General features: G+C 56.5%; 221 protein-coding genes, 5 tRNA genes, 2 other RNA genes, 2 pseudogenes and 1 riboswitch (1 of these 231 running past the window's edge). Of the genes and pseudogenes, 140 read left to right on the top strand and 90 right to left on the bottom strand.

The features are described 5' to 3' along the window. Positions 1-180 precede the first annotated feature (180 nt). From sdhC to pnuC, 28 genes are all read left to right on the top strand, one after another. On the top strand, positions 181-570 hold the full coding sequence (gene sdhC / locus F8R23_RS11430) for a succinate dehydrogenase cytochrome b556 subunit (protein ID WP_004949747.1): 390 nt from the start codon (positions 181-183) through the stop codon (positions 568-570). Next, on the top strand, positions 564-911 hold the full coding sequence (gene sdhD, locus F8R23_RS11425) for a succinate dehydrogenase membrane anchor subunit (protein ID WP_012005699.1): 348 nt from the start codon (positions 564-566) through the stop codon (positions 909-911). Before sdhC ends, sdhD begins: the two co-directional genes overlap by 7 nt. A 1-nt stretch (position 912) precedes the next feature. Beyond that, the gene (sdhA, locus tag F8R23_RS11420; protein WP_085115612.1) at positions 913-2,679 is read left to right on the top strand and encodes a succinate dehydrogenase flavoprotein subunit; all 1,767 of its coding nucleotides are present in this window, start codon (positions 913-915) and stop codon (positions 2,677-2,679) included. Positions 2,680-2,695: 16 nt separating this feature from the next. Continuing rightward, a complete protein-coding gene (locus F8R23_RS11415; RefSeq protein ID WP_112350067.1) occupies positions 2,696-3,412 on the top strand; it encodes a succinate dehydrogenase iron-sulfur subunit in 717 nt (238 codons plus the stop codon). Between the two features lie 276 nt (positions 3,413-3,688). Beyond that, complete coding sequence (gene sucA / locus F8R23_RS11410) at positions 3,689-6,502, top strand: 2-oxoglutarate dehydrogenase E1 component (protein ID WP_085115613.1); 2,814 nt, start codon at positions 3,689-3,691, stop codon at positions 6,500-6,502. Positions 6,503-6,513: 11 nt separating this feature from the next. After that, entirely contained in the window at positions 6,514-7,734 is a 1,221-nt protein-coding gene (gene odhB, locus F8R23_RS11405) for a 2-oxoglutarate dehydrogenase complex dihydrolipoyllysine-residue succinyltransferase (protein ID WP_129935756.1), read from the top strand. Between the two features lie 117 nt (positions 7,735-7,851). After that, positions 7,852-9,018 (top strand): ADP-forming succinate--CoA ligase subunit beta, encoded by a 1,167-nt coding sequence (sucC, locus tag F8R23_RS11400; RefSeq protein WP_012005704.1) that lies wholly within the window; start codon positions 7,852-7,854, stop codon positions 9,016-9,018. After that, positions 9,018-9,890, top strand: a complete 873-nt coding sequence (sucD, locus tag F8R23_RS11395; protein WP_012005705.1) for a succinate--CoA ligase subunit alpha — start codon at positions 9,018-9,020, stop codon at positions 9,888-9,890. The genes sucC and sucD overlap by 1 nt, the downstream gene beginning before the upstream one ends. A gap of 780 nt (positions 9,891-10,670) precedes the next feature. Next, positions 10,671-12,239: a cytochrome ubiquinol oxidase subunit I gene (cydA, locus tag F8R23_RS11390; RefSeq protein ID WP_099065143.1), complete on the top strand. Its 1,569-nt coding sequence runs from the start codon at positions 10,671-10,673 to the stop codon at positions 12,237-12,239. Between the two features lie 14 nt (positions 12,240-12,253). Next, complete coding sequence (gene cydB, locus F8R23_RS11385; RefSeq protein WP_085115627.1) at positions 12,254-13,393, top strand: cytochrome d ubiquinol oxidase subunit II; 1,140 nt, start codon at positions 12,254-12,256, stop codon at positions 13,391-13,393. A 17-nt stretch (positions 13,394-13,410) separates the two neighbouring features. After that, positions 13,411-13,524 (top strand): cytochrome bd-I oxidase subunit CydX, encoded by a 114-nt coding sequence (gene cydX, locus F8R23_RS11380; RefSeq protein WP_012005708.1) that lies wholly within the window; start codon positions 13,411-13,413, stop codon positions 13,522-13,524. After that, entirely contained in the window at positions 13,524-13,820 is a 297-nt protein-coding gene (ybgE, locus tag F8R23_RS11375) for a cyd operon protein YbgE (protein ID WP_012005709.1), read from the top strand. Before cydX ends, ybgE begins: the two co-directional genes overlap by 1 nt. Positions 13,821-13,950: 130 nt before the next feature. Further along, the gene (ybgC, locus tag F8R23_RS11370; protein WP_085115628.1) at positions 13,951-14,355 is read left to right on the top strand and encodes a tol-pal system-associated acyl-CoA thioesterase; all 405 of its coding nucleotides are present in this window, start codon (positions 13,951-13,953) and stop codon (positions 14,353-14,355) included. Continuing rightward, entirely contained in the window at positions 14,352-15,035 is a 684-nt protein-coding gene (tolQ, locus tag F8R23_RS11365; protein ID WP_006324117.1) for a Tol-Pal system protein TolQ, read from the top strand. Before ybgC ends, tolQ begins: the two co-directional genes overlap by 4 nt. A 12-nt stretch (positions 15,036-15,047) precedes the next feature. Then, positions 15,048-15,476 carry a colicin uptake protein TolR gene (gene tolR, locus F8R23_RS11360; RefSeq protein WP_112350069.1) on the top strand — a complete coding sequence of 143 codons (429 nt, stop codon included), beginning with the start codon at positions 15,048-15,050 and terminating at the stop codon, positions 15,474-15,476. An 81-nt stretch (positions 15,477-15,557) separates the two neighbouring features. Further along, on the top strand, positions 15,558-16,817 hold the full coding sequence (tolA, locus tag F8R23_RS11355; protein ID WP_129935754.1) for a cell envelope integrity protein TolA: 1,260 nt from the start codon (positions 15,558-15,560) through the stop codon (positions 16,815-16,817). Positions 16,818-16,948: 131 nt separating this feature from the next. Next, entirely contained in the window at positions 16,949-18,241 is a 1,293-nt protein-coding gene (gene tolB / locus F8R23_RS11350) for a Tol-Pal system beta propeller repeat protein TolB (RefSeq protein ID WP_112350070.1), read from the top strand. 44 nt (positions 18,242-18,285) lie between these two features. After that, complete coding sequence (gene pal / locus F8R23_RS11345) at positions 18,286-18,801, top strand: peptidoglycan-associated lipoprotein Pal (RefSeq protein WP_085115631.1); 516 nt, start codon at positions 18,286-18,288, stop codon at positions 18,799-18,801. Positions 18,802-18,810: 9 nt separating this feature from the next. Continuing rightward, positions 18,811-19,611, top strand: a complete 801-nt coding sequence (gene cpoB / locus F8R23_RS11340; RefSeq protein WP_151415644.1) for a cell division protein CpoB — start codon at positions 18,811-18,813, stop codon at positions 19,609-19,611. A gap of 178 nt (positions 19,612-19,789) precedes the next feature. After that, positions 19,790-19,865, top strand: a tRNA-Lys gene (locus tag F8R23_RS11335). Positions 19,866-19,880: 15 nt separating this feature from the next. Further along, a non-coding RNA gene (locus tag F8R23_RS11330) (RtT sRNA) lies at positions 19,881-20,001 on the top strand. A 32-nt stretch (positions 20,002-20,033) separates the two neighbouring features. Further along, positions 20,034-20,109, top strand: a tRNA-Val gene (locus F8R23_RS11325). Between the two features lie 7 nt (positions 20,110-20,116). Beyond that, positions 20,117-20,192 (top strand) — tRNA-Lys (locus F8R23_RS11320). Between the two features lie 70 nt (positions 20,193-20,262). Further along, positions 20,263-20,338: transfer RNA gene (locus tag F8R23_RS11315), tRNA-Lys, on the top strand. A gap of 53 nt (positions 20,339-20,391) precedes the next feature. Beyond that, positions 20,392-20,467, top strand: a tRNA-Lys gene (locus tag F8R23_RS11310). A 44-nt stretch (positions 20,468-20,511) separates the two neighbouring features. Continuing rightward, positions 20,512-20,636, top strand: a non-coding RNA gene (locus F8R23_RS11305) — RtT sRNA. 242 nt (positions 20,637-20,878) lie between these two features. Further along, complete coding sequence (nadA, locus tag F8R23_RS11300) at positions 20,879-21,940, top strand: quinolinate synthase NadA (RefSeq protein ID WP_151415715.1); 1,062 nt, start codon at positions 20,879-20,881, stop codon at positions 21,938-21,940. Positions 21,941-21,961: 21 nt separating this feature from the next. Beyond that, positions 21,962-22,687 carry a nicotinamide riboside transporter PnuC gene (pnuC, locus tag F8R23_RS11295; protein ID WP_129938567.1) on the top strand — a complete coding sequence of 242 codons (726 nt, stop codon included), beginning with the start codon at positions 21,962-21,964 and terminating at the stop codon, positions 22,685-22,687. Between the two features lie 37 nt (positions 22,688-22,724). Here the strand turns inward: pnuC and zitB are convergent, their stop codons facing one another. From zitB to F8R23_RS11280, 3 genes are read right to left on the bottom strand one after another with little or no spacing between them, the layout of a single operon-like run. Continuing rightward, positions 22,725-23,675 (bottom strand): CDF family zinc transporter ZitB, encoded by a 951-nt coding sequence (gene zitB / locus F8R23_RS11290; RefSeq protein WP_112350073.1) that lies wholly within the window; start codon positions 23,673-23,675, stop codon positions 22,725-22,727. Further along, positions 23,675-26,896: an ATP-binding protein gene (locus tag F8R23_RS11285; RefSeq protein WP_151415643.1), complete on the bottom strand. Its 3,222-nt coding sequence runs from the start codon at positions 26,894-26,896 to the stop codon at positions 23,675-23,677. Before F8R23_RS11285 ends, zitB begins: the two co-directional genes overlap by 1 nt. Continuing rightward, positions 26,893-27,498 carry a response regulator gene (locus tag F8R23_RS11280; protein WP_129935746.1) on the bottom strand — a complete coding sequence of 202 codons (606 nt, stop codon included), beginning with the start codon at positions 27,496-27,498 and terminating at the stop codon, positions 26,893-26,895. Before F8R23_RS11280 ends, F8R23_RS11285 begins: the two co-directional genes overlap by 4 nt. A 205-nt stretch (positions 27,499-27,703) precedes the next feature. On the opposite strand from F8R23_RS11280, the gene aroG reads away from it, so the two are divergent. Continuing rightward, on the top strand, positions 27,704-28,759 hold the full coding sequence (gene aroG, locus F8R23_RS11275; RefSeq protein ID WP_112350076.1) for a 3-deoxy-7-phosphoheptulonate synthase AroG: 1,056 nt from the start codon (positions 27,704-27,706) through the stop codon (positions 28,757-28,759). 69 nt (positions 28,760-28,828) lie between these two features. Here aroG and gpmA read toward each other — a convergent pair whose 3' ends face one another. From gpmA to modE, 9 genes are all read right to left on the bottom strand, one after another. Beyond that, the gene (gene gpmA / locus F8R23_RS11270) at positions 28,829-29,581 is read right to left on the bottom strand and encodes a 2,3-diphosphoglycerate-dependent phosphoglycerate mutase (protein WP_085115640.1); all 753 of its coding nucleotides are present in this window, start codon (positions 29,579-29,581) and stop codon (positions 28,829-28,831) included. 214 nt (positions 29,582-29,795) lie between these two features. Further along, complete coding sequence (locus F8R23_RS11265; protein WP_085115641.1) at positions 29,796-30,134, bottom strand: PsiF family protein; 339 nt, start codon at positions 30,132-30,134, stop codon at positions 29,796-29,798. Between the two features lie 196 nt (positions 30,135-30,330). Beyond that, positions 30,331-31,374 (bottom strand): galactose-1-epimerase, encoded by a 1,044-nt coding sequence (gene galM, locus F8R23_RS11260; RefSeq protein ID WP_151415642.1) that lies wholly within the window; start codon positions 31,372-31,374, stop codon positions 30,331-30,333. Continuing rightward, positions 31,368-32,519 (bottom strand): galactokinase, encoded by a 1,152-nt coding sequence (gene galK / locus F8R23_RS11255; protein WP_151415641.1) that lies wholly within the window; start codon positions 32,517-32,519, stop codon positions 31,368-31,370. Before galK ends, galM begins: the two co-directional genes overlap by 7 nt. Continuing rightward, the gene (gene galT / locus F8R23_RS11250; RefSeq protein WP_151415640.1) at positions 32,516-33,568 is read right to left on the bottom strand and encodes a galactose-1-phosphate uridylyltransferase; all 1,053 of its coding nucleotides are present in this window, start codon (positions 33,566-33,568) and stop codon (positions 32,516-32,518) included. The genes galK and galT overlap by 4 nt, the downstream gene beginning before the upstream one ends. Positions 33,569-33,849: 281 nt before the next feature. Continuing rightward, complete coding sequence (locus tag F8R23_RS11245; RefSeq protein ID WP_129935742.1) at positions 33,850-34,668, bottom strand: CPBP family intramembrane glutamic endopeptidase; 819 nt, start codon at positions 34,666-34,668, stop codon at positions 33,850-33,852. A 136-nt stretch (positions 34,669-34,804) separates the two neighbouring features. Further along, positions 34,805-35,377 (bottom strand): cysteine hydrolase family protein, encoded by a 573-nt coding sequence (locus F8R23_RS11240; RefSeq protein ID WP_151415639.1) that lies wholly within the window; start codon positions 35,375-35,377, stop codon positions 34,805-34,807. Between the two features lie 130 nt (positions 35,378-35,507). After that, positions 35,508-36,980, bottom strand: a complete 1,473-nt coding sequence (modF, locus tag F8R23_RS11235) for a molybdate ABC transporter ATP-binding protein ModF (protein WP_151415638.1) — start codon at positions 36,978-36,980, stop codon at positions 35,508-35,510. A 90-nt stretch (positions 36,981-37,070) separates the two neighbouring features. Beyond that, on the bottom strand, positions 37,071-37,862 hold the full coding sequence (gene modE / locus F8R23_RS11230) for a molybdenum-dependent transcriptional regulator (protein ID WP_112350084.1): 792 nt from the start codon (positions 37,860-37,862) through the stop codon (positions 37,071-37,073). Positions 37,863-38,066: 204 nt separating this feature from the next. Here modE and F8R23_RS11225 point away from each other — a divergent pair, with 204 nt between their 5' ends. The 9 genes from F8R23_RS11225 to modC all read left to right on the top strand — a co-directional run bounded on the left by F8R23_RS11225 (position 38,067) and on the right by modC (position 46,826). After that, complete coding sequence (locus tag F8R23_RS11225; protein WP_129935736.1) at positions 38,067-40,232, top strand: TonB-dependent siderophore receptor; 2,166 nt, start codon at positions 38,067-38,069, stop codon at positions 40,230-40,232. Between the two features lie 7 nt (positions 40,233-40,239). Continuing rightward, the gene (locus F8R23_RS11220) at positions 40,240-41,241 is read left to right on the top strand and encodes an ABC transporter substrate-binding protein (protein ID WP_129935734.1); all 1,002 of its coding nucleotides are present in this window, start codon (positions 40,240-40,242) and stop codon (positions 41,239-41,241) included. 1 nt (position 41,242) lies between these two features. Continuing rightward, positions 41,243-41,998: a class I SAM-dependent methyltransferase gene (locus F8R23_RS11215; RefSeq protein WP_151415637.1), complete on the top strand. Its 756-nt coding sequence runs from the start codon at positions 41,243-41,245 to the stop codon at positions 41,996-41,998. A gap of 1 nt (position 41,999) precedes the next feature. Beyond that, positions 42,000-43,046, top strand: a complete 1,047-nt coding sequence (locus F8R23_RS11210; RefSeq protein ID WP_151415636.1) for a FecCD family ABC transporter permease — start codon at positions 42,000-42,002, stop codon at positions 43,044-43,046. Next, positions 43,043-43,828, top strand: a complete 786-nt coding sequence (locus tag F8R23_RS11205; protein ID WP_112350089.1) for an ABC transporter ATP-binding protein — start codon at positions 43,043-43,045, stop codon at positions 43,826-43,828. Before F8R23_RS11210 ends, F8R23_RS11205 begins: the two co-directional genes overlap by 4 nt. A 169-nt stretch (positions 43,829-43,997) precedes the next feature. Then, the gene (locus tag F8R23_RS11200) at positions 43,998-44,141 is read left to right on the top strand and encodes an AcrZ family multidrug efflux pump-associated protein (RefSeq protein WP_085115649.1); all 144 of its coding nucleotides are present in this window, start codon (positions 43,998-44,000) and stop codon (positions 44,139-44,141) included. A gap of 157 nt (positions 44,142-44,298) precedes the next feature. After that, positions 44,299-45,072, top strand: coding sequence for a molybdate ABC transporter substrate-binding protein (gene modA, locus F8R23_RS11195; protein ID WP_129935728.1), 774 nt, complete (start codon positions 44,299-44,301; stop codon positions 45,070-45,072). Next, a complete protein-coding gene (modB, locus tag F8R23_RS11190; RefSeq protein ID WP_129935726.1) occupies positions 45,069-45,758 on the top strand; it encodes a molybdate ABC transporter permease subunit in 690 nt (229 codons plus the stop codon). Before modA ends, modB begins: the two co-directional genes overlap by 4 nt. Beyond that, entirely contained in the window at positions 45,759-46,826 is a 1,068-nt protein-coding gene (gene modC / locus F8R23_RS11185; protein WP_112350091.1) for a molybdenum ABC transporter ATP-binding protein ModC, read from the top strand. A gap of 31 nt (positions 46,827-46,857) precedes the next feature. On the opposite strand, the gene F8R23_RS11180 is transcribed toward modC, so the two are convergent. After that, on the bottom strand, positions 46,858-47,682 hold the full coding sequence (locus F8R23_RS11180) for a pyridoxal phosphatase (RefSeq protein WP_151415635.1): 825 nt from the start codon (positions 47,680-47,682) through the stop codon (positions 46,858-46,860). A 178-nt stretch (positions 47,683-47,860) separates the two neighbouring features. Between F8R23_RS11180 and pgl the strand changes: the two genes are divergently transcribed. Then, positions 47,861-48,856, top strand: a complete 996-nt coding sequence (gene pgl, locus F8R23_RS11175) for a 6-phosphogluconolactonase (RefSeq protein WP_129938560.1) — start codon at positions 47,861-47,863, stop codon at positions 48,854-48,856. Between the two features lie 42 nt (positions 48,857-48,898). On the opposite strand, the gene F8R23_RS11170 is transcribed toward pgl, so the two are convergent. Beyond that, positions 48,899-49,381: a kinase inhibitor gene (locus F8R23_RS11170; protein ID WP_112350094.1), complete on the bottom strand. Its 483-nt coding sequence runs from the start codon at positions 49,379-49,381 to the stop codon at positions 48,899-48,901. Between the two features lie 166 nt (positions 49,382-49,547). Between F8R23_RS11170 and F8R23_RS11165 the strand changes: the two genes are divergently transcribed. After that, entirely contained in the window at positions 49,548-49,949 is a 402-nt protein-coding gene (locus tag F8R23_RS11165) for a YkvA family protein (protein ID WP_129938559.1), read from the top strand. A 4-nt stretch (positions 49,950-49,953) separates the two neighbouring features. Here the strand turns inward: F8R23_RS11165 and bioA are convergent, their stop codons facing one another. Continuing rightward, on the bottom strand, positions 49,954-51,228 hold the full coding sequence (gene bioA / locus F8R23_RS11160; RefSeq protein WP_151415634.1) for an adenosylmethionine--8-amino-7-oxononanoate transaminase: 1,275 nt from the start codon (positions 51,226-51,228) through the stop codon (positions 49,954-49,956). Between the two features lie 90 nt (positions 51,229-51,318). Here bioA and bioB point away from each other — a divergent pair, with 90 nt between their 5' ends. Genes bioB through bioD form a run of 4 tightly spaced genes read left to right on the top strand, consistent with a single transcriptional unit; the run spans position 51,319 to position 54,925 of the window. Further along, on the top strand, positions 51,319-52,356 hold the full coding sequence (bioB, locus tag F8R23_RS11155; protein WP_012005745.1) for a biotin synthase BioB: 1,038 nt from the start codon (positions 51,319-51,321) through the stop codon (positions 52,354-52,356). After that, complete coding sequence (gene bioF, locus F8R23_RS11150) at positions 52,356-53,507, top strand: 8-amino-7-oxononanoate synthase (RefSeq protein ID WP_151415633.1); 1,152 nt, start codon at positions 52,356-52,358, stop codon at positions 53,505-53,507. The genes bioB and bioF overlap by 1 nt, the downstream gene beginning before the upstream one ends. Then, positions 53,491-54,258 carry a malonyl-ACP O-methyltransferase BioC gene (bioC, locus tag F8R23_RS11145; protein ID WP_129938557.1) on the top strand — a complete coding sequence of 256 codons (768 nt, stop codon included), beginning with the start codon at positions 53,491-53,493 and terminating at the stop codon, positions 54,256-54,258. Before bioF ends, bioC begins: the two co-directional genes overlap by 17 nt. Beyond that, the gene (bioD, locus tag F8R23_RS11140) at positions 54,251-54,925 is read left to right on the top strand and encodes a dethiobiotin synthase (protein WP_129938556.1); all 675 of its coding nucleotides are present in this window, start codon (positions 54,251-54,253) and stop codon (positions 54,923-54,925) included. Before bioC ends, bioD begins: the two co-directional genes overlap by 8 nt. A 113-nt stretch (positions 54,926-55,038) precedes the next feature. On the opposite strand, the gene F8R23_RS11135 is transcribed toward bioD, so the two are convergent. After that, positions 55,039-55,749 (bottom strand): ATP-binding cassette domain-containing protein, encoded by a 711-nt coding sequence (locus F8R23_RS11135; protein ID WP_129935713.1) that lies wholly within the window; start codon positions 55,747-55,749, stop codon positions 55,039-55,041. Positions 55,750-56,887: 1,138 nt separating this feature from the next. Between F8R23_RS11135 and uvrB the strand changes: the two genes are divergently transcribed. Together uvrB and F8R23_RS11125 are read left to right on the top strand one after the other, a co-directional pair. Next, a complete protein-coding gene (gene uvrB, locus F8R23_RS11130; RefSeq protein WP_129935711.1) occupies positions 56,888-58,900 on the top strand; it encodes an excinuclease ABC subunit UvrB in 2,013 nt (670 codons plus the stop codon). Positions 58,901-59,007: 107 nt separating this feature from the next. After that, positions 59,008-59,265, top strand: a complete 258-nt coding sequence (locus F8R23_RS11125; RefSeq protein WP_112350229.1) for a VF530 family protein — start codon at positions 59,008-59,010, stop codon at positions 59,263-59,265. Positions 59,266-59,269: 4 nt separating this feature from the next. Here the strand turns inward: F8R23_RS11125 and F8R23_RS11120 are convergent, their stop codons facing one another. Further along, positions 59,270-60,187 (bottom strand): gluconeogenesis factor YvcK family protein, encoded by a 918-nt coding sequence (locus F8R23_RS11120; protein ID WP_129935709.1) that lies wholly within the window; start codon positions 60,185-60,187, stop codon positions 59,270-59,272. A gap of 260 nt (positions 60,188-60,447) precedes the next feature. Continuing rightward, positions 60,448-60,590, top strand: a riboswitch (molybdenum cofactor riboswitch). Here F8R23_RS11120 and moaA point away from each other — a divergent pair. The 6 genes from moaA (at position 60,577) to F8R23_RS11090 (ending at position 64,141) form a co-directional block, all read left to right on the top strand. Continuing rightward, a complete protein-coding gene (gene moaA, locus F8R23_RS11115; RefSeq protein WP_165366370.1) occupies positions 60,577-61,563 on the top strand; it encodes a GTP 3',8-cyclase MoaA in 987 nt (328 codons plus the stop codon). It overlaps the preceding riboswitch by 14 nt. Before the next feature lie 28 nt (positions 61,564-61,591). Beyond that, positions 61,592-62,104: a molybdenum cofactor biosynthesis protein B gene (moaB, locus tag F8R23_RS11110; RefSeq protein ID WP_129935707.1), complete on the top strand. Its 513-nt coding sequence runs from the start codon at positions 61,592-61,594 to the stop codon at positions 62,102-62,104. A 5-nt stretch (positions 62,105-62,109) separates the two neighbouring features. Continuing rightward, positions 62,110-62,589 carry a cyclic pyranopterin monophosphate synthase MoaC gene (gene moaC / locus F8R23_RS11105; protein ID WP_012005756.1) on the top strand — a complete coding sequence of 160 codons (480 nt, stop codon included), beginning with the start codon at positions 62,110-62,112 and terminating at the stop codon, positions 62,587-62,589. Further along, a complete protein-coding gene (moaD, locus tag F8R23_RS11100) occupies positions 62,586-62,831 on the top strand; it encodes a molybdopterin synthase sulfur carrier subunit (protein WP_012005757.1) in 246 nt (81 codons plus the stop codon). Before moaC ends, moaD begins: the two co-directional genes overlap by 4 nt. A 2-nt stretch (positions 62,832-62,833) precedes the next feature. Then, complete coding sequence (moaE, locus tag F8R23_RS11095) at positions 62,834-63,301, top strand: molybdopterin synthase catalytic subunit MoaE (RefSeq protein ID WP_129936111.1); 468 nt, start codon at positions 62,834-62,836, stop codon at positions 63,299-63,301. Between the two features lie 129 nt (positions 63,302-63,430). Continuing rightward, a complete protein-coding gene (locus F8R23_RS11090; RefSeq protein ID WP_151415632.1) occupies positions 63,431-64,141 on the top strand; it encodes a Bax inhibitor-1/YccA family protein in 711 nt (236 codons plus the stop codon). 168 nt (positions 64,142-64,309) lie between these two features. Here F8R23_RS11090 and F8R23_RS11085 read toward each other — a convergent pair whose 3' ends face one another. The 5 genes from F8R23_RS11085 to F8R23_RS11065 form a co-directional block, all read right to left on the bottom strand. Next, positions 64,310-65,416, bottom strand: coding sequence for an ABC transporter permease (locus F8R23_RS11085; protein ID WP_129935705.1), 1,107 nt, complete (start codon positions 65,414-65,416; stop codon positions 64,310-64,312). A gap of 10 nt (positions 65,417-65,426) precedes the next feature. Further along, positions 65,427-66,599, bottom strand: a complete 1,173-nt coding sequence (locus tag F8R23_RS11080; RefSeq protein WP_390900933.1) for an ABC transporter permease — start codon at positions 66,597-66,599, stop codon at positions 65,427-65,429. After that, positions 66,596-68,326 (bottom strand): ATP-binding cassette domain-containing protein, encoded by a 1,731-nt coding sequence (locus F8R23_RS11075; protein WP_129935703.1) that lies wholly within the window; start codon positions 68,324-68,326, stop codon positions 66,596-66,598. The genes F8R23_RS11080 and F8R23_RS11075 overlap by 4 nt, the downstream gene beginning before the upstream one ends. A gap of 10 nt (positions 68,327-68,336) precedes the next feature. Beyond that, positions 68,337-69,323 carry a secretion protein HlyD gene (gene hlyD, locus F8R23_RS11070; RefSeq protein WP_112350104.1) on the bottom strand — a complete coding sequence of 329 codons (987 nt, stop codon included), beginning with the start codon at positions 69,321-69,323 and terminating at the stop codon, positions 68,337-68,339. Positions 69,324-69,469: 146 nt separating this feature from the next. Beyond that, a complete protein-coding gene (locus F8R23_RS11065; protein WP_129938552.1) occupies positions 69,470-70,159 on the bottom strand; it encodes a transcriptional regulator in 690 nt (229 codons plus the stop codon). Positions 70,160-70,461: 302 nt separating this feature from the next. Between F8R23_RS11065 and rhlE the strand changes: the two genes are divergently transcribed. Then, a complete protein-coding gene (gene rhlE / locus F8R23_RS11060; protein WP_129935697.1) occupies positions 70,462-71,835 on the top strand; it encodes an ATP-dependent RNA helicase RhlE in 1,374 nt (457 codons plus the stop codon). Positions 71,836-71,895: 60 nt separating this feature from the next. Here rhlE and F8R23_RS11055 read toward each other — a convergent pair whose 3' ends face one another. Both F8R23_RS11055 and F8R23_RS11050 read right to left on the bottom strand, forming a co-directional pair. Continuing rightward, a complete protein-coding gene (locus F8R23_RS11055) occupies positions 71,896-72,924 on the bottom strand; it encodes an HlyD family secretion protein (protein ID WP_129935695.1) in 1,029 nt (342 codons plus the stop codon). Positions 72,925-72,926: 2 nt separating this feature from the next. After that, the gene (locus F8R23_RS11050; RefSeq protein ID WP_129935693.1) at positions 72,927-74,534 is read right to left on the bottom strand and encodes an MFS transporter; all 1,608 of its coding nucleotides are present in this window, start codon (positions 74,532-74,534) and stop codon (positions 72,927-72,929) included. Positions 74,535-74,693: 159 nt separating this feature from the next. On the opposite strand from F8R23_RS11050, the gene F8R23_RS11045 reads away from it, so the two are divergent. The 4 genes from F8R23_RS11045 to dusC all read left to right on the top strand — a co-directional run bounded on the left by F8R23_RS11045 (position 74,694) and on the right by dusC (position 77,928). Continuing rightward, positions 74,694-75,473 carry an IclR family transcriptional regulator gene (locus tag F8R23_RS11045; protein ID WP_129935691.1) on the top strand — a complete coding sequence of 260 codons (780 nt, stop codon included), beginning with the start codon at positions 74,694-74,696 and terminating at the stop codon, positions 75,471-75,473. 12 nt (positions 75,474-75,485) lie between these two features. After that, a complete protein-coding gene (locus F8R23_RS11040) occupies positions 75,486-75,935 on the top strand; it encodes a universal stress protein (RefSeq protein WP_129935689.1) in 450 nt (149 codons plus the stop codon). Between the two features lie 24 nt (positions 75,936-75,959). Then, positions 75,960-76,919 (top strand): D-2-hydroxyacid dehydrogenase family protein, encoded by a 960-nt coding sequence (locus F8R23_RS11035; RefSeq protein ID WP_151415631.1) that lies wholly within the window; start codon positions 75,960-75,962, stop codon positions 76,917-76,919. 79 nt (positions 76,920-76,998) lie between these two features. Continuing rightward, entirely contained in the window at positions 76,999-77,928 is a 930-nt protein-coding gene (dusC, locus tag F8R23_RS11030) for a tRNA dihydrouridine(16) synthase DusC (protein ID WP_170287987.1), read from the top strand. Positions 77,929-77,992: 64 nt separating this feature from the next. On the opposite strand, the gene F8R23_RS11025 is transcribed toward dusC, so the two are convergent. Continuing rightward, positions 77,993-78,457, bottom strand: a complete 465-nt coding sequence (locus tag F8R23_RS11025) for a hypothetical protein (RefSeq protein ID WP_244953391.1) — start codon at positions 78,455-78,457, stop codon at positions 77,993-77,995. Further along, positions 78,454-79,272, bottom strand: coding sequence for a winged helix-turn-helix domain-containing protein (locus F8R23_RS11020; protein WP_151415629.1), 819 nt, complete (start codon positions 79,270-79,272; stop codon positions 78,454-78,456). Before F8R23_RS11020 ends, F8R23_RS11025 begins: the two co-directional genes overlap by 4 nt. Positions 79,273-79,673: 401 nt before the next feature. Here F8R23_RS11020 and F8R23_RS11015 point away from each other — a divergent pair, with 401 nt between their 5' ends. The 13 genes from F8R23_RS11015 (at position 79,674) to F8R23_RS24160 (ending at position 92,765) form a co-directional block, all read left to right on the top strand. Beyond that, positions 79,674-80,198, top strand: a complete 525-nt coding sequence (locus F8R23_RS11015; protein ID WP_151415628.1) for a fimbrial protein — start codon at positions 79,674-79,676, stop codon at positions 80,196-80,198. 83 nt (positions 80,199-80,281) lie between these two features. Further along, positions 80,282-80,827 carry a fimbrial protein gene (locus tag F8R23_RS11010; RefSeq protein WP_151415627.1) on the top strand — a complete coding sequence of 182 codons (546 nt, stop codon included), beginning with the start codon at positions 80,282-80,284 and terminating at the stop codon, positions 80,825-80,827. A gap of 54 nt (positions 80,828-80,881) precedes the next feature. Beyond that, entirely contained in the window at positions 80,882-83,428 is a 2,547-nt protein-coding gene (locus F8R23_RS11005; RefSeq protein WP_151415626.1) for an outer membrane usher protein, read from the top strand. Positions 83,429-83,434: 6 nt separating this feature from the next. Continuing rightward, positions 83,435-84,184, top strand: coding sequence for a fimbria/pilus periplasmic chaperone (locus F8R23_RS11000; RefSeq protein WP_151415625.1), 750 nt, complete (start codon positions 83,435-83,437; stop codon positions 84,182-84,184). 28 nt (positions 84,185-84,212) lie between these two features. Beyond that, positions 84,213-84,869 carry a fimbrial protein gene (locus F8R23_RS10995; RefSeq protein WP_151415624.1) on the top strand — a complete coding sequence of 219 codons (657 nt, stop codon included), beginning with the start codon at positions 84,213-84,215 and terminating at the stop codon, positions 84,867-84,869. A 10-nt stretch (positions 84,870-84,879) separates the two neighbouring features. Continuing rightward, positions 84,880-85,377, top strand: coding sequence for a fimbrial protein (locus F8R23_RS10990; protein WP_151415623.1), 498 nt, complete (start codon positions 84,880-84,882; stop codon positions 85,375-85,377). A 14-nt stretch (positions 85,378-85,391) separates the two neighbouring features. Further along, positions 85,392-85,868, top strand: coding sequence for a fimbrial protein (locus tag F8R23_RS10985; protein WP_151415713.1), 477 nt, complete (start codon positions 85,392-85,394; stop codon positions 85,866-85,868). A 14-nt stretch (positions 85,869-85,882) separates the two neighbouring features. Next, entirely contained in the window at positions 85,883-86,410 is a 528-nt protein-coding gene (locus tag F8R23_RS10980; protein ID WP_151415622.1) for a fimbrial protein, read from the top strand. Continuing rightward, positions 86,403-87,380: a reverse transcriptase domain-containing protein gene (locus F8R23_RS10975; protein WP_151415621.1), complete on the top strand. Its 978-nt coding sequence runs from the start codon at positions 86,403-86,405 to the stop codon at positions 87,378-87,380. The genes F8R23_RS10980 and F8R23_RS10975 overlap by 8 nt, the downstream gene beginning before the upstream one ends. A 39-nt stretch (positions 87,381-87,419) precedes the next feature. Further along, on the top strand, positions 87,420-88,238 hold the full coding sequence (locus F8R23_RS10970; protein WP_151415620.1) for a hypothetical protein: 819 nt from the start codon (positions 87,420-87,422) through the stop codon (positions 88,236-88,238). A 1,980-nt stretch (positions 88,239-90,218) separates the two neighbouring features. Beyond that, positions 90,219-91,925, top strand: a complete 1,707-nt coding sequence (locus F8R23_RS10960) for an O-antigen ligase family protein (protein WP_151415619.1) — start codon at positions 90,219-90,221, stop codon at positions 91,923-91,925. Continuing rightward, positions 91,894-92,538, top strand: coding sequence for a response regulator transcription factor (locus tag F8R23_RS10955; protein WP_244953389.1), 645 nt, complete (start codon positions 91,894-91,896; stop codon positions 92,536-92,538). The genes F8R23_RS10960 and F8R23_RS10955 overlap by 32 nt, the downstream gene beginning before the upstream one ends. Positions 92,539-92,594: 56 nt before the next feature. Next, positions 92,595-92,765: a hypothetical protein gene (locus F8R23_RS24160; protein ID WP_170287986.1), complete on the top strand. Its 171-nt coding sequence runs from the start codon at positions 92,595-92,597 to the stop codon at positions 92,763-92,765. Positions 92,766-92,969: 204 nt separating this feature from the next. On the opposite strand, the gene F8R23_RS10950 is transcribed toward F8R23_RS24160, so the two are convergent. Both F8R23_RS10950 and F8R23_RS10945 read right to left on the bottom strand, forming a co-directional pair. Then, complete coding sequence (locus tag F8R23_RS10950; RefSeq protein ID WP_129938549.1) at positions 92,970-93,731, bottom strand: arylamine N-acetyltransferase family protein; 762 nt, start codon at positions 93,729-93,731, stop codon at positions 92,970-92,972. A gap of 75 nt (positions 93,732-93,806) precedes the next feature. Next, the gene (locus tag F8R23_RS10945) at positions 93,807-94,745 is read right to left on the bottom strand and encodes a LysR substrate-binding domain-containing protein (RefSeq protein WP_151415618.1); all 939 of its coding nucleotides are present in this window, start codon (positions 94,743-94,745) and stop codon (positions 93,807-93,809) included. An 81-nt stretch (positions 94,746-94,826) separates the two neighbouring features. On the opposite strand from F8R23_RS10945, the gene F8R23_RS10940 reads away from it, so the two are divergent. After that, a complete protein-coding gene (locus F8R23_RS10940) occupies positions 94,827-95,687 on the top strand; it encodes an EamA family transporter (protein ID WP_244953388.1) in 861 nt (286 codons plus the stop codon). Between the two features lie 17 nt (positions 95,688-95,704). Here F8R23_RS10940 and F8R23_RS10935 read toward each other — a convergent pair whose 3' ends face one another. Continuing rightward, a complete protein-coding gene (locus F8R23_RS10935; protein ID WP_129935652.1) occupies positions 95,705-96,997 on the bottom strand; it encodes an oligosaccharide flippase family protein in 1,293 nt (430 codons plus the stop codon). A gap of 154 nt (positions 96,998-97,151) precedes the next feature. Here F8R23_RS10935 and F8R23_RS10930 point away from each other — a divergent pair, with 154 nt between their 5' ends. Then, positions 97,152-98,006 (top strand): ATP-grasp fold amidoligase family protein, encoded by an 855-nt coding sequence (locus tag F8R23_RS10930; protein WP_129935650.1) that lies wholly within the window; start codon positions 97,152-97,154, stop codon positions 98,004-98,006. Between the two features lie 15 nt (positions 98,007-98,021). On the opposite strand, the gene F8R23_RS10925 is transcribed toward F8R23_RS10930, so the two are convergent. Further along, positions 98,022-98,924: a LysR substrate-binding domain-containing protein gene (locus F8R23_RS10925; RefSeq protein ID WP_129938548.1), complete on the bottom strand. Its 903-nt coding sequence runs from the start codon at positions 98,922-98,924 to the stop codon at positions 98,022-98,024. Between the two features lie 112 nt (positions 98,925-99,036). Between F8R23_RS10925 and F8R23_RS10920 the strand changes: the two genes are divergently transcribed. Continuing rightward, on the top strand, positions 99,037-99,816 hold the full coding sequence (locus F8R23_RS10920) for a HalD/BesD family halogenase (RefSeq protein ID WP_129935646.1): 780 nt from the start codon (positions 99,037-99,039) through the stop codon (positions 99,814-99,816). A gap of 39 nt (positions 99,817-99,855) precedes the next feature. Here F8R23_RS10920 and ansP read toward each other — a convergent pair whose 3' ends face one another. After that, positions 99,856-101,319 carry an L-asparagine permease gene (gene ansP, locus F8R23_RS10915; protein WP_099065243.1) on the bottom strand — a complete coding sequence of 488 codons (1,464 nt, stop codon included), beginning with the start codon at positions 101,317-101,319 and terminating at the stop codon, positions 99,856-99,858. Between the two features lie 482 nt (positions 101,320-101,801). Continuing rightward, on the bottom strand, positions 101,802-102,239 hold the full coding sequence (locus tag F8R23_RS10910) for a PACE efflux transporter (RefSeq protein ID WP_085115695.1): 438 nt from the start codon (positions 102,237-102,239) through the stop codon (positions 101,802-101,804). Between the two features lie 127 nt (positions 102,240-102,366). Here F8R23_RS10910 and F8R23_RS10905 point away from each other — a divergent pair, with 127 nt between their 5' ends. Beyond that, positions 102,367-103,260, top strand: a complete 894-nt coding sequence (locus F8R23_RS10905) for a LysR family transcriptional regulator (RefSeq protein ID WP_112350132.1) — start codon at positions 102,367-102,369, stop codon at positions 103,258-103,260. Positions 103,261-103,283: 23 nt separating this feature from the next. On the opposite strand, the gene F8R23_RS10900 is transcribed toward F8R23_RS10905, so the two are convergent. Continuing rightward, entirely contained in the window at positions 103,284-103,847 is a 564-nt protein-coding gene (locus tag F8R23_RS10900; protein WP_112350133.1) for a DedA family protein, read from the bottom strand. A 50-nt stretch (positions 103,848-103,897) separates the two neighbouring features. Continuing rightward, on the bottom strand, positions 103,898-104,578 hold the full coding sequence (locus F8R23_RS10895; RefSeq protein WP_151415617.1) for a DJ-1/PfpI family protein: 681 nt from the start codon (positions 104,576-104,578) through the stop codon (positions 103,898-103,900). 91 nt (positions 104,579-104,669) lie between these two features. Between F8R23_RS10895 and F8R23_RS10890 the strand changes: the two genes are divergently transcribed. The 5 genes from F8R23_RS10890 (at position 104,670) to F8R23_RS10870 (ending at position 109,433) form a co-directional block, all read left to right on the top strand. Beyond that, positions 104,670-105,614: a GlxA family transcriptional regulator gene (locus F8R23_RS10890; RefSeq protein ID WP_112350233.1), complete on the top strand. Its 945-nt coding sequence runs from the start codon at positions 104,670-104,672 to the stop codon at positions 105,612-105,614. A 47-nt stretch (positions 105,615-105,661) separates the two neighbouring features. After that, complete coding sequence (locus F8R23_RS10885; RefSeq protein WP_129938547.1) at positions 105,662-106,765, top strand: adenosylhomocysteinase; 1,104 nt, start codon at positions 105,662-105,664, stop codon at positions 106,763-106,765. A gap of 161 nt (positions 106,766-106,926) precedes the next feature. Next, complete coding sequence (pbpG, locus tag F8R23_RS10880; RefSeq protein WP_129935642.1) at positions 106,927-107,856, top strand: D-alanyl-D-alanine endopeptidase; 930 nt, start codon at positions 106,927-106,929, stop codon at positions 107,854-107,856. Between the two features lie 161 nt (positions 107,857-108,017). Continuing rightward, complete coding sequence (locus F8R23_RS10875) at positions 108,018-108,425, top strand: VOC family protein (RefSeq protein WP_151415616.1); 408 nt, start codon at positions 108,018-108,020, stop codon at positions 108,423-108,425. An 84-nt stretch (positions 108,426-108,509) separates the two neighbouring features. Beyond that, positions 108,510-109,433 (top strand): DUF808 domain-containing protein, encoded by a 924-nt coding sequence (locus F8R23_RS10870; RefSeq protein ID WP_129938545.1) that lies wholly within the window; start codon positions 108,510-108,512, stop codon positions 109,431-109,433. A gap of 32 nt (positions 109,434-109,465) precedes the next feature. On the opposite strand, the gene F8R23_RS10865 is transcribed toward F8R23_RS10870, so the two are convergent. Both F8R23_RS10865 and F8R23_RS10860 read right to left on the bottom strand, forming a co-directional pair. Next, positions 109,466-110,011, bottom strand: a complete 546-nt coding sequence (locus F8R23_RS10865; protein ID WP_151415615.1) for a GNAT family N-acetyltransferase — start codon at positions 110,009-110,011, stop codon at positions 109,466-109,468. Between the two features lie 101 nt (positions 110,012-110,112). Beyond that, positions 110,113-111,042, bottom strand: a complete 930-nt coding sequence (locus tag F8R23_RS10860) for a DMT family transporter (protein WP_244953387.1) — start codon at positions 111,040-111,042, stop codon at positions 110,113-110,115. Between the two features lie 98 nt (positions 111,043-111,140). On the opposite strand from F8R23_RS10860, the gene F8R23_RS10855 reads away from it, so the two are divergent. After that, positions 111,141-112,019: a LysR family transcriptional regulator gene (locus F8R23_RS10855; protein WP_129935634.1), complete on the top strand. Its 879-nt coding sequence runs from the start codon at positions 111,141-111,143 to the stop codon at positions 112,017-112,019. A 6-nt stretch (positions 112,020-112,025) separates the two neighbouring features. Here F8R23_RS10855 and F8R23_RS10850 read toward each other — a convergent pair whose 3' ends face one another. The 5 genes from F8R23_RS10850 to F8R23_RS10830 all read right to left on the bottom strand — a co-directional run bounded on the left by F8R23_RS10850 (position 112,026) and on the right by F8R23_RS10830 (position 116,084). Beyond that, a complete protein-coding gene (locus F8R23_RS10850; protein WP_151415614.1) occupies positions 112,026-113,051 on the bottom strand; it encodes a MerR family transcriptional regulator in 1,026 nt (341 codons plus the stop codon). 136 nt (positions 113,052-113,187) lie between these two features. Continuing rightward, the gene (locus tag F8R23_RS10845) at positions 113,188-114,000 is read right to left on the bottom strand and encodes a MetQ/NlpA family lipoprotein (RefSeq protein WP_129935631.1); all 813 of its coding nucleotides are present in this window, start codon (positions 113,998-114,000) and stop codon (positions 113,188-113,190) included. Between the two features lie 133 nt (positions 114,001-114,133). Next, positions 114,134-114,970 carry a DUF1460 domain-containing protein gene (locus F8R23_RS10840; protein ID WP_151415613.1) on the bottom strand — a complete coding sequence of 279 codons (837 nt, stop codon included), beginning with the start codon at positions 114,968-114,970 and terminating at the stop codon, positions 114,134-114,136. A gap of 104 nt (positions 114,971-115,074) precedes the next feature. Further along, the gene (locus F8R23_RS10835; protein ID WP_099065207.1) at positions 115,075-115,617 is read right to left on the bottom strand and encodes a GNAT family N-acetyltransferase; all 543 of its coding nucleotides are present in this window, start codon (positions 115,615-115,617) and stop codon (positions 115,075-115,077) included. Continuing rightward, a complete protein-coding gene (locus F8R23_RS10830) occupies positions 115,614-116,084 on the bottom strand; it encodes an acyltransferase (RefSeq protein WP_151415612.1) in 471 nt (156 codons plus the stop codon). The genes F8R23_RS10835 and F8R23_RS10830 overlap by 4 nt, the downstream gene beginning before the upstream one ends. Positions 116,085-116,288: 204 nt before the next feature. On the opposite strand from F8R23_RS10830, the gene F8R23_RS10825 reads away from it, so the two are divergent. Then, positions 116,289-116,879, top strand: a complete 591-nt coding sequence (locus tag F8R23_RS10825; protein ID WP_099065209.1) for a Yip1 family protein — start codon at positions 116,289-116,291, stop codon at positions 116,877-116,879. Positions 116,880-116,933: 54 nt separating this feature from the next. Here the strand turns inward: F8R23_RS10825 and F8R23_RS10820 are convergent, their stop codons facing one another. From F8R23_RS10820 to F8R23_RS10805, 4 genes are all read right to left on the bottom strand, one after another. Further along, a complete protein-coding gene (locus tag F8R23_RS10820) occupies positions 116,934-117,785 on the bottom strand; it encodes a DMT family transporter (RefSeq protein ID WP_129935623.1) in 852 nt (283 codons plus the stop codon). A gap of 381 nt (positions 117,786-118,166) precedes the next feature. After that, positions 118,167-119,885 carry a D-lactate dehydrogenase gene (gene dld / locus F8R23_RS10815; protein WP_129938538.1) on the bottom strand — a complete coding sequence of 573 codons (1,719 nt, stop codon included), beginning with the start codon at positions 119,883-119,885 and terminating at the stop codon, positions 118,167-118,169. Positions 119,886-120,002: 117 nt separating this feature from the next. After that, positions 120,003-120,797, bottom strand: coding sequence for a type I methionyl aminopeptidase (map, locus tag F8R23_RS10810; protein WP_112350153.1), 795 nt, complete (start codon positions 120,795-120,797; stop codon positions 120,003-120,005). Further along, entirely contained in the window at positions 120,794-120,997 is a 204-nt protein-coding gene (locus F8R23_RS10805; RefSeq protein WP_099065213.1) for a ParD-like family protein, read from the bottom strand. Before F8R23_RS10805 ends, map begins: the two co-directional genes overlap by 4 nt. Positions 120,998-121,166: 169 nt before the next feature. On the opposite strand from F8R23_RS10805, the gene ddlA reads away from it, so the two are divergent. Then, positions 121,167-122,270: a D-alanine--D-alanine ligase gene (gene ddlA, locus F8R23_RS10800; RefSeq protein ID WP_129938537.1), complete on the top strand. Its 1,104-nt coding sequence runs from the start codon at positions 121,167-121,169 to the stop codon at positions 122,268-122,270. Between the two features lie 37 nt (positions 122,271-122,307). Here ddlA and F8R23_RS10795 read toward each other — a convergent pair whose 3' ends face one another. Next, positions 122,308-123,087, bottom strand: a complete 780-nt coding sequence (locus F8R23_RS10795; RefSeq protein ID WP_012005802.1) for an ABC transporter substrate-binding protein — start codon at positions 123,085-123,087, stop codon at positions 122,308-122,310. Between the two features lie 41 nt (positions 123,088-123,128). Further along, positions 123,129-124,283, bottom strand: coding sequence for a pyridoxal phosphate-dependent aminotransferase (locus tag F8R23_RS10790; protein WP_129935617.1), 1,155 nt, complete (start codon positions 124,281-124,283; stop codon positions 123,129-123,131). Between the two features lie 118 nt (positions 124,284-124,401). Here F8R23_RS10790 and F8R23_RS10785 point away from each other — a divergent pair, with 118 nt between their 5' ends. The 10 genes from F8R23_RS10785 to F8R23_RS10740 all read left to right on the top strand — a co-directional run bounded on the left by F8R23_RS10785 (position 124,402) and on the right by F8R23_RS10740 (position 136,159). Then, on the top strand, positions 124,402-125,331 hold the full coding sequence (locus tag F8R23_RS10785) for a LysR substrate-binding domain-containing protein (protein ID WP_129935615.1): 930 nt from the start codon (positions 124,402-124,404) through the stop codon (positions 125,329-125,331). A 116-nt stretch (positions 125,332-125,447) separates the two neighbouring features. Continuing rightward, entirely contained in the window at positions 125,448-127,745 is a 2,298-nt protein-coding gene (bglX, locus tag F8R23_RS10780; protein WP_151415611.1) for a beta-glucosidase BglX, read from the top strand. 173 nt (positions 127,746-127,918) lie between these two features. Further along, complete coding sequence (locus tag F8R23_RS10775) at positions 127,919-128,968, top strand: ABC transporter substrate-binding protein (protein ID WP_151415610.1); 1,050 nt, start codon at positions 127,919-127,921, stop codon at positions 128,966-128,968. Further along, entirely contained in the window at positions 128,965-129,963 is a 999-nt protein-coding gene (locus F8R23_RS10770; RefSeq protein ID WP_112350159.1) for a FecCD family ABC transporter permease, read from the top strand. The genes F8R23_RS10775 and F8R23_RS10770 overlap by 4 nt, the downstream gene beginning before the upstream one ends. Next, positions 129,956-130,735: an ABC transporter ATP-binding protein gene (locus F8R23_RS10765; RefSeq protein ID WP_112350160.1), complete on the top strand. Its 780-nt coding sequence runs from the start codon at positions 129,956-129,958 to the stop codon at positions 130,733-130,735. Before F8R23_RS10770 ends, F8R23_RS10765 begins: the two co-directional genes overlap by 8 nt. Next, the gene (locus F8R23_RS10760) at positions 130,728-131,447 is read left to right on the top strand and encodes a substrate-binding domain-containing protein (protein ID WP_129935606.1); all 720 of its coding nucleotides are present in this window, start codon (positions 130,728-130,730) and stop codon (positions 131,445-131,447) included. The genes F8R23_RS10765 and F8R23_RS10760 overlap by 8 nt, the downstream gene beginning before the upstream one ends. A gap of 134 nt (positions 131,448-131,581) precedes the next feature. After that, positions 131,582-132,106, top strand: a complete 525-nt coding sequence (locus tag F8R23_RS10755; RefSeq protein WP_129935604.1) for a MarR family winged helix-turn-helix transcriptional regulator — start codon at positions 131,582-131,584, stop codon at positions 132,104-132,106. Then, the gene (locus tag F8R23_RS10750) at positions 132,103-133,440 is read left to right on the top strand and encodes a c-type cytochrome (protein ID WP_242506418.1); all 1,338 of its coding nucleotides are present in this window, start codon (positions 132,103-132,105) and stop codon (positions 133,438-133,440) included. The genes F8R23_RS10755 and F8R23_RS10750 overlap by 4 nt, the downstream gene beginning before the upstream one ends. A gap of 32 nt (positions 133,441-133,472) precedes the next feature. After that, positions 133,473-133,922: a (2Fe-2S)-binding protein gene (locus F8R23_RS10745; protein ID WP_129935602.1), complete on the top strand. Its 450-nt coding sequence runs from the start codon at positions 133,473-133,475 to the stop codon at positions 133,920-133,922. A gap of 2 nt (positions 133,923-133,924) precedes the next feature. Then, complete coding sequence (locus F8R23_RS10740; protein WP_129938532.1) at positions 133,925-136,159, top strand: xanthine dehydrogenase family protein molybdopterin-binding subunit; 2,235 nt, start codon at positions 133,925-133,927, stop codon at positions 136,157-136,159. Between the two features lie 57 nt (positions 136,160-136,216). Here the strand turns inward: F8R23_RS10740 and F8R23_RS10735 are convergent, their stop codons facing one another. From F8R23_RS10735 to lsrK, 7 genes are all read right to left on the bottom strand, one after another. After that, a complete protein-coding gene (locus F8R23_RS10735; protein WP_085115723.1) occupies positions 136,217-136,513 on the bottom strand; it encodes a hypothetical protein in 297 nt (98 codons plus the stop codon). Beyond that, positions 136,510-137,145, bottom strand: coding sequence for a division plane positioning ATPase MipZ (locus F8R23_RS10730; protein WP_129935599.1), 636 nt, complete (start codon positions 137,143-137,145; stop codon positions 136,510-136,512). Before F8R23_RS10730 ends, F8R23_RS10735 begins: the two co-directional genes overlap by 4 nt. Positions 137,146-137,422: 277 nt before the next feature. Then, a complete protein-coding gene (gene yajD / locus F8R23_RS10725) occupies positions 137,423-137,764 on the bottom strand; it encodes an HNH nuclease YajD (protein WP_020825794.1) in 342 nt (113 codons plus the stop codon). A gap of 58 nt (positions 137,765-137,822) precedes the next feature. Further along, positions 137,823-138,284 carry a GNAT family N-acetyltransferase gene (locus F8R23_RS10720; protein ID WP_129935597.1) on the bottom strand — a complete coding sequence of 154 codons (462 nt, stop codon included), beginning with the start codon at positions 138,282-138,284 and terminating at the stop codon, positions 137,823-137,825. Positions 138,285-138,336: 52 nt separating this feature from the next. Further along, complete coding sequence (locus F8R23_RS10715) at positions 138,337-139,230, bottom strand: LysR family transcriptional regulator (protein WP_129935595.1); 894 nt, start codon at positions 139,228-139,230, stop codon at positions 138,337-138,339. Between the two features lie 60 nt (positions 139,231-139,290). Next, positions 139,291-140,475 (bottom strand): MFS transporter, encoded by a 1,185-nt coding sequence (locus F8R23_RS10710; protein WP_151415609.1) that lies wholly within the window; start codon positions 140,473-140,475, stop codon positions 139,291-139,293. A gap of 236 nt (positions 140,476-140,711) precedes the next feature. After that, the gene (lsrK, locus tag F8R23_RS10705; protein ID WP_165366368.1) at positions 140,712-142,277 is read right to left on the bottom strand and encodes an autoinducer-2 kinase; all 1,566 of its coding nucleotides are present in this window, start codon (positions 142,275-142,277) and stop codon (positions 140,712-140,714) included. Between the two features lie 313 nt (positions 142,278-142,590). Between lsrK and lsrG the strand changes: the two genes are divergently transcribed. Next, complete coding sequence (gene lsrG / locus F8R23_RS10700) at positions 142,591-142,884, top strand: (4S)-4-hydroxy-5-phosphonooxypentane-2,3-dione isomerase (RefSeq protein ID WP_085115728.1); 294 nt, start codon at positions 142,591-142,593, stop codon at positions 142,882-142,884. A gap of 84 nt (positions 142,885-142,968) precedes the next feature. Further along, the gene (locus F8R23_RS10695) at positions 142,969-143,562 is read left to right on the top strand and encodes a LysE family translocator (RefSeq protein ID WP_129935593.1); all 594 of its coding nucleotides are present in this window, start codon (positions 142,969-142,971) and stop codon (positions 143,560-143,562) included. Here F8R23_RS10695 and F8R23_RS10690 read toward each other — a convergent pair. The 6 genes from F8R23_RS10690 to bhsA (F8R23_RS10665) all read right to left on the bottom strand — a co-directional run bounded on the left by F8R23_RS10690 (position 143,559) and on the right by bhsA (F8R23_RS10665) (position 148,855). Continuing rightward, a complete protein-coding gene (locus tag F8R23_RS10690) occupies positions 143,559-144,371 on the bottom strand; it encodes an AraC family transcriptional regulator (protein ID WP_151415608.1) in 813 nt (270 codons plus the stop codon). The two genes, F8R23_RS10695 and F8R23_RS10690, sit on opposite strands and share 4 nt — an antisense overlap. A 143-nt stretch (positions 144,372-144,514) precedes the next feature. After that, positions 144,515-145,363, bottom strand: coding sequence for a PA4780 family RIO1-like protein kinase (locus tag F8R23_RS10685; RefSeq protein WP_129935589.1), 849 nt, complete (start codon positions 145,361-145,363; stop codon positions 144,515-144,517). A gap of 123 nt (positions 145,364-145,486) precedes the next feature. Then, on the bottom strand, positions 145,487-146,977 hold the full coding sequence (gene amyA / locus F8R23_RS10680; RefSeq protein WP_129938529.1) for an alpha-amylase: 1,491 nt from the start codon (positions 146,975-146,977) through the stop codon (positions 145,487-145,489). Positions 146,978-147,164: 187 nt separating this feature from the next. After that, positions 147,165-148,022 (bottom strand): diaminopimelate epimerase, encoded by an 858-nt coding sequence (gene dapF / locus F8R23_RS10675; protein ID WP_151415607.1) that lies wholly within the window; start codon positions 148,020-148,022, stop codon positions 147,165-147,167. Positions 148,023-148,137: 115 nt separating this feature from the next. Next, entirely contained in the window at positions 148,138-148,395 is a 258-nt protein-coding gene (gene bhsA, locus F8R23_RS10670; protein WP_099063954.1) for a multiple stress resistance protein BhsA, read from the bottom strand. A 202-nt stretch (positions 148,396-148,597) separates the two neighbouring features. Beyond that, positions 148,598-148,855, bottom strand: a complete 258-nt coding sequence (gene bhsA, locus F8R23_RS10665; RefSeq protein WP_112350170.1) for a multiple stress resistance protein BhsA — start codon at positions 148,853-148,855, stop codon at positions 148,598-148,600. A gap of 173 nt (positions 148,856-149,028) precedes the next feature. On the opposite strand from bhsA (F8R23_RS10665), the gene F8R23_RS10660 reads away from it, so the two are divergent. Then, a complete protein-coding gene (locus F8R23_RS10660; protein ID WP_129935585.1) occupies positions 149,029-149,673 on the top strand; it encodes a TetR/AcrR family transcriptional regulator in 645 nt (214 codons plus the stop codon). 57 nt (positions 149,674-149,730) lie between these two features. On the opposite strand, the pseudogene F8R23_RS10655 reads toward F8R23_RS10660, so the two are convergent. The 3 genes and pseudogenes from F8R23_RS10655 to F8R23_RS10645 all read right to left on the bottom strand — a co-directional run. Next, positions 149,731-150,051 (bottom strand): annotated as a pseudogene (locus tag F8R23_RS10655) (MetQ/NlpA family ABC transporter substrate-binding protein); the annotation flags it as partial. 4 nt (positions 150,052-150,055) lie between these two features. Next, a complete protein-coding gene (locus F8R23_RS10650; protein WP_129935583.1) occupies positions 150,056-150,499 on the bottom strand; it encodes an acetyltransferase in 444 nt (147 codons plus the stop codon). A 27-nt stretch (positions 150,500-150,526) separates the two neighbouring features. Further along, positions 150,527-151,417: a LysR family transcriptional regulator gene (locus F8R23_RS10645; protein WP_151415605.1), complete on the bottom strand. Its 891-nt coding sequence runs from the start codon at positions 151,415-151,417 to the stop codon at positions 150,527-150,529. Positions 151,418-151,536: 119 nt separating this feature from the next. Between F8R23_RS10645 and F8R23_RS10640 the strand changes: the two genes are divergently transcribed. The 4 genes from F8R23_RS10640 (at position 151,537) to F8R23_RS10625 (ending at position 155,271) form a co-directional block, all read left to right on the top strand. After that, positions 151,537-152,517, top strand: a complete 981-nt coding sequence (locus F8R23_RS10640) for a quinone oxidoreductase family protein (protein ID WP_151415604.1) — start codon at positions 151,537-151,539, stop codon at positions 152,515-152,517. Between the two features lie 58 nt (positions 152,518-152,575). Further along, on the top strand, positions 152,576-153,448 hold the full coding sequence (locus F8R23_RS10635; RefSeq protein ID WP_129938526.1) for an oxygenase MpaB family protein: 873 nt from the start codon (positions 152,576-152,578) through the stop codon (positions 153,446-153,448). A gap of 164 nt (positions 153,449-153,612) precedes the next feature. Next, on the top strand, positions 153,613-154,716 hold the full coding sequence (locus F8R23_RS10630) for a suppressor of fused domain protein (RefSeq protein ID WP_129935575.1): 1,104 nt from the start codon (positions 153,613-153,615) through the stop codon (positions 154,714-154,716). A gap of 27 nt (positions 154,717-154,743) precedes the next feature. Further along, positions 154,744-155,271 (top strand): cysteine hydrolase family protein, encoded by a 528-nt coding sequence (locus F8R23_RS10625; RefSeq protein WP_129938525.1) that lies wholly within the window; start codon positions 154,744-154,746, stop codon positions 155,269-155,271. 96 nt (positions 155,272-155,367) lie between these two features. Here F8R23_RS10625 and F8R23_RS10620 read toward each other — a convergent pair whose 3' ends face one another. Further along, on the bottom strand, positions 155,368-156,114 hold the full coding sequence (locus F8R23_RS10620) for an SDR family NAD(P)-dependent oxidoreductase (protein WP_129935571.1): 747 nt from the start codon (positions 156,112-156,114) through the stop codon (positions 155,368-155,370). Positions 156,115-156,241: 127 nt separating this feature from the next. On the opposite strand from F8R23_RS10620, the gene F8R23_RS10615 reads away from it, so the two are divergent. Continuing rightward, entirely contained in the window at positions 156,242-157,177 is a 936-nt protein-coding gene (locus F8R23_RS10615) for a LysR family transcriptional regulator (protein ID WP_129938524.1), read from the top strand. 158 nt (positions 157,178-157,335) lie between these two features. Then, on the top strand, positions 157,336-158,343 hold the full coding sequence (gene trpS, locus F8R23_RS10610) for a tryptophan--tRNA ligase (RefSeq protein WP_112350183.1): 1,008 nt from the start codon (positions 157,336-157,338) through the stop codon (positions 158,341-158,343). Between the two features lie 38 nt (positions 158,344-158,381). On the opposite strand, the gene F8R23_RS10605 is transcribed toward trpS, so the two are convergent. Both F8R23_RS10605 and F8R23_RS10600 read right to left on the bottom strand, forming a co-directional pair. Further along, positions 158,382-159,740 carry an MFS transporter gene (locus tag F8R23_RS10605; RefSeq protein ID WP_129935567.1) on the bottom strand — a complete coding sequence of 453 codons (1,359 nt, stop codon included), beginning with the start codon at positions 159,738-159,740 and terminating at the stop codon, positions 158,382-158,384. A 226-nt stretch (positions 159,741-159,966) separates the two neighbouring features. Further along, a complete protein-coding gene (locus tag F8R23_RS10600; protein ID WP_129938523.1) occupies positions 159,967-160,872 on the bottom strand; it encodes a GntR family transcriptional regulator in 906 nt (301 codons plus the stop codon). 137 nt (positions 160,873-161,009) lie between these two features. Between F8R23_RS10600 and F8R23_RS10595 the strand changes: the two genes are divergently transcribed. From F8R23_RS10595 to F8R23_RS10560, 8 genes are all read left to right on the top strand, one after another. Next, positions 161,010-162,032, top strand: coding sequence for a zinc-binding alcohol dehydrogenase family protein (locus tag F8R23_RS10595; RefSeq protein ID WP_165367283.1), 1,023 nt, complete (start codon positions 161,010-161,012; stop codon positions 162,030-162,032). A gap of 119 nt (positions 162,033-162,151) precedes the next feature. Continuing rightward, complete coding sequence (phnC, locus tag F8R23_RS10590) at positions 162,152-162,985, top strand: phosphonate ABC transporter ATP-binding protein (protein WP_099063974.1); 834 nt, start codon at positions 162,152-162,154, stop codon at positions 162,983-162,985. A gap of 44 nt (positions 162,986-163,029) precedes the next feature. Continuing rightward, positions 163,030-163,962 carry a phosphonate ABC transporter substrate-binding protein gene (phnD, locus tag F8R23_RS10585; protein WP_099063975.1) on the top strand — a complete coding sequence of 311 codons (933 nt, stop codon included), beginning with the start codon at positions 163,030-163,032 and terminating at the stop codon, positions 163,960-163,962. A 183-nt stretch (positions 163,963-164,145) separates the two neighbouring features. Then, the gene (phnE, locus tag F8R23_RS10580; RefSeq protein WP_099063976.1) at positions 164,146-165,009 is read left to right on the top strand and encodes a phosphonate ABC transporter, permease protein PhnE; all 864 of its coding nucleotides are present in this window, start codon (positions 164,146-164,148) and stop codon (positions 165,007-165,009) included. Further along, positions 165,006-165,905, top strand: coding sequence for a phosphonate ABC transporter, permease protein PhnE (gene phnE / locus F8R23_RS10575; protein WP_112350187.1), 900 nt, complete (start codon positions 165,006-165,008; stop codon positions 165,903-165,905). Before phnE (F8R23_RS10580) ends, phnE (F8R23_RS10575) begins: the two co-directional genes overlap by 4 nt. 210 nt (positions 165,906-166,115) lie before the next feature. Continuing rightward, complete coding sequence (locus F8R23_RS10570; protein WP_099063977.1) at positions 166,116-166,580, top strand: YehS family protein; 465 nt, start codon at positions 166,116-166,118, stop codon at positions 166,578-166,580. 25 nt (positions 166,581-166,605) lie between these two features. Then, positions 166,606-166,902 (top strand): hypothetical protein, encoded by a 297-nt coding sequence (locus tag F8R23_RS10565; RefSeq protein ID WP_129935561.1) that lies wholly within the window; start codon positions 166,606-166,608, stop codon positions 166,900-166,902. Positions 166,903-167,138: 236 nt separating this feature from the next. Then, positions 167,139-167,345, top strand: a complete 207-nt coding sequence (locus F8R23_RS10560) for a DUF596 domain-containing protein (protein WP_129935559.1) — start codon at positions 167,139-167,141, stop codon at positions 167,343-167,345. 212 nt (positions 167,346-167,557) lie between these two features. Here the strand turns inward: F8R23_RS10560 and F8R23_RS10555 are convergent, their stop codons facing one another. Both F8R23_RS10555 and F8R23_RS10550 read right to left on the bottom strand, forming a co-directional pair. After that, entirely contained in the window at positions 167,558-169,057 is a 1,500-nt protein-coding gene (locus tag F8R23_RS10555) for a SulP family inorganic anion transporter (RefSeq protein WP_129935557.1), read from the bottom strand. Continuing rightward, positions 169,054-169,674, bottom strand: coding sequence for a carbonic anhydrase (locus F8R23_RS10550; protein WP_129935555.1), 621 nt, complete (start codon positions 169,672-169,674; stop codon positions 169,054-169,056). The genes F8R23_RS10555 and F8R23_RS10550 overlap by 4 nt, the downstream gene beginning before the upstream one ends. 615 nt (positions 169,675-170,289) lie before the next feature. On the opposite strand from F8R23_RS10550, the gene atzF reads away from it, so the two are divergent. The 8 genes from atzF to urtE all read left to right on the top strand — a co-directional run bounded on the left by atzF (position 170,290) and on the right by urtE (position 182,165). Beyond that, positions 170,290-172,119: an allophanate hydrolase gene (gene atzF, locus F8R23_RS10545; RefSeq protein ID WP_151415603.1), complete on the top strand. Its 1,830-nt coding sequence runs from the start codon at positions 170,290-170,292 to the stop codon at positions 172,117-172,119. 2 nt (positions 172,120-172,121) lie between these two features. Continuing rightward, positions 172,122-175,745, top strand: coding sequence for an urea carboxylase (gene uca / locus F8R23_RS10540; RefSeq protein WP_151415602.1), 3,624 nt, complete (start codon positions 172,122-172,124; stop codon positions 175,743-175,745). A 51-nt stretch (positions 175,746-175,796) separates the two neighbouring features. Continuing rightward, entirely contained in the window at positions 175,797-176,492 is a 696-nt protein-coding gene (locus F8R23_RS10535; protein ID WP_129935549.1) for a GntR family transcriptional regulator, read from the top strand. Between the two features lie 174 nt (positions 176,493-176,666). Then, entirely contained in the window at positions 176,667-177,935 is a 1,269-nt protein-coding gene (urtA, locus tag F8R23_RS10530; protein ID WP_129935547.1) for an urea ABC transporter substrate-binding protein, read from the top strand. Between the two features lie 63 nt (positions 177,936-177,998). Then, on the top strand, positions 177,999-179,579 hold the full coding sequence (gene urtB / locus F8R23_RS10525; RefSeq protein ID WP_129938519.1) for an urea ABC transporter permease subunit UrtB: 1,581 nt from the start codon (positions 177,999-178,001) through the stop codon (positions 179,577-179,579). Continuing rightward, positions 179,579-180,655 carry an urea ABC transporter permease subunit UrtC gene (urtC, locus tag F8R23_RS10520; protein WP_085115802.1) on the top strand — a complete coding sequence of 359 codons (1,077 nt, stop codon included), beginning with the start codon at positions 179,579-179,581 and terminating at the stop codon, positions 180,653-180,655. The genes urtB and urtC overlap by 1 nt, the downstream gene beginning before the upstream one ends. Continuing rightward, on the top strand, positions 180,652-181,458 hold the full coding sequence (gene urtD, locus F8R23_RS10515; RefSeq protein WP_211369073.1) for an urea ABC transporter ATP-binding protein UrtD: 807 nt from the start codon (positions 180,652-180,654) through the stop codon (positions 181,456-181,458). Before urtC ends, urtD begins: the two co-directional genes overlap by 4 nt. 8 nt (positions 181,459-181,466) lie before the next feature. Next, a complete protein-coding gene (urtE, locus tag F8R23_RS10510; protein WP_085115803.1) occupies positions 181,467-182,165 on the top strand; it encodes an urea ABC transporter ATP-binding subunit UrtE in 699 nt (232 codons plus the stop codon). Positions 182,166-182,196: 31 nt separating this feature from the next. Here urtE and F8R23_RS10505 read toward each other — a convergent pair whose 3' ends face one another. Next, the gene (locus F8R23_RS10505) at positions 182,197-182,448 is read right to left on the bottom strand and encodes a type II toxin-antitoxin system ParD family antitoxin (RefSeq protein ID WP_129935543.1); all 252 of its coding nucleotides are present in this window, start codon (positions 182,446-182,448) and stop codon (positions 182,197-182,199) included. A gap of 132 nt (positions 182,449-182,580) precedes the next feature. Here F8R23_RS10505 and F8R23_RS10500 point away from each other — a divergent pair, with 132 nt between their 5' ends. Together F8R23_RS10500 and acpA are read left to right on the top strand one after the other, a co-directional pair. Next, positions 182,581-183,093: a DUF2165 family protein gene (locus F8R23_RS10500; RefSeq protein WP_129935541.1), complete on the top strand. Its 513-nt coding sequence runs from the start codon at positions 182,581-182,583 to the stop codon at positions 183,091-183,093. Positions 183,094-183,263: 170 nt separating this feature from the next. Next, entirely contained in the window at positions 183,264-184,970 is a 1,707-nt protein-coding gene (gene acpA / locus F8R23_RS10495) for an acid phosphatase (RefSeq protein WP_129938518.1), read from the top strand. Between the two features lie 4 nt (positions 184,971-184,974). Here the strand turns inward: acpA and F8R23_RS10490 are convergent, their stop codons facing one another. Together F8R23_RS10490 and F8R23_RS10480 are read right to left on the bottom strand one after the other, a co-directional pair. After that, positions 184,975-185,487, bottom strand: a complete 513-nt coding sequence (locus tag F8R23_RS10490) for a GNAT family N-acetyltransferase (protein ID WP_129938517.1) — start codon at positions 185,485-185,487, stop codon at positions 184,975-184,977. A gap of 289 nt (positions 185,488-185,776) precedes the next feature. Further along, the gene (locus tag F8R23_RS10480) at positions 185,777-186,997 is read right to left on the bottom strand and encodes an FAD-dependent oxidoreductase (RefSeq protein ID WP_129938516.1); all 1,221 of its coding nucleotides are present in this window, start codon (positions 186,995-186,997) and stop codon (positions 185,777-185,779) included. Between the two features lie 254 nt (positions 186,998-187,251). On the opposite strand from F8R23_RS10480, the gene F8R23_RS10475 reads away from it, so the two are divergent. After that, the gene (locus tag F8R23_RS10475) at positions 187,252-188,121 is read left to right on the top strand and encodes a LysR substrate-binding domain-containing protein (protein WP_112350206.1); all 870 of its coding nucleotides are present in this window, start codon (positions 187,252-187,254) and stop codon (positions 188,119-188,121) included. On the opposite strand, the gene sseA is transcribed toward F8R23_RS10475, so the two are convergent. The 4 genes from sseA to F8R23_RS10455 all read right to left on the bottom strand — a co-directional run bounded on the left by sseA (position 188,118) and on the right by F8R23_RS10455 (position 195,422). Beyond that, positions 188,118-188,963: a 3-mercaptopyruvate sulfurtransferase gene (gene sseA, locus F8R23_RS10470; protein ID WP_129935533.1), complete on the bottom strand. Its 846-nt coding sequence runs from the start codon at positions 188,961-188,963 to the stop codon at positions 188,118-188,120. The two genes, F8R23_RS10475 and sseA, sit on opposite strands and share 4 nt — an antisense overlap. Positions 188,964-189,043: 80 nt before the next feature. After that, positions 189,044-191,266, bottom strand: a complete 2,223-nt coding sequence (locus F8R23_RS10465) for a virulence factor SrfC family protein (protein WP_129935531.1) — start codon at positions 191,264-191,266, stop codon at positions 189,044-189,046. After that, positions 191,263-194,208, bottom strand: coding sequence for a virulence factor SrfB (locus F8R23_RS10460; protein ID WP_129938514.1), 2,946 nt, complete (start codon positions 194,206-194,208; stop codon positions 191,263-191,265). Before F8R23_RS10460 ends, F8R23_RS10465 begins: the two co-directional genes overlap by 4 nt. Next, positions 194,208-195,422, bottom strand: a complete 1,215-nt coding sequence (locus F8R23_RS10455) for an SrfA family protein (protein WP_129935527.1) — start codon at positions 195,420-195,422, stop codon at positions 194,208-194,210. Before F8R23_RS10455 ends, F8R23_RS10460 begins: the two co-directional genes overlap by 1 nt. A gap of 124 nt (positions 195,423-195,546) precedes the next feature. On the opposite strand from F8R23_RS10455, the gene F8R23_RS10450 reads away from it, so the two are divergent. Then, complete coding sequence (locus tag F8R23_RS10450; RefSeq protein ID WP_165367287.1) at positions 195,547-195,963, top strand: NUDIX hydrolase; 417 nt, start codon at positions 195,547-195,549, stop codon at positions 195,961-195,963. Here F8R23_RS10450 and F8R23_RS10445 read toward each other — a convergent pair. The 4 genes from F8R23_RS10445 to F8R23_RS10430 form a co-directional block, all read right to left on the bottom strand. Beyond that, the gene (locus F8R23_RS10445; protein ID WP_112350212.1) at positions 195,960-196,460 is read right to left on the bottom strand and encodes a 2-thiouracil desulfurase family protein; all 501 of its coding nucleotides are present in this window, start codon (positions 196,458-196,460) and stop codon (positions 195,960-195,962) included. The genes F8R23_RS10450 and F8R23_RS10445 overlap by 4 nt on opposite strands. Before the next feature lie 72 nt (positions 196,461-196,532). Then, positions 196,533-197,207, bottom strand: coding sequence for an NAD-dependent epimerase/dehydratase family protein (locus tag F8R23_RS10440; RefSeq protein ID WP_129935525.1), 675 nt, complete (start codon positions 197,205-197,207; stop codon positions 196,533-196,535). Further along, on the bottom strand, positions 197,204-198,229 hold the full coding sequence (locus F8R23_RS10435) for an AraC family transcriptional regulator (protein ID WP_129935523.1): 1,026 nt from the start codon (positions 198,227-198,229) through the stop codon (positions 197,204-197,206). The genes F8R23_RS10440 and F8R23_RS10435 overlap by 4 nt, the downstream gene beginning before the upstream one ends. A gap of 9 nt (positions 198,230-198,238) precedes the next feature. After that, a complete protein-coding gene (locus F8R23_RS10430; protein WP_198642178.1) occupies positions 198,239-198,406 on the bottom strand; it encodes a hypothetical protein in 168 nt (55 codons plus the stop codon). Between the two features lie 404 nt (positions 198,407-198,810). Here F8R23_RS10430 and F8R23_RS10425 point away from each other — a divergent pair, with 404 nt between their 5' ends. Then, positions 198,811-199,941 carry a Gfo/Idh/MocA family protein gene (locus tag F8R23_RS10425; protein WP_099064012.1) on the top strand — a complete coding sequence of 377 codons (1,131 nt, stop codon included), beginning with the start codon at positions 198,811-198,813 and terminating at the stop codon, positions 199,939-199,941. A 104-nt stretch (positions 199,942-200,045) separates the two neighbouring features. Here F8R23_RS10425 and F8R23_RS10420 read toward each other — a convergent pair whose 3' ends face one another. Genes F8R23_RS10420 through F8R23_RS10410 form a run of 3 tightly spaced genes read right to left on the bottom strand, consistent with a single transcriptional unit; the run spans position 200,046 to position 203,174 of the window. Next, complete coding sequence (locus F8R23_RS10420; RefSeq protein WP_129938512.1) at positions 200,046-201,917, bottom strand: amidohydrolase; 1,872 nt, start codon at positions 201,915-201,917, stop codon at positions 200,046-200,048. Between the two features lie 21 nt (positions 201,918-201,938). After that, on the bottom strand, positions 201,939-202,484 hold the full coding sequence (locus tag F8R23_RS10415; RefSeq protein WP_151415601.1) for an antibiotic biosynthesis monooxygenase: 546 nt from the start codon (positions 202,482-202,484) through the stop codon (positions 201,939-201,941). 45 nt (positions 202,485-202,529) lie between these two features. Continuing rightward, positions 202,530-203,174 (bottom strand): hydrolase, encoded by a 645-nt coding sequence (locus F8R23_RS10410; protein ID WP_037422649.1) that lies wholly within the window; start codon positions 203,172-203,174, stop codon positions 202,530-202,532. Between the two features lie 142 nt (positions 203,175-203,316). Here F8R23_RS10410 and F8R23_RS10405 point away from each other — a divergent pair, with 142 nt between their 5' ends. The 9 genes and pseudogenes from F8R23_RS10405 to F8R23_RS24275 all read left to right on the top strand — a co-directional run. Then, positions 203,317-204,225 (top strand): LysR family transcriptional regulator, encoded by a 909-nt coding sequence (locus F8R23_RS10405; protein ID WP_129935519.1) that lies wholly within the window; start codon positions 203,317-203,319, stop codon positions 204,223-204,225. A 38-nt stretch (positions 204,226-204,263) separates the two neighbouring features. Beyond that, positions 204,264-204,644: a cell envelope integrity TolA C-terminal domain-containing protein gene (locus tag F8R23_RS10400; RefSeq protein WP_129935517.1), complete on the top strand. Its 381-nt coding sequence runs from the start codon at positions 204,264-204,266 to the stop codon at positions 204,642-204,644. A 178-nt stretch (positions 204,645-204,822) separates the two neighbouring features. Beyond that, positions 204,823-205,890 carry a fatty acid desaturase gene (locus F8R23_RS10395; RefSeq protein WP_151415600.1) on the top strand — a complete coding sequence of 356 codons (1,068 nt, stop codon included), beginning with the start codon at positions 204,823-204,825 and terminating at the stop codon, positions 205,888-205,890. Positions 205,891-205,919: 29 nt separating this feature from the next. Beyond that, a complete protein-coding gene (osmF, locus tag F8R23_RS10390; RefSeq protein ID WP_112348181.1) occupies positions 205,920-206,852 on the top strand; it encodes a glycine betaine ABC transporter substrate-binding protein OsmF in 933 nt (310 codons plus the stop codon). A 46-nt stretch (positions 206,853-206,898) separates the two neighbouring features. Continuing rightward, positions 206,899-208,059: an ABC transporter permease gene (locus F8R23_RS10385; RefSeq protein ID WP_129935513.1), complete on the top strand. Its 1,161-nt coding sequence runs from the start codon at positions 206,899-206,901 to the stop codon at positions 208,057-208,059. Beyond that, positions 208,056-208,991 carry an ABC transporter ATP-binding protein gene (locus F8R23_RS10380; RefSeq protein WP_151415599.1) on the top strand — a complete coding sequence of 312 codons (936 nt, stop codon included), beginning with the start codon at positions 208,056-208,058 and terminating at the stop codon, positions 208,989-208,991. Before F8R23_RS10385 ends, F8R23_RS10380 begins: the two co-directional genes overlap by 4 nt. Further along, positions 208,988-209,767, top strand: coding sequence for an ABC transporter permease (locus F8R23_RS10375; RefSeq protein ID WP_129935511.1), 780 nt, complete (start codon positions 208,988-208,990; stop codon positions 209,765-209,767). The genes F8R23_RS10380 and F8R23_RS10375 overlap by 4 nt, the downstream gene beginning before the upstream one ends. 9 nt (positions 209,768-209,776) lie before the next feature. Further along, a complete protein-coding gene (locus F8R23_RS10370; RefSeq protein ID WP_129935509.1) occupies positions 209,777-210,556 on the top strand; it encodes a phosphate/phosphite/phosphonate ABC transporter substrate-binding protein in 780 nt (259 codons plus the stop codon). Positions 210,557-210,560: 4 nt separating this feature from the next. Beyond that, positions 210,561-210,809: pseudogene (locus F8R23_RS24275) on the top strand (LysR substrate-binding domain-containing protein); the annotation flags it as partial. On the opposite strand, the gene F8R23_RS24155 reads toward F8R23_RS24275, so the two are convergent. From F8R23_RS24155 to F8R23_RS10355, 3 genes are all read right to left on the bottom strand, one after another. Further along, positions 210,797-210,973, bottom strand: a complete 177-nt coding sequence (locus F8R23_RS24155) for a hypothetical protein (protein WP_165366366.1) — start codon at positions 210,971-210,973, stop codon at positions 210,797-210,799. The pseudogene F8R23_RS24275 and the gene F8R23_RS24155 sit on opposite strands and share 13 nt — an antisense overlap. Positions 210,974-211,075: 102 nt before the next feature. Continuing rightward, the gene (yedA, locus tag F8R23_RS10360; RefSeq protein ID WP_112348185.1) at positions 211,076-211,999 is read right to left on the bottom strand and encodes a drug/metabolite exporter YedA; all 924 of its coding nucleotides are present in this window, start codon (positions 211,997-211,999) and stop codon (positions 211,076-211,078) included. A gap of 168 nt (positions 212,000-212,167) precedes the next feature. Beyond that, complete coding sequence (locus F8R23_RS10355) at positions 212,168-212,821, bottom strand: helix-turn-helix transcriptional regulator (RefSeq protein WP_112348186.1); 654 nt, start codon at positions 212,819-212,821, stop codon at positions 212,168-212,170. A 104-nt stretch (positions 212,822-212,925) separates the two neighbouring features. Here F8R23_RS10355 and F8R23_RS10350 point away from each other — a divergent pair, with 104 nt between their 5' ends. From F8R23_RS10350 to F8R23_RS10340, 3 genes are all read left to right on the top strand, one after another. Then, positions 212,926-214,380, top strand: a complete 1,455-nt coding sequence (locus F8R23_RS10350) for an MFS transporter (protein ID WP_129935507.1) — start codon at positions 212,926-212,928, stop codon at positions 214,378-214,380. A gap of 111 nt (positions 214,381-214,491) precedes the next feature. Next, a complete protein-coding gene (locus F8R23_RS10345; protein ID WP_099064026.1) occupies positions 214,492-215,061 on the top strand; it encodes a helix-turn-helix domain-containing protein in 570 nt (189 codons plus the stop codon). A 2-nt stretch (positions 215,062-215,063) separates the two neighbouring features. Next, positions 215,064-215,582: a GNAT family N-acetyltransferase gene (locus F8R23_RS10340; RefSeq protein WP_151415598.1), complete on the top strand. Its 519-nt coding sequence runs from the start codon at positions 215,064-215,066 to the stop codon at positions 215,580-215,582. A 62-nt stretch (positions 215,583-215,644) separates the two neighbouring features. On the opposite strand, the gene F8R23_RS10335 is transcribed toward F8R23_RS10340, so the two are convergent. From F8R23_RS10335 to ompC, 3 genes are all read right to left on the bottom strand, one after another. Next, positions 215,645-216,451, bottom strand: coding sequence for a 5'-nucleotidase, lipoprotein e(P4) family (locus F8R23_RS10335; protein WP_390900930.1), 807 nt, complete (start codon positions 216,449-216,451; stop codon positions 215,645-215,647). A gap of 45 nt (positions 216,452-216,496) precedes the next feature. Next, positions 216,497-217,366, bottom strand: a complete 870-nt coding sequence (locus tag F8R23_RS10330; protein ID WP_129938508.1) for a GNAT family N-acetyltransferase — start codon at positions 217,364-217,366, stop codon at positions 216,497-216,499. A gap of 191 nt (positions 217,367-217,557) precedes the next feature. Further along, the gene (ompC, locus tag F8R23_RS10325; RefSeq protein ID WP_112348191.1) at positions 217,558-218,655 is read right to left on the bottom strand and encodes a porin OmpC; all 1,098 of its coding nucleotides are present in this window, start codon (positions 218,653-218,655) and stop codon (positions 217,558-217,560) included. Between the two features lie 382 nt (positions 218,656-219,037). On the opposite strand from ompC, the gene F8R23_RS10320 reads away from it, so the two are divergent. From F8R23_RS10320 to dinG, 3 genes are read left to right on the top strand one after another with little or no spacing between them, the layout of a single operon-like run. Further along, the gene (locus F8R23_RS10320) at positions 219,038-219,355 is read left to right on the top strand and encodes a carboxymuconolactone decarboxylase family protein (RefSeq protein ID WP_112348192.1); all 318 of its coding nucleotides are present in this window, start codon (positions 219,038-219,040) and stop codon (positions 219,353-219,355) included. 4 nt (positions 219,356-219,359) lie between these two features. Further along, positions 219,360-219,794, top strand: a complete 435-nt coding sequence (locus tag F8R23_RS10315) for a tautomerase family protein (protein ID WP_112348193.1) — start codon at positions 219,360-219,362, stop codon at positions 219,792-219,794. Positions 219,795-219,808: 14 nt separating this feature from the next. Further along, positions 219,809-222,007 carry an ATP-dependent DNA helicase DinG gene (dinG, locus tag F8R23_RS10310; protein ID WP_129935497.1) on the top strand — a complete coding sequence of 733 codons (2,199 nt, stop codon included), beginning with the start codon at positions 219,809-219,811 and terminating at the stop codon, positions 222,005-222,007. Here dinG and F8R23_RS10305 read toward each other — a convergent pair whose 3' ends face one another. Further along, entirely contained in the window at positions 222,008-222,442 is a 435-nt protein-coding gene (locus tag F8R23_RS10305; protein ID WP_099064034.1) for an Lrp/AsnC family transcriptional regulator, read from the bottom strand. It lies immediately after the preceding gene. Between the two features lie 136 nt (positions 222,443-222,578). On the opposite strand from F8R23_RS10305, the gene F8R23_RS10300 reads away from it, so the two are divergent. Beyond that, a complete protein-coding gene (locus F8R23_RS10300; protein ID WP_151415597.1) occupies positions 222,579-223,493 on the top strand; it encodes a DMT family transporter in 915 nt (304 codons plus the stop codon). A gap of 70 nt (positions 223,494-223,563) precedes the next feature. After that, the gene (locus tag F8R23_RS10295) at positions 223,564-224,193 is read left to right on the top strand and encodes a LysE family translocator (RefSeq protein WP_151415596.1); all 630 of its coding nucleotides are present in this window, start codon (positions 223,564-223,566) and stop codon (positions 224,191-224,193) included. A 2-nt stretch (positions 224,194-224,195) separates the two neighbouring features. On the opposite strand, the gene F8R23_RS10290 is transcribed toward F8R23_RS10295, so the two are convergent. After that, positions 224,196-225,032 (bottom strand): helix-turn-helix transcriptional regulator, encoded by an 837-nt coding sequence (locus F8R23_RS10290; protein WP_129935493.1) that lies wholly within the window; start codon positions 225,030-225,032, stop codon positions 224,196-224,198. 100 nt (positions 225,033-225,132) lie between these two features. Between F8R23_RS10290 and F8R23_RS10285 the strand changes: the two genes are divergently transcribed. Further along, a protein-coding gene (locus tag F8R23_RS10285) for an MFS transporter (RefSeq protein WP_129935491.1) crosses the window boundary here: on the top strand, positions 225,133-225,789 show its 5' portion. It continues 768 nt past the right edge of the window; only the first 657 of its 1,425 coding nucleotides appear in the window; the start codon lies at positions 225,133-225,135; its stop codon lies off the right edge, out of view.

Raw genomic sequence — 225,789 nt, 5'->3', positions numbered from 1 at the left:
TCCTCCTATACTGCCGCCAGGTCTCCGGGATACCCTGAAGTAGGAGCACCCAGCGTTATAACTACGCGCCGTTTAAGCACAGAGGATGTTGTTGTTTGAGCGCGTGACGTGTGAGGGTTTTGGCTCTTAACGCTGTCTGATCCCCGCCCAGGCCGGAGGAAGGAAAATAATAAGAGCTGTGTGGGCAAAAACGTGAAAAAACAAAGACCTGTCAACCTGGATCTGCAAACGATTCAGTTTCCCGTAACTGCGATAGCGTCCATCTTACATCGAGTCTCTGGCGTAATTACCTTCGTTGCCGTGGGTATCCTCCTCTGGCTGCTGGGCCTGTCACTCTCTTCCCAAGAGGGTTTCATGCAGGCTGCTGCCATCATGAATAGCTTCGTTGTCAAATTCATATTCTGGGGCATCCTCACTGCGCTGGCCTATCACATTTGCGGTGGCATTCGCCATTTGTTAATGGATTTTGGCTATATCGAAGAGAGTTTAGCCGCCGGTACCCGTTCTGCCCAGGTGGCGATCGGTCTGACCGTCGTGCTGTCAGTTCTGGCTGGAGTCCTCGTATGGTAAACAATGTTTCTGCATTAGGACGCAACGGCGTACACGATTGGTTGTTATTGCGTGCTTCCGCTATCGTCATCACCCTGTATGTTCTGTATATCCTGGGCTTCTTCGTCACGGCTCCGGATCTCACCTACGAAATCTGGCGTGGCTTCTTCGCCACCTCTATTACGAAAGTGTTCACGCTGCTGACGCTGCTGTCGATTCTGGCTCATGCCTGGATTGGTTTGTGGCAGGTGCTGACGGATTACGTCAAGCCGGTAGCGGTACGTCTGGTGTTGCAACTGGCGATCGTTGTCGTGTTGCTGGTCTATTTACTGTACGGAACAATCGTAGTGTGGGGTGCGTAAGATGAAACTGCCGGTCAGAGAGTTTGATGCTGTAGTTATCGGTGCAGGCGGTGCAGGTATGCGCGCGGCACTGCAAATTTCTCAAACGGGCTCTACCTGTGCCCTCTTGTCCAAAGTATTCCCGACCCGTTCCCATACCGTGTCTGCGCAGGGCGGCATTACCGTAGCCCTGGGTAATAACCACGAAGATAACTGGGAATGGCATATGTATGACACGGTGAAAGGTTCCGATTATATCGGTGACCAGGACGCCATTGAGTATATGTGTAAAACCGGCCCGGAAGCGGTTCTGGAGCTGGAGCACATGGGGCTGCCGTTCTCCCGTACCGAAGAAGGCCGCATCTATCAGCGCCCATTCGGCGGCCAGTCACTGAACTTCGGTGGCGAGCAGGCGGCACGTACCGCGGCAGCGGCTGACCGTACCGGTCACGCCCTGTTGCATACCCTGTATCAACAGAACCTGAAAAACCACACCACCATCTTCTCCGAGTGGTATGCGCTGGATCTGGTGAAAAACCAGGATGGCGCGGTGGTCGGCACCACGGCTATCTGCATCGAAACCGGTGAAGTGGTTTACTTCAAAGCCAAAGCCACCGTGCTGGCGACCGGCGGTGCAGGCCGTATTTACCAGTCCACCACCAACGCCCATATCAACACCGGTGACGGTGTCGGCATGGCGCTGCGCGCCGGCGTGCCGGTGCAGGACATGGAAATGTGGCAGTTCCACCCGACCGGTATCGCCGGTGCCGGGGTACTGGTAACTGAAGGCTGTCGTGGTGAAGGCGGTTACCTGCTGAATAAACACGGCGAGCGTTTCATGGAGCGCTATGCGCCGAACGCCAAAGACCTGGCGGGCCGTGATGTGGTCGCCCGTTCGATCATGATTGAAATCCGCGAAGGCCGTGGTTGTGACGGTCCGTGGGGCCCACACGTCAAGCTGAAGCTGGATCACCTGGGTAAAGAGGTGCTGGAATCCCGCCTGCCGGGCATTCTGGAACTGTCGCGCACCTTCGCACACGTCGATCCAGTCAAAGAACCTATCCCGGTTATCCCAACCTGCCACTACATGATGGGCGGTATTCCGACCAAAGTGACCGGCCAGGCGTTGACGGTGAACGAGAAAGGTGAAGACGTAGTGATCCCGGGGCTTTTCGCCGTAGGCGAAATTGCCTGCGTATCGGTACACGGCGCCAACCGTCTGGGCGGCAACTCGCTGCTGGACCTGGTGGTGTTTGGCCGTGCCGCCGGCATGCATCTGCACGAATCTCTGGCAGAGCAGGGCGAAAGCCGTGATGCCAGCGAATCCGATGTGGAAGCGTCGCTGGATCGTCTGAACCGCTGGAACAACACCCGTTCAGGTGAAGATCCGGTTGAAATCCGCAAGGCACTGCAAGCCTGTATGCAGCACAACTTCTCGGTATTCCGTGAAGGTGATGCGATGGCGAAAGGGCTGGAAGAGCTGAAAGAGATCCGTGAACGTCTGAAGAATGCACGTCTGGACGATACCTCCAGCGAATTCAACACCCAGCGCATCGAATGCCTGGAGTTGGATAACCTGATGGAGACCGCGTTTTCCACCGCCGTGTCGGCAAACTACCGTACCGAGAGCCGTGGCGCACACAGCCGCTTCGACTTCCCGGAACGTGATGATGCCAACTGGCTGTGTCACTCGCTGTATCAGCCGCAATCGGAAAGCATGACGCGTCGTGAAGTGAACATGCAACCGAAGCTGCGCCCGGCATTCCCGCCGAAAGTGCGTTCTTACTAATTGCGGAGATCGATTGATGAAACTCGAATTTTCAATTTATCGCTACAATCCGGATGTTGACGACGCTCCGCACATGCAGGACTACAGCCTGGAAGCGGAAGAAGGTCGCGACATGATGTTGCTGGATGCGTTGATCCAGCTGAAAGAAAAAGATCCAAGCCTGTCGTTCCGTCGTTCTTGCCGTGAAGGCGTATGTGGTTCCGATGGGATCAACATGAACGGTAAAAACGGCCTGGCCTGCATCACTCCGGTGTCGTCGCTGACCAAAGGCAACAAAAAGATTGTGATCCGTCCGTTGCCGGGCTTGCCGGTGGTGCGCGATCTGGTGGTTGATATGGGTCAGTTCTATACCCAGTATGAAAAGATCAAGCCTTTCCTGCAGAACGACGGCAAGAACCCGCCGGCGCGTGAGCACCTGCAATCGCCGGAAGATCGTGCCAAGCTGGATGGTCTGTACGAGTGCATTTTATGCGCTTGTTGTTCGACCTCTTGCCCGTCATTCTGGTGGAACCCTGACAAGTTTATCGGCCCGGCTGGCCTGTTGGCGGCGTACCGCTTCCTGATTGACAGCCGTGACACGGAAACGGAAGAACGTTTAGACGATCTGGACGACGCTTTCAGTGTTTTCCGCTGCCATAGCATTATGAATTGTGTCAGTGTATGTCCTAAGGGCTTGAATCCGACGCGTGCAATCGGTCATATCAAGTCTATGCTGCTGCAACGCGGGGCATAAGTGGAATGAGATGCTGCGCCGGGCAGTTTCCGGCGCACATCACAAAGGAGGGAACCTCTAAAAACTGACCCGCGGCTGCGGCGCTAAGCAGCCTGGTTCGCCCGCCGGTTTTTAGAGGTTCCTTGTAAGGGACCGCAAGGTCCATAGCAGAACGTACCGAGCCTTTCTTTTGGCTAAAAGTACGTCGAGTGAACCGTTTCTACGGCAAACCGTATCCATCACGGTAATTATGTTAACCACGGCGAAAACTAAAGCTTCAAAGCTTAAGGGATCATGATGCAGAACGGCGCAATGAAGGCCTGGCTGGATTCCTCCTATCTGGCGGGCGCGAACCAGTCTTACATAGAACAGCTCTATGAAGACTTCTTAACCGATCCGGGCTCCGTTGAAGATAGCTGGCGTTCCATTTTTCAACAGCTACCAACCGCGGGTGTAAAACCCGATCAGCTTCACTCTCAAACGCGTGACTACTTCCGCCGCCTGGCGAAAGACTCCGCGCGTTACAACACCACCATCAACGATCCAGACACCGACGCCAAACAGGTCAAGGTACTGCAGCTGATTAACGCCTTCCGTTTTCGCGGACATCAGCATGCCAACCTCGATCCGCTCGGTCTGTGGCAGCGTGAGCAAGTTCCTGACCTTGAACCTGCCTACCACAACCTGACCGACGCCGACTTCCAGGAAACCTTTAACGTGGGTTCTTTCGCCATCGGCAAAGAAACCATGAAGCTGGGTGACCTGTACGCTGCGTTGAAACAGACCTACTGCGGCTCGATCGGTGCGGAATACATGCACATCACCAATACCGAAGAGAAACGCTGGATCCAGCAGCGTATCGAGTCGGTGGTGGGGCACGCCAGCTTTACCAATGACGAGAAACGCCGTTTCCTGAACGAGCTGACCGCAGCGGAAGGCCTGGAACGCTATCTCGGCGCTAAATTCCCAGGGGCAAAACGCTTCTCGCTGGAAGGCGGCGATGCGCTGGTGCCAATGCTGAAAGAGATGGTGCGCCACGCCGGTAAGAACGGTACGCGCGAAGTGGTGTTGGGCATGGCCCACCGCGGCCGTCTGAACGTGTTGATCAACGTGCTGGGTAAAAAACCTGCCGACCTGTTCGACGAGTTTGCCGGCAAACATAAAGAACACCTCGGCACCGGTGACGTGAAATATCACCAGGGCTTCTCCTCCGACGTAGAAACCGAAGGCGGCATGGTTCACCTGGCGCTGGCGTTTAACCCGTCGCACCTGGAGATCGTCAGCCCGGTGGTTATGGGTTCTGTACGTGCCCGTCGCGATCGTCTTGACGAAGCGCGCAGCAACATGGTACTGCCAATCACCATCCACGGTGACGCCGCTATTACCGGCCAGGGCGTGGTTCAGGAAACCCTGAACATGTCGCAGGCTCGCGGTTACGAAGTGGGTGGTACGGTACGTATCGTGATCAACAACCAGGTTGGTTTCACCACCTCCAACCCGTTGGATGCGCGTTCTACCGAATACTGTACTGACATCGCCAAGATGGTGCAGTCGCCGATCTTCCACGTCAATGCTGACGATCCGGAAGCGGTGGCCTTTGTGACCCGTCTGGCGTTGGATTTCCGTAACACCTTCAAACGTGACGTGATGATCGATCTGGTCTGCTACCGTCGCCATGGGCATAACGAGGCCGATGAGCCAAGTGCAACCCAGCCGGTGATGTACCAGAAGATCAAAAAACACCCGACACCGCGCAAGCTTTATGCTGACGTTCTGACCGAACAAAAAGTCGCCAGCCTGGAAGATGCCACGGAAATGGTCAACCTGTACCGTGATGCGCTCGACCGCGGCGAATGCGTGGTCGAAGAATGGCGTCCGATGAACCTGCATACCTTTACCTGGTCGCCGTACCTTAACCACGAGTGGGACGAAGAGTACCCAAGCAAGGTTGAGATGAAGCGCCTGCAGGAACTGGCTCGTCGCATCAGCACTGCGCCGGAAGCGATCGAAATGCAGTCACGCGTAGCGAAAATCTACGGTGACCGCGCAGAGATGGCTGCAGGCAACAAAGCGTTTGACTGGGGCGCAGCGGAAACGCTGGCTTACGCCACTCTGGTTGATGAAGGCATTCCGATTCGTCTGTCCGGTGAAGATGCCGGTCGCGGCACCTTCTTCCACCGTCATGCGGTAGTGCACAACCAGAAAAACGGTTCAGTCTATGTACCGTTGGCCAATGTCCACAGCGGGCAGGGCGAGTTCAAAGTTTGGGACTCGGTGCTGTCTGAAGAAGCTGTACTGGCGTTCGAATATGGCTACGCCACCGCAGAACCGCGCACCCTGACCATCTGGGAAGCGCAGTTCGGTGACTTCGCTAACGGCGCTCAGGTGGTGATCGACCAGTTCATCAGCTCCGGCGAGCAGAAATGGGGCCGTATGTGCGGTCTGGTAATGCTGCTACCGCACGGTTACGAAGGTCAGGGCCCAGAGCACTCCTCTGCGCGTCTGGAACGTTACCTGCAGCTGTGTGCTGAGCAGAATATGCAGGTGTGCATCCCGTCCACCCCGGCACAGGTTTACCACATGCTGCGTCGTCAGGCGCTGCGCGGTATGCGCCGTCCGTTGGTGGTGATGTCACCGAAATCTCTGCTGCGTCATCCGCTGGCGACTTCTTCGCTCGACGAACTGGCTAATGGCACCTTTATGCCGGCGATTGGCGAGATCGACGATCTGGATCCGAAAGCGGTTAAACGCGTGGTGATGTGCTCAGGTAAGGTCTATTTCGATCTGCTGGAACAACGCCGCAAGAACGACCAGAAAGACGTGGCCATCATCCGTATTGAGCAACTGTACCCGTTCCCGCATCAGGCCCTTCAGGCGGTGCTGGAGAAGTATGCTCACGTGCATGATTTCGTCTGGTGTCAGGAAGAGCCGCTGAACCAGGGTGCCTGGTACTGCAGCCAACACAACTTCCGTGAAGTGGTGCCGTTCGGGGCTTCTTTACGTTACGCCGGACGTCCAGCCTCTGCCTCACCGGCAGTCGGTTATATGTCCGTACACCAGAAGCAGCAACAGGCTCTGGTTAATGACGCGCTGAATATTGTTAAAGATTAAGGGAAAGCTAAATGAGTAGCGTAGATATTCTGGTTCCTGACCTTCCTGAATCGGTTGCCGATGCGACCGTAGCCACCTGGCACAAGAAACCAGGTGACAGCGTCCAGCGTGACGAAGTTCTGGTTGAAATCGAAACTGACAAAGTTGTGCTGGAAGTCCCGGCCAGCGAAGCAGGCATTCTTGATGCGATCCTGGAAGAAGAGGGCGCCACCGTGCTTTCTCGTCAGATCCTCGGCCGTATTCGTCCGGGCGACAGCTCCGGCAAGCCGACTCAAGAGAAAAGTCAGGCTAAAGAATCCACTCCGGCCCAGCGTGCTACCGCCAGCCTGGAAGAAGAGAGCAACGACGCACTCAGCCCGGCTATCCGTCGCCTGATTGCCGAACACGATCTCGATGCTGCCGCCATTAAAGGCAGCGGTGTGGGTGGTCGTATCACTCGCGAAGACGTGGAAGCGCACCTGGCTAACGGCAAAAAAGCCGACAAGCCTGCTGCCGCCGCCGTTGAAGCCGCACCGCAGCCCGCTCTGGGTGGTCGCAGTGAAAAACGCGTCCCTATGACCCGTCTGCGCAAGCGCGTAGCCGAGCGCCTGTTGGAAGCGAAGAACAGCACTGCGATGCTGACCACCTTCAACGAAATCAACATGCAGCCGATCATGGACCTGCGCAAGCAGTACGGTGAAGCCTTCGAAAAACGCCACGGTGTTCGTCTGGGCTTTATGTCCTTCTACATCAAAGCGGTAGTTGAAGCACTGAAACGCTTCCCGGAAGTGAACGCGTCTATCGACGGCACCGACGTGGTGTACCACAACTACTTCGATATCAGCATTGCGGTTTCTACTCCACGTGGCCTGGTAACCCCGGTCCTGCGTGATGTAGACAGCATGGGCATGGCAGATATCGAGAAGAAAATCAAAGAGCTGGCAGTCAAAGGCCGTGACGGCAAATTGACTGTGGAAGAGCTGACCGGCGGTAACTTCACCATTACCAACGGTGGCGTATTCGGTTCACTGATGTCTACCCCGATCATCAACCCACCGCAAAGCGCCATCCTGGGCATGCATGCCATTAAAGATCGCCCAATGGCGGTGAAAGGCCAGGTTGTGATCTTGCCGATGATGTATCTGGCTCTGTCTTACGATCACCGCCTGATCGACGGTAAAGAATCCGTCAGTTACCTGGTGACGGTAAAAGATATGCTGGAAGATCCAACTCGTCTGCTGCTGGACGTATAACCCTGATGGGCGCGGTACGCTGCGCCCACACTCTGTGCTATGTGGCCGACTAAAGTCATGCGGTTTTCCGCCCAAATGGCTCGGCTAAAACCTTCAGAACTGAATGGATAGAACATCATGAATTTACACGAATATCAGGCAAAACAGCTGTTTGCTCGGTATGGCATGCCGGCACCAACCGGTTATGCCTGTACCACACCGCGTGAAGCAGAAGAAGCTGCATCCAAAATCGGCTCCGGCCCGTGGGTGGTAAAATGTCAGGTTCATGCTGGCGGTCGCGGTAAAGCTGGCGGCGTTAAAGTGGTTAACAGCAAGGAAGACATCCGTGCTTTCGCTGAAGCCTGGCTGGGCAAGCGTCTGGTGACTTACCAGACTGACGCGCTGGGCCAACCGGTTCACCAGATCCTGGTAGAAGCGGCGACCGACATTGATAAAGAACTGTATCTGGGCGCGGTAGTTGACCGTGCCAGCCGTCGCGTGGTGTTCATGGCATCCACCGAGGGTGGCGTTGAAATCGAGAAAGTTGCGGAAGAAACCCCGGAACTGATCCACAAAATGACCATCGATCCACTGGCAGGCCCACAGCCTTACCAGGGCCGTGAGCTGGCCTTCAAACTGGGTCTGACCGGCAAGCAAGTTGGCCAGTTCGCCAAGATCTTCATGGGCCTGGCGACCTTGTTCCTGGAACGTGACCTGGCAATGGTTGAGATCAACCCGCTGGTGGTGACCAAGCAGGGCGATCTGATCTGTCTGGACGGCAAACTGGGCGCTGACGGCAACGCCCTGTTCCGCCAGCCTGAGCTGCGTGAAATGCGTGACCTTTCTCAGGAAGATGAGCGTGAATCCCGTGCGGCACAGTGGGAGCTGAACTACGTTGCTCTCGACGGCAACATCGGTTGCATGGTTAACGGCGCAGGCCTGGCGATGGGTACCATGGACATCGTTAAACTGCACGGTGGCGAGCCAGCCAACTTCCTCGACGTGGGCGGTGGTGCAACCAAAGAGCGCGTGACCGAAGCCTTCAAAATCATCCTGTCTGACGATAAGGTGAAAGCGGTTCTGGTTAACATTTTCGGTGGTATCGTGCGTTGCGACCTGATCGCTGACGGTATCATTGGCGCAGTAGCCGAAGTGGGCGTTAACGTCCCGGTGGTGGTGCGTCTGGAAGGGAATAACGCCGAGCTGGGCGCCAAGAAACTGGCGGACAGCGGTCTGAATATCATTGCTGCGACCAGCCTGACTGATGCGGCTCAGCAAGTTGTTGCGGCAGTGGGGAGCAAATAATGTCCATTTTAATCGATAAGAACACCAAAGTAATTTGTCAGGGTTTCACCGGTAGCCAAGGGACTTTCCACTCCGAGCAAGCCATCGCTTACGGCACCAAAATGGTCGGTGGCGTAACGCCGGGCAAAGGCGGTACTGAGCACCTGGGCCTGCCAGTGTTCAACACCGTGCGTGAAGCGGTAGAAGCGACTGGCGCAACTGCGTCTGTTATCTACGTACCGGCACCGTTCTGCAAAGACTCCATTTTGGAAGCTATCGATGCAGGCATCAAACTGATCATCACCATCACCGAAGGCATCCCGACGCTGGATATGCTGACCGTGAAAGTGAAGCTGGATGAAGCCGGCGTGCGCATGATTGGCCCGAACTGCCCAGGTGTTATCACCCCGGGCGAGTGCAAAATCGGCATCATGCCTGGCCACATCCACCTGCCAGGCAAAGTGGGTATCGTTTCCCGCTCTGGTACCCTGACCTACGAAGCGGTGAAACAAACCACCGATACCGGGCTGGGCCAGTCTACCTGTGTGGGCATCGGCGGCGACCCAATCCCAGGCTCCAACTTTATCGATATCCTGAAGCTGTTCCAGGAAGATCCGCAGACCGAAGCGATCGTGATGATCGGTGAGATCGGCGGTAGCGCGGAAGAAGAAGCCGCAGCTTACATCAAAGAACACGTGACTAAGCCAGTGGTTGGCTATATCGCGGGTGTTACCGCGCCTAAAGGCAAACGTATGGGCCATGCCGGCGCCATCATTGCCGGCGGTAAAGGCACAGCAGACGAGAAGTTTGCGGCGCTGGAAGCGGCAGGGGTTAAAACCGTACGCAGCCTGGCTGACATCGGCGAGGCAGTAAAAGCGGTTCTGAATCGCTAATTTATTACCGGCAGTAACCCTTTTAGAAGCAGGGCCAGGCAATTTGTCTGGCCCTGTTTTTTTTTGCCCGTCGGAGGGCTGGCCGGGCATCAATGTGGTCGTGGTGGGGATTAGCGGCGTCAATTAAGCAGGAAAGGGGATAAGGCAGGCGTATTTAAGCGCTGCTTTATCGATAATAATTCTTTTTATTGCCTATAATTATCAGAGTAAAAAAATAAGCTAAGCTTGTCCTATTGGTAGGTTAATAAACGTTAACATCATTCACACTCAAGACTTCATTTAAATACAGCTATCCATTAAATATCACATCTATTTAACACAAAAATCACCTAAAGAGACTACGAAACCATTGCGTAACATAACCACAAGATAATTATGAGAAATTGTGAGCTGAATCTGGAAATAAAATCCAGATAGGCTTAAATTGTTTCAGATCAAATTACGCCTGAATACCTCTTTGGGGGAAAATTTGACCTGTAACCCAAAGTCTAACCCACATCACGTAAAAACCTATTTATTGTGTGGGATTGGTCGAGTATCATCCATGCTGAATATGGATGGTTGAACTTGTTGCATTTGTTACCCGTTGTCGGTTTTCAGTGGTGTGTTTAGTGCACTGGCCAGTATGGCCCGCGTCGAATGCATGGTTGAAAGCGGAGAAGCTGGATCAAATTTTTGTTGTGTTTAAGGGCATTCACTGCGGGGCGTTACCGGTAGCTTCACCCGAGGTCATATCGATACCGCATGTCGGAGTCTTCCTGCGAGGAGCAAGGAGTCAAGATGTTTGATATTGTCGAACTGTCGCGCTTACAGTTTGCTTTAACGGCGATGTACCACTTCTTATTTGTCCCATTAACGCTGGGTATGGCGTTCTTGCTGGCAATTATGGAAACGGTATATGTACTGTCAGGCAAACAAATCTATAAAGATATGACCAAATTCTGGGGCAAGTTATTTGCAATTAACTTTGCTCTGGGTGTGGCCACCGGGTTGACCATGGAGTTCCAGTTCGGGACTAACTGGTCTTATTTCTCCCACTACGTCGGTGATATTTTCGGGGCCCCACTGGCCATCGAAGGTCTGATGGCGTTCTTCCTTGAATCGACGCTGGTCGGCCTGTTCTTCTTCGGCTGGGATCGTCTGGGCAAGGTGCAGCACATGGCCGTTACCTGGCTGGTGGCACTGGGCTCAAACTTTTCCGCGCTGTGGATCCTGGTCGCCAACGGTTGGATGCAGAACCCAATCGCCTCGGACTTTAACTTCGAAACCATGCGTATGGAGATGCTCAGCTTCTCCGAACTGGTGCTCAATCCTGTTGCGCAGGTGAAGTTTGTTCACACCGTGGCAGCCGGCTACACCTGTGGCGCGATGTTCGTTCTGGGTATCAGCTCTTACTACCTGTTAAAAGGCCGTGATCTGGCCTTCGCCAAACGCTCCTTCGCCATTGCCGCCAGCTTCGGTATGGCTGCCGTGCTGTCCGTTATCGTTCTGGGTGATGAATCCGGCTACGAAATGGGCGACGTGCAGAAAACCAAACTGGCTGCCATCGAAGCCGAGTGGGACACTCAACCGGCACCGGCTTCCTTTACCCTGTTCGGCATTCCGAACCAGGATAAAATGGAAAACTCCTACTCCATCCAAATCCCTTATGCGCTCGGCCTGATTGCCACCCGCTCAACAGATACTCAGGTCACCGGCCTGAAAGATCTGATGGCGCAGCATGAAGTGCGTATCCGCAACGGGATGAAAGCCTATGGGCTGCTGGAAGAACTGCGTAGCGGCAATACCGACCCGACGGTACGCACCGAGTTCAATAAAGCCAAGCAGGACCTGGGCTACGGCTTACTGCTGAAGCGTTATACCCAGAACGTCACTGACGCGACGGAAACGCAGATCCAGCAGGCCACCAAAGACTCGATCCCACGTGTAGCACCACTGTATTTCGCCTTCCGTATCATGGTGGCCTGTGGCGTGCTGATGCTGTTGATCATCGGTCTGTCGTTCTGGAGCGTGATCCGCAACCGTGTTGGCCAGAGAAAATGGCTGCACCGCGCGGCGCTGTATGGCCTGCCGTTGCCATGGATCGCGATCGAAGCCGGCTGGTTTGTGGCTGAATACGGCCGTCAACCTTGGGCGATTGGTGAGGTGCTGCCGACTGCGGTTGCCAACTCTTCACTGACTGCGGGCGACATTCTGTTCTCGATGGGGCTGATTTGCGGCTTGTACACCCTGTTCCTGGTGGCTGAAATGTACCTGATGTTCAAATTTGCACGTCTGGGTCCAAGCAGCCTGAAAACTGGCCGCTACCACTTTGAACAACCGACTGCCGCCGTGCAGGAAGCGCGCTAAACAGGAGTCCACGTATGTTTGATTATGAAGTACTGCGATTTATCTGGTGGGTCCTGATTGGCGTACTGCTGATCGGCTTCGCCGTCACCGACGGTTTCGACATGGGGGTCGGCATCCTGGTGCGCATTATCGGTAAAACCGATACCGAGCGCCGGGTGATGATCAACTCCATCGCGCCGCACTGGGACGGTAACCAGGTGTGGTTGATCACCGCCGGTGGTGCGCTGTTCGCCGCCTGGCCGATGGTCTATGCGGCGGCGTTCTCCGGTTTCTATGTTGCGATGATCCTGGTGCTGTCAGCCTTGTTCTTCCGCCCGGTCGGTTTTGACTACCGTTCGAAGCTGGAGAGCAGCCGCTGGCGCAACATGTGGGACTGGGGCATTTTCATCGGCAGCTTCGTGCCTGCGGTGGTATTCGGCGTGGCGTTCGGCAACCTGTTACAGGGCGTGCCCTTCCACATGGATGAATACATGCGTCTGTTCTATACCGGCAACTTCTTCCAACTGCTGAATCCGTTTGGCCTGTTGGCGGGTGTGGTCAGTCTGACCATGCTGGTAACTCAGGGGGCGACTTACCTGCAGATGCGTACCAGCGGTGAGATCCACCTGCGTGCTCGTGCTGCGGCGCAGATCTCCACGCTGGTGATGGCGGTGTTCTTCCTGTTGGGCGGTATCTGGCTGGTGAAAGGCATCGACGGTTATGTGATTACCTCGACGCTGAACACCATGGCGGAGTCTAACCCGATGCGTAAAGAAGTGGCTCATCAGGCTGGTGCCTGGTTGATCAACTTCAACAAGTATCCGCTGCTGTGGGCACTGCCTGCACTGGGCGTGGTGCTGCCGCTGTTCACGGTGCTGTTCTCGCGCATGTCGAAAGACGCGCTGGCGTTCGTGACCTCGTCGCTGACCATTGCCTGTGTGATCCTTACCGCCGGGGTGACCATGTTCCCGTTCGTGATGCCGTCAAGCACCGTGCCTAACATCAGCCTGACCATGTGGGATGCCACCTCCAGCCTGTTGACGCTGCAAGTGATGACCGTTGTCGCGGCGATCTTTGTGCCTATCGTTCTGGCGTACACCAGTTGGTCGTACTACAAAATGTTCGGCCGTCTCGATAAGAACTTCATCGAGAACAACAAGCATTCGCTGTATTAAGGATAGGGAGCTAAACCATGTGGTATTTTGCCTGGATTCTCGGAACGCTTCTTGCCTGTGCCTTCGGCATCATCACGGCGCTGGCGCTTGAGCACCACGAAGATTCAAAAGCACAGCAAGACGATAAGTGATGAGTTTGTCACTGACTGACAAGCTGTACGCTATCACTGACAAGGGCCCGGTCCGGGCCCTTTCACTGGTGCTGGCGTTGATTTTGGCGGGCTGTATTTTTTGGGATCCGACCCGCTTTGCGGCGAAGACCAGCTCGCTGGAGATATGGGAAGGTCTGCTGCTTATTTGGGCAGTGTGTGCCGGGGTAGTTCATGGCGTCGGGTTCCGACCGCAACGCACCCTGTGGCGAGCTTTTTTTGCGCCACTTCCGGCAATTGTGATCCTGGCCGCAGGATTACTTTACGTTTCTTTATAATCTCCGTTATATCCCCAAGTTATGGGCCATCGCGGCCCATAATTATTTTCGTTCCCCTGTTGTAACCCATTCCCAACCCGATCCGTCTTGCGTATAGTAGCACCGTTAAATCCATTGGCTTGGAAGTAGAGTGAGTAATACGTTGTTTCGATGGCCGGTTCGCGTTTACTACGAAGATACCGATGCCGGTGGGGTGGTCTATCACGCCCGCTATGTAGCTTTTTTTGAAAGAGCGCGCACCGAGATGCTGCGTCAACATAACTTTCATCAACAGCAGCTGCTCAGTGAAAATGTCGCTTTCGCTGTCCGGCGTATGACGGTGGATTACCTGGTTCCAGCTCGCCTTGACGATCTGCTGGAAGTACAGAGTGAAATCACCTCCATGCGCGGGGCTTCTCTTACGTTTGCTCAACGTATTGTCAATTCTGACGGAACTCTTTTGAGTCAGGCCGATGTGTTGATTGCATGCATTGATCCACACCAAATGAAGCCGATAGCGCTTCCTAAGTCTATTGTCGCGGAGTTTAAGCAGTGAATGAGATGAACATCCTAGATTTATTCTTGAAGGCCAGCCTGCTGGTTAAGCTTATCATGTTGATTTTGATATGCTTCTCAGTGGCTTCTTGGGCGATCATCATTCAGCGTACCCGCATCCTTAATGCGGCCACGCGTGACGCCGAGGCCTTTGAAGACAAATTCTGGTCTGGTATTGAGCTTTCCCGTTTGTATCAGGAAAGCCAGGCGCGCCGCGATAGCCTGACCGGCTCCGAACAAATTTTCCACTCTGGTTTCAAAGAGTTCGCTCGTTTGCACCGCGCTAACAACCATGCGCCTGAATCGGTGATCGAAGGCGCGTCGCGTGCTATGCGTATCTCGATGAACCGCGAGCTGGAAACGCTGGAAAACCACATTCCTTTCCTCGGCACCGTGGGTTCGATCAGTCCGTATATCGGTCTGTTCGGCACCGTGTGGGGGATTATGCACGCCTTTATCGCACTGGGTGCGGTGAAACAGGCCACGCTGCAAATGGTAGCACCGGGTATCGCCGAAGCACTGATCGCAACCGCCATCGGTCTGTTCGCCGCTATCCCGGCCGTTATGGCCTATAACCGCCTCAACCAGCGCGTCAACAAGCTTGAGCAGAATTACGACAACTTTATGGAAGAGTTCACCGCTATTCTGCATCGTCAGGCCTTCTCCAGCGACAGCAAATAAGTAGGAGGTAGCATGGCGAGAGTTCGTGGACGTAATCGGCGCGAGCTGAAGTCCGAAATTAACATAGTTCCGTTGCTCGACGTGTTGCTGGTGCTGTTGCTGATCTTTATGGCAACCGCGCCGATCATCACCCAGAGCGTTGAGGTTGATCTGCCGGACGCCACCGATTCCAAAGCGGTGTCCAGCAGTGATAACCCGCCAGTGATCCTTGAGGTTTCTGGCGTGGGCCAATACACCATGGTGGTGGATCACGACCGCATGGAACTGTTGCCGCCGGAGCAGGTTGCAGCTGAAGCCAGGTCGCGTTTAGCGGCTAACCCGAAAACGGTCTTTTTGATCGGTGGGGCGAAGGAAGTTCCGTATGATGAGATTATCAAAGCATTGAATATTCTCCATCAGGCGGGCGTCGCTTCCGTGGGGCTGATGACCCAGCCAATCTGACCCTGAGGTCAGTGGCAACCCGGTTCCTGTGCTGCGGTGCAGGAACCCCGTATAAGCAACACCAGTTTTTGGGAATCTATTTTGGTAAAGGCAACTGAGCAAAACGATAAGCTGAACCGCGCCGTTATTGTTTCGGTCGTTCTGCACTTTGTATTGATTGCCCTGCTGATTTGGGGATCGCTGCAAGAAAACGTCGACATGAACAGTGCCGGCGGTGGCGGCGAAGGTTCGGTCGTCGGTGCAGTGATGGTCGATCCCGGGGCAGTGGTGGAGCAGTACAACCGCCAGCAGCAGCAGAGTAACGACGCGCAGCGTGCTGAGAAGCAGCGCCAGAAAAAAGCGGAACAGCAGGCCGAAGAACTTCAGCAGAAGCAGGCGGCGGAACAACAGCGCCTGAAAGAGCTGGAGAAAGAGCGTTTGACCGCGCAGGAAAAAGCGGCCCAGGACGCGAAAGAACAGGCTGAACAGCAGAAGCAGGCCGCAGAGCAACAGAAACAGGCGGCGGAGCAACAAAAGCAGGCAGCTGAACAGCAAAAAGTGGCCGAGAACGCCGCGGCGAAAGCCAAAGAACAACAGAAAGTAGCGGAAGCCGCTGCCGCCAAGGCCAAGGCCGAAGCGGATAAGGTCGCCAAAGCACAGGCCGACGCGCAGAAGAAAGCCGAGTCTGAAGCCAAGAAAGAAGCTGCCGCCGCGGCTACCGCCAAGAAACAGGCGGAAGAAGCGAAGAAAGCCGCGGCTGCTGAAGCTGCAGAGAAAAAAGCCGCTGCTGACGCCGAGAAGAAGGCTGCCGCAGAGGCTGAGAAAGCTGAGAAAAAAGCGGCTGCTGATGCCGAGAAGAAAGCGGCCGCAGAGGCGGAGAAAAAAGCCGCTGCTGCTGAAAAGGCCGCAGCCAAGAAAGCCGCAGATGCCAAGAAGAAAGCGGCCGCTGCAGCTGCGAATCAGTCTTCAGAGGTTGACGAACTGTTTGGTGGCCTGGCGGACGGTAAAAACGCGCCGAAAGGCGGCGGTGCCAAAGCTAAGGGTGACGGCAAACCGGCCGGTCAGGGCAATGCCAAGACCGCGGGTGCCAGTGGGGCAGATATTGATAGTTATGCGGGACAAATTCGTACAGCGATTCAGAATAAGTTCTATGACCCTAGTTTGTTTGTCGGTAAGACCTGTGATCTACGTATCAAGCTGGGGCCCGATGGCTTATTGCTTGATGTGAAAGCGGTGGGGGGTGATCCTGCTCTGTGCCAGGCGGCAGTAACCGCTGCGAATCAGGCAAAGATCCCGAAACCTACAAGCGACGCTATTTATCAGCACTTTAAGAATGCGACCCTTGAATTCAAACCTCAATAAGTGTTGTTCTTACTGAGTCGTGACAGGGATGTACTAAGGTAACCAACAGGGATTATGTAGTTTTGTTTGAGTTGGTTTGTTAAAATTCTGCTAATTTATCGCAGGCATTCCGCCTGGATAAGGGAGATGAGATGAAGCAGGCATTTCGAGTAGCGCTAGGTTTTTTAATACTGTGGGCATCCGTTCTCCACGCGGAAGTTCGCATTGAAATCACCCAAGGGGTCGACTCCGCTCGTCCGATTGGCGTGGTGCCATTTAAATGGGCGGGCCCAGGCACGCCTCCGGAAGATATTGGCAAGATTGTCGGCGCAGACCTGCGCAACAGCGGCAAATTCAACCCAATTGACGTGGCGCGCATGCCGCAGCAACCAACCACTGCGTCTGAAGTGACGCCGGCGGCCTGGACTGCATTGGGCATTGACGCTGTCGTGGTCGGTCAGGTGCAACCTGGTGCAGACGGCGGTTACCTGATCTCTTATCAACTGGTGGACACTTCAGGTTCCCCAGGTACCGTTCTGGCGCAGAACCAGTATAAAGTGACCAAACAATGGTTGCGTTATTCTGCTCATACCGCCAGTGACGAAGTGTTTCAGAAGCTGACCGGTATCAAGGGCGCATTCCGTACCCGTATCGCATACGTAGTGCAGACCAACGGCGGGAAATTCCCGTATGAGCTGCGCGTAGCGGATTACGACGGCTACAACCAGTTTACGGTACACCGTTCACCAGAACCGCTGATGTCCCCGGCCTGGTCGCCGGACGGCAGCAAACTGGCGTACGTGACCTTTGAAAGCGGCCGTTCTGCGCTGGTGGTACAGACCCTGGCTAACGGTGCTATCCGTCAGATCGCTTCGTTCCCGCGTCACAACGGGGCACCAGCGTTCTCACCGGACGGCAGCCGCCTGGCCTTTGCGCTGTCTAAAAGCGGTAGCCTGAACCTGTACGTGATGAATCTTGGCTCTGGCCAGATCACCCAAATCACCGACGGGCGCAGCAACAATACTGAACCGACCTGGTTCCCGGATGGGCAGTCTCTGGCCTATACCTCCGATCAGGGCGGCAGACCACAGATTTATAAAGTCAGTGCCAGTGGCGGTGCGTCACAGCGTCTGACATGGGAAGGCTCTCAGAATCAGGATTCTGAAGTCAGCTCTGATGGTAAATTCCTGGTGATGGTGAGCTCTAACAGTGGTGCTCAGCATATCGCCAAACAAGATCTCGGATCGGGTGCGGTTCAAGTTTTGACCGGCACCTTCCTGGACGAAACGCCTAGTATTGCGCCAAATGGCACCATGGTGATCTATAGCTCCACGCAAGGTATGGGCTCCGTGCTGCAACTGGTATCGACTGATGGGCGTTTTAAAGCGCGTCTTCCGGCAACTGATGGACAGGTCAAATTCCCTGCCTGGTCGCCGTATCTGTGATGCATGTGTAAATATGTATGGCAAACTATAAAAGGATTAAAGAAATGCAACTGAACAAAGTGCTGAAAGGGCTTCTGCTGGCACTGCCAGTTCTGGCTGTAGCGGCTTGTAGTTCTAACAAAAGCGCAAACAACGACCAATCAGGTCTGGGCGCTGGCGCTGGCACTGGTACAGAAAATGGCAGCAGCAACCTGTCTTCTGAAGAACAAGCTCGTCTGCAGATGCAAGAACTGCAGAAGAACAACATTGTTTACTTCGGTCTGGACAAGTATGACGTGAGCTCTGAGTTCGCTCAGATGCTGGACGCGCACGCTGCATTCCTGCGTAACAACCCGTCTTACAAAGTGACCGTAGAAGGCCACGCGGATGAACGCGGTACGCCGGAATACAACATTGCCCTGGGTGAGCGTCGTTCTAACTCAGTGAAAATGTACCTGCAAGGTAAAGGCGTTTCAGCTGACCAAATCTCTATCGTTTCTTACGGTAAAGAAAAACCAGCAGTACTGGGCCACGACGAAGCGGCTTATGCTAAAAACCGTCGTGCAGTTCTGGTTTACTAAGAGAATCGCATGAACAGTAACTTCAGACGTCACTTGTTGAGTCTGTCGTTACTGGTTGGCGTAGCGGTCCCATGGGCCGCTACTGCCCAAGCGCCAATCAGTAATGTCGGCTCCGGCTCGGTCGAAGACCGTGTCACCTCACTTGAGCGCATCAGCAATGCTCAGGGCCAGCTTTTAAACCAACTCCAGCAACAACTCTCTGACAACCAGCGTGACATTGACTCACTCCGCGGGCAAATCCAGGAAAGCCAATATCAACTGAATCAGGTTGTTGAACGCCAAAAGCAGATCTATCAACAGATGGATAGCATCAGCCAGGGCGGCGCTCAGAGCTCCGCTGCTGCAGCGGGTGCCGCAGGTGGGGCAGCAGCGGCTGCGTCCTCCGACGGCGCTGACAGCGCGTCTGCGGGCGCTACAGCAGCAGCTCCGGCCAGTACGGGTGATGAAAACAGCGATTACAACGCCGCTGTTTCATTGGCGCTGGAAAAAAAGCAGTATGACCAGGCGATCTCCGCTTTTCAGTCCTTCGTAAAACAGTACCCAAAATCGACTTACCAGCCTAATGCCAACTATTGGCTCGGCCAGTTGTTCTACAACAAGGGTAAGAAAGATGATGCGGCTTACTATTATGCGGTGGTGGTGAAGAATTACGCAAAATCACCTAAGGCACCGGACGCAATGTACAAGGTGGGTATCATCATGCAGGAAAAAGGGCAGGCCGATAAAGCCAAAGCCGTGTTCCAGCAGGTGATTAAACAATACCCAACCAGTGCTGCGGCCAAACAGGCGAAAAGTCGAATCGCAGGTTAGTTAGCAAAAAAATGAGCCCAGAAGTTAGTCGATTTGACCGATTTCTGGGCTCATTCGTGTGAAGAACAAGCAGTTGAACCTGTTGTTTATAAATTTAGGTTGCGCTGCCAAGATAAATTAGTAATATATGCCGCCGTTGCCAAGACATCTTGCAAGATGTTAAAGCAGCAAGGAAATTGGGTCGTTAGCTCAGTTGGTAGAGCAGTTGACTTTTAATCAATTGGTCGCAGGTTCGAATCCCGCACGACCCACCAATTCCTGAAATAAGAAATGAAGTGAAATCGTAAGGGTGAGAACCGTAAAGGTTTGAGTCTCGCAAAGCGAGACAACATCACGAAGTGATGGCCCGAAGGGTGAGGCGCAAGCCGAATAATCCCGCACGACGCACCAATTTCTGAAGTAGTAGCAGTAACCACACTAGTGGGTGATTAGCTCAGTTGGTAGAGCATCTCCTTTACACGGAGGGGGTCGGCGGTTCGAGCCCGTCATCACCCACCACTGCTGTGGGCCGTTAGCTCAGTTGGTAGAGCAGTTGACTTTTAATCAATTGGTCGCAGGTTCGAATCCCGCACGGCCCACCATTTCAGAATTGTTTTTCCTCAATACGGGCTTCGGTTTTGTATTGGTTGTTCAGCAGTAAACCACGTCAGTGGGCCGTTAGCTCAGTTGGTAGAGCAGTTGACTTTTAATCAATTGGTCGCAGGTTCGAATCCCGCACGGCCCACCATTATTGCAGCGAGTTCCTCTCCTGCTTACGCGGTTCAGCAGTATCCCCTCAGTGGGCCGTTAGCTCAGTTGGTAGAGCAGTTGACTTTTAATCAATTGGTCGCAGGTTCGAATCCCGCACGGCCCACCATTTCACAGAGTACCTCAGCACTTTTCCCAAAACTTGAGCATCGCATAACGCACGAACCGTGTGGGTGAGAAGCTGCGCTCAGGTTCGAGCATCGCGCAGCGATACGACAACGCGCAGCGTTGCCCGAAGGGTGAGGCCAAAGGCCGAATCAGTCCCGCACGGTATCCCCGGTTTGCCCCCAGCATCTTCAATCCGTTTTATCCGTTTATCCCTTTTAGTACCTGGAACCCTCCTTTCTTTGCACTTTATCCTTTCAAATTTTTAATGAATTAAACATCTTCCGCGCAAATATAAAATATCAGCGGACTTTTCGCACAAATGCAGGTATTTTGTTTAGTATATAAAACGAAGGGGGTTGCGATGGGTAATACCCGGGCAGCAGACACCCAGCCTAGCACAGAGATTGCAGCGATGAGTGAAATGTTTGATGTTAATGCGGCGGTGTACCCGTTCCCGCCCAAACCGGTGCCACTGGACGATGCGCAAAAGGCGTTTTATCGCGAGAAGATTAAAATCCTGCTCAAGCAGCGCAATGCGGTGATGGTGGCCCACTACTATACCGATCCGGAAATCCAGGCACTGGCGGAAGAAACCGGTGGCTGCGTGGCGGACTCGCTGGAAATGGCAAGCTTTGGCAGCAATCATCCGGCCTCGACCCTGCTGGTTGCCGGCGTGCGCTTTATGGGTGAAACCGCCAAGATCCTCAGTCCGGAAAAGCGGGTGTTGATGCCAACATTGAACGCAGAGTGCTCACTGGATCTCGGTTGCCCCGAAGAAGAATTCAATGCCTTTTGTGACAGCCACCCGGATCGCACCGTGGTGGTCTACGCTAATACCTCGGCGGCGGTAAAAGCACGAGCGGACTGGGTGGTCACCTCCAGTATTGCCGTTGAACTGATCGAACACCTCGATAGCCTGGGTGAGAAAATCATCTGGGCGCCAGATCGCCATCTGGGTAATTATGTGAAAAAGCAGACCGGTGCCGACGTATTGTGCTGGCAGGGCGCCTGTATCGTCCATGACGAGTTTAAAACCCAGGCCCTGATGCGTATGAAGGCCTTATACCCGAACGCGGCGATACTGGTGCACCCAGAGTCACCACAGGCGGTGGTCGATCTGGCCGATGCGGTAGGTTCAACCAGCCAATTGATTCAGGCGGCGAAAACCCTGCCCAATCCGCAACTGATTGTTGCTACCGATCGCGGGATTTTTTATAAGATGCAACAGGCCTGTCCAGACAAAGAGCTGTTCGAAGCGCCAACCGCTGGAGAGGGTGCCACCTGTCGTAGCTGTGCGCACTGCCCGTGGATGGCGATGAACGGCCTGAAGGCTATCGCCGATGGACTGGAACACGGTGGTGTACTGCATGAGATCCACGTCGATGCTGCATTGCGCCAGAAGGCACTGATCCCGCTGAATCGGATGTTGGATTTTGCTGCCCAGCTCAAAATGCAGGTAAAAGGCAACGCTTAACCATTTAATAAGGATCATAAAATGAGTTTTTTCAGTACCAGTAATATCCTGGTGCATATCCCGCTGGGAGCGGGGGGCTACGATCTGTCATGGATTGAGGCTATCGGCACCCTGTTTGGCCTGCTGTGCATCTGGTATGCCAGCAAAGAGAAAATTATCAATTACCTGTTCGGTCTGATTAACGTCACGCTGTTTGCGGTAATTTTCTTCCAAATCCAGCTGTACGCCAGCCTGCTGCTGCAGTTGTTCTTCTTCGTCGCCAATATTTACGGCTGGTATGCCTGGAGCCGTCAGACTCAGGATAATCAGGCCGAGCTGAAAATTCGCTGGCTGTCGTTGCCGAAGGCGCTGAGTTGGGCGGCGGTGTGTGTGGTCGGCATTGCTCTGATGACGTTCAACATCGACCGCGTGTTTGCCTGGTTGACGCAGGCGGCGGTGACGGTGATGCAAGGGCTGGGCCTGAGCGTGGAAATGCCGCAGCTGCAGCCGGATGCCTTCCCATTCTGGGATTCGACCATGATGGTGTTGTCGATCGTGGCGATGATCCTGATGACGCGCAAGTACGTGGAAAACTGGCTGTTGTGGGTAGTGATTGACGTGATCAGCGTGGCTATATTTGCCTACCAGGGCGTTTACGCCATGGCGCTGGAATACGTGATCCTGACGCTGATTGCGTTGAATGGTTCCTGGCTGTGGATCAAAAGTGCCGGCAACAATCGCTCGCGGCCATTATCTTCTGCACCATAATAACGCCGGGGCGCCAAATAAGGCGCCCCGGTTGATTCTAGTGATGATGCCCGACATGCGAATGTGAGTGGTCACTCGGCTCGGGTGCCCGGTTAATCCCGCAGTCGGGTGTATCGCAGTGCTGATACTCCATCTGGATGGTCACGTGACCAATGCGATAGTGTTCCAGCAGATAGGCCTGAATACGATGCAGCAGGCCATCGTGGTCGTTCGGCGGTATCACCTGCGCATGCAGCGTCATCAATTTTTGCTCGCCAATCTGCCAGACATGGACGTGATGGATATTGCGCACTTCCGGAATATTCAGGCACAGGTCTTTTTGCAGTTTATTGATGTCCACCTCCTGCGGCGTACCCTCCAGCAGTTCATGGAAGCTCTCTTTCAGCAATCGCCAGGCGCTGCGTATCACCAGACAGGACACCAGCACCGACAGTATCGGGTCGATCGGCGTCCAGCCGGTGGTCAGGATCACAATGGCGGCGGCGATGGCGCCCACCGACCCCAGTAAATCCCCCAGCACATGCAATGCGGCAGCGCGCACATTGATATTCTTCTCTTCGCTTCCTCGGTGCAGCAGCCAGAAGGCGAACAGGTTAGCCAGCAGCCCCGCTATGGCGATAATCAGCATTGGCGCACCCATCACCGGCTGTGGCTCGAAGAAACGCCGTATTGCCTCCCACAGGATGAATACCACGATCACCAACAGCGCCGCAGCGTTGAGGAAAGCCGCCAGGGTGGTCAGGCGCAGATAACCGAAAGTGTGGCGTGCATTGGGCTTACGCTGCGAGAAGTGTACCGCCATCAGGGCCACCAGCAGTGCGGCAGCGTCGGTAAGCATATGGCCGGCATCCGCCAGCAGCGCCAGTGAACCTGAAATCAACCCGCCGACCACTTCGGCGACCATAAAGACCGCAGTGACTAAAAAAGCGGTCAGTAGGCGTTTACTATTACTGTCTTTTGGCAGGTGTACGTGTGGGGCGTCCGACATTATTCATCCTTATCCATAGCAAAATACGTTTCGTCAGTGCTGACCAGATCGTTCAGTTCTATCAGAATCTGTGCCACTAACGCACTCAATTCATTATAGGCGGCCTGCATCAATGTTCCTTCACGGCCGTTGTCCCCCAGTTGTTGGCACAGGCTGGCCGCCGCCGGCAGCTGCAGCATCAGTAGGCTGCCCTTGATACGATGGGCAGCCTGGCTCAAGGTTACCCCATCCTGGTTCTGTGCCGCCTGCTCAAGCCGCTGCTGGTCTTGTCGCAGTGTCGTCAGCAGCGTTGTTGCCAGACGCTGGATCATCGCTCGGTCATTACCGGCCATATCGACCAGGGTTCTCTGCAGGTCAGTAAGGACTAACTGCTGCTCCATCCCCTGTGGTTGCTGCGGTAGTGCCTGAGCGATGGCCGCCAGTGAAATGGGTTTGGTTAAAAAGCGATCTATCGCCACCAATCCCGGCGGGATGCGGGTAAATTCCTGCACGTCTGCCGAGCAGAGAATAATCTGGCAGGCTGGGCGCTGAAGGCGTTGCTCATCGCGACGTATTAGTCTCGCCAGTGTCAGGCCGTCCGGGCGTGGCATATTGTAATCGATAAACAGCAGGTCAAACGGTTGCCGACGGTGGGCCTTCAACAGCGGATAACCCTGTTCGAATAATCTTGGCTGCAGGCCGAAGTGCCGCAGTTGCCGCTCCATCAACAGCAGGTTGGTGGGGTGATCGTCGATCAGCGCCACGCGTAGGGTGGACGGCGGCAGAATGAGTGGCATGTCGGCCTGCTGAGTTGTGGGATCGACTGCAACCTGGGTTACCAGCACGGACACTGTCACCTCGGTACCCAGGCTGGGTTGTGAGTGTAACTCAATGCGGCCGCCCATCTGTTCGATAATCTCTTTACAGATAGACAGCCCCAGCCCGGTACCCTGCACGGATACGCGCTGTGCGCCGCGTGCGCGGTAGAAAGGTTGGAACAGTTTACCGATCTCATCTGCCGCGATGCCACAGCCACTGTCGGCCACCGTCAGCCACAGTTCCCCCAGAGGTGGATCCTGCTCGCGCCAGCCGATATTTACCTGAATAGTACCGCGCGGTGTGAATTTAATTGCATTGTTTATCAGGTTGTTAGCCACTTGAAGTAAACGCTCACCATCAATGAGGACTGCGGCGGGCAGGTTGTCGGCTGCACTGACGTTTAGCGTCACCGGACGTTCGCCGATCAGCGGTTGATACAGGGCGCTGATATGGGTTATCCAGGGCTGCAGTGCTACAGATTTGGGCACCAGCGTCAGTGAACCGGTTTCCAGCCGCGCGTGATCTTGCAAATCATTAAGCAGGTTGAGCAATGACGACGCCGAGCTGTAAATCACCGGCAGTCCTTCAGGCGTCGGCTGGCGTTTGAGTTCCAGTTCCAGCAGACCGAGGATCGCGTGCATCGGCGTCCGTAGTTCATGGCTGACGGTGGCCAGAAATTTGCTCTTCATCCGATTTTCGGCTTCGGCATGCTGACGAGCCTGTTCGATCACTTCGCGCTCACGCTTTTCCCGGCGCTGCAGGATAAAGCGCCGCAGGGTCAGCCCCAGCAGCAGCAGGATCGCCGCCGCCAACAGTGCCAGCAGCCAGGTGGTTTGCGGCTGCATGCGGTTTTCATTCACTGCATCAATCAGGTTGCTGCGATCGACAATCCATTCATCACGCAACGACTGCAGCGTTTCGGACGGGATCTGCATCAGATTTTTATCGAGAATAGCCAACAGCAAAGGCTGATCCTGCCGTACGCCGAAAGCTACCGGGTAGGCGATGTTATTGGCAGCGAACGCCAGCTTTATCGCACCGGAATAACGCGACAGGGCGACAAAGTTTGCCGAGATCACGTTATCCACCAACGCATCCAACTGGCCGTTGGCCAGGGCGTCATACATGCTCTTGCTGTCAGCAAAACGGATCAAGTCTTCGCTGGGGGGAACCAACTCCTGCGCCAAGTCGCCCTGCAGGACGCCGATGCGCTTACCGGCCAAATCGCTCCAGGTGGAAATGCCGTTGGCCTGCTGGCCAACATAAACCCCCCACAACGAACGGTGGATCGGCATGCTGGCGCTGTAGCGTGCTTTAACGCCGCGTGCCAACGGCAGGGCGGTCCGGAAGCTGGCCTGGCCGGATTGCACCAGTTGGTCGGCCTGCTCGGCGTTGCGCGCCCAAAGCGGCATAAAGCGCAATCCGGTGTTCTGCGCGATGATATTCAGAATGTCGATCGCGTAACCGCGCGCCTGCCCGCCGGAACCACGATAGGCGAACGGGAAATTATTCTCGATGGCGGCGTAATAAACGGTGGGATGGGTCGCCACCCAGTTTTTTTCCATCTGGGTCAGATCGGCATTACCGGTATCGAGATAGCTGGGGATCTTTTTACTCCAGCGGCTCTGAATGGCGTTCATAAATTCCATCGGGGTATCGGCGATGGCCAGGTTGAGGGTGTCGATCAGCGTCGGGTTGGCGGAAGCAAACACGAACGACAGGTTCCCGAGGTTGATGCTACTTTCAATCTGATAAAGCTGGCCGAGCTGTAACTGGTCAATAATAAAGCTGGCGCTGGCTTCGTCGGCAATAAAGTAGTCGCTGCTGCCGTTTAGCAAGGCGTACACCGCCTGCAGGTTGTTGTCATAACGCTGCACGTGAGAGGACACCGCTTTCAGCGCGTTACCGGCCTGCATATCGGTCAAGGTACTGATCGCCACCCGTGCGTTGGTGGAATTGAGCATCACCTGGCGGTCATTACTGCGATCCCGCAGCACGCGCAGATTACTGACGTAGTAAGGCTGAGAAATCTTCAGACTGTGCAGCGCTTCATTTTGCGGAATGCCGTACACCAGATCGATAGTCCCGTCATGCAGTGCCTGCTCAAGCTGGGCCAGATCGGCAAAGCCGTAAATCTGAAAGTGAATGCCGGTAACCTGCTGGACATAGCCGAGGTAGTCGGCGTTCAAGCCGTACAGATCGTCATCCACGATGATGTTATAGGGGCTGGTGTTCTCACTGATGATGCCGACACGCAACGTGGTATCGCGCCAGGGGTTTTTCTCACTGGCGATCAGCATATCGAGCGGGATATTCAGGTTGCTGACCAACTGATAGCGTACCGGCTGCGCCGCCTGAGCGATATTGCCGAGGCTAAGCAGCAGGGCTAACAGCAGGGCTAACAGCAGCGCGCCACGCATCATGGCGTCAGCTCTTTAAATACCGCCACCAGTTCCAGCAGGTTGCTGGCACCGGTCTTGCGCAAGATATTCTTTTTATGGGTGCTGACGGTTTTGTTACTGATGCTCAGCATCTCGGCGATTTGCAGGTTGGAAAGCCCTTTACTGAGCAGGCCGAGAACCTGCAGTTCTTTTGGCGTCAGCAGTGAGCCCTCTGCCGGCTGGGTTTCTTCCGCCATCGCGGCGGCAGGGAAGCTCAGCTCGCCACCCAGCACGGTTTCAATTGCCAGCACCAGCTGTTCAAGTCGGCTGCCCTTGTGCACAAAGCCGTTGGCCCCGGCCACATAGGCCATACGGGCATAAATCTCTTCTTCCTGGGCGGTATAAATCAGGATCGGTTGTTGCGGATAGTAACGGCGAATTTTTTTCAGCAATTGCAGGCCATCTACCTGCGGCAGGCCGATATCGAGGATCACCAGTGCAAAGTCGGCGGCGGCCAACTGAGCCAGTGCCTGTACGTCATCCTGCACCGCCTGCAGGTGGTAGGGGCGGGATGATTTGATTAGTGCCGCTTCCAGTGCGACATGAACCACCGGGTGGTCATCAACTAATAACAATGAGGGCATGGCTTGGCTCGAGTTACGGATCCTTGCCGTTAGCATAACCAAAAAGGAGCCACTGCGCTCTCCCGATGAAACAGCACAATCTACTGTTAATTTGGGCGTTCATTCTGCAGGCGGTAAAGGTGATTTACAGCGTTACCCTCACAGGCTAAATTGGTGGGATCTACGCTCTGCGAAATACCGCCTCTCGATACCGAATGGAAAAGTGATGAATTACCTAAATGACGATTTACGCATTAAAGAAATTAAGGAACTCCTGCCACCGGTGGCCCTGTTAGAAAAGTTTCCGGCCACTGAACGTGCAGCAGAGACGGTGTCACAGGCACGCAATGCTATTCATCAGATCCTTCGCGGCAGTGACGATCGCCTGCTGGTGGTGATCGGTCCTTGCTCGATCCACGATACCAAAGCCGCCAAAGAGTACGCCGGCCGTCTGCTGGCGCTGCGTCAGGAGCTGAGCGGTGAGCTGGAAGTGGTGATGCGCGTTTATTTTGAAAAACCGCGTACTACCGTGGGCTGGAAAGGCCTGATTAACGATCCGCAGATGGATAACAGCTTCCAGATCAACGACGGCCTGCGTCTGGCACGCAAGCTGTTGCTGGATATCAACGATTCCGGTCTTCCGGCTGCCGGCGAATTCCTCGACATGATCACCCCGCAGTATCTGGCAGATCTGATGAGCTGGGGCGCTATCGGCGCACGCACCACGGAATCTCAGGTGCACCGCGAACTGTCTTCCGGCCTGTCTTGCCCGGTGGGCTTCAAGAACGGCACTGACGGCACCATCAAGGTGGCGATTGACGCCATCAACGCCGCCAGCGCGCCGCACTGTTTCCTGTCGGTGACCAAATGGGGTCATTCAGCGATCGTTAACACCAGCGGTAACGGCGACTGTCACATTATTCTGCGTGGCGGCAAAGAGCCAAACTACAGCGCAGCACACGTGAAAGAAGTCAAAGAAGGCCTGGTCAAAGCGGGTCTGCCTGCACAGGTGATGATCGATTTCAGCCACGCCAACAGCAGCAAGCAGTTCAAGAAGCAGCTGGAAGTGAACGCCGATGTCTGCCAACAGATTGCCGGCGGTGATAAGGCGATTATGGGCGTGATGATCGAAAGCCATCTGGTGGAAGGCAACCAGAATCTGGAAAGCGGCGAACCGTTGGTTTACGGCAAAAGCGTCACCGACGCCTGCATCGGTTGGGCAGACACCGAAACCGTTCTGCGGGAACTGGCAGTAGCAGTGAAAGCGCGCCGCGTTAAATAAAGCCCTACTTTGCGCCATAAAAAAAGCCCCCGGCCAAAACCGGGGGCTTTTTAGATCAACGGGCGAAAATTACTTCGCTTTACCCTGGTTTGCTACGGCGGCCGCTTTAGCAGCGATCTCGTCGGCATTGCCCAGATAGTAACGTTTGATAGGTTTGAAGTTCTCGTCAAACTCATACACCAACGGCACGCCAGTTGGGATGTTCAGTTCGAGGATCTCATCTTCGCTCAGGTTATCCAGGTATTTCACCAGCGCACGCAGGGAGTTGCCGTGTGCAGCAACGATAACGCGCTCGCCGCTTTTGATACGTGGCAGGATTTCTTCATCCCAGTAAGGGATCACGCGATCGATGGTCAGCGCCAGGCTTTCGGTCAGCGGCAGCTCTTGCTCGGTCAGCGCGGAGTAACGTGGGTCGTGGCCCGGGTAACGCTCGTCATCTTTGGTCAGCTCTGGTGGAGTGACGGCGAAGCCGCGACGCCATTGCTTAACCTGCTCGTCACCGTATTTTTCTGCGGTTTCAGCTTTGTTCAGACCCTGCAACGCGCCGTAATGACGTTCGTTCAGCTTCCAGGATTTTTCAGTCGGCAGCCAGGCCTGATCCAGTTCGTCCAGAATGTTCCACAGGGTGTGGATAGCGCGCTTGAGTACGGAAGTGTAAGCAAAGTCAAAAGCGAAACCTTCGTTTTTCAACAGTTCGCCTGCAGCTTTCGCTTCGGTGCGGCCTTTATCGGACAAATCAACATCATACCAACCGGTGAAGCGGTTTTCGTTGTTCCACTGGCTTTCGCCGTGACGCACCAGAACCAGCTTAGTTACAGCCATAGCTTAACTCCTTAATAATCTGACATTTCAATGATAACGAAAATCATTATATTGCCGCGGCCGGTGGCTCGGCAATCGATAGTGTTTAACCATAGCCAATTTCTTGCCGCAAAGTAAGTGCTGAACTAAGGAAAAGCTGAATCGATCAGGCGGGCGCCGGTAGTGAGTGCGGCACGGTGAAAGGGGATCCCGCCGTGCCGCCGAAGGAGGATAATCAGGCTGATTTTTTCAGGCAATTGCTCATAAAGGTTTTACGCGCGTCGCCCGTCAGGCTTTTGGTCTTGGCGTCGGCGTTACAGGTTTTCATTTTTTGCTGCTGCGGGGTCAGGGTTTTCGTCGCAGTGGTCCCTTCGGATTTCAGGCAGGTGCTCATAAAGGTGGAGCGATCCGCGCCCTTCAGCGTTTTGCTGGAGGCCTGTTGATTACAGTCGGTCATGCGTTTCTGCTGTGCAGCCTGCGCCGGTGACGGTGTTTTTGCTGCAGTTTCGGCAGCCATCAGGTTGGTGCTCAGCAGTAAACCCGCCAGTAATGGAAGTGCAGTAATCAGACGCATAGGTGTTCCTTCAGCTATTGACCGGCCGGGGTGGCCGAAAATTGTGACTTTGCACAAGGTGTTGTGCTTATCACCGTAGCCTGATTCTAGTGCCCGCTTTGGAATAAGGAAAGGCAGCGGCCTGCGGGACAGAGGGGTAAAAAGGTAAGCATTTATAACAAACGGCCCCCTGCCGCATGGCAAGGGGCGTGGCGGGTCAGATAGGATAAAACTGATAATGCGTGGCACTGAGATAGTACTGCCCTGGTTGTAACCAACAGTTGGGTTGCGGCCATTCCGGGTGGTTAGGGCTGTCGGGCAAAAACTCGCTTTCCAGCGCCAGTCCGGCGTAATTGGCATAGCTGCCGCCGTCACGCGCCGGAGTGCCGCCCAGATAATTGCCGCTGTAGAGCTGCAACGCCGGTGCGCTGGTGAACACGCTCATTTGCACCTGACCATCGGCCGACCACAGGTGGGCCGCCGGGCAATCCAGTGCGCCGCAGGTGCGGTGCAGCAGAAAGGCATGATCGTAACCTTTTACCCGTTGTTGGCAGCGATCGCTCAAAAAATCCTGCAGCAGGGTTTTCGGGTGACGAAAGTCCATGCCGCTGCCTTCCACTGGGGTAAGATCCGCGCAGGGGATCCCCTCGCTGTCGACCGGCAGATAGCGGTCGGCAAACAGTTGCAGCCGCTGGAGTCGGGCATCGGTGCCGGCACCGTCCAGATTGAAGTAGGCATGGTTGGTCAAATTGACCGGGCAGGCACTGTCGGTCTGCGCCTGATAACTGATTTCCAGCCGATTATCGGCGGTGAGCCGATAGTTGACCTGCACGTCGAGGTTACCGGGAAACCCCTGGTCGCCGTCTGGCGAATGCAGCGCGTAGCTCACCTGCTGTTCGTCCTGCTGAATAATCTGCCAGCGACGGGTGTTGAAGCCTTCCGGCCCGCCATGCAACTGATGTTCCCCCTGATTGGCTACCAGTGGATGCGGCTTGCCATCCATCAACAAGCTGGCGTGAGCAATACGGTTGGCATAGCGGCCAACGGTAGCACCCAGATAGGCCGCCTGCTGCAAGTAGTCCGCCGGTGTTTGGCAGCCCAGCAGTAGCTCACGGGTTTTTCCTGATTTCAGCGGCAGCACGGCGGAAAGCCAGGTCGCGCCCCAATCCATCAGCGTTACCGTCATTCCACCGGCGTTTTTTAACTGGGTTAACTGATAGGGCTGCCCGTCCGGGGCCAGCGCCGGGCTGTCGTTCAGCATATCCCGGCCCCCTCCGAAGCTTTACAGACGTAGAAGGTTTCTTTCAACCCGTTGGTCTGTAATGGGTATTCGCGTGCAACGGCTTCGCGAACCGGCTCCACCAGCGCCAGCGGCATCAGGGCAACAATACAGCCGCCGAAGCCACCGCCGGTCATGCGCACACCGCCGCGATCGCCGATAACGGTTTTGACAATGTCTACCAGTCGGTCAATCGGCGGCACGGTAATTTCAAAATCATCGCGCATTGAGGCGTGTGACTCTGCCATCAATTTGCCCATCAGTTTCATATCACCGGCGGCCAGCGCATCGGCAGCGGCCAGGGTTCGATCGTTTTCACTGATCACATGACGCGCTCGTTTGGCGACGATCGGATCCAATTCATGCTGGATCGGGAAAAACAGATCCGGGCTGACGTCGCGTAGCGCCTTGACGCCGAAGAAGCGCGCGGCCTCTTCACACTGCTTGCGGCGGGTGTTGTATTCGCTGTCCACCAACCCGCGTTTCACGTTGGAATTGATGATCACCACGGCAATATCTTCCGGCACCGACACCGCCCGGGTCTCCAGTGAGCGACAATCGATCAGCAAGGCATGGTCGCGTTCACCGAGGGCGGAAATCAGTTGATCCATAATCCCGCAGTTGCAGCCGACGAACTGGTTCTCTGCTTCCTGGCCGTTCAACGCCAGTGCTACGCCATCCAGCGGCAGGGCATATAGCGCCTGCATAGCCTGACCCACAGCAACCTCCAGTGAGGCGGAAGAACTGAGGCCGGCACCCTGCGGCACGTTGCCGGAAATCACCAGGTCCGCGCCGCCAAAATCGGCGTTACGCTGCTGCAGGTGTTTGATCACGCCGCGCACATAATCGGACCAACGTTGGTTCGGGTGGCTGACGATCGGGCTGTCGAGCGAGAATTGATCCTGTTGCTCTTGGTAATCGGCAGCGATCACCCGGATCTGACGATCGTCGCGTTTGGCGCAGGCGATCACCGTCTGGTAGTCAATGGCGCACGGCAGCACAAAACCGTCGTTATAGTCGGTGTGTTCGCCAATCAAATTCACCCGGCCCGGGGCCTGAATAGTCAGGGTGGGCGCGTAGCCAAAACGTTCGGTAAAAAGGGCGTGGGTAAGATTTTTCAAACTCATTTTTTGGCTCCGGCTTCACGGTAATGAACATCGCTAACGGCACGCAGACGTTCTGCGGCCTGTTCTGCAGTCAGGTCACGCTGGGTTTCCGCCAGCAACTCATAACCCACCATAAATTTACGCACCGTGGCGGAACGCAGCAGTGGTGGATAGAAATGGGCATGCAACTGCCAGTGGCGGTTATCCGCCTCATTGAACGGCGCGCCGTGCCAACCCATGGAGTAGGGGAAGGAACATTGGAAAAGGTTGTCGTAACGGCTGGTGAGCTTTTTCAGCGCCAGGGCTAAATCGCTGCTCTGAGCGGCGCCAAGATCGGTAATGCGTTGCACCGCAGTTTTCGGTAGCAACAGCGTTTCAAACGGCCAGGCGGCCCAGTATGGCACTACCGCCAGCCAGTGCTCGGTTTCAACGACGGTGCGGCTGCCGTCGGCCAGTTCGCGTTGTACGTAGTCCAGCAGCATCGAGGATGAGTGCTGCTGGAAATATTCACGCTGCAGGCGATCCTCATGCTCAACTTCGTTCGGCAGAAAACTGTTGGCCCAAACCTGTCCGTGCGGATGCGGGTTGGAGCAGCCCATCGCCGCGCCTTTATTTTCAAATACCTGAACCCACGGATAGCTGCGTCCCAGCTCGGCAGTCTGTTCCTGCCAGGCGGCAATCACGCTTTCCAGTGCCGGCAACGTTAGCTCCGGCAGGGTTTTGCTGTGATCGGGGGAGAAGCAAATCACTCGGCTGGTACCACGCGCACTCTGGCAGCGCATTAATGGATCCTGGCTTTCTGGCGCCAACGGGGTGTCCGTCATCAGCGCGGCAAAGTCATTGTTGAACACAAAGGTATTCTGATAGTCCGGGTTTTTATCACCGGTGACGCGGGTATTCCCCGGGCAGAGGAAGCAGTCCGGATCGTGCTGCGGCAGTGTTTCAGGCTGTGCGGCTTCCTGCTGGCCCTGCCAGGGACGTTTGGCGCGATGCGGTGATACCAATACCCATTGGCCGATTAGCGGGTTAAAGCGGCGATGGGGATGATCGATGGGATTAAAATCCGTCATGACGGTTCCTTTTTCTGAGGCGATACGGCCGTGTAATCGCTTTCACTTGCCGCCAACCTGCCTTTGACTCATATAAATGGATAACTATGGCCAAAAATATAGCATGCCCTCCAGAGTAAAAAGGTGATCCAGAGCGAAGAATGGAATCGTTTACACAACATGATGCCAGCAAGAGAACCGTCAATACAGCAGGAGCAGAAAGGGAGGGAAATAACTCTCAGGGGGAAGTGATAGCGCTTTCACTAACAAGCCGGCAGATAATTATCTGCCGGCTCAGAAGATCAGGGGTGTTGGTACAGCGGGTAGGTGAACAGCAGCAGATGGGTCAGATTAAGCCCGAAATGGAACAGGATGGGCACCCAAAGACGACCGCTCCACATCCACGCCAAGCCGTAAATCACCCCGGCTAGCGTGGCGAAAGCCACCATCAGCATACCGCCGGCCAGGTGTGCAGCACCAAAGATCAGCGCGGCGATAATCAATGCCGGCCAGGCGCCCAGCCACTGGCTGAGACGTTGCTGCAAATAACCCCGGAACAAGGCTTCTTCGGCCATACAGACAAAGAACAGGTTGGCCATGATAAACGCCAGGATCCAGACTGGGGTATGCAGTTCTATCTTCAGGCCGCCGAGCACCACCGCCAGTAACAGCAAGGCCGGGACGCTGAGAATCAGCGCGATCCAACCGAATTTATGAGTGCTTTTACCGGTTTGTGCCGCAAACAACGTAGGTAAACAAGCAAACAGCAGGAAGGGCACCAGCGCCTTATCGAAGTTGTAATACATGGTGAACGGCGCGCTCAACGGGCCGGCTTTATCACCGTCAATCATCAGCTGGTTATGGAAGCCTGGCACCCAGTGCAGGAATAGCGCCACACAGCTTGCGACCACCAGCACTTCGAGTGGAACCGCCAGGTTGCGCCGCGTACGAAAATGGTGCCGCAGCCCCGCGAGGGCGGCAATAGCCAATAAACACGCCAGGCTGAGCGGAGTCAGAACCCCGTGGTACATCCCCATTCCTGCCGATGCAGCCAAAATCAACCAGGCAATAAGCCGGTTAAATGGCAAAAAGAATAACGCCGTAGCCAGTACGCCCCACATAACTCTGTCCCTTTAAAATATGTACACGGCGCTCAGTGCCTTTACGGCGTGTGATCATGGCGGAATTGAGCGCTAATTCGGATAGTAACACAGTGAAGTTACAGCAAAGGTCGGGGCAGTGGCGTAAATGGTGCCATTAACCTTTCATCCAGGCCGATGAACGAGTGATTTCCGCCAGATTCTGCAGGATATCCAGACTCTGCTGGTGCATCTCCAGAGTCGGTGCGGCGCACAAGTCCTGCAAGATGCTGACCTGGAAACCGGCGTCGTGCGCCTGTCTGGCAGTGCTCTCAATCGCCAGCGGGGTGCTGACGCCGCCCAGCAACAAATGGTGGCAACGATGCTGCTGCAGCCAGGCTAACAAATTGTTACCGGCAAAAGCACAAACCCCGTTCTTTTCGAATTGAAAATCCGCCGGTAAGACCTGCAAATCCTTATCCCATTGGCAGCCGGGGCTGCTTAAACGCAGCGCGCCAATCTGTTTCAGGTGGTTAAACAGTGGAGAGTGGGCGGGAATATTGTGGTAGTCGTCGGCAAAACCCACGCGTACCCAAATCACCGGGATTTTGCGTACCCGGGCGTAAGCCGCAGCGGCATTGGTGTTGGCAATCAGATTTTGCGCTATCACCTGTTCACGGCAATGGTTTGCACGCCCTTTGGGGCCAATCAAATCGTCAATAAGATCGATAATAATCAGTGCGGCGGACATAGTGTCTCCAGAAACGAATCCTTTACCCCTTATGATAAAAGGCCAAATGTGATGTGTGACCGAGGAAGTGTTGCCGGATATGTCATCGGATGAGTGGCGGGACCACCCATCCGCGGGATTAGCGACGTTTTTAGACCAGCGTATCGAACTGATAACGGTAGTCGTCGCCGTCAGGGACAAAGCTCAAACGGTGGGTAATACTCTGCGGGGCGTCTTCCGCATGGTGTGAGACAAACAACAACTGGGTTGCACCCTGGCCTATCAACACGTCGACAAAACGGCGCACCAGTTGGCGATTGAGCGGATCCAACCCCTGCAGCGGTTCGTCGAGGATCAGCAGCGCCGGATGCTTGACCAGTGCGCGGGCAATCAATACCAGCCGTTGCTGACCCCAGGACAGGCTGTGGAACGGCGCCTCGCTGTTTGAGCCACCAAGCCCCAGCAGTGCCAACCATTGGTCGGCCAATTGCCGCTGGCGATCGGATACTGCCTGATAAATGCCGATCGAGTCGAAGAAGCCGGAAAGGATGACCGTGCGTACGCTGGCGCTGACACGGTAGTCAAGGTGCAGGCTGCTGCTGACGTAGCCGATATGGCGTTTGATATCCCAGATGGTTTCCCCGCTGCCACGACGGCGGCCGAACAGGGTGAGATCGTTACTGTAGCCCTGAGGATGATCGCCGGTGATCAGGCTGAGCAGGGTGGATTTACCGGCGCCGTTCGGGCCGACAATTTGCCAGTGCTCACCGGGATTAACCTGCCAGTCGAGATGATTGAGGATCGGTCGGTCGTTATAACTGACCACCCCGTCGCGCAGGATAATCAGTGGCTGGTCTGCCGGCAGCGTGGTTTTTTGTGCCGGATCTTCGGTTTCCGGCAAAGACAGGCCATCCAGATTTTCACTGTGCGCCAGTTGTGCCACCAGCGCATCCGCCATCACTTGCTGCCGCGTTCCCTGGCTAGCCAGCGTGCAGTCTGCCAACACGCCGACCTGACGGATAAAGTCCGGTACCTCGTCAAAACGGTTGAGAACCAGCACCAGCGTATAGCCATGTCCAGAAAGGTTGCTTAGCAGCGCAGCCAATTGCGCGCGCGAATTGACGTCCAGTCCATCAAAAGGCTCATCGAGGATCAGCAAGTCGGGTTGCGGCATCAGCGCCCGGCACAGCAGGGTTTTTCGCGTTTCACCGGTAGAAAGGTATTTGAAACGGCGTGACAGCAGCGGGGTAATACCGAATTGCTCTGCCAGTTGCGCGCAACGGGCGGGGTCCCCGACTTCTTCCTGAATAATCTCGGCTACCGTGCGACCGGTGTCTTCTTCGCCGGGGCTGAGCAGGTCGGTATTGTTGCGTTGCCATTCGTCGCTGACCAGTTTTTGCAACTGTTCGAAAGAGATACGTACTGCATGGCTGAAATCGCTGCGACGCTCGCCACTCAACAGCACCAGTTCATCGGCCAGTGCCCGTGCCAGTGCAGATTTGCCGCTGCCGTTAGCGCCGACAAAAGCCCAACTGTCGCCGGCCTGAATATCCAGCGCATCCAGCGTCAGGGTACGGGTATCGCTTAAGCGAAACGAACCTTGCGAAATGTGCAACGACGACATCACCTGTTCCTTTTTATGCAATTATTTTGTTTAGAAATAGGCGCATTGCGAGGGGATGTCAATCGGCAAAAACGCAACGTAACGTTGCGTTTAACACAACGTGGCGACAATCACCCGGTCGGCGTTAAACATGGCATACACCGCGCTGCCGGGGCGCAGTTTAAGCTGTTGCAACTCCGGATTGGTCACGGTGGCGCACAGGGTTTCACCACCGGTCAGCGTAACCAGTACTTCGCTGTGATCGGCACCTGGCTGGATGCTGGCCACTACGCCGGCTAGCGAGTTATCTGCCGCCCCGGCCAAAGACGGGTCGGTATTCAGCTTCACCCAGGGCGCTTTAATCAATGCCAGCACTTCCTTGCCGGGCGAAAGCTGCAACCGATCGGCACTCTGTTGGGTCAGGGCAGCACTGAGGCGGGTTTTGCCGTCGTTAAGTAAAATATCCAGGTGTTGCTGCACCTGCTGGTGATCGCGTTCGATCACGGTGCCGAAGAACTGGTTGCGGGCGCTGGTTTGCAGTGAAAAGCGGGAGATGGCCGCCAGCAGGCTGTCGAGCGGTAGGTTGTCCTGTTGCAATACGTCGAAGGCTTTTTGCTGGATTTGCCCCAGCAGATCGTAAAGCTGGATCAGCCGCTCGCCGTAGTGGGTCACCTGAGCACCGCCACCGCCTTTGCCACCGGTGGCGCGTTCCACCACCGTTTGCTCCGCCAACTGGTTCATTTCGTTAATTGCATCCCAGGCGCTTTTATAGCTGATGCCTGCCAGTTTGGCCCCCTGGCTGATGGAGCCGGTGTGCCGGACCTGTTTAAGCAGCGCGATGCGGCGTGGATCGGCGAACAGTTTTTGCTGGAGTTTTAAAGTAAGAAGGATTTCGGCCTGCATAACGCGTCCTGTCGGCTGCAAAAGCCTTATTGTCGCTGATTTGTGGGCAAAGCGCCAAATGATGCGTCGCCAACCGTGATGGGCGTGGTTACACAGGGATAATAAAAACTGGCCTCTGGTTTTGGTTATGTTATAACATAACAAAAAATACAATAACGGTCTTCGGCCGTACCGGTTTTTTATTTCACCACAGGGATGCTGTAAATGAGTGCTGCACGTCGGCGTTTCGTCACGCCCAAAAAACCACCTTATTATCTGGCCACGGCTTTGTTTTTCAGCCTGTCGGGTACCGTACAGGCCGCCGCGGACTGCCATAAAACCGAAAACTCACCGCGCTGCGAAGACAGCATGACCGTTGAAGCATCAGCCCAAGCGCAAAGCCTCTATGGCGGGTTAAATACCATCACCCAGACGGCTTCACGCCTGGGCCTGACTAGCAAGGAAACGCCGCGCAGTGTCGATGTTATCAGCCAGCAGGCTATTGAGCAGCGTGGCGATCGGACGCTGGCAGATGTGGTTGGACATGCGCCCGGTATGTCAGGCGTGGCCTCGCCGACGCTCAGCAATAATTTTTCGCTCCGCGGTTTCCGGCCGGTATCCTGGCTGTATAACGGTGTCGAAACCCCCGGCAGTACCCTCCAGTTAGCGGACCCTTCCCACTACGGCAGCGTAGAAGTTCTGCGCGGCCCCGGCTCGGTGTTGAATGGTCTGAGCGCCGCCGGGGGCAGCGTCAATCTGATCTCGCGCCAGCCGACCTTTAGCCGCCAGCCCGTTGAGCTCGACTACGGGCTGTCGAGTTATAACAGCCAGCGCCTGCATCTCGGTTCCGGGGGGACGCTGTTGGAGGACGCGGCGGCGTATCGGTTGGACGTCAGCGGCAGCGACAGCGGTACCAACGTGCAATATGAGCGCGACAAACAGAAACGGGTGTCCGGCTCCTTGCTATTTAAGCTGACAGAGAATGCTCTGCTGACGTTGAGCCTGGATCGCATGCTTAACCGCACTACCAATCCTTACTACGGTACGCCGCTGGTGGAAGGGCAGATAGCCCGCGAGCTGCGCGATATTAACTACAACAACCTGACCGACAGCCGGATCCAGAGCAACTCGACCTCGTTCCAGGCCAGTATGGACTGGTTCACCACGCCGGAAATCGAGCTGCATAACCAGTTCTACTACTACAGCGGCTTTCGTGAGTGGCGCAATGTAGAACGCTTTCGAACCTCGGCGGCGACTCAGCCCGGTTACGTCAACCGTGATTCTTTCGGTGCGCTGGCCCATGACGACAGTCTGATCGGTAACCGCAGTTCACTGGTGTTCGATCGGCCACTGGGCGGTTTTGACAACCGGCTGGTGGTGGGTGTTGATGTGAGCAAACGGCGCTTTCAGTACTACTCCAATGGCTTCCCCGGTTCTGAAGAGGTGCCCCTGTTGGCGCCAGTCAGAGAAGATTTTTCACAGGGAACCGATCTTCAGCGCACACCGGTTCGCCGCGTCACGCAAAATCAGTATGCCGGATTTCTTGAAGACCATTTCAGCCTGACCGACCGCTTAACCCTGCTGGGGCAGTTACGTTACAACCATATGCAGATGGATTGGCATTTCCAGAACCCGCAAGAGGAAACCCATGAGCACACCTACGTCTTCAGCGTCTGGAGCCTGGGCCCCAGCTATGCGTTAACTGACAATCTTAATGTCTATGCCAACTTCACCACCGGCCAAGAGCCTGGCAACGATCTGTTCTTTTTAAGTCCGTCGCAAACCGGTTTGCCGCTCACACGGGCGCGCCAATGGGAAGTCGGTGCCAAGGGGCAGTTTTGGGATAACAAGGGTGAAGCCACATTGGCGCTGTACGAACTGCGCAAGGACAACCTGTTCGTGCCGAATGCGCAACAGCCGGATACGCTGAATGCGGTCGGTCGGCAAACTTCGCGTGGCGTAGAGTTAAGCCTGATGTTACGCCCCAGTTGGCAATGGGAACTGGTTGCCAATGCGGCCTACACCCACGCCCGTTATGATGAATATCGCGGCGGTAGCCCGTTGCGCAGTTATAACGGCAACCGTCCGGCTTACATTCCTGACTTGACCGCCAACCTCACCACACGTTACAAGCCGACGCAGCAACTGGGGCTCACGTCATCGCTGCGCTACGTGGGCAGCAGTTATAACGACGATGCCAACCAACGCAAAATGCCAGCCTATACCACGCTCGATCTGGCGGCAGACTATCAGCTCACGCCGGTGGTCGACGTGGGGGTACGCATCAGAAACGCCACCAATCAACTGTATGCCTACCAGCGGACCTATCCGGATCAGGTGCTGATTGCGCCGTCGCGGACCTATGAAAGCTTTATTTCGGTGAGGTTCTGATAGCGTCATGCAGCCGATAATTCGTCTGTTGCTCGCGCTGGGGCTGCTGCTGAGTACGCTGGCGCAGGCCGGGCCTGTTGCGTTCAACAACTGTGGCCAACAGCACCGTTACCCGGTGGTGCCGGAACGCGTGCTGGTATACGCCAACCCCGCGCTGGAAAACCTGCTGGCACTGGGGTTGGCTCAGCGCATTGTCGGGATTATTGGCTATGACTATGCGCGGGATACGGCCCCTTCTCCGGCGCCTGCAGGATGGGGCAAGGTACTGAGCCAACTGGCGGCTACTGCGCCACCGGCGGCGGAACCCTTGCTGCTGTTGAACCCGGATTTTATCTATTCGGCCAGCTATTACTGGTTCAACAGCCCGGAAACACCCAGCCGCGACCGGCTGACAGAGTGGGGGATTGCCACCTATCTCTCGCCCAATGTCTGCGGAGGTCAGCAAAGCGCGGCCAGCTCATCGGCCAGCTTTGACGACATTTTTGCCGAACTGCGGGATATCGCCCACATTTTTGATGTTTCCCGCGGCGCTGAAACCTTAATTCAGCATCTGCAAACTCAGTTGCGGGAGCTGGGGCAGCAAGCGGCATCGCTCCCTCATCAACGGATTCTCTGGTGGTACGCCGGCACTCAAACCCCTTATGTGGCCGGCTGTTGCGGCGCACCGGCGCTGCTGACCAGGCAGGTGGGCAGTGAAAATCTGTTTGGCGATCTGCCCGAACTTTGGCCCACCGTTTCCTGGGAGACCATAGCTGCCCGCGATCCCGACCTGATCGTGCTTGGCGATCTACCCCGTGGCGGCCTCGGTGACAGCGCCGAAGACAAAATCCATTTTTTAGAGCATCACCCCCTGACCGCCAGCCTGCGTGCCGTGCAGCAAAAACGCTATGTGATTTTGCCCGGCTATGACCTGGATCCTTCGGTCCGCACGGTTGCGGCCTTGCACCGCTTAATAACAGGTCTGCAGCAACAGGCCTTACGTTTACCTACTGCCAATAAGGAACCCTGATATGTCCTCGTTTTCATTCTCTTCACTGCTGGCCTTGTGGGATCAACAGCAGGGCGCTTATATCGCTGAACGGGAAGCACGTTTTAATGCCCAGCTGGACGTGCTGGAGCTCTCGGTGGGCCAGGATTTTCAGGTGCTGGATCTGGCCTGTGGTCCAGGTTCGCTTAGCCTGCGTATTCTTCAGCGCTTTCCTCGAGCCAGGGTGACGGCGGTAGATCTCGACCCGTTATTGCTGGCTATCGCCCGTGGGGCACTGGCGACATACGGCGATCGGGTCCGCATCATTCAGACCGATCTTGCCGATCCGGCATGTTTTGCATCTCTCGACGGCCCGGCACCGCAGGCGGTGGTTTCCAGCACTGCGCTGCACTGGCTGATGCCGGAGCAACTGGGGGTTTTGTACCGCAACATCGCCGAGCTGTTGCCTGACGGTGGCGTTTTTTTGAACGCCGATCATCAGCGCTTTGACCATCGGCACCCGCGGGTTAAAGCGCTGGCCGAACGGCACGATGAACAGACGCAACAACATGCCTGGCAGGCCGGCGTTGAGGATTGGGATAGGTGGTTTGCCAAAGTACAGGAGCTGCCGGAACTGGCGCAATATCGACAAGCGCGCGAAAGCCTGTTTGCCGGGCGGCCGGTTCCCCCGGCGACCGCGCTGGACTTTCAGGTTGCCAGCCTGAGGCAGGCGGGTTTCACCGAGGCCGGGCCTGTTTGGCAGTTGCTGGATGACTACGTGATTGCAGGCTGGAAATAGCATGGACGGGTCTGTACGCCGCCGTTTCATTTTGCTGCCGGGGCGCTCAGGGGGCTGGTTGTTAATACTTGCTCTGGCGTTGCCGCTGTTTTTGCTGGGCGCTTCGCTGTACGGACCGGCACCGATATCGCTGTATGACGCGTGGCATATTTTATCTGATCCCGCTGGCGCGGATCCCCAGGGCAACACCGAAGTGTATCAACGAATAATTTGGTCGCTGAGAATGCCGAGAGCCTTGCTGGCGGCAGCGGCAGGTGCCGGGTTGGCGCTGGCTGGCACCATTCTGCAGTCACTGACGCGCAACCCCTTGGCCGATCCCTGGGTACTGGGGATCTCCTCCGGGGCCGGGGTGGGCGCGGTGTTGGTACTGGCGTTGGGGCTGGGCGGTGGTCTGTTGTCGGTATCCGGTGGGGCGTTTATCGGCGCGGCCGGGGCATTTGCGCTGGTTTTACTGCTTGCCGGCCGTTCCCTGCACGCGGAGTCAACGCTGTTTATTCTTGCCGGGGTGGCTGTCACGCAGTTACTTTCAGCCCTGACCTCGCTGATTACTCTGTGGCAGGCGGATGCCAATGCCACTCGCGGTGTGATGTTCTGGCTGTTGGGATCCTTCAGTGACGCCCGCTGGCCGCAGGTCGGTTTGGTTGCGCTGCTGCTGGCGCTGGCGTTACTGGTTTGCTGGATGAGGGCGGGGGAGCTGGATGCCCTGGCCTTCGGCGGTCTGACGGCGGCCTCTTTGGGGGTGGCGGTGGCACCGCTGAAGCTGTTGCTGTATGTCATCACTATGGCGCTGACTGCCGTTATTGTCGCGTTCAGCGGCGCGGTGGGGTTTATCGGCCTGACGGTGCCGCATGTCGCCAGGCTGTTGGTTGGGCCACGCCATCGGGTACTGCTGCCAGCCAGCGCATTGTGCGGCGCACTGTTTGCCGTAGCGGCAGATACCCTGGCCAGAACCCTGTTCGCGCCGCGTGAGCTGCCGGTAGGGGTATTGACCGCCCTGTTGGGCGTACCGGTGTTTTTGGCGCTGCTGTACCGGAAAATAAACGCATGACGGCTGAAAAGGATTTGCCGGGACTGCGTGCCGAACGCTTGAGTTGGTCAACGCCGGAGAGAAGGGTATTGGATAACCTTAGCTTCCATGCCCGTCCCGGTGAAATTACCGGGGTGCTTGGCATCAACGGTAGCGGAAAGTCCACCTTGCTCAAGCTGTTGGCGGGGTTGACCCCTCCGGTACAGGGGCGGGTTTATCTGCAAGATACCGACATCGCCAGCCTGTCAGGACGTGAACGCGCCAAAAGCATGACTTTCCTCGAACAGTCCGGGCCCGGGGCCTTTGCCATACCGGTAAAAGACGTGGTGCTGCTCGGGCGCCTGGTTTACGCCAGCCGCTGGGCGGGGTTTAGTGCAGAAGACTACCGCATTGCCGGGCTGGCGATGGAGCAAGTGGGCATTTCGCGGCTTGCCGAACGGGAATGGCATCAGTTGTCCGGTGGCGAGCAACAGCGGGTTCATTTGGCGCGGGCACTGGCACAGCAAACCCCGTGGTTGCTGCTGGATGAGCCTGCCAATCATCTCGATATTGCCCACCAGCAACAGTTTATGGCTTTACTGCGACGTCTGGACATCAGCGTGGTGGTGTCACTGCATGACCTGAATTTGGCGGCCTGTTACTGCGACCGTCTGATGCTGCTAAAGCAGGGGAATATGCACGCATTTGGCTCACCGGGGGAGGTGCTGACGCCGAAAATTATTGATCAGGTGTATGGTGTGGAAGCTCGACTGGCGACGGTTGGCGATTATGCCGCACCGCTGATCTATTACCCGGCCCAGTAGTGCTCATTGGTTGTAGGGATTATGGATTGCGGCACAAATGGCACGTTTGGCCGGTTACAAATTTCACCCAGTCTTTAAAATAACCACGTTTTAGCGAGTGTTTTGGTTTAAAGTAAAGATTACGTGGCGGTGTTCATTACCGCTCAATGGGCAGTTAAGTGAGGCTACCATGTTGGAATTATTGGAAAGTTTGCTGTTCGCCGTAGTGATGGTGCCAATCGTTATGGCCATCATTCTCGGTTTGATCTACGGTTTGGGGGAAGTGTTCAACGTCTTCTCCAAAGTGGGTCATTCTAAAGAGAACCGCACCTAGTACCACCCCTTCTCTATACCCGCCGGCGTCGTTCGGCGGGTGTTTCTCAAGTTATCTCCCACTCTGCCGATAAACCGCATGACAAGCTTCTGCGCGACGTTATATTATTTTTTATATAACGAAGAGTGATAATGCACGTTAACTTGCGGAGAAAATAATGAAACAGCAATGGACCAAGTGGGTCGGCGGTATTGTATTGGCGTCCGGTATGATCATGCAGGCTTCTGCGGCGGAGAAAGTCACCGTTTTTGCGGCGGCATCGCTGACTAACGCGTTGCAGGACATCGCGACCCAGTATCAGAAAGGCAAGGATGTTCAGGTGGTTTCTTCTTTCGCCTCCTCTTCTACGCTGGCACGCCAGATTGAGCAGGGTGCTCCGGCCGATCTGTTTATCTCCGCCGATCAACAGTGGATGGATTATGCCATCGACAAACAGCAGATAGCCAAAGACACCCGCTATACCTTGCTGGGTAACGAGCTGGTGCTGATCGCTGCCAAAGATGCCAAACCGGCTAAAATCACGCTCGATAAGCAGACCGACTGGGCGAAATTGCTGAATGGCGGCCGTCTGTCCGTGGGCGATCCGGACCACGTGCCAGCAGGTATTTATGCCAAGGACGCGCTGCAAAACCTGGGTGCCTGGACTGCACTGGAACCAAAATTGGCGCGGGCCAACAACGTACGCAGCGCGATGGCGCTGGTGGAACGTGGTGAAGCTCCGTTGGGTATTGTTTATGGCTCGGACGCAGTAGCCAGTGATAAAGTCAGCGTGGTGGCGATCTTCCCGGAAGACAGTCACAAACCGGTTGAATACCCGATGGCCATAGTTAAAGGTCATCAAACACCGGCCGTCAGCGCGTTCTACAGCTACCTGAAGAGCCCGGAAGCGGCTGCCATTTTCAAACAGTATGGATTCTCCCCCCGTAAATGATTTTGAGTGAGTACGAGTGGCAGGCGGTTGAGCTGAGCCTGAAAGTGTCCGCCCTGGCGGTAGTGTGCAGCTTACCCTTTGGCATTCTGATGGCCTGGGTATTGGTGCGCTGCCGCTTCCCCGGCAAGTCGCTGCTGGACAGCATTATCCACCTGCCGCTGGTACTGCCGCCGGTGGTGGTCGGCTATATATTGCTGATCGCCATGGGGCGGCGCGGCGCGATCGGCGAATGGCTGTATGACTGGTTCGGTTTCAGCTTCAGTTTTAGCTGGCGCGGCGCGGCATTGGCTTCAGCGGTGGTGGCATTCCCGCTGATGGTACGTGCCATCCGGCTGGCGCTGGAGGCGGTAGATACCCGCCTGGAGCAAGCCGCCCGTACCCTGGGGGCCAACCCGTGGCGGGTGTTTTTCACCATCACGTTGCCGCTGTCGTTACCCGGTGTGATTGTCGGTGTGGTGCTGGCCTTTGCCCGGTCGCTGGGCGAGTTCGGTGCCACCATTACCTTTGTTTCCAATATTCCCGGCGAGACGCGCACCATCCCGCTGGCGATGTATACCCTGATTGAAACGCCGGGGGCAGAAGCCGCCGCAGCGCGTCTGTGCGTGATTGCCATTGTGCTGTCTCTGGTTTCACTGATGGTTTCCGAGTGGCTGGCCCGTTGGGGCCGTAAACGGATGGGCGTGTAAATGCTGGAGCTGGATTTTAGCCAACGCCTTGGCGATCTTAACCTTAAGGTGTGCGCCGATCTGCCCGCTCAGGGCATCACCGCTATCTTTGGTCTGTCCGGGGCCGGTAAAACCTCATTAATCAACGCTATCGGCGGCCTGACGCCTTTGCAACAGGGCCGAATTGTCCTCAACGGCCGTACGCTGGTGGATACCGATCGCAGCCTGTGCTTGCCGCCGGAAAAACGTCGTATTGGTTATGTGTTTCAGGATGCGCGCCTGTTCCCGCATTATCGGGTGCGAGGCAACCTGCAGTACGGCATGGCGGCTGGCATGCGAGCCCAATTCGACAATATTGTTGAACTGCTGGGTATCGGCCCGTTGCTTAATCGCCTGCCGTTGACGCTGTCTGGCGGTGAAAAACAGCGGGTGGCGATTGGCCGTGCCTTGTTGACCGCGCCGGAACTGTTGTTGATGGACGAACCTCTGGCGTCGCTGGACTTGCCGCGTAAGCGCGAGCTGTTGCCCTACCTGGAGCGGCTGGCACAGGATGTCAACACGCCGATCCTCTACGTCAGCCACAGCATGGACGAAATCCTGCGCCTGGCGGAGCAAGTCATGGTGCTGGATAACGGTCAGGTACGGGCATTCGGTGGGCTGGAAGAAGTGTGGGCCAGTAGCGCGCTGCGGCCCTGGTTGCAGCGTGAGGATCAGAGCAGCGTGTTACGTGTCAGCGTGATTGAACACCATACGCGCTATGCAATGACGGCGCTGGCGTTGGGTGACCAACGGCTGTGGGTCAGCGGTGTCGATGCCCCACTGGGCGCCCAACTGCGTATCCGCATCAATGCCGCCGATGTCTCGCTGATATTACAACCGCCGGTCAACAGCAGTATCCGTAACGTTTTGCCGGCCAAGGTGAGCGAGTGCCTGGAGGTTGACGGGCAGGTAGAGGTGAAACTGGCGGTGGGGGAAAGCATACTCTGGGCGCGTATTACGCCGTGGGCGCGTGACGAACTGGCGATCCGACCGGGGCAGTGGTTGTATGCGCAGGTTAAAAGCGTGTCGATCAGCCGCGAGGCGCGTTGAATAGCGCCCTCCCAGTGGGAGGGCAATAACATTACTGACCCAGCACGCGGGTGCGGATCACCTCGGCAATGCCTGGCTGCAGGTGATCGGCGATCACCAAATCGGCGCGTTGTTTGATAGCATCGTCGGCGTTGCCCATCGCCACACCCAGACCTACCGCTTCCAGCATGCTGAGATCGTTGTAGTTATCCCCGAAGGCCACCACCTGATCCATACTCAAGCCCTGAGACTCCACCCATTGTTGCAGGCGTTTCCCCTTGCTGTTGCCGCCTTTGGCGATGTCGACCTGATCGTGCCATGACCATTCACAGGCCAGTCCGAGTTCCTTCTCCACCGTCTCGGCGAAGCTGCGCAACGCAGGAATATCGGCGTGCGAGGTGGCGAACTTCCAGATCGACTGCGCCTCGTCGGCGGCCTGAACCAGGCTGTTGACCTGCAACAGGGTTGGGCGCTGTGCCGGCGGCAGAGTTTCTGCCCAGGCCAATGAACGGGTGACGTGGCCGCTCGCATCCTGATACAGCATGGCGTCGTCTACGTACATCAGGCCATGAATGTCGCTTTGCTTCAGCATCTGCAACACCAGCTTGGCCTGAGCTTTTTCCAGCGGATCGGCCGCCAGCACTTTTTTCTGCTGGAAGTCATACAGATAGGTGCCGTTACAGCAGATTGCCGGGGTATCTATCTCCAGCGCCTGATAGAACGGGTGGATCGCCACATGATGGCGACCGGTGACCACCACCACTTTGATACCGGCGGCGCGTGCCTGGGCCAGGGCCGCCAGCGACTGCGGTAAAATGCGTTTTTGGTTGTCCAGCAAGGTGCCATCCAAATCGAGGGCAATGACGCGGTAGCTCATAGGGTTCTCATTATTGTTAGCATCAAAATTAAACCGATGGTACACCGGATAAGCGATGGATAAAACCGCACAGATTTCATCTGCATCGCGGGGTTGTTATGTCACAGTGGTGAGGTAAGCTAGGGGAAACCGAAAAACCTGAAACCGGTTTCTCTTTTACCCTATTCAAGGAGAATTCATGAAGCAAATCGTTTATGTCGCCAGCCCGGAAAGCCAGCAAATTCACGTGTGGCAGTTAAGCGACACGGGTGCGTTAACATTGCTGCAGAGCGTTGAAGTGCCGGGCCAGGTCCAACCGATGGTGATCCACCCGGACAGAACGCATTTGTACGTCGGTGTGCGTCCGGCTTTCGGCATTGTCAGCTACCGCATTGAGGCGGATGGCACACTGCAACAGGCCGGTATGGCACCGCTGCCAGGCAGCCCAACCCATATCTCTACCGATTTACAGGGGCGTTTTCTGTTCTCCGCTTCTTACAGCGGCAACTGCGCCAGCGTCAGTCCGATCGGCCATGATGGCGTAGTGGTCGCTCCTATCCAGCAGATCGACGGTTTGACCGCGCCACACTCGGCCAATATCGACCCGACTAATCAGCTGCTGCTGGTGCCTTGCCTGAAAGAAGATCGCATTCGCCTGTTTAATCTGGACTTGCAAGGCGAACTGACGCCACACAGCCAGGAAGCCGTGGCGACCGCTAACGGCGCCGGTCCGCGTCATATGGCGTTCCACCATAACGACAAATATGCTTACTGCGTGAACGAGCTGGATGGCACGGTGGACGTGTTCGCCATCAGTGAAAACGGCGGTAAATATACCCTGGTGCAAACGCTGGACATCATGCCAGCCGATTTCACCGGCACTCGCTGGGCGGCGGATATCCACATCACGCCGAACGGCCGTTTCCTGTACACCAGTGACCGCACCGCCAGCATCCTGACTATTTTCAGCGTGTCCGAGGACGGCAGCAGCCTGTCAGTGGTCGGCTATCATCCGACCGAAGAGCAGCCGCGCGGCTTCAATATTGACCACAGCGGTCGCTTTGTGATTTCGTCCGGCCAGAAGTCCGATCATATCGGGGTATACGAGATTGATCAGGCCAGCGGCAAGCTGAGCACATTGGCGCGTTACCCTGTGGGGAAAGGGCCTATGTGGGTAAGCATCCTGGCTAAATAAAACCTGGGGGCGAATACATTCGCCCCTTAGTTTGCCAAAAAATCAGCTGTACTTCACCGTCAGCGTGGCACTGCCGAGGCTATGGAAGTGCACGTTAAAACCGACCAGCGCGCCGCTGGAGCCTTCATCCACCTCGATGCTTTCCACGTCCAGCGCATGCACTGTGAAGTGATAGCGGTGACTTTCGCCCTGCGGTGGGGCAGCGCCGCCGTAACCGGCGGAACCAAAATCGGTACGGGTCTGGATAGCACCGGCCGGTAAACCCCCTTTATCGGAGCCGGCGCCAGCGGGCAGTTCGCGCGTTGCCGCCGGAATATTGGCTACCACCCAGTGCCACCAGCCGGAGCCGGTTGGGGCATCGGGATCGTAAACCGAAATCACGAAGCTTTTAGTACCCTCCGGTACGCCATCCCAGGCGAGGTGCGGCGACAGGTTATCGCCGTGATAGCCCATGCCGTTAAACACCTGACGTTCCGGCATTTTTGCACCGTCTTGCAACTCATTGCTGTACAAACGAAAAGTCATGGTGACTCCTTGTTGTCGGTAAAAGCAGAGCCTTAAGCTAGATCGTTTTGCCGGAACAACACAAGCAGCATTGTACCTCGCCAGTCGCCTCACCTATGGGTTACCATAATTAACCGCGAGGCTACATTCGCGAAATCAATCATTCACAGCTCGATATAAAGTAACCATGATTTCATTAAAAAAACGCACGCCGTGGTTTGGCTGGCTGCGCCGCTGGGCCAAGGGCATCAAGCGCGATATTTATGCTCTTTGGCTGGCAGCCCGTGACCGGCGCACGCCCTGGTATGCCAAATTGATCGCCCTGCTGGTGGCGGGTTATGCGGTATCGCCTATCGATCTGATCCCGGACTTTATTCCGGTGCTGGGCTATCTGGACGACGTGATTATTGTGCCGCTGGGCATCATGCTGGCGGTGCGGTTGATCCCCAAGCCGCTGATGGCGGAGTTTCGGGAGAAAGCGCAGCGGCGCATCGATAATCCTACCGGCCGTATGGCTGCGGTGATGATTATTCTGCTGTGGGTGGGGTGTCTGGTGTTGCTGGCCCGTTATCTGGACCAGCATTGGTGATCGATTACTGTACCGCGGCCGTCACTGCGTCGGTCAAGCGGCTGAGTTGTTCAGGTTCAATGATGTACGGCGGCATTAAATAAATCAGTTTGCCAAAGGGCCGGATCCACACGCCACGCTCGACAAAGCCACGCTGTAGCTGCGCCACGTCGACAGATTCACGCATTTCCACCACGCCAATTGCCCCCAGCACCCGTACATCCGCCACTTTTGGCAGCGCCTTCAGCGGTAATAACCGCTGTTTCAATTGGCTTTCGATAGCGGCGACCTGCTGCTGCCAGCGGTTTTCCGCCAACAGTGACAGGCTGGCGTTAGCCACTGCGCAGGCCAGCGGGTTGCCCATAAAGGTAGGTCCGTGCATAAAGCAGCCCGCAGCGCCCTTACTGATGGTCTCCGCCACGTGACGGGTGGTCAGGGTGGCGGAAAGCGTCATATAGCCGCCGGTCAGCGCCTTGCCCAGGCACAAGATATCCGGCACCACGTCAGCATGTTCACAGGCGAACAGCTTGCCGGTGCGGCCGAAGCCGGTGGCGATTTCGTCGGCAATCAACAGCACCTGATGGCGGTCACACAGTTCACGCACCCGTTTGAGATAGGTCGGATGGTAGATGCGCATGCCACCGGCACCCTGAACCACCGGTTCGAGGATCACTGCCGCCACTTCCCCGGCATGCTGTTCCAGCAGGGCGGCAAACGGCGCGATATCATTTTCATCCCAGGCCTGATCGAAACCGCACTGCGGCGCGGTAGCGAACAGGTGTGGTGCCAGATAACCCTGATACAGGCTGTGCATTGAGTTGTCCGGATCGCACACCGACATCGCACCAAAGGTATCGCCATGATAGCCGTGACGCAGGGTCAAAATGCGTTGCCGCCGTTCCCCGCGCGCCTGCCAGTATTGCAGCGCCATCTTCAGCGACACCTCCACCGCCACCGAGCCGGAATCCGCCAGGAACACGCACTGCAATGCTTCCGGCGTCATGGCCACCAGGCTGCGGCACAGGGCAATAGCCGCAGGATGGGTAATGCCGCCGAACATCACGTGCGACATTTTTTCCAGCTGTTGCGTGGCAGCCAGGTTCAGCTGCGGGTGGTTATAGCCGTGAATGGCTGCCCACCAGGACGACATACCGTCAACCAGGCGTCGACCATTGGCCAACTGCAGTTCAACGCCGCTGGCGGCCTCTACCGGGTAACAGGGCAGTGGGTGACTCATTGAAGTGTAAGGGTGCCAGATATGGCGCTGGTCGAATTCAAGGTCGGAGGCAGTGATAGACATACTTGTAAACCAAATGATGTTCGTAATGGTTGACAGTATATCCACAATATCTAAACTGACGACACTTTTTTCATTTTTGGAGACGCCGTGATGGCCGATCGCATTCACTGGACAGTGGGTCTTGCCCAGACCCTGTTTGATAAACCCCTGCTTGAACTGTTGTTTGAAGCCCAGACGGTTCATCGCCAGCACTTTGACCCACGTCAGGTGCAGGTGAGCACGCTGTTATCAATCAAGACCGGCGCCTGTCCGGAAGACTGCAAGTACTGTCCGCAAAGTTCGCGCTACAAAACCGGCCTGGAGTCGGAGCGGCTAATGCAGGTGGAGCAGGTGCTGGAATCGGCGCGTAAGGCCAAGGCGAATGGATCGACCCGTTTCTGTATGGGAGCGGCGTGGAAAAACCCGCACGAGCGCGATATGCCTTACCTGCAACAGATGGTGCAAGGGGTGAAGGCGATGGGCATGGAAACCTGCATGACGCTGGGCACGCTGGATGGTACGCAGGCGGAACGGCTGGCGGATGCCGGGCTGGATTACTACAACCATAACCTGGACACCTCGCCGGAATTTTACGGCAATATCATCACCACTCGCAGCTATCAGGAACGTCTGGATACCCTGGGTAAAGTGCGCGGCGCGGGCATTAAAGTCTGTTCCGGCGGCATTGTCGGGCTGGGTGAAACGGTGCGTGACCGCGCCGGGCTGCTGGTGCAATTGGCCAATCTGCCGACGCCGCCGGAGAGCGTACCGATCAACATGCTGGTGAAGGTCAAAGGCACGCCGCTGGCCGATAACGAAGACGTCGATCCGTTTGATTTCATCCGCACCATTGCGGTGGCACGCATCATGATGCCGGCTTCTTACGTGCGTCTTTCCGCCGGCCGTGAGCAGATGAACGAGCAAACTCAGGCGATGTGCTTTATGGCCGGTGCCAACTCGATCTTCTATGGCTGCAAACTGCTGACTACGCCAAACCCGGAAGAAGACAAAGACCTGCAGTTGTTCCGCAAACTGGGCCTGAACCCGCAGCAGACCGAAACCGAGCACGGCGACAACCAGCAACAGCAGGCGCTGGCTGCGCAGTTGATGCAGGCGGATACCGCTGAGTTTTACAACGCGGCACTGTAATGAGCTGGCAACAACGCATTGAACAAGCGCTGGAGGAGCGGCAACAGAGCGCCGCTTACCGCCGTCGCCAGGTGAATCAGGGCGGCAATGGTCGCCATATTCAGCTTAATGGCGAGCATTACCTGAATTTCTCCGGCAATGACTACCTTGGCCTGAGCCAGAATGCCCAGGTGATCGCCGCCTGGCAGCAGGGCGCGCAGCAGTATGGGGTCGGCAGCGGTGGCTCTGGTCACGTTACCGGTTTTTCTACGGCACATCAGGTGCTGGAACAGCAACTGGCGGACTGGCTTGGCTACCCGCGTGCGTTGCTGTTTATCTCTGGCTATGCCGCCAATCAGGCGCTGCTGGCGGCTCTGATGCAGGCCGAGGATCGTATTTTAGCCGACCGGCTCAGCCATGCTTCTTTACTGGAGGCGGCTGCCCACTCACCGGCCCAGTTGCGTCGTTTTCGTCATAATCAGCCCCAGGCGCTGGCTGATTTACTCGCCAAACCCTGCGACGGTCAAATGTTGGCGGTGACCGAAGGGGTATTCAGCATGGACGGCGACAGTGCGCCACTGGCGGAGCTGCACCGTTTGACCCGCGCGGCGGGGGCCTGGCTGATGGTCGATGACGCCCACGGTATCGGCGTACACGGCGAGCAGGGGCGCGGCAGTTGCTGGCAGCAGGGTGTACGGCCCGAACTGTTGGTGGTCACTTTCGGCAAAGCCTTTGGCCTCAGCGGTGCCGCAGTGTTGTGTGATGAACCCACCGCCGAATATCTGCTGCAGTTTGCCCGCCATTTGATTTACAGCACCTCGATGCCACCGGCGCAGGCTTGCGCATTGCAGGCGGCGTTGCATTGCATTCAACAGGGCGACGAATTGCGTGCCCGGCTGCAGGATAATATTCAGCGTCTCCGTCAGGGGGCAGCCCAGTTGTCGCTCAGCCTGACGGAGTCGGTTACCGCCATACAGCCTTTGCTGGTGGGTGATAACCAACGAGCGCTCGATCTGGCGCAAAGTCTGCGCGAACAGGGGCTGTGGGTGAGCGCTATTCGTCCGCCAACGGTGCCACCGGGCGGGGCGCGTCTGCGTATTACCCTGACGGCGGCGCATCAACCGCAGGATATCGATCGTCTGCTGGAGGTATTGCATGACGTCAGCCTTTGAGCCGGTCAACAAGCAGGCGGTCGCCTCGGCTTTCAGCCGTGCGGCGGGCAGTTATGATTCGGCGGCGGCACTGCAACGCGACGTCGGTGAGCGCTTGCTGGAGATGGGGGCGGAGCATCGGGGCGAGCAACTGCTCGATGCAGGTTGTGGCACCGGTCACTTTAGCCGTCGCTGGCGCGAACTCGGCAAGCAGGTCACCGCGCTCGATCTGGCGCCGGGCATGTTGGCATTCGCCCGCCAGCAGCAGGCTGCGGACCACTATCTGTTGGGGGATATCGAAAATGTGCCGCTGCCTGCGGCCGCGGTGGATATCTGTTTCAGCAGCCTGGTGGTGCAATGGTGCAGCGATTTACCGCGCGCTTTGGCGGAGTTGTACCGGGTAACCCGGCCGGGTGGCGTGATTTTGTTTTCTACCCTGGCGGAAGGATCGCTGGGCGAACTGGGCGATGCCTGGCAGCAGGTAGACGGCGAACGCCATGTGAACGACTTTCTGCCGCTGGCGCAGATCGACGCGGCCTGCGCCGGCTATCGTCACCGTCTGGAGACGGAGCGGCAAACCCTGCATTATCCTGATGTGATGGCGCTGATGCGATCGCTCAAGGGGATCGGCGCCACCCATTTGCATCAGGGGCGCGAAGCCGGTTTGCTGTCCCGTCGGCGGCTTGCCGCCTTGCAGGCTGCCTATCCGCGCCATGGTGGACAATTCCCGCTCAGCTATCATCTGGTTTATGGAGTGATTTATCGTGATTAAGCGTTGGTTCGTCACCGGCACCGATACCGAAGTGGGTAAAACCGTGGCCAGCAGCGCCTTGTTGCAGGCGGCCAATTCGGCGGGTTATCGCACGGCTGGTTACAAGCCGGTCGCTTCCGGCAGTGACATGACGGCCGAGGGGCTGCGCAACGGCGATGCGCTGGCATTGCAGGCCAACAGCGCCGTGGCGCTGAGCTACGAAGAAGTGAATCCTTATGTGTTTGCCGAACCGACTTCGCCGCACATTGTCAGTGCCGACGAGGGGCGGCCAATCGAGCTAGCCCGGCTTTCCGCCGGTCTGCGCCACCTGGAGCAAAGGGCTGACTGGGTGTTGATCGAGGGGGCAGGCGGTTGGTTTACGCCGCTTTCCGGGCAGCATACCTTCGCCGACTGGGTACAGCGGGAGCAACTGCCGGTGATCCTGGTGGTGGGCATCAAACTGGGTTGCATTAACCATGCCGTGCTGACCGCGCAGGCGATCCAACAGGCGGGATTGTCGCTGGTGGGCTGGGTTGCCAACGACGTCAGTGCGCCGGGCCTTCGCCATCAGGAATATCTGACCACGCTGCGCCGCATGCTGCCAGCGCCATTGCTGGGAGAGATCCCCCATCTGGCCGAACCCGAACGGCAGGCTTTGGGGCACTATCTTGATTTGAGCGTTTTATAACAGTTGTTTTTGAACCAGAGATACCTAGGCTTGGCGCTCCTCGGTGCGCTCTCCCTAATAACGGGCTTTGCCAGCAGTCTGAACTGGGGAAGTATTTTCCCCAGTTCACGGCCTCAAACTGCCAGGTAGGCATTAATCAACTCCTCGTCCAACTGTTCCAGCGTGCCATCGGCTACGCTGCGCCCCTGATCCATCAGGCAGAAACGGTCCGCCACGCGACGGACAAACGGCAGCTTGTGTTCCACCAGCAGGATAGTCATACCCAGTTCGCGGTTAAGTTTGCGGATCACGTTACCGATATCGGCAGCAATGGTGGGTTGCACGCCGTTGGTGGGTTCATCGAGGATCAACAGTTCCGGCTCCAGCACCAGGGCGCGACCAATCGCCAGTTGCTGCTGCTCGCCGTCGCACAAATCGCCGGCTCTGCGGCTGCGCATTTCTCGCAGGTTGGGGAACAGGTTATAAATCAAAGGCGGAATGCGGCGGTTTTTATCGCGGCCGGCCATCAGCGCTACCTGCAGGTTTTCCTCTACGCTGAGCTGCGAAAAGATTTGTCGTCCTTGCGGAACATAGCTGATCCCCAGCGCGGTGCGGGTTTCCACCGGTTGCCGCAGCAGGTTTTGTGGCGGTTCATCCGCCAACTGCCAGGTCATGCTGCCACTGACCACCGGCAAATGGCCCATGATGCAGTTCACCAGCGTGGTCTTGCCCACGCCGTTACGGCCGATAAGCACCGTGCACTGGCCGCGCGGCAATTCCAGATTGATGTCCCACAGGGTATGGGTTTGCCCGTAAAACTGATTCACTGACCTTAAACTCAACATCCGGCATTCTCCTCAAAGAATCGTATTCCACTCCTTGCCACCGTTTTCACAGTAGCGGTTTCTTTCCCGAGTGCTTTAATGTCCAGAATAAAGTGCTGAATGACTGCCTTTTACCAGGCAGTTTAAATTCGGGTAAAACAAGTGATACATAGGCAGAAAACGCAGTTATTGTCGGCTTGTCCGTGCTCTTTAGTCTTTATCAAGTAAAGAGCGGTTGTTTTACTTCCGTCCGTACGCAAAATTACAGCGGATAATTCCGCCATTACATCCCGGTTATTTATCCCGATCGAACTTTTGCCACCCAAGGGTAATGCAACCCTTGGGCCAACTTTATAAAACCGTTAAAAACAGGATTGTTATTGCCTTGTTAACGGTTTTTCGCGCCAGGACGGGCCTGGCGGACCAAGTGAAAATAGAGGGGAAAGTTAACGCGGACGATTTTTGCACTCTTCCAGTGCTGCGAAGAATGCTTATGGTGCAAACTATTTCGTCGGTTGTAGCAAGATGCATCAGGTGATGGCAGCAATGAGATAAATCCGTTTTTGGCAATGGGGCTTTTTAGCATTAATCGGCATAACCAAAGCGATATTATTGTGAAAAAATAACTAAAAAAGTCATCTTGGCGGACAGAAACGGCAAAAAGCGCTCTTTCTGCAACTCCCAGCCGGGGCGGGGTGGTGAGAGTTATCCACCATTCCTGTGGATAACCTTGTGCATTAGATTGAGAAAACTGGTTTAAAGTGAGAGCGGACGCGGGTTCTGTTCGCTTTGTCCGCAATCTCGTCTTTTTTGTAAAATCATTAATTATCAATATTTTAACTAAAATCAAGCGGCCAATGTATTGATGAAGTCTCTATGTATGATTTTTGGCCGCAGTGCTATCAATAAGTTAATTCGTGACGGATTTTGGGGATAAATCTGTTATTGACAATAAAAATGTCACGCGGCTGTAACCCCAACGGTGCATTCGGCCTGGTTTGGCGCACGCTTAAGCGACGAATCGCTTGAAGCTGGTTTTATATCCAGTATCATAGGCACTGGCAAAAATCGCCGGGGCTTTCCATAATTAGAGGCCATCAATTGAGCATCAGCTCAATGGCCGCCTGAGCGCGCACATCTCCACAGGGTAGCCGAGTCCATGAGTAAAGTTTTCAAACTGCATTCCGAATTCAAACCGGCCGGCGATCAGCCACAAGCCATCAGCAAGCTGGAAGAGGGCCTGGAAAACGGTCTGGCACACCAGACGCTGCTGGGCGTTACCGGGTCGGGCAAGACATTTACCGTCGCCAATGTGATAGCCGATCTGAACCGGCCCACCATGGTGCTGGCACCTAACAAAACGCTGGCGGCGCAGCTGTACGGCGAGATGAAAGAGTTCTTTCCCGAGAATGCGGTCGAGTATTTTGTTTCTTACTACGACTACTACCAACCGGAAGCCTACGTACCCAGCTCCGACACCTTTATCGAAAAAGATGCTGCGGTGAACGAACACATCGAGCAGATGCGTCTTTCCGCGACCAAAGCATTGCTGGAGCGCCGCGATGTGATCGTGGTGGCGTCGGTCTCGGCGATTTACGGCCTGGGCGATCCCGATCTGTATCTGAAGATGATGCTGCACCTGACCAAGGGCATGATCATCGATCAGCGTTCGATCCTGCGTCGTTTGGCGGAGCTGCAATATGCCCGCAACGATCAGGCCTTCCAGCGCGCAACCTTCCGCGTCCGCGGCGAGGTGATCGACGTCTTCCCGGCGGAGTCAGACGAGTTGGCGCTGCGCATCGAGCTGTTTGATGAGGAAGTCGAGCGGCTTTCGCTGTTTGATCCTTTGACCGGCCAGATCGAACAGGTGGTCCAGCGTTTTACCATTTACCCGAAGTCGCACTACGTGACGCCGCGTGAGCGGATCCTGCAGGCGATGGAAGAGATCAAAGTGGATCTGGCCGAGCGGCGCAAGGTGTTGCTGGCCAACAACAAGTTGCTGGAAGAACAGCGCCTGACGCAGCGCACCCAGTTTGATCTGGAGATGATGAACGAACTGGGCTACTGCTCCGGCATTGAAAACTATTCGCGCTACCTGTCCGGACGTAAAGAGGGCGAGCCACCGCCGACGCTGTTTGATTATTTACCGGCGGATGGCCTGCTGGTGGTCGATGAATCCCACGTCACCATTCCGCAAATCGGCGCTATGTACAAGGGCGACCGTTCGCGCAAAGAGACGCTGGTGGAATACGGTTTCCGCCTGCCGTCGGCGCTGGACAACCGCCCGATGCGCTTTGAAGAGTTTGAAGCTTTGGCGCCGCAGACCATTTATGTGTCTGCCACGCCGGGCAAATATGAGCTGGAGAAGTCCGGCGACGATATTATCGATCAGGTGGTGCGCCCTACCGGCTTGCTGGATCCTCTAATAGAAGTCAGGCCGGTGACCACCCAGGTGGATGACCTGCTGTCTGAAATTCGCAAGCGGGTGGCAATCAACGAACGCGTACTGGTCACAACCCTGACCAAACGCATGGCGGAAGACCTGACCGAATATCTCGAAGAGCACGGCGAGCGGGTACGCTATCTGCACTCGGACATCGATACAGTGGAACGGGTCGAAATCATTCGTGACCTGCGCCTGGGCGAGTTTGACGTGCTGGTGGGTATCAACCTGTTGCGTGAGGGGCTGGACATGCCTGAGGTGTCGCTGGTGGCGATTCTGGACGCAGATAAAGAAGGCTTCCTGCGTTCCGAACGTTCGTTAATCCAGACCATTGGTCGTGCGGCGCGTAATCTCAATGGTAAAGCGATCCTCTACGGTGACAGAATTACCGACTCGATGGCCAGGGCGATAAGCGAGACCGAACGTCGTCGCGCCAAACAGCAGGCGTTCAACGAAGAAAATGGCATCGTGCCGCAGGGCCTGAACAAGAAAGTTTCCGATGTATTGCAGCTGGGCAAACCGGGTAATCGCGGCAAGGGCCGAGGGAAAGGCAAGGCGGCGGTAAACGCCGCGCAATATCAACACCTCACGCCAAAAGCCCTTGATCAAAAAATCCGCGAGCTGGAAGCGCAAATGTATACCCACGCACAGAATCTGGAGTTCGAGTTGGCGGCAGGCTTGCGTGATGAGATCCACCAGCTGCGCGAGCAGTTTATCGCTATTTCGTGACCGGTTGGGGCGCCGCCAGGGGGGGCGCTGCCAAACATAAAATCCTTGTCGCCTCCGCCAAAGCTGATTATGGTGTGCGGCCAATTGACTACTACGAGCTGCAGACCATGACCGAACACCAGTCCAAAGACCCGATGCACGGCGTCACTCTGGAACAACTTTTAAATAAACTGGTGGAGAACTACGGCTGGTCAGGGCTGGCTGAACGCATTCGCATCAACTGCTTCAGCAGCGATCCCAGCATTAAATCCAGCCTGAAGTTTCTGCGCCGCACGCCGTGGGCGCGCAAGCAGGTGGAAGATCTTTATATCGATATGGTCGAGAAGGCCGCCAGCGATAACCCGTGGTTGCGCGGCGGCCAGTAAAGCCTTAACCGCGGGCACCCAACTCTATCAATGCCTGATCCAGCGCCTGGCGCAGCAACTGACGGTCGTGGCGGTAAGGGATATCTGTCGCTTCCAGCGGTTGTTTAATCACCACCCGATCCTGTACTTCGCTGGCATCTACCGTCGGCCCAACAATCAGCGCGTCGATCATCCGGCGGCCAATTTTCTCTTCCATCAGCTCCAGCTTGTTCTTTAGCGTCAGGGCGGCTGCGGCAACGCTCAGTTCGCGGCCCAGATTGCCGATATAAATCATATTGGCGCTGCTGCGACGTAACGCCTGTGTAAGGTCATCGAGCAGCAGCAGCGGCATCAGGCTGGTCAGGAAGCTGCCAGGGCCGATCAGGATCACATCGGCCTGTGCGATGGCGTCCAGCGCCTCTCGCGTAGCATGGACGTGCGGTGACAGCATCAGTTCCTGCGGCATGTCAGTCAGTTGATCGACATTCACTTCACCGTAAACATGGTTGCCTTCATGGTCATGCGCCATCAGATCCACCGGTTGCTCGGACATCGGGATCAACGCGGCGTCCACCTTCAGCAAGCTGCGTACCAGATTGATCGCCTCCAGTGGACGCACGCTGAGGTGATCCAACGCCTTCAGCATCAGGTTGCCGAGGTTATGCCCCGAGAGTTCACCATTGCCGCTAAAGCGGTACTCGAACATCGCGGAGGCTACGCTCGGTTCGGTAATCAGCTGATTCAGGCAGTTACGGGTATCGCCCCAGGCAATGCCGCCTTCTGAACGGCGAATACGGCCAGTGGAACCGCCGTTATCGGTGGTGGTGACAATACCGGTTAAACGGGATCCTAAAGACGACAGGGAAGACATCACGCGGCCAAGACCATGACCACCACCTAATGCCACCACCCGATCGAGATCGGCCAGGGTACGATTACGCATAAATTTCCTTACAAAGGGGCTTAACTGCCCGCATAAAGTAGCGGATTTGGCGTAAAAACGCGAAAAAGAGTGTGATTTGCGTGATTCCGGTCAATTCGTCTGCGTAAAGGGCGTTTATCATGGTTTACCCGATTTGGAATCGCCTAAAAACGCTGTATACACAATTATATAGCGAAATTGGGCGTTGGCTATCGCCTTTGTTTAGCGCTAGAATTCTGATGAAAACCACGGTTTCGTTCCGGCTACTCAGGCAGCGGGAACTGAAACCAAAACTCCTAGCCTCTGGGCCTACGTTGTTCTGGTGAACGATATGGCGCTTGGGCCGTGGCGAAGTCAGCCACCAGGGTGCAGGGCGGAAACGCTCGCATCTCCCGACTTTGGAAGGTGTTATGGTGCCGCAACTCATTGATGCTTATGAGCGCAAGTTCTATTACTTGCGCCTGTCGATCACCGACGTGTGTAACTTTCGTTGCACCTACTGTCTGCCGGATGGCTATCGCCCTAACGGCAGTCCGAAAACCTTCTTGTCGCTGGATGAGATCCGACGTGTCAGCCGCGCATTCGCCGAACTGGGCACCGAAAAGGTGCGCCTGACGGGCGGTGAACCTTCGCTGCGTCGCGATTTTACCGAGATCATCGCCGCCGTGCGTGAAAACCCTGCCGTTCGCCAGCTTGCCGTGACCACCAATGGTTATCGTCTGGCTCGCGACGTCATGGCCTGGCGTGATGCCGGGCTGACGGCGATCAACGTCAGCGTCGACAGTCTGGACCCCCGTCAATTTCACGCCATTACCGGTCAGGACAAATTCCGCCAGGTGATGGAGGGCATCGACGCCGCCTTTACCGCTGGGTTCAGCAAGGTAAAGGTCAACGCGGTGCTGATGCGAGACGTTAACCACCAGCAACTGGGCGCTTTCCTGCACTGGATAAAAGACCGTCCGATCCAACTGCGTTTTATCGAACTGATGGAAACCGGCGAAGGCGGTGATTTGTTCCGCAAACACCACGTGTCTGGCGAAGTGATCCGTTCGCAACTGGAACAGCAGGGTTGGCAACTGCAACCGCGCGGCCGCAGCGACGGCCCGGCGCAGGTGTTTAGCCACCCGGATTACCAGGGCGAAGTGGGTTTAATCATGCCGTATGAAAAAGATTTCTGTGCCAGCTGCAACCGGCTGCGGGTTTCCGCCATCGGTAATCTGCATCTGTGCCTGTTCGGTGAGCAGGGTATTAGCCTGCGCGATCTGTTGGCGGATGACGGCCAGCTTGAGGAATTGAAGGATCGCATTCAGGGCGGGCTGCGGACCAAAAAGCAGACCCATTTCCTGCACCAGGGCAACAGCGGCATCACGCAGAACCTGTCGTTTATCGGCGGCTAAATTTTTCTAAATTGCACGGGAGCAAGCAATGAGTCATGCCAGCAGTGAATTCATTCCGGCGCATATCGCCATTCTGACCGTTTCGGACAGTCGCGGTGAAGCAGAAGACACCTCGGGCCAGTATCTGCAGGAAGCCGCGCTTGAAGCCGGGCATCGGGTGGTGGGCCGCGCCATTGTCAAAGACGATAAATATCAAATCCGCGCACGCATCTCCGCGTGGATCGCCGACGAGCAGGTTCAGGCCGTGCTGATCACCGGCGGCACCGGTTTTACCGCCAGGGACAATACCCCGGAAGCGCTGCTGCCGCTGTTCGATCGTGAAGTGGAAGGGTTCGGCGAACTGTTCCGCATGGTGTCCTATGAAGAGATTGGCACTGCCACTATTCAGTCGCGTGCACTGGCCGGAATGGCCAATCAGACGGTGATTTTTGCCATGCCTGGCTCGACTCGTGCCTGCCGCACCGCTTGGGAACGTATTATTGAAGAGCAGTTGGACGCGCGTCACCGCCCGTGCAACTTCCTGCCACATTTGAAGAAATAAAAACTATGACGCAGCTAACCCACATTAATGCCGCGGGCGAAGCCCATATGGTCGACGTTTCCGCCAAGGCAGAGACGGTGCGCGAGGCGCGTGCCGAGGCCTTCGTTGAAATGTTGCCGACCACGCTGGCGATGATTATCGAGGGTAGCCACCATAAGGGAGATGTGTTCGCCACGGCGCGCATTGCCGGTATTCAGGCGGCGAAGCGCACCTGGGAGTTGATCCCGCTGTGCCACCCGTTGATGCTGAGCAAGGTTGAAGTGCAGTTGGAAGCGCAGCCGGAACACAGCCGGGTGCGGATTGAAACCTGCTGTCGGTTGACCGGCAAAACCGGCGTCGAAATGGAAGCCTTGACTGCCGCTTCGGTGGCTGCATTGACCATTTACGACATGTGCAAGGCGGTACAAAAAGACATGGTGATCGGCCCGGTGCGGCTGCTGGCGAAAAGCGGCGGTAAATCCGGTGATTTTAAGGTGGAACTATGATTAACATTCTGTTTTTTGCCCAGGTACGCGAGCTGGTTGGCACCGGCGATCTGTCGATGCCGGCGGATTATCCAACGGTAGAGGCGCTGCGTAAGGCGCTGTGCGAACGTGGCGATCGCTGGGCGTTGGCATTGGAGTCCGGCAAGCTGTTGACCGCGGTGAATCAGTCGCTGGTGGCGGCAGAGCATCCGTTGCGCGCCGGTGACGAAGTCGCTTTCTTTCCACCGGTAACCGGAGGTTAATGGTGGAAAATACCCGTATCCGCGTGGGGAAAGCGCCGTTCAACGTCGGCGAAGAATACCAGTGGCTGGCGCAGTGCGACGACGACGGTGCCGTGGTGACCTTTACCGGCAAGGTACGTAACCATAATCTGGGCGATAACGTCAGCGCGCTGACGCTGGAACACTACCCAGGCATGACCGAAAAAGCGCTGGCGGAAATCGTGGACGAAGCACGCAGCCGCTGGCCATTGCAGCGCGCGACGGTGATCCACCGCGTGGGTGAGCTGTTCCCAGGCGATGAGATTGTGTTTGTCGGCGTGACCAGCGCGCACCGCAGCATGGCGTTTGAGGCCAGCGAGTTCATCATGGACTACCTGAAAACCCGCGCCCCGTTCTGGAAGCGCGAAGCCGTTGGTCAGGGCGACCGCTGGGTTGACGCACGCGACAGCGATCGTCAGGCGGCGGAACGCTGGCATAAAGCGGCTAAATAATCGGTAAACAGCAGAAATATATCAATACCTTTGCAACTTTCAGGTTAGGTTTTATGTGGTAGGCTTATAGCAGGCCGAGTCTCGTAAAATGGGACTCAAATCTTGTTCCACACGCAAAAGGTAACCGTCATGGACCGATATCCACGCTCTAATGGTTCAATCGTCGAACGTGCCAACAGCGGCATTCAGGCTTATATGGCGCAGGTATACGGCTGGATGACCTGTGGCATGCTGTTGACGGCGTTTGTATCCTGGTACGCGGCCAACACGCCCGCGATCCTTAACTTTATCTTCTCCAGCCAGATCACCTTCTTCGGCCTGATTATCGCGCAGCTGGGTCTGGTGTTCGTGATTTCCGGCATGGTCAATCGTCTCAGTGGCACGGTCGCCACCTCGCTGTTTATGTTGTATTCGGCGCTGACCGGGTTGACGCTTTCCAGCATTTTTATCGCCTATACCTACAGCTCGATCGCCAGTACTTTTGTGGTGACCGCCGGCATGTTCGGTGCGATGAGCCTGTACGGCTACACCACCAAGCGTGACCTGAGCGGTTTCGGCAGCATGCTGTTTATGGCGCTGATCGGTATCGTACTGGCTTCGCTGGTCAATATCTGGCTGAAAAGCACTGCGCTGATGTGGGCGATTACCTATATCGGTGTGGTGGTATTTGTCGGCCTGACGGCGTATGACACTCAAAAACTGAAAGCGGTGGGCGAGCAGTTGAACGCCGATGACAAAGACAGCTTCCGCAAGTACGCCATCGTCGGCGCGCTGACGCTGTACCTTGATTTCATCAACCTGTTCCTGATGTTGCTGCGCATTTTCGGCAACCGCCGCTAAATCCGTCGTCTTTCAAGCTGCAGCGTTGTTGTCTGTGCTCGCATATCCCAGTCACTTACTTAAGTAAGCTCCTGAGGATACACGAGCTTGTCGCCTAGCCGCAGCATGAAATCCATAGGATTTACAGCGAATAGAAAGACTCTGCGATCTCGATCGCAGAGTCTTTTTTTATGCAATTTTACGGCGGAACATGGCATAGGCAGCGCTGCCGGTGGTGGCGGTGATCGCCAGCAGTGGCCACAGGCTGTGCCAGATGATGCTGAAACTGGCGTCCTTCAGGTAGATCTGCTTGGTGATATCGGTGAAGTGGCGGATGGGATTGGCCCAGGTGAGGTTTTGCAGCCACACCGGCATGTTCTCCACCGGTGAGACATAACCGGAAAGTAGGATCGCCGGCATCATAAACACGAACACGCCGATAAATGCCTGTTGCTGGGTGGCGCACAGCGACGAAATCAGTAGACCGAACCCCACCAAAGACAATCCGTAAACCAGCATGGTGCCGTAGAACAGCAGTAGCGAACCGGCGAACGGGATCTGATAGATAAAGATGCCAATCAGCAACACGATGCTGGCCTGGAAGGTAGCGACGATCAGCGCCGGTACCGCTTTACCGATAAAAATCTGCCAGGTGGTCAACGGTGACACCAGCAACTGCTCCAGCGTGCCCTGTTCGCGTTCTCGCGCTACCGACAATGAGGTGACAATCAGCACGCCAATGGTAGTGATCATGGCGATCAGTGAAGGCACTACAAACCATTTGTAGTCCAGATTCGGGTTATACCAGTTGCGCACCACCAGCTCGCTGTTGTTCGGCTTGGCGCGACCGCCGATCAGTTCATTCTGATAGTCCTGCACAATTTGCTGAATATAGTTGGCGGCGATCTGCGCGCTGTTGGAGTTGCGCCCATCGAGCAACAATTGCAGCGGGGCCGTATTACCGCTTGCGATATCACGCGAGAACTGGGCCGGGAAGCGGATCAGCAGCAGGGCCTTTTGGTTATCGATGGTGGTTTGTATTTCCTGCGGGCTGCGCAACAGCAACACATGCGAGAAGGCCTTGGCTTTGGCGAAGCGCTGGGTCAGCTCGACCGAGGCATGACCGCTGTCTTCGCTATAGACCGCGATGGTGGCGTTGGTCACCTCCAGCGTGGCGGCGAACGGGAACAGCAGCACCTGCAGGATAACCGGCATAATCAGGATGGCACGGGTCTGCGGATCGCGCAGCAGCGACTGCATTTCCTTTATGATTAACGTCCAGAGACGATGAAACATCGAATTCCCCTTAATCCAGCCGCCGCTGGGTTTTCCAGGCCGTCAGGCCGATAAACACCACCGCCGAAGCGATCAGGAACAGCAAGTTAATCATCAACACCGTACCGACGTTGCCCGCCAGGAACAGCGTTTGCAGCGTGCTGACGAAATAGCGTGCCGGAATGATGTAGGTCACGGCGCGCACGATGGCCGGCATGCTGTCGATCTGGAAGATAAAGCCGGACAGCATGATCGAAGGCAGAAAGGCCGCGTTCAGCGCCACCATTGCCGCGTTGAACTGGTTGCGGGTAATGGTAGAAATCAGCAGCCCCATGCCGAGCGTACTGGCAAGGAACAGGCTGCTGATGACGAATAAAATCAGCAGCGAGCCGCGATAGGGCACGCCGAGCACCCATACCGACACCGCCATACATAGCACCATGGCGATCATGCCGAGAAAATAGTAGGGCACCAGCTTCGACAGCAGCAGCTCTGTGCGCGTTACCTGGGTGGAAAGCAGCGCCTCCATGGTGCCGCGCTCCCACTCACGGGCGATCACCAGTGAGGTGAGGATAGCGCCGATCACCGTCATGATAATGGTGATGGCACCGGGAATAATGTAGTGCCGACTGATGGCCGCCGGGTTAAACCAATAGCGCATCTGTACATCGATTAACGGTTTTTCCTCACGCCCATTATCGGTGGCACGCTGTTGCTGCCAGACTTGCCATACTCCTTGGGTGTAGCCCTGGACAAAGTTGGCGGTGTTCGGCTCGCTGCCGTCAGTAATAATTTGTATCGGTGCGCTGTCGTGCGGTCGCGCCATGCGTTGGGCAAAATCATTGGGGATCACTACCAGTCCACGAATGCGCCCGGCCTGCATCAGTTGGATCAACTGCTGGCGGTTGTCGCTGATGGTCGGCTCGATATAGGGCGAACCGGCAAAGGCATTGGCCAAATCACGTGCCTCTTCGCTCTGCTGTTCCATCAGAATGCCTAGCCTCAGCTTGCTGGAGTCCAGGTTGATGCCGTAGCCGAAGATAAACAGCAGCATTAATGGGATGACAAAGGCGATCAGCCCACTGCTCGGATCGCGCAGGATTTGCCGCGTCTCTTTCAGGCACAGTGCACGCAGCCGCCGCCAGGAAAAACCACTGTCATCGCGGGGGGCGTTTTTTTCGCTCATGGCTATTTTTGGGCTCATGGCTGCTCCTCCTGATCATAACCCTGCACCAGCTCGATAAACGCCTGTTCCATTGATGGATTGGGGTTATCGCTGCTGGCGACCTGGTGCTTGAGATCGTCCGGCGTGCCGGCGGCGATGATCTTGCCGCGATACACCAGCCCGATGCGATCGCAGTATTCCGCCTCGTCCATAAAGTGGGTGGTCACCATCACCGTCACGCCTTTATCCACCATGCCGTTGATATGCAGCCAGAATTCACGCCGGGTCAGGGGATCGACGCCGGAGGTCGGTTCATCGAGAAACAGAATATCCGGCTCGTGCATCAGTGCGCAGGCCAGCGCCAGCCGCTGTTTGAAGCCCAGTGGCAGCGAGTCCGGCGTCTGGTTGAGGATCGGGCCAAAGTTGAAGGCGTTGGACATCTCGCTGATTTTATCGCGCTGCGCCTTGCCGCTCAGGCCATAAACGCCGGAAAAGAACTTGAGGTTTTGTGCCACCGTCAGGTTGCCGTACAGCGAGAATTTCTGCGCCATATACCCCAAATGCTGGCGTGCCTTGCCGGAGCTTGTTTTCAGATCCATGCCCAGCACCAAGGCCTTGCCTTCGGTCGGCACCAGCAACCCACACATCATTTTAAAGGTGGTGGATTTACCGGCACCGTTCGGGCCGAGCAGGCCGAAAATCTCGCCGCGCTGCACTTTGAAGTCCACGTGATCGGTGGCGGCAAAGTCGCCGAATTTCTTGGTTAGCCCCTGCGCTTCGATCACCGTTTCCGTGCTTTCTCCCTCGACGGTCGGCATGATCTCCGCCAGCGCCGATTTGTTGTTTGGCCCGCCGCCGAGCAGATCGATAAACGCATCTTCAAAGCGAGGATCCGCTTCGCTCAGTTCCGCATCCGGCAGATCCAATGCTTGCAGGACCTGCCGATGATCTTCGCCTTGCTTGAGGATCAGCCGCAGGTACTTGCCCTGGATCACGCCGTCGGTGACCGCCGGCAGGCAGATCGCCCGTTGCAGCAGGGCGCGGTGGCTACCGGTCGGCGGCGCGATCAGCACCGTGCGCCCGGCCATCCGTTGGGTAAGATCTTTCGGCGCGCCGCTGAACAGCAACTCGCCCTCGTTGAGCAGCAGCACTTCGCGGCACTGTTCGGCTTCGTCCAGATAAGAGGTGCTCCACAGGATCAGCATGCCGTCGTTGGCCAGTTCATGCACCATGCGCCACAGTTCACGGCGTGAGATCGGATCGACGCCGACCCCCGGCTCATCCAGCAACAGCACCTGCGGTTGGCCGACCAGCGTACAGGCCAGCCCGAGTTTTTGTTTCATGCCGCCGGAAAGTTTGCCCGCCAGCCGGCTGGTAAAGCGGGCGAGATCGGTAAATGTCAGCAGCCGATCGAAGGTTTGCTTGCGGAGATCGCCGGTGACGCCGCGCAGATCGGCGTACAGCGTCAGGTTTTCCATCACCGTCAGATCTTCATACAGACCGAACTTTTGCGGCATGTAGCCGAGGATGGCGTGCAACTGACGATCCTGGGCGATCGGATCCAACCCGGCGACGCGCAGCGTGCCGCTGCTGGGTTTGAGCAATCCAGCCAGCATACGCAGCAGGGTGGTTTTACCGGCACCGTCCGGGCCAACCAGCCCGGTGACCGCGCCGCTGGTCAGCCGGGTGGTCAGGCTGGCGACCGCCGGTTTTTCCAATGACGGGAAACGCTTTTCCAGTGCCTCAAGCTCAATGACCTGTTCCATCACCGCTCCCTCAAGGTTGGGCAAAGCGAACGGTGACCGGCATTCCCTGGCGCAGTGCGTCATCGGCGTCGGTGACAATAACCCGCAGTCGGTACACCAGGTCAGTACGCAGGTCCGGGGTTTCGACGCTTTTCGGTGTGAACTCAGCGGTGGGCGACACAAAACCGATTTTGCCGTGATACGGCTTGTCTGGCCGACCGTCGGTATAAATTTCCAGTTCGGTGCCCGGCGTTGCTTTGCCCAGGCTGGTTTCATTGACATAGGCGCGCACCCACACCGGGCGGGTCAGCGATAGGGTAAATACCGTGCCACCGGCGCCGAGCATGGTGCCAGGCTCGACCGCGCGGGTCAGCACTGTGCCAGCCGACGGGGAAATCAGGCTGGTGTCATGCAGGTTAAGCTGTGCCTGAGCCAGCGCGGCCTCGCTTTGTGCCAGGTTGGCTTTGGCCTCTTCAATTTCCTGCGGACGGTTACCGCTCAGGTACTGCGACAGTTTGTCTTTCGACGCCTGCAGGTTGGCCTGCGCCTGATTGCGTGAGGTGCGGGCATCTTCCAACGCGTCGGCGGAGGTGGCATTTTTCGCCCACAGTCCTTGCTGACGTTTCAGGAAGCTGTCGGCATAGCTGAAGGCAGACAGGCGCTGCGCCATTTCCGAACGTACCTGGGCAATCTCTTCGGCGCGGTAACCGGCCATCAGCAGCGCCAGTTTGGCTTTGGCACTGCCGACGTTAGCCTGCGCTTGCTGTAGCGCGTTGATGTAGGGCGCGTCGTCCAGTTTGCCGAGCAATTGCCCTGGTTGAAGGGTATCGCCTTCATCCACCGTCAGCGACGCCAGGCGCCCATCGACGCGGAAGCCTAAATTCACCGTACGAATATCCACGTTACCGTACAGCGTCAGCGGTTGGTCCTGATGCTGCTGGTAATACCAAACTCCGTACACGGCGGCGGCGATCAGCACGACAACGGCCACCAAAAAGGCACTGCGTTTCTTGTTCATAACACTCCCTGCCTATAAAGATTAAACCCAATGAATTTCACGTTACGGTTAGGCGACAAGTGCGTGAATCCCCAAGAGCTTACTTAAGTAAGTGACTGGGGGGAGCGCACGCAGTCAACAACGCCGTAGCTTGAAAGACGAAGGGTTTACGCGCCATGGCGTTGGCGCAGCCCATTAACCAGAATCTCAATGTGTTCAGCCAGCACCTCGCTGATTTGTTCCGCTTCGACGGCGCCGATCTGCTGCCAGCCAGCCTGTCGGCGAACGGTTTCCCGCGCCACGCGGAACGACAGCACTTCGCCGATCAGCGCGTGGGTATGCAGCACAATTTTGGTCGACTGCGGATCGATGCCAGTGTAGGCCGCCAGCAGGCGGCACAGCTTGTTATGCAGCGGCGCCACCACCTGTTGGTGGATCAGCGGATAGGCATCGGTGGGGGAGAGCTGCTCGCGCGACATGATTTTGCTCAGGTTCAGCGTCTGCGGTTGAGTCATCAGATCGCTGAACGCCAGCAGGCCGCGTTTCAGATGTTCGAGGTAGCGCTCCGGCGGACGTTCGGCTTCCGGCAGTTGCCAGAAGTGGTCAATTTCTTCGGCCAGCGGGCGAAACGCCTGCTGGATAAAATCGGCAATCCATTGTGCGACGGCCAGATAAAGGCCTTCTTTGGAATTGAAGTAATAGGTGATGGCGGCGATGTTGTGCCCGGCGCGCTGGGCGATATCGCGGGTGGTGGCGCCCTGAATGCCGTATTCACCAAACATCTCGATGGCGGCGGTGATCAACTGCTGGCGTGCCTGCTCACCCCGTGCCCGGCTGGCAGTCTGATTATTTGGCATTGGTGGTGCCCGCAAAAGTTAATCAATCATATGATTAACTTTATGCCAGATTGCACGAAATGCAATCAGTAACCTCGATTTATTTAAGGACATTTTTTCAGATTAGGCTGAATTCTCGGCATATTGTGCTCTGAGTCACTTAATTTGCCTTTTCTTGTTCGAGTTCTGCTACAATCGCCCGCTTGGTGCACTGCAGTTTGTGCCAATCCCTCGTGGTCATGCTTAATGTCCCGTCTGATAATCCTCCCAGGAAACTGCACCGAACACTGTTAGGTTAGGGGGGATCTGGAGTTTTTCTCTTTATGTCATTTGAAACCCTCGGCTTAAGTGCTGAAATTCTGCGCGCTGTTGAAGAACAGGGCTATCGCGAACCTACGCCAATTCAGCGCCAGGCTATTCCTGTCGTATTGGAAGGTCGTGACCTGATGGCCAGCGCCCAGACCGGTACCGGTAAAACCGCTGGCTTTACCCTGCCGCTGCTACAGCTGCTGAGTAAGCATGATCATGCGGTCAAAGGTCGCCGTCCGGTACGTGCGTTGATCCTGACGCCGACCCGTGAACTGGCTGCGCAGATCGGCGAAAACGTCGAATCCTACAGCAAATACCTGCGCCTGCGTTCGCTGGTGGTATTTGGTGGCGTGAGCATCAACCCGCAGATGATGAAACTGCGCGGCGGCGTCGACGTGCTGGTGGCAACACCGGGTCGCCTGCTGGATCTGGAACACCAGCGCGCGGTTGACCTGTCCAAAATTGAAATTCTGGTGCTGGACGAAGCAGACCGTATGCTGGATATGGGCTTTATCCATGATATCCGCCGCGTGCTGGCCAAGCTGCCTGCCAAGCGTCAGAACCTGCTGTTCTCTGCTACCTTCTCCGACGACATCAAAGGGCTGGCCAACAAACTGTTGCACAACCCGGCATCGGTTGAAGTGGCGCGCCGTAACACCGCGTCCGAGCAGATTGAGCAAAGCGTGCACTTCGTTGACAAGAAGCGTAAGCGGGAACTGCTGTCCCAGATGATCGGCGAAGGTGACTGGAAGCAAGTCTTGGTGTTTAACCGCACCAAGCACGGCGCTAACCACCTGGCTGAACAGCTGAACAAAGACGGTATCACTGCTGCAGCGATCCACGGCAACAAAAGCCAGGGCGCTCGTACCCGTGCATTGGCCGATTTTAAAGACGGCAAAATTCGCGTATTGGTCGCTACCGATATCGCGGCACGCGGTCTGGACATCGACCAGTTGCCACACGTGGTGAACTACGAGTTGCCTAACGTGCCGGAAGACTACGTGCACCGCATCGGCCGTACCGGTCGTGCTGAGCGTACCGGTGAGGCGATCTCGCTGGTGTGTGTGGATGAACACAAACTGCTGCGCGATATCGAACGCCTGCTCAAACGTGAGATCCCGCGTATTGCCCTGCCGGGCTATGAGCCGGATCCAAGCATCAAGGCCGAGCCAATCATCAACGGTCGTCAGGCTGGCGGTGGTCGCGGTGCGCCACGCGGCAACGGCGGAGGTCAACGCTCCGGTAACGGTGGCGGCCAGCGCAGTGGCAACGGTGGCGGCAATGGCGGTCAGCGTGAAAACCGCGGTGGCGGCAGTGCGCGTCCGCAGGGTGATGGTAAGCCGCGTTCAGGTGCTCCGCGCCGTCCGCGCAGCCGCCCGGCTGAGTAAATTGCGCTGTTGTCAGCCGTTTGAGGCCACCTTTAGGGTGGCCTTTTTTATACGTAAAAATCAGCGCATCTCAAGTTCCGGTACCACCGACATGCCAACGCGCAGCCGCGCCAGTTCCGGCTGGTTGGGTTCCAACAGGATCTTCACCGGCAGACGTTGCACCACTTTGGTGTAGTTACCGGTGGCGTTATCGGCGCTGATGGCGGCAAAGGTCGAGCCGGTAGCCGGGGCGATACTGTCAACGTGGCCGCGTAGCGTCACGCCGGGCAGGGCATCCACGCTGATCGAGACCGGCTGGCCGGCAGACACGTTGGCCAGTTGGGTTTCCAGGAAATTGGCGATCACATAGCTTTGCTGTAGCGGCACCACCGCCAGCAGGCGCGTACCGGCAGAGACCCAGGCCCCCTGACGTACCGCACGCTGACCGATAGTGCCGGCAATGGGCGCGATAATCCGGGTATAGGACAGGTTCAGACGCGCCTGATCAACGCTGGCCTGCGAGGCGGCAATATTCGCTTCGGCCTGTTTCCGACTGGCCTGCAACACGCCAACTTCCTTGCGCGCAGAAACCACCGCCGCCTGATTTTGCTTTAGCTGTGCGGCTGCGGTCTGCATTACGGAAGCGGATTTTTGCTGTTCATCGGCGGTGGCTGTGCCGGTTTTTAGCAGTCGGCGATAGCGGTCGGCATTTTGCCCGGCATAGTTCAACGTGGCCTGACTGGCACTGACACCGGCTTCCTGCTGGGCAATATTGGCCTGCTGTTGATCCAGCTGCGCCTGAATGCTGGCCAGCTTGGCCTGGCTAATCTGCAGGTTGGCCTGTGCCGTTTCCAGCGCCACGCGATAATCCCGATCGTCGAGGGTCGCCAGCACTTCACCGGCTTTCACCTGCTGATTATCACCGACGTTGACGCTGCGGATATAGCCGGAAATCTTGGGGGCCACCAGCGTGTAATCTGCGCTCACGACCGCATCATCGGTACGCAAATGGTGGCGATTGAGAGAGGAACGGACAAAGAAAGCGATAGCCAGCAGGATTAACAGCAGCAACGCCAGGGTTAAGGTTCGTTTTGCAGGTGTGAAGCTCATGGTTATGATCCTGATGTTTTTGGAACTAGAGGTAAGAGCGTTTGCGGCGGATAGACTCGTTTCGGCAACCAGGCGGTCAGCAGCACCAACAGCAGCGCGCAGCCAATAATCAGCAGATAGGCATCACTGATGCTGAGGATCACCGCCTGATGTTTTACCAGCGTCGAAAAATGCCCGAGATTTTCCGCTGAACTGACTGAGCCGTCCGGTAACAGTGGCGTAGCCCCGCTGGCGCGTTCTGAGCTCTCTGCCGTCATCAGCCACGGGCGATTGCCCAGCCGGTCAACCAGCAGCTGCGAGTGAAATTTTTCCCGATGGCTAATAAAATTCTCGACCAGGCTGCCTGCCGCCACGGCAGAAAAACCGCGCACGGTGTTAAACATGGCCGAGGCAAAGGGGCCTTCCGGTGGCAGTATCACGCTGGTGGAGGTCATTAGCACCGGTAAAATCATCATCGGTTGGCCAAACGCTTGCAGGCCTTGCATCAACCAGAAGTTTTGTCGTGCCCAGTCATCGGTCAATTGCATCCCCAGCAGGCAGGAGACGGCGATTAGCGCGGCACCGAGGGTCAGTACCCAGCGGGCGTCTATCCAGCGCAGATTCAGCAGGGTGGCGATGAAAGGCGCTATCACCAACTGCGGCAGGCCGACGGCTAACGCCAGCGGCGCAAATTGTACGGTGCGAAAACCCTCCACCTGTGAAAAGTAGAACGACGGCAGCATTGAGCCTGACAGCGCCAGCAACAGCACGCCGGCCAGCGTCAGCAGGCTATAAGAAAGATTGATGCGCTGCAGTAATTGCAGTTTTAACAGTGGCAGCGGATGGAACCACTCGTTGATCAAAAACGTCACCAGCAGTGCGATAGACACCGGCAACATCAGGCTAATCAGCGGCGAATTGAACCAGTCGAGCCGCTCACCCTGAGTCAGCGAAAGGATCAACAGCGCAATGCCGCTGCACCCGGTGAGCATGCCAAACAGATCGATCTGGCGGAAACGCTCCAGCCGCAAGGGATCCTGTGGCAGCCCCCAGCCGATCAGTAAGGAGGCTATCAGACACAGCGGGATCGCCTGCCAAAAGACAAATTGCCAACCCAGACTGTCGGTCCACAGAGCCGCCAGCGGTGCCGCGACATTGGGGCCAAAGGTGGCGGTCAGCGCATAGGCGGCCAGCCCGTAAAGTTTGATGGTGGGGGGCAGAAAACGCAGCGCCACCGTCATCAGCAGCGGCGGCAATGCGCCGCCAAACAGGCCTTGCACCACCCGCAGAGCAATAAACAGCGTGGGATCAGCGGTTAACGGCTGTAGTACGCCGACGGCGGCAAAACCGCCGATCATCACCAGGGCGAAACGGCGTAGCGAAAAGGTTACGGCAAACCAGGGGGCAACCATCATGGCCGACACTTCCGCCGCCTGATAGGCCGAAGTGATCCAGCTCCCCTGGTCGAAACCGATACCGATAGCCGCGCGGATATCCGCCAGTGCCAGATCGCTGATGCGATCATTGAGTCCAGAGGTCAGGGCGGCAATCAGCACACCCACCAACCCTACAGCCAGACGCAGGGTAAAAGGATGCGGCGCAGCGACGGCAGGCGCAGGCTGAGCATTCATAGTATGACTCCAGAAACGAAATTTACGATGCACTGTATTGCATAGTGATACATTGTGACGCATGCTACATTGTGATGCGCTGTATTGCAATGTGGTACAGCATGCCGTCTGGCAGAAAAAAATGTTACAGTGTGGCCAAAAGTAAGGAAAAGAATCCCTATGTCTGAATCCTCAACATGTTGTGATGATGAAAGGGCCGGCGGTATTCAGGTCATCACCCGCGCGGCGAAAATCCTCGACGCTCTGGGGGCAAAGCCGAATGGCATGAGCCTGGGAGAAATAGCGTTGGCGGTCGATCTGCCGCGTTCCACCGTGCAACGTATTGTCAACGCGCTGGACTCTGTGCAATTGGTGCGGGGCGGAGTCGGTGGTGTGCGCCTAGGGCCGTCTTTGCTGCGGCTGATTGCCAGCGTGCATACCGAAATGGTGGCCATTGCGACGCCCTGGTTGCAGGCTTTATGTGACGCCACCGGCGAGACGGTTTCGCTGGGACGCGCCAGCGGTTTGCAACTGGCGGTAGTGCATTACATTGTGGCAGACCGTGAGCTGCGAGTGGTGCCGCGTATTGGCATGAATCTGCCGCTGTACAGCACCTCCGGCGGACGAGCGTTGCTGGCGTTGAACAGCGATGATGCGGCCCGGGATTTACTGGGTGAGGCTTATAGGGCGGTAACCGATCTGACGGTGCGAGATTTTCCTGCTTTACTGGAACACCTCACTGAAATACGCCGTACCGGCCTGGCCTTCGATCGGGAAGAAACGCTGGAAGGCGTCTCTACCATGGCGGTGGCTATCGACACCATCCTGGGGCGTTTCTCCATCAGTTTGTTAGTGCCCAGCACCCGTTTGGCCAAGAATGAAGCTCGCTTCCGCGAGGAGATCCTTAAGTGTAAAGACGCGTTGATCGATGAGATTGGCAAGGTGGCGTCGCGAGATTAACCGGAGAAGGCAATGAAAACACTGTTGGTCGCAATTGATAACTCCGCCAATGCGCGCAAAGTCATTTCACTGGCTGCTGAACAGGCGTTGGCACAGCAGGCGGCGGTCGTAGTGCTGTGCTGTGTGGACCTCAGTTATTCCATGGCGGGTCCGTATGAAATTGAAGCGGGTGAAGATCCGGCAGATTTCGGTTATGCGCAGGATGAACAGAATGCCGCCGCCACCGTGGTGCGACAGGCGCTGGTCAAGTTGCAGGGCGCCGGCGTCAATGCGCGTGGACGAGTGGTGGCCGGTGAGCCGGCAGAAACTATCGTCACCCAGGCCAAAACACTGAACGCGACGATGATCATTATGGGGCGCCGTCACCTTTCCCCCTTTAGACGTTTGTTGAATGGGTCACACAGCGCCCTGGTGATTGAGAATGCCGATTGCCCGGTGTTGGTTGACGTGCGTGCCGACTGATTTTGCCTAATCCCGGAGCCGAAGATGAAACTAAAATGTGCCATTCTTGATGATTATCAGCAGGTCGCGCTCAGCATGGCCGACTGGTCTGCCCTCGGCGATCGGGTTGAGGTGTTCAGCATCGGTCAACATTTTAGTGATGAAGCGGAACTGGCCGTGCATCTGCAGGACTGCGATATTTTGGTGATTATGCGTGAACGCACGCCAATCACCGCCACGCTGCTGACGCGTTTGCCTCAGTTAAAACTGTTGATCACCTCGGGCATGCGTAATGCCTCTATTGATTTGGCGGCGGCGGCACAGCGCGGGGTTATTGTCTGCGGCACCGCCAGTGGCTCTGCCGCGCCGATGGAACTGAGCTGGGTTCTGTTGCTCGGGTTAGCCAAGCATCTGGTACCGGAGAATCATGGACTGCGACACAACGGGCCTTGGCAACAGACGCTGGGCGTGACTTTGCAGGGGAAAACACTGGGCCTGCTGGGGTTGGGCAAGATTGGCAGCCAAATGGCAGTGGTGGCGCAGGCGTTTGGTATGCGGGTGCTGGCCTGGAGCCAAAACCTGACGGCAGAAAGGGCCGCCGAGGTGGGGGTGACGCTGGCAGCATCCAAACAGGCGCTGTTTGAACAGAGCGACTTTGTTTCGGTTCATCTGGTGCTCAGTGAGCGTAGCCGTGGGCTGGTGGGTCGGCCAGAGCTGCAGGCGATGAAGAAAACCGCTTATCTGATCAATACCTCGCGTGCGGCGATTGTCGATCGCAGCGCCTTGATTGACGCATTGCAGCAAGGGCAGATTGCCGGTGCCGGGCTGGACGTGTTTGAGGTTGAACCTTTGCCGAGCGATGACATTTTCCGCCAACTGCCCAACGTGTTGGCGACGCCGCATCTGGGTTATGTGGCCGACAGCAACTATCAAATCTATTTCCGCGAAGCGATCGAAAACATCGAGGCGTTTATCGCCGAAGAACCTATTCGCCGTTTGAGCTAAGCGGTTTTATTCCCCCAGATGCTTGTCTGCTGCGGGCATTCCCCCGTATCATTGCGCGTCTTTTTTAGCAGGGGTGAACATGCGCGTATTATTGGCTCCGATGGAGGGCGTTCTCGATTCTTTGGTGCGTGAGCTGCTCACCGAAGTGAACGACTACGACCTGTGCATCACCGAATTCCTGCGCGTGGTTGACCAACTGCTGCCTGCCAAGTCTTTCTATCGCCTGTGCCCTGAACTGCATCACGCCAGCCGCACCCCGTCCGGCACGCTGGTGCGTATCCAATTGCTCGGTCAATACCCGCAGTGGCTGGCAGAAAATGCCGCTCGCGCGGTGGAATTGGGTTCTTACGGTGTCGACCTCAACTGTGGCTGCCCGTCCAAGTTGGTCAATGGCAGCGGCGGTGGGGCGACGTTGCTGAAAGATCCGGAGCTGATTTACCAGGGCGCCAAAGCCATGCGTGCAGCGGTGCCTGCCCATTTGCCGGTGACGGTAAAAATACGGCTGGGCTGGGATAGCGATAGCCGCAGTTTTGAAATTGCCGATTCGGTGCAGCAGGCCGGTGCTACAGAATTGGCGGTACACGGCCGTACCAAAGAGGACGGTTACAAGGCGGAGCGTATTAACTGGACGGCGATTGGTGAGATCCGTCAGCGGCTGACCATTCCTGTGATCGCCAACGGCGAAATCTGGGACTACCAGAGCGCACAAGACTGCCTGCAAACCACCGGCTGTGATGCGGTGATGCTGGGGCGCGGCGCACTTAACGTGCCGAACCTGAGCCGGGTAGTGAAGTACAACGAACCGCGCATGCCCTGGCCACAGGTGATGCAGCTGCTGCAAAAATACGTTCATCTGGAAAAACAGGGCGACACCGGTCTGTATCACGTGGCGCGCATCAAGCAGTGGCTGGGGTATTTACGCAAAGAGTATGCAGAGGCCACCGAGTTGTTTGGCGAAGTGCGTGCACTGACCAACTCGAAGGACATTGCCCGGGTGATTTGCCGCTAAAGTGAGAAAACGGCGGGTTACCCTGGTGATAACCCGCGCTAATTTTTCTCTTTGAGATAAATTATCAGTTCTTGGCACAAATGAGATACCCGGTGTTGATGGACTTCACCATCATAAGGTTATCCTTTAGGCGCCATATTTCTATATGAAAATCTATCCCCGGTAGCTCTGGTAAAATATCGGCCAGCCAAAGAGGGTCTGGTGTGGTATCGCTAGGGTGCTTTATCACCTTGGTGATCGTCGCCTGTTTGACCTGATTAATCTCATGCTGGGTGAGGGTAAAATAGCTTTTCCTGGCCAGCAGGTAATTTTTTTCTTTGGTTGAAACCTTTCCGGACAGGCTGAAAAACCCCCCATGTTCATCTTTCAGGAAGAGGGTGAGACGACCATCAAACAGCGTGTAGTCATTATCCTTTTCTACCAAGGTTTTATACTGAGATGTGCATTTGAAGGGTTCTTCTGCATGCGTGCTGAATGGCAAAAACAGCAAAAAAAGAAACCCATTAAGTACCATTAATAGCTTTGTCATTTTGTAATGTTTCTCTGGTTTTTTATATTGAAACAGGCGTCGTAATGATTGTTTTTATTTTTATTACAAAAGGAAATCAAACTAGCCCGTACGTCTTTTTTATTAAGCCTGTCCTCTATGTAAAAAAAGTCACCTGAGCTATGTAGGCAATCAATACCTTCTCGCTTCAGAATGCCCTCAATCTCCATTCTTAAGTCATTTGTGCTATCTGTTTTCCCCACAGCATAGACATCACAGTTATTAATTTTGAATATTTTTTGATGCGGATGGGATTCGTCACTGTCCTCCCATTGAATAAGAGTAATGGCTGTTAATGTAAAAAAACCGGCCAGCCCCAGAGCAGTAATCAACCACTTTATTTTGGCTTTTGAAAAGTATTTTATCGGAGTGTCAACTGACCCTTCAGCACTTTTACTTTCGTCAACCGTATGCTTGGCCGCTGTTTCTTCTGCGGCCGACGTTATATCTGCTTCCTCTGCGTAGGGATTGATGAGATCAATATAGCCTTCAAAGCGAAACCCCAGTTTAGGAATGGTCACGATAATTTCATTCACTAGCCCCAAAAGTGCGAATGCCTTACGCAGCTCACTAATGTAATTATTTAATCCGGCATTAGAGGCGGTGAAACCATAAGTGGTCCATACCCTTTCAAGGAGATCATCCCGGGTAATGTTTTTCTTGTTGTTCTGTATTAACTCCAACAATAACCGGCTTGCCGGTTTAGTCAGTCTGGTGACAACCTGGTTATTCTCGTACAGAAATAATGTCAGTTCGTCAGAGTTAAAAACAACGATTTTATTTATTATGTATTTCATATTTATAAGTTTTATGTGTGTTGGCAGGTGTTGTTGTCAGCAGATATCCTAACGAAGATGACTTGGTTTTCAAGAAAAATCTTACTGCCGACATAAGAAAATTCCAATGGTGCTAATTTATTGTTTTTATTCTGGTTCAATAATCTGGTTGTCGCCATTATTTTGATAACTTCCAGTTAAGAAATATAATTTATTTTGTTTTTATGGTTTTTAATATCGTAAATTTTAAATTATTTAGTTTATTTGGCTGTTTTGTTTTTGGTAGGGGTATCATTTTCACATCGCCAAACAGGGGGATAGCAAGATTCTCTGTATTGGCGAACGTGAACAAATAAAGGGTGGCTGCGTAAGCACAAGGACTCTTTCTTTATTAAACTAATTGTATATATGGAATTAACACAATGAAACTGAACAAAATCATGCTGGCAGCCGTAATGACTCTGGGTACTATCTCTATGGCTAACGCCGCTAACCAGGGTGGCGGTACCGTAACTTTTAAAGGTTCTATCATTGATGCACCGTGCTCTATCGAACCAGGTAGCCTGGATCAGACCGTGAAGTTGGGTGATATCGCCTCTGCACAGTTGAAAAATGGTGGCAAGTCTACGCCGCAGGATATTCTGATCAAGTTGGTTGGTTGTGATATAGAAACTGCTAAAGATGTGACTACCACCTTCAGTGGTACCGAGTCTGAAGCGGTTCCTGGCCTGTTGGCTATGAAAGGTTCTGCACGTGGTGCCAGCATCGCCATCAACGACATCGACGGTAAACTGTTGCCGCTGACCAAAGCCAGCAAAGCGCAGAAAATTGAAGACGGCCAGGCTACCCTGCGCTTCACCGCACACCTGCAGGGCGACGGTGCTTCTGCTGCCATCACCCCGGGCGAATTCAACTCTGTTGCTGACTTTACCCTGGCGTATCAATAAGCCCACGGCGATTAATTCGCACAGTTAATTGCATGCGGGGTAACCCGCATGCTGCTTATTAACTTGTTATGTTGGGAACGGATATGCATTCACAGTATGGCAAAAGGACATTGCACAGTGCGGTGTTAGTTAATCTGTTGCTGTGTTCCTCTTTGGCGCACTCCGCCAATCAAGGGCATGGCGAAGTGACCGTGAATGGCAGGATTATCGCCTCCGCCTGCGCCATTGATACCGAAAGCCTTGATCAAACCATTATCATGGCGACATTGCCCGTCAGCCAGATTATTCGTGATGGCCAGGGCGAGTTGCATGAATTCAATATTAAACTGGTGAATTGCACGTTAGAGAAATTCAACCCTGCGCTGGATGACTGGCGATATTTTGCCGTGACCTTTGACGGCAGAGAAGATGCCGGGTTATTTGGTATTGATGGCAACGCCAAGGGCATTGCCCTGCAGATTTCCGATAGGCGGGGGAATATTGCCGTGCCCGGCATGCCTATGGCAAAAAATGAAATTCAACCCAGTACTATGGAATTTAATTATGGCCTGCGGTTGATGGGCAATAATCAGGTAATGAAGGCCGGGAGTTATTACTCCACCGTGCGCTTTAAAATGGATTACTACTAAATCTGCCTGAACGCGGTAACTGCGAATTAAATAATTATTGATAAGGGTCTGCGGATGTCAACTACTCCGTCATATGGCTGTATAGGGAAAATACGACCGAGAATCCTGGGGCTGTTGATCGCCTTTATTCTGGCGGGGAATGCTACCTGCGCCGTAGCTGCTGATATTGAATTCAATACCGACGTACTGGATGTGACGGATCGCGCCAATATTGACCTGGAGCAGTTTTCTCGCGGCAACTTTATTATGCCCGGCGATTATCTGTTTGCCGTGCACATTAATAAACAGACATTAACCGATCAGCCGGTGGCGTTTTATCCGCCGGATGACGATGCCAAAGGCAGTGAAGCCTGTATTACGCCGCAGTTGGTTGAACAACTGGGGCTGAAAGAATCTGCATTACTGAAATTGACCTGGTGGCACCAAAACCAGTGTCTGAATCCCCATAGCCTGGAGGGGATGGAAATGCGCGGCGATTTAGGCGCGGCGGCACTGTACCTGAATATTCCGCAGGCGTATCTGGAATATACCGCAGAAAACTGGGACCCGCCGTCGCGCTGGGACGAGGGTATTCCCGGTCTGCTGTTTGATTACAGCCTGAATGCGCAAAGCCAGCGTCAGCAAAAGCAGGGCACGCAGAGTTATAACCTCAGCGGCAACGGCACGGTGGGCGGCAATCTGGGGGCCTGGCGGCTGCGGGCTGACTGGCAATCGCGGCTGGATCGCCAGGGCGGTTCCGGTGAGCCGACCCGCACCAGCTGGGACTGGAGCCGTTACTACGCCTACCGCGCACTGCCGAAGTTGGGCGCCAGGCTGACGATGGGCGAGGACTATTTAAACTCCGACATTTTCGACAGCGTGCGTTTTGCCGGTGCCAGCCTGGTGACCGATGACAACATGCTGCCACCCAACCTGCGTGGCTATGCGCCAGAAGTGACGGGGATAGCACGCAGCAACGCCAAGGTGATTATTCGCCAGCAAGGACGCGTGCTGTATGAAACCCAGGTGGCGGCGGGGCCGTTCCGTATTCAGGACATCAACGACGCGGTCAGCGGCCAGCTGGACGTGCGGGTGGAAGAGCAGGACGGCAGCGTGCAGGAGTTCAAGATGGACACCGCCAGCATCCCGTACCTGACCCGACCGGGCTCGGTGCGTTACAAAGTAGCGGCCGGTCGGCCGGCTGACTGGCAGCACCACAGCGACGGGCCGATGTTCGGCACCGGCGAGTTTTCCTGGGGCGTGAGCAACGGCTGGTCGCTGTACGGCGGCGGTGTGGCGGGCGGCGATTACAACGCGCTGGCGCTGGGGGTGGGGCGTGACCTGATGATGTTTGGCGCGCTGTCTTTTGACGCCACTCAGTCGCGCGCCAACCTGCCGCAACAGGGCACGCTGAGCGGCGGTTCATACCGCCTGAGCTATTCCAAGCGCTTTGACGACTATGACAGCCAGGTGACCTTTGCCGGCTACCGCTTCTCGGAGCGCAACTATATGTCGATGGGCGAATACCTGGATGCCCGCCGCGACGGTACGCGAACCAACAGCAGCAAGGAGATGTACACCATCACCTTTAACCAGCAGTTCCGCGATCTGGGGTTGAGTGCCTATCTCAACTACAACCACCAGACCTACTGGGACCGGCCGGCGAATGACCGTTACAACCTGACGCTGTCGCGCTATTTCGACCTGGGGCGCTTCAGGAATATCAGCCTGTCGCTGACCGGCTATCGCAACAAATATAACGGCACCAACGACGACGGCATGTACCTGTCGCTGTCGCTGCCGTGGGGCAGCAATGGCTCACTGAGCTACAGCGGTAGCTATAACCGCAACGATAACACCCATCAGGTGGGGTATTACGACCGGCTCAATGAGCGCGACACCTACCAGGTGAGCGCCGGTACTGCGCGCAGCGGCGCAACCGCCAGCGGCTACTACAGCCACAGCGGCGATCTCAGCCAGGTGAACGCCAGCGCCAGCTACCAGGCCGGGCAGTACAGCTCGCTGGGGCTGTCGATGCAAGGCGGTGCGACCGCCACCCTGAAAGGCGCGGCGTTGCACCGCAGCAGCATGAGCGGGGGCACCCGCATGTTGCTGGATACCGACGGTGTTCCGGGGATCCCGATCCGCGGTTACAGCTCGCCGACCCTGACCAACGCTTTCGGCAAAGCGGTGGTGGTGGACGTCGGCAGTTACTACCGCAACCAGTTCAGTATCGATCTGAATGCGTTGCCGGAAAACGCCGACGTCAGCCAGAGCGTGGCGCAGGCCACCCTGACCGAAGGCGCCATCGGCTACCGGCACTTCGAGGTGATCGCCGGCGAGAAGGCGATGGCGGTCGTGCGGCTGGCGGACGGCTCTGCCCCGCCGTTTGGCGCCACGGTGCGCAACGGCAAGCGGCAGGAGGTCGGCATTATCAATGACAACGGCGAAGTGTACCTGAGCGGTATTAATGCCGGGGAAGCGATGAGCGTGAGCTGGGGCGGCGCGGAGCAGTGCGGCCTTACCCTGCCGCAGACGCTGTCGCCGAGCCAATTAACCAATCTGTTACTGCCTTGCGGCCCGGTGGCCAACGGCAAGGCGTTAAACACTGTTAAAGAGTAGAGATCAATGAAAACCAATAATCTAGTGACATTAATTGCCGGCGGCCTGGCGGGCCTGCTGTGCGCCCAACAGGCAACGGCCGCCATCGCGCTGGACCGCACCCGGGTGATCTTCAGCGGCGGCGACAAGTCGGTGAGCATGAGCATCAGCAACGAGAACAAGCAGCTGCCTTACCTGGCGCAGGGCTGGATCGAAGACGCCAACGGCAAAAAAATCACCAGCCCATTGACGGTATTGCCGCCGGTACAGCGTCTGGAACCGGGTGCCAAGAGCCAGGTGAAGGTGCAGGGGCTGCCGGCTGCCAATACGCTGCCGCAGGACCGCGAAACGCTGTTCTACTTCAACCTGCGCGAGATCCCGCCGAAGAGCGACAAGCCGAATACGCTGCAACTGGCGCTGCAAACCCGTATCAAGCTGTTCTACCGGCCAAAGGCGATTGCGATAGCCAACCCGGAAGCCAGCGCGCCGTGGCAGGAAAAACTGACCCTGACCAAACAGGGCGACAGCTACCAGGTGAATAACCCGACGCCGTATTACGTGACGCTGGTGGATGCCAGCAGCAAAAAGAATGGTGCCAGCGCGCCGGGCTTCGAACCGCTGATGGTGGCACCCAAGGGCAGTGCGCCGCTGAAGGTCGCGGCCTCTGCGCTGGGGAACGCACCGGTGCTGACTTACGTCAACGACTACGGCGGCCGCCCGCAGCTGAGTTTTAACTGTAACGGCGCGAACTGCCAGACGGTGGCGGGCAGCAAATAAGGCTCACTGAAAAACAGGTGGATAAGCGATGCGAACAACATCCCGGCGATGGAACAGTGGCGGTTACCACCGCCATGAATGGTTGTATGCCCTGGTGATTACCGCGGCGGCGCTGATGGTGCCGGTGTGCGTTTGCGCGATGTTATGGCTGCTGCCGTCAGCCATCGCGGCGGACAACTGGCAGGTGGAAGGCAGCCATGGCGTGCTGCATGTGCGCGGCGAACTGACCGAAAGCGCCTGTCGGCTGGAGATGGCGAGCGCGTATCAGGCGGTGTGGCTGGGCAGTACCGCCACGGCCCAGCTGGCGAAGGCGGGGGATCGTGGCGTGCCGGTAAATGTGCAGCTGCACCTGCGCGACTGCCTGCGCGGCCCGGCCGCCAACCGGGACGAACGCAGTGGCAACCTGCTGTGGAGTGCCCAGCAGCCGGCGGTATCGGTCAGTTTTAACGCCCCGGCGGACGCCGATAACCCGGAGCTGGTCAAAGTGCATGGTGCTTCCGGGCTGGCATTGCGCATTAGTGATGAGCGCGGCGGGGATATCCGCCTTGGTAGCCGGGGGGCGCCGTTGGCCCTGGTGGTGGGGCAAAACGCGCTGAACTACCGCATTACGCCGGAACGCACCCGCGCACCGTTGCTGCCCGGTGCTTATGCAGCGGTGGTGGATTTCCAGCTCAGCTATGACTAAGGGAAATAGCATGAAAGCAAGGTTAAAACGGTATTTACCGGGCTGTGGGCTGGTGGCGTTGGTGTTGTTGTACGGCTCGCAGGCGCAGGCAGTCGCTACGATCAAAGTGACGGTGACCATCGTCGCGCCGCCGCCGTGCGTGATTAACAACAATAACCTGATTGAAGTGAATTTTGGTAACGACGTGATGACCACCCGTATCGACGGCAGTTACAAGAAACAGCCGGTGGTGTACTCGGTGGAGTGCAAAAACGCGCCGAACAATGCAATGAAAATGCAAATTCAGGGTACCGGCGCCGGTTTTGACAGCGATGTACTGCAAACCAACAAGGACGATCTGGGGGTGGCGCTGTTGCGCAACGGTAATCGGCAGCCGATCAACACCTGGGTGAATTTTACCTATCCCAACCTGCCGACGTTTGAGGCGGTGCCGGTCAAACAGGCCGGGGCGACGTTGAGCGGCGGGGCGTTTTCTGCTGGGGCGACGATGCAGGTGGCATACCAATGAAAAGAGCTGAGGCAATGGTGCGATATGGCAGCATTTTTCTGTTAATGGCCCTGGGTGGCCGGGCAGTGGCGGCGGACAACATGCGTTTTTCTGGCACCCTGATCGAACCACCGCCGTGCACCATCAACGACGGTGGCGAGGTGGATGTTGATTTCGGCAACCGGGTCGGGGTCACCAAGGTCGATGGCACTAACTATCTGCAACCGGTGAACTACCGGATCACCTGTGGCCCCGGTGCCGGGGCATGGAGCATGACGCTGGCAGTGGTCGGTACCCCGGCGGATTACGACGAGGCGGCGATCGAGAGCAACGTGGACGATCTGGCCGTTCGCCTGCTGCAAAACGGCAAGCGGTTTACGTTGAATCAACCGATCCCCATCAAGCTGAACGCGCCGCCCACACTGGAAGCAGTGCCGGTCAAACGGCCGGGCGCAGCCTTGCAAGAAGGGGCGTTTGAAGCCACGGCCACCCTGCTGGCGGTGTACCAATGAGGCGGAGAATAAGCATGGGGAATAAAGCAGGTTGGTGCGCAACGGCGGCGTTGCTGCTGTGTAGTGTACCGGTCGGCGCGGCGGAGAATATGCGCCTGCACGGTGCGCTGGTAGCGGAACCCTGCGTGATCCCGCCGGGTGATGAAACGGTGGTGCTGGATTTTGACACGGTAATCGACAAGTACCTGTATCTGAATACCCGCACGCCCGGTCAGGCGTTTGAGTTGCATCTGGCGCAGTGCGATCTCAGTCTGGGCAAAACGGTCAGGGTGACCTTCAGTGGTAATGAAAGCACCGCGCTGCCGGGGTTGCTGGCGCTAAACGGTGCCAGCCAGGCCAGCGGCATCGCCATCGGCATGGAAACCCCGCAGGGTGAGCCGTTGCCGATTAACCAGCAAGGCAAGGCGCAGGCATTGGTGAGCGGGGCCAATATTCTGACGGCGCACGCCTATGTGCAGGGTGAACCGGACGCGCTGAAGCACAAAACCATCGAGCGCGGGCCGTTCAGCGCGGTGGCGACCTTTAGCCTGGAATATGAATAACCGCGCGGCGGCATGGCAAGCCGCCTGGCGCTGGCTGTGCCAACGTCGTCGCCATGCACCGCCCAATGCGGACATTTGGCATTTGCGCTTTCACTGGGCGCAGCAGGGCGACCGGCTCTATCGGCAACTGCAAAGTGGGCATTACCGGCTGGCGCCGATGCAGGCGTTGCGGCGGGGTGGTCGCAGTTGGGTGCAGTGGTGTGCGCAGGATGCGCTGATATTGAAGTGGGCCGCGTTGTTGGCGGAACCGCTGTTGCCAAAACCTGCTCGTTGCATGCACTTGCGCGGGCATGGCGGTAGCGTGGTTTCGGTAGCGGAAGTCCGGGCGGCGCTGGCCGGCGGAGAATACGCTTTTGTCTACCGAACGGACATTCGCGGTTATTACCGGCACATCCGTAAACAGCAGGTGATCAATCAGCTGAAATGGCATGTGGCCGACCCGGTGCTGTTTGATGTGATTCAGCAATATGTGCATTACAGCGTAGAAGACGGCGGTGAGTTTTATACCCCGCAAAACGGCATCTGCCGAGGTTGTGCGTTGAGCCCGCTGATTGGCGGCAGCTTGTTGCACCACGTTGACAGCTATTTTAATGCGCAGGAAGGAACCTTTTATGCAAGATACATGGATGATTTTCTGGTGTTCACCCGCACCCGCTGGCAACTGCGGCGCTGCGTTAAGCGGCTGCATGAATTTTTTAACCTGGGCGGGTTTGAAACCCATCCGGACAAGACGCAACTGGGCAGGATTGCGCAGGGTTTTGACTGGCTGGGGGTATGGTTTACCCCCACGGGGGCCACCATAGCGCCCAGAGCGCTGGAAAACCATCGTGCACGACGCGCGCGGCTTTACGAGCAGGCTCGCCGACAGGGGCTGTCATCGACAGAGACTGAATTGCGAGTGCGGACGTTCGAGGCACGGTGGACAATATGGGCAGAATGCATGCTGGGTCATCCATTGGATGATATTTAGTGGTATCTGCCGGATAGATAAAATTCAGAGATCCAGAACATGAAACCGATTACCCTCCTGACCCTACTGCTGATGAGCCGGAGTTGCCTCGCATCACTAATTATCGCGATATCATCGCCACCCGCGGCGGAACCGTATCGAGCAGCTTCCCATATCGTAGCCGCGTCGATTGAAGATAAGATGCCGAACCCGTGCTTTGGAGACCGAAATTGCGAATTGCGCTTCGTCATGCTCGACAAAAAGTGGGACGTAAACAATCAATCGGAACATTCGTCACACGACTATGGATGGTTTGAATACGCGGGCGTGAGCGACCATGATCAAAGTTATAAATTCCGGACGATGGGTGAATGGTGGGCCGCCGTACCCCTGAAGAACCGGGGCATCTCTGGCTATGACTACGATGACAGGCACCAAATACATAAGCCGTGCATGGCCCTGGCTGGCATGAGAATTTCAGACCGCCAGTCTATCCCGGGAACCCTGGTCTCGAACTGCGCTGATGCATATGTCGCAATGCCGACGTGCTCGCTGACGCCAAATCATGTGAACATTACCCTGACTACTGCCCAGGGCGTGAACGTGCCGGACACCGATGGTGGGACAGTACAAATCTCGTGCACTCAGTCGACGTCGTTAACGGTACGGACCAACGAAGAGGAGAAAATCCCCCTTGGGGGGGAGGTGAACTCATATGCTCAGCTGGACTGGGGGGCGGGGTACGGCGTTCCTCGCGCGCTTCGTGTCGAGAAAAATGTTCCAACCACGCTGGCGGTAAGGGTCAAGACCGTCGGCCTTGCAAACCTGCACGCGGGGGTTGTCTCCGGCACTGCCGTGGTAAACCTAACCTACAACTGAGTACAACACACCGACCTGAGAATGCGCTGGAGGCACCCGCGTAGCCACTACCCAGTCACCCGGCCCGGTTGATGATAGTGATGTTACGCGGATTGCCCAAGGGTGCTCTGTGGCTTGGCCCCACGGGACCACCATCGTGAACGACGCGCGCGGCTTTACGAGCAGGCTCGCCGACAGGGGGTGTCATCGACAGAAACTGTGGAACGAGTGCGAACGTACGAGGCACGGTGGACATTATGGGCAGAGCGAATGCTGGGTCATCAATTGGATGATATTTAGTGGTATCTGCCGGTTAATAAAAATTCTGAGAGATATACCCGTGAATATCCATGCAAGTGCCATCTGGCTATCACTTCTTACCCTTCCTGCCGCCTATACCCACGCGAACGTTACTGTCTCCGTGACTGAGGCCCCGTCGGATCCCAACGGTCCTTTTTTTGCTAAAATCGTGGGGGCCTCCGCGAGTGACCCAACCCCAAATCCGTGTTACGGGACTCGGTATTGTCGCTTGCGGTTCTTCACCATATCCGAATCTTGGCTACCCCTGGGCCGGGACGGTTACAGTACACAAGATACGGGCGATTGGAATCACGGCCATCCGGGGGACGACTCAGAATACGCGACGATCGGCGAGTGGTGGTCAACGGTAATCAATAAAGACCGGGTGGCGCATGACTGGCTACCCGACAAATATGGTGCCGACCCCTGCGTTGTCCTAGCGATGGACGGCACAGGGGCTTGGAACATGCGAGCTGGAACTATCATATCTAACTGTGCTAAGGGGTTAGTGCAAGTGCCTAGCTGTAGGATAGAACCGGCACAGATCGTTGTTACATTCGACACAACTGTAGGACGGCTGCCCGAAGAACAAACAGTGCCAGACGTGCGGGTCGGGTGCTCGCAGTCTGTGAGATTACGGATCGAAACAAACAGTGCAGAAGAAATCCCGCTTGGTGGTGATAACACCAGTGTGGCCATCCTTGACTGGGGTCGGGGGTACGGTGTGCCAGGCGTCTTCAATATGTCCGGCCAAGAAAGCCGTCCAGTACCTCTACGCGTCAAAACGCGGGGGGTCGAACGTCTCGGACCAGGCACGTACTCCGGCAGCGCGGTCGTGAATGTCACATACGACTGAGACCGAGGCCCGGCCCCACCGCCCTGGCCCGCCCCGCACTTTGGAAAAGACGCCACCCATCAGTTGCCGGTACCCTACGCGGACTTTTGTACAGTGTGGAGCCACACGGTCCCTGTACGTGCGCTCGGATTTGGTAATACGACAAGCCACCAATATATGTTAAATGCGTCGGAAGTGTGGGTGGGTCTGGGTTAGGGTAAAAGTAATATGATCAACACATAGTGCTTCTCTGATATGTCGCCCTGGTACCGCCCGGAGCTCAAAAAATAACACGGACCGCCCGCATGGATTCGTCTCACAAATCTGCAAACGAGAAACCGCCGACTCTGTAGAAAGGACAGCTGGTGATTCGAAATTCCGGGTCGATAACCATCAACGTACCGCTGTAAGCCTGTTGGATAAATACATCCCATTGCAACTGTCTGGCTTATGAAAGGAGTCAACCGGCTAATACGTTGTTTGGGAGTGAACGCGCGGTGCCGCGGCGGTCCGCCGTCTGACGTGTGTCATCATGATGTGCGTGAACAGGAACTGCATGGCGTGCTCCGTCCTAGTGCTTAAACAACATACGGGAATGGAACTACACTTATGTATTAGAGGACAAGGGAGAAAAATCGCCTTCGAAACGCCGATTATGTTTTGGGATAACGTGAAAGCGGCAATCAGCCGACCGTCACTTAACAAACCGAGCTTAGCGCGAAGGATGTATTAAAGATGGGCGTGGCGGCTAAAAGCATCGTGCTGCACGCTAATTATCGTTAAGTACCGCACGCTTATCTGATGTTATTTTAATCTAAATGGCGTTATTTTTAATGCCATTTTTTCTAATGTTTCCAGGTTTTTTTATGATATTCGATCGTGTTTTTTTCTTATTTATATTTTTGCTTTTTATTCCGCTGGCGATATATATCCCCAACCCCGGCGGGAGTGGATTGTCGCTGCCATTTAATTTTTTGGTCTACGGCGGCGCGGCGCTATTGATGGGGGTTTGCTGGCGGGCAACACCGCTGTGCCAGGTTGTGATGACGCCGACCTGTCGCGCAATAATAGCCGCCGGTTTGCTGTTGGCACTGCCGGTTATATTTACCCGGCCCGAATGGCAAAGCGCCGCCGTTTGGCGGCTGGCTGGCTTATTTGCCGGCGCGGCGTTCTATTTCACCTGGCTGCAGGTGCGCATGACCGCACGCCAGCGCCATGCGGTGCTGTATTTGATTTTATCGGCGGCGGTGGTTCAGGCGTTAATCGTGCTGTTGCAGCTGTTTGCTCCAGCAATTGCACAATTTTGGATCCCATCTGGCAGCTCGCGCGCCTTTGGCATTTTCCAGCAGCCTAACGTGCTGGCGAGTTTTATCGCCACCGGGTTAGCGCTGGCGTTGGCGGCGTATGTGCTGCCTGGGTTCCAGCGACTGGATCCGCGAGTAGAATGCTGGCGTCGCCGCGCCCTGGCCGCGGCGTTGGTGCTGCTGCCGATGGTGTTGGTGTGGGTGCAATCCCGCACCGGCTGGCTGGCGGGTGCCCTGGTGCTGGGGCTGTTTGTCCTGTGTTTTTGCCGCCGTCATCCGCAGGCTGTCGCCATTGCCTCACTGCTGATGGCCGGCGGCACCCTGGTGGGCGTGCTGGTGCTGTGGTGGGGGAGTGAGCTGGGCGGTGCATTGCGCTACGCCAGCCATGCCGGCTCCAACCATGCGCGCTACACCATGCTGCGCGATACGCTGGCGATGATCGCCGAAAAACCGCTGCTTGGCTGGGGTTATGGCAGTTTTGAGTACAGTTTTCAGCATTTTCGCATTAACCAAACCCCGCCCACGGCGGTGACCGAAATTGCTCGTCATCCACATAACGAATTGCTGTTGTGGTGGGTGGAAGGGGGCATGGTCGCGCTGCTGGGTACGCTGCTCTTGGTGCGGGCGGGCATCAAACTGCTGGCCCACGCCCGCTGGCGCGACAAGCGGGCCTTTGCCTGCGGTAAGGCATCGGCAGGCGAGGCGTTGGCGCTGTGTCTGGCGCTGCTGCCGATTGCATTGCATAGCCAAACCGAATACCCGTTTTACCTGTCGGCACTGCACTGGCTGGTGTTCCTGTTGTTGCTGGCAATGCTCGATCGACTGGTTAGTCCGCGCCTTGGCACCGGCTGTGGGTTAAAACCTTGGCGACTGCCGATGCTGGCCCTATCACTGGTGGCGATTTTCGTGATGGCGACCGGGTTTTACAGCGGGCGGGTATTGACCCAGGCGGAGCGCGGCGGGTTGCAGGATATGCGGCAGCTGGACGCCTTGCCGGGCTGGGCGAGTTGGATGCATGACGATCGCCTGCAGTTTGATCGCCAGTTGGCAGGCTTGCTTGCCTTTAACCGAACGCATGACGAGCAGCGGCTGGAAACCTATGCCCAATGGGCGCAGCGTTATCTGAATCACCGCATTGATAAAAACGTTTACGCCAACCTGTTGGTTATCTTGTATCAACAGCAACAATATGTTCGGGCCGATGAACTGCGGTACGAGGCGGCGTTATTGTTTCCTCATGACAGGCGGTTTGCGCGCTCAAGCTTCTGACGGCAATAACTGTCTACTCCAGAAACCTTTTTTACTCTTTAGCGTATTGGCCGAAATGAAAAAAATATTATTGATGAGTCAATGCCAGTTCACCAGGCTGGCATTAAAGGCCGTTTTTGAAAATAAAACAGGCTATGAAATGGCATTTATTGGGCCGGATTATTTTAGCGGGGGTGATGTTGGTCAGGCGATAGTGTTAATTCATATTACAGATGACGACTACCCAACCATTTTACCCTTGCTAAGGAATGCGCATTTTTATGGACATCGGGATATCATCTTCATTGCGCAAAAGCGGGTTATCGCAATTATGGAGTATTTATCCATGAAAACGCTTAGGTTTATTGAGGAAGAGGCCGGCGTTGAGGTGTTTGAGCGTGAAGTCATAGAGGGAGGGGACTTTTCTGGCACTAAAGGGCATCGCGAGGTTTTATCTTTTATCGAATATAGCGTACTGAAACTTGTCATATTAGGCATGAGCCCCACCAATATTGCATTTAGAACAAGGAAAAGTATCAAAACCATCAGCAGCCAAAAAATCAAAGCGCTGAAGAAGTTGGGTTTAGATAACACCCCCTATTCGTTGGTCAAACTGTCGAAGTTGTTTAATTGACTTTATAAAGAAGGCCTGCTGTTTGAATGGCGTTTTTATTATAGAAGGATATTAGTATGTTAAGAAATCAATGGGTGATGCAAAAGTCTCGTGAAATGGCACTGCACTATATTGCCCACGCCGGGGTGGTATATACACCAGAGGAATTTATAAAAAAGGTGAGTGAAATGGAAGGCGTGTTTGCGCGCATTTTATTAGCTGAACAGAATGGAAAGCCTGGCGCATAACCTGAACACTCTTCATCTGTAGCACTATTAGGCACCGCTATTTAGCGGATGAAGCACATCATCCGGCACGGTTATACCCGTCATACTTGAAGCTGTATCTTTGTTGGCTGCGCCTGTGCGCCCCAGTCACATAGTTATCTATGCTCCTGGGGACTTCCAGACTGGCCGCCTCAATACAACTCCAATTATTTTGGGTATATATTTTCAACTTTCCAGATCAATACCAAAATAACGCATCAGCGCTTCGCGGCGTTCCTGTTCCGAATGCAGCGTCGATTCATGGCGTTGGTGATCTTCGGTGATAATCAGTTTGTTCTCGCTGAGGGTCACCCGGCCATTTTCCGTTGGCCGCGAGCACACCAGCCGCTGGGTAAAATGCGACTGCGGCGAGGTGCTGTGGTAGTGGCACATGCCGTCGAACTCACTCGGCTCACGGGCTTGCAGGGTAAAGCGGTACAGGGTTTTGGCGTGCGAGCGATTATCGCCGTTTCTGCGTTCCAGATAATAGGTCTCGCCTTCCTGTTCTAAATGGAAGGTGCCGCTGGTCTGTGGTTGCTGCTCGGTGGTGGTGATTTTCAGCGGCGTCAGGAAGGAGTCGCCAAACCCCACGTCCACCAGATACGGCTGATCCAGCTCCACCATCAGTGCCATATGGTCGAAGGGTGCGCCGAAGCTGCCGTCGCGTGCGCGGATCTCGCCGGAAATAAACTGCACGTTAAAGCCGATGTCCTTTAACAGCGCGGCAAACAGCCGGTTCAGCTCATAGCAAAAGCCGCCGCGGTTGCGTTCGACAATTTTATTGAACAGCGCCGGTTCCTCCAGATGAATCCCCTGGCGATAAATAATGCTCAGGTTCTCAAAGGGCACGCTCAGCATATGGCAGCGGTGTAACTGTTGCAGCGTCAGGAGGTCGGGCTTGGGGATGCCTGCGAATCCAATATGTTGCAGGTAGCGTTGTCTGTCCACGGTGTGTCTCGCAGCAAAAAAATTGATTATAAAATAGTTGGATTTTTCACTGCTGTGGGCGCAATACGTGCTGCGTCAGAACGCCGGGGGTTGGTCTGCCGCCTGCAGCAGCAGATTCACCCAGCGGCGGGTGGTGGCGCTAACGAACGCGCTGTCCGCCCAGCACAGGCGGTAGTGGTAGGCGGCGGGCAGTTGTCGGTCGTCGCCAAAGACCCGAACCAGCTTGCCGGTGGCCAGGGCATCCTGCGCGACTGCCAGGCTGCCGAGTACGATGCCGTTACCTTCTATCGCTTCCTGCAGGGCATGGCCGACGCTGTTAAAGGTGAGAATACCGTGAGGTGTCGGGGTGCCTTCGCCAAAGGCGGCGAACCAGTCTTGCCAGCCGGCGACACCCATCTTCTGTCCATCCTTCCACGGCGAGTGGATCAACTGCGACAGCGCCAAATCGGTGACCGTAATGTGACGAGGGGGCGCGGCAAGAAAGGCCGGGCTGGCTAACGGCGCGAAGGCATCGGCGAGCAGTTCGCTGGAGTGCGGCGGCGGGTTGGCGGTGGGGCTGTAACGGATGGCGATGTCTGCTTCACCATTGGCCAGGTCACGCAGGCTTTCGTTGGCGTCCAGCACCAGTGAAACATCAGGATCGGCACGGCGCAGTGCCGGTAGTCGTGCCGCCAGCCAGTGGCTGGCGATCCCCAGCGTGCAGGTCAGCCTCAGCGTTTGCTGTTGTTCCGGTCGGACGCGATCGCTGGCTTTTTGCAGTAGCGTCAGTGCGCGGGTGACGTCGATAGCCAGCTGTTTGCCGGTGTCGTTTAGCGCCACCGCGTTGCCTTTGCGATGAAACAGCTCAACGCCCAGTTCATTTTCCAGGTGACGTATCTGGCGGCTGACCGCCCCGAGCGTGACGTTCAACTCTTCCGCTGCCTCGGTAAAACTGGCGCAACGCGCCGCCACCTCGAAAGTATGCAAGGCTTTCAGGGAGGGCAAACGAGGTTGAGCGTTCAGCTTGAGTTTCATTCAACCATATTGCCAATCTATCGATGTTCCACAAGTGATTTTTTGCTTACTTTTAGGGCAAATATTCGACGGGAGTATCGCGTGGACATTGTGATGGGACTGGCCGCCGCGCTGTGCTGGGGTGGCACGGATTTTTTGGTCGGCATTAACGCCCGAGCGGTGGGGGTGCGCAGGGCGGTATTTTTTTCGCAAGCGATCGGGTTTGCGATTTTTACCCTGCTGATGCTGGCAACCAGTGGGCCTGTCTTTGAGGCCTCCGCCAACGTTTTGGGACTGGCATTGTTGGCCGCCGGCCTGATGATGGGTGGGTCACTGGCGCTGTCGCAGGCCTTTGCTATCGGCAAGGCGGCGATGGTAGCGCCTTTGGTCACCAGCTATGGTGCGGTCACCACGCTGCTGTCGTGGATCAGTGGTGAACGGCTTGGCGCGCTGACGTTGATTGGACTGGCTCTGTGCCTGATGGGGGTGATGCTGACCGCCGTGAGTCTGGGTCGCCAACCGGACAGATCCCCATCTTCTTTACCGGCGATAGCCTTCGCGCTGCTGGCGGCGTTCTGTTACGGCGTTGGCTTCTGGCTGCAAGGGCAATACACGCTGCCCGTGCTGGGGCCGAGTGCCAGTCTGTGGCTCGGTTATGCCGTAGGGCTGACGGCCCTGCTGGTGTTGAATGCTGACCGGCGAGCTTTGGTGGCGCGGCCGGGCTGGCGGCAGGGGGGTCTGCTGCTGGTCGCCAGCCTGCTCAATCTGGGGGGCTTTAGCGCATTTGCTGTGGGGGCCGGCAGTGGGTCGCTGGCCATTGTGACGGTGCTCAGTACCCTGTCCGGTGGCATCGCCGCGCTATTGGCGGCTCTGCTGTTGCGCGAGCGGCTTTCTCCCCTTCAGTGGTTGGGGGTGTTGACGGTACTGGCGGGGGCCTTGGTGCTACATCTCAAGCAGCATTAACGGGGTAGCCAGAACAGCTAGCCGCCCTGGAGTGCACGTCTGATATAGGTCAAAGGATTCAGCGAGCGCAGGTGCATCTGCAACACCGTGCCGCGGCGGAAGAAGTAATTGAGGACGGTCAACGACAGCAGTTCGGTCAGTAGCGTGCTGTAGGCGGCACCCATCATGCCGTATTGGCGGATCAGGAAATAGGACAGTGGGATATTAATGATAAACACCAGAAACATCTTCTTCGACAGAAAGCCGTAGCCGGAGAAAATCACAATGTATTTGTAGGCCAGGGTGCCCAGGGCGGAAAGCAGGGTGGCTACCGCCAACACCCCCATCGCCGGGTAAGCCGCTAAATATTGCTCCCCGTACAGCAATACGATCACCGGTTTGCCGAGTAAAAGAATACTTGCCACGATCGCGGCGGAGATCGCCAACACCAACCCATTCAGTTTGGCGGCGGTGCGTACCGCGTCATCGCGCTGATAAGCAAATATTTTGGCGAAAAACGAGGTAATGACGGCATCAGTGACAAACATCCAGGCGGTCGCCAGGGTGATGGCGACGGAGTAAATCCCCAGTGCTTCGGCGGAGACAAACCACATCAAAAATAACTGAGCCAGCCGGGTATAAATGGCGATGGAGACATTGGACACCGCCAATGGCAGGCCGCTGGCAAGCAGATAGCGCACGTATTTGCGCCGAACTCGCCTTGGTGCGACAAAGCGCGGATTGCGGCGGTGATAGATATGGTGACGGATCAGGTAGGGGATCAAATAAACCATCACGATCGGGATCGCCAGGTAATACAGGTGCAGATCAAAATAGACGATCAGATAACGCACCAGCAGCGCACTGCCCAGCCCGGCAACGTTGGCCAGCGTATTGAAGCGCGACTCCAGCCGGGCATCATGATAAATGGTGAACACGTCTCTGAGCGAGAAGAAGCTGGCGACAAAGGTGGCGGCGCAAAAGTAGAAGGTAATGAAATCTTCGCGTAGTCCGGTGTAAATCAATATTGCCGCAGAGAACAGTACGAAACAGCCCTGACGCAGCCGGTTGGTGGAAAACATCAATGCCGTTCCCGAGGCCGGGTTGCGGCTAATCCGCTTGAATAGCACGGTATCAGAGCCCAGCAGCGCCAGCGTTTGAGTAATGGCGAAAATCGCGGTGGCAAAGGTGATTTTGCCAAAGCTTTCCGGGCCGATATATCTCGCCATATAGGCGGTGATAAAAATGACGCCAAGGATAGACACCATTTTTTCGGATATCATCCAAAACGCATTTCTCACGATATTGATATCTATGAATTTTAATTTCATGGGGACTTTCCCTGTCGCATCTTATAATAGGAATCATCCGATTATTTCCTTACCCTCTGTAAGGAATGACCCACAGGGTTTTATAATTAAGATGCAATAACCGGAATGTCAGCAGCATTTATCCCTATGCTAGATTCATGGAAGAAAGAGAAGAATGAGAAAACTCGCAAAACGACTCTATCGGGCCGCGCCCGATTTTATCTATTATCAAGTCAGCCACTATCTTGCCCATGGCGCCTGGATTAACTTCAAATCCCCCAAGACATTTTCAGAGAAAATTTATCGGCGCATGCGCTATCCATGCCGTGATTTCAGTATGTTAGCGGATAAGGTGGCAGTCAGAGACTATATTTCACAGCGGGTATCGGAAAAGTACCTAACCCCCATTATTATGATCAGCGATAATTTTACCGAAAAAGATTACCTTTCATTGCCTCAATCTTTTGTTATCAAAACCAATAATGCTTCGCAACAGGTCAAGATAGTCAAAGAAAAAAGTGAAGTTACTTTTACCGATATTGCGAAGATTCTTAATGAATGGTCTGAAATAACCTATTGGAAAAGGTTTCGCGAAAAACACTACGACAATATCCCGCAGAAAATTATCGTCGAACAGCTATTGGATATAGAAACGGCAGGTGAGCTGATTGACTACAAGGTGCATGTTTTTAACGGTAACCCCGCTTATTTATTCGTAGAGTTGTTGCGTGGCGGGCCTGAGCCGACTTCACTGGAGTTTTTGGACGAGCATGCGCATCACTGTTTCTTTACCCAGGCGGATATCCCGCAGGTCAATACACTGTATGAAAAACCGGCGTTCTGGGATGAAATGATCCAGGTGGCGAAAGCCGTAGCAGCAGATTTGGACTATTGCCGCGTCGACTTCTATCTCACCCGCGAGCAAATCTACATTGGTGAACTGACGCTGACCCCTGGTGCCGGCAACGAGGTTTACCTGCCGCGTGCGACCAACCTGCTGCTGGGCGAGATGATGTCCAAAGTCGGGTAGTGGCTGCTGCAGCCTTTAGCTGTCACTGTCCACTGGCGCGATGCTTTGCAACCATCTGAGAAACTCAACCGCTTTGGGTTTGTCCAGCGTGCGTTGCGGATACACCACGTAGTAAGGCTTGCTGAGCGGTAGCACAGGCTCTGCCAGAGGCACCAGTGTGCCCTTGGTCAGTTCGCGCTGGATCAGTCGCCGCTGGCCGAGCAAAATGCCGTGGCCTTCAACTGCGGCATCAATTGCCAGTGAGGTCAGGTTATAGGTCAGGCCACGCCGCTGCGGCGGTGGTAACCCGGCGGCGCTGAACCATTCATGCCAGCCCGGCAAGAACTGACTTTCTTTTCCCCAATCCACGTGGATCAGTGGCTGGTGAGTCCAGTCGCCGCTGGTCTGCAACTGCGGGCTGCAAACCGGCTGCACGCAATCCTGAAACAGCCGCACTTTTTCCAGTAGTGGATAGTCCTGATCGCCAAAACACAGTGCAAAGTCCGCAGCCGAGCTGGCGAAATCTACTTCGGCATGGGTGGCGTGCAGCCGAAGATCCACCTGCGGATACTGGGCCAGCCAGCCGCCGATGGCCGGATTCAGCCATTTTGACGCCAGCGCCGGCAGGGCAAATAACGTCAGTTCTTCTTTGCCACGTTGGCGATCGACATGTTGCTGCGCCACCCGCAGTGTCTCAAATGCCTGCTGCACGTAGGCCAGGTAGTCCGTTCCCTGTTCGGTTAGTGTCACGCCGCTTTTGGCGCGGATAAACAGCACAATACCCAGATGTTGCTCAAGCTGGCGGATCTGCTGGCTGACGGCGGCTGCCGTCAGTGCCAGGCTGTCTGCCGCACGGGTCAGGCTGCCAGTGCGGGCGGCGGTTTCAAACGCCAGAATGGCGCTCAGTTTGGGCAAACGGCTGCGGGAAGGAGGGCTCATGGTGGCTATCGCTAAGAATTGGTTAACTTATCCTTAACGTATTTTTGTTATTACGGCAATCTGACATTCGCTACAGTGGGTTATCCGGCCGCGATGCCAACAGGAGCCTCTGATGCAGCCACTTGCTCATATCGTTGATTTATCCGCTAACCCGATTGATGACCTCGCCTTTCAGGTCCGTTGTAAAGCCACGTTGGATACGGCGGGAGCGCTGGTGCTGCCAGGTTTTCTGACCGCGGCGGCCCTGGCGACCATTCGTCTGGAGGGGGCCGAGCATAGCCATGCGGCGTTTTATGCCGCCAGCAAGCATAACGTTTACCTGAAGCCGCAGGACGAAACGTTGCCGCCCGATCATGCACGCAACCGGCTGGTGGTGTCGTCCAAGGGTTGTATTACCGACGAGGAGATCCCAGAGCAGTCACCGCTGCGTACGTTGTACGACGCACAACCGTTTCGTGATTTCCTCTGCGCCGTGCTGGCGGAACAGCACCTGTATCCCTACGCCGATAGTCTGTCTTCGATCAATCTGCACTACGCCCATCGCGGGCAGGAGTTGGGTTGGCATTTTGATAACTCATCGTTTGCCATCACGCTGTTGATCCAAAAACCACAGGCTGGCGGGCGCTTTGAATATGTGGAAAACCTGCGAGATGCCGATCGTGGCGAGATGAACTACGCCGGCGTGTCGCAGGTACTGGACGGTGAACGTGCGGTTAAGTCGTTGGCGATGGAAGAGGGGGACTTGGTGCTGTTCCGTGGCCGTAATGCCATGCATCGGGTTACACCGACCGAAGGTGACATTACCCGTATGCTGGTGGTGCTGGCTTACAACGCGCAACCGGATATTGCGCTGTCGGAAAGCGCCAGAATGACCTTTTACGGCCGGCTGTGAGGGATAAAAAAACTGCCCCAGTTGGGGCAGTCTAAAAACTTAGTGGTGGGCTTCTTCGTGCGCCTGTTGTTCCCGTTTGACTTCCTGTGCGCGCTTGCGCAGGCCGAACCAGCCCAGCGTCAGCAACACTGCCAGTACCGGAATGGTGGCGATAGTCCAGGTGCCGTTCGGGTAGTCGAACGCCATCATGACCACTACCGCCAGCAGGAACGCCAGCGTCAGCCAGGAGGTCACTGGCGCGCCGGGCATTTTGAAGGAGACCGGCTTTGCGCGGCCTTCACGCACGGCTTTGCGCAGGCGCATCTGGCAGACGATGATAAACGCCCACGAGGCGATAATGCCCAACGAGGCGATGTTCAGCACGATCTCAAACACCCGCGAAGGCACCAGATAATTCAGCAAAACGCCGATCACATAAATGCCGCAGGTCACCAGGATACCGGCGTAGGGCACCTGTTGGCTGCTCATGTTAGCCATGAATTTAGGTGCAGAGCCGCCCATCGACAGCGATCGCAGGATGCGGCCGGTGGAGTACAGGCCTGAATTCAGGCTGGAGAGCGCGGCGGTCAGTACCACGATATTCATAATGGTACCGATATAAGGCACCCCCAGCTTGCTGAAGAAGGTCACGAACGGGCTTTGGCCCGCTTGGTAGGCATTCCACGGCAGCAGCAGCACTAACAGGACTACCGATCCAACGTAGAACAGACCGATGCGCCAGATAACGCTATTGATAGCCTTCGGCATCATTTTGGCCGGGTCTTTGCACTCACCGGCAGCGGTACCGATCAGCTCAATCCCGGCGAAGGCGAAGATAACCCCTTGTACCAACACCAGCGCAGGCAGCAGGCCATGCGGGAACATACCGCCGTTTTCGGTAATCAGATGCAGGCCGGTAGTGTTGCCTGCCACCGGGGTGCCGGTGCCGAGAAACACCACGCCGACCACCAGGAACAGCGCAATGGCGACGACTTTGATCAGTGCGAACCAGAATTCCATTTCGGCGAACCACTTCACGCCGATCATGTTCATGGTGGCGACCACCCCGAGGGCGCAGAGTGCGAATAGCCACTGCGGCACGTCGGCGAAGGTCCCCCAATAGTGCATATACAGCGCTACCGCCGTGATGTCGACGATGCCGGTCATCGCCCAGTTGAGGAAGTACATCCAGCCGGCGACGTAAGAGGCTTTTTCGCCGAGGAACTCACGGGCGTAAGAAACAAAGCTGCCACTGGTGGGGCGGTGCAGCACCAACTCGCCCAGCGCGCGCAGAATAAAGAACGAGAAAATCCCGCACACCAAATAGACCAGGGCCAGCGCTGGCCCTGCCATTTCCAGCCGACCGCCGGTACCGAGGAACAGGCCGGTACCTATTGAACCGCCGATGGCGATCATCTGTATCTGCCGGTTGCCCATGCTTTTGTGATAACCGGATTCATGGGAGTCTAACCATCGTCTTCTGGCTGCATGTTGGTCATGCGCCGTTTTTTTTTGTGATTGCATCATCCGTCCTGTTTACCTGTCTATGGAGTTACCCTGCTCTGCTGCCAGAGCAAACGATTGCTATTGCCAATCGTAGTGAGAATGAGGTCATGGCATCATTCTGCGCTTTAATACCCGTCGCCTTGCGATCTTTAGCGATGAAATTCATGGCGTATATTATCTGAGCAGCCGCAGTGAAATAACGGCGGAGCATGCTACCTTTTCTCTGTAAAGGTGGCAAAAAATCCTGCGTATAAATCGTGACCAATTGTGTTTATTTTTTGTTAAATATATAAAAGAATATATTATTCAACAAGATGATTGAATTTATCAAGACGGAAATAACGAGGAATAAAAAGTGATTAAAATCACAGAATAATAATTACCGCGCAAACTACATGGAATTTGGCTTATTTATTCGCGACGAGAATAAAGGGGGATAATAAGCTTCACCCTGCCTGCGGCGATATTGTCCACAGGCGAGGGTTATTCTTGGTCGATCTTTAAGCGGACTCACCAACCGGCAGGGCAGAACTTGGCAGGCCGAATATTTTGTCGAACGCCCAGTTAAACACGAAGGTGTAGCACGGGATAATTACGATCAGCGCCATATCCAGCAGCAACGCCTGCCACAGCGTAATCCCCATCCACCAGGCAATCAGCGGGATTAAATACACCACCAGCGTCAGTTGGAAGCCCACCGCATGGATAATGCGACGCTTGAGCGTCCGGGTGCGCGAGGCCTGACGGCTTTCCCACAGCTCAAACAGCGAGTTATAGATGAAATTCCAGCTTACGGCGATGGTGGTGATGATCACCGCCAGCGGCCCGGTGCTGCTGGGTGCACTGCCAGAAAGCAGCGCCAATCCGAGTGCGGAGATCGCCATGCCGATAATTTCATAGGCGGTGACATACACCAGTTTGCGTTTAACGCCTTGCATTACTCATCTCCTGACTGATTTTTTGGCTTTAGGGTCGGATGACCTTTTGCCGTCTGACGAGTAAGATACCGTCAATCATATTGATAGAAAAAGTCAGGAGCTGTCAGTTTTTCTGACAGGTAATGCAATGAACTTTTCCAGCGATAATATAGAGCTGTTTCTGGCGGTACTGGATCGCGGTTCGTTTTCTGCTGCGGCCCGCTCACTGCGGCGTGTACCTTCGGCCGTCAGCATGGGGATTGCCAATATGGAGGCAGAGCTGGGCTCTCTGCTTTTCGATCGTTCGCACCGCGAACCGGTACCCACCCCGCTGGCATTGGCACTGGCGCCGCATGCGCGGCTGATTGCCGATCAGCTTAAACAGCTGCAAAACCACGCCATCGAGTTATCCCAGGGGCTGGAAAGCACCTTGTCGATCGGTATCGCTTCGGACATCAACAGCCGTGGCCTGCTGGCCGCAGTCAAAACCCTGGCAGACCGCTATCCGTTGCTGAACATCGAAGTATTGACCGCCCCGCAGGATGACGTGTTGCACATGTTACATCAGGGCCGGGTTGGCGTTGCTCTGGCGTTCGGCGGGCTAAATATCAACAGCCAGGAGCAGTTTCACTTTGTCGGCGCGGAATCGCTGGTTGCCACGCTCTCGCCACGGCACCCGGCGCTGAACGGCACGGCGAACGAGCTGTTTCTCGAAGACCTGGTTAACGTGCGGCAAATTATGGTGGCCAGCCGCGATCTGCCGATTGCCGATCTGCGGCCGCGAGTGGCGGAGTCTTACTGGCGTACTGACAGTTTGCCGATGGCGCTGAGCATGGTGGAAGCCGGTCTGGGCTGGGGCAATTTCCCGCTGTCGTTGACCGCGCCGTTACTGGCCCAGCAACGACTGGTTCGGCTGAAATTCAAAAATACCAAAAATGAACTGCGCCTGCCGATCCACCTGATCTGGCTGAAAAACCGGCCACTGGAGAAGGCCGCCCGTGAGCTGGTGGCGCTGATGCAAGATATGCCGCAAGTGGAATAATCCCACGGCCTAAACCGATAACGCTAGTCGACATGGCGGCGGCGCCACCAAAACCGTAGCAACAGGATGGCCGCAATCACCAGCGCGCAAAACAGCACGCTGGTTAGCCGTTTGTCGAAACCCGAGATAAAGCGGGCGATCGCTTCACCGCCGAAATAGCCCAGCAACACAAAGATCGTCGCCCACAGGATAGCGCCCAGAATATTCAGCGGTACAAAACGCGACGGCGGCAGCTTGCTGGCCCCGATCAGTACCGGGCCAATAATGCGAAAGCCATACATAAATCGCACGCCAATCACGAACAGCATAGGGTGGCGAGCAATCAGCTTTCTGGCGCGTTCGATGCGCTTTTCCTGGCTCTTCATGCGCGAAATTACCTGCCCGCCGAAGCGGCGACCGAGGAAAAATAATATCTGATCCCCCAGCGTGCCACCCAGCGCCACCACCGCGATTACCCAAGGCAGATGCAGCAGCCCCTGATGCGCCGCAATACCGCCCAGCAGCGTGATGGTTTCGCCCTCAGCCAGACAGCCGATAAACAGTGCCCAGTAGCCGTAATCCGTAATGTAGTGGGCTAAATCCGCCATTCCCATCCCCTATGTCTCTAACACATAAGGCTAAGTATACGCCCTGTGTGCTAGCCGCGGGCGGCAATCTGCGCCACCTGCGCCTGGCGTTGTGGCAGAGTGTTGGCCATCTGCGCCTGTACTCGCGCCAGAATATTGGCCGGTGCCAGCTCCGGTGTTCCTCCGGGGAATGGCGGGGCCGGGGCATATTCCAGATACAGTTGGATCATTTGCGCGGTTTCCTCATCCTGAAGTTCAGCGATCAACGCCAGAGCGAAGTCGATGCCTGCCGTCACACCACCGCCGCTAATAATGTTACCGTCGCGCTCAACCCGAGCCTGGCTGGGGATGGCGCCAAACAGCGCCAGGCTGTCGCGCATTGACCAGTGACAGGCGGCACGTTTGCCCTGCAGTAAGCCGGCGGCGGCCAGGATCAGCGAGCCGGTACACACCGAAGTCAAATAGCGGGCATCAGGCCCCAGACGGCGGATCTGACGCATAAATTTGTCATTCTGCAGCGCCTGGGTGCAACCGGCACCGCCCGGCACGCACAGCACGTCGCAGTGCGTGACCTCTTCCAGTTTCTGCAACTGCGTAAAGTGCAATCCTTCGGCACTGATATCTGCGCCACCGACCGAAGCAACGACAATCTCTGCGCCCGGCATGTGGCGCAGAAACTGCAGTGGGCCGGTGAAATCGAGCTGGGTGACACCCTGATAGATCGGAAAAACAATCACTAACGGTTCAGACATGATATTCGCCTCAGTTTTGTCATTTGACTTGGGTAATAATAAGCGTCCTGTTTTTGGCTGATATGACGGATAACCCTCAAAAAGCGCCATGATGAAAAATATCGGCTTTGTGGTCTTCCCCGGTTTTAACCTGCTGGATTTTGCCGGGCCACTGGCGGCGTTTGATAACGCCAATCAGTTTACAGCGACCCCGGCTTACCGCTGCCTGCCACTATCAGAGCACGGCGGCAGCGTGACGAGCTCGTCAGGTGTAGAAGTACTCACACAGGCGTTTAATCAGAGTCGCTTTGATACGTTGTTGATTGCCGGTGGCAGCGGTAATGTGGTGGCCACACAGTCTGCGGCACTGCTGGCGTTCCTGCACCGGCAAAGCCTGCAGGCGCGACGTATGGCAAGCGTGTGCACCGGCGCATTTATTCTGGCTGCAGCAGGCTTGTTGGACGGTAAACGGGCTACCACCCATTGGTACCATGCCGCCCGGTTGCAGCAGGGCTATCCGCGTATTCGCGTCGACAGTAATCGCATTTATATGCGCGACGGTGCGATATGGACCTCGGCGGGCATTACCGCCGGTATTGATCTGGCGTTGGCGATGGTGGAAGAAGATCTCGGTAGCGAACTGGCAGCCAACGTGGCGCGGCAACTGGTGGTGTATCACCGCCGCCCGGGAGGGCAGTCGCAATATTCGCTGTTGCTGGAGTTGAATCCGTCTTCAGACCGTATCCGCAGCGCGCTGTCTTATGCTCGCGAACACCTGCATCAGCCGTTGACGGTGACCGATCTGGCCGACGTAGCTTGTCTGAGTGAACGCCAATTCGGCCGGCTATTCCGTGCCGAAACCGGCCAAACACCGGCCAAGGTGATCGAGCAATTGCGGGTTGAAGCGGCCAGAATGCGCATCGAAGAAGGCAGCGAAGCGCTGGAGGTTATCGCCCGTGCCGTCGGGTTTAGCGATCCGGAGCGGATGCGGCGGGCATTTATTCGCGTCTTTGGTCTGTCGCCGCAGGCGATAAAGCGCCTGAGCCGCGCCGGTTAAATCATTCTGCCGTGCCCAGGTGGCGCGGCGCAGTAGAGGAGCAACAGATGTATCAGGATTTTGAGAGCGAACTGGACTGGGCGATGCGCCATATGCCACGCACCCGGGCGGCGGTAGCTGCGCTGCCGGATTTAAACGGCGTGCGGCTGGCGTGCAATATGCATCTGGATCTGAAAATGGCACCGCTGGTGGCGGGCCTGCTGGACAAGGGCGCGGCGATTTATCTGACTACCTGCAACCCGACCACGGTACAGGATGACGTGGTTGCCTGGCTGGAGCGCCGTGGTGCCAAGGCCCACGCCTGGCGGGACATGAGCGACGCCGACTGGTCCGAATCTTTTGACCGTGCACTGGCCTGGGGGCCGACCCACCTGTGCGAAATGGGGGCGGATTTGACCACTCGCCTGCACCAGTCAGTCGATGGCCCGCAGATTATCGCCGGGCTGGAAGCCACCGGCTCCGGTATCAGCCGACTGAACGGCATGGCGCCGCGCTATCCGATCTTCAACTGGGATGACTTACCGGTGAAAGAAGGGCTGCATAATCGGCACATGGTCGGTTTGACCGCCTGGCATACCTTCTTCCAGACCACCCATTTAACGCTGCATGAAAAATGTGTACTGGTGATCGGTTATGGTTTGGTTGGGCAGGGCGTTGCGGCAGCGGCGAAAGCCTACGGCGGACAGGTGATCGTGGCGGAAATCGATCCGGCTCGGGCGTTGCAGGCACGTTATGACGGTTGGGCGGTGGTCGAACTGGCCAGTGCAGTTAGCCAGGCCGATGTGATTGCCACGGCGACCGGGGCGAAAAATGTGCTGTCGGCACGGCATCTGCAGCAGGCGAAAGATGGGGTGTTCATTCTCAACGTCGGCCATGTGACGGCGGAAATTGACGTTGGCTTCCTGCAAAGCCTGCCACACAGCGAGCCTATGCCGTTTGTAAACGCCTACCAACTGGAAGAGAAAACGCTCTATTTGCTGGCCAATGGCTCGATGTTCAACCTGACGGCGGGCTACGGCGATAGCCTGAATGCCTTTGATGTGACGCTGGCGGTGATGGCGGCGGGCATTGGTCATATTGTGGGTGAAGGTGCCAGTCAGGGACCCGGTTTATACCTGTTGCCTCAGTCGGCCTGGCAACCGGCACTGTAACTTTTTCCTCGCGGGCGCTAATCCCAGAGCGCTCGCGGTTTAAACAATTTTCCTTCCGACAGAATTTGTCACAAATCGACTGGCATAATCCCAGTGCCAACTGCAGATCCCTCACATATAATTCGGCCAAATAAGACCTTCATCTTCTTCGTCACAGAGTAATACATGTGAAAATACGTGTTTTGGTACTAACCCTGCTCGCATTGCAGGCAGGAGCAGGCATCGCGCCGCGCGCGCTGGCCAGCGAAAATAACGCCGCCGTTCGGGCCAGCCAGCCTGAGTTGGCTTCCGGCAGCGCCATGGTTGTGGATATGCAGACCCACAATGTGATGTATGCGCGCAACCCGGATGAAGTGGTGCCGATCGCCTCGATCACCAAGGTGATGACCGCGATGGTGACGCTGGATGCCCATTTGCCGATGGATGAAATGCTGTCGGTGGATATTCATCAGACGCCGGAGATGAAAGGGGTCTATTCGCGTGTACGTCTGAACAGCGAAATCAGCCGCAAAGACATGTTGTTATTGGCGCTAATGTCGTCAGAAAACCGCGCCGCTGCCAGTCTGGCACACCATTATCCGGGCGGTTACGGCGCCTTTATCAAGGCGATGAATGCCAAAGCCAAATCCCTGGGCATGACCAACACGCGTTACGTGGAGCCGACCGGGCTGTCGATTCATAACGTCTCGACCGCGCGTGACCTGACCAAGCTGCTGATTGCGACCAAGCAATACCCGCTGATTGGCCAACTCAGTACCACCACCGAACGCATGGCCAGCTTCAAGGATCCGAACTATACGCTGCCGTTTCGTAACACCAACCATCTGGTGTACAACCCGAAATGGAACATCCAGTTGACCAAAACCGGCTTCACTAATGAAGCAGGGCATTGCCTGGTAATGCGTACCATGATTGGCAGTCGCTCAGTCTCGCTGGTGGTGTTGGACGCCTTCGGCAAGTACACCCACTTTGCCGATGCCAACCGCCTGCGCACCTGGATCGAAACCGGTAAGGTGACGCCGATCCCGGCCGCTGCCCGTGACTATCGTCGTCAGAAAGACGCTCGTCTGGCGAAGAACGAAAGCGAATAATCCGTTCTGCGGCCTGCGGAGTCTCTGCGGGCCGTTATTTCTCCCTGATGCCGCCTTATCCTTGCCGTCAGCGATATCTCCCATTACCTTGGGTAGATTCGCGTTGCTAATCCATCCGCTATCATTAATAAATACCCTATCGTGCATGAGGACGGCATCCTATGAGCAAAGTTTCTACTTTTGTCATGTTTCAGGGCCAGGCCCAGCAGGCTATTGATCTTTATAGCGAGTTATTCGCCGGTTTCAAGGTTCAACAGTTGCAGCATTATGATGAGAGCGATGATGGGCCACGACGGGTCAGGCATGCGACCATCGACTTTGAACGGCACAACCTGGTGTTCACCGATAGTCCGGTCAGCCATGATTTTGGCTTTACTCCGGCGGTGTCACTTTTCATTAATTTCGCCACCGACGCGGAGCTGGAGCGGGTTTTCGCCCGTCTGGCTGAGGGCGGTGAAGTGTTGATGCCGATTGATGACTATGGCTTCAGCGCTCGTTTCGGTTGGTTAAACGATCGCTTTGGTTTGTCCTGGCAATTGAACGTGCCGGCAGGAGATGTGGGGGGATAAGCTTCGAACTTAGCCTATTCAAAATCAGTTGCCGCTATGCTAAACAGCTAGAGGTTTAAATTAAATTTAAAAGGATGAACCGTTTTGGCTGGAAGTAGCTTACTGACTTTAATCGATGATATTGCCTCACTGCTGGATGATGTCTCGCTAATGACCAAAATGGCGGCGAAAAAAACCGCCGGGGTATTGGGGGATGATCTGGCATTGAATGCGCAACAGGTTTCCGGAGTAAAGGCCGATCGCGAGCTGCCGGTGGTGTGGAGCGTGGCCAAAGGGTCGTTTATCAACAAGGCAATTCTGGTTCCGCTGGCATTGCTGATCAGTGCATTCGCCCCCTGGGCCATTACACCGTTGCTGATGGTGGGTGGCGCTTACCTGTGCTACGAGGGCTTTGAGAAGGTGTTCCACAGCCTGACCCACAGCAAGCAAACGGGTGATGAAGAGAAAAAAGAGGCGCTGGATGCCAATGAGGATGTGGCAGCCTACGAACAACGCAAGGTTAAAGGGGCAATACGAACCGACTTCGTGCTGTCCGCCGAGATTATCGCCATTACATTGGGTACCGTGGCGGGGGCGACCTTCAGCCAGCAGGTGATCGTGCTGTGTGGTATCGCGATTGTGATGACGGTGGGGGTTTACGGTATCGTGGCTGGTATCGTCAAACTCGACGATCTGGGGCTGTATCTGAGCCGCAAAAGCAGTGCGCTGGTGCGTTCTATTGGCAATGGCATTGTCAGTGCAGCTCCTTATCTGATGAGAACGCTGTCAATCGTCGGTACCATCGCCATGTTTATGGTCGGGGGTGGCATTCTGACCCACGGGCTGCCATCGGTGCACCATTTGTTTGAGGACTGGGCGTCGTACGCCACCGTGGTGCCGACCTTCGGCCAGATCCTGCAAGGCGTGATCCCTGCATTGCTCAACGTGGTGTTTGGCCTGATTGCCGGGGGCGTGGTGCTGCTGGTGGTTTCGGCTCTCGGTGCCATTCGTGGCCGTTTAAAAGCCTGATAATTTCACCGGGTGCATCTTCTGCACCCGGTTTATCCATTGTGCGGCAGCCCATCACTACCTTCGCCCAGGGTGCGTTGCATTATGTGGGTGTCGCGCCACTCGCCCAATTTAAAACCCACCGCCTTTAGCGTGCCCACGCTGCTAAACCCCAGTTTCTTATGCAGGGCCAACGAACCCTGATTGTGTTTGGCATTGCCGACGGTCGCTAACATTTGGCGCCAGGGCCCTGACTCGCAGCGGGCGATCAGTTCTGCCAATAAGGCTTTGCCGATACCCTGACCTTGCTGCCCGTCGGCGACATACACCGACTCCTCCACGGTAAACCGGTAAGCTGGACGCGGCCGATAAGGGGTGGCGTAACAGTATCCCACCACCCGATTATCGCGTTTGGCCACCAACCAGGGGAGCCCGGCTTCTTGCACCTTACTGAGCCGCTGTTGCATTTCTTCCAGCGTTGGTGGCTCTTCTTCAAACGATGCTGCACCGTACAACACATGATGGGTGTAAATTTGCTGTACGGTGACCATGTCGTCTGGCTTGGCATCGACAAGCATCAGCGGGGTGGTATGGGGCATAGTGTTCCTGTTTACCTTGAAAAATAAGAAGATAAGCGCATTATGCGCCGCCAACGTCGACAAGGTAAATTGGGCTTTCTTATGCTGAAGATAAGAGAAACCTATGGTTGCTCGCTAGCCGATCGTCGTTGTGTCAGGCGCATTAATACGCCGGAGGCTAACAGTACGCCGAGGATCACCCAGGCTGCGCCGGCCAGTTGCCAGATGTTGGGTGCAGTACCGGTGAGTGTCGCCACCAACATAGTGAAAACCGGCGCCAGATTAAAGAAAATCGCAGTGCGAACCGAGCCTATTTTTTCCAGTCCGTTGAACCACAACAGATAGGCCAACAGCGAACCGCATAGCGCCAGATAAACCACGGCCAGGTGTACGCTGAGGCTGGCGGTGGCCAGGCTTTGCAGCGGGTTTTCGAAGATAAACCCCAGCGGTAGCAGGGCCAGGGTACCGAACAGCATCGAGTAGCTGGTGGTTTCGATGGCGGTGGCGTTGTGCACCAGTCGGCGGGTGCCCACCATATTCAACGCCCAGGCCAGGCTGCCGAGTAAAATAATGCCGTCACCGGGGCTGACTTCCAGCCGTAAAAGCGTTTGGATCTGGCCTTTGGTAATCACCAATACCACGCCAATAAAACCGGCTAACAGACCGGCAATACGCGATCCGTTCAGTTTTTCATTCTCCCAGATCACGCCGAATACCAGCGTCCACAGCGGCGTAGTGGCCAGGATCAGTGCACCGTTGATCGGCGTGGTGGATTGCAGGCCGAAAAAAGTGCACAGATTGAATAGCGTAAAACCCAGTACACCCAGCCCCAGGTAAGCCGGCCAATTATTTTTCAACGTGCTGAGGCGTAGTTGCCCACGCAGGCCGAAGAACAGCAAGAGTGCCAGCGTCGCCAGGCTGAAACGCTCAATCGACGCGGTGATTGGCGGCTGGTGGGCGATGATATAGGCACCGGCGTTAAAGTTGGTGCCCCAGAAGAAGGTGGCGATAATCACGCCCAGATAGGCCAGCGGCAGCGAGTTTTTCATCATGATTTCCTGTGGTGGCGAAGTAAACAAAAAACAGTTTGCGCCTTAAATCTTTGCGGTAATATTCCCTATATGTTCACTATTGATGTGAGAAAACACCCATGTTTAATTGGGAAGATCTGCACTATTTCATGGTATTCGCCCGTGAAAAATCGCTGTCGGGTGCGGCCCGCAGCTTGAAGGTTGATCACGCCACCGTTGCCCGGCGAATCGCCAGTCTGGAGATGGCACTGGCATTAAAACTGGTTGATCGCCGTCCGCGTAGCTACTTGCTGACCGTCGATGGACAACGCATCGCGGCACAGGGGGACAGCATGACGCTTAACGCTTTTGCCATCAGCCGCAGCGCGCTTAATGGGCAACAGGGCGTCGCGGGCGAGGTGACGCTAAGTGTGCCGCCGGTGATGGGGCTCAAGCTGATCGCGCCGCGCATTGTCCAATTGCAGCGGCGTTATCCGGATTTACACCTCATCCTGCTGGCGGAGACGGCCAACGTTTCGTTGCTGCGTGGTGAGGCGGACATTGCCATTCGGCTTAGCCGCGTCAGCGAAAGCGACCTGGTCACGCGAAAAATTGGTACCGTCGAGTTTGGCCTGTATGCCAATGCGAACTATCTGCGGGTGACGCCGCAAGCAGAGCGGGGGTTTATCGGTTATCACGACGAGCGGGTGGCTTCTGTGCAGCAGAAGTGGCTGCAGGAGCAAGCCGGAGAGCGCCCGCTGGTCATGCGCAGTAACGATCTGATGATCCAGGCCGCGGCTGCGGCAGCCGGTGCAGGTATCGCGCTGTTGCCGCATTTTGTCGGGCAAGAAATGGGGCTTGAACCTCTGGCAACCGCGCAGTCGTTACAACGTGAAATCTGGCTAACGGTGCATGACGACATTCGCCATGCACCGGGTATCGCCGCGGTGACGGCGTTTTTGCTGGACTGCTACGCGGGTGTCGCGGGTATCACCCGGCTGGTGGATAACCTGAGCTGAGCGGGTTTAACCGCGCATTAACTGTGCCACCGCCTGCTGCAAATAACGCAGCAACGGCGGGGTCAGCCAGGTGCCCTCGGTGAGTGTTGGCTCCCGCTCCATAGCCTGGCGAATTTTCATTTGGGTGGCAGGATCGTTACCGGCATAGGACTGGAACAGCTCAAGCCATTGCGCCGCCAGTTGTCTTGCCTGTTCGGACTCTGCTGGCACACCCTCATTCAGTGCCTGATGGAATTGGGCGATTAACGCCGGCCATTCCTGCAGGCGGGTAAAGTAGTGTTGACGTACATAGGCATATTCTTCTGCCGACAGGTATTTCTGATAGATCGAAAGCTTGGTTTCGGCAAATGCCCGGGTCACATAGTCAGTTATCGCCGGGGTGATACCGGTTTGTTCGCGCATTGAGGGTTCATCGACATGCATGGCGTTAAGCCGGGTGAGGAACGCAGGGTTGCCCGCAGTATCGCGTTCCAGCATCAGCATCCAACGTCGGGCCAGAGCCTGGGCCTGCAGTGCTTGCGGTGCCACCCCGCTGTCGATCATCTGACGCATGCTAGCGACCAGTTCGTCCCATTCCTGATTGCGTAGCGGATCGGCCTGATAGAAGGGCAGTTGCGCCAGCTCGTCTGCGGTAAAATATTTATCGTACATGGTCATTAACTCCAACGTAGTCAGCCAGTCGTTCAGTTCCGGTTCATCCCCGGCGGTGAGCTGCGCATGCATATGCTGCAGACGATCGCGTAGCGCGGCGGTTTGCACCAGTTGCTGTTCCAACATGGTAATTTGCTGCTCAATCACCGTGGTCAGTGCGATGCCTGAACGAGCCAAAATTGCCCCGACTTCCGCCAGCGTAACGCCCATGCGGCGTAGCGCCTGAATATGGTGCAAGCGGGTGATGTCAGCCCGATTATATAAGCGATACCCGGCGTCGGAACGCGCAGAAGGAACCAGCAAACCAATGTTGTCGTAATAATGCAGCGTCCTGACAGTGATGCCGGAACGGCGGGCCAGTTCGCCAACTTTTAATAGCATGAGTGTGCTCCTCCCTTGTACGTGCAGGAATACTAAAGCCTGACGTGGCGTGAGGGTCAATAGGCGAGATGAGGATATTTTCGGGGGAAGTTACGGGCTCTATTAATAGAACCCGCAATTGAAATTAATGGGTTGATTACCAGCCTTTTACGGCACCGCCGTTAAAGATTTTCTCTGCGGCTTTGGCCACTTCATCTGACTCGTAGGCCTTGATGAAGTTTTGTACGTTCGGCGCATCCTTGTTGTCCTCACGCGTCACGATGATATTGGTGTACGGCGAGTTCTTGTCTTCGATAAAGATGCCGTCTTTGGTTGGCGTCAGGCCGGTCTGGTTGATGTAGGTAGTGCTGATGACGGCTACGGTGACTTTGGGATCGTCCAGCACCTGCGGCAACTGCGCTCCCTCCAGTTCCATAATCTTATAGTTATGCGGGTTGGCGCTAATATCCAGCGAAGTCGGCAGCAATCCTTTACCCGGCTTTAGCGTAATCAGACCGGTTTTTTCCAGCAGCAGCAGCGCACGGCCGAGGTTGGTGGGATCCAGCGGGATGGCAATCACCGCGCCGTCCTGCAGCTCTTTCAGCGATTTGATTTTTTTCGAATAGCCGGCCATCGGGAACACGAAGGTATTGCCTACCGCGACCAGCTTGTAGCCGTGATCTTTATTCTGCTGTTCGAGGAACGGCCGATGCTGGAAGACGTTGGCATCCAGCTCGCCTTTGTCGGTGGCGTCGTTGGGCAGCAGCGAACCACTGAAACCAACCAGTTCAACCTCCAGCCCGTACTTCTGTTTCGCTACCTGTTTGGCAACCTCTGCCACGTCCTGCTCTGCGCCGTTGATTACCCCGACCTTGATATGATTCTGATCGGTTTTTTGTTCACAGCCTTGCAGCGCCAGTACGGCGGCGAAAGCCGCCAGCAGAGGGGTGAAACGCCAGCTTTGAGTCATCGACTTCTCCCTGAAAAAAACAATTAAATCAGTTGGTTTTGTGCTGTTAGCTAAGCCTGAACCCGTGGGGAAGTCAAATGCTTGCTCAGCACAAAGGCTTCTAGCTAATAACAGGAAGTTTTATCGCGCACTTTTATTTTGCGCGCAGTACCACGATGCCCGGCGTGGCCAGCACGTAATCCATAAAGGGCGAGTCCACCACCTGCATATTTTCTTTGCGCGAAGAGGCGTTACGCAGCACCGGGCCGTTTTCGGTCATGATATAGATGCCGGTATGGGTGACGTCCAGCCCTGGCAGATGGGTGTAAATGCCGATGTAATCGCCGGTGTGCAACTGGGCCAGTACCTTGTCGTCGATAAAATCGCTGGGCAGATAGGTAATGCTGCGCTGAACGTTTTTCAGACCCGGCAGATAGCTGCTGCCATCCGCTTTTTGGTTCAGGTTTTTCACCAACGTTGCGGTGTGTGGGCTAAGCGTGGCGGTGATGTCCGTTGCGTTGGTTTTTGCCTGATGCGACCAATCGCTGAAGAAATGTTTGCGATGCTGGAAGTTGATATCGCCCTTGACGTAGCGGATGCTAATCAGCCGCTGGACAAAGTCTGTCTGGTTCTCTGCCTGACGCAGGGCATCAACATAATCAATATAGGTAAAACAGTCCAGGCCGCGGAAATCGATCACCAGTTTTTCCGGCGTATCTTGCGAGCCAACCAGCATATTGGCAACGTAGGGCGTACCGAGAAAGGGCCGGGACAGCAGATCGATCATGCGACCGCTATCCTGCTGCTGCTCTGTCGGCGCGGCGGCGCGCAGGGCGAGAAGCTGATTGAGTTTGTTTAACGTGCGGTTTTCCATGCTGGCCTTGAGATCTGCTGGTGGGGTAGTGATGGGTTCAGGCGTTTGCCCAACCTGAATTTTATCGGTACAGCCGCTAAGCGCAATAGCCAATATCAATGAAACAACCTTGTACATTTTACCCTCCAATGGTTTCGGCACGTTATCATACAAATGATAACAGTTCTCACCATGGCCAGGGTGGTTAATAGTTAAACATAGCCTCAACGTTTGGCTAACGCTTAATAACCGATTTCACTGTTAAACGGCAGGTACCAGAACAGGGCGATCTCGTGATCGGCGATGTCCGGCTGGGCGCGATACAGCAGGTGGTCGATGCCGCCGAGGATAAACCCAAAGCTTTGGTAGCAGCGGCAGGCGGGCAGATTGGTATTCTGCGTTTCCAGCATCAACCCGGCGGTTTCCTGGCGTTGCGCCCATTGCCGCGCAGTTTCCAGCAGTGCGGTGGCGACACCCAAACGGCGTACGTGAGCGCTGACCACAATTTCCTCAATCAGCGCGTAACCGTTCCAGTTATTGCTCAGCGTGATGTGGCCAACCGGCTCGCCGCGATGGCGGGCCAGAAAGGTTTCGCTTTCGTCATTGACGAACGGGGCCAGCGGGTAGTTCTTGCGAAAAGGGGTGACCGGCAGCAGCGGCCAGTTGTCGATCGGCGCGTCGAACACCGGCTGGGCGTAGTGGGCAATATGAAAGCTAAAGTCACAGCCGGTCAGGTAGCCGTCGGGTAAACGGGTGACCGGGGCAATTTGGATCGCCTGGCTCATGGGGCAAGCTCCCTCAGCAAACGCGCCGGGTTCCCGGCATAGATCCCTTTACGGGTGATGTTTTTGGTGACCACCGCACCCGCACCGATCACCGCACCACTGCAGATCTCCACCGCCAGTACCCTGGCACCGGAGCCGATGGAAACGTGATCGCCAATCTGCGTACGACCCCAACTCGTTGAGTCGGCATTGGGGGTGCCATCTTTAAACAGATCGTTGGCGAAGGTGACGTTGTGGCCGATAAAGCAATCCGCGCCAATAGTGACATATTCACAGATGAAACTGTGCGACTGGATTTTACTGCGGGCGCCAATGCTGACGTTTTTCTGGATCTCGACAAAGGGGCCGACAAATACCCCATCGCCAAGTCTACAGCCATACAGATTACAGGGCTGAACGACGGTGACGTTTTGACCGGCGTCGACATCGACAATACCGGCCTGAAGAACACGAATGGCGGATGACATGACATTCCTCACGGCAATGACGAAGGGGGGAATTATAAAACAAACTGTCGCCACGTCTGTGCTTTCCGAACGCTTTTTCAGCGAAAGACTATAATTAGTACAGGGGAGAGAGCCCCGTGGCCGCAATCCTCGTACGGTTAGCAATCCGTCAGAGGGGTAAATTCGTTCGCCGATCGCGACCTACGGCGATGAAGGAGGTGTCTCATGGTTAGTCATGTTTGGGGACTTCTGGCGCATCCAAGCACCGAGTTCGAACACATTAAAAGCGAGAACGAAAGCGTCTCGCACCTTTACACCCACCATGTGCTGTTGCTGGCGTTGATCCCGGTAGTCTGTGCCTTTATCGGCACCACCCAACTGGGCTGGCTCTCCGGCGAAGGACAGGCTATCCGGCTCGATATGTTCACCGCATCCTATACCGCGGTCGCTTTTTACCTGTTGATGCTGGCGGGAGTAGCCATTATGGGGAAAGTGATCCACTGGATGGCACGGCGTTATGAAGTGCGCCCTAGCCTGCATCGCTGCATGGTGTTTGCCGGTTATATCGCAACCCCGATGTTCCTCAGCGGTATCGTGGCGCTTTATCCCGTCGTGTGGCTGTGTCTGTTTGTTGGCGTGATTGGCCTGTGCTATTCGGGCTATCTGCTGAATCTGGGCATCCCGCACTTCCTGAATATCGACAGTAAGGAAGGGTTTATCTTCTCCAGCTCCACCTTTGCCATCGGTATCCTGTTGCTTGAGCTGCTGCTTGGGGTCACGGTACTGCTGTGGGGGTATGGTTCCTGGTTGTTCTGAAATCTGTTTTGATTTAGCCCCTCACGCCGGTCTGGCGTGAGGGGCTTTTGCTATTCAGGATTGGCGAAATACCAGCATCACGCCAAGCAGAATCGCCGCCATTCCCAGTATGCTAACGACAGCCAGCGCGTGGCCGAGCAGCAGGTAATCGAGCAGGGCGGTTACCGCCGGGATCAGGTAAAACAGGCTGGTGACCTGCACCAGATTGCCGCGTTGGATCAATCGGTACAGCAAAAAGGTCGCCAACACCGAGATCACCACCGCCATCCACAGCAGCGGTACGATAAATGCCACACTCCAATCGACCCGCAGCGGTTCAAAGGGTAACACCAGCGTACACATCAGCAACCCGACGGCGTACTGCAACGGCAACACGGCCAGCGGTGCTTGGGCCAGGCCTTTTTGCAGCAGCGTACCGGCGGTCATGCAGCCTAGCGCGACAAAGGCACACAGCATGCCGAGCAGCGAAAAGTGCGCAACCATCAGGCTTTGATACACCACCAGCGTTAACCCGGCCATCGCCAGCAGCAGCCCAAGGCCGCGCAGCCCGGAACAGCGGCGTTCGGTAATGAACTGAGTGAGGATCGGCTGAACGCCAAGCAGCGTCGCCAATACGCCGGGAGTAATGCCTTGTTCCAGCGCCAACAGATAACATATCTGGTAACTGCCGATCATCAGCAACCCGATCAGCGCCACGCGGCGTCGGGTGCCGGGCACGGGCAGGCATTGCCGTTGCCACAGGCCGATCGCCAATAGCAGTGCCAGCGCGATAGCGCAACGGAAGAACAAAAAGGCAAAGGCGGAGGCATGCTCCAGTCCCCAGCGAGAGAAAATAGCGCCGCTGCTCCAGAGCAGGACGAATAGCGTTGCCAGGCCGGCGTTGGCCCATTGGGAAATAAATCGCATTTGGTTTTCACCTGTCGTGAAATTAACAAACTCCAGTACGCACGGCGGTCTTCGCCTGAACGTAAATCAATTAAAGCTGGAGGTGAGAATTCGGTTTGGCTTAGCGCACAACCACAGAGCGTGGTGGGTAAGCAGCAACCGCAGAGACGACAGAGAAAACGGCAGGTGGGGCAGAGGATGCGCACAGCAGAACGACGGCCGGAAGGCGCGTGTTCGCAGGATCTTTCATGTGCGCAAACTGAGTCATTGATATTCCTGAACGCAGGGAGTGATTAACTCTCTCAAGATAGTGAAGTCTGGCGGACGGTGCAACATAAAACTAACAAAGTATCCGGCCAGTGGCCTGGCCCCGAGAGCCGGCACTGACCGGAAGACGTCAACTTATTGTTTTTTATCGGCCCAGTGTTTGCGTTTGCTGGTTTTGCCCAGGCCCGGGTTAAAGCTGTTGGTTGGGTCGGCAGAGCGGTAGAACGCCTGCAGATCGGGCTTGGCCGGGTACAGGTGGCCGACGTTATGTTCCGCCGGGTACTCCGCGCCGCGCTGGTCGAGGATCGCCAGCATTTTCTCTTTCAGCGCATGGCTGTCGACGCCTTTTTTCACCACATAATCCTGATGGAACACATGGCACATAAAGTGGCCGTAATACAGCTTGTGCACCAGCTGGCTATCGATTTCCTGCGGCAGGGTTTCGAACCAGTCGGTGTCATTGCGGCGCAGCGCGATATCCAGCGCCAGAATATCTTCAACCTTGTCGGCGTGCACTGCATGGTAACGCACGGCAGCACCGGCGGCGGCAAAGCGGTGCAGGAAGGCTTTTTTGCCTTCGTCCGGGGTGCAGGCGAAGAACTCGCCGTCGGCCTGGGCAAAGTACTGGTTCAGGTACTGCTGCGCTTCTTCAACGCCCGGACCGGCCATTTTCAGCAGCAGGTGATGTTCAAAGCGTTCGCGGTACTCTTTCATCCGTTTCGGCAGGTGGCTGGGGGCCAGATGGCTAAGCCCCTGCATCAGCCGATCGGTCAGGTTGTGCGGCAGCAGCGGCAGCTTGTTGAGGCTGGCGTCCATGCGGCCTTTCAGGGTGAAGAAACTGGGCATTTGATCGGTGCCCAGTTTGTCGATCATCATAAAGGTGTCTTTGCCGTACACTTCAGCGATATCAAAAATATCCCGGTGCATGTACTCGCCGGCCACCGGCAGGTTGTCGAATTGGCTAAGCATATGGCGACGCAGTTCGGTTAAGACAGCGGTGTTGTTGGTGCCGATATAAAACACCTGCTCTTTACCTTCTTTCTCGAAGGTGTCCAGCCGCACGGCAAATACCGCCAGCTTGCCGGCGCAGCCGGAAGCCTCAAACAGACGACGCTTGTCGGCATTGAATCGGGATGGAGTATCAGCATCGACGTCGCGCACCCGGCTGGCGTATTCGTTGTCGGAAGCGCGCAGCTCGCCGTGCTCGACATCTTCCGGACGGTAGTCACCTTTTTCCAGTCGGGTGAGGATCTCCTCCGGCGTATCGCCAAGTTTAATCCCCAAATGGTTCACCAGCCGCAGTTGGCCGTCTTCACCCAATTGGGCGTACAGCGCCATTTCGGTATAGGCTGGCCCGCGTTTGACCAGCGAGCCGCCGGAGTTGTTGCATACGCCACCGATCACCGAAGCGCCGATGCAGGAGGAACCAATTACAGAGTGTGGCTCGCGCCCATAGGGCTTCAGGAGTTTTTCCAACTGATTGAGGGTACTGCCTGGGAAACCGACCACCTGTTTGCCGTTGTCCAGCACCTGCACGTGATCGAGCCGCAGGGTGCTGATAATGACGACATCACGGTCGTAGTCATTGCCGCTGGGCGTTGAACCCTCGGTCAGACCGGTGTTCGCCGCCTGCATGATGACAATTTTGTCGGCAGCGACGCAGGCCTCCAGCAGTTGCCACAGTTGCAACAGGCGCGTCGGGAACACCACTGCCAGCGCCTGACCAACCCCAGAGCGGAAGCCTTTGCGATAACGTTCGGTGCTACGCTCGCCGGTCAGCAACTGCGGGCTGCCGACGATACTTTTGAGCTGATTGAGAAACGCCTGGTGGGTCGCGCTGGTGGACTGCGTCATGCCGATCTCCCTGTGGTACCCGTCGTCTTTCAAGCCGCGCGTTGTTGGCGGCAACCTGAAATTGGTAGGGTAATCATTTAATGGTTTATTAACTTGCCAGCCTAATAGCTTGTTAACTTAGTAATGATCTGCGTAACCGGCCTGGCGCTCTTCTTCACGCAGCGTCAGGATTTCCACGCCGTCGGCGGTGACTGCCACGGTGTGCTCCCATTGTGCCGACAGCTTTTTGTCGCGAGTCACCACCGTCCAGCCGTCTTTCTTCTGCTTAATCCGGTGGTCACCCTGGTTAATCATGGGTTCGATGGTAAACACCATACCTTCCTGCAGCACCATGCCGGTACCCGGCTGGCCAAAGTGCAGTACCGCCGGTTCTTCGTGCATGTCCCGACCGATACCGTGGCCGCAGTATTCACGCACGATGCTGTAGCCGGCCTGTTCGGCGTGCTGCTGAATCGCATGGCCGATGTCGCCCAGCGTCGCCCCTGGCTTAACCACCCGGATGCCTTGCCACAGCGATTCATACACGTTATTCACTAACCGCTTGGCCAGCGGTGTGGTCTGGCCTATGCAGTACATCTTGCTGGAGTCGGCGATGTAGCCGTCGTTTTCCAGCGTGATGTCGACGTTAACGATCATGCCGGAACGCAGAATTTTGCTGACCGACGGAATGCCGTGGCAGATTACGTCGTCAATCGACGTATTGAGCACATAAGGAAAATCGTACTGCCCTTTGCTGGCCGGGCGCGATTTTAACTCATTGACGATAAAGGCCTCGGTACGGTCGTTGATCTCCATGGTGGAGATGCCCTCGACAATCACCTTATCGAGCATAGCAAATACCTGCGCCAGCAGGGCGCCAGAGTGACGCATTTTGGCAATCTCTTCCGACGTTTTGATCACAATCTCTTTCACCCGATAATCTCCTTCAAGGTCAATGCGTTATCTTTCATCATTTTTTTTACCAGTTGCGGGTAGGTCAGTTCCGGATGGAACTCCGCCAACATGCCGATTTTGATCCAGTATTCCGCCTGCGCGTTGATCGAGCGCGTCATCGTCAAACTGGCGAGGCGCAGATCGTCATGCAGTGCGTCTGAAATTTTTACTATGCCCATAGGCTGCTCCATAAGCGATTTATATACGAATTGTATATGGTTTGGATGGTGCGAATTTTGCTTTCTGTGGCATAGGAAGATTCCGGGTCACAATGATTGCCGCCGTCGGGCAATGCGTTTATTGTGATAAACGACTTTTTTGCACTGATTTTTCAGAAGGATTTAGGGCGTGAGCAAATTACGTGTTGGGGTGATCTTTGGCGGTAAATCGGCGGAGCATGAGGTTTCGCTGCAGTCGGCAAAAAACATTGTGGATGCAATCGACAAAGACAAGTTTGACGTCACGCTGCTGGGGATCGACAAGCAGGGGCAATGGCACATTAACGATGCGTCCAATTACCTGCTGAATGCGGAAAACCCGGCGCTGATTGCCTTGAACCGCTCAAATAAAAATGTGGCGCTGATCCCCGGCCAGGAAAAGCAGCAGCTGATCGAGTCAGGCAACGCCGGTGCGCTGAGCCAGGTCGATGTGGTGTTCCCCATTGTGCACGGCACGCTGGGGGAAGACGGTTCGTTGCAGGGACTGTTGCGGATGGCCAACCTGCCGTTTGTCGGTGCCGGTGTGCTGGGTTCAGCGGTTAGCATGGACAAAGACGTCACCAAACGTCTGTTGCGTGATGCCGGGTTGGCGGTGGCGCCTTTTGTGACGCTGACGCGCAACAACCGCGCTAAATACAGTTTTGAACAACTCAGTGAACGCCTGGGTCTGCCGCTGTTTGTGAAACCGGCTAACCAGGGCTCTTCGGTGGGGGTCAGCAAGGTGCAGGATCGCGCCGGCTATGAGGCTGCGGTGGCGCTGGCGTTCAGCTTCGATCATAAAGTGCTGGTGGAATCGGCGATTGTCGGCCGTGAAATCGAGTGCGCGGTATTGGGTAACGATGAACCTCAGGCCAGCCTGTGTGGCGAAATCGTACTGAGCGACGCCTTCTATTCCTACGACACCAAATACATCAATGAGCAGGGCGCTCAGGTGATAGTGCCGGCGGCGATTGCGCCGGAAGTGAGTGATAAAATCCGCGATGTAGCGCTGAAAGCATTCCGGGCGCTCGAGTGTTTCGGTCTGGCGCGTGTCGACGTGTTCCTGACGCCAGACAACAACGTGGTAATCAACGAAATCAACACGCTGCCGGGCTTCACCAATATCAGCATGTATCCCAAACTGTGGGCCGCCAGCGGCGTCAGCTACAGCCAACTGATCACCTGCCTGATTGAACTGGCGCTGGAGCGTCATCAGCAGGACTGTGCACTGAACAGCTCGGTGTTTGATCGGTAAAACAATCAGGGGCGAATAGATTTTCGCCCCTGATTTCTTACTTCACTGTCACATCAATATCGCCAAAATATTTCTTCGCCAGCTCACTCACGGTACCTTGCTGCTTCACTTTGACGATCGCCTCATTCAGCTTTTTCTTCAGTGCGTCATCACCCTTACGCAGGCCGAAGGCAATGCCCTCACCGAGGATCTTGTCATCGCTGACCGCATCGCCGACAAAGGCGAAGCCCTTACCGTCCGGATGTGCCAGGAAACCGCTTTGCCCTGACGGTGCCATTACCAGCGTCGCGTCGAGACGCCCGGCGGTCAGGTCGAGATAAGCCTGGTTCTGATCCTGATAGGACACCACGTCTACACCCTGCGGCGCCCAGTGGGCCTTGGCGTAAGTTTCCTGAATCGAGCCTTGCAACACGCCAACGTGTTTGCCCGCCAGCGAGGTGGCGTTTGGCAGCAGACCGCTGTCAGCCTTGGCGATCAGGCGGTTCGGCACCTGATAGATTGAATCGGTAAAGTCTATCGCCTGACGACGCTGGTCGGTGACGTTCATCGCCGAGTTGATGGCGTCGAACTTGCGTGCCTTCAGCGCCGGGATCAGGCTGTCGAACGAGGTTTCGACCCAACTGCATTTTAACTGGGCAGCGGCACACACCGCGTTGCCCAGATCGATATCAAAGCCTTCCAGCTTACCGCTGGCGGATTTGGATTCGAACGGGGGATACAGCGCTTCCAGGCCGAAGCGCAGGGTATTTTCCGCCGCCAGCGTGGAACCGGCGGCCAGCAGGCAGCCTGCGGCGATCAACGTTTTCAGTGATTTCATAGTAGAGCCCTTTTCCCATGGTCAAAGCAAAAATAACTGCGTTATACCTGACACAGACGGCGTGCGCCCTCCAGCAGGGTCTCATTATCTTTTGAAAAACTCAGTCGGATGATGCCGGTATCAGTGCCGTCGCTGTAAAACGCCGACAGCGGGATAGTCGCGACCTTGGCCTCACGGATCAGACGCACCGCAAAGTCATTGTCACTTTCGCTGCTGAAACCGCTAAAGCGGGCCAGCATAAAGAAACTGCCACGGCTGGGCAGTAATTCAAAGCGTGAATCCTGCAGTGCGTTCGCCAGTAAATCACGTTTCTGCTGATAGAAGGCCGCCAGTCCCAGATAACTTTGCGGGTTGCCCAGCGCTTCGGCAAAGGCGTACTGCATCGGCGTATCGGCGGAAAACACCATAAACTGGTGCACCTTGCGGATCTCGTCCATCAGCGCCGCCGGCGCCATGCAGTAACCGACGCGCCAGCCGGTCACGTGGTAGGTTTTGCCAAACGACGAAACGATCACACTGCGTTCAGCCAACTGAGGGTGGCGTGCCATGCTGTGGTGAATATCATCGTCGAACACCACGTGTTCGTAGACCTCGTCGGACAGGATGACGATATCGGTATTGCGCGTCAGGGCGGTCAGGCGTTCAATATCATGTTCGCCGAATACGCTGCCTGTCGGGTTGTGCGGGCTATTAACAATGATCATTCGCGTTTTGCTGTTGATGGCGGCGGCGACTTCGTCCCAGTCAATATGCAGGTCCTGCAGCGACAGTTTGATCGCTACCGGTGTTGCGCCTTGCAAGCGTACGATCGGCGCATAGCTGTCGAACGCCGGTTCGAAATAAATCACCTCATCGCCCGGATGCACCAGCGCGCTGATGGCGGAATACAATCCTTCGCTGGCGCTGGCAATGACCGTGATTTCTTCGTCGGCGTCATAGCGTGCGCCATACAATCGTTCAACTTTGTCTGCCAGCGCGGTACGTAATGCCGCCACGCCGCTCATCGGTGCGTATTGGTTATGACCTGCGCGCATGGCTTGCGCCACCGCTTCAACCAATTGAGGTTCACAGGCGAAGTTCGGTGCCCCCTGCGACAGATTCAGGGCCTGGTGTTCGGCGCTGAGCTGGCCGATAACGGTGAAAATCGTAGTGCCGACGTCCGGCAACTTCGAGCGGTGTGAGCAGGCGCTCTGCATGAGTGGCTCCAGGGGAAACGAGGGAAGTATGGTTTGATTAAGCATCACTTAGGGTAGGCCAACAAGGGAAAGTTTGTCATACTCGCCATGAGTTAATCTCATGGCTTGAGAGGCTGTTATGTCAATGTCTTTACCTTCCCTCGACGTGTTGAAAACCTTTGTGGTGGTGGCGCAACGGCTTAATTTCACCCATGCCGCCCAGAGCCTGCACCTGACGCAGGGCGCGGTCAGCCGACAGATCCTCGGGCTGGAGCAGCATCTGGGATACCCTTTGTTTAGCCGCCGGGCGCGCGGCCTGACGCTGACTCCACAGGGCGTGATGCTGCTGGCACCGGTGCAGCAGGCGCTTGGGCAGTTGGATGAAGCATTGGCGCGAGTCGGGGCGCAGCCGGGTACCTTGCGCATCAAATGCCCGACCTGTGCCATGCGTTGGGTGCTGCCGCGTATTATCCGGCTGCAAAATGAACGGCCGGAAATGCATATTGAGCTAACCGCTTCGGTATCGCACGGGCTGGATTTTGGCGCAGAACATTTTGATGCCGCGGTGGTGTTCGGCCAGCCACAGGCCAAAAAATTGCGGGTTCATCATCTGTTCGATGAAATTCTGACGCCGGTCTGCACGCCATCTTATTTGCCCGATTTGTCACGCCCACCCACGCCAGCCGATCTGGCGGAGAAAACCCTGTTGCATCCCACGCGCGATCGCCGCGACTGGCTGTTGTGGCTGAAGGCGGCGGGGGTCGAGGCATTGCCATCCGGCAAGGCGCAGCATTTCGATACGCTCGATCTGGCGATGAGCGCTGCGCTGCAAGGCTTTGGTATTGCCATCGGCGATCTGTGCCTGCTGGAAGAAGATATTCAGGCGAGGCGTGTGGTCACGCCGTTCCCGCTCAGCGTGGTCAGCGGTGCGGCTTACTATTTGGTCTATCCTGAACGGGCGGTGGTGCCGCAGGCATTAACCGAACTGGTCAATTTCCTCAGTGATGAAGCGGAGCAAAGCCGCGCCAGGCTGCAAAACTATCGACCGGTCTTCGCTAACAGCTTGTAACTTTTAACATTACAAATTATTTCTGCGCTGAAAAGGAGTATGGCACACTGCCTTTTCACGTTGATAAATCATCTCCGTCGCCGCCTGCGGCGGGAACATGCCTGAGATCAAATAATATGAAATGGCTTTGTGTGGTGAGTATGTTGTCCGGTCTGGCCATCAGCCCGGTTTTTGCGCAGGAAAGCGCCGTGATCCAGGGCGTTAATGCCCAGCAGCGCGATGCCTTCGTAACCAACCTGATGAAACAGATGACGCTGGCCGAAAAAATTGGCCAGTTGCGCCTAATCAGCGTCGGGCCGGATAACCCGAAAGAGGCTATCCGCGACGGCATCAGCAAAGGGCAGATTGGCGCCATCTTCAATACCGTTACCCGGCCGGATATCCGTGCCATGCAGGATCAGGCCATGCAGCTCAGCCGCCTGAAAATCCCGTTATTCTTCGCCTACGACGTGGTGCATGGTCAACGCACCGTGTTCCCAATCAGCCTGGGGCTGGCGGCCAGTTTTGACCTCGAAGCCATCGCGCTCAGCGGCCGTGTATCGGCGCAGGAAGCCAGTGACGACGGTCTGAACATGACGTTCTCGCCGATGGTCGATATCACCCGCGATCCGCGCTGGGGCCGGGTCTCGGAAGGTTTCGGGGAAGATACCTGGCTGGTGTCCAAAATTGCCAAAGTGATGGTGGATGCCTATCAAAACGGTGACCCGTCCAAACCCGGTTCCATCATGGCCAGCGTGAAACACTTCGCACTGTACGGTGCCACCGAAGGCGGTCGCGATTACAACACCGTCGATATGAGCCCGCTGAGAATGTATCAGGACTACCTGCCGCCGTATAAGGCGGCAGTGGACGCCGGCAGCGGCGGAGTTATGGTGTCGCTCAACTCGATAAACGGCATTCCGGCTACCGCCAACCCGTGGCTGTTGAAAGACCTGCTGCGCGATCAGTGGGGCTTCAAGGGCATCACCATCAGTGACCACGGCGCGATTAAAGAGCTGATCAAACACGGCGTGGCTGAAGACGCACGTGATGCGGTGCGGCTGGCAATCACTTCCGGCGTCGACATGAGCATGAGCGACGAATATTACGACCAATACCTGCCGGGGTTGGTCAAAGACGGGCTGGTATCGGAAAGCGACATCGATCGCGCCTGCCGCGACGTACTGAACACCAAATATGATATGGGCCTGTTTAAAGACCCTTATACCCACCTTGGCCCGGTCGGCTCCGATCCGCAGGACACCAATGCCGAAAGCCGTTTGCACCGTGCCGAAGCGCGCGTGATTGCGCGTAAAACCATGGTGTTGCTGAAAAATGACAAGCAGACGCTGCCGTTGAGCAAGCAGAGCACCATAGCGCTGGTCGGGCCGATGGCCGACAGTCAGCGTGACGTGATGGGCAGTTGGTCGGCGGCTGGGGTGATCAAACAGTCAGTGACTCTCCGCCAGGGGCTGGAGCAGGCGGTGGGCGACAAGGCGAAAATCCTCTACGCCAAGGGGGCCAACGTCACTCAGGACAAGAGTATTATCGACTATCTGAACGAGTATGAGCCGGCGGTGGTGTTTGATACCCGCCCGCCACAGCAGATGATTGATGAAGCGGTGCAGGCGGCGAAGAAAGCCGATGTGGTGGTGGCGGTCGTGGGTGAATCACAGGGGATGGCGCACGAAGCTTCCAGCCGTGCCGATATTACCATTCCGCAAAGCCAGCGTGATCTGATCGCGGCGTTGAAGGCCACCGGTAAACCGCTGGTGCTGGTGCTGATGAACGGCCGACCGCTGGCGCTGAGCTGGGAAAGTCAGCAGGCGGATGCGATGCTGGAAACCTGGTACAGTGGCACCGAGGGCGGCCATGCGGTGGCCGATGTGTTATTCGGTGACTACAACCCGTCGGGCAAATTGCCTATGACCTTCCCACGCTCGGTCGGGCAGATCCCGATGTACTACAACCATCTGAATACCGGCCGTCCGTTCGGCAAGGAAAACCCGGGCAAGTACACCTCCCGCTACTTTGACTCACCGAACGGCCCACTGTATCCCTTTGGCTACGGTCTGAGCTATACCAGCTTTAGCCTGTCGGATCTGAAACTCTCCAGCCCGACGATGGCGCGTAACGGCAAAATCACCGCCAGCGTCACGCTGAAAAACACCGGTAAATATGATGGTGCCACCGTGGTGCAGTTATATCTGCAGGACGTGACGGCTTCGGTCAGCCGCCCGGTGAAAGAGCTGCGTAACTTTAAAAAGGTGATGCTGAAAGCCGGTCAAGCGCAGAAGGTGGAGTTGCCGATCACCGAAGAGGATCTCAAGTTCTATAACGCCAGCCTGAAATGGGGCGCGGAATCGGGCAAGTTTAATGTATTTGTCGGCCTGGATTCCGACGAGGTACAGTCGCAGAGCTTTACGCTGAAGTAATCATACCTGGCCCTCTCTCGCTGCGGTGGGAGAGGGGTTTTGTTGATGTTTAACGCCCACCTGTTTTGTTTCATTCCCCGGCTATTTTCTCAATCGTTGATCCCGCTGATTGTTTCGCTATGGCTATCGCTATATTATTTTATATATAACGATAATCAACCGGAATCCCCCTCATGTTCAAAAGCTTCCCGCGCCTACTGTTGCTTTTCATTCTGTTCTCTGGCGCTGCGCAGGCAGAACGCCAGGTTACTGACCAACTCAACAGACAGGTCAGGCTACCCGATACCATCACCCGTGCTGTGGTGCTGCAACATCAGACGCTGAACCTGCTGGTGCAGCTCGACGCTCTGCCACAGGTGGTTGGGGTGCTCAGCAGTTGGAAGAAGCAGCTGGGATCGAATTATCTGCGTTTGGCGCCTGGGCTGGCAAACATGCCGATGCCGGGTGATCTCACCTCGGTGAACATCGAAAGCCTGCTCCGATTGCATCCGCAGGTAGTGTTCGTTGCCAACTATGCACCACCGGAAATGATTGCCCAGATTGAAAAGGCCGGTATTCCGGTGGTGGCGATTTCACTGCGTCGTGAGTCGGCGGATCAGGCCGGAAAAATGAACCCGCAGCTGAAAGATGAAGATCAGGCCTATAACCTGGGCCTGCAGGATGGTATTCGTTTAATCGGCACGGTCATGGGCCACCAGCCACAGGCCGAGGCGCTGATCCAGGACGTATTTCAGCAGCGGACGCTGGTGGCAGACCGGCTGCGCGACCTGCCGGAGGACCAGCGAGTACGGGTCTACATGGCCAACCCGGACTTAACCACTTACGGCTCGGGCAAGTACACTGGCCTGATGATGCAGCACGCTGGGGCTATCAACGTGGCTGCGAAGGACATTAATGGTTTTAAACAGGTGTCGATTGAGGACGTGCTGAAGTGGAACCCGGCGGTGATTTTCGTGCAGGAACGCTATCCCGAGGTGGTGAAGCACATCCTCAGCTCGCCGCAGTGGCAGGGGATTGATGCGGTGAAAAATAAACGTGTCTATCTGATGCCGGAATACGCCAAGGCCTGGGGCTACCCGATGCCGGAAGCGCTGGCATTGGGCGAACTGTGGATGGCGAAAAAGCTTTATCCGCAGCGTTTCAGTGACGTTAATCTGCAACAGCGGGTGGATGCCTACTACCGGCAGTATTACCGCAGTAGCTGCTGCCAGAGTGGGCAATGAGGCTGGGCTGGCTGCTCCTGCTGACGTTGCTTTGTGCGTTGTTATCGTTGGGCATCGGTCGCTATCCGGTGTCGGCGGCCCACAGCCTGCTCATCCTGCTGGAGCCCTTGACTGGCCCGCACGGCGGTATTGATGAGATCCAACGTCAGGTGATCCTCGGGGTGCGCGTACCCCGGGTGTTGCTGGCGATGGGTGCCGGGGCAGCACTGGCCTTATGTGGTGCGGCACTTCAGGGAGTATTTCGCAACCCGCTGGTAGATCCGCACATCATCGGCGTCTCCTCCGGTGCGGCTTTTGGCGGTACGCTGGCCATTTTGCTCAGCCTGCCAATGGCGGCGCTGCTGTTGTCTGCTTTCGTGTTCGGCATGGCGGCGTTACTGCTGATTTTTGCTATTACCAGCGCCATTGCCCGGCGCAATATTCTGTCACTGGTGCTGGCCGGGGTGATCCTCAGTGGTTTTTTCTCCGCCTGCGTCAGCCTGCTGCAATATCTGGCCGATACCGAAGAAAAGCTGCCGAGCATTGTGTTCTGGCTGCTGGGCAGCTTTGCTACCGCCGACGATAACAAACTGTTGATGCTGTTCCTGCCACTGCTGTTGGGCGGCGGGCTGCTGTTGGCATTACGCTGGCGTATTAATCTGTTGTCGCTGGGGGATGAGGATGCCGCCGCGCTGGGCATCAATGTCGAAGGGACCCGCTGGCTGATCCTGACGCTGTGTGCCGGCATCGTCGCTGCACAGGTGGCGGTGAGCGGCAGCATCGGTTGGGTAGGGCTGGTGATCCCACACGTTGCCCGCTTGCTGGTCGGTCCGGATCATCGTCGTCTGTTGCCAGCCTCAATGTGTCTGGGCGCGCTGTATATGGTGTTGATCGACGATTTGGCGCGCACCTTAAGCAGCAGCGAAATTCCATTGGGCATCCTGACGGCGCTGATTGGTGCGCCGCTGTTTGCGTTGCTGTTGCGCCGGGCGCAACTGAGGGGCTGGCATGGCTGAGACATTGCTGCGGGTGGAGGGGCTGGGTTTTAGCTGGCCCGGCCAGAACCCACTGTTTCATCAATTGAATTTACAGTTACGGCGCGGTGAGGTGCTGGCGGTGCTCGGCCCCAACGGACGCGGTAAAAGCACCCTGATGCAACTGCTGCTCGGTACCTTACCGTTGCAGCAGGGCGCAGTGGAACGGGGTGACGGCATCGGTTTTGTCCCACAGCAGTTCGCTGCCCCCTTTGCTTATCGGGTGTTGGATATCGTGCTGATGGGGCGCGCGCGTTACGTGGGTCTGTTCCGTACCCCGTCGGCGGAGGATCACCGACTGGCGAAAGAGGCGCTGCATTCGCTGGATATGCTGGGCTTTGCCGATCGCGAATTTGGCAGCCTGTCCGGCGGGCAGCGGCAACTGGTATTGATAGCCCGCGCGTTGTCGATGAGCTGCGAGGTGTTGATGCTGGACGAGCCGACCTCGGCGTTGGATTTGCACCATCAGGACCGGGTGCTGAGCCTGATCTCACATTTGGCACGGGAACGACAGATGGCGGTGATGTTTTCTACCCATCAGCCCAATCATGCACATGCGGTGGCCGATCGCGCCCTGTTGCTGGGGGCGGCAGGACAGCATCAACTGGGATCCTGCGCCGAAGTGTTGACGGCAGAGAGCCTGTCGCCGCTGTTTGATTTGGCGATTGAACGGGTAGCCTTGCAGATCGACGGGCGTCAGTTTGAAACTCTGGTGCCCTTGTACCGTAGCCAACGGGAGCGTGAAAGTGAGTAATATCTTGTTGTTCGCCGCAGGTAGCCTGCGTGGCGCATTCGGTCCCTTGTTGACGGCCTTTCAGAGGCAAACCGGTGAGGCGGTGGAGGCGGTATTTGGCCCGGCGGGCCTGCTGCGCCAGCGAATTGAAGCCGGGGAGCGCCCGCATATTTTCGCCTCGGCCAATCTGGCGCACCCGCAGCGATTGGTGAGTTTGCAACTGTCGTCACGGGTTGAGCCTTTTGCTCGCAACCGGTTGTGCGCCACGGTGCGTAATATTGCCGGCTTAACCGAACGGCCATTGCTGGAGGTCTTGCTGGACTCGCGTTGGCGGGTGGCGACATCAACGCCGGGCGCTGATCCTTCCGGCGACTATGCGCAGCAACTGTTCGAGCGTATTGAGCTGTTGGCTCCGGGGCAGGGCGTCGCTTTACAGCAGCGGGCTTTGGCGTTGGTAGGCGGGCCCGACTCCGCGCCGCTGCCGCCACATCGACTGGCGGCAGAGTACCTGCTCAATAGCGGACAGGCGGATATTTTCCTCGGTTACGCCAGCTATGGCGCAGCCTTGGCGGAATTCCCTGAACTGGCGGTGCGGCAGTTACCGCCACCGTTGGCGATTGAAGCCGATTACGGCCTGTGCCTGCTGGATGCGCGAGCGCAACCTTTAGCCGGGTTTATTCTGGCTGAACAGGGGCAGGAGATACTGCGGCAGCAGGAATTTTTGTCCTTATAAATTCAGCCTGAATACCACTATCATCATGTATTTAAATCACTTTAATTAAATATCTGCCACCGGCTTGATCCTGCCCGTGAGTTCGATCTATTATTTGCTTGCACAAGCAAATAAATTTCCAGGGGCCATCAAGCATGTCAAAACCGCGTAAACTTCCTGCTGCGCTGGGGATTCATCTGGACGTCACCAACCGCCTGTGGCGTACCGCCATGGATCAGTCGGTGAAAATGACCAATCTGACACGCCCGCATTGGCTGGCGTTGAGTGCCATCGCCGATCTCGGTGACGGTTGTACCCTGAAAGACATCTCGCTGCACCTGAATGCCGAGGTCTCAACCATGTCCCGCGCGTTGTTATTTCTGGAAAAAAATCAGTTAATTGCGCGCATTGCACTGACGGAGGACAAACGCGCCAAAGGGGTGAGAATGACAGCGGCCGGGCAGGAGATGCTGGAGCAGCTGGATCACTCCAGCCAACAGGCACGCCAATTGCTGCTCAAAGGGATTTCCACCAGCGATCTGGAGGCGTTTTACCGCGTGTTGTTTGGCATTAAACATAACGCAATCGCTATGCTCGATCAGGAAAACCTGTTGCCGGAGGAGTTTGCATTGCTGGTGAGCGAGCAGGCAAACGAGATTAACCCGGACGGCGGATCGTGATCGGCCGCCGGCAAGTCGTGCAGGGGCTGTGTGCATTTGCACTGGGCATTTTTGCCGTCTCGGCATTTGCCGGCGCTGAGGATCCACAGATTATCGCCCGGGGCAAATATCTGGCCGTTGCCGCCGACTGCGCAGCCTGCCATCGCGGCAGTGCTGAACACGATGCGCCCTATGTCGGTGGTTATGCGATTGCTTCACCGATGGGAAAAATCATCGCCAGCAATATCACACCGGCCAAAGAGACCGGGATTGGCAATTATAACGAGCAGGATTTTCGGCGCGCATTGACTCAGGGCATTCGCCGCGATGGTCAACCGCTGTATCCCGCAATGCCCTATAGCGCTTATCAGGGGCTGAGTGATGCCGATCTACACGCCTTGTACCGCTATTTTATGGTCGGAGTCGCTCCGGTTGAACGTGCGGTGCCAGCCACTCAACTGGATTTTCCCTTCTCCTGGCGCTACGCGATCCTCGGCTGGAACTGGTTATTCCTGAAGAATACGTCCACCCATGCTGCGGGAGCGAATGAGCGCGGTCGTTATCTGGTCGACGTGTTAGGACACTGTTCCGCCTGCCACAGTCCGCGCAACTGGATGATGGCGGAGCGGGGCGACCGCTACCTGGCTGGCGGGGAGGTTGGCGGCTGGATAGCGCCAAATATTACCTCGGATCCCGTCAGTGGCATCGGCGGGTGGAGCCAAACGGAACTGGTGCAATACCTGCGCACCGGACGTAATGACAAAGCGCAGGCGGCAGGCGGTATGGCGGAAGCGGTGGAGCATAGCCTGAGGTTCCTGAGCGATGACGATCTTACCGCCATCGCGGATTGGCTCAAACAAACACCGCCGATAACCACGGTTCGCGCTACCAAAGCCGCCTATCAGTATCAGGGAGGTGGAGTAGACCGCGCTTCAGGCGCTGCGCTGTATGCCATCTCTTGCGCCAGCTGCCATCGTCTTGACGCCAAAGGTGCTTACGACGGGCACTTTCCCGCTTTGCGCCGTAACTCTACCGTCGGCAGTGAACAGGCCAATAACCTGGTGATGGTCATTCTGCATGGGGTAAAGCGGCAGGGCGAAAATATACAGACCTGGATGCCGGGCTTCGCCGACAGCCTTGACGATCGACAGGTCGCTGAGTTGGGGAATTATGTGTTGCAGCAGTTTGGCAACCCTGCCGTCAAGGTGACACCGGCACAGGTGGCGCAACTGCGGGCGGGTGGAGAGATACCTTTATTGATCAGCCTGTTGCCTTATCTGCTCTGGGGCGGGCTGTTGTTGGTATTGCTGGCTCTGGGCTGGCTGATTCAGGCGCGTCGTCGCCGCACACGCTGATATTTTCGCTCCGCAACCTAAGAGAGGGTGGCATGAAGTTCAATCTGAACGGCCATGAGGTCGAGTTTGACGGTGAGCCGGATACGCCACTGCTGTGGGTGATCCGCGAGCATTTTAAGCTGACCGGCACCAAGTTTGGCTGCGGTATCGGTGCCTGTGGTGCCTGCACGGTCCATGTCGACGGTCAGGCGGTACGTTCTTGCTGCTACCCGCTGCAGTTGGTTGTGAATCGCAAGGTGACCACCATTGAAGGATTGTCCGCCGATCGCAGCCATCCGGTGCAGCAAGCCTGGATTGCCGAAGATGTGCCGCAGTGCGGTTACTGTCAATCCGGCATGATCATGGCGGTCAGCGCGCTGCTGGCGGCAAATCCACATCCCAGCGATCGTCAGATCGATGATGGCCTGACCAACTTGTGCCGTTGCGCCACCTACCATCGTATTCGTTCGGCGGTACATCGCGTCAGTAATGGGGAGAAATAATCATGACGATCAGCCGACGTACCTTGGTAAAAGGGGGCGCACTGGCCGTTGGTGCTCTGCTCCTGCCGATATCGGTACGCAGCATCGCGGCAGTGGTTTCTCAAAACACAACGCCACCAGACAGCCAATATGAGTTGAACGACTGGATTTGGATCGATCGCAACGGCCAAATCGTCATCGGCGTGTCGCAGTGCGAGGTTGGTCAGGGGATATACACCGGTCTGGCGGAGGTTGTGGCGGCAGAAATGGATGCAGATTGGACGCAGGTGACGGTGAAGTTTGTCACCGGTCGTGATGCCTACCGTCAGGTTGCAGGGGGAGAGTCTTTTGCGCAGTTTGTCGCGGCCTCAACCTCAATGACCAAGTTTTACCAACGCACCCGGCTGGCGGGCGCGCAGGCCAGAGATTTTTTCCTGCATGCCGGTGCCAAACATCTGGCTTTACGTCCGGAGCAGTGCCGTACGGAAAAAAGCTGGGTAGTTGATGATGTTGGCCAGCGGCGGGTAGCCTATGGCGATCTGCTGCATTATGCAGCGGAGCTGTCGCTGAATCCTACACCGACATTGAAGAACCAGGAGCAGGAAAAACAGGGCATTATCGGCAAGCCGTTGTTACGGGTTGATACGCCGGAGAAGGTCGACGGCAGTGCAATTTACGGCATCGATATTGAGTTGCCGGGAATGTTGGTCGGCGTCCCCTGGATGGTACCGGATCTCAGCGGAAAAATTATCGCCGTACGTAACGAACAGCAGATACGCGGTATTCCGGGGGTTATCGATCTGGTGCTGACCCGGCAGTGGTCAATGAATAACATGGTTGGCCTGGACCATGATATGTCCCTGAATACGGTGATCGTGGTGGCTAAAAGCTACTGGCAGGCCAAGAAAGCGGTGGATTTGCTGGAGGTTGAGTATCAGCCGGGGGAGGGGACGGCGCTTTCCAGCGATAAAATCGCCGCAGAGAATCAGGCCATGCTCGACGGTGGCGAGCTGGCGCAGGCGGTAGATCGCGGTCAGGCTTCGGCGTTGATTCAGCAGGTTGTTGGCAGCACGCGGTTGCATCAGGCGCATTACAGCGCGCCCTATCTGGCACATGCCACCATGGAACCCTGCAATGCCACCAGTCATTATACGGCGGGCCGCATTGAAACCTGGGGGCCATTCCAGGGGCAGGACATGGTACGCAGTGTCTTGGCGAAAATTTTTGGCTTGAAGCCTGCCGATGTGGTGGTTAACACCACCTATCTGGGCGGCAGCTTTGGGCGTAAATACCTGCCGGATGCAGTGATGCACGCCACTGTCGCCTCCAAAGCAGTGGGGAAGCCGGTTAAGGTTATTTACCCACGCGAGATCGACATCCGTCATGAATACTATCGCCCCGGCTGTATCAGTCATTACCAGGCACTGCTGGATGAAAACGGCTATCCGCAGGCTTTGTGGGCGCGCTATGCCGGCCAGTCGCTGTTCTGGCAGATGCGGCGCGAAACGGTGCATGAGGCGGGCGGCTGGGATGAAAGCATGGTGGAGTGTGTCTATAGCACGCCGTATCAGATCCCTAACCTGAAAGTGGAGGCCGGCATTGTCGAGCAGCCGGTATCACTGAGTTATTTGCGCGGTGTGGGAAGCGTGGCCAGCCTGTTTTTCCTGGAAAGCTTCATCAGCGAACTGAGCTATAAAGCCAACATAGATGAATATCAGTATCGACGAAAATTGCTGCAGGGCAGCCCTGAAGCACTGCGGGTGCTGGACGCCACTGCGACGGCGGCGGGTTGGCAGCAGGATCTGCCGACGGGAACTTATCGCGGCATGTCTTGTAATATTTGGTTAGGTCGAAACAACGCTTTTACCACTTACGTGTGCCTGGTGGTCGAACTGAGGATTAATCAAGGGCAACTGCAATTGATCCGCGCGGTGTGTGGTATTGACTGCGGTAAGGTGATTAACCCTAATTTGGTTCGCGCTAACGTTGAGGGAGGCATTGGGTTTGCCCTGACCACCTGTTTGAAAAGTGAATTGCATTTTGAGCGGGGTGGCGTAGTAGAGGGGAATTTTGATAGTTATCCGCTGATAACTATTGCCGAGATGCCCAAGGTGGAAGTCGTGGTGCTCGACAGTTCGCGTGAGCCACAGGGATGCGGCGAGGTTTCCACTGCGGTGGTCGCACCGGCGATAGCCAGTGCCTTGCATAAGGCGACCGGAAAAACCTATCGCGATATGCCGTTTCCCCGGCAGTGGTAGTTGGATTATCAACCTGCCAGGCGAGTAGCTTATTAAGCTGACAGGTTGTGAAGCTAATTACATCTTCTTCAGCAGTTGCAGCAGGTGTTCTTCACTCTTTTCTGCCAGCCCGTCGATCGCCAGCTTGATGATATCGGAACGGGTGATGCGCACCACGCCGTTGCGTGCCGCCTGCACAATGATTTCATCGATCGCGTCGACGTGGTTATCGGTCAGGCTGACTGAAATGGCTTTGTAAGTGCGTTTGCGGCCCTGCGGTTTGGCTTCCGGGGCGGGAACATGCAGGGTGTGTGAAGTGGCGCTGTTGATAAATTCGTCTTCTGACATGCGCTGGGTAGGGGTACGCTTTTTCACAGGATCACCTCTTTCACCAGGCTTTCAATCTCCGCCTGCGCTTTTAGGTTATTCGCCTCATGCACGGTGATGGCCTCGCCCCAGGCATCGCGGTAAATCTTGCGGTCGCACAACCGGTTGCTGACCAGCGTCAACTCCGGGTACTCGCTCAACACCTGCGCCGCTTCGTTAGCTTCATTAATAAAGATATTGGTCGGGCACATGTTCAGCACGATGTAGCCTTTCACTTTCTCGTTATATTCCTGCGCGGTGGCGAACATTTCCGACAGATAGCCGACGGTGTCCAGATCCATCTGTGAAGGGCGCAGCGGGGAGAGGAACAGATCGGCGGCCAGCAGACCGGAACGCAGCTCGGCGCTGTCGCGACCGGCGGTGTCGACAATCACATAGTCGTAATGGCGATCCAGCTCCAGCAGCGTCTCTTTGATTTTGCCCGAGGCGGCGACCACCGGAATATGCGGCAGGCCTTCGACATTCTGACGGTCGTTGTACCAGGTCATGATTGATTTCTGATCGTCAGCATCAACGATGATGGCAGTTTTGCCCTGTTTGAGGATCAGATATCCGGCGATATTGACCGCCTTGGTCGATTTCCCTACGCCACCTTTTTGCGAGCCAATCAAAACAATCATGCTGCCATCTCTCAAGTTATTAAGCTGGTAACTTATTAAGTTAATATGCTTATTGGATTGATAATTAAACAGGTTAACAACAACAACGCTTGAACAATATGCACCAACGGCGACGGCTTGCCAAGCCAGTATGCGGTTAACTTTGCTGCTTATTTTGCTGGCAACTTAGTAGGCGGGTAAGTAGGAATGCTCTGGGAAGTCGTTATGCGGAGGTGATTTTTATAACTTGGCAACTTAATAAGCTATTAAGTTGCCAAGGATGACTGTTCGGTAATGGCTACTTTTTCAACATCGATTTCAGGTTGGCGAACGGGTTATGGGTCGCGAGCCCAACGTCTTTTTGCGCGTCCTCACCGGCCACTACCGTAGAGCCATACTGATCGGCTTCGGTATATTTGGAGTGTTCGTGGTCGTGGCAATACAGGCACAGCATTTCCCAGTTGCTGCCATCTTCCGGGTTGTTGCTGTGGTCGTGATCGATATGGTGGACCGTCAGTTCGCGCAGATTGGAATAAACAAACTCGCGCGAGCAACGCCCGCAGACCCAGGGGAAGATTTTCAGTGCTTTTTCGCGGTAGCCGGTCTCCAGCCTCGCGTAGTTTTTGGGGATATATGCCATGGTATTTGCTCGTCGGGTGATAACAATAATACGCTAAATAATACCACAACGTGCCGGGTTACAGCGTGCGGCACATCACCGTCACGTCTTCGCCACAAACCTCCCGCAACTCAACCGGTTGCCAGCCCAGTTTTTGATACAGCAACTGTTGATCGGGAGTGTAGAGATACAATTCGGCGATTTGTTGCTGGCGGCAGTGGGCGACGCAGTGATCGATCAGGCGGCGAGCCACCCCCTGACCGCGGTGCAGGGGGGAAGTAAAGACTTCACCCAGCCAGAACTTTCGCTCCGGTTTATCCGCCAATTCGTAAACGATCAGACTGGCAGTGCCGAGGATCTCTTGTTGCGGCGACAGAGCCAACAGCGCCATGCCAGGGTGCTGCGGTTCGCAACGCTGTTCAAGACGCCGGCTGATTTTTTCGCGGCAGCTCCACGGGGGAAAATCCTGCCACTCCTGATGCAGTAATGCAGCCAGTTCATCAATGCGCTGGCGATACGCAGAAAGTTGTTCAATATGCATGATTCGGTTCGTTTTTTGCCTAATGACAGCCAACTATAGCGGCAGTTTTCGCTTATTTGAAGGTCTCGATCGCCCAATCGATAAACACGCGCATCTTGGCGCTTAGATGGCGGTTGGAGGGATAGACCACGTACATCTGTTCCGAGGGTGGCTGCCAGTCGTGCAGCAGGCTGACCAGTTCGCCGTTGTCCAGATGCGGCTGAGCCATAAAGCGGAAGGTTTGAATGATACCCAGCCCGGCCAGTGCCGCCGCCAGCAGCGCATTACCCTCGTTGACGCTGACATGATAGCGGTGCTGAATATCGATCTCCTTGCCCCGATCAACAAAGTGCAGCGGCTGGATGCGATCGTTCAGCGCATGGCGGTAATGTGCCAGTGGAAAACCCAGCTCCAGATCGCAAGGGTGTTGCGGCGTACCGTGGCGCGCCAGATAGGCCGGGGTGGCGCAGGTCACCCATTCAAGCTCGAACAGCCGACGGGCAATCAGGCTGGAGTCGGCCAGTGGCCCGCTGCGGATCACGCAGTCGGCGCTGTCGTTAATCAGATCGATCAGGCGGTCGCCTACCCCCAGGTCGATCTGAATTTGCGGGTAACGCGCGATAAAGTCCGGCAGCGCCGGCACCAGCAATTGCCGTGCAGTCGAGCCACCGGCGTCAATGCGCAGCACGCCTTGTGGCGCACTCTGCGACTCGGTCATGCTGCCTTCCATCTGCTCCAGCTCCGCCAGCCACTTTACCGTCCGCTGGTAATAGCATTCGCCCTCGGCAGTGACCGACACGCTGCGGGTGGTGCGCTGGAACAGCTTGGTTTGCAGATGATCTTCCAGGTTCTGGATCAGCTTGGTGACAGTGGCCTTGGGCATCCGCAGTGAATCTGCGGCGCGGGTGAAGCCGCCGGTTTCTACCACGCGGTTAAACACCCGAATAGCGAGTAAATGATGATCCATAGCGCTCTCAGTGCAAAACCCCGGCAGAGGCCGGGGTGTGTTTCTGCGGATGAATAATGATTATGACTGTTTAGCGCCAATCATGCCGGAACGCAAGGTCAGGCCGAAAACCAGCGCGGCGGACAGGGTGAGTGCACCGCCAAACAGCATGGCGCTGCTGACGCCCTGCCAGTCGACCACTTCGCCACCCAACAACGCGCCGGAAGCCAGCGCAATCTGGATCACGCAGACCAGCAGTGCCTGTCCGGCCTCCGGTGCCTGCGGGACGGCGGCGAACATCCAGTTGGTGGCGCAGACCGGTACGGCGCCAAATGCCAGCCCCCATACCATCACCATCAGCGTGGCACCGGCGATGCCACTGAGGAACGGCGAGACGATCAGGATGGCAGCCAACATGGCGGTGATCAAAATAAAGGTGGCGCGCAGGCTACGTTCGGCCAGTCGTTCACCGAGGAAGGTACCGAGCAGACCAATGGCGCCGTAGGCCAGCAGCTGCAACGAAATCGCCGAGGGGCTGAGGACGAACACCTGTTGCAGCAGCGGCTTCAGATAGGTGTAGGCGGCAAAGTGACCGATAAACAGTAACACTATGGCAATCAGCCCGGTACGTGCCATCGGCAGACGCAGGGGTAACAGCAGGTCGCGTGCGGTGACCGGGCGAGTGGGAGGGACCGACGTCAACAACCGCAGTTGGGCCAACAGCACCCCAACCGCCAGCACCGCGCTGCCAAAGAAGGCGGCTCGCCAGCCGAACAGGTCACCAATCAACGCCCCGGCGGGGACGCCGCATACGGCACCGACCGAAATGCCGCTGAGGATCAGCGCGGTGGCACGACCCTGACTGTCTTCCGGCACCAGATGGCGGCCATAGTTGGCGGCAAAGGCCCAAAAACCGCCGACGCAGATGCCCAGCAGTACGCGGCCAAGCAGCATCATGGGGAAGTTAACCGCCATTGCGGAGACCAGGTTGGAGATGGCCAGCAGCACGCTCAGCGCCAGCATCAGCAGACGACGGTCGAGTCGACCGGCTGCCAGGCTCAGTGCCGGTGCGGCGATCGCCGCGATGATGCCAGGCACGGTCACCATCAGGCCGGCTCTGCCGGTACTGACATCCAGCGATGGGGCGATATTGGTCAGCAGGCCGATCGGCAGAAACTCGGTAGTGACCATCACAAAGCAGGCAACCGTCAGCGAGAAAATCGCCAGCCAGGCTGATGGTGCAGGTTTATCATTATTATTCAGCATAGTACTGCTCATCCCAGGTGAATGTGTAAACCGCGCAGCGGGCGCGGAGTGACAGAGATCACAATTTACGCAGGCATTTGCGGCGGATAAATCCGTTTGCGGTAGTTACACTGTTTCTGTGGGGGAATAATCAGGCAGGGCAAGTCAATCGGGGGTTGGCGGCCAACCGGCAGGCCAAAGGCTTAATCGGCATAAGCTTATGCGATGGGCGCATCAGGTGTGCGCCCGGAGGAGGCTCACAGGCCCGGCGCTTTCCACATCGAGGTGGTCAGGCCATGGTCTACCAGGGTGAGCTGGTCGGCATAGACCTGCTGCCAGGTCTCCTTTTGCCGCTGATACAGTTCATGATTGGCCATATCCGGTTGGTACTCACGCTCCCAGCGCACCAGACTTTCACCGGTTTGTGCCAGCGACTCATACAACCCGGCACCCACTCCGGCGGCAATGGCGCAGCCCAGAGCCGTGGCTTCTTTCACCACCGGTACGCGCACCGTCAGGCCAGTGACATCGCTGAGGATTTGGCTCCACAGCTTGCCCTTTGAGCCCCCGCCGGCAAATACCAGCGAGCGCGCCTGTACGCCGGAGAAACTGGCGATCTGCTCCAGGTTGCAGGCGGAAACAATGGCGGCGTTCTCTTCCAATGCGCGGAACAGGGTCTGCTTATTGCAGCGCTCCGGGTCGAGTGACAGGTTGATAAAAGAAGGCGCGGCGTGATACCAGGTTTTGAAATGCATGGCGTCGGAAAATATCGGCATCACTCCGTAAGCCCCTGGCGGCACTCGTACGGCCATCTCTTCCAGCAGGCTGTAGGCATCCACGCCCAGCCGTTCCGCCATCAGTTTTTCTTCGGCGCAGAAGGCATCGCGGAACCAGCGCATGGTTAATCCGGTGAAGAAGCTGATCGACTCGGCCTGTGCCATGCCGGGGATCACGTGCGGATTGATGCGGATGTTCATCTCCGGGTCGGTGGCCGGTTCCGGCAAATTGACGATTTGCTGCCAGAAGGTGCCGCCCAGCACCGCCGTTTGTCCGGCGTGCACTATTCCCAACCCGAGGCTGCCCAGTTGCACATCACCGCCGCCCATTACCACCGGTGTGCCGCGCAACAGGCCACTTTGTTGTGCCGCCTGCTCGGTGATGTGTCCCAGCAGGCTGCCGGTCTCTTTCACCGGTGACAGCATATCGGCGCGCAGCCCGGCCATGTCGAGCAACGCCGGGCGCCAGTCACGGCTGACCAAATCGAGCATGCCGGTGGTCCCGGCATTGGAAGGATCGACCGCCAGCTCGCCGCTCAGCATATTGGCCAGCCAGTCGCTGATCATGGTCAGCGTCGCCGCCTGACGATAGATGTCCGGACGGTGATGTGCCAGCCACAGCAGGCGCGGCATGGCGCTTAATGCCAGCGTTTGTCCGGAATACTGATAAACCTCGCGTTCGAAATTGTGGTTATGCAGTTCTTTCAGTTCGCTGACTTCCTCGCTGGCGCGAGCATCAACGTTGGCGCAGGCCCAGATCGGCACGCCATCGCGATCGTAAAGCACGATACCCTCGCGCATTGAGCAACAGGCCACGGAGCGGATCGCCTGGCCAGAGAGACCGGCATTCTGTAGCGCCTGCCGGATGCACTGGCAGGTCAGTTGCCAGTTGTGGGCCAGATCAAACTCCATCGAGCCGGGCACCCCCGGCACCGCCAGATGCCGCCATTCTGCCTGGCCCTGAGCAATTTGATTACCTGCCAGATCGAAGATGACCGCGCGAATGCTGCCGGTGCCTGCGTCCAGTGCCATCAAATAGTTATCCATAGCTCACACTCTCTGGGATTGGGATCTTAACTATAGATGCGGTGCTCTACGCACTGTTGGCGGAAGCGGTGGGGTCGGCAGGATTTGTGAACTGCGCTGCAAAATTGCCGTTGCGAGGGGTAAATTCGTGGGAATAAACCTATGGTTGGGAAGCACATTGACCTTCAATACCCTAAATAATTCGAGTTGCATCGAGGCGGCAACAAAGTGCATCCCCGAGAGCGTACCAGTAGTACGTGACCGGGGTAAACGTAGGCAGCCAACAAGGATGCAGCTTGAAGTATGACGGGGAAAGGGTAAACAAGGAGCCACCATGCACGTCACACTGGTAGAAATTAACGTTAAACAGGACAAGGTCGACGAGTTCATTGAAGTCTTTCGCGCCAATCATTTGGGAGCGATCGAAGAGCCGGGTAATCTGCGCTTTGACGTGTTGCAGGATGAAACCATCCCGACGCGTTTTTATATCTATGAAGCCTACCGGGATGAGCAGGCCGTCGCCGCCCACAAAAAGACGCCGCACTATCTGCAATGCGTGGAAAAACTGGAAGCGTTGATGACCGGGCCACGCAAGAAAACCAGCTTTATCGGCCTGATGCCGGGTTAGCGGGCAGTAGGGTAATTTTGTTCAATACAGGGGGCTCCCAAGCCGTCAGTCTGGCATCTGTGAACTCTTTCTCAGGTGCCTGTAATGAATATTTATCTTTCGATGGCCGCTTTTGCACTGGCCTCTTCCATCACTCCCGGCCCGGTCAATATCGTGGCGCTGAGCGCCGGGGCGCAATTCGGTTTTAACGCCACCCTGCGGCATGTTTTTGGTGCCACGCTGGGTTTTACCCTGCTATTGATTCTGATTGGGCTGGGCCTGCACAAGTTGCTGATACTGTTGCCGGTGCTGACGCAGCTGATCCAGTGGGCGGGCATCGCCTTTTTGTTGTTTATGGCTTATCAACTGGCCTTTGACGACGGACGACTGGGCAACGGCAATCAGTCGCAAGCGCCGTCGTTCTGGTATGGCGCCTGGCTGCAGTGGCTGAATCCCAAGGCCTGGCTGGCGTCAGTGGCCAGTTTGGGGGCGTTTGTTGCCGACGGTGACCGGTTGCTGTTATGGCAGTTCGCGGTGATTTATTTTGTCATCTGCTATGCCTCGGTGGCCTGCTGGGCCTACACCGGTGCGATGCTGACCGGTCTATTGCAACAGGCCCGCCATGTGCGGCGTTTTAATCGCTTGATGGCGTTGCTGTTGGTGGCCAGCGCCTGCTATCTGCTGGCCGACGGCGTTTAGCGCGGATTTTGGTACTGGCCAGGGGTGGCAGCCAGCAGCAGTTTGAAGGTGCGCTGAAAGTGCGCCTGATCGGCAAAGCCGCTTTCGCTGGCGGCCGCGGCGATCGGATAGCCCTGTTTCAGCAGTCGGTGACCGAACTGAATGCGCTGATTGATCAAGTAGGCGTGCGGCGTCATGCCGTAACGCTGTTTAAAGGCGCGGATTAAGTAAGAAGGCGAGAGTGCCGCCGCCTGGCAGATGGTTTCTAACGTCAGTGGTTGGGTGCAATGTTGGCTGATAAAGGTTGCTGCTGCTTCCAGCCTTGGGTGCTCGGCTGCGGCCGGGCGGACATCGCCCAGACGGATTTGCAGCTCGGTGAAGTATTCCACCAGAGCAATCTGTTTTTCCAACTGGCAATGTTGCGGGGCGATCAGCAGCGCATACAGCTGGTTCAGGCCATTGAACAGGGCAGGGGCACGGCTGAGCACCTGCTCAAACGGAATAAAACTCCCGTCGCCACCGGCGATCTCTTGCTGCAGTTTACCCAGCCAGGTGGCATCAATATAAAACATGATATATGACCAGCGTTGCTCACCGATGGGATTGCAAGCATGGGCCTGCTGCGGGTTAATCACCACCACGTCGCCGGTACTGACCTGCCGTTGTTGGTTGCCATTAATATAAATGCTGGTGCCGTCGGTGATAGCACCGATGGAGAAAATTTCATGGCTATGCAGGGCGTAACAAACTTTGCGGCCATCTTCAATGGCGCGAGCTTCCACAAAAGGGAGCTGCGGGTCACGCCAGAATTGCGGCGCGGTAGTGGTCATGAGCTTTCCTTTCTGCGACGACGAGGCTAGCTTGTTATAGCGTAAAATGGGTGCGGGAGGGAATGAGGATGATGATTTTTAATGCGTGTGGCTGTGTTCAGGATCGAATAAGCCCGGCCATACAGGATATGACCGGGTGGAGGTTAATCTTCTTCGTTGCGCGCCATCAGTTGGCGTTGGTGCTCTTCGCTGGCTGCCTGGATTTCTTCCAGCACTGAACCGACATCGGCGCGTTTGTTGCTCTCGACAAACTTACCGGTCAGCACACTGGCCGGTGTCAGATTACCTTCCTGATACAGCGCCCAAATTTCTTTGGCGTATTTGCTGCCCAGCAGTTCCGGTGCATATTGGCCGTAAAACTGCGACATATTGTTGATGTCACGTTCGAACATGCTTTTGGCGTGGTTGTTGGCGGCGGCATCCACCACCTGCGGCAAATCGATAATCACCGGCCCGTTTTTGTCCATCAGCACGTTGAATTCCGACAGGTCGCCATGTACCAGCCCGGCGCATAGCATGCGCACCGCGTAGTTCATCATCAGTGCGTGATCGGCCCGCGCCTGTTCCGGCGTCAGAGTGACATCGCTCAGACGTGGGGCTACCAGGCCTTCTTCGTCGGTGATCAGTTCCATCAGCAGCACGCCATCCAGACAGATATCCGGCTGCGGTACGCGTACGCCCGCTTTGGCGAGCAGATACAGCGCATCGACCTCGGTATTCTGCCAGGCTTCTTCCTGCTGCTGGCGACCGAATTTCGACCCTTTGCTCATGGCACGAGCATCGCGGCTGTTACGCACTTTGCGGCCTTCCTGGTAATTCACGGCCTGCTTGAAGTTACGCTTGTCTGCTTCTTTGTAAACTTTGGCGCAGCGGATCTCTTCGCCGCAGCGCACGATAAAGACGTCGGCTTCTTTGCCACTTTTCAAACGGCGGATGACGTCGTCGATTAAACCATCATCTACCAATGGCTGGAGTCGTTTTGGAATTTTCATGCAGCCTTGTACCCTATTTAGGCTCCGGTGTGAATGGTTTGCTAAGGTGTTAGCCAAATTTAGACCCGAAAGGCAAAATTTAGTTTGCCGCCGTTGCGACATATGGCCGCAACGGCGCACCTGCTACAGGGTTTCTGCCAGTACCCAAACGCTGACGCTGCCGCCGTTAACCGGGAAAATCGCATTCCCCTGTTCGTCGGTGGTGACCTCATCCTGACGGTTACCGAGCAGATCGCGCCAGTTTTTATGTGCCAGTTCGGCACCCAGCGAAACCGCTTTGCCGCTTTCAGCCCCATTGGTGAGTACCACTACGCAGCCAGGTGCTTCGGCGGTACCGCTGCGGCTGAAGGCCACGCAGTTTTTATCATCAAAATAATCGGTTTGCACGCCGTTGGCAAAGCGTTGTCGCGCCTGAATCAACTTTTCCAGCTCAGGAATGACCGGCATATCAATCTGGTACTCCTGGCCGTCACTGCCTTTATCTTTATAGCTGGCGCCGTACAGGTCAGGATAGAACACGCAGGGCACCCCTTGTTCGCGTAACAGGATCAGGGCGTAGGCCAGCGGTTTGAACCAGGGTTCGACCGGCGCTTCCAGCGATTGTAGCGGTTGGGTGTCGTGGTTGGCGACCAGCGTGACCGAATGGGCTGGATCGGCAGCGGTCAGGGTATCGGTGAACATCTGCGCCATATCGAACCCATCCCCCTGTTTTGATGCCTGATGAAACTTCAGGTGCAAGGCTACGTCGAACAGCCTCACTTTGCCCTCGACCAGGTCAATATACTGTTGTAACGCGGCCAAATCGTGCGACCAGTATTCGGCGACGATAAACAGATCGCGCTGTGCGCTGTCGCGCACGTGGTCAGCCCACTCTTTAAAGAACCAGGCGGGGATATGTTTGGCCGCATCCAGCCGGAAACCGTCGCACGGCAGGGTTTCCAGCAGCCAGCGCGCCCAGTATTTCAGCTCTTCTACCACCGCCGGGTTGCGAAATTCAACGTCGGCCCCCATCAGATAGTCGTAGTTGCCTTTCTCGTCGCCGACCTGATCGTTCCAGCCATCGTCACCGTAGTCATTGGCGATTTTGAACACGCCTTTCTCATCGGGCTGTTCAACGTAATCAACTCCACCAAAGCATTTGTAATCCCAAATAAAGTTGGAGTAGGTGCCCTGTCGGCCGGGAAAGGTGAAACGGGTATAGGCCAGAGCGTCGAAACCCTGGTCGTTAATATTATTGCGGTTGTTGGCGTCCGCCTTATACACGTATACCTGCTCTTTTTCGTCGGCACCGAGCTTGTGGTTGAAGACCACGTCATAAATCACCCGCACGCCGTTATCACGCAGCGCTGTGGCGGCATGCACCAATGCCTCCTTGTCACCGTATTTGGTGGCGCGGCTGCCTTTTTGGTCGAACTCGCCCAGATCGAACAGATCGTAGCTGTCATACCCTACCGAATAGCCGCCGGAAGCGCCCTTATAGGCGGGGGGCAGCCACAGGTCGGTGATACCCAACTGAGCAATGTGCGCGGCCCGTTCGGCGACCTCTGGCCATAACTGGCCGCCATCCGGGTAATACCAATGGAAAAACTGCAGCAAGGTGGTTTTTTTTGTCATGAGCAAGCCGCCCTATTTGCCAGAAAGAGGTGCAGGATGAGCCGTCGCCCACCCCATCCTGTTACAGCATGGGCTACTTTTGGTAAAAGGGAAACTCGGTTCGGGCGGCCACATGTGCCGCCCTGAGAGGTTATCGCAGATTAGAGGGCGTTCATGCAAAATTGCCAAGATTTGTGCCTCTGCAATATCACCGCGACGCACCCTCACCGCCGATAAAGCAATCTTCATCCAGCGTCAAACTGGCAATCTTATGCACCGGCCCGAGCATGCTGACTTGAAAGTCACTACTGAAGCTAATCTGCAATTGGCCGCCTGGCATGTGGACGATAACCTTATCATCCACCTGATTCAGCTTGCGCATCACACTGGCCGCTGCACAACTGCTGCTGCCAGAGGCCATAGTAAAACCGGCACCCCGTTCCCAGATGCCAATGCGTAACGTATTGCGATCTATCACTTCAACCCACTGCACATTGGTTCGCTTAGGGAACAGTGGATGATGCTCAATCTGTGGCCCCAGCCGGTGAACCTGTGCCAAATCAAGCCGGGCGACCGGCACCACGCAGTGTGGGTTACCCATCGACACCAGAGACACGCTGAGGGTTTCCTCTGCTAATGAAAGTGGGTAGTTGAGTGCTTCAGGCAAATCGATCAGCGCTGGCAGCGCTGTTGGATTGAAATTGGCGCGGCCCATATCCACCTGAACTTGGTGTTTATCTTCGTTAACCTGGCAGCGCACATCACCACCTGCGGTATGTACCCAAAACGGCAGGTGATTGACTCGGCCTATATCGAAAAGATAACGGGCATAAATGCGCAGACCGTTGCCACTTTTCTCCGCTTCTGAGCCATCTGGATTAATGATGCGTAGCGTAGGGTTTATGCTGTCTCCGCTGTCGATCAGCAAACCGTCCGACCCAATACCGTAATGGCGGTGACACAAGATGCGTATTTGTTCGTTGGTCAGTTGTGTAGCGACAGAACGGTGGCACACCAGGTAATCATTACCCAGTCCGTGATATTTGTGGAAAAGCAATGGTGTCATGGTATCTGTCAGATTTTGTTGTGGCAGGGCACCACAGATTACAACAGATTTTCGGCGGGGCAATAATACAAAAGGCGGCCAGGGCCGCCTCTTTGCGCAATTGCTGAATCAGCAATTAATTGTAGATAATCGCAGTACCGTGCAGTTTGTTGTCGCCGGTAGTTGAGATGATCTGGAATGATTTAGCACCTGCTTCATCGGCTTTAGCAGCCAGTTTGTTTTCCAGGCTGGTCAGGTCGGAAGCGCCACTGACGGTAACCACACCGGCTTTTTGCAGATCTGCCGGTTGGGCATTTACCAGGTCGGCGGCGAAGCTACCGAAAGAAACAGAAGCCAGTGCGATGGCAGCGATGGTCATTTTCAGGTTTTTCATGGTCTTATTTCCTATCTCGATATTCTGTACGATGTTTTTATTGGGTCGTTAAATTAATTAACGATCGATAATTTAATGTTAGACGCCTGTTCGGCGCTTTGCAACTATTTTTTTAATGTTCGTTAATAAATTTTTTTCTTATCGTCGTTAACCGGGAAAACAATAGTCGTTACCGACCCAGATAATGACGATTAACTGATTGTTATTGATAGATTACTGCGGTGCCATGCAGCTGGTTGTTACCGCCAGCGCCGGTGATGCGGAATGATTTTGCACCGGCGGCGTCAGCTTTGGCCGCTAAACCGGCTTCCAGAGAGGTGATATCGGAAGCACCACTGACAGTAACCACGCCGATTTTTTGCTGATCAGCCGGTTGACTGTTAACCAGGTCTGCAGCAAAGCTACCGAAAGAAGCAGAGGCAAGCGCGATGGCGGCAAGCGTAATTTTTAAGTTTTTCATTATGTTAATTCCTATTCTAACAGCGTAAACTGGGATGTGAATGTCTGTCGTTGTTATTACTTAACGATCGATAACTAAATGTTAATCGCTTCTCGACGGCAGCGCAATATTTTTTTATAATGATCGTTAATTTAATTAGTGAGCCCTGCTGCGGGGCGGATAAGAGAGGGTCTATGAGTATCAATGAAGAGGTCTGCGCTAAAAAAACGCGTGGCAGACCGAAGCAGTTTGATCGCGACCGTGCGCTGGATAGCGCACTCGATCTGTTCTGGCGGCACGGTTATGACTCAACGTCGCTGGCCGATCTGGTTGAAGTCACCGGCGCCAAGGCACCAACGCTGTATGCCGAGTTCGGTAATAAAGAAGGGTTGTTCCGTGCGGCAGTGGAGCGTTATCTGCAAAAGTACACCACCTGCACCAATCAACTGCTGGAGCGGGATCTGCCGATAGCGGAAATCGTTGAAGCCTATGTGCGCTCTTCAGCTGAAGTGTTTACCGATCCGGATACGCCGTCCGGTTGCTTTATGGTGTGTGCGTCCGCAGCACTGTCTTCGTCGTCTGATGAAGTCGCCGAAATGCTGCGTAACAAGCATCATTCTAATGAGGCCAGCCTGCGAGACTGTTTTGACCGCAAGGTGCAGCAAGGGGAGTTACTGGCAAAAACCGATACCGCGCTGTTGGCAAAATACATCGTCTGCACCATTGAAGGCATGTCGGTTCAGGCACGCGAAGGGGCCAGCCGTGAGGATTTATACCGCTTGCTCGATGCATTGATGCTGGTTTGGCCGCGTCTGAGTCAGGTGGGCAATAAGGTCTAGGGAAGGGCGTATTGTTCGATAAAGGTAAAGGCCGCATCGCTGCGGCCTTAGTTTTAATTACTGGTTAACCGGGATCACTGCGCCCTGGTATTTTTGGCGGATGAAGTCCTGAATTGCTTTGGAGTGCAACACCTTTACCAGGGCCACAATTTCCGGCTTGTTCACGTCGGCCTTATGCACGGTGATGATGTTGGCATAGGGGTTGTTTTCACCGCTTTCGACCGCGATCGGGTCTTTGGTTGGGTTCAGCCCGGCATCGATGGCGTAGTTGGCGTTAATCACCACTGCGTCACCCTCATCGTTGTTGTACATCTGTGGCAACAGTGCGCCTTCCACGTTCGCCAGGAACTTCAGATGTTTCGGGTTTTCCACTATATTGAATTTAACGCTTGTCGAGCTTCATGTGCAGCAGCGGGAAAGGATTGCCCTGGCCGTCAAGTGCCGAACGGCCGGTAATTTCAAAACCGTAGTGGCGGTAAAAACCGCTGGCCTGCGGGTTCTGTTCATTAACATCCAACTGCAACTCATCATGCAGCGTTTCGGCGTGGGCCAGCAGCGCTCTGCCGACGCCTTTGCCACGCTGCTCCGCATCGATAAACAGCATTTCTACTTTATTGCCGCTTAGCCCGATAAAACCGCAGGGATGACCGGGCCGGTCTTCCGCAACCCAAACGTCAACCGCCGGTAAATAGCCGTTAAGCACCAACGGGTAGAGTTGGGCGATATTCTCTTCGGTGAGAAAATGGTGGGTGGCGCGTACCGAACGCTGCCAAATCTCCGCCAGTTGCGCATTGTCTTGTGCTGCGCGTGCTCGGATAGTGATCATGGAAACTCCTGTAGTGATTTACTTATTTTAAACGCGACCCCAGAGTCTGGCGACGGTCAGGGCGATAAAAGCTTCCAGCTTGGGGGACTGCCGTCGTTCGGGCAGATAGACCAGATGCATTGGCCGCGATAGCGGTGAATAATCCGGCAGCACCTGGACCAATCGGCCGCTGGCAATATCTTCATCCAGCAGCATGCAGGCGTGCAGCGCGATACCGAAACCGGCCAGCGCCGCCCGGCGCACTCCTTCGCCAGAGTCCATCCGCAGCCGTGGCCTGACCGGCACGCTGATTTCCCCTTGTGGCCCCTGCAAGCGCCAGAAATGGTTGCCGTCCCACTGACTAAAACCAAAGCAGCTGTGTGCGCTGAGTTGCTCCGGCTGGGTTGGCACACCCTGCTGGGCCAGATAGTCCGGTGAGGCGGCCAGCGTCATGCGGTAATCGGGCAGGGCGCGGGCCACCAGGCCATCGTCTGCCACCGGCCCGATGCGAAACGCCGCCTCGTAGCCTTCTTCAATCAAGTCTACCTTGCGGTCCGACAGCACCATTTCCGCTTCTACCTCCGGGTGCCGCTGCAGGAATTCGGTGAGGATCGGCGTCAAAACGCGGTTACCAAAAGTGACCGGTGCGCTGATACGCAGCAGCCCGCTGGGGGAGCTCAGCAGCGCCTGGGCACTGGCTTCAGCGGCATCGGCGTCGGCCAGCAGGCGGCGGCAGCGTTCGTAGAACACCCGACCGGCCTCGGTCAGCCCCTGCCTGCGGGTGGTGCGGTTCAGCAGCGGCGCATTAAGGCGTTGCTCCAGGTAGCGGATGTGTTTGCCGACCATGGTCGGGGAGATTGCCATTTCCTCGGCGGTGGCAACGAAACTGCCTTTTTCCACCACCCGCACAAACACCGCCATGCTGGTTAATCGGTCCATTATAAACCTCTGGTGTTTTCTGAATATTCTGCGGGCCACTTTGCCTGATTATAGCGCTTTGCGATAATCCTTCTATCGACCGCCAGTGTGTTATTGGTGGAATTTACCGGAGCAGCAACATGCATGCATTAGCGTTTGAACACTTTGGCGGGCCGGACGTGCTCGAATACCTTGAGTTACCGACGCCAGCGGTACCGGCGGGCGCAGTGCAGGTGCAGATGGGTGCTGCCGGGCTGAATTTTGCCGATATCTACCGCCGCAAGGGCAATTACGTGCTGCACGGTAACTCGCCACATATCGGCGGTTACGAAGGCGTGGGCACCATTATCGCCGTGGGTGAGGGCGTCAATGGCTGGCAGCTGGGAGAGCGGATTGGTTTCGCCGATGTGCCTTTTTGTCACGCCACGCGTATCAATGTGCCGGTGGGGCATGCACTGCGGCTACCACCAGCCCTGAGCGACGTCGAGGCGGCCTCAATTCTGCTGCAAGGGCTGACGGCGCAGTATCTGATTAATGACAGCGTGCAGGTGAAGGCGGGCGATCGCGCGTTAGTGCATGCAGCGGCGGGCGGTGTCGGGCAGATCCTGACCCGCATGCTGGTGGCGCGTGGCGCACAGGTTTACGCCGTGGTGTCTTCGGCGCACAAACAGCAGATCGCGCTGAACAACGGTGCTGCAGCAGCCTTCACCTATCAGCAGGATTGGGTCGCGCAAATTGCCGCGCTGACCGGCGGTGGTGTTGAGTACGGTTTCGACTCGGTCGGCATCACGCTGCAACAGAGCATCGACGCGCTGCGTCCTGGTGGCCGGGTCGTCACCTTCGGGATGGCGGGCGGCGAGGCTCCGGCTATTTCTGCCTACGGCCTGATGATGGATTCCAAAGGCGTGGTCGGCGGTGACCTCTGGACTTATCTCAACAGCGCCGAGGCACGACGTGAAAGGGCTGAACGCCTGTTCAGCAGTTGGCAAAACGGTGAATTTGCCGTGCCCCATATCGAAGCCTTCCCGCTGAGCGAAGGCGCGGCTGCCCACCGTCGGCTGGAAGATCGCAGCTTTGCCGGTAAGATTGTGCTGCTGGGCGATCGCGACCCGCAGAGTTAAAAGCAGCCTTCCCCTGCATGCTACACTGGCCGCCAGACGATAATTGGGGTCAGTCAGGATGGAAGTGATACGTGCGGCGATAGAAAAACAGGTGATCGGTCTGACCGGGCTGGCGCTCGGCGGGGTCGATTTTGAGAACCCGCCGGGTGATCCGGGCCTGTTTGGGCCGCAGTCGGTTATCTGGCAGGTACACAGTGATTTCACCTCGATGCTGTGTGGCGGTGTCAGCGCCTTGTTGCTGCAAATGCTGCACCCGTTGGCGCTGGCCGGCGTCTGGGATCATTCCAACTTTCGTGACGATATGCTCGGCCGCCTGCGCCGTACCAGCCAGTTTGTCTCCGTCACCACCTTTGGCCCCACTGCCGAGGCCGAACGGTTGATCGCCAAAGTCAAAGCCATTCATTTGCGGGTCAACGGTGTCAGCAGCGACGGCAGGGCTTATGCCGCCAGCGATCCGGACCTGCTCACCTGGGTGCACGTGGTGGAAAGCCGCTGTTTTTTGGCCAGCCATCTGCGTTACCGCAACCCTCATCTTGCCCGCGAACAGCAGGACAGCTATTACCGTGAGGCGGCACGCGTCGCCGCTGCCCTGGGGGCACGCAATATCCCTGTATCCTGTTGTGAAATCGAAGATTACCTGCAGCGAATGCGGCCGCAGTTGGTGTGTGATGAGCGCACGCAGGAAGTGGCGCGCATTCTTCTGGCGGCTCCGGCACCGAGCAGGCTGGCACAACCTTTTGGCGTTCTGGTAATGCAGGCGGGTATTGATCTGCTGCCGGATTGGGCGCAGCAGCAGTTTGATTTTTCTTCCGGCCGGTTGCGGCAAAAACTGGTGCGGGCCGGTGTCGGTGGCGTAGGTAAAGTGTTGCGAGCCTCGATGCGCAACGGCTCCTATCAACGTGCACTACGGCGAATTGGCCGACCAGTCTGAATCCGCGCACGCTATAATTCTTACCAATAACCCAATGTTTAGGGACACTTTTGAGACTTTTACGGGTGATCCGACCGCTAATGCGCTTTACACTGGGCAAAAGCCAATTTCCATTTTATTTAGCGTGCAGCATTATTCTGCGCCTTGAGCCTATTTGAGGTTATATGAACGAGTCACACGTACTTGCTGAAGTCAGTAATGAGAACCAGACGCTGGTGGCGGTGGTTCAGCAAGATCATCGGGCTGCCTATTTTTATATTTATCCTTCAGAAGAAAATAGCGAACGTTTTCAGGTGCGAGCCTGCTGGCTGCGTAACCTGGCGGCCGCGCCGCAACAGGAAGACAGTGCGGCAATGGCGTTGGGCCAGCCACCGATGCTGGCAGCCGAGTTTTGCCGCAATCTGGAAGGGGAAGCGCCGCTGAACCCGGAAGGGCTGATGGTGGTCTGGACGGAGAGCGACGACGGTGCGGCGCTGTGGTATTACGGTCAACTGCTGGCAGTGATCCCCGGCTGGAGCCTGTATATCGACCACTCGGTGTGCTATTCCGCCAGTTGCATCAAAGAGAGCCCGCTGGCTTATCCGCTCGGCTCTGCTTCCACCAATACCCAGTATGCGCTGGCGGAAAGTACCCGTCAGTTCTGGCGTAGCTGGCAGCGGGAAGAGGGTAATCCGTGGCCAAAAATGCAGAACGACTATCAGGCGATTTACGATCAGCACTTTGGTCCTTCGGTGAAATACTACGCAATCGACCAGGGTAAATGGCCGCCGATGGCCATTACTCAGCATGAGCGCGATGGCATCTACTATTTTCTCACCATGGGCGTCAGCATCCGCCCGATGCCGTGGGTGGAAATCCTGTTTAACGACGACGCTTCCCGCTACCGTCGTATGGAAATGGGCATCGCCATCGACGGTCAGTACATGACCGAGGAGAACGCGGTGCAGATGGCCAGTGCGCTGGCCGGGTTTGCCCATGCTCCCTGGGCTAAAATTACCTGGTTTGGCGAAGGTCATACCCTGGAGTCTGAAGTCGCGCCACAGGGTTATGAGGGCTATGTGCTCTCCTCGTCGTTTTACCCGTACAGCGAGCACCTGACCTTGCCGAAACAGTATGGCGATCCGGTGAATATTTTTTGGGCCAGCCCGGTATTTGAAGCCGAGCGCCTGCTGGCGCACGCTACACCGAATGGCGGCCACGATCTGGTGAGTAAGTTGCGTGAACAGGGCGTTGACCATATCTTCCGTCCGCGCCAACCGTTATGCTGATATTCGATTAAATTCACGGGAGTTATCATGAAGTCAGCGCTGTTGATTATTGATGTGCAGAAAGGGTTGTTTACGCCGCCGCCGGCCGATGCCGAAGCGACGATTGAGCGAATTAACACTTTGAGCGCCGCTGCCCGTCAGGCCGGGGTGCCGGTGATTTTTATCCAGCATCAGACACCGGACGATGAGTTGGCACAGGGAAGCGATGCCTGGCAGATTGACTCCCGTTTGCAGGTGAACGACGGCGACCATCGGGTGGGTAAAACCACGCCGGACTCCTTCCTGCGCACCGGGCTGGGGCCATTGCTGATCGCCAAGGGGGTTTCACATTTGGTGGTCTGCGGCTACTCCACCGAGTTTTGCGTAGACACGACCACCCGTCGCGCCGCTGGGTTAGGCTATCCGGTGACGCTGGCCGCCGACGCCCATACCAGTCATGACAAAGCCCACGCTACTGGCTTGCAGATCCGCGCCCATCACAACGCCACACTATCGAATATTGAAAGCTACGGTGTGTTGATCAACGCGCTGCCGACGGCGGAAATTCACTTCTGATCGCCAGATAAAAAACGGGCCCGATATATGCGTTGGGCCCGCTAACGATATTTCAATCCCGCCCTGCGTGCTGCCACTTTGGCCAGCTCTGTTTTCTTAACCGACCCGCGCGCCGCCGTTAATTGAGGTGATGGTGCCGGTGATAAATGAGGCTTCTTTTGACGCCAGCCACAGTGCGGCGTTGGCGATGTCTTCCACCCGGCCGGTGCGGCCCATAGGTGTTTCTGCCTTGATGGCGTCAATGCGATCCTGCGGCAACCCGGCGCCGAAGAAGCGGGTATCGGCGATAAAGCCCGGGGCAATGGCGTTGACAGTAATGCCCAATTCGCCAAGTTCGCGTGCCAGACTGAGGGTAAAACCCTGCACACCGGCCTTGGCGGCGGAATACCCCAGCGCCCCGGCGCTACCGCTGCCACACTGGGCGGCAATTGAGCTTAGGTTAATGATGCGACCACCCGGTTTACGCAGGTGTGGCAATATCGCGAGGGTAAACAGGAAGGTGCTTTTCAGATTCCCCTCGATCACCGCATCCCATTCCTGTTCGGCCTGCGCCAGCGGCGTGTCGGCGGCAATCACCCGGGTAAAACCGGCGTTGTTGATCAATACATCTACAGTGCCGAGATCGGCAGCGAGTTGTGCGACGACGTCTTCCACTGACCCACGGCGGCTCAAATCCGCCGAATAATAGCGGGTGTCGGGGCCAATTTGCTGCGCTGCCTGCTGCAGGCGTTGGGGATCACGTGCCACGATGGCGACACGGTAATCCTGTTGCGCCAGTTGCCGGGCGATAGCCAGCCCAATGCCGCTGGAGCCGCCGGTGATAATCGCTGTACGTTGCGTCATAGCTGTTCTCCTTACCGCTGGCCGTGCCGGAATGGCGTCGGCGTTCTGCGGTTGGAAAAGTATTGGTTTTTTCTGTTAATACATCCAATACTCTATTTATTCTTCCAAAATACGAAAAAGGTATCGTGTGATTGAACTACGTCAGTTGCGGCAGTTTATCGCCGTCGCGGAGGAAATGAGTTTTCACCGTGCCGCCGAGCGCTTGCATATGGCACAGCCACCGCTGACCGCCGCCATCAGAAAAATTGAGCAGGAACTGGGCGTGCTTTTGCTGGAGCGTGGCAACCGCATCACCAGGATCACCGAAGCAGGGCAGGTATTTCTGATTGAGGCACGGCGCACGCTGGCGCAGTTTGATCGCACCCTCGGCAATACCCGGCGTGCGGCACGCGGCCTGACCGAATCGCTGCGCCTGACTTTTGTCGACAGCACGGTGAACGCTCTGTTACCGGGGATCCTGCGGCAGTTTCGTCAGGCACATCCGCAGGCGGAGTTTCATTTGCAGGAGGCCACTACCGCCGAGCAACTGATCGCACTGCGTGATGACCGTGCCGACATTGGCATGGTGGTACTGCCGGTGGTGCCACAGGAGGGCTTGCAGATACTGCCTTTCCTGTACGATCGCATGGTGCTGGCGTTGCCGGAAAACCACCCGCTGGCGGCGCAGCAGCAAGTCACTTTGAGCAGTCTGGCCGATCAGTCCTGGATATTGTTTCCCGCGCATTACGGGCCGGGGATGCATACGGCGATCCTGCAGGCCTGTGCCGTGGCGGGGTTTAGCCCGCGTATCGTGCAGGAGGCGCGACAGATGCAGACCATTGGCGGGCTGGTGGCGGGGGGCGTGGGGATCGCGCTGATGCCGGCCCTGTTTGCGGTGTTGCAATCCCCCGGGGTAGTGTTCCGCGAACTGAGCGGTACCGGCAGCCCGGTACCCTATACATTGGCGCTGGCGTGGCGCACACCGTCACCGCTGAGCGAGGCATTTTTCCGTATAGCCCGTGAACAGGCAGCAACCTGGCAACCTGCGGTTATTGACAGCACGGCTGCCGGGGGCGTAGCCTAAAAGCCATGAATATACCGATGCACTCCACTCACAGCCAGTCCTGGTGGCGCCTCCTCTGAAGGCGGCACGGGTATTCACACCTCTTTTTAATGCCGCCGGTTCTGGCGGCATTTTTATTGCGTTGATCCGGTGGTGTCTTTACTTTCAGGAGCAAGGCAATGAGCTACACCATTCTGACCGGCGATCGCGCCACTGGATCCCTCCATTTAGGCCACTACGTCGGTTCACTGCGTCAGCGCGTTGAACTGCAACAGCAGCATCAGCAAACGGTGTTGGTGGCAGACCTGCAGGGACTGACCGATAACGGCAATAATCCGCAAAAAATCAGCACCAACGTGCTTAATCTGGTGGCCGACTATCTGGCGGTCGGCATCGATCCGCAGAAAACCACCATTTGCCTGCAATCCGCGCTACCTGCGCTGGCCGAGCTGACGATGTATTACCTCAACCTGGTCAGCGTGGCGCGGCTGGAACGCAACCCAACGGTGAAAAGTGAAATCATCGAGAAGGACTTCTCCCGCAGTCTGCCAGCCGGTTTTCTGGTTTATCCGGTCAGCCAGGCGGCGGATATTACCGCCTTTGGTGCCACTCACGTGCCGGTCGGCGAGGATCAACTGCCGATGCTGGAGCAAACCAATGAAATTGTCCGACGTTTCAATCGCATTGTCGGTCAGCAGGTTTTGACGGAGTGCCAACCCTTACTGAGCAATGTTAGCCGACTGCCGGGGCTGGACGGGCAGGGTAAAATGTCGAAATCACGCGGTAACACCATTACCCTGGGGGCCGACGCCGATCAGGTGCATAAGGCGGTAATGAGCATGTTTACCGATCCGGGCCATCTGAACGTCAGTGATCCCGGCCAGGTGGAGGGTAACATGGTGTTCACCTATCTGGATGCCTTCTGTGATGACCGCGTGCTGGTGGCGGATTTGAAGGAACACTATCGCCGTGGCGGGTTGGGTGACATGAAAATCAAACGCCTGCTGGAAGACTGCCTGCAAAGTCTGCTGGAGCCGATCCGCACTCGCCGGGCCTATTACCTGGCCGACAAGGGCGAACTGCTGCGCATTTTACAGCAGGGTACCCGGTGCGCCGACCAGGTCAGCCGGCAGACGCTGGGGCGGGTGAAGGCCGCGCTGGGGTTGGATTTCTTCTCCCTGAACTGAAGGTTTGCCCCCAGTGGAAAGGGGGCGTGAGCAAAACATCAGGCTGCGCTGTCAACGATCGGCTGTTTGACCACGAAGATATACGACAGCGCACCGATCACGGTGAAGCAGGAGCAGAGGGTGAGCGCCAGGCTGAACGAGTGAGTGGTATCCAGGATCCAACCGGTGACCACCGGCGCGAACGAGGCAAAGATAAAGCTGGCGAAGTTTTGAATGCTACCGACCGAGGCGGTCATGCGGGAGGTCACCGCCACGTGGATCAGTCCCCAGCAGGAGGTGCCGGCAAAGTGGATGCAGAACAGCGCCATGCCGATCAACAACACCGCGCTGTAGGTGGTAGTGGCCTGTGCGACTACGGCGGTAAAGGAAGCGGACAGCAGCATGCCGGCGACGATGCAAATTTTACGGCTTTTCAACGGCGCCATGCCGCGACGCACCAAAAAGTCGGTGACAAAGCCGTTCGACAGCATGCCAGCGGCACCAAACAGGAATGGGATGGCGCTCATCAGCCCGGTGCTTTTCAAATCCAGATGGTAAGTGGTCTGCAGATAACCCGGCAGCCAGGCCAGATACAGCCAGGCAGTGTAGTTGATACCGCTAAAGCCGATCATCATGCCCCACATGGTGCGATTCCTGAACAGCGCTCGCCATTCGCGAAAGTTCATCGGTTCTGGCCTTGCGCTGACGCTCCCGGCATTCAAATAAGCCTGTTCCTGGGCACTCAGGCTGACGTCCTGTCGGTTGCGATACAGCATGTACCAGCCGATCGACAGTGCGATGCCCAACACACCGATGGTGATGAACATGCCGCGCCAGCCGAAGGCCAGCATCATGGCGGTGAGGATCGGCGGGCTGATCGCCAGCCCAATGGTCGAAGCGGCATTGAAAATACCCATCGGCATACCGCGATCCTTGATATTGAACCAGTCGTTGATCACCTTTACGCCGCACGGGTTCATCGGCGCTTCACCGATCCCCAACCCGATACGCACCCAGATAAACTGGGTGAAATTGTGGATCATGCCGGACAGCGTCTGGAACACTGACCAGACGAACATGCCGATCCCCAGCATGATGCGCGGGCCTTTCCTGTCCAGCAATGGGCCGCAAGGCAACTGGGCGATACCGTAGGCCAGGGAGAATGCCGAAAGCAGCAAGCCGATTTCGGTGCCGCTCAGGCCCATTTCTTGCCGAATGGTAGAGTTCGCCACCGAGAGTGAACTGCGATCAAGAAAGTTAATTATGGCCGCCAAAAATAGCAAACACATGGCCGTAGTTTGAATTTTTTTAATTCTGGCCGAGCGAACCAGCATGCCCTCGGGTGGCATAGGAATTATGTGATCGGAATAGGGTTCAACCTGTTCCTTTCCGGTGTTAATCGTATTACTTCTTTCCATTTCGTCCTCCAGAATCTCGCATTAATAATATTTATTATTCCGGGTATTCCCCTGGATGGTGTTTTAGTGAAGGTATTGGCAGGTGGTCGGCAGTAAGCCTAGAGGGCGAAATATTTTAGGCACTTAGTTTTGTTGCGGTTCCGTGCGGCAGCCAGTATTTTGCCGCTTTTTATCGGTTTTAAATCATGTCAGGGTGTTTTTTACTGATAAAAAACACCCTGGCAGCTCAAGCGATAGCCTGATTGAGAGAGCGGATCATCGACTGTTTGGCGGTATCCAAATGGCGGTGTAGCGCGTTGATGGCTTCCTGATCGTTGCGGCAGATCAGCGCACTGAGAATGGTCATGTGCTCTTCGATGGCAATAATATTGCGCTGTTTTAGATCGGTCTCATCCCACTGATAGTGGAAATGAAAAATCACCGAAATGATCTCCAGCGACTGGTTGAAAAACGGGTTGTTGGCGGCGGAGAGGATCAGCCCGTGGAAGTCACGATCCAACTGGGAAAACAGGCGATAGTTGTCGCTGATGCCTTCGCGAAGTTGGCGGTGGCGGCTCAGCAGTTCTTTGGCCTGCAGCCAGCGTTCATCGTGCGCCGGCAGATTGATAAAGTGGGAAAGGGCGTGCGTTTCCAGCATTTGTCGCAGTTCAAACAGTTGTTCGGCATAGCGCTGGTCAAACTGTTTCATGCTCCACTGCCCGCGCTTGACGCTGTCGATCAGATTGTAACGGCTAAAATGCAGCAGAAATTCCCGCACCACCACCGGGCTGACGTTGACCGACCGCGCCAGTTGCAGTTCGCTGAAGCTGTCTCCGGCGCGCAGTTGCTTCTGATTGATCATCTGATAGAACGCTTTCTCGAACCTTTTCCCCTGCTCGTCCAGGGAGGGGTTTTGGCAGTCGAAGCCGTCGTCCGGCTGCGGCTGGCGTAAAATAACATAGTCGTCACCGACCTTTTCCAGCACGCCACGCTGGAACAAATGCGTCAGCGTATGGCGCACCGTGGTGCGGCTGATGTTGTACATTTCGGCCAACGCAGCCTGAGACGGCAGCGGCGAGCGCAGGTGGCCACTGTTGATGCCGTCAATCATCTGGTTAACGACATTGTGCCGCAGATTTTGGGTTCTGCTCATATGAGCCTCGGCTGTTTTTTATCTATTTAAAACCAATTTAAAGCGGTTTATTTTGTACTGCCTCACAGATTTACCCACCAATTTATTGCCGTTCGGCATTTTTATTTAATAACTCTCCCAATAACCGAGGGGACGTTATGAAAACAATGAAAGTATTAGTGCTCGATCAACCGACGAAATTAATTTATCAGCAACGTCCGGCCCCTTTTCCCGCACCGGCCGAGGCGGTGATCAAAATGATTACCGTGGGCATTTGTGGTACGGATATTCACGCCTGGTCCGGTCAGCAACCTTTCTTTAGTTATCCGCGGGTGCTGGGGCACGAGATATGCGGTGAGATTATCAGTCTGGGCAGCCAAGCGACGGGCTGGCGGATTGGGCAGCGCGTGACGGTGATGCCTTATCTTTCCTGTCATCATTGCGGTGCCTGCCTGAGCGGCAAAACCAACTGCTGCGAGAATATTTCGGTGATTGGTGTACATCAGGACGGCGGCTTCAGCGAGTTTCTCAGCGTGCCGGTCAGTAACCTGCTGGCGGTGGACGACGTGGCGCCAGAGGCGGCAGCCCTGATTGAGCCGTTTGCCATCAGCGCCCATGCAGTCCGCCGTGCGGCCATAGCGCCGGACGATCCGTTATTGGTGGTAGGTGCCGGGCCAATCGGCTTGGGTGTGGCGGCGATAGCCAAAGCCGATGGGGCACAGGTGGTGGTGGCCGATACCAGCGCCGAACGACGACGGCATGTCGAACGGGTGCTGCAATTGCCGGCGCTCAATCCGCTGGACGATCAGTTTGAAGCCAGGCTGCGCGGCCAGTTTGGCGGCATGCTGGCGGCGAAAGTGATCGACGCCACCGGCAGTGCGCAGGCGATGAACCATGCCGTCAACCTGATCCGTCACGGCGGCAGTATCGTTTTTGTTGGGTTGTTCAAGGGGGATTTGCAATTCTCGGATCCTGAGTTCCACAAAAAGGAAACCACCCTGATGGGCAGTCGTAACGCTACCGAAGAAGATTTCGTCAAGGTCGGCCGGTTAATGGCGACGGGGGCGATCACCGCCCAGATGATGTTGACCCATCACTTTGATTTCGACAGCCTGGCGGAGGCTTACGAAGCGCAGGTCATCAACAACAAACAGCTAATTAAAGGCCTTATTCGCTTTTAATCCCAATGGGAAATGACGGCACGCGTCATTTCCCAGCCATAAAACCATCATCCCGTTGTCACAAAGTTATTCGTTAATAGGTGCCCATAATGATTAGCCACTGAAACCAGAGAAATCATATGGCTCAGGCACAGTTAAAACTTGCAACGACCGACTTTCCAGGGCAACAACCGATGTCATCCCGCAAGGTGCTATCGGTAAAAGGCTTAGGCAAAGCTTATAAATCTCAGCAACGGGTGCTGGACGATATCAACTTCGACCTGCACGTGGGTGAGTTCGTGGCGGTGATCGGCCGTTCCGGTGCCGGTAAATCCACTCTGCTGCATACCCTAAACGGCACCATTCCTTCGAGCTGCGGCGAAATGCTGCATTTTGAAGACGACGGCGTGGCGCAGGATATCGCCCAGTTGACCGCCCGCCAGATGCGCCAGTGGCGTTCACGCTGTGGCATGATTTTCCAGGACTTCTGTCTGGTGCCGCGGCTGGACGTGATGACCAACGTGTTGCTGGGTCGTCTGAGCCACACCTCCACCCTGAAATCCTTCTTCAAGCTGTTTGACGACGCCGACCGTGCCCGCGCCATTGAACTGCTGCAGTGGCTCAATATGCTCCCGCATGCGTTGCAGCGCGCCGAGAACCTGTCGGGCGGCCAGATGCAGCGAGTGGCGATCTGCCGCGCGCTGATGCAAAACCCCAAAATTCTGCTGGCCGATGAGCCGGTGGCATCTCTCGATCCGAAAAACACCCGTCGCATTATGGATGCGCTGCAAAAAGTCAGCGAAAACGACATCGCGGTGATGGTGAACCTGCATTCGGTCGAACTGGTGAAAGAATACTGCACCCGGGTGATCGGCATTGCCCAGGGCAAAATCGTGTTTGACGGTCATCCGTCGCAACTGAACGAACGGATACTGCACCAGCTGTATGGCGAGGAAGCCAATCAAATCCATTGAAACCCTTATTTTCACTTTTACCTTTACACACACAAGGCATCGTAATGAAAAAAGTATTGAGTCTGACCACCCTGATGGCCGGCGCGATGATGGTATTTAATGCTACCGCAGCGGACGCACCTAAAGTACTGAACCTGGGCATTCTCGGTGGGCAAAACGCCACCCAGCAGATTGGTGATAACCAGTGCGTTAAGCAGTTCCTGGACAAAGAGCTGAGCGTCGATACCAAGCTGCGCAACTCCTCCGACTATTCCGGCGTGATCCAGGGGCTACTGGGCGGCAAAATTGACCTGGTGCTGAGCATGTCGCCGTCGTCATTTGCTTCGGTGTACATCAAGGATCCGAAAGCGGTGGATATCGTCGGTATCGCGGTGGATGACGTTGACCAATCCCGTGGTTACCACTCGGTGGTGATCGTTAAAGCCGGTAGCCCGTATAAAAAGCTGGAAGACCTGAAAGGCAAGGCGGTGGGCTTCGCCGATCCGGATTCCACTTCCGGCTTCCTGATCCCGAACCAGGAATTCAAGAAACTGTTCGGCGGCACGGTAGACAATAAATACAACAACGCTTTCTCCAGTGTGACCTTCTCCGGTGGCCATGAGCAGGACGTCCTCGGCGTGCTGAACGGTCAGTTCGAAGGCGCAGTGACCTGGGCGTCGATGATCGGCGACTACAATACCGGCTACACCAGCGGCGCATTCACTCGCATGATCCGCATGGATCATCCGGACCTGATGAAACAGATCCGTATTATCTGGCAGTCGCCACTGATCCCGAACGGCCCAATCCTGGTGAGTAATGCATTGCCGGCAGAATTCAAAGCCAAAGTCGTGACTGCCATCAAGAAGCTGGATAAGGAAGACCACCAGTGCTTTATCAAGGCGATGGGCGGCAAACAACACATCGGCGACACCACACTGGCGGAATACCAGAACATCATCGATATGAAGCGTGAGTTGACCAAAGGCGACCGTTAATACTGCCGGGGTTCGGCCTGTCTGAACCCCGTTGAATGACTCACGTCGGAAGCCTATACCCAATAGATTTCACATCGCAGGTAGGCGGCAACTGAGTGAGGCCTCAGGAGCTTGGCCTACCAAGTGACTGGGGTGAGTGAAGGCAGTCAACACCCCTGCGATTTGAAAGATGAAGGGTATATTTTGAATAAAGATTTTGCGCACTATTACCAGCAAATCCGCAGCAAGCAAAAGCGTGAGACGCTGATCTGGTCGCTCGGTCTGGTGGTGCTCTACCTGGGCGCCGGCAACATCGCCGAGTTCAACCTGCACACCGTATGGCTATCGATCCCCCACTTCTTTGACTATCTGGCGGAAACCATTCCGACCCTGCACTGGCGCTTATTGTTCGCCGATGGCCACACCGAAGGGTCATTCGCCTACTGGGGTTACCGGCTGAACATTCAATTGCCGCTGATCTGGGAAACCTTGCAGCTGGCGCTGGCGGCGACCATTCTTTCGGTGCTGGTGGCCGGTGTGCTGGCGTTTTTGGCGGCCAATAACACCCACAGCCCGGCGACGTTGCGCCTGACAATCCGCACGCTGGTGGCATTTTTACGCACCATGCCGGAACTGGCGTGGGCGGTGATGTTTGTGATGGCGTTCGGCATCGGCGCTATTCCCGGCTTTTTGGCGCTGGCGCTGCACACCATTGGCAGCCTGACCAAGTTGTTTTATGAGTCGATTGAAACCGCCTCCAACAAGCCGGTACGCGGGCTGATGGCCTGCGGTGCGACCCCGTTGCAGCGCATGCGTTTTGGCATGTGGCCCCAGGTGAAGCCGGTGTTTCTTTCGTACAGCTTTATGCGGCTGGAAATCAACTTCCGCCAGTCAACCATTTTGGGATTGGTGGGGGCGGGTGGCATCGGGCAGGAGTTGATGACCAACATCAAACTCGATCGCTACGATCAGGTCAGCATGACGCTGCTGCTGATTATCCTGGTGGTTTCGCTGCTGGATTACACCTCAGGTGAACTGCGCAAACGAGTCGTGGAGGGGAAAAAATGATAACGGCACCCACTATTTCGGCGGAAAAGCTGCAAACGCTCAAACAGCAGCATCCGGAGATATTTTCACAGCAGCGCCGCTACCTGCGCACTATCGGTATTGTGGCGGTGGCGATTGCACTGTATTACCTGTTCTTCTTCCAGTTCTTCGGCATTGCCTGGCCACAATTTATTAACGGTTGCCACCAGCTCGGCCGCTACTTTATGCGCATGTTCGTCTGGCACGATTTCGTCAACTGGCCGTTCATGTACTACTTCCAACAGATATTTATCACCATCGGCATCGTGTTTGCCGGCACCCTTACCGCCTCGTTGATCGCCTTGCCGCTGTCGTTCTTTGCGGCGCGCAACGTGATGTCGACGCCGTTGCTGCGACCGATCTCGGTGCTGGTGCGCCGCCTGCTGGATGTCTTGCGCGGTATCGACATGGCGATTTGGGGGCTGATTTTTGTACGCGCCGTTGGCATGGGGCCGCTGGCTGGGGTACTGGCGATCGTGATGCAGGACGTCGGGCTGCTAGGCAAACTGTACGCCGAAGGGCACGAAGCGGTAGATAAATCCCCCAGCCGGGGTCTGACGGCGGTGGGAGCTAACGGCCTGCAAAAGCACCGCTACGGTATCTTTACCCAGTCGTTCCCCACATTTTTAGCGCTCAGCCTGTACCAGATTGAATCCAACACCCGTTCTGCTGCGGTGCTGGGCTTCGTTGGCGCCGGCGGTATCGGCCTGGTGTATGCGGAGAACATGCGGCTGTGGAACTGGGACGTGGTGATGTTTATCACCCTGATCCTGGTGGTGGTGGTGATGATTATGGATAAGGTATCGTCCATCCTGCGCAATAAATACATCATTGGCGAAGACATCCCGCTGTATCAGCAAAAAAGCCAAATCGATTGAGAAACCCCGCTCTGATCCCTATACTGCCGCACATATTCAACTGTGCGGCCGTTTTTTGTCAGCCCCTCGCGTTAATTACCCAAAGTAATTGGAATTGCGGCAAGGCGGCAACTGAACGAATGCCAATGAGCTGACTAAAGTCAGTGATTTGGGTGAGTGAAGGCAGCCAACACCGCCACAGTTTCAAGTACAAAGGGTAAAGGCAATTCTATGATCAACAATGATGTGCTGCGCAGCGTGCGCTACATGCTGAATATTAACGACGCGAAAATGGTTGAGATTATCAAGCTGGATAATTTCGACGTTGCGGTCTCGGCAATGAGCACTTACGTCATCAAGGAAGGTGAGCCAGGTTTCGAAAACTGTCCGGACGAAGTGATGGCACACTTCCTGAACGGTCTGGTGTTCTTCAAGCGCGGTAAGGACGACAAGTTCCCGGCGCCGGAAGTGGAGCTGCCTGTCACCAATAATCTGGTGTTGAAAAAGCTGCGTGTAGCCTTCGAGTTGAAAGATACCGACATGCACCAGATCTTCACCGCCGTGGAGTTCCGCATTTCCAAACCGGAACTGAGCGCGCTGTTCCGCAAAGAAGGCACCAAAAATTTCCGTCCTTGTGGCGACCAGATGCTGCGTTACTTCCTCAAAGGGTTGGCGCAACGTCTTCGTGGTGCATAAATAACACCCCGGTGGTGATTAAGGCGTGATCGAAAGATTACGCCTTTTTTATTGGTTTCGGGGGAGAGGGGGCCAGCAGTTCGAACAGATGCTGGGCGAGGGTGGGAGCAATAAATACGGAACGACCAAAGTTTTTGCGACGGAAAAACTGTCAAGACAAGAAATCATCGACTACGCCCAATCATTGGCAGGAGCCGTACCATTGGAAGAGAAGAAAATCCCTAAGGGCATGGTTTACTTTGCAAAGAAAGATGGGGTGACTATCAATCTGAGGGAGTATTCAAGTAGGGATGAAAAAAAGCTCGCTGGACTATTGATATAGTTGGCAACGAAAGCCTTGAAACCCTGCAAGGAAAAGTTAAGAAGAGAATTGAAATAAAGTTTCGATGAGGTTTCCACATGCTGTATAGCGATGAAGAATACAAGGTATTTAGTGACGAACTAGAAGGAACATCTATTGGTACTGTGTGGTCAGCCATGAGAGCTGATAACTTCGAAAAAACCTCAATGTAGTATGAGGAGAAAAAAGATTATTTTTTAGAGCTCCTATATCGCCTTATGCAGGATGGAAAAATAAACTTAGCCAGTCGGGGAGAATTTTGGGAGGGAAGTGTTGCAGATCAAATTACACTGTATTGCGAGAATTTTCCTGAAAATCAGGAGGAAATGGATGCCGATGCCTTTGACGGATTCTGGTTTCTGACAGAAGAATGCCCCGCTGGAATCGTCTGGATCCATGACAGCGGCTATGAAGATTGGACCTGACCTGCACATAGAAACGGTTCTTCGGAGCCGTTTTTATCGATTTTTTTCCTGCCTCAACTGACAATACACGTCAAAATAAAAAAACCATTAAGAATTAATAATATCAATTAATTGCCCGTAAGGTGACACATAAAACGTAACCTAAAATCCGCAGTCAGGTTTCTGACCGCTGTCCTCACGGTGCCGGGTTTCATACCCGGCGCCGTTTTCGTTTAAGAGATTTCGCGTGCCAGAATGTTGGCCGGTGGATGCAGACTGATGTTGATCTGTTTATCCGCCGCCGTTTGGCGGTATTCGTTGAGCATCGCGCGGATATCGTCGTCCAGGTAGTTAATCCCTTCGCAATCGATAATCACCGTGCTGTTGGGCTCTATTTGCGCCAATAAATGCTTCAGGCGCATCTTGTTGAGAAAGGTCAGATTTTGTTGGCACTGAAGCAGATAATGGTCGTCGTAGCGGGTCAGATGCAGGGCGTGACGATTGCTTTGGTACAGGCTCCACAGCAGTTGCGCCGCCAGGCCGATCGCAATGCCCGCCAGCATGCCAAATGCCAGAATACCGCCGATCGTCGCGGCAAAAGGGACGAACTGTTGCAGGCCCTGACGCCACAGACTGATAAAAATACGCGGGTGCGCCAGCTTAAAACCGGTGTAGATCAGGATGGCCGCCAGACTGGCCAGCGGGATGCTGTTGAGCAGCTCGGCAAACAGCAACGCACTGAGCAGCAACAGTACGCCGTGCAGCAAAATAGACACCCGGCTGCGTGCACCGGCCTGCACGTTGGCAGAGCTGCGCACGATCACGGCGGTAATCGGTAAACCGCCCAGCAGCCCGCTAATGCAGTTGCCCACGCCTTGCGCGCGTAGCTCTTTATCGGCGGAGGGTTCCGGCATCATCGGTGCCATCTTTTTCAAGGCTTCCTGGCTCAGCAGGGTTTCCAGGCTGGCGACAATCGCCAGGGTAATTGCCACCAGATAAACCGCCGGGTTGCGCCACGCTTGCCAGTTCGGTAGGGAAAATTGTGTCTGCAGCGCTTCAACACTGTTCAGTGCCGGCAACTCTATCCGCGGCAAAGTGCCAATGGTGGGCCAAATCTTCTGGCCGAGCCAGACAAACAGACAGCCCCACAACACGGCGACCAGAGGGCCGGGTAATGCCGTCAGCCGCAGACGTTGTTTGAGCGATGAGCGCCCCCAGAAACCGATCAGCAGCAGGGCACCCAGTGTCAGTGACACCGCCGCCGGAGCGATATCCCCCCGCAATTGTGCGCCAGACGGTTTCTCACTCAGACCATGCCCTGACGGATAACCCATGGCTAATGGCAACTGTTGCAGGATCAGTAAAATACCGATGGCGGCCAACATACCGTGGATCACCGCTCCGGGGATCAGCGCCGCCAGCTTGCCGCCACGCAGCAGGCCGAATGCCAGTTGCAACACGCCGGCCAATAACAAGGCGAGCAAAAACGACGGGAAGTCGCCCAGCGTTACCATGGCACCGGTGACAATGGTCACCAGCCCGGCGGCGGGGCCGCTGACCGAAAACGGGGAAGGGCTGAGCAGGGTGACGACAATGCCGCCGATCACCCCGGTCAGCAGGCCGACGAACGGCGGGACACCGCTGGCTTGCGCAATGCCCAGGCTCAGCGGCAGGGCGACCAGAAACACCACCAGCCCGGCGGGCAGGTCAAAACGCAGATCGGCGCGATTCATGTCACCCTCCCGGCGGCGTTACGCTGCTCCAGCACATTCAAAAATCCGGTATGCATATCGTAAATGCAGCCGACCAGCGTCAAGCGGGCATTGTGTCGCCAGGCGCGTTGAATCAACTGGGTTTTGCTGAGGGTACTGAGCTGGAGCTGTACGTTGGTGTGCGCCGCCTGGTTCAGGTGAGTCGTTTCGTCGTCCTGGGTATCGTTGCCCAATGGCAAATGCGGTTCCAGGCTAGTACGCAGCGAATTGAGGCGGCGGGTTAGTGAGTCCTTACTGAGGGTGTCGCGGCTGCTCAAGGCAGATTGGATGCCACCGCAGCCGTAATGCCCGCAAATCACGATGGCCTCAACCTCCAGATGTTCGACCGCGTATTGCACCACGCTCATCAAATTATCATCCTGCTCTTCGACCATATTGGCGATATTGCGGTGTACAAACAGTTCGCCGGGCTGTGCACGAACGAGGGTTTCGGCGGGGACCCGGCTGTCGGAACAGCCAATCCACAGCGTGTGCGGTTTCTGCGCCTGTGCCAACTGCGGGAAGAAATTGGGATCGCGCGCTTGTTGCTGGGTTGCCCAACTGCGGTTTTTAACCAGCAGATGATTAATCAATGTCATGGGGGCTCCTTGGGTCAGGGTATTTAGCAGCGAGAAAGTTCGGCGCTGACGTGCAGGCCGCCGCCACTAGTAAAAACTCCAGACCTAGGTTAGTCCAATCATTGTGCGAATGATAAGCAGGGTTTGTGTAAAGTTTTCTATATCGAGGTGGTCTTGGTTAAATACTCTACTTTCAAGTCTGTTTTGTTATAAACATATATAGGTTATTTTATGGTTTTTAATTCTGATTTTTTAATTAAGACTGAAACTTAATTGGTGTTTTTATGGTTTTTTGTAATTCATTATTCTCCTGTTTGTTTTGACTTGATGAAGGTTGATGGCATTGTTTTGTAATTAAATAATTTATTAAAACCACAGGCTAATTATTTCTGATTAATCGTAAATTGGTATTCAAACACACGCACATATATTAGGGTTAATTTAAGGAAAACATTTTTGTATCGGCATAATAACGGTTTATTGCACCTTTTTTGTTCGCCGCTTGCCCGTGGCTGGTGCAGGTTTTCTCTGTTTTAAGATAAGTTTTTCTTATAATTTATTAGAATCAGCCAATTAAAAACTGGCACGCCGGTTGCTCTATGAATCCCATCTTGTGTACCAGATGGAATTCAGCCAATGACTCAGCCTGTAAATCTACGCGGTTTCACCCTCGGTGAATGGCAACACCATTATCACACCCGCCCGGCGGGCGAGCGCATGGCCTGCGTGCGCGCTACTTTGGCTGCATGGGTTACCGATCTCCCTGCGGATGACAATGCCTGGCTGTATCTTGCCGACGCGGTGCAGCTGGAGGCGCAGTGCCAACGACTGGCCCAACGGCTTGAAGCCGTCGCCGGCGATATCAGCCGCCTGCCGCTGTTCGGCGTGCCCTTTGCGGTTAAAGACAATATCGACGTCGGTGGCTGGCCGACCACCGCCGCCTGTCCGGAATTCGCCTATCAGGCGACAGCAGACGCCGGCGTCGTCGCCAATCTGTGCGCCGCCGGTGCCTTGGTGATCGGTAAAACCAACCTCGATCAGTTCGCCACCGGCCTGGTGGGCACCCGTTCCCCGCACGGTGCGGTGGTAAACAGTTTTGACAGCCGTTACGTCAGCGGCGGCTCCAGTTCTGGATCGGCCTCGGTGGTGGCGCGCGGCCTGACGCCGTTCTCACTGGGTACCGATACCGCCGGTTCAGGGCGCGTCCCGGCCGGATTCAACAATATTGTCGGCCTGAAACCGACCAAGGGCTGGTTATCGAATCAAGGTGTGGTACCCGCCTGTCGGCTGAATGACACGGTGTCGGTATTTGCCCTGACGGTGGTGGACGCCGCGCTGGTGGCTGAACTGGCGGGTGGCTACGACACCGCCGACGCTTATTCCCGTATCAATCCCCATACCGCCCCGGCGGACCTTCCCGCGGCAACACGCTTTGCAGTGCCCGCGCAGCTCGAATTTTTTGGCGATACACAGGCTGAGCGGGCTTTTCAACGGGCGCTGGCGCAGTTGCAACGCTGTGGCGTGACGCTGGAAACCCTCGATTTTACCCCGTTCCGCGTACTGGCGGAGCAGCTCTATTACGGCCCCTGGGTGGCGGAACGCACCGTGGCGGTCGAAAAGATGTTGAGTGCCAACCCGCAGGCCATCAACCCGGTGGTGCGCGGCATCGTCAATAACGGCCTGAAGTACAGCGCCTGCGATGCCTACAAAGCGGAATATTTGCGTGCCGAACTGGCGCGGCAGATTGAACAGCGGCTGGCTCCCTTCGACGCGCTGGTGGTACCGACGTCACCGACCATCCGCACGCTGGCGGAAATGGAGCAGGAGCCGGTGTTGTTCAACTCGCAGTTTGGCACCTACACCAATTTCACCAACCTGGCCGATCTGAGCGCGCTGGCGCTGCCGGCGTCGATGCGTGACGACGGCCTGCCCGCCGGTATCACGCTGGTCGCTCCCGCCTGGCACGATCGGGCGCTGGCCGCGTTCGGGGGGCGCTGGCAACAGGCGCAGGATCTGCCGTTGGGCGCCACCGGACGCCCGCTGCCACCTTCGCAATCCCTTATACCTTCGACCCAGCACGTGCGGGTGGCGGTGGTGGGTGCCCACCTCAGTGGAATGCCATTGAATTTCCAGCTCACGCAGCGTGCGGCGGCTTTGGTGGAACAAACCACCACCGCGCCGTGCTACCGGCTGTACGCGTTAGCCAATACTCAGCCGCCAAAGCCGGGGTTGGCCAAAACCGAACAGGGGGCCGCTATCGATGTCGAGCTGTGGGATATCCCGCTGGCACGTTTCGGCGAATTCGTGGCGGAAATACCGGCGCCGCTGGGCATCGGCACGCTGTTGCTGGCGGACGGTCGCCGGGTGAAGGGCTTTATCTGCGAACCCTGGGCGCTACAGGGCGCCACGGACATCACTGAATTTGGCGGTTGGCGCAACTATGTCGCCAGCCTGAAGGGGGCTTGATCATGTTTTCTACCGTACTGATTGCCAACCGTGGCGAAATCGCCTGTCGCGCCATCCGCACACTGAAACGTTTGGGTGTGACCAGCGTGGCGGTCTATTCCGATGCCGATCGCAATGCACCGCACGTTACCGAAGCCGATTTGGCGGTGGCACTCGGCGGTGAAAAACCCGGCGACAGCTACCTGTGTATCGACAAGATCCTGGCGGCGGCGGCAGAAACCGGCGCGCAGGCGATCTATCCCGGTTACGGCTTCCTCTCCGAGAGCGCTGAGTTTGCCGACGCCTGTGAAGCGGCGAGCATTGCCTTTATCGGTCCAACGGCGGCGCAAATCCGCGAGTTCGGCCTGAAACACCGGGCGCGTGAGTTGGCGGCGGTGGCGCAGGTGCCGATGACGCCGGGCACCGGCCTGCTGGACAGCGTTGAACAGGCGGTCAACGCCGCCAGCCAGATTGGCTACCCGGTGATGTTGAAAAGCACCGCCGGCGGTGGCGGTATCGGCCTGACGCGCTGCGATGACGAAGCCGCACTGCGTGAAGCCTACGACAGCGTTAAACGGCTGGGTGAGCAGTTTTTCCGCGACTCTGGGGCCTTTATTGAGCGCTTTGTCGATCAGGCGCGCCATGTCGAAGTGCAGATCTTTGGCGACGGTCAGGGCTGGGTGGTCGCGCTCGGCGAGCGTGACTGCTCATTGCAACGTCGCAACCAAAAAGTGGTGGAAGAAACCCCGGCACCCAACCTGCCTGCGGCCACTCGTCAGGCGCTGCATCAGGCGGCGGTGGCGCTGGGAGCGTCGGTTAATTATCGCAGCGCCGGTACCGTGGAGTTTATCTACGACGGCGCACGCGACGAATTTTATTTCCTCGAGGTGAACACTCGCCTGCAGGTGGAGCATCCGGTCACCGAGATGGTCACCGGGCTGGATCTGATCGAATGCATGTTGCAGGTGGCGGCGGGGGATGCGCTGGACTGGGCGGCACTGCAACGTCCGCCGCAGGGCGCGTCGATTGAAGTGCGCATTTATGCGGAAGATCCGCTGAAGAACTTCCAGCCCAGCCCGGGTGTATTGACCGAGGTGTATTTCCCAGAGTCCGTGCGGGTTGACGGTTGGGTCGCCACCGGCAGTGAAGTGTCGGCATTTTACGACCCGATGATCGCCAAGCTGATTGTCCACGGCGAGGATCGCCAGCAGGCGCTGGAGAAAATGCGCGTGGCGCTCGAGGCTACCCGGCTGCACGGCATTGCCACCAATCTGGATTACCTGCGGCAGGTGATTGCCACCGCCGAATTCCAGACCGGCAGCGTGTGGACCCGCATGCTGGACAGCTTCCGCTTCCAGCCCAGCAGCATCGAAGTATTGCAACCGGGGACCTACAGCAGCGTGCAGGATTACCCGGGTCGTCTCGGTTATTGGGATATCGGCGTACCGCCGTCCGGGCCGATGGACGACTTTGCTTTCCGGCTGGCCAACCGCATTGTCGGTAACCACCCCAGTGCCGCCGGGCTGGAGTTTACCCTACAGGGGCCGACCTTACGTTTCCACTGCGATGCCACTATTGCCCTGACCGGGGCGGACTGCTCGGCGGATCTGGACGGAAAAGCGCTGGATTACTGGCAGCCGGTTGCGGTTCGGGCCGGGCAGGTACTGACGATGGGCCGCGCCCGGCACGGATGCCGCACCTATCTGGCGGTGCGTAACGGTTTCGACGTGCCGGTGTATTTGGGCAGCCGTTCGACCTTCGCGCTGGGGCAGTTTGGCGGTCACGCCGGGCGTACTCTACGGGTCGCGGACATGCTGGCGGTGTCCCAACCGGCATTGGCCGCGACCACCACGCCCGCACCGATCGCCGCGCCGCAGGCAATGGATGACAGCCTGATCCCCGAATACGGCAACCTGTGGAACATCGGCGTGCTGTACGGGCCGCACGGCGCGCCGGATTTCTTTACTCCGGAGTCGATCGAAACTTTCTTCGCTGCCGAATGGCAGGTGCATTACAACTCCAACCGGCTGGGCGTGCGCCTGTCTGGGCCAAAACCCGAGTGGGCACGGCAGGACGGCGGTGAGGCGGGGCTGCATCCGTCCAACGTGCATGACTGCGAATATGCCATCGGTGCGATTAACTTCACCGGCGATTTCCCGGTGATCCTCACCCGCGACGGGCCGAGCCTCGGTGGCTTTGTCTGCCCGGTGACCATCGCCAGGGCCGAATTGTGGAAAGTCGGCCAGGTGAAGCCGGGGGATCGCATCCGCTTCCACCCGATTGGCTTCAAACAGGCGCAGTCGCTGGAGCAAGCGCAGCTCGGCAGCATCGAAGCCTTGGCGGCGGTAAAGGCGATTACCCTGGCCGCACCGGATCTGACACCGGGTGCCACCGGGTCGGCCAGCATTCTGGCGACGTTATCGGCCACCGACAGCCGCCCTGCAGTGGTCTATCGCCAGGCAGGGGACGGCTACATTTTGCTGGAGTACGGCGACAACGTGCTCAGTCTGGCGCTGCGGTTACGCATTCATCTGCTGATGCAGTCGCTCAGGCAGGACGTCATTCCCGGCGTTGAGGAGTTAGCACCCGGCGTGCGATCGCTGCAGATCCGCTACGACAGCCGCGTGCTCGGTCAGGCCGATTTACTGACGCGTTTGTTGGCGCGCGAGCAGGCGCTGGGGGATGTCAGCCAACTGAAGGTGCCGACGCGCACGGTTTATCTGCCGATGGCGTTTGAAGATTCTGCCACCCTGGGAGCGGTGGAACGTTATCAGCAGACGGTCCGATCGTCCGCCCCCTGGCTGCCGAACAACGTCGATTTTATCCAGCGTATTAACGGGCTCAGCACGCGTGAGCAGGTGCGCGACATCATCTTTGATGCCAGTTACCTGATCCTCGGGCTGGGTGATGTTTATCTCGGCGCGCCTTGCGCGGTGCCAATTGATCCGCGTCACCGCTTGCTCAGTTCCAAATACAACCCGGCGCGTACCCATACCGCCGAAGGCACGGTCGGTATCGGCGGCATGTACATGTGCATTTATGGCATGGATTCGCCAGGTGGCTACCAACTGGTCGGGCGCACGTTGCCAATCTGGAACAAATTCCTCAAAAACCCGCAGTTCACCGCCGGTGAGCCTTGGCTGCTGCACTTCTTTGATCAGGTGCGTTTCTACCCGGTCAGCGAGCAGGAACTGGATGAACAGCGCGAGGCGTTCCGTGAAGGGCGCGCGCAGATCCGCATTGAGGACAGCGAGTTTGATTTTGCCGAATACAGCCGTTTCCTGGTGGACAACGCCGAAGATATCAGCGCCTTCCAGCAGCGTCAGCAGCAGGCGTTCAACCACGAGGTGACGCGCTGGCAGGAAGAAGAAGGCGAAGCCGAGGCCCAACTGTTGCCACCGCAGATTGATGAGGAAGAAGTGGACGGTTATCTGGTCAGCGCCGACCTGAACGGCAGCGTGTGGAAGATCCTGGTGGAGCCGGGACAACAGGTAGAAGCCGGTCAGCCGCTGATCGTGGTCGAGGCGATGAAAATGGAACTGGCGGTCACCGCACCGCGCGCCGGGATCATTAAGCGCATCAGTTGTCAGCAGGGGCGGCCTGTCGGGCCGGGCGACGCCCTGTTGTGGCTGGAGCACGCCAGTTAACCATCTTTAATCGTCGCGGCGCGGCAGGCAGCGCCCGCAGAGAGGAATGCGATGCAAATCACCAATAACCGCAACAAGGCGCGGCCGGAGGGGCTGGCGGAGCGCATCTATCTGCAGCTCAAGGACGACATTTTTGATTTTCAGCTGCTGCCGGGCGATCGCTTTAGCGAAAACGAAGTGGCGCTACGCATGGACGTCAGCCGTACGCCGGTGCGTCAGGCGTTGTTCTGGCTGGAGCGCGAAGGCTATGTCGAAGTGCATTTTCGCAGTGGTTGGCAGGTGCGGCCGTTCGATTTTGCCTACTTCGAGGAGCTGTATGACCTGCGCATCGTGCTGGAGTGTGAGGCGGTTAAACGGCTGTGCGCGCGGCTGGCGGGCGAAATGCCGTTGCAACTGGAGACGCTCAGCAGTTTCTGGATCGACGAGCCGCGGCTTGAGGACGGGAAGACCGTTTCGCTGCACGACGAGCAGTTTCACATGGCGCTGGTGGAGGCGGCGGGCAATGGCGAAATGGCGCGTATCCATCGTGACCTGACCGAGAAGATCCGCATCATTCGTCGGCTGGACTTCACTCAGGGTAGCCGGGTGGCGGCGACCTATAACGAACACGCCGCGATTTTGCGGGCAATCTTGCAACAGCAAACCGAGGAGGCGCAAACGCTGCTCAGCAACCATATTGCCGTCAGTAAGGCTGAGGTCAGAAAAATAACTTTACATATGTTGCATCAAGCACGCCTCCAGCCCTAACCCGTCGCCTTTCGAGCTGCAGCGTTGTTAGCTGCGGGCGCTCACCCCGGTCACTTACTTGAGTAAGCTTCCGGGGACTCCCGCCCTTGCCGCCTAGCTGCAACTCGAAATCCATAGGGTTAGGTTTTTTTAAAAAGAAGGTTGGTTTTCTAACACACATCAGGAGTTTGAATTATGCAACGTCGTCACTTTATAAAAGCTTTCGCGCTGTCTGCCACCATGATCGGTATGGGGATGGCCTGGGGCGTGCAGGCTGCCGATACCATCAAGGTCGGCATCCTGAGTTCGCTGTCCGGCACCATGGCCATTTCTGAAACGCCGCTCAAGGACGTGGCACTGATGACCATTGATGACATTAACGCCAAGGGCGGCGTATTGGGTAAAAAACTCGAGGCGGTGGTGGTGGATCCCGCCTCCAACTGGCCACTGTTCGCCGAAAAGGCGCGTCAGTTGCTGAGCCAGGACAAAGTGGCGGCGGTGTTTGGCTGCTGGACTTCGGTATCGCGTAAATCCGTGTTGCCGGTGTTTGAAGAGTTGAACGGTTTGCTGTTCTACCCGGTGCAGTACGAAGGGGAAGAGATGTCGCCTAACGTGTTTTACACCGGCGCCGCCCCTAACCAGCAGGCGATCCCGGCGGTGGAATACCTGCTGAGCGAAGACGGCGGATCGGCGAAACGCTTCTTCCTGCTGGGCACTGACTACGTTTATCCGCGTACCACCAACAAGATCCTGCGCGCCTTCCTGCATTCGAAAGGTATTCAGGATAAAGACATCGAAGAGGTCTATACGCCGTTTGGTTACAGCGACTACCAGACCATTGTCGCCAACATCAAGAAATTCTCCGCCGGTGGCAAAACGGCGGTGATCTCCACCATCAACGGTGATTCCAACGTGCCATTCTACAAAGAGCTGGCCAATCAGGGCATTAAGGCCACCGATGTACCGGTGATCGCCTTCTCGGTAGGGGAAGAAGAGCTGCGCGGTATCGACACCAAACCGCTGGTGGGTAACCTGGCAGCCTGGAACTACTTCGAATCGGTGGAAAACCCGACCAACAAGCAGTTTGTCAGTGAATGGCGGGCCTATGCCAAGGCGCACAACCTGCCGAACTATGCCACTGCCGTGACCAACGACCCGATGGAAGCCACCTATGTCGGCATCCACATGTGGGCGCAGGCGGTTGAGAAGGCCGGTACCACGGACGTTGACAAGGTACGCGCGGCGATGGCCGGGCAGACCTTCGCCGCGCCATCGGGCTTTACCCTGACCATGGATGCCACCAACCATCACCTGCACAAACCGGTGATGATCGGTGAAATTGAAGGCAACGGTCAGTTCAACGTGGTGTGGCAAACCGATGCTCCGGTACGCGCCCAGCCGTGGAGCCCATACATTGCCGGCAACGACAAAAAGTCGGAAAGCCCGGTAAAAGGCGGTAAGTAATGCCTGGCCCCCCGTTACGGCGGGGGGCTGACTGAGCCATGCCCTATTGCGACGAGACATCTGATGAAACTTTTATCTTTAAGCCATCTCAGGCATCTGTGGTTATTGCTGTGCTGCCTGCCCATGTTCGCGCAGGCGGGGCTGGCCGACGACTTTGCTGCGGCCAACCGTACGCAGCAGGCCAAATTATTGCAGGCGTGGGCAACCGCGCCGGATGCTGCGCGTTTGCCATTACTGCAGGCGTTAAAGCAGGAAAACGTGGTGATCGACGAGGCCAAACATGCCTTTATCCAGCAGGGAGATCGCTATCAGCCGCTGGAAGGTAACGTTGCCCCGGTCGGTACGCCAAAGAAGCTGTGGCTGAATAACCGGCTGCGTATTCTGATTGCCAACGCGCTGTCGGCACACCGGCTGGTCAGTGAAGATCCGGCGCTGCGTTTACAGGCGGCGCAGGCCCTGCAGCAGGAGGCGCAAAACAGCCAGTTACCGCTGTTGACCCAACGCCTGGCACAGGAAAAAGACAGCCGGGTGCATGAGGCGCTGAGCATCGCGCTGGCCAATCTGCAACTGACCGACGCCGATGCCAAAGTGCGCCTCAATGCGGTGCAGCTGCTCGGCAGTTCGGGTGCGCCGGAAACTCAAACCCGGCTACAGGCGTTGACCGACGCCGCTCATGAACCGGACGCCGCCGTGCGTGCCGAAGCGCTGAAAAGCCTGACCAGCGTGAAACACCGGCTGATGATCGGCGATCTGATTGGCCAGGCGTTTACCGGCCTGTCGCTTGGCTCGATCCTGCTATTGGCGGCGCTTGGGCTGGCGATCACTTACGGCCTGCTGGGGGTGATCAACATGGCGCACGGCGAAATGCTGATGCTCGGTGCCTACTCGGCTTATCTGGTACAGGGGCTGTTTCAGCAGTTTGCGCCGCAGTGGCTGGCGTTGTATCCGCTGGTGGCGTTGCCGGTGGCGTTCACCATCACCGCCTGCATTGGCATGGCGCTGGAGCGCACGGTGATCCGTCATCTGTATGGTCGGCCGCTGGAAACCTTGCTGGCGACCTGGGGGATCAGTCTGGTGCTGATCCAGGGCGTTCGGGTGCTGTTCGGCGCGCAAAACGTCGAGGTCGCCAACCCGGCCTGGCTGTCGGGCGGCATTCAGTTACTGCCGAATCTGGTGCTGCCGTGGAACCGTATCGCGGTGATCCTGTTTGTGGTGTTGGTGCTGGCACTCACCTGGCTGTTGCTGAATAAAACCCGCCTCGGCATGAACGTGCGTGCCGTGACGCAGAACCGTGCGATGGCCGCCTGCTGTGGTGTGCCCACCGGCCGTGTCGATATGCTGGCGTTCGGTCTGGGCTCCGGCATTGCCGGGCTGGGTGGGGTGGCGCTGTCGCAATTGGGTAACGTCGGGCCGGAACTGGGCCAGGGCTATATCATCGACTCATTCCTGGTGGTAGTACTCGGCGGCGTCGGCCAACTGGCCGGTACCGTGGTGGCGGCTTTTGGCCTCGGTATCCTCAACAAAATTCTTGAGCCGCAGATTGGTGCTGTATTGGGCAAGATCCTGATCCTGGCGCTGATCGTGCTGTTTATCCAAAAACGTCCTCAGGGACTGTTCGCCTTCAAGGGCAGGGTGATCGACTGATGAGCCAACCATTGACTGTCACCGGCGTGCAAAAGGCACCCCGACTGGCGCTGGGCATCGGCGGGCTGGCGTTGCTGGCGCTGTTGATTATGCCGTTTCTGGCGCTGTTGCCGGCAGACCATCCGCTGGCGATCTCCACTTATACCCTGACGCTGGTGGGTAAAATTTTGTGTTATGCGGTGGTGGCGGTGGCGCTCGACCTGGTGTGGGGCTATGCCGGGCTGCTGTCGTTGGGGCACGGGCTGTTTTTTGCCCTCGGTGGCTATGCCATGGGCATGTACCTGATGCGCCAGGCGGCGGGTGATGGCCTGCCAGGATTTATGGCCTTCCTGTCGTGGAACGAGTTGCCGTGGTTCTGGAGCGGTACCCAGTATTTCGCCTGGGCGCTGTGCCTGATCGTGCTGGTGCCCGGGGTGCTGGCCTTTATCTTCGGTTACTTCGCTTTTCGCTCAAAAATCAAAGGGGTGTATTTCTCCATTATGACCCAGGCGTTGACCTACGCCGGTATGCTGCTGTTCTTCCGTAACGAAACCGGCTTTGGTGGCAACAATGGCTTTACCGGTTTCACGACGCTACTGGGCTTCCCGATCACCGCGACCGGCACGCGGGTGGCGCTGTTCCTGACCACGGTGCTGCTACTGGCTGCCAGTCTGGCAATCGGCTTCGCTCTGGCACGCAGCAAGTTCGGTCGGGTGTTGACGGCGGTACGCGATGCGGAAAACCGCCTGACGTTCTGCGGTTACGATCCGAAAGGCTTCAAACTGTTTGTCTGGACGCTGTCGGCGGTGCTGTGTGGGCTGGCCGGGGCGCTGTATGTGCCGCAGGTGGGCATTATCAACCCGGGCGAAATGTCGCCGACCAACTCGATCGAAGCCGCTATCTGGGTGGCACTTGGCGGGCGCGGTACGCTGGTGGGGCCGCTGCTGGGGGCCGGTATCGTCAACGGTGCCAAGAGCTGGTTCACCATGGCCATTCCGGAATACTGGCAGTTCTTCCTCGGCCTGATGTTTATCATCGTCACGCTGTTCCTGCCGAAAGGGGTCATTGGCCTGCTGCGCAGAGGGAAATCACAATGAATTCGCTGCAAATGACCGAAGAGTTGTTCACCCAGCCGCTGCCGGCCGATAAATACCGTCAGCAAACCGATCCGGTGCTGCTACTCGACAAGATCAACGTCAGCTTCGACGGTTTCCGTGCGCTGAGCGATCTGTCGTTGCAGATCGGTGTAGGTGAATTGCGCTGTGTGATCGGGCCCAACGGCGCGGGGAAAACTACGCTGATGGATGTGATCACCGGCAAGACCCGACCGGACAGCGGCAGGGTGTTTTACGATCAAACTGTTGATCTGACCGCGCTGGATCCGATGCAGATCGCCCAGGCAGGCATTGGTCGCAAGTTCCAAAAGCCCACGGTGTTTGAGGCGCTGACGGTGTTCGAAAACCTGGAGATCGCCCAGAAAACCCAAAAGTCGGTATGGGCCTGCCTGCGGGCCAAACTGAGCAGCGAACAACGCGACCGTATCGATGACATGCTGAAGACCTTGCGGCTCGGCCATGAAAGGCATCGTCCCGCCGGGTTGCTGTCCCACGGGCAAAAACAGTTTCTCGAGATCGGTATGCTGCTGGTACAGGAACCGCACCTGCTGTTGCTCGATGAACCGGCGGCCGGCATGACCGATGCTGAAACCGAGTACACCGCCGAACTGTTTCGCTCGCTGGCGGGCAAGCATTCACTGATGGTGGTGGAGCACGATATGGGGTTTGTCGAAACCATTGCCGACCACGTCACGGTGCTGCATCAGGGGCAGGTGCTGGCGGAGGGCTCATTGGCGCAGGTGCAGACCGACGAGCAGGTGATCGAAGTGTATTTGGGGCGCTAGGAGCAGCTATGTTGCAAGTGAACGAACTGAATCAATATTACGGCGGCAGCCACATTTTGCGGGGCCTGTCGTTTGAAGCCCATATCGGCGAAGTGACCTGCCTGCTGGGGCGTAACGGCGTGGGGAAAACCACGCTGTTGAAGTGCCTGATGGGGCTGATCCCGGCCAAGAGCGGCAGTATCAGCTGGCAGGGCGAAAGCCTCAACGGCAGAAAACCGCACCAGCGGGTACAGGCAGGCGTCGCCTATGTGCCGCAGGGGCGTGAGATCTTTGGTCGCCTGACGGTGGAGGAAAACTTGCTGATGGGGTTGGCGCGCTTTTCTGGCAGTCAGGCCCGCAAGGTACCGGATCATATCTATGAACTGTTCCCGGTGCTGTTGCAGATGAAAGATCGGCGCGGCGGCGATCTCTCCGGTGGCCAGCAACAGCAGTTGGCGATAGGGCGTGCGCTGGCCTGCCGACCGCAGTTGTTGATCCTCGATGAGCCGACGGAAGGGATCCAGCCTTCGGTGATCAAAGAGATCGGCGCGGTGATCAAACAGCTGGCGGAAAGAGGGGATATGGCGATCCTGCTGGTGGAACAGTTTTATGATTTCGCCGCCGAGCTGGCGGACCGTTATCTGGTGATGTCGCGTGGCAGCATTGTCCAGCGCGGTGCAGGCAGCGCGATGGAGCAAGACGGCGTGCGCGGGCTGGTGGCGATATAAGGCTCAATAAGGTTGGGCAGTGGAAGGGCAATTATTTTTTCATGTAGCCTTTCACTGTTGCCATGAACACATCACGATCCCATTCCACAGCGTCCCCGCTGTTCTCACCCTCGGCGATCAAACGGCGTAGCTCTTCCAGTTTTGAGGCGGCGGTGCGCTCACGCAGGGTGCGCACCGATTCACGAATAACTTCGCTGGGGGTTCGGTAGTCGCCGCTGGCTACCAGACCTTCAACAAAGGTACGCAGTTCTTCACCCAGATCCACTGTTAATGTTCTGCCCATGTTTTCCCCTCCGCTATTCTCTTAATCATTGTAAGATTAGTTCTTACATTATGCACGTTAAAACTGGGGAGCCTAAAGTGGCAACAATACAAGGAACTCTGGCTTTTACATCATCATAAATTAGGGATAATTATGAACGAAATCACTATGTCGCGTCTGGGTTGCATCGTCCTGTCACTGTTCCCGGCTCTTTGGGGGATCTTCAGTCTGCTGAACAATACAGCCGATTTTGCTGGTACCGCCCGGCATGCCGTGGGGCCGCTGCTTGCCATGCAGGATACCTATCAGGTTCCCGGCTTAATGTGGCGCGCGGTCAGCGTAGAATGGGCCGGGCGGGTCGGGTTGGCGATGATCACTGTGCTGGAGTCTGTGGCCGGTATCACTGCTGCACTGGGTGTGGTGTTGATGCTGAAACATCTGCGCCAACCTTACGCGGCCTTTGCCAGGGGGAAAGCCTGGGCCATGCTGGGCACACTCTGTGCGATTGCGGTGTGGGGGCTCGGTTTTATGGTGGTCGCAGGCGACTGGTTTATGGCCTGGCAGGCAAAGGAAAACCCGCTAGCGGTGCAACTGGGGGCGATGCTGTACATGGTGCCCAATACGCTGGCCTTGCTGTTTCTGATGCTGCAGCGCGACGCTCGCTAAGCCGTGAAGTCGCAGGATTTTAATAAAACTGCGGCGAAGTTCGCGAAAGTGTTGCCAAATGCTAACCTGCCAGGCCTTGTCACATTTCGTTCATAGTTGTGCCATAGCATAATGACGCTTATATAAATTTATAAAAAATCAACATGTTAAGAATTTTGCGAGGGATAAATATGAGCGATAAATCCGATAAGGATCTGCCGGCGTCGGCGCAACAGCAGCAGCCGAGCAATCCAGCGCGTCGGCGTTTTCTGGCAGGCGCGACGGTGCTGGGGGTCGGTGCCTCGATTGCGCCGTTGGCCAGGGCCGCGGCTGACGGCAACAAGAAAGTGGTACTGAACACTTTGCCGACCAGCGCACAAAACCCACTGCTGCGGCGTCATGTGAAAAATGTAGTGGTAATCTACGCCGAAAACCGCAGTTTCAACAACTTGTTCGCCAATTTCCCCGGAGTAGAAAAACCGCTGTCGGCACTTAAGCCGGAGGAGTACCAGCAGCGCGATCGTGACGATAAGCTACTGGATTCTTTGCCACCGATCTGGAAAGGCCTGGTGCCAAAAGAGCAGGAAGTCGGGCATGTTAATTACAAAATCGACGAAGACGCAGTATTCACCAATCAATTACCGAATCAGCCGTTTGTGTTGACCGGGCCGCAGGGCGAGAATTTGCCGCACGGCGTGGTCACGCGCGATCTGTGGCATGTGTTTTATCAAAACCAGATGCAGATTAACGGCGGTAAAAACGACAAGTTTGTTGCCTGGGCCGATTCCGGTGCCCTGACCATGGGTTATTACGGTGACGGTGCTTACAACCTGCGGTTGTGGACCTTAGCGCAGGAATTTACCCTGTGCGATAACTTCTTCCAGGGGGCGTTTGGCGGCTCCTTCCTGAATCACCAGTATCTGATTTGCGCCCGCCCGCCGTTTTACCCCGAGGTACAAAACTCAGTCGCCAAAGACGGCATTGCCTTGCTTGAAAGCGATGACGTGACGGACTCGCGCCTGAAGCCGTTGGGCGACTCGCCGGTCAGCGCTTCGTTTGGTATCCCGCTGTTTGGCAAGAGCCTGCTGACGCCGGACGGCTATGCGGTCAACACCATGGCACCGCCGTACTGGCCGTCGTGGACTCAGGATGAGAAAGATCCGACGCTGGCGGACGCTACCATGCCCAACGTGATGCCGCCGCAGAAACACCCGCACATCGGCGATTTACTCAGTCAGAAGGGGATCGACTGGGCATGGTACGCCGGGGGTTGGCAATACGCGCTGGACAACCGCAAGGATCAGGGTGATTTCCCCGGTGCGCCAGACTTTCAGTATCACCATCAGCCGTTCAACTATTTCGAAAATCTGGGGCCGGGCAATCCACAGGCACGCGAGGCGCATTTACGTGACGGCGGTATTGGCGATTCAACCGGCAGCAATAAATTTTTGGCCGCGGTGGAGGCGGGCACTTTACCGCCGGTGGCGTTCTACAAGCCGCAGGGCAACCTTAATATGCACGCCGGGTATTCCGATGTGGAAGCCGGCGACCGCCATATCGCCCATATCATCAACAGCCTGCGCAACGGCCCGCAGTGGGAAAATAGCGTGGTGGTGATTACCTTCGATGAGAACGGCGGCTGGTGGGATCATGTGGCCCCTCCGCAGGGCGATCGTTGGGGCCCAGGCTCACGTATCCCGGCGTTGGTGGTTTCGCCATTCGCCCGCAAAGGCTACGTTGACCATGAGGTGTACGACACCGGGTCAATTTTGCGATTAATCAGCCGGGTGTTTGATCTGCCGCCGCTGGACGGGCTAACGGAACGGGATAAGGCAATGGCGGCGCGCAGCCAGAAACCGCTGGGCGATCTGACTGGCGCGCTGGAGTTTCCGGGATAAGGGGTTACAGCTGCTTGGACATATACCAGATACCGATGGAACCCTGGGCGCTGGTGTAACAGGTCTCACCGCAAATACTCAGCCCCTGGCGTTGGTAAAAGCGCTGGGCGCTGGTATTGCGCTGTAATACTTCCAGCCACAGCGTTTGCTGTTTACGTTCGATCGCCCGAAGCTGCACCTGTTCAAAAAAGTGCTGGCCGTAACCCCGGCCGGCATATTCCGGCAGGAAATAGATTTTCTGCAATTCGGCCCCGGTTGTTTGGGTCGGTGCCAGCAGGCTGTTGAAATTCAGCCGCGCATAACCCACCAGATTGTCGTCTTCGTATCCTAATAGCCAGCAAACTTCCGTATCCTGCAGCGTTTTTTCCAGTGCCTCAACGGCAAAGTCTTGCGCCAGAAAAGCATCGAGTTCCGCTTTATGGTGCCAAAGTTCGCCAAAATGGGCCTGATAGGTGCGAATACCTACGTCACGAACCTGCGCTAAATCACCGCTCAAAGCCTGGCGGATACTGAACATATGAACCTCTTGGTGAGAAATGAGAAACGGCGAGCAACCTGAAAGGGAATCGCCGCGCTGGTGAAGATTTAGACACCCAGGGTATACGAGATATACTCAATATCTGTCTTCTTTTTGGCGACCGTTTGAATGGAGACGAGTTATCTATTACTGGTAATAAGGTATCAGTAATAGATAAAAGCTTTTTATTACATCTGTTTGAGCTGGCCGATGAGATGGGCATGACTCTGTTGGAAGATGATTACTTTATCGATCGTACCCATTGCGCATTTCTGACCGCAACAAACCCTCAATCAGCAAGATGCTTCGGCGTTTCCCGCCGGAATCCCAGTCCGAGAATCCGGCCAAATAAACGTGGCAACCAGCGGCTGTTGCCGACACGGGTCATCAGACTGGATCCACCGCGGCTGCCGCGACGTTTTTTCGGCCTGCGTTGGCTCATTTTAATTTGCAGAAACTGAGTGGCTTTGGTGGGGAAATTGCGGCGTCGTTGCACGCGCAACAGGTGCTTGAGCTGCAAACACTGGCTACGCAGTGGAGGGATAACCACATTGGCGGTAGCAACGGCATCCTGAATTGCCAGATTCACGCCGACACCGCCAATCGGCGACATGGCGTGTGCGGCGTCGCCAATGCACAGCACGCCCGGCTTGGCCCACTGATCCAGTCGATCTATGCGAATACTCAATAACTTCACCTGATCCCAACTGAGGATCTCCTGCAGGCGATGGTTCTGGAAGGGGGCGACCTCGGCGATATGCAGTAAAAATTTTTCCAGCCCCTCCTGCTGGATCGCTTCGAAGCTGCCCTTGTCGACTGAATAACCGCACTGCCAGTACTCACCCCGGTCGATCATGATGAAGTTTTGCTTTGGCCCAGTGTGACCCATCGACCAAGCCGGATCGCCGGGTTTTTTAGCGATCTTCATCCACAATACGTCACGCGGTGAGCCAAAACAGCGGCTGCTGAGTGCCGCCTGTTCCCGTACCACCGAGTTACGTCCGTCAGTGCCGATCACCAATTGGCAGCGGACGCGGATCGGGCCTTCCAGCGTATCCGCCAACACCCCGCAGACCTGACCGCGATCGTACAACAACTGGTGTACCTGCGCTGATTTGAGCAAGCTGAACGCAGGAAAGGCGGCGGCTTTTTCTGCCAAAAAGTTGAGAAACTCCCACTGCGGCATAAAGGCGATAAATTTGCAGCGCGTCGGCAGGCGGGTGAAGTCGGCAAGCGTAATATCACGCCCGGCGATCTCGGCATGCAGCGTTTCTGCGCGCTGGTGTGGCAGTGCCAGCAGTTCCTCAAGCAGGCCAAGCTGATGCATGATTTCCAGAGTGGAAGGGTGAATGGTATCGCCGCGAAAATCACGCAGGAAGTCGGCGTGCTTTTCCAGCACCATTACGTCTATCCCCGCCCGGGCCAGCAGATAGCCGAGCATTAATCCGGCGGGGCCGCCGCCAACGATGCAGCAAGTGGTGGTGTAAGCTGTGATCGGTGACTGTGACATAGCGGTTGGCTCCTGGGATCCGCATCCTGCCGATCCTGATTGAAAACTCAATATTGATAATGATTATCAATATCAAGACGAGCTGTCAACCCGCGGCGCTGTGTGGTCAAAGGGGGACGAGGTGGTAAAGCCGACTGTTTGGCAAGCAGAGCGATGCTCCTGAAAGTTATTGACCGGCTGAGCATCACGCGCCATCTTCGTTAGTCATATCGGCATCATTTTGACCAATAGTTCTTAAAAACAGGATGGTTAGTATGGGGCGAATAACCTTCGATCTCGACGATTTGCGCAGCTACGTGACCGGTATTGAGCTGGGCAGTTTCGCAAAAGCGGCGGAGCGGCTTGGACGATCTACCTCGGCGGTCAGCGCGCATCTGAAAAAGCTGGAGCAGCAGGTGGGCAGCCCGATCCTGCGTAAGTCCGGGCGCGGCATGGTGATGACCGAGGCCGGTGAAACCCTGCTGGGCTATGCTCGTCGCTTGCTGGAGTTGAATGATGAGGCCGCGACCGCAGTGCGCGGGCTGGACCTGCACGGCACTGTCAGGCTAGGTTTGCAGGAAGACTTCGGGGAAACCTTTTTACCGCAGGTCCTGGGCAGTTTTGCCCGAGCGCATCCGCGAGTGCGTATCGAAGCACGTATCGCCCGCAATACCGAACTGCTCGAGTGGGTGTTGAAAGGGCAACTGGATTTGTCGCTGGCGTGGGACGGCGGTATCAGCACGCCGTTTTATCAGACATTGGGTCAGCGGCAGATGCACTGGATTGCCTCATCCCATTTTGAACTGGCACCATGGAGCCAGGGAGATGAACCGCTGCCACTGGTGATGTTTGATGCCCCATGCCTGATGCGCAGCGCGGCGATTAAGGCGCTGGATCGTGCCGGTATTCCCTGGCGTATCGCCTTTACCAGCCACAGCCTGAACGGCGTGTGGGCCGCGGTCAGCGCCGGATTAGGGGTGACGGTGCGCACCAACGCCGGGCTGCCGTCGGGACTGTCCCTTTTGCCACCTGACGTGTTGCCGTCGCTAAATCAGCTAGGCGTGGTGCTGCACCGTGCCGAAGAAAACCCGTCAGCAGCGATCCAGCGTTTGGCGCAGATCGTCGCCGATCGGATCAACGGTTAGTCCTGCTCGATCGGCTGTTTGCCGCTCAGTGCACCCCATTCACTCCAGGCACCGTCGTACAGTTTTACCTGCGGTGCAGCCAGCGACAGCAGGCCGAAAGCCAGTACTGCCGCCGTCACGCCGGAGCCACAACTGGTGATGATCGGTCCGTCGATATTCACGCCCTTGTCGCTGAAGGTTTTCTTCAGCGCTTCCAGCGATTTGAAACGGCCGTTTTCCAGCAGTTCGCCGTAAGGAATATTGATGCTGCCGGGGATATGACCCCGGTGCAGACCGGGGCGCGGTTCTGGTGCTTCTGCGTAGAAACGCGGTGCGGCGCGCGCGTCCAGGATTTGCACCTCAGTGTTCAGCACCTGTTCTACCTGCTGCATATTGACGACTGCGTCGGCATTGAAGCGGGCGTTGAAGGTTTGCGGCGTGCGTTGCGCTGCACCGGTCGCCAGCTGTTGGCCCAGTGCTGTCCAGCCGTTCAGGCCTTCGTCCAGCACATAAACCTGCTGGGCACCAAAATTACGGAAGGTCCACCAGCCGCGCGGGGCCGAGAACTGATTGCCCTCGTCATAAAACACGATGGTCTGTTGCTCGCTGATGCCCAATTTACCCACCGCTGCGCTGAATTCCTCCGCCGTCGGCAGCATATGCGGCAGCGTGGTGTTTTTGTCCGCGACGTCATCGATATCGAAATACACCGCGCCCGGGATATGGCCGCGTTCAAATTCGGCGAGCATGTCTTTCTTCGGCACCAGGCCGACCGGGGACATCCTGACATCAACCACGATCAGGTTTTCATCGTTGATATGTTGCGCAAGCCATTGCGGAGTAACCAGAAACGGAGAGTTCATCGTTATTTTTCGCCTGTGGTGAAAACGGTTTTTCACTATACACCAGCCGCTTTGGCGATGTGATCCATCCGTAGAAATTATCAGACCGACTCGGAAGTTAGCGAGGCGACGATGGTGCCCAAAGCCGCCTGTGAAGCTGCCTCAAAGGCAGGGTTAGCCTCTGCCGCTTTATTCTCCGCCAGCAGCGTCTGCAGACCGACCAACCAGTCGTAGATATAAAACGCGGTATTTCTTGCCGGTGTCGGTGCCAGTTTGGTTAACCGCTGCTGGCTACCCCAGTCGACAGCGGGCTGTGGTGGTGAGGTAAAGATCGGTTGGCCGTGATTAATCCGGCTGGCGGGGCGTAACTTCGCTTCACGCTGCTGGAAGCCCAGCCAGGTGACAAAATCACCCAATATAGCCAACGCCTGGCTGACCTGTCGGTCTTCAGCTTGCTCCAGTAGCGCCCCGACAGATAATGTGCGCTCCAGCGATTCGGCCATCTCCAGCCGGCAGGCGGCAGTGATCAGGGCATCGACCAGCATCTCCAGATGCTGTTTCCCAACGCCCAACAATGCCAGCAGTTGGGTATTATCCGGCAGGCCGCGCAGATGGTTTATCCAATCCGTAAACACCCGTTGGGCAAACGACTCACCGCCATGCCCGGTTGGCGCAATGGCGGCCACAACTTCCTCACCAAACAGGTCAATCTCAACATCAAATGGGGGAGGACTGGACACCGGCGCGGGTGAGCTAGGCCGTTGTTGGTTATAGAGTTGGCGCAAGGTATCGCACTGCGGCAGCAGCCATTCGAGCAGTTCGCCGTGTAGGCCGGCTTGCGCCTGCAATCTGCGCAGCAGGTGCTGAGTGCGCTGTTGCATTAACGCGGAGTCTGCCGCGTGGAGCCAGTTGCCGAGCAGGCTTTCAGACAGTTCGCGTCGCAGTTCCTGCTGTTGTTCAAGGATGCGATGCTGTTTCAATGTTGGGCACGCCTGTGCGGCCAGCCAGGTCACCATGCGCTGGCAGTCGCTTTCATCCATCGCCAGCAGGGTTGCCCAGCTTTCGCCCGGTTCACCGACATAACGTTGAACGGCGTCGTCGGGGCGTGATTTCCCGGCCTGACGCGAGTCAAATTCCGTGACTGCCCAGATTAAGCCCGGCTTGCGACGGCTGCGTAGCTCTGGGTTTTCTCCCTGGGTTTGTCTGACCCAATAAGCCAGCGCGTTGCCCGTTCGGCTGGCATCTTGCGGCGTACGGGCCGCATCGGTCACCAGCAGCAGGTTGGCGTGCAGGCCATCGGCCGCGAGAATCAACAGGTTGGCGCGTTTTGCCTGCTGCATGCGTTGAATCAGCCCAGCGCCCGGGCATGGGCTGCCGGTCGGCAGGTCCAGCAGTTCGATATGGTTCGGCAACCCGCCGCTTTCCCTCGGTGGCAAGGTGGTGGTCACCGAGGCAGCCAGCCAGGCCAGATCGGTCAGTGCGATGTCCACTGCGGTGCCTTGCTCCGTCAACACGACAAGTTTTACCTCAGCCGGCGTTGAGATAGCCTGGGCCTGCAGGATGCCGCCATCCTGACTCAATACCTGGCGAGAGGCATACACCCGTTCGCCGTTCCCCAGGCGGTGTAAAGTATGCGTCAACTGACGATAACAACTCGTCAGTAGCGGATCCTCACCCCAGAGCGGCGCGAACAGCCTGGCTCGGTCGTCAACGTTCAGACAGGGGGCCAGCGAGATGGCATATGGCCAGAAGTGTTTCTCCAGCGGCGTTTGCCATTTGCCGCCCTGATGGCGAAGGTTGTCCCACAGCGCCACCATGGCGTTGCTGTCCAGGCCGCCGATCGCCATGGGCTGGCGGTGGCGTTCCAGTGTGTGCAGATGTGTGGCCATGGCGCGGGCATCCCAATCCGGGCGAAAGCCGCCATTCAAGGCGCTGGCGATCATCATGGCAACCAACTGTGCTTCATCAAGCAGGGAAACGGCAACGGGATAAGAAGGCGGATTTTGGGCATCACCAGAGTAATAGCGTACGGCCAGCGTGGCATCTGCGCTCAGTAACCTGGCACCGGGTGCCAGCGCGGCTAACAGGTGGGCCTTGGCCGCGGCGTTATGGCCATAAAGGCCAATGGCCAGGGGCTGATGCTGGGCTTTGTCCAACTGCCTGGCCCGGTTGTAGCTGCGGCGCAGGCGGATCGTCAAATTATCGGCTTCCCGATTTAGCCGAGTGGACTGCTGCCGGGTGGCGGCCACCCAGTCAATCGCCTGCGTGATGCTGTTGCCGAGGCGGTTTAGCGGCTCAGGCCGGCTGGAAGTGATAGGTTTCATGGTTGATAAAGACTCCCGCTGTCGATCCAATAATGGGTTGCGCCAGAGGCGCTGGCCGCCAGGGTATTGAGTTTGAGTTGTAGATGATGCGCAGGAACCGGCGTGCCGTCGGTCAATCGGGCTTCGGCGATGCCGACGCCTTCGGCTCCCTGCCCATCGTTACCGGTAAGGAGCAGTCGCAGGCTGATGACCGTATCACCGGCCAGTTTGCGCGCCAATTGGGCATCGGTGATGGTCAGCGTGTAGAGCGGGGATGCCGGCCAGCGTTCATTGTCCAATTGACGGAATCCAAGGCGCAGAGGGCCGCGCAGTTGGAAACAGTTGTCGGCATCCAACGCGAAGTCTGCACGATCCAGATCGATATCGCGATAGTAGACATTATCGTCCGCCAGCATGTTATTGCTGTCCAGCATGCCCAGATGACGAACAGTGGAATAGGGTTGGAAGTCGCCGACGTTAAAATAAAAACTCTCCAGCCGCAGGTCGATCGCCAGCAGGCACAACATGGCACCCACGGCAGCGGTTGATTTTGGGTTATCGATGCGCCCGCGTTTGTTAAACGGGTACCAGCTGCGGGTGTGATAACCCTCAAGCGGCAAAATTCGGCTGGCGGGCAACGGCTGCAGGTGACGCAACAGCGCCTGAACGCCCGGAAAACGCGCCGGGCGGCCGGTCAATAGCAGCACATCGCAGGTATACAACGCCACCACCTCGCAAAGCAGGCGCAGGCAGTGGCTGATGCCGATCCGGTCAGACAGGAAAGCGCTGTGCAGGGTGCCCAGACGGACAACCAACGGGGTTTGCAGAATGTCGAAGGCGTCAATGCCGGATCCACGCTGAACTTCGTCATTGATAAACGCCAATACCTGTGGCGTAGGGGGCTGCGACAGCAGTTCGCCCAGGCTGGCGGCGATTTCCGCGTGGGCGTCCAGCGGATCGTACTCCTCATAAGCACTGAGCAGCGCACGCCCTGCGGGCATGAAAATCTGCAGCGTGGCCTGCTGGCGCAGGGTTGAAAACCCATCCATACGGCCCTGGTTGCCAAACAGCTTGTCCATTATCGCCGGCGTCGCGCTGACCCCGGCCTGTTCGAATGCCTGCTGTACGGCGGGCAAGATAAATTGCTGAATGACATCCAGCAAAATGTCATCACCGGCGACCTTAAATCCTTCACGGAACAACAGACGCGGATTGATTTTGATGTTGTTGCCCACGCCATCGTCCAGTGTGTATTGGGTGATGGCCAGATCGGTGGTGCCGCCGCCCACGTCGATAGAGGCGATGCGCAGCGTTTTTCCCGGTTGTTCTCCCGCCACCGGCGGTCGGTCCGGGCGGGCCATGGCGGCAAAAAAGGCGTCGGTGCGGCCGGCAAAATTCACCTGAGTTTCGTTATACAGATATACCATCTGGCCGCAGGTGGCTTCATCCCATTCCATATGCACCTGTGGCACCGGCATGCGGGCTTGCTCGCCGTTGAACGGGGCATCCAGCGGGTGCCAACCCAGGGCTTTCCATATCAGGCCAATCGCTTCCTGCATGCGGCGACGGAAAATTTCGCGCTCTGGCTTGGGCATTGCCGAAGGTAAAGTCAGGATGATGGTACGCAGGCGGCGCGGGGCGGCGGCGTTGGGCATTTTAATCCGCTGGGCGACGCTGTTGATTTGCATCAGTGCCTGCGCCAACAATTCGCTCAGCATCAGGGCCATGACCGAACTGCGGCTATAATGGGCGGCAAATACCGGCAGTCGCTGATGCACAGGTAGCTCAGACAGAGGTAAACCTTCATCGTTGATCAGTGAGGTCAATGGCGCAGCGGCGGCCATCGGCTCTTGTTTACTGTTAAAACGCCAGCCGGGCGCATAACGTTCTTCATCCCACAGGTAGCGACGCGGGCTGGAAATCCCGGTGGTGCCTTCGGTGCCTTCCCGCCGCAGTGCCAGTTGCATGGCTTCCCGGCCCACGCGGGTGATGGAAGGCCAGCTAAAGGCGTCATCGCGTCCGCTTTGGAATGAAAGGTGGGGTTTGCCAAATGAGACCTGGGCAAACTCTACCCGACTTTCAAATAATTCGTTGTAAACGCAGTGCGGCGCGGACAGCGAGCGTAACTGCAGTTCATTGGTCTGTTTCAGACCATTACTTTCATGCGGGTGATTTTCGACCAACACCCCACAGGTGTGAGAATTGCCGACGTCCAAAATCAGATCCACGTCGATCGCGGGTTGTTGTGGTGTCTCTCCGATGATTTTTATCTGCGGGACGGTTAATTGGCTGCCGAGCAGATTCAACAAATTGAGGTAGTGCGCCTGATATTCGAAGGTTTTCAGCCCGGCGTTTATTGCCGTTTCGCTGCGTAGTTCCTGATGGGTCGCGGATTGGCGAAAGACTTCGCGCAGCCAGCTGTCTACCCAGGTCAGGTCAAGAAACTCACCCAACTGATGGTTTTGATGGCCCAGCGAGAAGCTGAGTCCGGTATTGAGATCGCTTTCACCTGGGGCTAACGCCTCCTGGCCCGCAGAGGCGAGTCGGGTATCAAAGGCCAAGACTACCCGCAGCAGGTTGCCGTCCTGATCGGGGTTATCCAGTAACAGAATCTGCATCCGGGCCCAGTTATCCGGCCCAGATAAAAACACCCCTGATGAAGTGCGACGAAAGAAGGGTAGCGGCAGCCAGGTTTGATCCAACAACTGCAGCGATTGCTGCAAGGGGAAGCTGAACTCCGGGCGAACCACTTCGGGAGTCTGTCCCGGTTGGGCGGGCAACAGGTATTTACCGCTGTCGGCATCCCATTGCAGGCGCAGTAGCGGGCCGCTGGCCGTTTGGCGAACAAACTTGCCCGGAAACTCATCATGCAAAACCGGCGTCAGAGCAAAGTCCAAAAATTGGATACCGCTGTCCTGGATCAGCGTAATGCTGTGTGGGTAATCGGTAAGGGGGGCCAGCATTATTTACTCTCGCGTTTTAACATCATGGGATAGACCGTCTCGGCATCGTAACGCCCGACGCATTCTGCCGGGCCGGTCTCATTTTGCTTGCAGATGATTTCCGGCATCTGGTAGCGGCTGCCGTCGCTGCAGCGCGCTTTGGTACGGCTGTTAATCACCAGATTGCCGGACTGCATCAGCCCGGCCTCAATCGGTACACGGCAACTGATGCCATCGCCGTAGGTAATGCTTGCACTGCCTTTACCTGCGTTGATGCGGTATTGCAGGCTGGGACGCTTACCGGTGGGGAGATCCTTCAGCGCTACCGTGGCCCGCCATTTACCGTTCAGAAAACGGGTCGAACCGGCTTTGACCGAATCGGCGGGCAACACCAGCGCATGCTTGTCCGCCGGCAGCAAGATTACCGGCACCGGTGCTGCTGGCATCAGCGTTGCCGGTGCTAACGGCAGTTGCAGCTTGAACACCGGTGTGACGGTGCGCTGCGGCGGAGCCGGTGGTTGTGCCACCAGGGGCGCAGCAGGTGGGGCACTTGGTTGGCTCAGCCAACCTGCCAGCAGGGCAATCAGCATTAGCACTGGCAATATCCAGACATAGCGTTGCCACTGGCGGCGCGGTTGCGTCGGTGTGGTGGCAACCGACGGTTTAACCTCTGGCCCTGGGGAGTGTGTAGCGGTGGGAAGCGCCATCGGCCGCGGTGCGGCGGCGATTGGCGTCGGCTTTTCTTTCGCAGTTTCGGCCGGCCGCAGACACGCCAGCGGGTCGTCCTGGCACTGAGCTTGTGGCTTGATAAACCCCCAAAAGGTCAGTACCGGTTTGCCGTCAACCAGATAGACATGGTTGGCATCAGGGATCTGCATCGCTTTGGCCAACAATGCGCCAAACAGGCGGTGGCTGGGGTGTTCGGCTGTCTGTGTCTGAGTGACCAGCAAACGCAAGGTTGTCAGGTTTTGTTCCAACAGATGCACGGCCTGCGCGCGTTGGGCATCACTCGCCGCTAGCCAGGATGTAACTTTCCCCGCAAAGGGGGAGTACCAGTCAATGCGGGTGCCCGTCTCGTTCGGCTGCGGGATCGCCAGGCAGTCGGCGACTTGCTGCTGTTGGCGAATGCGTAATGTTTCCCGCAACTGCTGCGCGCAGGCATAAACCGGTTGCCCATTCTCGCCCAATGCAAGTACGTCATCTAAACTGCCACTGCGTAAAAAGGGTTTCACCACGGCAAAAAACCTTGTCCTGTTCTGCTAAAACGTGCAAACAGCCATAGTAACCCGGGGTCTGAGCGGTCAAACGGCTAAGGACAGACGTAAAATGCAGTTCTTTAAGAGGATCAATATGTCGCAGATGGATAACCCGGACTTTGGCGGTGCAAAAATCGCGCTGTTGTGTGGCGATAACGTGCTGACCTACCAGCGCGATGACAAGGCGGATATTCCCTGGCCCGGCTGTTGGGACTTGCCCGGTGGCGGGCGTGAGGGCGATGAGACGCCGCTACAATGCGTGCAGCGGGAAACGCGGGAGGAGTTCGGCTTGCGGATTGACGCGCAGCAGGTGAGCCACGGGCAGCGTTACCAGGGTATTTTTCCCGGTTACCCGCCGACCTGGTTTATGTTGGGCAACATCACGTCGGAGCAGATTGCCAGCATACGCTTTGGCGATGAAGGGCAGCGCTGGCAGATGATGACCATCGACAGCTTTATTCATCATCCGCAGGGCATTTCGCACCTGCAACAGCGGCTGGCGCAACATTTGCGGTGTTAAGCCCCTTCCAGCGCCTCAATCCGGGAGATCAGCGCGTCGAGCTGACGATCGGAAAACACTTCAATGCCATTTTGGCGCAGCAGTTCGGCGGTGACGCCGCTGCCGGACTTGGTCTGGCCGCTGAAAGAACCGTCGTAGATAAACTGACTGCCGCAGGAGGGGCTGCCGTCGGTAAGCAGCGCAAAGCGGCAGTGGTGCCGCCGTGCGGTTTCCAGTGCCAGATGTGCGCCAAGCAGATAACGGTCGGTGACGTCGCCGCCGCTGACTTCGATCACTCGCGCCCGTTGGGCCAGTACCGTGGCACCTTCGGCGGCAGGCGTGATTTCTGCCGAGGGACGTGGGGTGGAAAAGCCGGCAGCCAGCTCCGGGCAGCAAACCACCAGGCGGCCTTCGCGCTGCCAGCGCAGTAGCGTGGCATTGAACAAGGGTTTGTCGGAAGCGTTATAGCGAACTTTAAAACCGGCCAGGCAGGCGCTGAATAAAATCTTTGACGGCATGAGGTCTGTCTCTGTCACAGGGGCGAAAGCGTGGGACAGGCGGCCCACGCGCGCGCCTTTAACATAGCAGAATCATTCCGCCGATGGCAGCGCCAGACGATTGATCTCTGCCGGTTCGATGATCCGCAGCGTCGTTTCATGTCGCGCCACGGCCAGCATCGCCAGCCCGACGCGTTCGGTGGTGGTGACCTGATTGGGGAACAGCTGCAGTGCGCCGAACCACAGCGGTTTCAATAGCCGATACAGCAGATCATAAACAGGGGTTCTGGAACGGATACCGTGCAGTGGCACAATAGCGCCGGGACGAAACATTACCGCGTGAAACGGCAAGGCCAGCAGGGCGTTCTCGGTGGCCCCTTTGACCCTGGCCCACATGCTGCGACCGCCTTCGCTACTGTCGGTACCGACGCCGGAGACATAAATAAAGGTCATCTCCGGGTTCAACCGCGCCAGGGGGCGACCGGCGGCCAGCGTCAGGTCGTAAGTCAGCGTGCGGTAGCGTGCTTCGTTCATGCCGGCTGAGGAGACGCCCAGGCAAAAAAAACAGGCGTCGTAACCGGCAAGTTGTGCCTCTATGGCGGATAAATCACTCAGGTCAGGCAGCGTCAGTTGCCGCAATTTGGCATGGTTTTGCGCCAGCGTGCTGCGGCCGATGCTGAGCACTTCACTCACCTGTGGGTCACGCAGGCATTCGCGCAGCGCACCCTGGCCGACCATACCGCTGGCACCCAATATAATCACTCTCATGGTCTGTTCTCCCTGGGGCTGGCAAGGCGTTGACTGCGCCAGCGGTTCGGCGTTTGCGCTTCCCACTGTATAAAGGCGCGGCTGAATGAATTCAATTCTTCAAATCCGAGCACAAAGGCGATTTCCCCTGGCTCCAGATCGGTTTCCGCCAACAGTTGGCAGGCGGTACGGTGACGGGTTTTATCCAGCAATTGCTGATAACTGTAACCATGCTGTTGCAAGCGACGTTGCAGGGTGCGCGGGCTGACATACAGCTCGGCAGCCACGCTGTTAACGCTGGGGCGCTGGCCGCGCATGCTGCGCCCCAGGATCGCCATTACCTGGCTGGGTAGATCGTCGCTCTGCAATAACCTGGCCAGTTCGGCTTCCAGCCCCGGCAGCAGCACCGCCAGCATGTCCTGATTGTAGGTGATGAAGGGCTGGCGCATCAGCGCTCGGTCAAACACCAGCACATCCAGCGGAGCATTGAAATGTACCGGACAACCGAAGTGGCGCGACAGGGGCGAAGCCGGATCCGGTCGCCGGGTCAGTTCGATCGCCCGTGGTCGTATCACCTGCCCGGTGCCACGGCGGCACAAGGTGATGATGGAGGCGAACATGGTATCAATCAGCATCTCCGGCGCATGGCTTTCGGTCATGGTCCAACGGGTGTGTAGGCGGATGCTGTCGCCATCTTCGACCAACATCAGCTCTTCCGGGCACAGCAGCCGTTTGTAACGGGCGATCTTTTGCAGCGCTTCCCCGAGAGTGGCGGAGTGCAGCGCAGCGACCGAAGCAATATCATAATGCTCTGGCAATATGTCGCCGCCCAGGTGCAGGCCGAAGGCGGGGTCATTGGTCAGTTGGGCGAGGGCGCGCCAGATATCGAAGAACTGTCGGGTAGACAGCTTGACCTTCTCATGCCGCTGGCTGAATAGCCCGCCAGGCAGGCCGGCCAGTTGGCCGACCCTTTCGATATCCACGCCCATCGCCGCCAGGCAAGCCGACAGAGCGCTGGACAGGGAAATTTGATCGCTGCTCATTGTTGTTCCTTATGATTTGCCCGTCACCACTGCCGTCATGGTGGCATAATCAGGCTGGCTGTCTTCCCGATCGGTGCTCAGACTGAGCGTGCGGAAGGCGGCATCTTCCGCCTCACGTGCCGCTAATACATACACCGCATCGCTGCCCAGCAACAGGCGTAACGGCGGCTCGTTCATTGAGTGAAGTTTCACTCTAAAAGGTTAGGCGCTGTGCGGATAATCCGATCGCGCCAATGTGTTTTCGAACCTTGGGATGGGTGTGCCAATCGCTGTTGTTACTCGATGATGTGTAGTTAGTGGATGTTGGCCTGACACGCTCAGAGCCTCTTGTGACAGGGTTTCGATGAACCACCCTGATTTGGAATGAAAAGTTCATTTCTAACCGCCGGGCCAGTTTATGCTGGCCCGGATTTTTATTGTTTCATCCAAGCCTGCAAGCTTTTATGAACGGCATCACGAATATCACCTTTATTTTCTCCCTCACTTGTTATTGAAATTTATATTTCATATAAACACTTATCGGATGGTGTGTTTCATCACGCGCGCCAACATGTTAAGGCTATCGGTAACGGGAGAAGGGAATGAAACAGGTTCGCGTTGGTTTAATTGGCACCGGCTACATTGGGCGCTGCCACGCCATTGCTTATGCGCAGGCTGCCACGGTATTTCCGCTGAAAGGGGAACTGGTACTGGAAATGCTGGCGGAAGTGACGCCGGAACTGGCGCAACAGCGCGCGGCTGAATTTGGTTTCTCGCGCTCGACCGGTGACTGGCGCCAACTGGTAGCCGATCCGGCGATAGATGTGGTGGATATCTGTGCGCCCAACTTCCTGCATAAAGAGATGGCGTTGGAGGCGATCCGCCACGGCAAGCACGTTTATTCTGAAAAACCGCTGGCGCTGGATGCCGCTGACGCCGCTGAAATGGTGCAGGCCGCGCGGGCCAAAGGCGTCAAAACGCTGGTGGGTTTCAACTATATGAAGAACCCGACCAGCCAGTTGGCGCGTGAAATTATCGCCAACGGCGAAATTGGCGAAGTGGTACATTTCTATGGCACCCACAACGAAGATTACCTCGCCGACCCACGCACGCCAATCGACTGGCACTGCCGCAAGGCGACGGCCGGGTTGGGGGCATTAGGCGACCTGGCAGCGCATATCGTGAATATGGCGCATTATCTGGTGGGGGATATCGTGGCAGTCTCCGGCGATATGCAGACCATCATTAAACAGCGCCCGGATGCGAAAGACCCGACGCTGATGCACCAGGTGGAAAACGAGGATCAGGCCAGTGCGCTGGTGCGCTTTGCCGGTGGGGCTATGGGCACTATCGAAACCTCACGTATTGCCTGCGGGCGTAAGATGGGGCTGACCTACGTAGTTACCGGCACCAAGGGCACGCTGAGTTACACCCAGGAGCGAATGGCGGAACTGAAACTGTATCGTCACGATGAGCCGGCGGAACGCCAGGGGTTTAAAACCTTGCTGGTGGGGCCAAAGCATCCGGATTACGCTGCGTTTTGTATCAGTGCCGGGCACGGCATTGGTTTTAACGATCAGAAAACGGTGGAGATCCGCGATTTGGTTAACGGTATTGCCGCCGGTGATCGCATGTGGCCAGACTTTGAGGAGGGCTGGAAAGTGTCCTGCGTGCTGGATGCGATTGCCGCTTCTGCCGAGCAGCGCCGCTGGCTGGACATCAACCGCGACTGAGTGATGGACTCTGACGCTTACAAGTTGAGAGCGTCAGAGTTTAGTTGGCTAATGAGTTACTAGCTTAGTAACTTGGTGAGTTATCAGGTTGCCAGTCTGGTAACTTAAAACGCAAAGCACGAACAGCCGAACGCACCCCAGAAGGCATTCTCGTCTGAGATGGGAATACTGGAGCGACGAGCGACATCATGCTGATGCGCATGCACCCCGCAGGGCCCGCAGCACTGGTGTGCCTGGCTTAATACTCCGGTACGGCTAGCGGTGGCAGGCGGCGCAGAGCGATAATGCCCCGGCACCTGAGTGACCGGCGACCAGTCCGGCAGCACCGGTATTGCCGGTGGCGCCAGCGGTGAGAAACTACCGGCGGCATAAACCACTTTACCGTCCACCACCGTCATCACCGATTCAATCCCCTTGATCTGCTCTTCCGGCACGCTGAAATAGTCCTGCGACAGCACCGCCAGATCCGCCAACTGCCCAACCTTAATCTGGCCTTTTTTGCCTTGCTCGGTAGAGAACCAGGCACTGCCCTGAGTCCACAGCATCAGCGCCGTTTCACGATCCAACCGTGCGTTATCATCGTACATGGCCATGCCGCCTACGGTTCGGCCGGAAACCAGCCAGTAGAGTGCGGTCCACGGGTTATAGCTGGCTACGCGGGTGGCGTCGGTACCCAGCCCAACCGGCAGTTCGGCTGCCAGCATTTTCGCCACTGGAGGTGTCTGTTTGGTGGCTTCTTTACCGTAGCGCTCTGCGAAATACTCCCCCTGGAATGCCATACGGTGCTGTACCGCAATACCGCCACCCAGTGCTTTCACTCGTTCGATATTGCGATCGGAAATGGTCTCGGCGTGGTCGAAAATCCAGTGCAGACCATTGAATGGAATTTCGCGGTTCACTTTTTCGAACACGTTCAGCATACGGCTGATGGATTCGTCATAGGTGGCATGCAGGCGGAATGGCCAGCGGTGTTCGACCAGGTGGCGCACCACGCGCTCCAGTTCGTCTTCGGTGCCTTCCGGCAGGTCCGGGCGCGGTTGCAGGAAGTCCTCGAAGTCGGCCGCGGAGAACACCAGCATTTCACCGGCACCGTTATGACGGTAAAAATCGGTGCCCTGGCCAGGTTTCAGCATGTCGGTCCACAGCTTGAAATCCTCCAGTTCCTGTTTCGGCCGCTGGGTGAACAGGTTGTAGGCAATTCGCAGGGTCAACTGCTTCTTCTCGTGCAGTTCGGCGATCACCTGATAGTCATCGGGGTAGTTCTGGAAACCGCCGCCGGCATCGATAGCGCTGGTCAGCCCAAGGCGATTCAACTCGCGCATAAACTGGCGGGTCGAATTGACCTGCTGTTCCAGCGGCAGTTTTGGCCCTTTGGCCAGGGTGGCGTACAGGATCATCGCATTGGGTTTGGCAATCAGCATGCCGGTTGGGTTGCCGTTGCCGTCACGCTGAATTTCGCCGCCGGGTGGGTTGGGCGTGTCTTTGGTGTAACCCACCACTTTCAGCGCTGCGCGGTTGAGCAGGGCGCGATCGTACAAATGCAGGATAAACACCGGAGTGTCAGGCGCCGCCTGATTGATTTCATCCAGCGTTGGCATGCGGCGTTCGGCAAACTGAAACTCGGTCCAGCCACCAACCACCCGTACCCATTGTGGGCTGGGGGTGCGCAGCGCCTGTTCTTTCAACATACGCAACGCGTCGGCCAGCGAGGGTACCCCCTCCCAGCGCAGCTCCAGGTTGTAGTTCAGGCCGCCGCGGATCAGGTGCAGGTGTGAGTCATTGAGGCCGGGTACCGCGGTGTGGCCGTGCAGGTCGATCACCTGCGTTTCTGGCCCTGCGTGTTGCATGACCTCGTTTTCACTGCCGACGGCGAGGAATTTGCCGTCGCGGATGGCGACTGCCTGGGCGGTAGGTGCCTGGCGATCGACAGTGTGAAATTTACCGTTGGTGATAATCAGGGAAGCATGGTTACTCATAAGGTTCTCCCGGCAGGCCGCCTAACGGCGGGTGAGCCATTGATGAAATACACGGGTCACGATTGGCATCCAGAGGAACACCACCAGGGCAACCACGGTGGCGTCATTAAGAAAATGGCTGGTCAGCGTGCCGTTCAATTGCGGCAACAGCTTGCCCCAAAACCAGGGCACCAGATTGGTGGAAGGGAAGATCACCAATAGCGTGATCAAAAACTGTTTCCACTTGGCGGGCTGACGGGTAGTGGCACTCGGTGGCGTAAACCAGAATTCTGCACCGGGCCGAATTTCAATGCGGTCGCTCTCCAACAACAGTGGCGAAACTTCCGCGATATAGCTTTTGCGCAGCGGCGAGTTAATCCATAGATAGAGATTGTCGAGGTTGTCAAAACGCACCAAAACGGTGTAGGCCTGCTCGTTACCGGTAGGGCGGATCACGTTAACGCCGAGGTGACCGGGAAAGTTGGCGGCCTCGGGCATAATGCGTTTTAGCCAGGCCTCGTAGGCCGGCTCCTGTCCCGGAGCCAAACGGTGTGTGATGACTAACGTGACATGCTGCGGGTGAGCCATAGCGTTTCACTCCAGAAAAAACCCGGCGCATGGCCGGGGTGAAGGTTATTTTGCCACGCGAGCTGGAGCGTGATGCACCATGGTGTAAGCGTAGTCAACGCCCATGCCGTAAGCGCCGCTGTGTTCGCGCACCAGCGCCATGACTGCGTCGTAAGTCTCTTTGCGCGCCCAGTCACGTTGGTATTCCAACAACACCTGCTGCCAGGTCACTGGGATGGCACCGGCCTGCACCATGCGATCGATCGAACGCTCATGGGCATCGACCGAGGTGCCGCCGGAGGTATCGGTGACTACGTAAACTTCATAGCCGGCTTCGAGCGCCATCAGCGCCGGGAAGGTCAGACAGACTTCGGTCCACAGGGCGGAAATCACCAGTTTTTTGCGGCCGGTGGCTTCCACCGCTTTCACAAAGGCGGCGTCTTCCCAGGAGTTCATCGAGGTGCGTTCAATCGGGGTGATTTCAGGGTGAACCGCCAGCAGCTCCGGCCAGATGTAGCCGCTGAAACTCTCGGTTTCCACCGAGGTAAAAAGGGTAGGAACATTAAAAATCTTGCCGGCCTTGGCTAAACCGACCACGTTGTTTTTCAGTTGCTGGCGATCAATATTAGCCACGCCAAAAGCCATTTGTGGTTGGTGATCGATGAAAATCAGTGCGGAATTATCTTTATCAAGTAATTGAAATTTAGACATGATTTACCTTCCCAGTGATACTTCGGTTTAACAGATGATGAATGTCATCTCGATAAAACGCATGGTAGGCAGGGGCAGATTTCAAAGATAGCGCAGAATTTTTGCCGTCTTGTTGAGTTTTTTTATACACGGAGGGGGAGCGGTGAGATTAAACCTGGAAGCGTTACTGATTTTGGATGCGCTCGACCGGCATGGTTCCTTTGCCGCAGCGGCGGCGGTGCTGTTCAAAACGCCGTCGGCGTTGAGCTATATGGTGCAGAAACTGGAGAACGATCTCGACATCACGCTGCTTGATCGTTCCGGCCATCGGGCGAAATTCACCGATACCGGCAAGCTGATGTTGGAAAAAGGTCGGTCGATATTACGTGCGGCGCAGGATCTGGAGCAGCAGGCGCGCTATGTGGAAAACGGTTGGGAAAGCGAAATTACGCTCGGCATCGATGCCTCATTTCCGTTTGAGCGCTTGCTGCCGCTGATTGAAGAGTTCTATCAACAGCATCACCATACCCGCCTGCGTTTTGGTCATGAGGTGCTGGCCGGATCCTGGGAGTCACTGGTCTATGGATGTGCGGATATTATTATTGGTGCGATCTGTGAACCCCCGTCGCGGGTAGGCTATGCTTTTAGTCAGTTGGGTCGGCTGGACTACGTGTTTGCCGTGGCTCCGCAGCACCCGCTGGCCACGCTGGCGGAACCCATACCAAAGGACGAAATTCGCCAGCACCGTGCGGTAGTGGTACGTGATACCTCACGGGTGAATGCGCCACAGAATCTGAATATCCTCGAGGAACAAGACACCTTGACGGTATTTGGTTTCGACGCCAAGTTACAGGCGCAACTTAGCGGTTTGGGTTGTGGCTATCTACCGCGATATTTGACCGAACCCTACCTGAAAAGCGGCCAGTTGGTAGCGAAAAGCGTTGAATCCGAACGCTGCAGCGACGTCGCTTATTTTGGCTGGCGAGAAAATGCCACCGGTCTGGCAGCAAAATGGTGGCGTGAGCGATTACAGCAGTTAGCCGATGCCGGGGGCGTCTACCCGGAGCACTGATTTGACACCTTCGGGTGATAATACAAGGATGCAGAGAGATGAAAACAGGGATGTGGTTATTAGCGATGTTACTGGCTGGCTGTAGCGCCGGCAGCGGGAGCCCTACTGCGGGCGGCAGGTTGGATAACCGGGTGGCTTCAGCCCAGCCGACGAAACCGCAGCGCAGCAATTACCCGGAAAGAATGCGCCAGGCCATCACGCAGGAAATGCAGTTGCCCGGTAAATATAAATCCAAAAGCTGTGCGATCAGCATCCATCTGTTACCCGACGGCTCGCTGAAAGATTTTAAAGTGCTGGAGGGCGATGCCGAGCTTTGTGCGGCGGCAAGCCAGGCAGTACAACGCGCCAAACTGCCGAAAATGGCCAATGAGACCGAGTACGCGTTATTCCACAGCGTAGTGCTGGATTTTGTCCCCTGAGGCTGTTGGCTTACCGCATTCGATGCGGTAAGCCATGCACGAGTTACAAAATACCTTTCTGCGCAAAGGTGATGCGAGTGGCCTCATTGATTTTTAACTTTGCTTTGCCGCTTTCGTTATTTTGAGCGCCCCTGCCGCTCGCTGATACTGAGCAAAATCTCTTACAGCGAGTCTGCGCATGTCCTTAGCCAAAAGCCACAGCCACTATTTGCATCCTGCCCAACGTCAATGGATCCGGCAGCTTAACCAGCATTGGTCCTGGCGGCTGGAACTGCCGACCTGGGGTATTATGGCGGCGGTTTACGGCGGCTGGTTTGGCGTGGTGCAGTACTGGCAGGCACTGGGGCCGTGGCTCGGCACGCCGTTGCTGATCCTGCTGAGCACCTGGTATATGTCGCTGCAGCACGAGCTGATCCACGGCCATCCGACCCGCTGGCCACGGCTGAATCAGTTATTCGGCCTGCTGCCGTTGGCGGTGTGGTATCCCTACGGCCTGTATCGCGATTCGCATCTTCAGCACCACCGTAATGAACATCTGACCGATCCGCATGAAGATCCCGAAAGCTATTACTTCAGCCAGGCGCAATGGCAGCGTTTTCCACGGTTGTACCCGTTGTTGGCAAAGGTGCGTAATACGTTGAGCGGGCGCATGCTGTTTGGCCCGGCGCTGGATATTATCGCTACCGGGGTGAATGCGCTGAAAGCGATCGTCGCCGGTGACTTGCGCACTCTGGCGATGTGGCTGGTGCATTTACTGTTGCTGGTGGGAGTAATGAACTGGTTGCAACTGCACGGCATTGGCACGGCGTTTTACCTGCTGGCGATCGGTTATCCGGCGTTGGCGCTGACCAAGATGAGATCGTTTTTTGAGCACCGCGCCGTTGAAGCTCCGCAGGCACGTTCTATTATTAATGAGGCGGCCTGGCCGTGGCGGCTGCTGTTTCTTAATCTGAACTATCATTTAGTTCACCATGATCTCCCCGGCTTACCGTGGTACGGTTTACGGCAGGTGTATCTGGCCGAGCGTGATGAATATCAACAGCGCAGCCAGGGATTTGTGGTGCAAGGCTATGGCCAGTGGGTGAGTGAATACGCATTTACCCCGGTCGCCGTTGAGGTTCATCCGTTTAATGCCGGCGAGTCGCCAAGGGAAATTGTGGGCGAAAATGAAGTCTGGCCGGCGGAGACATTTATTGTGCGATGGAAGCGCGCTTCGCAGGATTTTCCAATCGATCTGGCCAAATAGCCGGAAAATACACAACAAGAGGAAAAAGTATGGCAATCACCCCATCACGTGGTCGCGCTCTGGCTTTGGCGCTGAGTTTGCTTGCCGCGAGCGTCGGCGTGGCGCAGGCCGCCGACACGGTGCGCGTTGGTTCTAAAATCGATACCGAAGGCTCATTGCTCGGCAACATTATCGTGCAGGTGCTGGAGTCCAACGGCATCAAAACCACCAATAAATTACAGCTTGGTACCACCAAGGTACTGCGCGGGGCGATCACCTCCGGCGAAATTGACGTCTACCCGGAATACACCGGCAACGGCGCATTTTTCTTCTCTGATGAAAAAGACCCGGCGTGGAAAAACGCCCAGGCCGGTTTTGAAAAGGTGAAGAAGCTGGATTACGACAAGAACAAAATTGTCTGGCTGGATGCGGCTCCGGCCAACAACACCTGGACCATTGCTATTCGTCAGGATGTGGCAGACGCCAATCACTTGAAAACGCTGGCCGAGCTGGGCAAGTGGATCAACGGGGGCGGTAAGTTCAAACTGGCGGCCTCGGCGGAGTTTATCGAACGTCCGGATGCCCTGCCTGCGTTCCAGAACGCTTACGGCTTTAAGCTGAATCAGGACCAGTTGCTGTCGCTGGCCGGCGGCGATACGGCGGTGACCATCAAGGCGGCGGCGGAGCAAACCTCCGGTGTTAACGCGGCGATGGCCTACGGTACCGACGGCCCGGTAGCGGCGCTGGGGCTGATAACGCTGGAAGATCCAAAAGGGGTGCAACCGATTTACGCCCCGGCGCCGATTATCCGCGAGGCAACGCTGAAACAGCATGCCAACATCGCCGAACTGTTGAAGCCGGTGTTTGCAACACTTGACGGCCCAACGCTGCAAAAACTCAATGCGCAGATTGCGGTAGAAGGTCAGGACGCCAAACAGGTGGCGGCTACCTATCTGAAAGAGAAAGGGTTGGTTAAGGGGTAACACCATTGGCCCCGTTTGGGGGCCAACATGGAGCTGGAGAGTTTCTTTGATTATTGCCGTAAAAAACCGCGTACTACTGACGCTACTCGTTTTGTTGCTGCTGGCCGCTTTTGGCCTGCCGTTTCTCAGCTATGCCCCCAATCGCCTGCTGTCGGGCAAGAGCATTTCCCTGATTTCCCTGTTGCACGGCCCGGCGCTGTGGTTACTGGTGCCGATGGTGATTCTGGCGGGGCTCAGCCTGTTGGCACCGGACAGGCGCAATGCCTTGTTTACCGCACTGGCGGCTTCGGCGCTGCTGGCTTTGACCTTCTGGTTGAGTGGGCATGCGGCTCAACAGTTGGCGCAGGAAGGATCTAAACTGGCGCGGACTTCCTGGGGCAGTGGTTGTTGGTTGATCCTGGCGCTGAGTCTGCTGATGGCCGCCGATGCCATGGCTCGCATTACCGCCTCACATTTGTGGCGCATGCTCGGCAACCTGCTGGTGATACTGCCTGCGCTGGCGCTGTTATTTAGCCACCAGTTGGATCAGCTTTCACTGCTGAAAGAGTACTACAACCGGCAGGACGTCTTCGACGCCGCGCTGTTGCAGCACCTGACCATTCTGCTGGCAACGCTGGTGCCGGCGCTGCTGATTGGCATTCCGCTCGGGGTGCTGTGTTTTCGTTCTACTCGCTGGCAAACGCCGATATTTTCTACCCTGAACATTATCCAGACCGTGCCGTCGATTGCGCTGTTCGGCTTGCTGATCGCGCCATTGGCCGGTCTGGCGGCGGCGCTGCCCTGGCTGGCGGAACACGGCGTCAGCGGTATTGGCATGGCACCGGCAATTGTGGCGCTGGTGCTATATGCGCTGCTGCCGCTGGTGCGCAGCGTGGTGGCCGGGTTGCAGAGCGTGCCGGCCAGCGTGATCGAATCTGCCAGCGGCATGGGGCTGACACGCGGGCAGATCTTCTTGCGCGTACAGCTGCCGCTGGCATTGCCGTTATTCCTGACCGGCGTGCGTATTTTGGCGGTACAAACCGTTGGCATGGCGGTGGTGGCGGCGCTGATTGGTGCCGGAGGTTTTGGCGCCATCGTCTTCCAGGGCCTGCTCAGCAGCGCGCTGGATCTGGTGCTGCTGGGGGTGATCCCGGTGATCGTGATGGCGGTAATCGTCGATTCGCTGTTTAAATTTATGGTTTCAATGTTGGATGTATCACGCCGATGATTCAGTTTAATCAGGTCAGCAAGATTTTTCAGGGCAAACCGGCGGTGGACGATCTGACGCTGCGGATTGCCAAGGGTGAATTTGCCGTACTGATCGGCACCTCGGGCTCCGGGAAGTCCACGACGTTAAAAATGATCAATCGATTGATCGAACACGATCAGGGCAAGATTTACTTTGCCGACGAAGAGATCCAGAAATTCAAACCGCAGGATCTGCGCCGTCGTATGGGCTACGCCATTCAGTCGATCGGCCTGTTCCCACACTGGACGGTGGAAGAAAATATCGCCACCGTGCCGCAATTGCTGAAGTGGCCGCGCGCGCGCATTCGCGATCGGGTGACCGAATTGCTGGAGCTGTTGCACCTGGAGCCGGATCTGTTCCGCCACCGCTATCCACACCAGCTTTCTGGCGGGCAGCAGCAGCGGGTTGGGGTGGCGCGTGCGTTGGCCGCCGACCCTGAAGTGCTATTGATGGACGAGCCTTTTGGCGCACTGGATCCGGTGACCCGCGCGGCGCTGCAAACGGAGATTGCGCGCATCCATCATCTCTCCGGACGCACCATTGTGCTGGTGACGCACGATATCGATGAGGCTCTGGCGCTGGCAGACCGTATCGTGTTGCTCGATCAGGGCCACATTGTGCAGCAAGGCACGCCGCTGGAGTTATTGACCGCACCGGCTAACGATTTTGTGCGTGATTTCTTTGGCCGTAGCGATCGCGGTATCAAGCTGCTGTCGCTGGAAACGGTAGCGCAACGGGTGCGCCCTGGCCATGTGGCAGGGGAGCCTATTACCGCCGCCATGAGCCTGCGCGAAGCGCTGTCGGTGTTTGTGGCACGCGGTAGCGAATGTTTGCCGGTGATAGGCGAGCAGGGGGAAGCGCTTGGCGTGCTGCATTTCAGCGATCTGATTGTCCAAAAGGCGTTGTCATGAGTGGGTCTCAGGCCCTGCGTTGGCTGCGCGATCCGCTGCCCTGGACCTTTGCCCTGTTGCTGGCATTGGTGTTTGGCATGAATCATTTACACGGCCTGTTTGCCGCCTGGTTCCCCGATCTGGACCGACCGGTGTATCAGCAGGACAGTTTTATCTCGCTGGTATGGGCGCATCTGCTGCTGGTGGCTGTCTCCAGCCTGATCGCCGTGGTGATTGGCGTAGCGGCCGGGATTGGCGTGACGCGCCGCGCGGGTAAAGAGTTCCGCTCGCTGGTGGAAACCCTGGTGGCGGTCGGCCAGACTTTTCCACCGGTGGCGGTACTGGCAGTGGCGGTGCCGGTGATGGGCTTTAGCGAGCAGCCGGCGATCATCGCGCTGGTGCTGTACGGTTTACTGCCGATCTTGCAGGGCACCTTAGCGGGTATTGAGTCAGTGCCTGCGGCGACCCGTGAAGTTGCGCAGGGGGTAGGGATGAGCCCCAGGCAGATCCTGTGGCGTGTTGAATTGCCGCTGGCAGCCCCGGTGATCGTGGCCGGGATCCGTACCTCGGTGATCATTAATATCGGTACGGCGGCGATCGCCTCTACCGTCGGCACCAAAACGCTGGGCTCGCCAATCATTATTGGCTTGAGCGGCTTTAATACCGCCTATGTGATCCAGGGCGCTGTGGTGGTGGCCCTGTTGGCGATCATCACCGATATGCTGTTTGAGCGCTGGGTGCGCCGTCTCACTGCCTGGCGTCAGCAGACGCTGGTGACATCTTCTTCTGCGGGGTAAGGGAAAAAAATGCAGGTATCTTTGCCGATGTACGGCGTGACTCATCAACCTGCCGCAGCCTTCTGGCAGGTACTGCGTGGCAAATTGCTGCAACTGGGGTTGCCGCAAGCGCCCGAATTGCTCAGTTGGCCGCAGGATCTGGCGCAGCATTGGCAGCGGGATGACTTATTGCTCAGTCAAACCTGTGGCTATCCGTTGGCCGTCAGCCTGCCGCAGGTTCAGTTGATTGGTACCTATCACTACCGCGTTGAGGGTTGTGAAGGGCCGGAATACAGCAGTTGGCTGGTGGTACGCGATGACGAACCCGGCGAACGGCTGGAGGATTTTCGCGGCCGGGTTGCGGCTTATAACAGCACCGACTCGCAGTCAGGCCATAACAGCCTGAGGGCGTTGATAGCCCCCTTGGCTCATGACGGAAAGTTCTTCAGTTCCGCTATTGCTTCTGGGGCACATTATCAGTCGATAAAACTGATCCAAAATCGGCAGGCGGATATCGCCGCCGTCGACTGCGTCAGCCTTGAACTGTTGAAGCGGGCGCAGCCGCAGGCATTGGCGGGGCTAAAAATTATTGGACGAACCGCCACTGTTCCGGGGCTGCCACTGATCACTTCGGCACAAACCCCGCCCGAACAGCTGGAGATCTTGCGCGCCGGGGCCAGGGCGATGCTGGGCGAGGCGGTAAGTGACAGCCTGTTGATCGGTGATTTCAGTTTGGTGCCACGTTCGGCATACCAAAAAATCGCCGGACTGGAACAACAGGCCGCCGTGTTTGGCGTGACGGCGCTGTAATGTTACCGATGACGGCGAAGTGGCACGACGCTGGGCGTTGGCCGGGCACGGGATTGTCCGTAAATCAGCCATTGATGTGGTGGCGGATATACAGGCCGGACGGCTGCTGGCGTTGTTGCCGGAGTGGTAAAGCGACGCGGTGCCCATCAGCCTGGTTTGTCCACACCGTTCACAGGTGTCGGAGCGCGTCAGGCTGTTGCGGCGTTTTTTACAGCAGCGCTGTCAGGACTGGATGGCGCATCACTTGCTCTGAAGGCCTTCCGCCGGTATAGCGCTGGCAGCAGCTTCGCTGGAGGTGGTGGTTTCTTCGCTTGGCGTGGTGGAGCGGGTGTACATATTCAGCCCGGCCAGGAATACGCCGCCGAGTGAACCAAAGGCACACAGAAAGATAACGATAATGAACGATTTTTTCAGCATTGGGATGATTTCGCAGGTTGCCCGGAACAGCGGGAATTATAGTCTCTTTGCCAAGTGAAACAAGAATCGTTTTGAATGGCGGCCCACAGACCGCCATTTTGGTCACTCTTTAATGCTGCCGCTCGGCTGAACTTTGGTCGGGCGCGCAAACAGGAACTTACCCAGCGTGACCAGCACCACTGCCGCGACGATAATCACCAGCGCTGCCCATTCACGCGGTGCCAACGACTCGCCGGCAAAGCCGATACCGAGCAGCACCGCCACCACCGGATTGACGTAGGCATAGCTGGTTGCCACCGCCGGGCGTACGTTTTTCAGTAAAAACATATAGGCGCTGATCGCCAGCATCGAACCGAAGACGATCAGATAACCGAGCGCGAAGAAGCCTTTGGCGGTGGGCATCTGCGTCAGACGCTCGCCGCTGAGCTGGCTAACGACCAGTAGCACCACACCGGCGACCAGCATTTCCGCTGCCCCAGCCATCGGCCCGGCCGGCAGCGAAATACGCGAACCCAGCACGGAACCAAAGGCCCAACTGGCAGAAGCCAGCAGGATCAGCAGCGCGCCGGTGGGGTTGCCGACCAGATTATTGCCGGTATTCAGCAGCACGATCCCCACCAGGCCCAACCCGATACCCGCCCATTCCAGCTTGGTATTGCGCATGCCCCACAGCAGGCTGAAGCACAGGGTGAACAGCGGCACCGTCGCCACCATTACGGCGGCAATACCGGAAGGCACGTTCTGATGTTCTGCCACGGTCACCAGGCCGTTACCTACTGCCAGCAGCAGAATACCGATGGTTCCGGCAGCCAGCCACTGCTTTGCCGTGGGCAATGCATGGCCGCGCAGCGCCAAAAAGCTGAACAGCACAATGCCGGCGACCAGGAAGCGGATACCGGCCATCATCAGCGGTGGCCAGCTCTCGACGCCCAGACGAATAACGAAGTAGGTCGAACCCCAGACAATATATAACGTGAACAGTGCCCCGATTAACGGCAGGACGTTACGGCTACTTTGGCTCAGCATGGATTTTAATTCTGCAGGGAAGGTTATTATTAGAGGGCTCAGTAAACCCGATCGGACAGGGGATAAGCAACGCTTTTCAGTACTTTTTTAAGCAGGCAATGGGCTGGCGAGCCGGTGATGATCCACCGGATGACGCCAGCCTGCAGGATGCCTTGCGCCGGGTGTCGGTTACAGCAATGAAATACGGTAGGCGCAGCGGCGTGCCCCCGCCAGGATATGTTCGGAGCGTTCAACCTGCGCCTGCAACACCTCGGTGAAAATACTCAGTTCCGCCCGGCAGAATCCCTGACAAACGGTAGCGGCGGCGCAAATAGGGCAGTGGTTCTCTACCAGCAGAAAAGAGCCGTCTTCCTGTACGCGTGATTCGGCCATGTAGCCTTCGCGACAACGGATCGCCGTCAGGCGCTCGACGCGCTCCTGTAAATCGGTGGCGCCGACCATCGCCTGTTTGTAGTTAATGCGCGTTTCCTGCTCGCGGGTGTCGATCAACAATTCGATCGCCTGTTCACCCAGTTTGTCGCGCACGGTGCGCAGCAGCTGTACCGTCAGTTCGGAATGGGTATCCGGAAAACGGGCATTGCCTGCGGCAGTCAGGTGCCACAGCTGTACCGGGCGACCGACGCCACGGGTTTCTGCTACGGCTTCAACCAACCCATCTTTTGCCAGCTTGACGAACTGCTGGCGCGCGGCCTCGCCGGTAGTGCCAAGGACTTTGCCTGCATCAGACGCTTGCTGTGGGCCGCGGGTTTTTAATAGTGTCAGCAAACGGTCACTGACCGATTGTGCGGGACCACCGCTATTTTCCAAGTTTATTCTTGACATATTTCTCCGCCTCACCCTACTCTTATTCCAAGATAATTCTTGTTAAATTTAACGCAGTATCACTATTAACTCAATGCCATTCCTCTGAAAACAGGACGACAACCGTGATAACCAACGATGATAGCCGCTGGGCCGATCTTTTTTCCGGCAAAAATGGCGCCAGTGCGATCGCGCTCTCACTCGGTGTAGCGCTGCATGCAATCAATATTCTGGTCGCTACCACCATTTTGCCCTCGGTGGTGCAGGATATCGGCGGTCTGGATCTGTATGCCTGGAACACCACGCTGTTTGTGGTGGCGTCGATTCTGGGGTCGGCATTATCGGCACGTTTGCTCAGTAGCTATGGGGCTCGCAGTGCCTACGTGGTGGCATCACTGTTCTTTATCGTCGGGGCGATGCTGTGCGCGTTGGCACCGTCGATGCCGGTGATGCTGGTCGGCCGAACCGTGCAGGGCTTCGGCGGCGGGCTGATTTTCGCGCTTTCATACGCCATGATCAATCTGGTGTTTGAGCAAAAGCTATGGCCGCGGGCGATGGCACTGATTTCGGCGATGTGGGGCATCGCGACCCTGGTGGGGCCGGCGGTGGGCGGCATCTTTGCCGAACTGAACGCCTGGCGTTGGGCCTTTGGCATCCTGCTGCCGGTGATGGTGTTATACGCCGGGTTTACCTTCCTGATCCTGCCGAAAGGCAAGCCGCAGCAACAGGCGGCACCGCTGCCGGTGGCTCAGCTGTTGTTGCTGGCAACGGCGGTTCTGGTGGTTTCTGCCGGCAGCCTGGCGGACAGCGCGTGGGTTAATTTAGGGGGGATTGCGTTGGCGGTGCTGATGATGGCCTGGCTGATACAGCGTGAAGCGCACTCCCGTGCTCGCCTGTTGCCGAAGGGGGCCTTACGCCGTGGGTCACCTCTGGCCTCGTTGTATATCACAGTCTCTTTGCTGGTGGTGGGGATGACCAGCGAAATCTTCGTGCCTTATTTCCTGCAAACGTTGCACGGCCAGTCACCGCTGATTTCTGGCTATATCGCGGCCACCATGGCGGCGGGTTGGACGTTATCGGAGATCCTCAGTTCCGGCTGGCGCAGCGCAGGCATCCGCCGGGCGATCATCAGCGGGCCGATGTTTGTGTTGGTGGGGCTGTTAGCACTGGGCTTGCTGATGCCGATACCGTCCGGCGGGCACTGGGCGGGGCTGACGCCGATTGTGATTGCCCTGACGTTGGTGGGGTTTGGTATTGGCTTCGGTTGGCCGCACCTGTTGACGCGGATCCTGCAAGTCTCGCCTGAGGCGGATAAGGATATTGCCGGGGCGTCGATCACCACGGTACAACTGTTTGCGACCGCCTTTGGTGCTGCCCTGGCCGGGATGATTGCTAATCTGGCGGGGCTGAACGTACCGGGTGGATCAGCGGGGGCGGCCTCTGCGGCGCGCTGGCTGTTCCTGTTGTTCGCACTGGCACCGCTGCTGGCGGTGTTCAGCGCCTGGCGCTGTGCGGCGATCGCACCGCCGGTTGTTGAAGGCGACCAGCGGGTACCAGATCCTTCGGCGTTGTCGTCATAGGAACGAAAGACTTTTAATCGAGTTTTACCGCCGGTTAAAAATTTGATTGACGAATCCCGTATTTGAGATTATTTCTCTTATATGGGATTTTTTTGTGTCAGAGACTAAAACATGGATAACGAATTGGAGAGCGCCGATCTCCGGCTGGCGCAGCGGCTGTCTGATTTACGTCAGCAGCAAGGCTGGTCGCTGGAGGAACTGGCGCAGCAAACTGGCATCAGCCGGGCGACGTTGTCGCGAGTCGAACGCACTGAAACCAGCCCGACCGCCTCACTGCTAAACAAGCTGTGCTCGGCTTATGGGCTGACCATGTCGCGGCTGCTGAGTGAGGTCGAGGATGAGCCGCCGGAGCTGCTGCATCGTGAACAGCAAACGGTGTGGGTTGATCGCACCAGCGGTTTTCATCGTCGTTCGGTCTCACCGCCTGCCGCCCTGTATAAGGCCGAGTTTATTGAATGCACCCTCGAGGCTGGGGCGGAGATTGCCTATGACGCGCCTTCGGTACATGCGCTTGAGCACCATCTGTGGCTGCTGGCAGGCCGGCTCGAACTGACGCTGGAGGCACGAACCTTCCAGCTTGAGCCGGGTGACTGCCTGCGTTATCGGCTGTTCGGCGCTTCAAAATTTCATGCCCCCGGCCCTGAGCCGGCCCATTACACCCTCGTTATCAGCAGGCCTTAATCATGATTGAGATACAGCAACTGAATGCCGAAGTGGCACACAACGCGATCCCTGAACTGGCCGAAATGCTGCAAGCCAGCGTCGCCCAGGGCGCGAGCATTGGTTTTGTTATGCCGTTCAGTCTGGAGCAGGCTCAGGCGTTCTGGCGTGGTTTGCTACCGGCGATTGAGCGTGGGGAACGGTTGCTGTTGGTGGCATACGATGCCAGGCGGCTGGTTGGCACGGTACAGTTGTTGCTGGCGATGCCGGACAACGGCCGCCACCGGGCGGAGGTGGTAAAGCTGATGGTGCACCCGGACGCTCGCCGCCGGGGCATTGCCCGTAGCCTGATGCTACAGGTGCAACAAAAGGCGGCTGAGCTTCAGCGGCATTTACTGGTGCTGGATACCCTGACCGGCGATACGGCGGAAGGCATGTATCGCCAAATGGGCTTTCAACTGGCCGGCAGCATTCCGCAATACGCCCTCGCCAGCAACGGCAGCGCGCTGGATGCCACCAGTTATATGTATAAGTTGCTGTAATTTTCCCCGACTGATGCGGGCGCAGCATGCGGCGCCCCTACAAGATTAGCGGGTGAGCAAGATTACTGCCCGTTCCAGGCCTTGATGGCTTGCTGGCGTATCTGCAGTTTTTGCTCTGGCGTCAGCTTGTTATAGTCCTTCGCCATACCACTTTCCCAGTCGCCGTACAGCGGGTTCGGCAGCACGATGTATTCGGTGCCGAATTTGCTTTGGTTGTCGGCGACAAACGCCCGGCGCTGTGCGTTATCTTTGTGGTAGGTCGCTGCGCCAAAGTCGTTCAGGTTGTCACCGGCGTACACCACAATGTCGTAACCCGCGTTCTTGATGGCATCGAAGCGTGGCTGCTTGTTGGAGGTGTCACCGCTAAGCAGCACGGTTTTTTCCGACATGCCGGTAAAGCCCAGTTTCTGCATATTGGCTACCGTGGCGGCGTATTCAGACAGCTTGCGATTGGAAACGTAGAACATAGTGCCCTGATGGCTATTGACGTAACGGGCAAACTGCACGGCACCCGGCACTGCACCGGCTTGCTCCGCCTGTGACCATTTGGCCCAGGTGGCAGCGGCGAAAGGTTGGCCCTGTTGTGCTTGCCAGCCGGAGTACGGGCTGTTGTCGAGCAGGGTTTCGTCCAGATCAACCACTACCGCTTTCTTCTTGCCTGGGGTGGCCTTGGCCTGATCAAAGGCCAGTTTGGCGCTGTTGAACGCCTGGTGTGACAGCGCCTGATATTCGCCGGACTGCTGGAACCAGTTCAGTGCCAGCACTGACTGATCCGCCAGACGTTGCTGGGCTTGCAGATCTGTTTTTGGCGGCTGTGCACAGCCGGTCAGAGTCAGTAGCGCAATGCCAAACGCCGCGCCAAGGGCCATTGTCTGCCTGTTTTTTCCTGTCATAAAGGGATCGCTCTCTGGTTGTTATTGTGGTGTTTCTAAGGCCATCGTCATCTCAAACTGGCGTAATGGATCCTGCTGCCAGCCGAGTCGGTCGAAGAAGGGGGCGGCCACTTCGGGAACGTAGACGTTGGCCACCAGCGGTAACGGTGAAAACTGTGCCTGCAGCGCGGTCAACATCGCCCGAGCATGGCCTTGGCTGCGGTGCTGCGGCGGCACGTAAATCATGCGCAAAAAACACTTATCCGCACCGACCTGCACCACCGCATAGGCCTGATGCTGGCCAAGGGTAAAGGCGTGAGGTTTTCCGGGCAGCTTGAAAAGCGATTCCGCGGCGATCAGCCAGGGCAGGCTGGTGGCACCTTCAGCCGTCAGGCGGTGGGAAACAAACAGCGGATCAATCTCTTGCAGCGGATCAATCTCTTGCAGCGGCACAATCTCGGCTGCGGCCAGCTCGCCGGCCTGATGGCCGGTCAGGGTTCTCACGATACGCAGCCCGGCCTGATGGTATAACGCAATCGCCGGGTCATTGCCTTCGATCACCTCCAGCGACAGTTGGCGATCGCCACGTTCACGCGCGTCGGCAACAATTCGTTGCATCAGTGCCTTGCCCAACCCTTTACCGCGCATTTCCGGTCGGATGGACAGCGCCGATACCCGGCTGTGCAAGCCACGGCGGCTAATCAACGCCAGCGCTACCGGTTGCTGTTGGTGCGTGACGATAATGCTGTCATTCAGGCTAAGGTCTTCGGCACCGAAACGACGGGCGAAGGTGTCACCATCAATGACGAAGCGCACGATGTAGTTTTCAAAACAGTGGCAAAGGATCTGCGCCAGCTCATCACTGCTGTAGCGCAACGCTGAGTGGTATTCGAATGGGGAAGTGTTTGGCATAGGTCATCCAGGTTGATTTGCGCAACATATAGATGTAGACCCGTTTGTTTTGTAAGGCAAGTTTCCTGATGCGGCGATGAGAGGCGAAGGGAGGCCAGGGCACCAAATGAAAAAACCGGGCGTTGCCGCCCGGCGAAATTACTCTGGGTATCAAGTGAAGCTAAGGTTTGCAGTGGTGGTTATTCATCACATCAGAACTGGTAGGTCAGGGCGACAGCAATAACGTTGTCGTCTTTCAGACCCAGCTTATTATCGCCGTCGAGTTGGTTGATTTTATAATCGACATAGGTCGACATGTTCTTGTTGAAATAGTAGTAAGCGCCGACATCGATATATTTAACCAGGTCGGCATCGCCGATGCCTTCAATATCTTTGCCTTTCTGCTGAACATAACCCAGCGATGGACGCAGACCGAAGTCGAACTGATATTGTGCAACCAATTCCAGACCTTCTGCTTTATTGGCAAAGCCGCTAACGGAGGTAGAATTGTTGTTGATGGTCGCAGTACCGGAAATAGGCGCGATATTACGGCTTTGCGAGTAGGTCGCCGCCAGATAAACGTCGTTATTGTCGTATTTCAGGCCGCCAGCCCAGATATCTGCTTTATCGCCCTTACCGAAGGTGCCCGCTTTTTGGCCGGCAGTACGGTTGGAAGAAGCGTAGGCAGCGCCAACGCTTAGGCCGTCGATGATTTCATAGCTGGAAGACAGACCCCAACCGTCACCGTTCGCCTTGCTGCCGGCACGGCCGTCGTTTTCGTTTTTGCCCTGATACTGCACGGCGAACTTCAGGCCTTCCACCAGACCGAAGAAGTCATTGTTACGGTAGGTTGCCACACCGTTGGTACGACCGTTCATAAAGTTGTCGGTCTTGACGTAAGCATCATCACCGAACTCTGGCAGCATATCCGTCCAGGCGCCGACGTCATAGATAATGCCGTAGTTGCGGCCGTAGTCGAAGGAACCGATATCTTTATATTTCAGACCGGCGAAGCCCAGGCGAGTTTTAGTATCTTTGGTGCCGTCGGATTCGGCATGGTTGGCACCAATCTGATATTCCCACTGGCCGTAGCCAGTCAGCATATCGTTAATTTGTGTCGCGCCTTTAAAACCGATACGCACATAGGTTTTGTCGCCATCATTGCCGGTATCGTCAGAAAAATAGTGCAGTGCTTTTACGCGGCCGTAAAAATCAAGTTTGTTGCCGTCTTTATTGTAGATTTCTGCTGCCTGTGCTGTCTGCGCAATTAAAAGTGCCGGAATAATAACGGCCAGAAGATTACGTTTCATGATTTACCCTGCTTTATTCGATTGAAAGACGCTTATCATCAGTTGTACTGCTGTTTCACTGTGCCGCCCGTTTGTTTGCAGCGCAGGTTTTTTACCGTAGTTATGTGATCTATTTATGACAAAATATTCATTTCCATGTCGAACGATTAAAAAAGTTGCGGAAAGAGTGAATTTCTTCTCTGGATGACTGTCGGCTGTTATCGACACACTTCCGGGTATTGTGAGAAATCATGCGTGAGATTTATACATAGCGTCGCCTCGAGCGCCGTCCTCTGGAGCTAACCATCCTGTTTTTCTGAATCTTTAGTGTTAAAAATCCCGATTTTCGCCTGCTGTGTTTGCGGGTAGCGTGGGGCTATCGGTAAATCGACAGGAGAAAATGATGCAACCTTCCCAACAGGCCGGCCAGCAGGCGTTCGGCGACATAGCCCCCAAACTGGCGCAGCTCAGTGACGGCGTATTATTCGACGATGTCTGGCAGCGGCCGATACTCACCCCGCGTGAGCGCAGCCTGATCACCGTGGCGGCGCTGGTGGCGCTTAACCGCGTGGAGCAATTGCCGTTTCATCTGCAACTGGCCCAGCGCAATGGCGTGAACGTCGAACAGCTTGCCGAGTTGATTACTCATCTGGCGTTCTATGCAGGCTGGCCTGCGGCCGCTTGTGCCGTAACGCGTTTGCGCGAACTGAAACAGGAGTAGCCTCATGCCATTCAGCCGCATTGCTTTGCATCAGGGAAAATCTGCGCAATACCTGAAAACCCTGTCAGACAGCCTGCATCAGGCGCTGGTAGAGACTTTCAGCGTACCGCCGGCCGATAAATTCCAGGCCATCGATCAATATCGCCCAGGAGAGCTGATTTACGATCGTGACTATCTGGGCGGCCCGCGTTCGGTGGATTTTGTGCTGTTTTACATTACCGCTGGTCGTCCGCGCGATACCCTGACCAAACAGCGTTTTTATCAGCGGTTAGCGGAGCTGCTGGCGAAAAATCTGCAGTTACGGCCGCAAGATGTGATGGTGGTGATCACCACCACTCAGTTGGACGAGTGGTCGTTCAGTGCGGGTCGCGCCTCAATGATCGAAGGCCAGGCTGACGCGGCCGACGGTCTGTGGGACAATAGCGCCATCATTTCGTAAAGATATAGAGTTGAATGGCGCTCTCCCCCGCAGTTAAAGATCAGATTGGCCAGTGGTACAAAGCCCTGCAGCAGCAAATACCGGATTTTATTTCCCGTGCTCCGCAGCGGCAGATGATCGCCGAAGTGGCGAAAACGCTGGCCGGTGATTATCCGCGCCACCTGGCGATTGAAGCGCCGACCGGCGTAGGCAAAACCTTGTCATACCTGATCCCGGGGATCGCCGTTGGCCGTGCCGAGAGCAAACCTTTGGTGGTCAGCACCGCCAACGTGGCGCTACAGGATCAGATCTACAGCAAAGATTTGCCGCTGCTGAAGAAGATCATTCCCGATCTGAAATTTACCGGTGCCTTTGGTCGCGGGCGTTATGTTTGCCCGCGTAACCTGGCGGCTCTGAGCACTGACGTCAGCGAGCAGGGCGACCTGATGCTGTTTCTGGGTGACGAGCTGGCGCCTTCCAACGGTGAAGAACAGGCGCTGTGCCAAAAGCTGAGCAAAGCGCTCAGCCGCCATGAGTGGGACGGGCTGCGCGACCATTATCAGCTGTCGATTGATGATCCACTGTGGATCAAACTGAGCACCGATAAAGCCAACTGCCTGGGCCGCAACTGCCATTACATCCGTGAATGCCCGTTTTATATCGCCCGCAAAGAAATTGAGACCGCCGACGTGGTGGTGGCTAACCATGCGTTGGTGATGGCGGCACTGGAAACCGAATCGGTGCTGCCCAACCCGAAAGAGCTACTGCTGGTGCTGGACGAAGGTCATCATTTGCCGGAAGTGGCGCGTGACGCACTGGAGATTGAGGGCGAAATCACCGCATTGTCGACTAACCTGCAGTTGGACATGATCGTGCGTCACGTTGAGCAGTGCATGACGCAATACCGACCTAAAAGCCCACCGGGGTTGGCGAACGACGAACGTTTGAAAAACCATTGTGAAGAACTGCGCGAACTGATCCAGACTTTCGAGCATCAGGTCAGCGCTTATCTACCGACTGACACCGTCATCGCCGAACACCGTTTTGAAATGGGCGAACTGCCGGCGGAAATGGTGGAAACCTGCGCGCGGTTGTTCAAACTGACCGACGCTTTGCGCGGGGTGGCGGAGTTTATCGTCAACGATCTCAGCGAACAGACCGGCAAGCACGACATTGTCCGTTTGCACCGTTCCATCATTCAGATGAGCCGCACCCTGGGGTATCTGGAGGCGATGAGCAAACTGTGGCGGCTGGCTGCGTTGGACAAGTCTTCCAATGCGCCGATCTCCAAGTGGGTCACGCGCGACTTGCGCGATAACGTGACCCATCTGTATCTGCACTGCGTGGGGATCCGCGTCAGCGATCAATTGGAAAAGCTGCTGTGGCGCAAGGTGCCGCACGTAGTGATCACTTCGGCGACGCTGCGCTCGCTGAACAGCTTTGCGCGTCTGCAAGAAATGAGTGGGCTGAGTGAAAAGGCCGGCGATCGCTTCGAGTCCCTGTCTTCGCCGTTCAATCACGTGGAGCAGGGCAAGATTGTCATTCCGAACATGCGCTTTGAGCCGGCGATGGCCAATGAGGCCGAACACCTGGAAGAGATGGCGCGCTTTTTCCGAGCCGAGCAGGCCAGCGGCAAGCACAAGGGCATGCTGATTTTGTTCAGCAGCCACCGGGCGATGCAGACCTTTCTCAGCTACGTCACCGATCTGCGCCTGATGCTGCTGGTACAGGGCGATCAACCGCGCTACCGGTTAGTGGAAGAGCACCGTAAGCGGGTCGAGAAGGGCACCGCCAGCGTGTTAATCGGCCTGCAGTCGTTCGCCGAAGGGCTGGATCTGAAAGGTGAACTGCTGACCCAGGTACATATCCACAAAATCGCCTTCCCGCCGATCGACAGCCCGGTGATCCTGACCGAAGGTGAATGGCTGAAGTCGCTGAAGCGCTATCCGTTTGAGGTGCAGAGCCTGCCAAGCGCTTCGTTCAACCTGATCCAGCAAGTGGGCCGACTGATCCGCAGTAATGAATGTCACGGCGAGATCGTGATTTACGATCGTCGCCTGCTGACCAAAAGCTATGGCTCGCGCTTGCTGGCGGCACTGCCGGTGTTTCCTATCGAACAGCGCGAAGTCCCTGAAGCTGACAAGGCGCACCTGGCCGCGGTTAAATCTGCCGCTGCGGCAGAGAAAAAAGACAAAAAGCGCAAGAATCCGTTCGCCCGTCGGCGTACGCGTTAATCAAAGCAGCGGCGGCAGGCGGCGCTTCACCGGCGTGGTTTTGACGATAGACGTGTTGCTTTGCGCGCACTCGGCCAGACGATCCAGGGTCTGGTCAAGTTGTTCCATCGAGTGCGCCACCAGGCGCACGATAAAACAGTCCTCGCCGGTCACCTTGTCACATTCAATTACCTCTGGGGTCGCCTGGATCATCTGTTCAACCTTCTTCAGCATGCCCGGCAGCGGTTTGATGCGCACCAGAGACTGAAAAGCGTAGCCCAACGCCTGCAAATCGACGTTCAGGGTGTAGCCCCGGATCACACCACTTTCTTCCAGTCGCCGCAGCCGTTCCGAAGTGCTGGGTGACGACAGACCGGCGCTGGCGCTGAGGGTTTTCAGCGACACCCGTGCATCCTCGGCCAGCAGGGTCAGGATCTGGCGATCGATATCATCCATTCAACCTCCATTAGGTTATTTATGTTTTATGCCTTCGATAAAAAGGCAGTTAAGCATAATGGCCTTTTTTATGCCATGGAAACCGGCGTGGGAAAGCCGCAAGATAAGCGTATTGGGCTACCCTGAGGAAACAACCATGAATGTAGAAATAAAACGCGGCTCGCTGGAGATGATCGCTGCGATGCTGATTTCCGGCACCATTGGCTGGTTTGTGCTGATGTCCGGCCAGCCGGTGATTAACGTGGTGTTCTGGCGCTGTGCGATAGGCGCGTTGGTGCTGCTGGCAATCTGCGCGGCGCTGGGCCAACTGCGACGCGATATTTTGACGCGTACTACGCTGCTGCTGGCGATTGCCGGTGGCGTCGCGCTGGTGATCAACTGGTTGCTGCTGTTTGCCGCTTATTCTTATGCGTCGATCTCCATCGCTACCGCGGTGTACAACACGCAGCCGTTTATGCTGGTGGCGCTGGGCGCGTTGTTCCTCGGTGAGAAACTGACCGCCCGCAAACTGCTGTGGTTGGTGCTGGCATTTGTCGGCATGATGCTGGTGGTGTTGGCGCAGCCGAAACAGGCGGGCGGACAGAATAACTACCTGATGGGTATTTTGCTGGCGTTGGGGGCGGCGTTTTTCTATGCCCTGATGGCGCTGGCCGCCAAACGACTGAAAGGGACGCCGCCGCACCTGATTGCGCTGATCCAGGTCACGGTCGGCGTGGTGATGCTGTTACCGCTGGTGGATTTCCATGCCTCGGCCGGTGCCGGACAGTGGGGTATGTTGGTGACGGTTGGTGTATTACACACCGGGATCATGTACGTATTGCTGTATGGCGCGATCCAAAAGTTGCCGACCAACCTGATCGGCTCACTGTCCTTTATTTATCCGATTGCCGCCATGATGGTGGATCGGCTGGCATTTGGTCATCGGTTGGTGGCGCTGCAGTTTGCCGGCACGGCTATCATCCTGCTGGCGGCCGCGGGCATGAACCTGCTGGGTGAGCGCCGCGTTCGGCTAACGGCTGCGCCAGGCGACAAGCCGGCCCCCGAACAGTGACAGAGCTGACAAACGGCGGCGGTAGATCTATGATAAAACCTGTTTCCCGCCACGCGGTACCAGGTGATTTATGGTTGATGCTTCCACACTTTTGCTGTTTTCCGGCGCCTGCCTGGCGCTGACGGTGACTCCCGGCCCGGATATGTTGCTGATCGCTTCACGCAGCGTCAGTCAGGGCCGACGCGCGGGTTTTGCATCATTGGCGGGGATCCAGCTTGGTACCTATTGCCACGCCCTGGCGGCGGCGTTAGGCCTGTCGCAACTGTTCGTCGCGGTGCCGCTGGCCTATGACGCAGTGCGCATGTTGGGGGCAGCCTATTTGCTGTATCTGGCCTGGAAAACGCTGCGAACCGGCAGCAGTTTGCAGGCTTCTTCCGGGTTAGCGGCAGTACCGGCCATGCGGATTTTTCGACAGGGGCTGTTCACCAACATCCTCAATCCCAAAATGGCGCTGTTCGTTCTGGCATTGTTCCCGCAGTTTATCGATCCGCAGGCCGGTTCGTTGGTGGTGCAAATGCTGTTACTGGCGACGGTGCTGAATCTGGTGGGGCTGCTGATTAATGGCGGGTTGATCATGGCGGTCAGCAGCATGAAAAGCCGTTTTGTCGGTCGCCGCTTCAGCGCGCGCTGGCCGAACTACCTGCTGAGTGGCGTATTCGCCGGGCTGGCCTGCAAGCTGATTTTTGACAGCCGTAAATAGCCTTACGCCTGCAGTAATGCCTCAAACGCCGCGCTGGCCGGGCATTGCGCCAGCGCGCTGTACATCACCAGTCGCAAATGATTTTCCTCATCGACAATGAACGACGCATGTTCGAACGTCACCTGGCCGGCACCCGGCACCGTGAAAGTACGCTGCCCCTGGCAGCGGCCATGAATATCATGCTGTTGCCACAGCTGGCGGAACTGCGGTGATACCTGTTCCAGCATCTGAACCCGTTGCTGCATGGTGGCGTCTTCCGGTGCGCGGGCATAGTCGCGGCGAAAGCTGGCCAGGATTTGCGGCGCTTGCGCCTGCCACTCCATCAGCCGCTGGTTGAGCTGTGGATCGGCGAACAGCATCCACAGCATGTTGCGTTGTTGCGCCGGGCGATCGCCGATGGCAAACAGCCGATCCGCCGCTGGGTTCCAGGCGATGATGTCCCAGCTCAGGTTCATGACGTAAGCCGGGCGCAGTTTCAGGTCGTCCAGCAGGCGACGTACCAGCGGCGATACCTGACACCATTGATGGCCTACCGGCACCGGCGGCCGCTGATGCGCCAGCAAAAACAGATGGTAGCGCCCGGTGGCATCCAGCTTCAGCACCCGCGCCAGGTTTTCCAGAAAATCCACCGAGGCGTTGATCTCCCGCCCCTGTTCCAGCCAGGTGTACCAGGTAAGGCCCACCCCCGCCAGTGCGGCCACCTCTTCGCGCCGCAGCCCCGGCGTCCGGCGTCGGGTACCACTCGGCAAGCCGACGGCCTGCGGCGATAATTTCTCCCGCTTTTGACGCAGAAAATCCGCCAGATCCTGACGTGTTCGGTTGAGGGTGCGCGGTGGCATAGTGGTTGTCCTGTTGCTGTTAGTAATAGTATAACTGGCTATATAGTAACAGTTTAGGACATGTTCCATACTGCCGCCATCTCAATCTTTGGAGGCATTTATGGAACAGTCATTAGCGGAGGACGATCGTCGTCTGCCTGGATTACCGGTGTTGTTGCTGGGCGGTTTTGTGACGGTGTTTGACCTGTTTGTGGTGAACGTGGCAGCCCCGGTGATCCAGCAGCAGTTCGCCGCCGACTTTGCCGGCATCGGGCTGATTATTGCCGGTTATGAGTTGGCATTCGGTGTGTTACTGATTGCCGGTGGGCGGCTGGGCGATCGCTTTGGTCGCCGTCGCATGTTTAGCCTTGGCATGTTGGGCTTTACGCTGACGTCGGCGCTGTGCGGTATGGCGACCTCCCTCAGCATGCTGATCGTGGCGCGTTTTCTGCAAGGCGCGACGGCAGCGCTGTTGTTCCCGCAAATCTATGCGCTGTTGCGCGTGCTTTACAGTGAGCACCAGCGGCGGCGTGCCTTTGCCTGGCTGGGCATGACGCTGGGGCTGGCGGCCATTTTCGGTCAGATCTTCGGTGGCTTTATTATTGAAGCCGATATTTTCGGCAGCGGCTGGCGGATGATTTTCCTGATCAATCTGCCGGTGGGTGCGCTGGCGATGCTGGCGGCGCGGCGCATTCCCGAGTCACGCCTTGAACAGGCACAGCGGCTGGACGGCGTTGGCCTGATGTTGGCGGCCAGCGGGTTGCTGCTGTTGCTGGTT

The sequence above is a fragment of the Serratia proteamaculans genome, assembly GCF_008830365.1.
Classification (GTDB): domain Bacteria; phylum Pseudomonadota; class Gammaproteobacteria; order Enterobacterales; family Enterobacteriaceae; genus Serratia; species Serratia proteamaculans.
Note: the sequence above shows the minus strand (reverse complement) of the source record. Positions and strands in the feature narration are given on the sequence as shown.

Bases quoted from the DNA above. Each gene is read 5' to 3' on its own strand.
- sdhD (WP_012005699.1), top strand. From the start codon at position 564: ATGGTAAACAATGTTTCTGCATTAGGACGCAACGGCGTACACGATTGG.
- sdhA (WP_085115612.1), top strand. From the start codon at position 913: ATGAAACTGCCGGTCAGAGAGTTTGATGCTGTAGTTATCGGTGCAGGC.
- F8R23_RS11415 (WP_112350067.1), top strand. From the start codon at position 2,696: ATGAAACTCGAATTTTCAATTTATCGCTACAATCCGGATGTTGACGAC.
- sucA (WP_085115613.1), top strand. From the start codon at position 3,689: ATGCAGAACGGCGCAATGAAGGCCTGGCTGGATTCCTCCTATCTGGCG.
- odhB (WP_129935756.1), top strand. From the start codon at position 6,514: ATGAGTAGCGTAGATATTCTGGTTCCTGACCTTCCTGAATCGGTTGCC.
- sucC (WP_012005704.1), top strand. From the start codon at position 7,852: ATGAATTTACACGAATATCAGGCAAAACAGCTGTTTGCTCGGTATGGC.
- sucD (WP_012005705.1), top strand. From the start codon at position 9,018: ATGTCCATTTTAATCGATAAGAACACCAAAGTAATTTGTCAGGGTTTC.
- cydA (WP_099065143.1), top strand. From the start codon at position 10,671: ATGTTTGATATTGTCGAACTGTCGCGCTTACAGTTTGCTTTAACGGCG.
- cydB (WP_085115627.1), top strand. From the start codon at position 12,254: ATGTTTGATTATGAAGTACTGCGATTTATCTGGTGGGTCCTGATTGGC.
- cydX (WP_012005708.1), top strand. From the start codon at position 13,411: ATGTGGTATTTTGCCTGGATTCTCGGAACGCTTCTTGCCTGTGCCTTC.
- ybgE (WP_012005709.1), top strand. From the start codon at position 13,524: ATGAGTTTGTCACTGACTGACAAGCTGTACGCTATCACTGACAAGGGC.
- tolR (WP_112350069.1), top strand. From the start codon at position 15,048: ATGGCGAGAGTTCGTGGACGTAATCGGCGCGAGCTGAAGTCCGAAATT.
- tolB (WP_112350070.1), top strand. From the start codon at position 16,949: ATGAAGCAGGCATTTCGAGTAGCGCTAGGTTTTTTAATACTGTGGGCA.
- pal (WP_085115631.1), top strand. From the start codon at position 18,286: ATGCAACTGAACAAAGTGCTGAAAGGGCTTCTGCTGGCACTGCCAGTT.
- cpoB (WP_151415644.1), top strand. From the start codon at position 18,811: ATGAACAGTAACTTCAGACGTCACTTGTTGAGTCTGTCGTTACTGGTT.
- nadA (WP_151415715.1), top strand. From the start codon at position 20,879: ATGAGTGAAATGTTTGATGTTAATGCGGCGGTGTACCCGTTCCCGCCC.
- pnuC (WP_129938567.1), top strand. From the start codon at position 21,962: ATGAGTTTTTTCAGTACCAGTAATATCCTGGTGCATATCCCGCTGGGA.
- zitB (WP_112350073.1), bottom strand. From the start codon at position 23,675: ATGTCGGACGCCCCACACGTACACCTGCCAAAAGACAGTAATAGTAAA.
- F8R23_RS11285 (WP_151415643.1), bottom strand. From the start codon at position 26,896: ATGATGCGTGGCGCGCTGCTGTTAGCCCTGCTGTTAGCCCTGCTGCTT.
- F8R23_RS11280 (WP_129935746.1), bottom strand. From the start codon at position 27,498: ATGCCCTCATTGTTATTAGTTGATGACCACCCGGTGGTTCATGTCGCA.
- aroG (WP_112350076.1), top strand. From the start codon at position 27,704: ATGAATTACCTAAATGACGATTTACGCATTAAAGAAATTAAGGAACTC.
- gpmA (WP_085115640.1), bottom strand. From the start codon at position 29,581: ATGGCTGTAACTAAGCTGGTTCTGGTGCGTCACGGCGAAAGCCAGTGG.
- F8R23_RS11265 (WP_085115641.1), bottom strand. From the start codon at position 30,134: ATGCGTCTGATTACTGCACTTCCATTACTGGCGGGTTTACTGCTGAGC.
- galM (WP_151415642.1), bottom strand. From the start codon at position 31,374: ATGCTGAACGACAGCCCGGCGCTGGCCCCGGACGGGCAGCCCTATCAG.
- galK (WP_151415641.1), bottom strand. From the start codon at position 32,519: ATGAGTTTGAAAAATCTTACCCACGCCCTTTTTACCGAACGTTTTGGC.
- galT (WP_151415640.1), bottom strand. From the start codon at position 33,568: ATGACGGATTTTAATCCCATCGATCATCCCCATCGCCGCTTTAACCCG.
- F8R23_RS11245 (WP_129935742.1), bottom strand. From the start codon at position 34,668: ATGTGGGGCGTACTGGCTACGGCGTTATTCTTTTTGCCATTTAACCGG.
- F8R23_RS11240 (WP_151415639.1), bottom strand. From the start codon at position 35,377: ATGTCCGCCGCACTGATTATTATCGATCTTATTGACGATTTGATTGGC.
- modF (WP_151415638.1), bottom strand. From the start codon at position 36,980: ATGTCGTCGTTGCACATTTCGCAAGGTTCGTTTCGCTTAAGCGATACC.
- modE (WP_112350084.1), bottom strand. From the start codon at position 37,862: ATGCAGGCCGAAATCCTTCTTACTTTAAAACTCCAGCAAAAACTGTTC.
- F8R23_RS11225 (WP_129935736.1), top strand. From the start codon at position 38,067: ATGAGTGCTGCACGTCGGCGTTTCGTCACGCCCAAAAAACCACCTTAT.
- F8R23_RS11220 (WP_129935734.1), top strand. From the start codon at position 40,240: ATGCAGCCGATAATTCGTCTGTTGCTCGCGCTGGGGCTGCTGCTGAGT.
- F8R23_RS11215 (WP_151415637.1), top strand. From the start codon at position 41,243: ATGTCCTCGTTTTCATTCTCTTCACTGCTGGCCTTGTGGGATCAACAG.
- F8R23_RS11210 (WP_151415636.1), top strand. From the start codon at position 42,000: ATGGACGGGTCTGTACGCCGCCGTTTCATTTTGCTGCCGGGGCGCTCA.
- F8R23_RS11205 (WP_112350089.1), top strand. From the start codon at position 43,043: ATGACGGCTGAAAAGGATTTGCCGGGACTGCGTGCCGAACGCTTGAGT.
- F8R23_RS11200 (WP_085115649.1), top strand. From the start codon at position 43,998: ATGTTGGAATTATTGGAAAGTTTGCTGTTCGCCGTAGTGATGGTGCCA.
- modA (WP_129935728.1), top strand. From the start codon at position 44,299: ATGAAACAGCAATGGACCAAGTGGGTCGGCGGTATTGTATTGGCGTCC.
- modB (WP_129935726.1), top strand. From the start codon at position 45,069: ATGATTTTGAGTGAGTACGAGTGGCAGGCGGTTGAGCTGAGCCTGAAA.
- modC (WP_112350091.1), top strand. From the start codon at position 45,759: ATGCTGGAGCTGGATTTTAGCCAACGCCTTGGCGATCTTAACCTTAAG.
- F8R23_RS11180 (WP_151415635.1), bottom strand. From the start codon at position 47,682: ATGAGCTACCGCGTCATTGCCCTCGATTTGGATGGCACCTTGCTGGAC.
- pgl (WP_129938560.1), top strand. From the start codon at position 47,861: ATGAAGCAAATCGTTTATGTCGCCAGCCCGGAAAGCCAGCAAATTCAC.
- F8R23_RS11170 (WP_112350094.1), bottom strand. From the start codon at position 49,381: ATGACTTTTCGTTTGTACAGCAATGAGTTGCAAGACGGTGCAAAAATG.
- F8R23_RS11165 (WP_129938559.1), top strand. From the start codon at position 49,548: ATGATTTCATTAAAAAAACGCACGCCGTGGTTTGGCTGGCTGCGCCGC.
- bioA (WP_151415634.1), bottom strand. From the start codon at position 51,228: ATGTCTATCACTGCCTCCGACCTTGAATTCGACCAGCGCCATATCTGG.
- bioB (WP_012005745.1), top strand. From the start codon at position 51,319: ATGGCCGATCGCATTCACTGGACAGTGGGTCTTGCCCAGACCCTGTTT.
- bioF (WP_151415633.1), top strand. From the start codon at position 52,356: ATGAGCTGGCAACAACGCATTGAACAAGCGCTGGAGGAGCGGCAACAG.
- bioC (WP_129938557.1), top strand. From the start codon at position 53,491: ATGACGTCAGCCTTTGAGCCGGTCAACAAGCAGGCGGTCGCCTCGGCT.
- F8R23_RS11135 (WP_129935713.1), bottom strand. From the start codon at position 55,749: ATGTTGAGTTTAAGGTCAGTGAATCAGTTTTACGGGCAAACCCATACC.
- uvrB (WP_129935711.1), top strand. From the start codon at position 56,888: ATGAGTAAAGTTTTCAAACTGCATTCCGAATTCAAACCGGCCGGCGAT.
- F8R23_RS11125 (WP_112350229.1), top strand. From the start codon at position 59,008: ATGACCGAACACCAGTCCAAAGACCCGATGCACGGCGTCACTCTGGAA.
- F8R23_RS11120 (WP_129935709.1), bottom strand. From the start codon at position 60,187: ATGCGTAATCGTACCCTGGCCGATCTCGATCGGGTGGTGGCATTAGGT.
- moaA (WP_165366370.1), top strand. From the start codon at position 60,577: ATGGTGCCGCAACTCATTGATGCTTATGAGCGCAAGTTCTATTACTTG.
- moaB (WP_129935707.1), top strand. From the start codon at position 61,592: ATGAGTCATGCCAGCAGTGAATTCATTCCGGCGCATATCGCCATTCTG.
- moaC (WP_012005756.1), top strand. From the start codon at position 62,110: ATGACGCAGCTAACCCACATTAATGCCGCGGGCGAAGCCCATATGGTC.
- moaD (WP_012005757.1), top strand. From the start codon at position 62,586: ATGATTAACATTCTGTTTTTTGCCCAGGTACGCGAGCTGGTTGGCACC.
- F8R23_RS11090 (WP_151415632.1), top strand. From the start codon at position 63,431: ATGGACCGATATCCACGCTCTAATGGTTCAATCGTCGAACGTGCCAAC.
- F8R23_RS11085 (WP_129935705.1), bottom strand. From the start codon at position 65,416: ATGTTTCATCGTCTCTGGACGTTAATCATAAAGGAAATGCAGTCGCTG.
- F8R23_RS11080 (WP_390900933.1), bottom strand. From the start codon at position 66,599: ATGAGCCCAAAAATAGCCATGAGCGAAAAAAACGCCCCCCGCGATGAC.
- F8R23_RS11075 (WP_129935703.1), bottom strand. From the start codon at position 68,326: ATGGAACAGGTCATTGAGCTTGAGGCACTGGAAAAGCGTTTCCCGTCA.
- hlyD (WP_112350104.1), bottom strand. From the start codon at position 69,323: ATGAACAAGAAACGCAGTGCCTTTTTGGTGGCCGTTGTCGTGCTGATC.
- F8R23_RS11065 (WP_129938552.1), bottom strand. From the start codon at position 70,159: ATGCCAAATAATCAGACTGCCAGCCGGGCACGGGGTGAGCAGGCACGC.
- rhlE (WP_129935697.1), top strand. From the start codon at position 70,462: ATGTCATTTGAAACCCTCGGCTTAAGTGCTGAAATTCTGCGCGCTGTT.
- F8R23_RS11055 (WP_129935695.1), bottom strand. From the start codon at position 72,924: ATGAGCTTCACACCTGCAAAACGAACCTTAACCCTGGCGTTGCTGCTG.
- F8R23_RS11050 (WP_129935693.1), bottom strand. From the start codon at position 74,534: ATGAATGCTCAGCCTGCGCCTGCCGTCGCTGCGCCGCATCCTTTTACC.
- F8R23_RS11045 (WP_129935691.1), top strand. From the start codon at position 74,694: ATGTCTGAATCCTCAACATGTTGTGATGATGAAAGGGCCGGCGGTATT.
- F8R23_RS11040 (WP_129935689.1), top strand. From the start codon at position 75,486: ATGAAAACACTGTTGGTCGCAATTGATAACTCCGCCAATGCGCGCAAA.
- F8R23_RS11035 (WP_151415631.1), top strand. From the start codon at position 75,960: ATGAAACTAAAATGTGCCATTCTTGATGATTATCAGCAGGTCGCGCTC.
- dusC (WP_170287987.1), top strand. From the start codon at position 76,999: ATGCGCGTATTATTGGCTCCGATGGAGGGCGTTCTCGATTCTTTGGTG.
- F8R23_RS11025 (WP_244953391.1), bottom strand. From the start codon at position 78,457: ATGACAAAGCTATTAATGGTACTTAATGGGTTTCTTTTTTTGCTGTTT.
- F8R23_RS11020 (WP_151415629.1), bottom strand. From the start codon at position 79,272: ATGAAATACATAATAAATAAAATCGTTGTTTTTAACTCTGACGAACTG.
- F8R23_RS11015 (WP_151415628.1), top strand. From the start codon at position 79,674: ATGAAACTGAACAAAATCATGCTGGCAGCCGTAATGACTCTGGGTACT.
- F8R23_RS11010 (WP_151415627.1), top strand. From the start codon at position 80,282: ATGCATTCACAGTATGGCAAAAGGACATTGCACAGTGCGGTGTTAGTT.
- F8R23_RS11005 (WP_151415626.1), top strand. From the start codon at position 80,882: ATGTCAACTACTCCGTCATATGGCTGTATAGGGAAAATACGACCGAGA.
- F8R23_RS11000 (WP_151415625.1), top strand. From the start codon at position 83,435: ATGAAAACCAATAATCTAGTGACATTAATTGCCGGCGGCCTGGCGGGC.
- F8R23_RS10995 (WP_151415624.1), top strand. From the start codon at position 84,213: ATGCGAACAACATCCCGGCGATGGAACAGTGGCGGTTACCACCGCCAT.
- F8R23_RS10990 (WP_151415623.1), top strand. From the start codon at position 84,880: ATGAAAGCAAGGTTAAAACGGTATTTACCGGGCTGTGGGCTGGTGGCG.
- F8R23_RS10985 (WP_151415713.1), top strand. From the start codon at position 85,392: ATGGTGCGATATGGCAGCATTTTTCTGTTAATGGCCCTGGGTGGCCGG.
- F8R23_RS10980 (WP_151415622.1), top strand. From the start codon at position 85,883: ATGGGGAATAAAGCAGGTTGGTGCGCAACGGCGGCGTTGCTGCTGTGT.
- F8R23_RS10975 (WP_151415621.1), top strand. From the start codon at position 86,403: ATGAATAACCGCGCGGCGGCATGGCAAGCCGCCTGGCGCTGGCTGTGC.
- F8R23_RS10970 (WP_151415620.1), top strand. From the start codon at position 87,420: ATGAAACCGATTACCCTCCTGACCCTACTGCTGATGAGCCGGAGTTGC.
- F8R23_RS10960 (WP_151415619.1), top strand. From the start codon at position 90,219: ATGATATTCGATCGTGTTTTTTTCTTATTTATATTTTTGCTTTTTATT.
- F8R23_RS10955 (WP_244953389.1), top strand. From the start codon at position 91,894: ATGACAGGCGGTTTGCGCGCTCAAGCTTCTGACGGCAATAACTGTCTA.
- F8R23_RS24160 (WP_170287986.1), top strand. From the start codon at position 92,595: ATGTTAAGAAATCAATGGGTGATGCAAAAGTCTCGTGAAATGGCACTG.
- F8R23_RS10945 (WP_151415618.1), bottom strand. From the start codon at position 94,745: ATGAAACTCAAGCTGAACGCTCAACCTCGTTTGCCCTCCCTGAAAGCC.
- F8R23_RS10935 (WP_129935652.1), bottom strand. From the start codon at position 96,997: ATGAAATTAAAATTCATAGATATCAATATCGTGAGAAATGCGTTTTGG.
- F8R23_RS10930 (WP_129935650.1), top strand. From the start codon at position 97,152: ATGAGAAAACTCGCAAAACGACTCTATCGGGCCGCGCCCGATTTTATC.
- F8R23_RS10925 (WP_129938548.1), bottom strand. From the start codon at position 98,924: ATGAGCCCTCCTTCCCGCAGCCGTTTGCCCAAACTGAGCGCCATTCTG.
- F8R23_RS10920 (WP_129935646.1), top strand. From the start codon at position 99,037: ATGCAGCCACTTGCTCATATCGTTGATTTATCCGCTAACCCGATTGAT.
- ansP (WP_099065243.1), bottom strand. From the start codon at position 101,319: ATGCAATCACAAAAAAAAACGGCGCATGACCAACATGCAGCCAGAAGA.
- F8R23_RS10910 (WP_085115695.1), bottom strand. From the start codon at position 102,239: ATGCAAGGCGTTAAACGCAAACTGGTGTATGTCACCGCCTATGAAATT.
- F8R23_RS10905 (WP_112350132.1), top strand. From the start codon at position 102,367: ATGAACTTTTCCAGCGATAATATAGAGCTGTTTCTGGCGGTACTGGAT.
- F8R23_RS10900 (WP_112350133.1), bottom strand. From the start codon at position 103,847: ATGGCGGATTTAGCCCACTACATTACGGATTACGGCTACTGGGCACTG.
- F8R23_RS10895 (WP_151415617.1), bottom strand. From the start codon at position 104,578: ATGTCTGAACCGTTAGTGATTGTTTTTCCGATCTATCAGGGTGTCACC.
- F8R23_RS10890 (WP_112350233.1), top strand. From the start codon at position 104,670: ATGAAAAATATCGGCTTTGTGGTCTTCCCCGGTTTTAACCTGCTGGAT.
- F8R23_RS10885 (WP_129938547.1), top strand. From the start codon at position 105,662: ATGTATCAGGATTTTGAGAGCGAACTGGACTGGGCGATGCGCCATATG.
- F8R23_RS10875 (WP_151415616.1), top strand. From the start codon at position 108,018: ATGAGCAAAGTTTCTACTTTTGTCATGTTTCAGGGCCAGGCCCAGCAG.
- F8R23_RS10865 (WP_151415615.1), bottom strand. From the start codon at position 110,011: ATGCCCCATACCACCCCGCTGATGCTTGTCGATGCCAAGCCAGACGAC.
- F8R23_RS10860 (WP_244953387.1), bottom strand. From the start codon at position 111,042: ATGATGAAAAACTCGCTGCCGCTGGCCTATCTGGGCGTGATTATCGCC.
- F8R23_RS10855 (WP_129935634.1), top strand. From the start codon at position 111,141: ATGTTTAATTGGGAAGATCTGCACTATTTCATGGTATTCGCCCGTGAA.
- F8R23_RS10850 (WP_151415614.1), bottom strand. From the start codon at position 113,051: ATGCTATTAAAAGTTGGCGAACTGGCCCGCCGTTCCGGCATCACTGTC.
- F8R23_RS10845 (WP_129935631.1), bottom strand. From the start codon at position 114,000: ATGACTCAAAGCTGGCGTTTCACCCCTCTGCTGGCGGCTTTCGCCGCC.
- F8R23_RS10840 (WP_151415613.1), bottom strand. From the start codon at position 114,970: ATGTACAAGGTTGTTTCATTGATATTGGCTATTGCGCTTAGCGGCTGT.
- F8R23_RS10835 (WP_099065207.1), bottom strand. From the start codon at position 115,617: ATGAGCCAGGCGATCCAAATTGCCCCGGTCACCCGTTTACCCGACGGC.
- F8R23_RS10830 (WP_151415612.1), bottom strand. From the start codon at position 116,084: ATGTCATCCGCCATTCGTGTTCTTCAGGCCGGTATTGTCGATGTCGAC.
- F8R23_RS10825 (WP_099065209.1), top strand. From the start codon at position 116,289: ATGGTTAGTCATGTTTGGGGACTTCTGGCGCATCCAAGCACCGAGTTC.
- F8R23_RS10820 (WP_129935623.1), bottom strand. From the start codon at position 117,785: ATGCGATTTATTTCCCAATGGGCCAACGCCGGCCTGGCAACGCTATTC.
- dld (WP_129938538.1), bottom strand. From the start codon at position 119,885: ATGACGCAGTCCACCAGCGCGACCCACCAGGCGTTTCTCAATCAGCTC.
- F8R23_RS10805 (WP_099065213.1), bottom strand. From the start codon at position 120,997: ATGGGCATAGTAAAAATTTCAGACGCACTGCATGACGATCTGCGCCTC.
- F8R23_RS10795 (WP_012005802.1), bottom strand. From the start codon at position 123,087: ATGAAATCACTGAAAACGTTGATCGCCGCAGGCTGCCTGCTGGCCGCC.
- F8R23_RS10790 (WP_129935617.1), bottom strand. From the start codon at position 124,283: ATGCAGAGCGCCTGCTCACACCGCTCGAAGTTGCCGGACGTCGGCACT.
- F8R23_RS10785 (WP_129935615.1), top strand. From the start codon at position 124,402: ATGTCAATGTCTTTACCTTCCCTCGACGTGTTGAAAACCTTTGTGGTG.
- bglX (WP_151415611.1), top strand. From the start codon at position 125,448: ATGAAATGGCTTTGTGTGGTGAGTATGTTGTCCGGTCTGGCCATCAGC.
- F8R23_RS10775 (WP_151415610.1), top strand. From the start codon at position 127,919: ATGTTCAAAAGCTTCCCGCGCCTACTGTTGCTTTTCATTCTGTTCTCT.
- F8R23_RS10770 (WP_112350159.1), top strand. From the start codon at position 128,965: ATGAGGCTGGGCTGGCTGCTCCTGCTGACGTTGCTTTGTGCGTTGTTA.
- F8R23_RS10765 (WP_112350160.1), top strand. From the start codon at position 129,956: ATGGCTGAGACATTGCTGCGGGTGGAGGGGCTGGGTTTTAGCTGGCCC.
- F8R23_RS10755 (WP_129935604.1), top strand. From the start codon at position 131,582: ATGTCAAAACCGCGTAAACTTCCTGCTGCGCTGGGGATTCATCTGGAC.
- F8R23_RS10745 (WP_129935602.1), top strand. From the start codon at position 133,473: ATGAAGTTCAATCTGAACGGCCATGAGGTCGAGTTTGACGGTGAGCCG.
- F8R23_RS10740 (WP_129938532.1), top strand. From the start codon at position 133,925: ATGACGATCAGCCGACGTACCTTGGTAAAAGGGGGCGCACTGGCCGTT.
- F8R23_RS10730 (WP_129935599.1), bottom strand. From the start codon at position 137,145: ATGATTGTTTTGATTGGCTCGCAAAAAGGTGGCGTAGGGAAATCGACC.
- yajD (WP_020825794.1), bottom strand. From the start codon at position 137,764: ATGGCATATATCCCCAAAAACTACGCGAGGCTGGAGACCGGCTACCGC.
- F8R23_RS10720 (WP_129935597.1), bottom strand. From the start codon at position 138,284: ATGCATATTGAACAACTTTCTGCGTATCGCCAGCGCATTGATGAACTG.
- F8R23_RS10715 (WP_129935595.1), bottom strand. From the start codon at position 139,230: ATGGATCATCATTTACTCGCTATTCGGGTGTTTAACCGCGTGGTAGAA.
- F8R23_RS10710 (WP_151415609.1), bottom strand. From the start codon at position 140,475: ATGCTGAATAATAATGATAAACCTGCACCATCAGCCTGGCTGGCGATT.
- lsrK (WP_165366368.1), bottom strand. From the start codon at position 142,277: ATGGATAACTATTTGATGGCACTGGACGCAGGCACCGGCAGCATTCGC.
- lsrG (WP_085115728.1), top strand. From the start codon at position 142,591: ATGCACGTCACACTGGTAGAAATTAACGTTAAACAGGACAAGGTCGAC.
- F8R23_RS10695 (WP_129935593.1), top strand. From the start codon at position 142,969: ATGAATATTTATCTTTCGATGGCCGCTTTTGCACTGGCCTCTTCCATC.
- F8R23_RS10690 (WP_151415608.1), bottom strand. From the start codon at position 144,371: ATGACCACTACCGCGCCGCAATTCTGGCGTGACCCGCAGCTCCCTTTT.
- F8R23_RS10685 (WP_129935589.1), bottom strand. From the start codon at position 145,363: ATGAAAATTCCAAAACGACTCCAGCCATTGGTAGATGATGGTTTAATC.
- amyA (WP_129938529.1), bottom strand. From the start codon at position 146,977: ATGACAAAAAAAACCACCTTGCTGCAGTTTTTCCATTGGTATTACCCG.
- dapF (WP_151415607.1), bottom strand. From the start codon at position 148,022: ATGACACCATTGCTTTTCCACAAATATCACGGACTGGGTAATGATTAC.
- bhsA (WP_099063954.1), bottom strand. From the start codon at position 148,395: ATGAAAAACCTGAAAATGACCATCGCTGCCATCGCACTGGCTTCTGTT.
- bhsA (WP_112350170.1), bottom strand. From the start codon at position 148,855: ATGAAAAACTTAAAAATTACGCTTGCCGCCATCGCGCTTGCCTCTGCT.
- F8R23_RS10660 (WP_129935585.1), top strand. From the start codon at position 149,029: ATGAGTATCAATGAAGAGGTCTGCGCTAAAAAAACGCGTGGCAGACCG.
- F8R23_RS10650 (WP_129935583.1), bottom strand. From the start codon at position 150,499: ATGATCACTATCCGAGCACGCGCAGCACAAGACAATGCGCAACTGGCG.
- F8R23_RS10645 (WP_151415605.1), bottom strand. From the start codon at position 151,417: ATGGACCGATTAACCAGCATGGCGGTGTTTGTGCGGGTGGTGGAAAAA.
- F8R23_RS10640 (WP_151415604.1), top strand. From the start codon at position 151,537: ATGCATGCATTAGCGTTTGAACACTTTGGCGGGCCGGACGTGCTCGAA.
- F8R23_RS10635 (WP_129938526.1), top strand. From the start codon at position 152,576: ATGGAAGTGATACGTGCGGCGATAGAAAAACAGGTGATCGGTCTGACC.
- F8R23_RS10630 (WP_129935575.1), top strand. From the start codon at position 153,613: ATGAACGAGTCACACGTACTTGCTGAAGTCAGTAATGAGAACCAGACG.
- F8R23_RS10625 (WP_129938525.1), top strand. From the start codon at position 154,744: ATGAAGTCAGCGCTGTTGATTATTGATGTGCAGAAAGGGTTGTTTACG.
- F8R23_RS10620 (WP_129935571.1), bottom strand. From the start codon at position 156,114: ATGACGCAACGTACAGCGATTATCACCGGCGGCTCCAGCGGCATTGGG.
- trpS (WP_112350183.1), top strand. From the start codon at position 157,336: ATGAGCTACACCATTCTGACCGGCGATCGCGCCACTGGATCCCTCCAT.
- F8R23_RS10605 (WP_129935567.1), bottom strand. From the start codon at position 159,740: ATGGAAAGAAGTAATACGATTAACACCGGAAAGGAACAGGTTGAACCC.
- F8R23_RS10600 (WP_129938523.1), bottom strand. From the start codon at position 160,872: ATGAGCAGAACCCAAAATCTGCGGCACAATGTCGTTAACCAGATGATT.
- F8R23_RS10595 (WP_165367283.1), top strand. From the start codon at position 161,010: ATGAAAACAATGAAAGTATTAGTGCTCGATCAACCGACGAAATTAATT.
- phnC (WP_099063974.1), top strand. From the start codon at position 162,152: ATGGCTCAGGCACAGTTAAAACTTGCAACGACCGACTTTCCAGGGCAA.
- phnD (WP_099063975.1), top strand. From the start codon at position 163,030: ATGAAAAAAGTATTGAGTCTGACCACCCTGATGGCCGGCGCGATGATG.
- phnE (WP_112350187.1), top strand. From the start codon at position 165,006: ATGATAACGGCACCCACTATTTCGGCGGAAAAGCTGCAAACGCTCAAA.
- F8R23_RS10570 (WP_099063977.1), top strand. From the start codon at position 166,116: ATGATCAACAATGATGTGCTGCGCAGCGTGCGCTACATGCTGAATATT.
- F8R23_RS10560 (WP_129935559.1), top strand. From the start codon at position 167,139: ATGCAGGATGGAAAAATAAACTTAGCCAGTCGGGGAGAATTTTGGGAG.
- F8R23_RS10555 (WP_129935557.1), bottom strand. From the start codon at position 169,057: ATGAATCGCGCCGATCTGCGTTTTGACCTGCCCGCCGGGCTGGTGGTG.
- F8R23_RS10550 (WP_129935555.1), bottom strand. From the start codon at position 169,674: ATGACATTGATTAATCATCTGCTGGTTAAAAACCGCAGTTGGGCAACC.
- atzF (WP_151415603.1), top strand. From the start codon at position 170,290: ATGACTCAGCCTGTAAATCTACGCGGTTTCACCCTCGGTGAATGGCAA.
- uca (WP_151415602.1), top strand. From the start codon at position 172,122: ATGTTTTCTACCGTACTGATTGCCAACCGTGGCGAAATCGCCTGTCGC.
- F8R23_RS10535 (WP_129935549.1), top strand. From the start codon at position 175,797: ATGCAAATCACCAATAACCGCAACAAGGCGCGGCCGGAGGGGCTGGCG.
- urtA (WP_129935547.1), top strand. From the start codon at position 176,667: ATGCAACGTCGTCACTTTATAAAAGCTTTCGCGCTGTCTGCCACCATG.
- urtB (WP_129938519.1), top strand. From the start codon at position 177,999: ATGAAACTTTTATCTTTAAGCCATCTCAGGCATCTGTGGTTATTGCTG.
- urtC (WP_085115802.1), top strand. From the start codon at position 179,579: ATGAGCCAACCATTGACTGTCACCGGCGTGCAAAAGGCACCCCGACTG.
- urtD (WP_211369073.1), top strand. From the start codon at position 180,652: ATGAATTCGCTGCAAATGACCGAAGAGTTGTTCACCCAGCCGCTGCCG.
- urtE (WP_085115803.1), top strand. From the start codon at position 181,467: ATGTTGCAAGTGAACGAACTGAATCAATATTACGGCGGCAGCCACATT.
- F8R23_RS10505 (WP_129935543.1), bottom strand. From the start codon at position 182,448: ATGGGCAGAACATTAACAGTGGATCTGGGTGAAGAACTGCGTACCTTT.
- F8R23_RS10500 (WP_129935541.1), top strand. From the start codon at position 182,581: ATGAACGAAATCACTATGTCGCGTCTGGGTTGCATCGTCCTGTCACTG.
- acpA (WP_129938518.1), top strand. From the start codon at position 183,264: ATGAGCGATAAATCCGATAAGGATCTGCCGGCGTCGGCGCAACAGCAG.
- F8R23_RS10490 (WP_129938517.1), bottom strand. From the start codon at position 185,487: ATGTTCAGTATCCGCCAGGCTTTGAGCGGTGATTTAGCGCAGGTTCGT.
- F8R23_RS10480 (WP_129938516.1), bottom strand. From the start codon at position 186,997: ATGTCACAGTCACCGATCACAGCTTACACCACCACTTGCTGCATCGTT.
- F8R23_RS10475 (WP_112350206.1), top strand. From the start codon at position 187,252: ATGGGGCGAATAACCTTCGATCTCGACGATTTGCGCAGCTACGTGACC.
- sseA (WP_129935533.1), bottom strand. From the start codon at position 188,963: ATGAACTCTCCGTTTCTGGTTACTCCGCAATGGCTTGCGCAACATATC.
- F8R23_RS10465 (WP_129935531.1), bottom strand. From the start codon at position 191,266: ATGAAACCTATCACTTCCAGCCGGCCTGAGCCGCTAAACCGCCTCGGC.
- F8R23_RS10460 (WP_129938514.1), bottom strand. From the start codon at position 194,208: ATGCTGGCCCCCCTTACCGATTACCCACACAGCATTACGCTGATCCAG.
- F8R23_RS10450 (WP_165367287.1), top strand. From the start codon at position 195,547: ATGGATAACCCGGACTTTGGCGGTGCAAAAATCGCGCTGTTGTGTGGC.
- F8R23_RS10445 (WP_112350212.1), bottom strand. From the start codon at position 196,460: ATGCCGTCAAAGATTTTATTCAGCGCCTGCCTGGCCGGTTTTAAAGTT.
- F8R23_RS10440 (WP_129935525.1), bottom strand. From the start codon at position 197,207: ATGAGAGTGATTATATTGGGTGCCAGCGGTATGGTCGGCCAGGGTGCG.
- F8R23_RS10435 (WP_129935523.1), bottom strand. From the start codon at position 198,229: ATGAGCAGCGATCAAATTTCCCTGTCCAGCGCTCTGTCGGCTTGCCTG.
- F8R23_RS10430 (WP_198642178.1), bottom strand. From the start codon at position 198,406: ATGAACGAGCCGCCGTTACGCCTGTTGCTGGGCAGCGATGCGGTGTAT.
- F8R23_RS10425 (WP_099064012.1), top strand. From the start codon at position 198,811: ATGAAACAGGTTCGCGTTGGTTTAATTGGCACCGGCTACATTGGGCGC.
- F8R23_RS10420 (WP_129938512.1), bottom strand. From the start codon at position 201,917: ATGAGTAACCATGCTTCCCTGATTATCACCAACGGTAAATTTCACACT.
- F8R23_RS10415 (WP_151415601.1), bottom strand. From the start codon at position 202,484: ATGGCTCACCCGCAGCATGTCACGTTAGTCATCACACACCGTTTGGCT.
- F8R23_RS10410 (WP_037422649.1), bottom strand. From the start codon at position 203,174: ATGTCTAAATTTCAATTACTTGATAAAGATAATTCCGCACTGATTTTC.
- F8R23_RS10400 (WP_129935517.1), top strand. From the start codon at position 204,264: ATGAAAACAGGGATGTGGTTATTAGCGATGTTACTGGCTGGCTGTAGC.
- F8R23_RS10395 (WP_151415600.1), top strand. From the start codon at position 204,823: ATGTCCTTAGCCAAAAGCCACAGCCACTATTTGCATCCTGCCCAACGT.
- osmF (WP_112348181.1), top strand. From the start codon at position 205,920: ATGGCAATCACCCCATCACGTGGTCGCGCTCTGGCTTTGGCGCTGAGT.
- F8R23_RS10380 (WP_151415599.1), top strand. From the start codon at position 208,056: ATGATTCAGTTTAATCAGGTCAGCAAGATTTTTCAGGGCAAACCGGCG.
- F8R23_RS10375 (WP_129935511.1), top strand. From the start codon at position 208,988: ATGAGTGGGTCTCAGGCCCTGCGTTGGCTGCGCGATCCGCTGCCCTGG.
- F8R23_RS10370 (WP_129935509.1), top strand. From the start codon at position 209,777: ATGCAGGTATCTTTGCCGATGTACGGCGTGACTCATCAACCTGCCGCA.
- F8R23_RS24155 (WP_165366366.1), bottom strand. From the start codon at position 210,973: ATGCTGAAAAAATCGTTCATTATCGTTATCTTTCTGTGTGCCTTTGGT.
- yedA (WP_112348185.1), bottom strand. From the start codon at position 211,999: ATGCTGAGCCAAAGTAGCCGTAACGTCCTGCCGTTAATCGGGGCACTG.
- F8R23_RS10355 (WP_112348186.1), bottom strand. From the start codon at position 212,821: ATGTCAAGAATAAACTTGGAAAATAGCGGTGGTCCCGCACAATCGGTC.
- F8R23_RS10345 (WP_099064026.1), top strand. From the start codon at position 214,492: ATGGATAACGAATTGGAGAGCGCCGATCTCCGGCTGGCGCAGCGGCTG.
- F8R23_RS10340 (WP_151415598.1), top strand. From the start codon at position 215,064: ATGATTGAGATACAGCAACTGAATGCCGAAGTGGCACACAACGCGATC.
- F8R23_RS10335 (WP_390900930.1), bottom strand. From the start codon at position 216,451: ATGGCCCTTGGCGCGGCGTTTGGCATTGCGCTACTGACTCTGACCGGC.
- F8R23_RS10330 (WP_129938508.1), bottom strand. From the start codon at position 217,366: ATGCCAAACACTTCCCCATTCGAATACCACTCAGCGTTGCGCTACAGC.
- ompC (WP_112348191.1), bottom strand. From the start codon at position 218,655: ATGAAACGTAATCTTCTGGCCGTTATTATTCCGGCACTTTTAATTGCG.
- F8R23_RS10320 (WP_112348192.1), top strand. From the start codon at position 219,038: ATGCAACCTTCCCAACAGGCCGGCCAGCAGGCGTTCGGCGACATAGCC.
- F8R23_RS10315 (WP_112348193.1), top strand. From the start codon at position 219,360: ATGCCATTCAGCCGCATTGCTTTGCATCAGGGAAAATCTGCGCAATAC.
- dinG (WP_129935497.1), top strand. From the start codon at position 219,809: ATGGCGCTCTCCCCCGCAGTTAAAGATCAGATTGGCCAGTGGTACAAA.
- F8R23_RS10305 (WP_099064034.1), bottom strand. From the start codon at position 222,442: ATGGATGATATCGATCGCCAGATCCTGACCCTGCTGGCCGAGGATGCA.
- F8R23_RS10300 (WP_151415597.1), top strand. From the start codon at position 222,579: ATGAATGTAGAAATAAAACGCGGCTCGCTGGAGATGATCGCTGCGATG.
- F8R23_RS10295 (WP_151415596.1), top strand. From the start codon at position 223,564: ATGGTTGATGCTTCCACACTTTTGCTGTTTTCCGGCGCCTGCCTGGCG.
- F8R23_RS10290 (WP_129935493.1), bottom strand. From the start codon at position 225,032: ATGCCACCGCGCACCCTCAACCGAACACGTCAGGATCTGGCGGATTTT.